The following is a 187,221-nucleotide window of genomic DNA, read 5'->3' on the forward strand; positions in this document are numbered from 1 at the left end:
AAGTGAAACCTCTTAGCGCTGATGGTAGTGTGGGATTACCCATGTGAGAGTAAGTCATCGCCAGCTCATTATTCTAAAGCCCCCTGATCCTAACGGACAGGGGGCTTTTTTTATGCGCGGGATTTAACGAATAAAAATTATATGCTCGCTATTTAGACGGAATCATCACATAAAAATGAAGTTGAGAGGCGTATACTTGTCCACTCTATGGAGCGGATATGTCCTCAAACTGATCTTCAAGTTATATTGAATATGGCTCAAATGCTTTTAAAGCTATTCTTTTTTCTTTATTTCTAGCCGGTTTTGCCATTTTTTCATCCCTGTACTGTGTACAGCCGATGATGCCTTTATTGTCGAAGTATTTTGAGGTGAGTCCCACCCAAAGCAGTTTTCCACTTTCTGTATCCACTATTGCCTTGGCTATTGGTTTGTTGTTTACAGGATTGATTTCAGATCGCTTTGGGCGTAGACCAATCATGGTCTATTCGTTATTTTTAGCCTCTAGTTTACTTATTTTGAGTTCACTTGTTCCTGTTTGGGAAGTGTTTTTAACCACTCGGGTATTTGTTGGACTGACAGTAAGTGGTGTTGCTGCTGTAGCAATGACTTATATTGGAGAAGAAATTGCGCAAAAAGATATTGGTTTTGCTATGGGGCTGTATATTTCTGGCACGGCCATTGGTGGCATGGGGGGCGTGTCATTGCAGGGGTATTGGTCGATTTTATTTCCTGGCAGGCCGCGACTTTAATCATTGGATTGTTGAATCTGGAGATTGCAATTGCATTTTATTTGATCTTACCTGCTTCAAAACATTTCAAACCTTATCCCATTCAATTTTCACAGACGTGGATTGGTTTAATCGCAATTGCCTATTGGGCTGGAATTTATAGTTCCCCCCGTGCGGCCAGCTGGAGTCGGAAATTTGGACGGGATAAAGTTTTACCATTGATGTTACTCAGCATGTTGCTTGCTTTGTGGATGATGTGGATTCCTTCCATTGTTATGGTTTTACTGGGGCTGCTTATTTTTACTTTTTCGTTTTTCGCTGCCCATTCAACTTCCAGTAGCTGGGTTTCCGTACAGTCATTGCAGTATCGTGCTGTGGGTTTATCTTTATATTTGTTTTGCTATTACATGAGTTCCAGTGTTATGGGAAGTAGTAGTGGTCTGGTCTGGGAAAGATTCGGCTGGATGGGGTTAACGTTCTTTATCAGTTTTGTTTTGGGATTGGGTTTATTGTTAGCCTTAAAACTCAAACATCGAGTTACGCATTAGCCAGATTTTCTAGGTTCAAGCATCTTGGATAAAAACATTTATATGAGATAAATTAAACCACTGGTTTTGTACAAATTATAATCAAGCAAGCTGAGCTTAATTCATGCTAAAATGGTCGGCTTTCATCTTTGATCTAATTTTCAGATCTTCCATCATCTGCCAGCCGAGAATTGCTAGCCATGTCTACTGCTTATACCATGCAGACTGCGCCAAAAGCGTTGTTTGATTACGACAAATATTGGGCGTCTTGTTTTGAACCTGCGCCATTTTTGCCGATGTCACGCGAGGAGATGGATCAACTCGGCTGGGATAGCTGTGACTTTATTTTAGTCTGCGGTGATGCCTATATCGATCATCCCTCTTTCTGTTCGGGCATTATTGGCCGTACTTTGGAAGCTCAAGGTTTCCGTGTCGGGATTATTGCCCAGCCGGACTGGACCAATGTGGAAGCATTCCGCGTATTGGGTAAACCAAATATTGCCTGGGGTGTCACGGCAGGGAACATGGACTCGATGATTAACCGTTATACGGCCGATCGTAAAATCCGTTCAGATGATGCTTATTCACCCGACAACGTGCCGAATAAACGCCCTGATCGTGCGGCAACTGTGTATTGCCAACGTGTACGTGAAGCCTATCCTGATGTGCCGGTATTGCTTGGTGGTATTGAAGCCTCTTTACGTCGTATCGCCCACTATGATTATTGGTCAGACAAAGTACGTCGCTCGGTATTAATGGACTCGAAAGCTGACTTGCTGATGTATGGTAATGGTGAACGCTCAATTACTGAAGTGATGCACCGTTTGGCCAAAGGCGAGAAAATTACCGACATCACCGATGTACGTGGTACAGCATTTATTGTCAATAAACATAACCGTGCTTCTAAAGCCAAGTTCGTTGAAATCGCATCCAATGATGTGGATGCAATTGGCCGTGTTGATCCGATTATCAATCCCTATGTGATGACTGAAGATTTGGATGGCTGTGAAATTGAAAAAGATAAAGGTAATTCTTTAACTCAATATCAAAATTTCCAAAAAGAACTGGTTGCCAATCCGATTGTCCGTGAAGGCGATCATCTGGATGCCGATACACAAATTGTGCAGTTGCAACCCGCTTCCAAAGCCATTAAACATAAATTGCCACCACGTGAACTGGCTGTGATTCGTTTGCCTGCGTTTGAAGAAGTAGTCAATGATCCTGTTCTTTATGCACATGCCAACCGTATTTTGCATTTGGAAACCAATCCGGGTAATGCGCGCGCGATGGTACAAAAACATGGTGAACGTGATGTGTGGCTAAATGCACCGCCAATTCCGTTAACCACGGAAGAAATGGACTATGTGTTTGACTTGCCTTATGCACGTCTGCCACATCCTGCTTATGGTAATGCACGCTTCCCGGCTTTTGACATGATCAAATTCTCTGTGAATATCATGCGTGGCTGTTTTGGTGGTTGTACGTTCTGTTCAATTACCGAACACGAAGGTCGTATTATTCAAAACCGTTCTGAAGAATCGATTCTTCGTGAAGTGGAAAAGATTCGTGATACTGCACCGGGCTTTACCGGTATTATTTCGGACTTGGGTGGCCCAACAGCCAACATGTACCGTTTGCACTGTAAAGATCCTGAAATTGAAAAGAATTGCCGTAAACCATCCTGTGTATTCCCGGGCGTGTGTCAGAACCTGCATACCGACCATGCACCGTTAACGCAGTTATACCGTAAAGCACGTGCTTTAAAAGGCATTAAAAAAATTCTGATTGGTTCTGGTCTACGTTATGACCTGGCAGTATTAAACCCTGAATATGTCAAAGAACTGGTAACCCATCACGTCGGTGGTTATCTCAAGATTGCGCCTGAACACACCGAAAAAGGTCCATTGTCGAAGATGATGAAACCGGGTATCGGCACTTATGACCGTTTCAAACAAATGTTTGAGCGTTTTAGTAAGGAAGCAGGTAAAGAACAGTACCTGATTCCTTACTTCATCGCAGCGCATCCGGGCACCACCGATTATGACATGATGAACCTTGCGATTTGGTTGAAGAAGAATGGTTTCCGTGCCGACCAAGTACAAACCTTCTATCCATCGCCAATGGCCACAGCAACCACCATGTATTACACCGGTAAAAACCCGCTGGCGAAAGTGGCGCGTTATACGGAAAATGTGGATATTGTCAAAGGTGAGAAACGTCGTCGCTTGCACAAGGCTTTCTTGCGTTACCATGATCCAAATAACTGGCCAATGTTACGTGAAGCTTTGAAAGAAATGGGCCGCTCAGACTTGATTGGTAATTCAAAACAACATCTGATTCCAAGCTACCAACCACAAGGCACAGAAGGACAATATCAGTCTGCACGCAAGAAAAACTCGACCTTGGCGGGAGATTCTGCAAAACGTACAGGTGAAAATACTGCACGTAATCAATCACGTAATGTTTCCAATACAAATGGCAATCATCGTCCTAAAAAAGGTCAGATCTTGACTCAACATACCGGCTTACCACCACGTGAAACGGGTGAAAAACGTCCATTTGCGGGTTCTAAATCCAACACTAAAGCTAAGCCTAAATCAAAAGCTTGATTTAAAAGTAAAAAAGAACGCTCAGGCGTTCTTTTTTTATCATTAATTTAAAAAATATTGGGTAATGAAACAGTTCATCGGAATTGTAGGACAATATTAAAAAGTAATCTTGCATCCCAACTGGGCCTTGAGATACAGTAGTTTTATGTCTGAAAATGGATTAAATCTGGACATAGATGTAAAAATAAAATCAGTGCAACTTTTTGTCAGCATTTATGATGATTTTGTCATGATTAAATGCAGTTTGATTACTTGAAATATTTAATAAAAATAATCGTTGTATACTGAATTTCATAACAATCATCGGTGTGACACCGAAAAGACTATAAAAATTTAAAGGACTAAGAGGATGATAATTTATATTTTGGTTGGAAGTTTACTTCTGTTTGCTGTTCTGCTGAAGGCTTGGAAAAGTCTGGAAAGCAGTACTAAGCAGCAAGATAGTGCTTTAAAACAAAGAGCTATTTTTAATATTAATGAACAAATAACATTTATACGCCTCAAAGAAATATTGCCGAACAGTACTGTGTTGGCTCATGTTTCATTTGATGCTTTATTGACGACCAAATACAGCCGTACACGCCATAAATATCGCAATATGGTGGCAGATTTTGTGATTCTTGATGAACACCATCAGGTTTCTGCCATTATTGCACTGGATGATCCGATGGTTTTAAGACACCCGCAAAATGCCCAATATCAGGATGCACTGTTGGCAATGGCCGGGTATCGGGTGATTCGCTATGAAGATGTACCGGAATATTTCCAGTTAAGACAAGATTTTTTAATGGAAAAGCCTGCTGATTCTCAGCTGGATCAGTTAACAGAAGCTTCAATAAAAAAGTATGATTTTTATCCGGATTTGGGGCGGAAGAAAATCCGCATGTTAGGTTAAATCACCATAAGCATGAAGTCATTCATGCTTATTTTTTTGGCTTTTTAATTCGCTGCACGAACAGCAGTGACAGTCATTTCCACCAGAACATCAGGGGCATACAACTTGGCTTCGACACAGGTGCGGGGCAGAGCTTCAATATCAGCGACCCAGGCATCCCAGACTTCATTCATCGCCGCATAGTCATTTTCAATATCTTTTAAATAAATAGTCACAGACATAATCTGGCTTTTGTCTGTACCTGCATCTGCCAGCAAGCGATCAATGATTTCCAGCGTTTGCCGGGTTTGACCTTTAATATCCAACGTTGTATCTGAAGCCAATTGACCAGCCAGATGCACCAAGTTGCCTGAAATGGCAATTTCAGAAAAACGCTTTTCAACATGCAGACGTTGTACTGCCATAATATGAGTCCTTTATTTTTCGGCATAATTGCTGCGAGCCATATTTAGGGTACACAGCTTGTAGCCTGGTAGATGGCAACATCATAATGCCATGAGCTGTGAGCGTAAATCACTTATCGAGCAGTGCTTGTTAAGCTAAAACTGTCACAAAAAAAGATTTTTAAAAATAACGGGGATAATCAGAACATACAGGAGCACAGCGGACTGATCGACAGCAGCATGAATAAAATGATTCAGTGCAGTATGAAGTATGCGGTTTTGAGGGATTTATAAAGATATTTACAGCAGAGATGCGAGAGAAGGTCCATGCTGTTTAACAGAGTTGCCCTGTAACATTCGGATTTGATCGTCACGCCAATCACAGGACAGTATGCTAAAAGTAAAGGTGATTTTTAGCATCTCGGCGTCTACATGGATAAATGTATCGCGCCCATAGAGTACCGCAAAAATCATGCTTGTGTGTAATCAATTGGTCTAATTTCTTTCTTTTGGTTGAAAAATATGCAAATATTACCAGAGAGAAAGCTGTGACTGATCTTGCTGCTCCGAAAGCTGGTACAGCCCAACGCCAATGAGGCGAAACTGAAAATGTTCTGGAATATGCATTTCAATGATTAGCTGTTGCAGTACCTGTTCCAGTTGTTGCCGATTTTGCAAGGGCTGTTTAAAACTCTTGCTGTGTTGTAAGACCTGAAAATTTTTTAACTTGAGTTTGGCCGAAACCCCACGTGCACAGAGTTGTTTGCGCTCTAAACTGCTCCAGACCTGATCAATCAGTCGAGGCCAAGAGTTCTGGCATTGTGTTAAGGTCAGGTCATCATCAAAGGTGGTTTCCTTGGAAATTTGCTGGTGTTCACGCTCAGCCTGAACCGGACGTTCATCAATGCCTTGAGCATAGAGAAAAAGTTGTTTGCCATATTTGCCAAAATGTTGAACCAGTACATTTTGCTCAATTTTTTGTAAATCTCCCAGCGTTTGCAATTGCAGCAGCTTGAGCTTTTCTTGCATCACTTTTCCTACACCGGGAATTTTCTTTAGCGGTAAATCCTGAATAAAGTGCTGCACCTGTGAGGGCTTAATGACACAAATGCCATTCGGTTTGTTCCAGTCTGAAGCAATTTTGGCTAAAAATTTATTTGGTGCGACCCCTGCCGATGCAGTTAAACCAGTCACTTGAAAAATTTCTTCGCGTATACGCATGGCCACTTCAGTAGCGCTTGGAATATTTTGCAGATTTTCTGTGACATCCAGATAAGCTTCATCTAAAGATAAGGGTTCAATCAGTGGCGTGTAATGCTGAAACACCTGATGAATTTGGGCAGAAATGGCACGATATTTTTCAAAATGGGGTTCAATGATGACCACGTGTGGACAAAGCTTTCGGCCTTGTGCCATCGACATGGCAGAGCGCAATCCAAACTCACGCGCAGGGTAGGAAGCTGCACAAATTACTGCCCGTGGATGATGTGAAGATACGACCACAGGCAAATGTTTTAACTCCGGTCGGTCTTTCAGTTCCACAGATGCAAAAAAGGCATCCATATCGATGTGAATGATTTTTCTCATGCAGTCCCAAATTCTGCCTGTACACGCTGAGTCTCAGTATCTCATCTTCATGGGTCAGATTGTAGAGCAGGATCAAGTAGATACGACACAGGTTGACTAAGTAAAACTAGCCGGGTGTGTTGTTGCTCCGCTGCTTCAATCAGAATCTTGAGGCTTTGCTCGGTGTTATCTGCCAGATAAGGTAAAAATTCCAAAGGCTGATCAACAGATTTGAAAAAATCATCCCAGTGAATCGGTACCACGACTTTTGGCTTTAAGCTTCTCAGGGTTTGATCCAGATAATACTGCTGAAATTCTTTCGATTGGCGTGACAGTTGAGCAATACCTAAAAATAGTGTATCGACTTGCAAGTTCCTGAGTTGATCTGGAATGGCACCAGTACTGGCTTTGACTAAAATACGATGTCCTGAATGTTCAATCAGATAGTCAAAACTATGGCCTTCTTTAAATGCCGAGAAGCGGGCAGGAAGGTGCAGTGGCTGTTTAATTTCCTCACCCAGGTCATTGTTGACTGCCGTCGGTGGCGTATGCTGTGATGGAATGGCAGAGACTGTAAATTGGTCAAAAACCATGGCTTTAAAGGGTTGAATCTGGATGAGTTGCTGTTCTGCAACCTGTCCGCCACGGGCGATATTCAAGGTACTGCTTGAACCGATAATTTTCGTATGTGGAAGTCGTTTGCCAAGCTCGGCAAGATCTAGCGTATGGTCATAATGTGAATGCGTGACCAAAATAGCTTGAGTGCGCTGTAAGTGTTGTTGCTGAATCATCCGCTGGATCACTTCAGGCTGACTTTGAATTTTCTGAAAAAGCACTTGAGACAGGGAAGGGCGACTAAAGAATCCATCGATTAAAATCTGGGTTTTGCCATCATCAAAAAGTAGCGTCGAAACACCAAAAAACTTCACCGTTAGCATCGAAGATGAGGCTGTTTTTGCAGAGGCTTGATATTGCCATTTTTGAAAATTAGACATTTGACCGGAAGGTTGTAGTAAAAAAACCATGCCAGCCACCAAACACAGAATGACCAGTCCCAATGAAACCCAAAGTTCTTTTTTAATCGACATAATTTTCCCATTTTTATGCAGTTTTATTTTTATTGTGATTAAAAGCTTGGACTTATCTTGTTATTTTTTCGGTAAATTTTCAATTGATTTCTGAGTGTGAATATTATTTTTTTCTAAAAAACTGATCCAGTCATATTGATCGCCATTAAATACATTCAAGTCCACCACTTTAGGGATTCCTTTAATTTGTCCCTGATTGGTATGTTGCCAGAACAGCCATTTTGGATTGCCTTTTAAATCCGGCTTGCCGTGATATTCACGGACCCACAGCGGGGTTTTTGAAAACTCTCCCGCCAAAATTATGTTATAGAAAGCTTTGGAAATATAGAAAATCGGTTGCTTGCCATAATGCTGATACAGCCGGTCATGCATGACCTGAATTTCTTTCAGTAGCTGTTCCTTGGTATAGGTATTGATGCAATTACTGTCATATTCCAGATCAATCACTGGGGGCAAGGCATCGGTTTTATTGGGCACGGTTTCAATAAAATTTTGCGCCTGAATTTCGCCATCACGGCATAAACGATAAAAGTGATAGGCACCGACCATCAAGCCATGTTCACGTGCTTGCAGCCAATAGTCCTGAAATTTTCGGTCTTTAAAATCACCACCTTCAGTGGCTTTCAGATAGACAAACTGATAGGTTTTCGGTGAAATTTGTTTCCACTGAATCTCTCCCTGATGATGTGATACATCAAAACCTTTGACCGGATATTCCTGTGCCGAAGCAGGATTATGATGCAAGACAAACACATACAGTACGATTGCAAGACAGCTCAGCATAAGGCCAATGCAAGAGGCATAAAGCTTGTGGTGATTGTGCTTGGATAATCGTTTTTTAGGCATAGATAATTTGGGCATGATTTATCAAGCACATGATAACGCGATCTGAACATTCAGACCACGTTGTTTCTGATGCCGTCGGATTATACTGGTGTATGACGTGGAATTTGCCAGAAAATGGCTGCAGTAATCAGGTTAATACAGCCCAGGCAAATGAGTGTGGTGTGGAAAGCCGTCACGATCTGTTCGGTACCGAAATATGCGGTAAAGATATTGACCAAGGTTCCCGCCAAAGCCACGCCAATACTCATGGATACCATCATGATCATCGACAAAAAGCTGTTGCCGCTGCTGGCATCTTGCTGAGGTAAATCTTTCAGGGTCAGGGTATTCATGGAGACAAACTGCAAAGAATTCAGCATGCCGAAAACAAAGAAATGTAGGGTTCTTAACCAGATTGGAGTATCCGCCGTGGTGAGGGCAAAACTGGCAATACAGGTGCCTACCAATAAGGTATTGACCAGTAATACCTTGCGATAACCGAAGCGCTGAATGATTTGACGGATAATTGGCTTGGAGGCGAGAGAACCGAGTACGGTTGGAATCATCAACAGACCGGTAATAAAGGGTTCAAAGCTAAAGGCGACCTGTAACATCAGCGGGATAAGAAAGGGCATGGCGTTGCCGCCTAAGCGGGCAAAGAAATTACCAATAATGCCTATAGCATAAATTTTATTGCTAAATAATGTGCTACGGAACAGCGCATTGTGATGTGTATGGGCATGAACGGCGTACATAATAGCCGCCAATACACCCGCAATTACCAGCCCAATACTCCACCATAACGATTGATGCGGACTGGCAAAGTTTTCAATACCCAGTGAAAGTCCGACCATGGCAACGACCAGGAAGATAAAACCTGAAAAATCAAAAGGTTTGACAGTGGGTTCTGTTACGTTCGGCATGGCTTTAAAGGTAATCAGAACGCCTAACAGCCCCATAGGAATATTGATTAAAAAGATCCAGTGCCATGTGGTTACTTCTACCATCCATCCGCCTAATGTCGGACCAATCAGGGGACCCATCAGGCCGGCCAGACTCATCAAACTCATGGCAGATAAAAACTGGGTGCGCGGAATCACCTTCAGCATGGCCAATCGGCCCACAGGCAGTAACAATGCACCGCCAATTCCCTGAATGACCCGATAAAACAACAGCTGGTTTAAACTGCTGGACAGTCCGCAGCCCAGTGATGCCAGCGTAAAAATAATAATGGCGGCAAAGTATGTATTGCGCACGCCAAAACGGTCGGCCAGCCATCCGCTTAAAGGAATGCAGGCTGCCACTGAAAGCACATAGGCTACCACCACGCTATGCATCTGGAGCGGATCTTCAGCCAGATTGGCTGCCATGGCCGGAATTGCAGTATTGACAATGGTCGTATCCAAACCTTGCATAAAAAAACCAATCGAGACCAATAGCACCAACAGTCGGAATTCAGGTTGTAGGGCTTGATGCGAAGGTGTGGCGTTCATAAAAATAGTAAAGTGATTTTTTACAGAGTGTAAATGAATATGCTGATTGGGTTGTAGTAAAACATTTTCAAAATTTAGGGTAGAGATCGTCAGTTTCTGTTTGGCGGCTTATTTTATTATTTGAAATGGATGTCTTCCAAACCTCGAAAAGCTTTATTTCATCAAATAGCCCTTATCCTCTGTGGGTAAGCTGATGCTAGCGCAGCAGTTGTTGTTGGAGCATGGGTGAACTTCAGGGGCAGGGGAGACATCGGGCAACAGTCAATAAATAACGGCTTTCATGCAATATTAGTAAAGAGGCCATAAAGCGAGCCTTGAGCTCGCTTTTTTTTGTCTGGACATAGGTTTAAATGGCAAAGTGTTTTGGTGCATCCAGATTTTTAATGGCATTAATAATCTGATCGGCATGATTGCAGATAATCAGTTTGGCGCGATGCTGCGGAGGTAAAAAACCTTCACTGACAGCATGATCCAGCTGGGTAATCAGGGCATCATAAAAGCCATTCACGTTATATAGCATCATCGGTTTTTGATGCTGATTTAACTGTCCCCAGGTGGCAATTTCCAGAATTTCTTCAAAAGTGCCTAAACCGCCGGGCAAAGCAACAAAAGCACTGGCCCGCTCAGCCATCATGGCCTTACGTTCATGCATGCTTTGTACAATGTGTAATTCGGTCAGTTGATTATGGGCAATTTCATAATCCAGCATGAATTCAGGAATCACTCCGACCGTTTCACCGCCACGTTGTCTGACGGCGTCAGCGACTTGCCCCATAAGACCGATACTGGCACCGCCATAGACCATGCCGAAACCCTGGTCTGCCAAAGCCTGAGCCAAAGCCACGGCTTTTTCCTGATAAATTGGCTTATTGCCTGAACGTGAACCACAGTAGAGTGCAATTAAAGGTTGAGTTGTTTTAGGAGTAGGATTGTTATGTTTGGGAGTCATTTTTAATACACTGTTCATCATTATATTTTTACCATAGCATTTTATTTTTTCAGTCTCTAGCTTAACTGTTAAATATGACACGGCATGATCAGCCTTATACTGACTTTGCAAAGATTTGTTGAAATTGGGTGAGTGAAAAACAGCGCAGCAAGCAAAAAAAGATGAATTTCTACTTCATCTTGCTATACTAAAAATCTGTTTTCCAACAAATGAATCAACATGGGTAGTGGTTGTCCTCGCTCTGAACACTTCAATGCTTCCGCAAAAAATAGACAGAATGCTGTTCATCGCATATTCAGCGATTTTAATATCAACTTTCTAAAATCGGTCCCTTATCATCCTGCACAGGAGAACATCCAATGATCTTTGAGTGGATGTCAGATCCAGCGGCATGGATTGGACTGGCAACTTTAGTAGTTTTAGAGATTGTACTGGGTATCGACAACCTGGTTTTTATTGCCATCTTGGCGGAAAAACTGCCTCCAGAACAGCGTAATGCTGGCCGTATCGTTGGGTTGCTCCTTGCCTTGGGTATGCGCTTAATTTTACTGGCTTCCATTGCCTGGGTCGTGACCTTGACCCAGCCACTGTTCCATGTTCTGGATCATCCTTTTTCCGGCCGTGACCTTATTCTGCTATTTGGTGGCGTATTCCTACTTTTTAAAGGCACCATGGAATTACACGAGCGCATAGAAGGCGCTCAACCCCAGAAAGAAGAAAACCCGGTGCATGCCGCATTCTGGATGGTGATCGTTCAGATTGTGGTGCTCGACGCCGTATTCTCTCTGGATAGCGTGATTACCGCAGTCGGCATGGTCAAAGACCTGTCGGTGATGATGATTGCTGTGGTGATTGCCGTCGGTATCATGCTGTGGGCATCCAAACCGCTGATGAGCTTTGTGAACAGACATCCGACCGTGGTGATTCTGTGCCTCGGCTTCCTGATGATGATCGGTTTTTCACTTATTGTTGAAGGTTTCGGTTTCCATATTCCTAAAGGTTATCTATACGCAGCAATTGGTTTCTCTGTGGTGGTGGAATTTATCAACCAGACCATGCGTCGTAATCAGGAGCGGATGGTCACCACGACAGACTTGCGTTACCGTACTGCTTCCGCCGTTATGCGTATGCTCGGTGGTAAAAGCGAATCACAAAACAATGAAGTCGAAGATGTGTTGGCAACCCGTGCCTTTGCCGATGAAGTCTTTAATGAAGACAGCGGTGTTTATCACAGCGTGATGGTGCAAGGCGTACTCGGGCTGTCGGAACGGCCGGTGAAATCGGTAATGACACCGCGTCCGGAACTGGAATGGATTGATCTGGATGAAGATGAAGCCTCCATTAAAGAACAGTTACTCAGCACGACCCATTCACGTTTGATTGTGGCGCATGGTGAGCTGGACAATATTGCCGGTGTGGTGCTGACCCATAAAGTCATGAACGAATATATCGAAACCGGAAAACTGAATTTTGAAAGCCATTTACGTGAGCCGGTGATTGTGCATGAAAATGCCCAGGTGCTGATGGTAATGGAGCAATTGCGTCAGGCACCGCTGCAAATAGCGATTGTACTGAATGAATATGGCTCGATTGAAGGGATTGCTACCCCGATTGATGTGCTTGAAGCCATTGCCGGTGAATTCCCGGATGAAGACGAATTTGAAACCGCTGCAGAAAGTCTGGAAGATGGCACCTTAATGCTGGAAGGTTCAACCGATATTCGTCATGTTTCCTTGTTGTTAGGTTGTGACCTGGTAGATGAGTCTGAACAGTATTCGACCTTGTCCGGTTATATCCTGTTCCACTTGGGGCGTTTGCCGGAAAGCGGTGCCAAACTGGAAGCAGATGAACATATTTTTGAAGTGGTGACGATGGATGGTCATAAAATTGATAAGGTTCATATCATCCAGCTCAATCAAAATCAGACTGAAGATTAATTTCATCCTGCACAGATGATCTTTCAATATCAAGATTGAATTAAAATAGTCCGCATAGTCGGGCTATTTTATTGGGAAAAATTGATGTCAGAAGTTTTGTGTCCATGCGGTCGAGGTGATTATGCCAGCTGTTGTCAACCGCTGCATTTGGGTCAAGCCAAAGCAGAAACGGCAGAGCAATTGATGCATTCACGCTATAGTGCCTTTGCCAAACAGGAAATTGACTATATTGTTCAAACTACAGCAATAGGCCAGCAACAGGCGCTGGATGTGGCGGCCATTGCCGACTGGAGCAAAGCCAATCAGTGGCTCAAGCTGGAAGTGATTCAGGCTCAGGAAAAACTGGATAAACACCATGCTCAGGTCGAATTTAAGGCACATTATCATGATGGCAAACAGGCCCAGATTCATCATGAAATTTCCCATTTTGTGAAGCATGAAGGTGCCTGGTATTTCCTTGATCCGACCACAAATATGCACATCACTATGAAACAGCCCTGTATTTGCAGTTCAGGGAAAAAATTTAAGCAATGTTGTGCGCAATTTTTGTAACTTTTATCCAGATTTGCCTTAGAATAGCGCGCATCGATAACCCTCAGTGGAAGCAGGGCAATGTTGCTATTGGTCATTTATATTATTGCGATTACGGCTGAAGCCATGACAGGAGCCCTGTCGGCAGGTCGGCGTAGTATGGATTGGTTTGGGGTAACGCTGATTGCCTGTGTGACTGCACTGGGCGGTGGTTCGGTGCGGGATGTATTGCTCGGGCACTATCCGCTGACCTGGGTCAAGCATCCGGAATATCTGGTGTTGACCTGCTGTGCTGCCTTTGTCACCATCCTGATTGCCAAATGGATGCGTCATTTACGTTCCATCTTCTTGATTCTCGATGCCCTGGGTTTAATCGGTTTTACCATCATTGGCTGTCAGATTGCCTTGCAGATGGGGCATGGCTTTGTGGTTTCCGCAGTAGCTGGGGTGTTAACCGGAGTTTCTGGCGGTATTCTGCGCGATATTCTGTGTAATGACGTGCCTTTGGTATTCCGCCGTGAACTGTATGCCAGTATTTCCTTTGTTTCCGTGATTTGTTACTGGGTTTGTCAGGAAATTGGCTTCTCCCTAGAAGTCACCGTCATTTCGACCCTGATCTTCGGTTTTTCTTTACGCTGTATCGCCATCTATTTTGGTTTGGAAATGCCGAAATTTATTTATAAAGATGACGACGAACAGTCCGCATCCTCCAAAGATGTTTCATAAAATCTCACATTTAAATGATCAATGACCGACGAAATGAGCGGTTATCATCTGCAAATTGGCGTATAAAAATCAATACAACTATAAATCCTGTTGGGAAAGCAGCATGCATTCTTTCACCAAATCAGAGCTCTTGTTATGGATTTAGTCTCACGTATACAGCGCTTACCGATTGGTAAGTTTCACTATACCTTGCTATGGGTGATCGGGCTCGGCTGGATGTTCGATGCAATGGATACCGGATTGATTTCCTTTATTCTGGCCAAAATGGCTGAAGACTGGGCCATGACCCCGGATGATAAAAGCTGGGTGGTTTCCATTGGTTTTATTGGTATGGCCATTGGTGCGGTGTGTTCAGGCGGCCTTGCAGATCGCTGGGGGCGTAAAATGGTTTTTGCCTCAACTTTAGTGATTTATAGTCTGGCAACCGCTGCCTGTGCTTTTGCGCCGAACCTGACCTGGTTGCTGGTGTTCCGCTTTATTGTGGGGCTTGGACTGGGTGGGCAGTTACCCGTGGCCGTGACGCTGGTGAGTGAATATATTCCCGCTCATGTCCGTGGTCGCTTTATTGTGTTGTTGGAAAGTTTCTGGGGTTTGGGCTGGCTGGTTGCAGCATTGATTTCGCGTTTTGTGATACCCGATTTTGGTTGGCATGCCGCTTTCCTGATTGGCGGTATTCCTGCGCTGTATGCGATCGTGATCTGGAAAATGGTACCAGAATCCGTTCCCTACTTAATTAACCGGGGTCGACATAAAGAAGCGCATGCTTTGGTGAAAAAAATTGAAGCGCAATGTGGCGTGGAAGTGATTGAAATTTTTGAAGTCAAACCGGTGGCCGAAAAGCATGACATTAGCTTCTCTCAACTCTGGTCCGGCATTTTTGCCCGCCGTACCTTAATGTTGTGGTTGATCTGGTTTGGTATCGTATTTTCCTACTACGGTATTTTTACCTGGCTGCCAAGTTTGCTGGTCAAAGAAGGCTATACCATTGTGAAGTCTTTTGAGTATGTACTGGTGATGATTCTGGCCCAGTTGCCGGGTTATATTGCTGCGGCATGGCTGGTGGAAAAATTGGGACGTAAGGCAACATTGGCGGGTTTTATTGCCATGTGTGCGGTCTCTGCCTATTTCTTTGGTCAATCCGACAATGTGACCCAGATTGTAGTGTGGGGCTGTTTGATGTCCTTCTTTAACCTGGGCGCCTGGGGCGTTTTATATACTTATACACCAGAACAGTATCCAGCCAATATCCGTGCCTTCGGTTCAGGCTGGGCCGGAGCTATTGGCCGTATTGGTGGTATTTTCGCGCCATTTGCCGTGACCCATATAATGGTGCTCGACCATGGTTTCAGCTATGTCTTTATGATGTTTACCGCCGTTTTAATTGCCGTGGCACTGATTATCCTGCTGCTGGGTGAAGAAACTAAAGGTAAAATTTTAGAGTCGATTGGTTTATAAAATTGCCGATTTTTTAGTTGATTGGCCCTTATAAAATGGATATTTTTAGTCCATAAGACACAATTTGTCGCAGAGTGTGGGTTACTGCCCTTGTGTAGTCCGCAGCTGCGACATAGCATAACAACGTAGATACAAAAACGAATTATTTAGGATTTCACGCTTTTATGACCAGCCTTGTGCATCATGCGACAGAAAATCGTTCCGTAGCCGAATTTACTGAACAAGCTTACCTTAACTATGCCATGTACGTGATTATGGATCGTGCATTGCCGCATATCAGTGACGGTTTAAAACCGGTACAGCGCCGTATTGTCTATGCCATGAGTGAATTGGGCTTAAAGCATAGCGGTAAACCGAAAAAATCGGCCCGTACCGTGGGTGATGTGCTGGGTAAGTATCATCCGCATGGCGATTCTGCCTGTTATGAAGCTATGGTATTGATGGCACAGCCATTCAGTTATCGTTATCCTTTTATTGAAGGTCAGGGTAACTGGGGATCACCGGATGATCCGAAATCCTTCGCGGCGATGCGTTATACCGAAGCCAAATTGTCGCAATACAGTGAAGTACTGTTGTCTGAACTGGGGCAGGGCACGTGTGACTGGCAGGATAACTTCGATGGTTCAATGAAAGAACCGGTAAATTTGCCAGCGCGCGTACCGAATATTTTATTGAACGGCACCACAGGAATTGCAGTGGGGATGGCCACAGACATTCCACCGCATAACTTGCGTGAAGTGGTTAAAGGCACTATCGCGCTGATTCGCAACCCGAATCTGTCCGATGAAAAAGTGGCGGAATATATTCCAGCGCCGGATTTGCCGACCAAAGCCGAAATTATTACCTCACCTGAAGAGCTGCTTAAAGTACAGACTACAGGTCGTGGCAGTTACCGTACCCGTGCGGTCTATAAAATAGAAAGAAATGAAATCGTGATTACCGACTTGCCTTATCAGGTGTCGGGGTCCAAAGTGATTACCCAGATTGCCGATCAAATGCAGGCAAAAAAATTGCCATTGGTCAGTGATCTGCGTGATGAATCGGATCACCAGAATCCAACCCGTCTGGTGATTGTATTACGTTCTAACCGGATTGATGCCGAAGCAGTGATGAGTCACTTATTTGCAACGACCGATCTGGAATCCAGCTATCGCGTCAACATGAACATGATTGGTGCCGATGGTCGTCCGCAAGTGAAATCGATTCGCCGCATTTTGCTGGAATGGATCGAGATTCGTAAGAATACGGTAACGCGCCGTCTGCAATATCATTTAAATAAAATTGAAAAACGCCTGCATATTCTTGCTGGTTTGATCATTGCCTACTTAAATATTGATGAAGTGATTCGCATTATTCGTGAAGAAGATCAGCCCAAACCGGTGTTGATGTCACATTTCAATATTGATGAAATTCAGGCCGAAGCCATTTTGGAACTCAAGTTACGTCATTTGGCCAGACTTGAAGAAATGGAAATGCGCCGTGAACAGGAAGAACTGGAAGCACGCGCTGCCATTATCCGCGAACAACTGGCCAATCCTGAATCTTTAAAAGCATTGATCATTAATGAACTCAAAGAAGATGCGAAAAAATTTGGCGATGACCGTCGTTCACCAATCGTACGCCGTGCCGATGCTCAGGCAATTAATGAACAGGACATGTTGCCGGCCGATCCTGTGACTGTGGTGTTATCTGAAGCAGGCTGGATCCGTTCAGCCAAAGGTCATGAGGTCGATGCTGAAAATCTGAATTTCCGCGCCGGTGACCAATACTTAAGTCATGCGCAAGGTAAATCCAATCAGAAAGTATATGTTCTGGATGAAACCGGTCGTAGTTATGCACTGGCCATTAACACTTTGCCATCGGCACGTGGTTTGGGTGAACCGTTGAGTTCTAAACTTTCCCCAGCCAGCGGAGTGGGTTTCATTCAGGTATTTATTGCCGAGGATGATACGGAAGTTTTGGCCTTGAGTTCTAAAGGTTATGGTTTTAAAACCCAGGCGAAACAACTGGATACCAATGCCAAAGCAGGTAAATCCTTCCTGACGGTGCCTGAAGATGGCAAAGCGATGCAATTGCAAGCTATTGAACAGGCGACGCATGTGGCTTTGCTCAGTTCAGCCGGTCGTATGCTGGTGGTTGATTTGTCAGAATTACCAAGTCTGAATAAGGGTAAAGGTAATAAATTGATACAACTCGAAACCAAAGATCAAATTGTATCCATGACAATGATAAATTTAAATGAAATAATTCAAGTGGTTGCCGGACAGCAACAATTAAAATTAAAAGGCGATGATCTTCAGAAATATCTCGGTAAGAGAGGGAGTAAAGGTCAGCTCTTACCACGAGGATATCAAAAAGCAAATAAACTGTTCATTCAAAGATAAAACTAGCATCCATTATACGAAATAGGCTATATATGTTGTAATTCGTGCAAATGGATGCTTTGTTGAACAATACAAAAGGAAAAAACCAGGTTCAGCAAAGAAAAAAACAGTTTAAAAACTAAGGATTAAGATTGGAGTGAGAGGCATTATGGAAAAGATTTGGTTCGCTGAATACCAAAAGACAGGGATTCCGGAAACTGTAGAATTACCGGCTGAAAATACCTCATTGGTTGATGTGTTTGAGCGCAACTTCCAAAAATTTGGCTCACGTGACGCCTTTATTTTTATGGATAAAGTTCTCACTTTTAATGAGTTGGAAGAAGCTAGCCGTAAATTTGCAACATATTTACAAAGTTTAGGATTGGCAAAAGGTACACGTGTGGCTGTGATGATGCCAAACGTCCTTCAATATCCTGTTGTTGCATTGGGGATTTTCCGCGCAGGTTTAGTACTTGTGAACGTAAACCCGCTTTATACTTCTCGTGAACTTGAGCATCAGTTAAATGACTCTGGTTCTGAAGTGTTGGTCATTATTGAAAACTTTGCAACGGTTTACCAGGCAATTATTGGTAAAACCCCTGTGAAGCATGTGGTTGTTGCTTCTGTGGGTGATATGTTGGGTGCCTTAAAAGGTACATTGGTCAACTTTGTTTTACGCTCTGTACGCAAGCAAATCCCGGCTTGGAATATTCCAGGATATATCCGTTTTAACGCAGCAATGTCGAAGGTAAATCCAAGCAATTATAAGCGTCCAAACCTGACTTTAAGTGATACCGCAGTACTTCAATATACGGGTGGTACTACGGGTGTTTCTAAAGGTGCTGAACTGACTCATCGTAACCTGGTTGCGAACATGTTGCAGTGCGACGGTATTTTCCAGAGTAAATTTGGTGCTCAAGATGGGCAACCGGATGACCGTATTTTCTGTGCCTTGCCGCTTTATCACATCTTTGCATTCATGGTTTGTGCGCTGTACGGCATGTATAAAGGTCAGGCCAACGTGCTTATTCCAAACCCGCGTGACTTGCCTGCAGTAATGAAAGAACTGCGTAAATATCAGCCATCATTCTTCCCGGCAGTCAACACCTTGTTTAATGCATTGGTGAATAATGAAGAATTTAGACAGCTTGACCATAGCAAATTGAAAATGGCAATGGGTGGCGGTATGGCAGTCCTGCCTTCTACTGCTGAAGCATGGAAGAAAATTACCGGTACCAATATTATTGAAGGTTACGGTTTATCTGAAACTTCACCGGTTGCAACAGCCAATCCACCACAATCAACTGAATTTAGCGGTACCATTGGTATTCCATTACCATTGACTGAAGTTGCAATTTTGGATGATGACGGCAATGAAGTGCCACTTGGCGAGCAAGGCGAAATCTCGATTCGTGGTCCACAAGTCATGAAAGGCTACTGGAACCGTCCGGATGAAACTGAAAAAGTCATGGTCAACGGTTTCTTCCGTACTGGTGATATCGGGATTATGGACGCTCGTGGTTATATCAAGATTGTCGATCGCAAGAAAGACATGATCTTGGTATCTGGCTTCAACGTTTATCCTTCAGAAATTGAAGAAGTGATTTCTACACACCCTAAAGTACTGGAAGTTGCTGCGATTGGTGTACCTGATGAAAAATCAGGTGAAGTGCCTAAACTGTTTGTGGTGAAGAAAGATCCGTCACTGACAACTGAAGAAGTGCTTGCTTTCGCTAAAGAGAACTTAACCGGTTATAAGCGTCCGCGTTATGTTGAATTTATAGATGAATTACCAAAGTCCAACGTCGGTAAAATCTTACGTAAAGACTTGCGTAAAACTGCATAAATGCTGCAATAAAAAAGCGCCGTGATCGGCGCTTTTTATTTGGGCTTTTTAATCTTTTAACATCCATCGATCAATATAGGGACGTGCTATCCCGGTAATCCATAGAAAGGTCGTGATGCTACCGAATTGATAGATGTATCGCTGTAAATCAAATGCACCAAAGCTATATAAATTATCGAGCAAACAATAGAGTGCAACGACTGTCGTCCATATCCAAAGGGCCTGGCGTTTAATCCCGATCATCCAAAGTGCAAGAATAGAAATAACAATGGTAAAAATAAGGGAAAGCCTATTGAAATTGGCACACACGACTGAAAGTAAAAATCCCGTAACAGGCAATACGACTTTGAATACCCGATCCACTTTAAGTTGATGCTGGCGCTGCTTTTCGAGTACATCAAACATTTTTTCCTGATCAGGAGTGATCATTATGGATCCTTATTGCTCATTTATAAAAACACTATAATTTACAAAAAATATTGCGAAAACACCATGCTATGATGGGCAGCATAAAATTTTAATGAGAAAAATGAGATGCAAAGCATTAGCGGAATAATCTATCTCATCTTAATCGCATGTTTATTGCCTTATGTTTTTACTGCAATTGCGAAAAAAACAGCCGGTTTTAAAGCAAGAGATAACCAGAACCCGCGCGAATTTTTGGCTAAAACCACTGGTTTGGCAGCACGTGCCAATGCGGTACAACAGAATAGTTTTGAAAGTTTACCCTTATTTATTGCCTCCATTTTAATGGCAGAATATATGGTGATTTCTCAAAATCTGATCATGACTTTTGGTATTGCCTATATTTTACTCCGTATTTTCTACGGAATCTGTTATTTAGCCAATTGGGCCACTTTGCGTTCTATTATCTGGACCTTGTCCTTACTTTGTCCGATTTGTCTGTTGCTACTGGTCATTAAATTAACCACATGAGCCTGAAAATGTGGAAATATATATTTTCACTCAGCAGATGTATAATCGAAAAGTTATTTAATACGCAAAAACCGTTATAATCGTCGCGGTTTAAAAAAGATTTAACTTGTTAAAGAGTGATGCTATGAGCTACAGCAATATCCCAGCGGGTAAAGATGCACCAAACGACATCTATGTAATTATTGAAATTCCTGCAAATGCAGCACCAATCAAATACGAAATCGATAAAGATTCTGATGCATTATTTGTAGACCGTTTCATGGGTACTGCAATGTTCTACCCAGCAAACTATGGTTATGTGCCAAATACATTGTCACTTGATGGTGACCCACTTGACGTATTGGTTGTGACTCCACACCCAGTTGAACCAGGTTCAGTGATTCGTTGCCGTCCTGTGGGTAAATTGAACATGGAAGATGATGGTGGTGTTGATGCGAAACTGGTTGCAGTACCGCACGACAAATTAACACCGATCTATAAAGACGTTCAGGAATATACAGATCTTCCTCCATTGTTGATTAGTCAAATCGAACATTTCTTCCAACACTACAAAGACTTAGAACCAGGTAAATGGGTTAAGTTAAGTGGTTGGGAAGGTGCTGATGTTGCGAAACAAGAAGTACTGAGCTCAATTGCAGCTTATGCAGAAGCAAATAAATAATTGCTTTTCAATTTAAGTCTTTAAAGTTTTAAAGCTTAAATAAAAAAACCTGCACATTGTGCAGGTTTTTTTATGACTTGAAATTCGAGTGAATTAGAATAATTTCACAGGAATATCCAGGAAAATACGCCATTCGTTGGTATCACCGATGTAAGCATTTTCATAAGCATCGTTGGCACGATAAATAGAGTTACGTAGGCGCAAGCTTGCATCTTTGGCAAAACCGCTTTGAACCGTGTATTTTACCTGGTTAAAGAATTCATTTTCTTTACCTTCGTCTGTTCTGCCAGCAACATTAATGTCCCAACCATACACATAAGCCGTAGTCCAGTTTAAGCCAGCTAAGCCTTGGTTTTTGAAGTTATAGCTGTATTGAAGCTGTACAGATTTTTCATCGTTGCCGACAAAGTCAGACAAATATGAGTTTGGCATATAGATGGATTGATAACCATCACCATTGCCACTGTAGTCATAACCTACGTTACCAGAGTTTTGTTGGTAAGCCAGCATTAGGTTGTGTACATCTTTATTGTATGTACCTGATACCGCAAAAATAGTGTTATGGGTGTTTTGTGTAGATGGATCTGCTACTGTTGCTGAGTATGTAGTTTCCGGCTCAAATTCAGTGTGGTAGCCGCTGAAGTCATAAGTAAATGAACTGTCATTTGCCAAGGCTTGTTTATAGTTCACATTTGCATAGTGACGTTCTAATTTATCTTTAATGTCTACACCGTAATATGCAGTATTTAACGCATCATTAACTTTATATTTTGCGCCCCAAACCACTGCACGGTCTAAGTTTTCACCATCAGTATTGATTTGATCCGAATACTGGTTCTTGGTGAATTTACCCGCAATAACTTCCAAATTTTCAATTTCATGGCTTGTTGCAAGTACGCCAGTGAAATATTCAGGAACCATACGACCAGTGTTACTTGCAAGAACAGGAATATCTAATACTTGAGTACCGTACTCAACAGTCGTATTTGAAACACGTGCTTTTACACTTGCACCGCCACGAGCCCAATGATCATAGGCAGAGCCATCAGCATGCTTAGGAATCATGCCATTGTTAGCATTTTTGTTTTCACCCAATTTAAACGAAGCATCGCCTACCGCATTTACACCAAAACCTACCACACCTTTGGTAAAGCCAGACTCGAGTTTTACAATTGCAGATTGTGCAGCAGAGCTTTGATCTTTCTTGCCAGGCGCTTTTTTATCACGATTGATATAACCGGTGCGGAACAATACAGAACCTTCAGCATCTTCAACAAAGCCTTTAGATTCGCTTTGTTCACTGGCATAGGCAGTTGAAATTAAGGCAGCTTGAATTAAAACTGCTAAGGTAAGTTTTTGAGCTTTTTGCATTGGGAGATGGCCTTATACAAAAGAGGAGAATTAAATTGGAGGAATTGTATACGTAATGTATCGCAAAAAAATCATTTTTTAACATATTTTATTTAATTAAAGTTAAGCATTCTTTTAATATAATTTTATACTTTTTAGTCAATAAAAATAACCAAGGTTTACTTTTTGTTAAAATTATTTTACAAAACAATAATATATTTAAAGCATAAATAACTCGTTGTGTAATTCTGGTCATTCATAGAGAGCGGAATTCCACAACTTAAACTTAATTTGATGAAACTTTTCTGTTTTATACTTTAGTCTAATATGGTTTCAAAGCCCTGATTAATCAATGCTCAGAGGAAAGATGGTGGAAGAGTTTGAAACTTTAAAAAACGTTCATATTTGTAGAAATATCATCTAATTTTTTTCAATATAAAAATGTAATTTAATTCAATATTAAGTTTATTTATTGGTTTTAAGTAGAATAGAAGCCAAGCGGAAATAATTTAGAAAATTGACCAAAAAGTATAAAAAAGATTTAGAATTCGCAGCTGAATTTATCATTGAGCAAGAATCTTAACCTGATTCTATGAGGAGTGGTGATGCTGCAAACTTCACACAAAATTGCGTTATTTTTACTACTTTCTATGAGTGCAATGTCAGCACTTGCTGAAGAAAATACATCTTCGGTGGAAAATGGAGAGCTAACAGGCAGTTTTGCAGTGGTGAATAAATATATTTACCGTGGTGGTGTGGAAAATGAGGATGTCACTCTACAAGCTGGACTTGAATACGCTTATAACAGTGGAATTACTCTGGGATATTGGGGCTCGACAATCGGTTATGATCCTTCTGATGAAGATAAAGATCATGGCTTTGAACATGACTTTTATGTCGCGTATGGCAAGGAACTGAACCAGGACTGGAGCTATAAAGTTCAAGGTACTGCTTATTACTATCAAAATGGCGGTACGGTATATGGTGAAAATGGCGATAAACGTAAAACCACAGCATTCGATGTGTTGGGTGAACTGGCGTATAAAGATTTAACTTTCAGCACGGCGGTGATGCTGACAGATACTTCTTTTGCTAATGCAGGAGATGTGTATTTAAGTGCAGCTTATAGCTATGCTTTAGCGCAAAATTTTATGCTAAATACTGCGGTAGGTGCATCTATTTATAATAGCAGCCGTGATGACAGTATGATTGAAACGAAAAATGATGTTGCTTTCAATGAAGCGCGTATTGGTTTAAGTAAAGAAATCACCAATACCGGGGCGACTGCTTCTGTAGATTATGTAATCGGTGGTAAGGATCGTTTTGATACAGATTTTGATGATCAGGTGGTATTCGGTTTGAATTTTGGTTTTTAAGCCTAAAACTGTAAGAGTTTTAAAAGTGCATAAATTGCTTTAAATTTGTGCACTTTTTTTAAGCATAATTAAAAAAAATGGTGAAAAAATAGCCTTAAAAAGAGGCATGATGTAAGTAAATATGAATTTTATAGGATCGTTGGGCCAAGCTCACATCAGTCATCTGCCCCTATAATCCTTAGCGCTTCTGCCTGCATCGCATATTTATTTTATAAAACAAAAAAACTATAAAAACATAGACTTATTTAAAAATAATTTTACCAAAAAACATTTTTACAGGCCTAATTTTTTTTTTGGCATAGCTATTGCTAATTCTGATATGAGTCTAACGAAATAACCAAACATAGCATCGTGCTACGATGTAGGGGGAATCCAATAATGAAATTTACTCTTAAAGCATTATCTTTAGCTGTAGTTGCAACAGCATCTACGTTCACTTTCGCAGAAGAGGCACCTGCATCAGACCATACTATTTCGGGCAATATTGGTGTGGTTTCACAATATGTATTACGTGGCAATACAGCAAGTCTAGAAAACTCGGGTGCAGCTGTTCAAGGTGGCTTAGATTACAGTCATTCTTCAGGTTTTTATGCTGGATATTGGGGTTCTACATTAGACATCAGTTATGCAGAATCTGGTGAACAAAGCTTTGAACATGATTTATATGCGGGTTTCAGTGGCAAAATTACTGAAGACCTGGGCTTTAAAGTAGGCGGTACTTACTACGTTTATTATCCATCTGATGATTCAAATGTTTTTGAAACCTTGGTGGGCTTAAACTATAAGAATTTTGGTCTTACTGCGCAAACACTTACAGATGATGTAACCTGGGGTAATGCAGGTGATACCTATTTCCTCGCTAGTTATAGCTATGGTTTACCGAAAGATTTTACTTTGAATACATCATTAGGCGCGTACTACTATTCTGATAGCGGTGATTTTGAAGGCGCAACTTTAAATACCACAGAAGATTTCAACTTGCGTCATTTAACAGTGGGTTTAAGCCATCCATTGGGTGATACTGGCGCAAGTGTAAGCATGGACTATATCGTGGGTGGTAAATTACGTGATGACACTGATTTGAAAAATAAAGTTGTTTTAGGTTTGAAATATGGATTCTAATTCAAAACTATAAATAAAAAGGCGACTCATGAGAGTCGCTTTTTATTTGATTCAATATTATGAGCTTGCATTAAAAGCCTCATGATAAGTCACAGTACCTTGTGGAAATTTTTCCTCAAAAGACAAAGCCTGAAAGTATTGGGCCGGAACATGCTCCAAGATTAATTCAGAAACTGCCTTAAAGCCAAATTCGGCATAGAAATCCGGATCACCTAAAACCACACAGCCTTTGGCTGCATGAGTTTTCAATTGGTTTAATGCGGATTGAATCAGCGCCGAACCGATACCTTGCAGTTGCCATTCTGGTAAAATAGCTACTGGCCCTAAGCCATACCAACCTTGCACACCTGAAGAAATTTCTACTGGTGAAATGGCCAGATGTCCGACAATGTGCTGATTTAAAATAGCAACCAAAGAAATAGTCAGTGCATTGGCCTTGCGCAGGGCAGTGACAATAAATTGTTCATTATGACTGGAATAGAGCTGCTTTTGAAATGCCTGTTCAATCACCTGGCTAATCGCGGCATGATCAGCAGGATTTTCACTACGGATAAGCAAGTTATGCATCTTGGATTAGCCCTGTTGTGCCCGATAGGACAAAGCTTCAGTGACATGCTGGCTTTGAATGTCGGCATGTTGCGATAAATCGGCAATGCTTCGCGCGACACGTAATACCCGATGATAAGCGCGGGCAGACAGGTTTAAGCGTTGCTGTGCCATTTCCATAATTTTTTGTGCCTGTGCATCAAGAGAGGCAAACTGCTCAAGCTGTTGCGGCGTTAAAGCATGATTCAGGCATTGCTGCCGTTGTATCTGCTGTTCATAGGCCTGAATTACCCGTTCCCGCACTGTCCGTGAATTTTCGACCGGGGAGGTATCTTGCAATTCATGGGCTTGCAAAGGAGGCACATCAATATGCAGGTCAATCCGATCCAGTAGTGGACCTGAAATCCGGTTCTGGTAACGCTTAATCGCATCGCTAGAACATTGGCAGCGAATATCCTGATTAAAAGCATAACCACATGGGCAGGGATTCATTGCGGCAATCAGTTGAAAGTTTGCCGGAAAGGTAATTTGTCTGGAGGCCCGAGAAATGACAATTTCTTTCGATTCCAGCGGTTGTCTTAACACTTCCAAGACTTTGCGATCAAATTCGGGCAGCTCATCTAAAAACAGTACGCCCAAATGGGCCAGGGTAATTTCCCCTGGTTTGGGATGTGAGCCCCCACCCACCAAGGCAATCGCGGAAGCGGTATGATGCGGTGCACGGAAAGGACGCTGCCCAAAGGGATTCGAACTATTGGCAACCGAATAAATACTGGCCACTTCTAAATTTTCTTGCATGTCTAAAGGCGGCAAGATACTGGCTAATCTTGAGGCTAACAGGGTTTTTCCAGTACCGGGCGGGCCTTTAAATAATAAAGAATGGCCACCGGCTGCGGCAATTTCCAAAGCACGCCGCGGGCGCAATTGGCCTTTGACATCGGCTAAATCAAATTTGTATTGATTGATTTGATTGCTGATAGGTGCCTGATATTGCTGAAGTGGGTGTTGCTTGGACAAATGTTCACAGACATCTTTGAGATGATGGGCAGCAAATACTTCAAAATTTGGCAGTTGCGAGGCCTCTTGGGCATTTTGTTCAGGCAAGATCAGTTGATGTCCAGACTGCTGGCAGGCAATAGCAATGCTTAAAATACCGCTGATGGGACGAAGTTGACCATCAAGAGCCAATTCACCAATAAACTCCAGATGATCTGTCACATTTTCAGGCAATTGCCCCGAAGCAATGAGAATTCCCAAGGCAATAGGCAAATCCAGGCGCGAGCCATCTTTGGGCAAATCTGCGGGTGCTAAATTGATGGTGAGACGTTTGGTGGGAAATTGAAAACCACTATTGATAATGGCAGAACGGACCCGGTCCTTACTTTCGCGTACCGCAGCTTCAGGTAGCCCGACAATGGTTAAAGAAGGCAAGCCCTGACTGACATGAACTTCGACCTCAATTAAAGGTGCATGAAGTCCAAGCAGACCTCGAGTGTAAATTTTCGCAAAAGACATTTATTATTGTTCCATTATAGTGCGTTATTTTTAATCGTTTTTGGTCTTTTTTTGCACTAAAAAAGTGCTTATTTATTGTTCTTGATTTTAATTTCTAAGGCTTCGACTTGTTTAAGCAGTTCATTTAAACGTAGGTTGGCATTATTTAATGCAGTACGTTGGCGTTCAATTTCATCTTTGGAAACCAGATCCATCTTACTGACTGCTTCATTCAGTAAGGCCCGTAAATTATGTTCAACATCTTTTTTCGGTTGATCGAGTTGTTCCATTATGGCTTGTAATAAGGTTTCAATCATTGCAGTGTCCATATAAGGATGGAGAAGTGGTGCTAGTGTAACATTGCTCCTACCCGGACCATAGCCCCACACGACCGGATATAGTTTTATCCGATGTGTAAAATCGTTAATTTTATAATAAAAAAGTCTACTTTTTAGCTCTCAGACTACATGTAGAAGTATAAAATAGGTTATAAAGAAAACTCGTGTCAAAGTTTCTATTTCCCCCAACCTTAGAATTTTTGGCATGAAATTTGAACATAAAACCTTACTGGTGAAAGAAGCCGAAGGAAAACAAACATGAAGCTCGTAACTGCAATTGTAAAACCCTTTAAATTAGATGACGTGCGTGAAGCACTCTCGGACATTGGTGTTCAAGGGATCACCGTAACTGAAGTCAAAGGCTTTGGTCGTCAAAAAGGTCATACTGAACTTTACCGTGGCGCAGAATATGTTGTTGATTTTTTGCCTAAAGTAAAAATTGAAATCGCGATTAGCGACGAAATGGTGGATTCAGTTATTGAATCGATTACGCGTGTGGCAAGCACAGGTAAAATTGGTGACGGTAAAATTTTCGTTACTAATTTAGAACAAGTCATCCGTATCCGTACCGGTGAAACAGGTGCAGATGCTGTTTAATTTGGCATGAAGTTTGCTGAGTAGCTAATAACTCACAAAACTAGGTTGGGGGATACGAATGAAAAAAATGCTTATTGCGCTGAGTTTATCTGGCGCACTTTTAGGTGGTTCTGTTGCATGGGCTGAAGAAGCGCTAACAGCAGCATCCACTCCTTCTGAAAATGTAGTAGTCACTGAAACTACTGAAACCACAAATTCTGAATTAGCTGCGGCGCCTGCTCCAGCTGAACAAACAGCAGCACCTGCAGAAGAAGAACCAAAATTAGATACAGGTGACACGTCATGGATTTTAGTGTCTACCGCACTGGTTTTATTGATGACCATTCCAGGACTTGCATTATTCTACGGCGGTATGGTTCGTAAGAAAAACGTACTGGGCACTATGGCACATAGCTTTGTTGCGGCAGCCATTGTCAGTATTACCTGGGTCGTGATTGGTTATAGCCTGGCCTTCGGTAGCGGCAATGCTTTCATTGGTAATCTAGACAAAATCATGCTTTCTGGAATTACCACAGATGCCTTAACCGGAACAATTCCAGAAATTCTATTTGTGATTTTCCAAATGACCTTTGCCATCATTACTGTAGCCATTATTACAGGTTCGATTGCAGAACGTATGAAATTTGGGGCTTTCGTTGCATTCATTACACTTTGGAGCGTGATTGTTTACGCGCCAATTACCCACTGGGTATGGGGTGGCGGCTGGTTAGCCAATGATGGCGCGCTTGATTTTGCTGGTGGTACGGTGGTTCATATTAACTCGGGTGTAGCAGGTTTGGTTGCTGCATACATGCTGGGTAAACGTATGGGCTTGGGCCGTGAATCTATGGCGCCGCATAACCTGACTTTAACTGTAGTGGGTGCAAGCCTGGTTTGGGTAGGCTGGTTCGGTTTCAATGGCGGTTCTGCACTCGGTGCAAATGGTTCAGCAGGTTATGCACTTGTGGTGACTCAAGTTGCTGCCGCTGCTGCTGCAATCTCCTGGTTAATTACTGAAAAAGTGATTCGTGGTAAAGCTTCTGTATTGGGCGGTGCTTCTGGTGCCGTTGCAGGTCTGGTCGTTATTACACCGGCAGCAGGTTTCGTAACTGTAGGCGGTGCTTTAGCCATGGGCTTGATCGGTGGTGTAGTCTGCTTCTGGGGTATTACAGCGCTTAAACGTGCACTGAAAGCGGATGACTCTTTGGATGCCTTTGGTCTACATGGTGTAGGTGGTATTGTCGGCGCGATCTTAACTGCTGTATTCGCCAGTGAATTCATCATGGGCGATAAAGTGCCAACAGATATGATGCATCAATTATGGGTACAACTTGAAGGTGTACTGGCAACCATCGCTTACTCTGCAGTATTGACCTTCATCATTCTGAAAGTGATTGATCTGGTGATGGGTATCCGTGTTGGCAATGATGACGAACGTATGGGTCTTGACCTGAGTCAACATGGCGAACGTGTAGAATAATATAAAAACCGATAATCAATATATTGTGTGAAACAGCCCGGCAGGGCTGTTTTTTTTCCATATCTTGCGTAAGCCTCTACAAAGGGCAGAATTTTTGCTACACTCTAAATCCGATTTGATTTGTTCAATTAAACCGCTATGCATTGTCCATTTTGCAACGCTGCAGATAGTAAAGTGATCGATTCGCGTTTGGCTGCCGAAGGTTGTCAGATTCGTCGACGTCGTGAATGTATCAGCTGCGGAGAACGTTTTACCACCTTTGAAACCTATGAAGTGGTGATGCCCCGGGTGATTAAATCTGATGGCAAGAGTGAACCGTTTGACGAAGCAAAAATGCGTCGTTCCCTGATGCATGCCTTGCAAAAACGTCCGGTGACCCAAGAGCAGATTGAAACGGTACTCAGCGATATACAGTTGCAAATTCGCCGTTTAGGTGAGCGAGATGTAAAATCCCGGACCATTGGTGAAATTGTCATGCAGGCTTTATTTGCCCTGGATCATGTTGCTTATGTCCGTTTTGCTTCGGTCTATCAAGATTTCCAGGATGTTGAAGCCTTCCGTCGTCAAATTGAACAGATGCAACAGCGCGAACACTAAATCGAACACTAAGATTATATTTTCCAAGAGCCATGCAATGTCCGAGTTAAAACAAGATTCCATTCAGCCAGATCAGGTCTGGATGCAACGTGCAATTGAATTGGCACGACTTGGACAATATTCAACCAAACCTAATCCTAATGTCGGCTGTGTCATCGTTAAAGATGGTCAATTGGTCGGTGAGGGCTTTCATCCTCAAGCAGGACAACCGCATGCCGAAGTATTTGCCGTGCGTCAGGCTGGTGAGCAAGCCAAAGGCGCAACAGCTTATGTGACTTTGGAGCCTTGTGCACATTATGGGCGTACTCCGCCGTGTGCCAAAGGTCTGGTCGAAGCAGGGGTTGCGAAAGTTATTGTGGCCTGTCCAGATCCAAATCCTTTGGTGGCTGGCAAAGGGGTACAGATTTTAAAAGATGCCGGTATTGCGGTTGAAGTCGGCATTTGTCAGGCAGAAGCACATCAGCTGAATCAGGGCTTTTTAAAAGCCATGGCCAGCGGCATGCCTTATGTACGTTTAAAAGTGGCGTCCAGTCTGGATGGCCGGACCGCTATGGCCTCGGGTGAATCGAAATGGATTACCGGAAGCGAGGCCCGTCAGGATGTCCAGCACTGGCGCGCGATTTCAGGTGTGGTCATCACTGGCATTGAAACAGTACTTGCCGATGATTGCCAGCTGAACGTACGTCAGCTGAATGGTGTTGCAGACATCGCCACCATCGTTCAGCCCAAACGTCTGGTACTGGACCGTCAGGGACGCTTACCTCTGACTGCAAAAATACTGCAGCAGCCTGAAACAGTCATGGTGATGGGGTCGTTTCGTCAGGAACTGGCCGATTTGGGCGTGCTACAATTGTCAGTACAACCTTTAAAAGACTTGCTACAGACCTTATCTACCCAATATCAAATTTATGATGTGCTGGTGGAAGCAGGGGCAACATTATCCACGGCCTTTTTACAGGCACAGCTGGTGGATGAAATGATTAGCTATGTTGCACCGACCTTTTTAGGTCAAACAGCTCGTGCGATGTTTAATGCGGAATTTGACCGTATGGCAGAGCAACTTCGATTTAAGCTCATAGACCTGACCCAAGTCGGGAATGATGTGCGCTTAAGGTTAATCCCTTCTCAAGAGACAGTATGAATTCAGAGTCTTCGGTTTATCATAAACGTCGTCATTCAGCACGTACCACAGATGAATACCTTTTTAACCAGCTTGTTCCATACTTAGGCAATAAGCGTCGTTTATTGCATCTGATTTTGGAAGCGCTTGAGAGTACGGGAACATTAAATACAAATAATGGCCGTGCGCCGATTTTTGCTGACTTTTTTGCCGGATCTGGTGTGGTTTCACGTCTGGCGCGGCAAAACGGTTATCGTGTGATTGCCAATGACTGGGAACCGTATAGCCATGCGTTAAACAGCGCGATTTTATCCTGCGTGGAAGCACCGGCTTTTAAAGAGCTGGGTGGTTATCAAAAAGCCATTGATTATCTGAACCGCTTGCCTGAAGTCAAAGGCTGGGTGACGCATAACCTGTGTCCGCGCAATGACGAAATTTATGATCCGACTCGCGACCGTCTGTTCTTCAAGCGCCGTAATGGCATGCGTATTGATGCCATCCGCCAGCAGATTGCCACCTGGCAGGCGCAAGGGGCGATTGATGATGTCGAAATGAGTGCCTTGCTGGCGCCCTTGCTGTATTCCGCCAGTTTTGTCAGCAATACCTCCGGGGTATTTAAAAGCTTCCATCATGGCTGGGGCGGTAAAACCCAAACAGCATTGGAACGGATTGAATCGTTGCTCTGGCTGACACCAAGCCGTTTCTGTGAAATCGGCGATCCGAAAAAACCGGCTGCGGAAATGTGGTGTGTCGATGCGCAGCATCTGGCCAATCAGATGAGTAATTTTGAGGTCGATATTGCTTATCTGGACCCACCTTATAACCAGCATGCCTATAGCAGTAACTATCATGTATTGAATGCCTTGACGCTATGGGATCAGGTCGATTTGCCTAGCCCGGACACCAAAGGTTTCAAGAGCGGGATTGACCGTGCATGGCGTAAAGAGCGTCCAAGCCAGTACAACTCTTCCAAGCATGCCAAAGAAGCCTATGAAAAATTATTGGCAACCATTAATGCACGTTATATTCTGACCAGTTATTCGACCGATGGTAATATTGAAGCGGGTGATTTGCTGCAGGCCAATTTAAAACGTGGTCGTGTAACTTTGTTGACGCAAGATGTACCACGTTATCGTGTCAGCAAGCAGCGTCAGTCAGAACGTGCACGTGTGTTAGAGTTTATTGTGATTACCGATACCCATGCCAAATCGGGTCCGCCACTGCGTCAACTTTTGGGTCAGCTGTATCATTTTGCTGAACTGGGTGGTGTGGATACGACCGGTGTAAGTACGCAACTGGCATTGTGGTAAAACAACGACAGCATTAGAGAAAAAGTTATGTTTACAGGCATTATTGAAAGTCTAGGTAAAGTGGAAAGCTTGCAAAGCGTGGGCGGTGATGTGCGTTTGCGTATTGGTACCAACCTCGACATGTCTGATGTTCATTTGGGTGATTCGATTGCCACTAATGGGATCTGTCTGACTGTGATTGAATGGGGCGACAACTGGTATGCCGCTGACGTTTCACGGGAAAGTTTAAACCGTACCACCTTAGGCACTTGGAAAGTGGGGCAACCGGTCAATGTGGAAAAAGCCATGTTGCCAACCACCCGTTTTGGTGGACATATTGTCAGTGGTCATGTCGATGCAGTGGGTGAAATCACGCTGGTCCGTGAAGATGCACGTTCCATTTATTATGAGGTGACGGCTCCGGCTGAAATTGCCAAATATCTGGCAGAAAAAGGATCGGTCACTGTAGATGGCATCAGCCTGACCATTAACCATTTACGCGGCAATATTATCAGCCTGAATCTGATTCCGCATACCGCTGAACGTACCAATATTGGCACCTGGAAAACCGGGGCGAAAGTGAATCTGGAAGTGGATGTGTTGGCGCGTTATATCGAGCGTTTGATGCTGGGTGATAAAGCTGCTGAAGTCAAAGAACAATCAAAATTGAGTATGGCATTTTTGGCAGAAAATGGCTTCTTGAAGTAAAAATCCCTAGAATAGAGAACAGTCTGATTGAAAAGTTAGGCTGTTTTTTTATTTATTAGTGATGGTTTTTAATCTGTGATGCACATATCAAGATGGCAAAGAGTGTCGATAAATGCTTGATTTTATAATGCATATCGAACAATGGTTACCGACTTTACTGGATCAGTATGGTCTGTGGATCTATGCCATTTTGTTTCTGATCATTTTTGCAGAAACCGGTTCAGTGTTTATGTTCTTCTTGCCGGGGGACAGTCTGCTGATCGCGATAGGGGCGCTTTGCTCAACCTCAGATGTGATCCATTTAAACACGATGGGGTTGTTACTGTTTAGTGCTGCAGTACTGGGCTATATCGTCAATTATTATACCGGGCGGCTCTTGGGATTTAAGTTTTTCCATGAACATTCAAGGTTCTTAAAACCGGCCTATATTGTGAAAACTAACCATTATTTTACCAAGCATGGTGGTAAAACCATTCTGGTGGCCCGCTTTGTACCTTTTGTACGTTCATTTGCCCCCTTTGCTGCAGGTGCAGGGCATATGAATATCTTGAGCTTTATGCTGTATAACGTGGCCGGCGGTTTGATCTGGATCGGCTTATTATTAGGGATCGGTTATGGGGCAGGCAATATGCTGGGACTCGCCGTAGATCTGTTTTAATTTTAAGGTTTTAGATTTCAGCATCCTTTCAAATGATGAAATCAATAAAAAGTCCACCGAAATGGACTTTTTTGCTTGCGCTATTTCAATGTTTGGTAATCGTGACCGCTGTACTTCCCACCCACGAACTTAATGCAACAGGTGTAGAAACAGAAAATTGTCCTTTTTCAGCTTCACGGGAAATATAAATTGAAACTGAGCGGAAGTCAGCATGGCTAATCAATAAATCTTGAGCAGATACATGCCATTGTTCCCCAGCATCAAGTGCAGCAATCTGAGTAGAAATTTGCTTCAAGATATCCATTTTTTCTTCCTGAATAAAACCATGTTTAAGTATTAAAATAGCAATATCTTTAAATGGATTGATTTAAAGATATGACTATTTTGTGACATAAACATGTCATTCATATGACAATAAAAAATAGGTTGGATTAATTACTTCAGAAATCAGGGTTTTGGAGGCTCTGTTGAAAAATTAGAGTTTTTCAAAATGTACTCGATTTCTTCCTGACTGGCTTGGTGGAGCTTGGCACGAAATACCGTTACCGCTTGCTCAATCAGCGTTTCAGCTTCCAGTTCCAGACGTAAACGCACACTTTCCAGTTCCGAGAGGACTTTATCATCAGGAATCGACAGCTTGCCTTTGGCAAAGTTTAAGGCAGTCCCTTCAGGGTTCTTGTGATAACGTGCGGTATAAGTCTGTGTTTCATGCTCTACATTTTGACGAATAAAGGCTAGGGTATGCAATTGCTCGGCAAACTGTCTCTCTTCATCTAACTGTAATGCCCGTGCATAAGCAGCTTGCTCGGCACGCTTATTTTCCAGCGACTGTTCCAAAGCACGTTGCTTGCGCATACGTGCTTCTTCAATCAGCTGAGCCTTACGTTCAACATAAGCACGTTCAATCTTTTCATAAGATTGCTGCTGGGCTTCTTTATCTTTTTCCAGCCACTTGTGAATATTGGTTTCAGGCTTGAGGACATTGCAGACGCGGTGTAAGTCATCAATAAATGCCTGACGAACAGCCTCAGGTACGTTTAACCAGCGCTGTTTAAAATCTTGACCGACATTTAATGCCACCACGTCTCTCCTTATTTCAATTGATCGGCTAAAGCTTGAAAGTTCGCGGCTCAATACCTAAGCGTCGATATTGTTTAAATTTTTCACGACCCAGTTGTTTTGCCGATTCATTATTTTCTATGATTTCTATAATGTGACTAAATTTATCAATCTGTTCAAGGGCTTGATTGTTAAAATTAAACACAATCCAGTCCGATTGTTCGGGCAGGCGGGATGAAATGCAAATGCTGGCCTGTTCCTGATCAATGCCATGCGGAATAAAGCTGTTGGGATCAAAACTCCACAACTGCTCATCTAGCTGCTGTTGCAAGTCGGAATTTTCACAATATAACCAGATCTGTGCCGGCTGTTTCAGAATCTTGCGGCACAAACGGCAAGTGCTTTGCACTTGCCGTTCATTGCTTTTTTCAAACAGGTAAAAGCTGACTTTAGCCATTTGACTGCGCACGATTGGCCAGGAACTGAACCAGTAATGGCACAGGACGACCGGTTGCACTTTTGGCTGTACCTGAGTTCCATGCTGTACCGGCAACATCTAGATGTGCCCAGCGGTATTCACGGGTAAAGCGTTGCAAGAAACAAGCAGCCGTTACAGAACCGGCTTTCGGTCCACCAATATTGGCAATATCTGCAAATGGTGAATCCAGCTGTTCCTGATAATCTTCAAGCACCGGCATGCGCCATACCCGGTCAAATGAAGCCTGGCCTGCAGCAGTAATTTCAGCAGCCAATTCGTCATCCGGCGTAAATAAACCAGACAACACAGAACCCAAGGCCACCACGCAGGCACCGGTCAATGTTGCGATATCAATCACTAGTGCAGGATTAAAACGCTTGATGTAAGTCAGGGTGTCACATAACACCAAACGGCCTTCCGCATCGGTGTTTAAAATTTCGACTGTTTGACCGCTCATGGTGGTCACGATATCCCCCGGGCGGGTGGCATGACCTGACGGCATATTTTCAGCAGCAGCAATGGCGCCAACCACATGAATCGGAAGTTTAGATTCACACAGCGCACGGATGGTGCCTAGCACTGATGCTGCACCGCACATGTCGAATTTCATTTCATCCATGCCCAGACCTGGTTTGAGTGAAATACCGCCGGTATCAAAGGTTACGCCTTTACCGACCAGTACGACAGGTGCCTGTTCGGTATGGGCTTTATATTCAAGGATAATCACACGACCTGGACGGTCTGAACCTTTGCTCACGGCAAGGAAGGCGTTCATGCCCAAGTCCGCCATTTGCTGTTCATTAATCACGGTCACTTTCAGCAAGTCCGGATACTGTGCAGCCAAGGCTTGGGCCTGTTCAGCCAGATATTCTGGGAAACAGATATTGCCTGGGCGGTTGCCTAAATCACGAGCCAGATTCTGACCGGATTGCACCGCATGAATTAAAGACAATTGTTGCGGGTTTAAGGTACTGTTTTCGGCAATCAGATGAATTTCTTCAAGGATAAATTCATTTTTCTTGGATTTGTATTCATCAAATGCATAACTTGCCTGAGTAAGTGCCAGTGCAAATAAATAATGCTGTTCAGGGGCTAGGGCGGAAATATCAATGCTAATCTGTTTGAATTTTTTTTGTGACGCTTTGATAATATTTTGTGCGATTTTTGCTAATTTGGTCGGCTGAATTTCAGCTGCTTTATCCAGGCCAATCAGCGTGGTATTGGTACAGGCAGCTACTTTACCGATCAGGGTTAAAGATTCGCATAGGCTCGCTTTGAATTGGGCTGCTTCGATTAAACTATTTAAATCATTGATTTGATAAGTGGTCGAGGCCTTTTGAAGCTGTTCTGAATCTACTAATATCAATAAATATGGGCTAGATGCATTCTCTTGGAATGACGTATTAATTGTCAGTTTCATGTTCTGTATTCATGCCTTTGAAAGATTGCAAACCATTAAACCATTAAACCATTGAAACATTTCTATGAATAGAGTTTCAATGCGCAACAACAGTATAGGTTTTATATTTTCACCATTCGGGTAAACTAGCGCTAGTTTTTATTTGCCCTTTTTTTGGAAGAATTAATTTGATTATTCGGCGTTATCTGGTCAAGCAAGTGCTGTCTACCTCCCTGGTGGTCATCGCCTTATTGACCTTAATCATGATGGGTGGTCGACTGATCAAGTACTTTGGTGTGGCGGCCCAAGGCCGTCTGGATGCCAGTATTTTGTTTAGTATTATTGGTTATCGACTGCCAGAATTCTTAACCTTAATTCTTCCATTGGGTTTCTTTATCGGTTTGATGCTGGTGTTTGGCCGTTTGTATGTCGATCATGAGATGGCAGTCATGAATGGCAGTGGCATCAGCCGTAACCAGCTGGGACGTTTGCTGATCCCGTTGACGGTGGTTTTCCTTGCGGTGCAAACGGTATTGATGGTGTGGATGTCTCCTTGGGGGCTTCGTCAGTTTGAAGAACTGACCACCAAGCAGGCGGTGAGAACCGGTTTCGATCTGGTTCGTCCCAAAGAATTTATTTCCTCAGGTCCTTATACCATTTATGCCGGGGACTTGTCGGAAGACCGCCGTAATCTAAAAGATGTATTTTTCTATCAGCGTGCCCAAAAACCGGGCAAGCCGGATGTCATGATTTTGGCCAAAGAAGCTACCCGTGTTGAAGTCGCCAATGAAACAGCCAGTATTGTGGATTTGGTAGAAGGGCGCCGTTATGAAATTTTCCCGGGAACACCGAAATATACCCAAGCAGAGTTTCAATCCTATCGTTTACGTTTAGAAAGTGATCAGGAAGCCAAATTTGAAAGTGCCGAAGTGGAAGCTTTACCGATTTCAAAACTCTGGAACAACCGTACTGATCCTGTGGTTGCGAGTGAATTGGGCTGGCGTATCTTCGTACCGTTTTCCATTGTTGCAGCTTTAATGCTGGCGATTGCCCTGTGTGAAGTAAGTCCGCGTCAGGGACGTTATCTAAAACTGTTCCCGGCCTTACTGATTTTTGCCAGTTTGATTGTGGCACTGATGGCAGTGAAAACCCGGGTCAGTAAAGATGAGATGGGTATCTGGGCATATCCTCTGGTGTTGCTGGTATATGGTGTTGCCGCAGCCCTGTTTTCCCGGAAACAGAAACTGGCACCGAAAATCAAGAAACGAATTCAGCAGGTGAGGTCTTAAAATGTTAGCACGTCGAATTATTGCGAAACATGTGACCAAAACTACGGCACTCGCCATGCTGGGTGCAACAGCAGTGCTCTCTGTTTTACAGGTGCTGTTTACCTATTTGGGTGAATTGGGTTCACTGAACGAAAACTATGGTGCCTGGCAGGCATTTCTCTATGTGTTATGGGGTGCACCGCGCTATCTATATGAAATTTTACCCATTGCTGCCCTAATTGGTGCTGTGCTTGGCTTGGGAACTTTGGCCTCCAATAGTGAACTGGTGGTGATGCGTTCTGTTGGGGTCAGCCTGTGGCGGATTGTGGGCTGGGTGATTCGTTCGGCTTTGGTTCTGGTAGTTTTATCCTTTGTCTTAAGTGAATGGGTGATTCCTTATACCAATGAACAGGCTAAAAGTGTCAAAGATCACCGTAGCGCCAGTGCATTGGGTGAGGTGAGGGGCTACTGGACCCGTGAAGGTCAGCGTTTTATTTATATTGATTATGCCAATGCACAAGGCCAGCTTCAGCGTGTTCAGGTGGTCGACTTTGATGACAATTATTATCTGAAAGGTGTACTGAATGCAGAACAGGGCCAGTTCATTAGAGATGGTGACTGGAAGCTGCAGCAGGCAACCCAGATGGATATTCTGCCACAAGGCAATTCCACTCTGGTGCAGACCGCACAACTGCCGCTGGCTTTAGCCTTACAACCTAAATATGTGCATATGGTCACGATTGACCCGGAAGATTTATCCCCAAGTCAGCTGGTGAGTTTCATGAGCTATATGCGTGAATATAGCCAGGTGCCGAAAACCTACCAGCTGGCATTCTGGCAAAAAGTCGGTTCGCCATTTGCCCTGATTGCCTTGGTACTGATTGCCTGTTCCTTTATTTTTGGACCCTTACGTCAACAGTCGATGGGTTTTCGTCTGGTCATAGCCTTATTTACAGGCCTGGGATTCTTCTATCTGCAGGATTTTCTGGGCTATGCAAGTCTGGTCTATTCACCTTCCCCGGCCTGGTTTGTGTTTGTGCCGATTGTGCTGATGATGCTGGTCGGTGGTTATTTACTGCGCCGTGCACGTTAACAGACCCTACAGTGATAAAAACAATGTGCATGATCAGCTTTAGTCATGATCTGCACATAGAGTCTTGACCGAAAATTCGGTAAGATATGACGATGAAATTGTAAACAAAAGAGTGTTCATTATGACGGATGCAACTGCTGGCAAAATCCCTCACGTATTGGTAATTATGGATGGTGTGGGTCATCGCGAAGCGGTCGAAGACAATGCTTTTCTGGCAGCAAAACGACCTAACTTAACTGCTATGCAACAAAAGCATCCACATGGTTTGATTTCAGGTTCAGGTGAAGATGTCGGCCTGCCTGACGGTCAAATGGGCAACTCTGAAGTTGGTCATATGAACCTCGGTGCAGGTCGTGTACTGTATCAGGATTTCACTCGTATTACCAAAGACATTCGTAATGGTGCTTTTTTTGAGCATGAAGTGCTAGTCGATGCCGTTGAAAAAGCCAAAGCTGCGAATGGCGCAGTACATATTATGGGCTTGTTGTCGCAAGGTGGCGTACATTCGCATGAAGACCATATTGTGGCCATGGCTGAACTGGCATTAAAACGTGGTGCAAAAGTTTATCTGCATGCTTTCCTCGATGGTCGTGATACACCACCTAAAAGTGCACAGCCGTCTTTAGAAAAATTAGATGCATTGTTTGCCCAATATCCGGGTCAAGGTCGTATTGTGACGATGATCGGCCGTTATTTTGCCATGGACCGTGACAATCGTTGGGATCGCGTTGAACAGGCCTACCGTTTGCTGACTGAAGGTGAAGCTGTACGTACCGCTGCAACAGCCGTTGAAGGTCTGGAACAGGCTTATGCAGCTGAAGAAAGCGATGAATTTGTCAAAGCTACTCGTATTGGCGAGCTGGCTAAAATTCAAGATGGTGACAGTGTCGTCTTCATGAACTTCCGTGCCGACCGTGCACGTGAAATCACTAAAGCCTTTGTGGAAAAGGACTTTGCCGGTTTTGAACGTAAAGTGGTTCCAAACCTGTCTAAATTTGTGATGCTGACCCGTTACCAAGCGACCATTGATGCGCCTGTGGCCTATATGCCAGAAGCGTTGAAAAACTCGATTGGCGAATACTTGTCGGATTTGGGTAAAACACAGCTGCGTATTGCGGAAACAGAAAAATATGCGCACGTGACCTTCTTCTTCAGTGGTGGTCGTGAAGATGAATATCCAGGTGAAAAACGCATCCTGATTCCATCTCCAAGCGTTGCCACTTATGACCTGAAACCGGAAATGAGTGCTTATGAAGTCACTGATGAACTAGTTGCTGCGATTAATTCGAGTGAATATGACTTATTGGTTGTGAACTATGCCAATGGTGACATGGTTGGGCATACCGGTGTATTTGATGCCGCAGTAAAAGCCGTGGAAGCGGTGGATACTTGCCTGGGACGAGTATATGAAGCAGTCATGGCTAAAAAAGGCCATATGCTGATCACCGCCGATCATGGTAATGTAGAGCAAATGCAGGACTACCAAAGTGGTCAGGTCCATACTCAACATACCACTGAACTGGTTCCGTTTATTTATGTCGGCCCAACTTCTGCAACCATTGCTGAAGGTGGTGTGCTTGCAGATGTAGCACCGACATTGTTGAGTCTCATGCAAATTCCTGTACCTGCAGAAATGAAAGGTCGTAATTTGATTACTTTAAAATCATAAAAATTTTTGTATAAACAGGTGGATGGATGGCTTTACAGCGCTGGAACAAGGTTGTCATTTTAACAACGTTATTCATGTGCATGAGCCATTCAGCTCTTGCTGAGGTGAAAGGCCAGGCTCAGCCTGTTTTAGATTTTGATGATGAAGTTGAACAGAATTATGCTGAAGTTCCGGTGGAATCGATTCAGCAATTTGTTCAGATTTATAGCGTTGTCAAAGAAAATTATGTCGATGAAAAAAATGACGAGGCCTTATTTCAACAAGCGATTAAAGGTTTGGTGAGCGGGCTAGATCGTTATTCCCGTTACTTAAGTCCAGAAGATTATAAACAACTATTACAATATACCGAAGGCGATATCGCCTCTGTCGATTTTGAACTGGCTTATGACCAGCAATTGCATCAATGGGTCATTCAAGGCCTAAAGGAAAATGCGGACTCAGCGAAGCAAGGTTTGCGCAATGGCGTAAGCGTATTTAAGATTGATGATCAGGAACTGAAAAAATTCAATCATGATCAGGTTAATAGTCTACTCAATGGTTCAATTGGTTCGACCTTAAGTTTGCAGCTGGCACAAAATAGTAAACCGCTGATTTTAGTCCGTAATAAAAAAATAGAAACCGATATTCAGGCAACGCTGCTACATAATCAGGTGCTGGTGATTAAAGTCAAAGTTTTTCAGCAAGATACCGCCAATGAAATCAAACGCCTGATTGAAGAGCATTCTTCTTCACGCTTAAAAGCAGTATTGCTGGATTTGAGAAATAACCCGGGCGGATTATTGTCTGCTGCGGTTGAATCGGCCGATCTGTTTTTGAATCAGGGGCTGATTGTCTCGACCAAAAGCCGTTCTGAAGGCGACCAGCAGTTTCAGGCCTTACCCAGTTTTGAGTTTCAGAATTTAAAGTTGGGGATTTTAATCAATAACCGTTCTGCTTCTGCCGCTGAAGTTTTTACTGCAGCGATGAAAGATCATGGGCGTGCATGGGTAGTGGGCGAGAAGAGTTATGGTAAAGGAGTGGTGCAAAAACTGTTTCCACTTTCCAATGGTGCTGCTTTACAGATGACGGTATCGCATTACTACACACCTAAAGGCCAGATGATTGAAGGGGTGGGGATTCAGCCCAATCAACAATATCTGCTGCAACATGAAATGAAAGAAGAAAACTATCTGGAACATGTTGCAGAGATCATTCTAAACCATAAATAAAACGGCTTAATTCTCAATAAAACGATCTAGTCCTCGTCGGTATCTAACCCAAATTTCTTCAGACGATAACGTAAAGAGCGGAAAGACATACCCAGTTTCTTTGCGGCCAGGGTCCTGTTCCAATGGGTTAAATTTAATGCATTGAGTAAAATATCTTTTTCAATATTTTCCAGATAAAGCTCCAAACCTTCATCGGGTAATTTCTTGGAAGACATCACGATGTCACTGCGCAAGCTGTGCTGGTCTTCCGTGACCTCTGGCGCTGCTGCAGTAGGATAGCGTAAAGGCGCACTTTGCAGATGTTGCAAGTCGATTCTTTCATCATCGCTTAAGGTAATGGCACGTTCAATAATATTGCGCAGTTCGCGGACATTTCCGGGATAATACTGACTCAGTAAAAAGTTTTTTGCACGATCAGTCAGCTGTTTTTGCGGAATATCCCATTCCTGACTAATTTTCTGAATAAAGTGATGCGCCAATAAAATAATATCGTCGCCGCGTTCACGTAGTGGAGGTAGCACCAAATCCATCACATGGATACGGAAGAACAAGTCCTGTCTAAAGCGGCCTTGCTGAACCAGAGCTTCCAGATCCTGATGGCTGGCACTAATCACGCGGAAATCGACATCAATTTCACAGTCCGAACCAACTGGACGAATCCGTTTTTCCTGTACTGCACGTAGCAGCTTAACCTGCATGCTTAAAGGTAGTTCAGCAATTTCATCTAGAAATAGACTGCCGCCGTGAGCAGATTGAATCAGTCCCTGTTTGTCCTGAGTGGCGCCGCTAAAACTGCCTTTTTTATGCCCAAACAGTTCACTTTCCATTAATTCAGTCGGGATGGCTCCGCAGTTAATGGCAATAAACGGTCCTTCATTGCGGTTACTGAGGCGATGCACCAGATTGGCAATGACTTCTTTCCCCGTCCCGGATTCGCCGGTAATAAAGACGGGTGCCTGCGAGCGGGCAATCTTATTTAAGGTCACCCGTAACTGTTGAATCGGCAGTGATTGTCCGATCAGTAATTTTTGCTCCAGACTATCTTCTTTGGTCTGCAAATGTTCAGCCGGTTTGTTAAAGGCCTTTTGCAAGAGCTGTTCCAGATGTTTTTGATTCACCGGTTTATTAACAAAATCGAAGGCGCCGGCCTTGAGAGCTGCAATTGCAATGTCCATATTGCCATATGCGGTTAATACCGCCACCGGTATGGAGGGATAATGCTGGTTAATCCATTCCACCAGCTGTAGTCCATTGCCGTCCGGTAAATTTAAATCGGTTAAACAGGCATCATAGCGGTATTCAGACAAGAATTTTTTGGCCTGTTCCACACGATGTGCAATATGGGTTTTGATCCCGATACGAGATAAAGACATTTGCATGAGGGTACACAAGTCTTCCTCATCATCCACCAATAAAACAAGTGGTTGTTGTTCCACAATACACCCCAACAATTTTCATTTATAAAGCAACTCGCAGGCATTCTATGCGAAAGCATGCTCCTTGTTGTTGTTTTACATAGTTTAGTTTTGCCTGATTGGCTTCGCAGAAACTATGCGATAAATATAATCCTAAACCAGTTCCTGTGATTTCGGTACTAAAAAAAGGTTGAAATAAATAAGCCAAGTCCTTGGAAGCAACGCCCGCGCCAAAATCACGCACATCAATACGTACATTGTTGTCATGTAAATAAGTATTCAACTCGATATGTGAATGCTCAGGTGCATTGTGTCGAATCGCATTACGAATCAGGTTAATCAGCACTTGACGCAGTTGTGCCTCGTCAAAATGCACAAAAATATTACTTTGAACAGTATATTTAATTTGGGCAGCAATATCAGCCAAATCTTCCTGAATGAGTAAAGGGATAAACTGTTTCAGCTCAATGGTTGAAGGGTGGGTTTCTTTATTGCGCACCATATTTAGCGTGTCTTGTATAATACGGTCAATACGCTGTGTCTGTTTGGAAATCATCCGGCTCAATGCTGCCTGTTGATGCTGGTCGCTATCACCCAAAAGTTCATTGGCTTGTACAATGGCGGCTAAAGGATTGCGAATTTCATGGGCAATACTGGCGGACAGTTGCCCGAGTGCCGCGAGTTTTAATTGTTGTACACGTTGATTGAGTTTGGTGGCATCCTGCAATACCAACAATGTCAGGGTTTGTTGTGGCACCATGAGTTTTTGCACTTCAATATGCATATGATAATGGCTAAGCTGTGACTCAAACTGAAATTTTTCCCCATCCCGCAGTTGATCAAATTTAAGCAATTCAAATAAATCCGGCTGAGCCTTGTATAAGGGATATTTGTCATAGGCATAGAGCGGAGGAATGCCTAAAAGCAGGCAGGCAGCCGGGTTGCTCAGCACAATATGACAGTTTTCATCTAAAACCAAATACCCGAGTTCTATCTGTTCCAGGATATAGCGATTCAGGTTTTGTAGTCGATTTAATTCCAAAGACTGCGAAAAATTTAAATTTTCAAGTAACTGGAAACGTTTTACTGCAATTTGCCCACTGCCATACACCACTAAAAACAGAAAAGCCAATATTGCACTGTTGCCAATATTATTCAGTGAAGAAAAATCAAAAATACTGCCTAGAAAAAGCTGATAAGTCACGCTGATTACGGCAATCAGGGTAATGATCAAAGCCTTTTGGGCATCGAGCAATAAAGATGCTGCGAAGATGGTAATCACAAACAGCAAACTTAATTGCAGATTAGGACCATCTACCGCCAGGGTGAGCAAGCTTAAAGCAATGACATCGACGACAAATAACAGCGGGAGTTGCTGGGCAATTTTAAAGCGTATGCTTTTGAGGATGATCAACTGGATACAACTTGTCGATACGTAACCAATCAGCACGTAAAGATAAAGTTGCGGATAGTGATAATCTGAGTTTAAGCGCTGAGACGTAAGTAAAAAAATCAGCAGAAGACTGGTCGCAATAATGAGTCTATAAGTGCTATACCAAATGCCTAAATGATATTGGTTAAACTCTAAACTATTGGTATTTTGCGTCATGCATGTCTTCTAGCAAGCCAAAGGGCATTAAGGTTTAATTAGTCCATAACGAATGGCCAGGTGAGTCAATTTGACATCACTATCTAAATTCAGCTTTTCGAAGATGCGGTAACGGTAAGTATTCACCGTTTTGACGCTAACAAAAAGTTTATCGGCAATTTCCTGGGCACTAATACAATTGACCACCATCATTGCGACCTGCATTTCACGTTCCGATAATGCATCGAAAGGAGATTGCTGGGTGTCGGAAAGATAGGAACTGGCCAGTTGTTCAGCAATGTCTGCACTAAAATATTTTCCACCTTGCATGACCTTGTTGATGGCACGAACCATTTCGGTCACAGGCGCACCTTTGGTGATATAGCCTTTAGCCCCTGCTTTAAGCAATAAGGAAGGATAGGGTTCTTCAGCCAGGCCGCTGACGGCCAGCACTTTGGTTTCGGGAGCCGTTTGCAATAGGCGTCGGGTGGTTTCTACCCCGCCAATCCCCGGCATGTTGACATCAAGTAAAACGACATTAGGATGATGATGACGGACTAAGTTAATCGCTTCTTCACCAGATTCAGCCTGACCAATCACTTGAACATCCGCATGGTCTTCGAGCATACGGCAAATTCCGGTACGTACCAATTCATGGTCATCTACCACTAAAACTGTGATCACCTAGTTCTCCCTCATATCAAAAAAAGCATTTTTTTTGTTACATAAAGCAAAATAAGCTTGCAATGAAATGACAAAATTAGCAATCCTATTCTTTATCTTTCCATTAAATGTTATACACAATGTTGTGAGTAACAAAAAGTGTTCATCTTTGTATTTAAATGTAAGCATTTTTGAGGGAATATACAAATGTATATTGTCTTCTTGAGTTGAGTAAATCACCGTGAAAAATTCGAAAAAATCTTTAATGCATGTGCTAGGCATATCGATTCTGCTAGGCATAAGTTCAACCAGTTTTGCTGAGCTGGTGATGGATGCGTCTAAAGGGGCGGGACAAGCTACGTTAAACTGGTCCTCTGAAGATGTGAATCAATTATTAAACGGTGATGCTTCAGCTGAAGAAGTCTCTCCACAAGGTTCAACAAAAATAACCACTTCTGTACGCAGTTCAAATGGTGTGGCTACTCATTCGACACCTAAAACGGTACAGATTTTAAATAATTCCAACTATGGTAACCAGCCTTCTGTAAATGCCCGTGCTGCTTTGGTGATGGATGGCCAAACAGGTGAGGTTTTATACAGTAAAAATAGTAATACTGCCTTTCCAATTGCCTCTCTAACCAAGCTGATGACGGCTGTTGTTATTGCAGATGCACGTTTAAACATGTCTGAGACAATTACCTTACAACAGGCTGACTTTTCTTGTTCAGGCTGTAAGAGTTCAAGCTCAACGCTCCGTGCCGGAGACAGCATGAATCGTGCAGAGGCGCTTTTATTTGCGTTAATGAAGTCTGAGAATCCGGCTGCTTCTGCATTGGCACGTACTTATCCGGGGGGGCGTTCGGCTTTCATCGCAGCGATGAACAAAAAAGCCAAAGCACTTGGAATGAATTCAACCCATTATCTTGAATCAACAGGTTTACACCCAGGCAATGTTTCTTCAGCGCGTGACTTGGGTATTTTGGTCAATACGGCTTCCCAATACGGTTTAATCCGACAGTTCTCGACGACTCCAAGCTATGATTTTAACCTCGGTTATCGTGTATTGAAATCGAACAACACCAATGCTTTAGTGCGTAATGGTGGCTGGAATATCAATATTTCAAAAACTGGTTATATCAATGAAGCAGGACGCTGCGTAGCAATGCATACAACTTTAAATAACCGTCCGGCTGTTGTTGTACTTCTTGGAGCAGATTCTTCTGCTGCACGTACCAATGATGCAACCCGTTTAATGACTTGGGTCAGCCAGTTACCCAAGCGTATTTAAGACTGAATTTGGCGAGGTATTCAAATCTACTCAACGTTTGAATGCTTCTAAATGAAAAAACCCTGCAATTGCAGGGTTTTTTCTTCAGTCTAAATATGCATTACATATTAGAAAGAATAGAATCTTTTACTTGATCCATAGTGGCATCGATAGACAACATCACAGCATCAGAACATTGTTTGATGGCAGTGTCAGGGTCTTTTAAGCCATTACCGGTTACTGTACATACGATGACAGAACCTTCAGCAATTTTACCTGCCTTGATATCACGAATCGCACCACCGATAGACGCTGCAGAAGCAGGTTCTACGAATACACCTTCATACATAGAAAGTAAGCGTTGCGCTTCTAAGATTTCAGTATCGGTCAGTTCATCGAACCAGCCTTTTGAATCACGTACGACCGCTTTGGCATGATGCCAGCTTTGCGGGTTACCAATACGAATTGCTGTAGCTACAGTTTCAGGATTTTCAACCGGTGCACCACGCAGGAACGGTGCAGCGCCAGATGCCTGGTAACCGACCATGGTTGGCAAGCCTTCAGGTTTAGGGCCTGTGAACTGATCAGTTTCAGCATCATAAACCACTTGTTCAAACTGGTCTTTAGGCTGGTTTGCCACAGCTTCGGTATAACCCATCCAGTGTGCAGTGATGTTACCTGCGTTACCCACTGGCAAGCAGTGATAATCTGGAGCACGACCTAACTCATCCACGATTTCATAAGCAATGGTTTTTTGACCTTGCAAACGGTAAGGGTTGATAGAGTTTACAATCGTCACAGGTGCTTGGTCTGCAACTTCTTTGACCAGACGCATACCGTCATCGAAGTTACCGCGGATTTGCATGGTGACAGCACCATACATCATCGCTTGTGCCATTTTGCCCATGGCAATTTTGCCTTCTGGAATGAGCACAAACGCTTTGATGCCAGCACGAGCAGCATAAGCGGCTGCAGCAGCAGAAGTGTTACCGGTAGAAGCACAGATAATCGCTTTAGAGCCTTCTTCAACTGCTTTAGTAACCGCCATGGTCATACCACGGTCTTTAAATGAACCAGTCGGGTTTAAGCCCTCGTACTTCACATAAATTTCAACATTTTTGCCAATAATGCGTGGAATGTTCTCAAGCTTGATCAGTGGCGTATTCCCTTCGCCTAAAGAGATTGCGCGAGTAGTTGCAGACACTGGTAAACGGTCGCGATAGCGGTCAACTAAACCAGTATAACGATTGGCATTAGACATGATGATGTTCCAATTGTATGTAGAGCATGGCAAGGGGAATACTCCCCTCAACCCGATTAATTATCAAGCGATTCTAAACGAATTCGAACAATTTCGCCATGAATGACGGGCAATGCTTGAATTTGCTGAAGGGCTTCATCCATTTTTGATTCCTTGACTGGATCAGTCAGAATCACGATAGGAATAAGGTCTTTTAAGCGCGGCTGCTGCATGATCGCGTCAATGCTAATACCGGCACGGCTTAAAATGGTGGTGACATCTGCCAGAACACCGGTTTGATCTTCGGCATTAATGCGGATGTAATAGCCAGTCGTCATTTCTTCACGAGGCAGAATTGGCAAATCGGTCAATGCTTCAAACGCAAGTTGCGGAATGGTTCCAGCACCGTCTTCTGTGTAAATAATATCACGGACAATATCCACAACGTCCGCGACTACCGCAGAAGCCGTTGGACCAGCACCTGCGCCAGCACCGTAATACAGTGTTGGACCAACTGCATTGGCCTGGACGAGAACGGCATTTTTCACGCCATTCACATTGGCAATTAGCTGATCTTCAGGAATCAGGGTCGGATGAACGCGTAATTCAATTCCGGCATCCGTGCGGCGTGCAATACCTAGGTGTTTGATACGGAAGCCCAAGTCTTCAGCATATTTCACATCTTGAGCAGTCACTTTGCTGATGCCTTCAGTAAATACCTTATCGAACTGTAGCGGGATACCAAATGCACATGAAGCTAGAATCGTCAGTTTATGTGCAGCATCAATGCCTTCGACGTCAAAGGTTGGATCGGCTTCAGCATAGCCCAGTTCTTGCGCTTCTTTCAGCACATCTGCAAAAGCACGACCTTTTTCACGCATTTCACTTAAAATGAAGTTGCCCGTACCGTTAATGATGCCCGCTAACCAATCAATCTTGTTGGCAGCCAAACCTTCACGAATCACTTTAATAATTGGAATACCACCCGCAACGGCTGCTTCATAGGCAATTTGCACAGCATTGTCTTCGGCCGCTTTAAACAGTTCATTGCCATGTTCAGCCAAGAGTGCTTTGTTTGCAGTCACAATATGTTTGCCGTGTTTCATCGCTTCCATGATGACTTCATAAGCAGGGTGAATGCCACCCATGACTTCAACCACAACATCGACATCCGGTTGACGAACGATATCGAGCAGATCGGCACTTTGCTTTGCCGAAGCAGGTAAATCTAGATCAGGACGGGGGCGACGTGTACCTACATGGGTAATTTCAATTTCACGACCGGTGCGACGTTTAATCTCAGCAGCATTTTCTTTTAGTAGTTTAAGGGCACCACCACCCACAGTACCAAGACCGAGGATTGCCAGACGAACTGGTTTCACGTCACACTCCAAATATGTATTCAACTTTAAGCGAATCTAGATCATAGCTAAAAAAACGGCCAGACTCTAGGGTAGAAATCACTTTATCTCTACCTATTAAATTTAGTAAATGAACTGATAAAAATTAGTTATTTAAACGTTCTACCAATTCTTTAGGCGAGAGATATCCACCTAGGTAAACACCTTCGCTATTATAAATTGCCGGAGTGCCATTAACCCCCATATTTAGACCCAACTGATATTGATCTCTGACCGGATTTTTACAGGTCGCTGGAGCAAGCGGTGCACCGGCAATGGCCTGATCAAAAGCCGCCTGACGGTCTTCACTACACCACACGCTTTCCATCGCTGGCATGAACTGCTCGCCACGTGGCCATGCGATATAACGCACTTCGATGCCTTTGGCATTAATTTCGCTCATATGTTCATGCAGTTTATGGCAATACGGGCAGCTGGCATCGGTAAACACATACACAATATGTTTGGTTTCACCTTGAGCTTTATAAACCAATAAATCTTCAGTTTTTAAATTGGCCAGCAGCTTTTTATTGGCTTCAGATTGCAGGCTTTCACTGACATTGTGAATTTTACTGTCGCCTAAACGCAGTACGTCACCCTGAATAATGTATTTGCCATCGGCAGTGGCATAGACAGACGACATGCCTTCTAAGTTGACCCAATACAGATTAGGGACTTCGGTCGCTTTAATATTTAAAATTTTGGCATTGATATTGGCTTTCTTGAAGTGCTGCTGCAGCGTGTTCACCAGACGTTGCTGTGCATTGCGTTCTGAAAGATTGGATGCTTCCCCGGTTGCAGGTGCGCTAGCGGTTAAAGTACTTTGTTTTTTTTCATCATTATTCGAATTGGAGCAGGCCGTTAATCCTAAGCCTGCAGCAAGTGTACATGCGAGAAAAATCTTTGAACGGGTAAATAACATAAACAACCCTTTCTTGTAGGTATAAAAAAACAGGTGAGTAAGCATAACAAAAAAAAATGCCTGCGATAAAACTTCTTAGTCTGATATTTGCTGCCGTTAAGCACGCGGGTGATAAGTGGCATGTAACTGTTGCATGCGAACCTGAGCCACGTGGGTATAAATTTGCGTGGTGGATAAATCACTATGCCCGAGCAGCATCTGTACCACACGCAAGTCGGCACCATGATTGAGCAGATGGGTGGCAAAGGCATGACGCAGGGTATGCGGTGAAAGTTCGGCTTGAATTCCTGCCTGCAAGGCATAGCGTTTGATGGCATACCAGAAATTTTGTCGGCTCATGATGCCGCCATGCTGGGTTAAAAAGACATAGTCGGTAGCTGATTTATACAGGTTGGCACGGGCTTCATTAAGATATTTTTCAATCCATTCGCAGGCGACCTGTCCCAAAGGAACCAGACGTTCCTTGTTACCTTTGCCGACAATACGTAAATAGCCTTGTTTCAGATTAATCAGTTCTAAACGTAAATTTAACAGTTCAGTGACACGCAAGCCGCAAGCATACAGGACTTCAAACATCGCCCGGTCGCGTAAGCCCAAAGCGGTATTGATATCTGGTGCATTAATTAAGGCTTCTACATCGGCTTCAGATAAATCTTTAGGCAAGGCCCGGCCAATTTTAGGCGTTTTATGGATTGCAACCGGATTATCGCTACGCAATTTTTGTTCACGTAAAAATTTATAAAAAGAACGCAGGGCAGAAAGTGAGCGGGCAATTGAGCGCGGGCTTTTGCCCTGTTTGGTCAGGTTGAGTAAAACATCGGAAATATCATCACTGTTCCAGTCTGGCATTGAAACCGTATTGCATTCACTACATTGAATTAAATCAGATAGATAGGCATTTCGAGTATGTGGGCTGACGGTTTGCGCAATTAAATAATCTCGAAAACCCTGTAAAAAACTTAAATGTTCAGGAATGTTTACCGGTGCGGGAATACGAGGCTTTTTATTGAGCATGTCACTTCTACATTGAATGAAAAATCCAAGTTTTTCTTGGCTTTGATCAATGTAGACCAATTTTTTTGCAATGTCGAACGCGGCATACAAGATGAGAATTGGAATAAACCTTACTTGGTAATTATTCTCATTTGTTTGTATACTGTAGAAAATATTTTAGGATTAGATGCGGTGCGATTATCTGATTTGAAAGTGAAACAAACGGCCATCATTCGCAAAGTCAACCGTACTTTGGATGGTGATACAGCTCAGACTGATCTGGTGGCGAGTCGTTTAGAAACTTTAGGTTTTGTACCGGGGACAAAAGTTCAGGTCATTACCAAAGGTATTTTTGGGGGTGATCCTATCCTGATACAGGTGGGGTTTACCCGTTTCGCACTGCGCAAAGTTGAAGCTGAAAAAATTGAAATTGAAGAGGGGATCACTGCATGAGTGATGCGCTACGTATTGCCCTTGTAGGTAACCCTAACTGTGGTAAAACATCATTATTCAACCATTTAACCGGAACACGGCAAAAAGTAGCCAACTATGCCGGGGTCACGGTTGAACGTAAAGTGGGTCAGTTTACTTTACCTTCAGAGCGAGCTGTACGTGTGCTGGATTTGCCCGGGACTTATAGTCTGGATGCAACCAGTCCGGACGAAGCCATTACCCGCGATGTGGTGCAAGGCAAAATTGCTGAAGAAGGTCAGCAAGATGCATTCCTGTGTGTGGTCGATGCGACTAACTTAAAACTGCATCTCGGTCTGGTTCTGGAAATGATTGAGCTTGGCCGTCCGATTTTACTGGTCTTAAACATGATGGACGAAGCACGCCGTCGTGGGATGCAAATTAATACCCAGAAATTGTCAGAGCGTCTTGGTATTCCAGTAGTGGAAACTGTAGCCGTACGTAATTCAGGGATTGAAAACCTGATGAATGCGCTGGATCAAGGCAAATATTCAACGCCGCATACCGAACTGAGCGGTTTAAGCGGTAGCACCCATTATAAGATTGAAACCATTTTGCATGATGTGGTGCATTCAGTCGAACAGGAAGATAAACGTTCAGATTTCCTCGATAAAATATTTTTGCACCCAGTTTTAGGCCTAGTCAGTCTGGCCGTGATGATGTTCATTGTGTTTCAGGCAGTATTTGCATGGGCTGCGCCATTCATGGACGGAATCGAAAGCTTCTTTGGCTGGCTGGGTGAAGTGATTGGTGCGCAGATTTCCCATCCGCTGCTAAACAGTCTGATCGTGGATGGCATCATTGCCGGTGCGGGTGGTGTGGTGGTGTTTCTGCCCCAAATTTTAATCCTGTTCTTCTTTATTTTGGTGCTGGAAGAATCGGGCTATTTACCGCGTGCGGCATTTTTACTGGATAAATTGATGTTTAAAGCCGGTCTTTCAGGACGTGCTTTTATTCCGTTACTGTCCAGCTTTGCCTGTGCGGTGCCGGGCATTATGGCTACCCGCAGCATCAGTGATCCGCGTGACCGTTTAACCACGATTTTTGTGGCACCACTGATGACCTGTTCGGCCCGTTTGCCGGTGTATGCCTTGCTAATTGCGGCTTTTATCCCGGAAAAAATGGTCTGGGGCATATTCAATTTACAGGGTTTGGTGCTGTTCGCCCTATATATGGCCGGAATTGTCAGTGCCTTGATTGTCGCAACCGTGCTGAAATTTTTCCAGAAAGATAAATCACAGCATATGTTGTTAATGGAGTTGCCAAGCTACCGTTTTCCCGATGTCAAAAGCGTATGGATTGGCTTGCTGGATCGCGCCAAAATCTTTTTGAAACGTGTCGGTGGCATCATCTTCGCCTTGTCTATTTTACTATGGTTCCTGTGTACCTTCCCGCAAGCTCCGGAGGGTGCGACTGCTCCAGCAATTGATTATTCTTTTGCCGGGATGCTGGGTCATGTGATGCAGCCAATTTTTGCCCCACTGGGCTTTAACTGGCAAATCTGTATTGCTTTAATTCCTGCAATGGCGGCTCGTGAAGTGGTGGTGGCCGCATTGGGTACAGTCTATGCGCTTTCTGCGGTAGATGAGGATGCTATGTCACAAGGTCTGGCCTCTATTATTGGTGGCACAGGTGAGCTGGGCTGGTCATTGGCGACCGGTTTGTCACTGCTGGTGTGGTTTATTTATGCACCACACTGTCTGGCAACGCTCGCGACCGTGCGCCGTGAAACCGGTTCGTGGAAAACTGTATCGTTCATGACGATTTACCTGTTTGGTCTGGCATATCTGATGTCATTCCTGACTTATCAAATTGCTTCACATTACTTTGGATAAGGTTCTTCAAGGCTGTGAAAGGAGACTGAAATGATTGAAATTCTGATTGTGGCTGCTTTGGTCCTTTGGAGTGCTGTCGTGGTGTTTAAGAAAGTATTTCCCAGAACATCGAACTCAGTCTTCACGGCATTGTCTCAGCACTGTGAAAAGCAAGGTTGGGCAGCTTTGGCAAAGTGGTTAAAACCTGCGATGGTTTCAGGTTGCGGAGGAAGCTGTGGCTGTGCTGTCAATGAAGAACAGGTTCAGAAAAAACCTGAAGTGCAAGCGGTAAAATGGAAATAACTTTCAAGTTTTATTTCCACTTTAAATCAGCATTTTTTAAAACCGTCATTTTTATGACGGTTTTTTTACGCGCTGACACAAAAAAGCCGAGATAAAGTCAAAACAGAAAAAGCATTCAAAAGAGCAAAGTGCTAACATTTTGTCAGTTTTAAAAACAGACCATAAAATGGGGAAAAAATGTTAATACAGCGTGGTGGATTAAAAGTTGTTGCAGGACTCGGAATTTCAGGTGTTGCAGCAGTCAATTTCTTACATGAACATGGCTACCGCGTTGCAGTAACAGATTCTCGAAAGACTCCACCCGGGCATGACCAGATTCCTGCCGATGTTCAGACCAGTTTTGGTCAGCTTGATCAAGAACTCTTATTGCAAGCAGAAGAAATTGTGATCAGTCCGGGGCTTGATCCGAAAATGCCAGAAATTCAGGCAGCGATTGCCCAAGGCATTCCGGTAATCAGTGAAATTCAGGTTTTGCGCCGTGCCACCGATAAACCGATTGTGGCGATTACCGGTTCAAATGCCAAAAGTACTGTAACGACTCTGATTGGCCTAATGGCTAAAGATGCCGGCAAGAAAGTGGCGGTGGGCGGTAATTTGGGCCGTCCGGCACTGGATTTAACCAAAGATGACCCTGAATTGTATATTCTGGAATTATCCAGCTTCCAGTTGGAAACCACCTTCAATTTAAATGCGGAAGTGGCAGTAGTGCTGAACATGAGTGAAGATCATCTAGACCGTCATGGCGATATGTTTGGTTATCACACTGCAAAACATCGTATTTTCCAGGGCGTGAAAAAAGTCGTGTTTAACCGTGATGATTCACTTACTCGTCCACTGGTTCCAGATACGACACCCATGCAGAGCTTTGGTCTGAATGCACCGGATTTAAATCAGTACGGCATCTTAAAAGAAGATAATGGCACGATCTGGCTGGCACGTGGTCGTGAACGCCTGTTAAAAAGCACAGATATGTACATTCAAGGTACGCATAATGTCGCCAATGCCTTGGCTTGCCTAGCTTTGGGTGAAGCGATTGGTTTGCCGCTGGATAGCATGCTGGAAACGCTGAAAACCTTTAAAGGCTTGGAGCACCGCTGTGAATTTGTCAAGGAGGTACAGGGTGTTCGTTATTATAACGATTCTAAAGGTACCAATATTGGCGCAACTCTGGCTGCCATTGATGGCCTGGGTGCTGCAATTGAGCCGCAACAGGGTAAAGTGGCGATCATTCTGGGTGGTCAGGGTAAAGGTCAGGATTTCACTGCTTTACGCGAGTCTTTAAGCAAATATGCCAAAGTCGCGGTTTTAATTGGTGAAGATCGTCCGATTATTGAAGCTGCCATTCAAGGCACAACCACCTTGATTCATGCCGAAAGCCTGAAAGAAGCAGTAGAATTATGCCAGCAACATACACAAGCCCATGATGTGGTGTTATTGTCACCTGCATGTGCAAGTTTTGATATGTTTAAAGGTTATAGTGAACGTGGACACCAGTTTGTTGAATGTGTGAACACACTTGCTTAGAAGAACGATAAGGAAAGTTGTATGGCTGGGTTAGCTCAGACGACCATAAATAAAATTAATCAGGTCTACAATGAGTGGGGACCAAAAATCCCCACTGAAGTTACGCCGCGTAATGTGCTGATTTTTTGTGTCATTGCCTTGCTATGTATCGGTTCAATCATGGTGGCATCTGCATCGATGCCCTATGCCGACCGCTTACATGAAAATCCATTTCACTATGTGATCCGACACGGAATTTCAATTCTGGTGGCAGGTGTTGCTGCATTTTTGGCTTATAAAGTGTCGCTGAATGTTTGGTTTAATAATACCTTTCCACTGTGGATTATGACCATTCTGCTGCTGGCTGTGGTGTTGGTTGTCGGCACCGAGGTTAATGGTTCCACCCGCTGGATTCGTATAGCCGGTTTTACCTTGCAGGCTTCCGAAGTGGCCAAGGTCATGATGGCCATCTTTACTGCAGATTATGTGGTACGACGGGCAAAAGAGGTGAGAAGCAGTGCGTCCGGCCTATACCGCTTGGTCGGTGTGATGATTATCACTGTAGGCTTAATTCTGCTGGAACCCGATCTGGGTGCGACTGCGGTGATTGTCCTGATGATTTTAGGCGTTTTTTTCCTGGCTGGCGCGCCGCCGATTCAGTTTATTTTCTTCCTGATCGCAATTATCTTTGCTTTGGCCGCTGCAATTATCTTTGAGCCTTACCGTTTACAGCGTGCGCTGTCTTTTACCAATCCCTGGGCGGACCCTTTGGGCACCGGCTATCAGTTGTCTAATGCGCTGATGGCCTTTGGTCGTGGTGAATGGATGGGGGTAGGACTGGGTCATAGTATCCAGAAAATGTCTTATCTGCCTGAAGCGCATACTGACTTTATGTTGGCGATTTTAGGTGAGGAGTTTGGCTTCTTTGGAATCAGTACCGTATTGATCCTGTCCTTTATGATGGTGGTTTGCTGTATCAAGATTGGACATCGTGCCTTGCAATATCAATATTTGCGTGCAGGTTATTTGGCCTATGGCATCAGTATTATTTTCCTGCTGCAAATCTTGGTGAATGCCGGGATGAATATGGGCATGCTACCGACCAAAGGTTTGACTTTGCCATTTATTAGTTATGGTGGCTCATCGTTAATTATGTGTGCAGTGATGATCAGCCTGATTTTGAAAATTGATGCCACCACGCAAAAAGCCAATCCAAGCAAAGAAGAATCAAGCTTCTAGCTTTGATGCTGAAGATTAATCAATCTGGCTGAGCATGGTTTAACACGGTGCTCGGCATTTCCGTTCCACAATGCAAGCATTTCACAAATTCTCCTTTCGCCTTGGAAAGGGGAATCAGTGGGATAAAAAATATAGAAAAATAATTGCGTTTCTGTTTCAATTCATAAGCGCTGCGCGTTCTGCATACCGGGCATAGAAACTGATTTTTCTCGACCACTTTGGTTTTAGAGCCAATACCAAAGATAAAAAACATCTTGAGTCTGCCATGTCTGGTGTAGATATTTTTAGCTTAACATTCATCTGAAGTTTATAAATAGCTGCCTTGTAGCTCGATTGCATGTGGAATCAAATTAATATCCCATTGGGCGATGGCCTGTTTCAGCATATGGGCTGGCGTATCTAAATCGACTTCTGGCTGGTGCAAAGCGCGGATAGCCTGTTGTAATAACTCCGGTATGCGATTGAGATCCAGTGCTTGCGCCAGATTCTGCTTGGAGAGTTTTTGCCCCTGAGCATTCATCGCTAAAGGCAGATGCATATATTCAAGTTGCGGATAACCGAGTATCGAACCGAGCCAGATTTGCCGTTCAGTATTATCCAGCAGGTCTGCGCCACGCACCACATGGGTCATGCCTTGCAGATAATCATCCACCACCACGGCCAGCTGATAGTTGATAATGCCATCACGGCGTTTCAGCACAAAATCGCCTAAGTCATGTTGCAGATTGGAACAATGCTGGCCTTGCAGGCGATCGGTGAAACAAATCTGTTGATCCGATACTTTCAGACGAATGGCTTGCTGCTGAAAAGGCAGGTTTAAATCCCGGCAGGTTCCGGCATAGATATGATTGGAGCCGAGCATTTTACGGGTGCACTGACAGGCATAGACCCAGCCTTGCTGATGCAGCTGTTCTATGACAGATTCATAAATATCGAGGCGGTCTTTCTGGAAAATGATCTCGGCATCGGGCTCAAACTGGAACGCATCAATTGAACGCAGGATATGTGCTTCACTGCCGGGATAAATACGCGGAATGTCGGTATCTTCAATCCGAACCAGCCATTGCCCCTGATGGGCACGCGCATCACAATAACTGGCCACAGCAGTAATGAGTGAACCAAAATGCAAAGGGCCGGTTGGCGATGGCGCAAACCGGCCCACATAAGCCATCCTGTTATCCCCCTCCTTTATTAAAGGAGGGCTTAGGGGAGGATTATTAAGCATTAACTGTATTAACCGTTATTTTGCTTCTCTTTGATTTCTGCCAAGGTTTTGCAGTCAATACAAAGGGTAGCTGTTGGACGTGCTTCAAGACGACGCAGACCAATTTCAATACCACAAGTTTCACAGAAACCGTAATCATCATTTTTAATCGCTTCGATTGATTGCTCGATCTTGCGAATCAGTTTACGTTCACGGTCACGTGTACGGAGTTCAATAGCAAACTCTTCTTCTTGTGTCGCACGGTCATTTACATCAGGCAAAGCTGTATTTTCGTCTTGCATGGTGTTTAAAGTGCGGTCTACTTCAGACATCAGTTCAGCTTTCCACGCCAATAAAATCTGGCGGAAATGCTCAAGCTGTCCTTCAGACATGTATTCTTCATTTTTTTTAGGCTGATAAGGTGCAATACCAAATAAGCTAGCAGTAGAACCACTTTCTGACGCTTTTGGCTTCGTTTTACGCACGCGTTTTGCAGATTTCTCATCTACAACATCAGTTTGTTCGTCCAAGACTTGATTTTGGTTGTCATTCGCCATATAGGGCATTCCTCATCATATACGTATTATCTATACGCAAAAAATATGGTGATATGCAAGTGTTTTTATCCAACCCTCAGGAGATTTTCCTGCGAGGGTCGTCATCATATAGACTTTTTGTGCTTTTTGATAGTCTATGATGCTTGGATTCTATCGATCATGCTTCCTTTAGAAGCCATAAAGTAATAGAAAAAAAGCAAAATGAAAAGTTAATAACCTGAAATTTCACTATTAATTTGTTGTCGTGCTGTTTGAACACGGTGAATTCGGGTTTCAAGGTCACCATTGGCTTTCAGATGCAGGACACGAAAACCTGGTGCTTGATCATCCAGGGCGAAATCTTCACTTAAAGGTTTGAACTGAACACAGGTAGACGGAGTTGAGAAAAACAGGATGTGTTGCCATTCATTGCAAGAATCCTGATGCACATGACCAAAAATCACCGCTTTGACATTGCTGTGCTTGGCCAGAATGTCGGTCAAATTTTCAGTGTTTTTCAGTTTGTGTTGATCGATCCATTTTGATTGCATTTCAAAGGGATGATGATGACATGCCACGATCACGAATTGCTGTTGCAGTTTTGCTAAAAGTATCTCCAGTTGTTGCAATTGCTCCTGTTCAATCCAGCCATCGATCCTGTCATGTACCGCACTGTTTAATAGCACAAAGCTCCATCGGCCAAAATGAATGGCCTGGGCCTGGTTTTTATGCTGGTAGAACGGGAAGATATCCGTATCGTCATGATTACCCGGTATTTGATAAAACGGGATTCCCTGCGTCTGCATAAAAGACAGATAACGGCTATAGGTTTCTTGCACCGGAACTTGAGCCAAGTCACCAGTATGGATAATGGCATCTGTATCCGGATATTGCTGCTGAATTTTCTGGATGACCGAATGAAAGCTGTGTTCTGGATTCATATGCGCAAATTCTAAATCTTCCTGATTCATCAAATGTGTGTCTGAAATTTGAATAATGGTCCAGTCTTGCTGGTTTTCATTATGTTGGTATAAAGTCATGTCCGACTCCTTAGACATTCCTTGTTGTTTTAATATGTTGTTGCAGCCATTGCAAGGCCATAATGACCGGCGCATTCTTTAAGCGACCATTCCTCAGTAGCGTGGTTATTTCACTATAATCAATAATATGCAGTTGAATGTTTTCACCTTCATCTGGCATGCCAAAGATTCCGCCTTGCTGTGGAAGATGTGCCTCGGCACTATATAAGTGAAACAGTTCAGAACAGGCGCCTGCTGAAGGATAGAAACTGAATAAATGCTGTAATTGATCAATCTCACAGCCTGATTCTTCGAGGCTCTCACGACGTATACAGCTTTCTGGGGATTCATCGCCATCGAGTACACCGGCAATTACTTCGAGTTGCCAGGGGGATTCTGGATCATCCATCGCACCGATACGGAATTGTTCAATCAAGGCAAATTTTTGCTGGGCATCATCATAAATTAGTACACCCGCAGCTTCAGGGCGGTGAATCAGTTCACGTTGCATGACTGGGGTGAATTTGCTCTGGTTAAATAAACGATGGCAGAGATTCACTTTTTCGACCTGAATGAAGCCACGAAAAAGATATTCACGGGACTGAACTTTGACTTGGTCGCTGTTATATGTGGCTTGTCTAATAATATTCATATAGCTCAGTCAGGATGAAAAGCATACATTCATCCTAACTGAGAATTTCATGAAAATAAAAGATTTTTTTTTCAGAATTACAGCTTGTGGTACAATTTCTGACCATGTTCATGATAGCTGGTTTTCATGGCATTCAAACCTGCTTCAATCTCTGTATCCTGTTCCTGAATTTGTTCCCCGTTGCTTTGATTTTTTGCATAATCCCGCACATTTTGGGTGATTTTCATGGAACAGAATTTAGGACCACACATGGAACAGAAATGCGCAGATTTGTGTGCTTCCTTCGGCATGGTTTCATCATGCATGCTACGTGCCGTATCCGGGTCCAGACTCAAATTGAACTGATCTTCCCAGCGGAATTCAAAACGTGCTTTGGATAAAGCATTGTCACGCACTTGAGAACCCGGATGTCCTTTGGCCAAGTCGGCAGCATGGGCAGCAATTTTATAGGTGATGATACCGTCTTTGACATCTTTCTTGTTCGGTAAGCCCAAATGCTCTTTTGGCGTGACATAGCACAGCATGGCAGTACCGTACCAGCCAATCATGGCAGCACCAATCGCCGAGGTAATATGGTCATAACCGGGAGCAATATCCGTAGTTAAAGGGCCAAGAGTATAGAATGGCGCTTCCTGACAGACTTCCAGTTGCAGATCCATATTTTCCTTGACCATGTGCATTGGCACGTGTCCCGGACCTTCGATCATCACCTGTACATCATGTTCCCAGGCACGATGGGTCAGTTCACCCAAGGTACGTAGTTCACTAAACTGCGCTTCGTCATTGGCATCTTGAATACAGCCGGGACGCAAGCCATCACCAAGACTGAACGATACGTCATAGGCTTTCATGATTTCACAGATTTCATCGAAATGTGTGTAGAGGAAATTTTCCTGATGATGGGCCAGACACCACTGCGCCATGATAGAACCGCCGCGAGAAACAATACCGGTTAAGCGGTTGGCAGTCAGCGGTACATATCTTAAAAGCACACCGGCATGAATGGTGAAATAGTCCACGCCTTGTTCGGCCTGTTCAATCAGGGTGTCTTTAAAGATTTCCCAGGTCAGGTCTTCGGCAACACCATCGACTTTTTCCAGCGCCTGATAGATTGGAACGGTACCAATTGGAACAGGGGAGTTACGGATAATCCATTCGCGGGTTTCATGAATGTTCTTGCCGGTCGATAAATCCATGATGGTGTCTGCACCCCAGCGAGTCGCCCAGGTCATTTTCGCCACTTCTTCATCGATGCTGGAACCGAGGGCAGAGTTACCAATATTGGCATTGATTTTCACCAGGAAATTACGCCCGATAATCATCGGCTCAATTTCAGGGTGGTTAATGTTGGCTGGAATAATGGCACGGCCTTCAGCCACTTCCTGACGCACAAATTCAGGCGTAATTTCTGTCAGGTTTTTCGCACCGAAGTTTTGACCGGCATGTTGGCGTGCATCGACACCTTCCTGCTGGCGCTGGTTTTCACGAATGGCGATATATTCCATTTCCGGAGTAATGATGCCCTGACGTGCATAATGCATCTGGGTTACATTTTTGCCCGCTTTGGCACGACGCGGCTTTTGAATATGGGCGAAGCGGATTTCTGCAGTGCGAATATCTTTCAGGCGTTCCTGTCCAAAAGCAGAGCTCAAGGTATCTAAACGTTCAGTATCCTGACGTTCTTCAATCCAGGTTTCACGAACATTGGGTAAACCTTTGTTCAGGTCAATGGCCACGTTCGGGTCGGTATAAACGCCTGAAGTGTCATAGACCATAATGGCGGGATTGTGTTCACCACCCAGACCGGTTGGGGTTTCAGTTAGTGAAATTTCACGCATAGGGACTTGAATGTCGCTACGTGAACCTTGGACATAGACTTTCTTGGAAGCGGGTAAAATACGGGTGAGATCTTTGGCATCTTGCTCATGTTGAGCAGAAATATCTGTTGCAGAGAGATTCGTTAATTGGTGCATTGCAGGGATCCTTGAGAATGACATCAACGAATCAAGCACGACCAAAAACGTGGCTACTTTATTCGGGTAAATTTATTGTAAAAATCCGCACGAATAAATTGAGGGCTTAGGTTTTTTGATGGCTTGATTCCTACGCAGGTCTTAACCTGATCAGGTTCAACGGTACTCACCCTCAAATGCTATATCTGCTATAGATTTAGGTGATCTCAGCAAGTTGTTACTCGCGCTCCGTCAAGCTATGCGTCAATATTAACATGCCGAACCACTAAAAAACATTCACATAAACTATCGCTTTGTCTCACTTATCGATCATGTATAAAAAGCAAAGGCTTAAAGACAAACCGCATCACTAAAACAATTACGTGGATTTGAAAGACTTAAGTTTGGTAAACCTAAATATTCATCTAACTGTTTGAGTGTGAGCTGTTTTTCAGACATCGACTGTTGTTCTTTGGGAGTTAACTGTACTGGAATTTCTTTTAAGCGCTGCTGTTCAGATAATTGTAAAAATTGCAGAAACTTGTTCGCTTGAACGGCTAAATGTGAGTTTTTGATCTGGGCTAATTTTTCAATTTCATCCATCGAACTGCTTTGGATTGCATATTTATCCAGATAAGTGTCAGAGACAGGCGAATCATGCATACCTTTAAATAAAAACAGGGTATACATCTGCAAAAGATACTCGGCATCTTTGCGGTAGCTGCTTTTCGGGTATTGATTTAAATATTCTTCCCAAAATAAGGCTCGGGTCGCGATCTCATGCGGTTCAATAATTAAGATATGGTCTGAAAATACCGGTAGCATATTCTGTGCGGCCAAATTTTCAATAAAGACCTGTTCGGCTCGTGGCATATAAGGTGCAAAAATTCTGGCTAAATATTCCGGGCTACGACGATAATTGATCTGGCCTTTACCGCTATCATACAGTTCTATATAGGCTTGCCCTTTATGTTTTAATAAATATTGATCACGTAAAGTCAGTTGTTCAAAATGGTTTTGTTGAATTGTTGGATGCTGAGATAAATCAAAAGCATACTCTTCGAAAGCAACTTGTTGAGGCGCTGTCCTATCTACAGATAGGAAGTTGTTATACATTTCATTGGATAGTTTTAATAAATGTTGTTGTTCTGCTAAGGTAGACAGCGGCAAGCATAATTTTAAATCCTGATTGATCTGTTCCAGGGCAAAAGTGGTGCGTTCCGCATTAATGGTCAGCATGTTTTTTTCAAGATTTTTGCATAATAACGATAAATCTACCGTTTCATCTTGTTGTGATTGTTTTTGTACCTGTTCTGGGATAGGTTGAGGCTCGGGTTTTTGACACCCGAGCAGAAAGATAAAAATAAAAAAGGGAAAGCATTGCTTAACAGAAAATTTTGTTTTTAAAGGCACAGTCATTTTATATCAGGTACATGCAGCAATGATTTGTAGGGTATGTGGATATTTTATAACTGAAAAAGTTTTTGTCTGTGTAGTATTATGAAGGCTTTTGGTTACGTGCTGTGATTATTGACGAGTCGTGTAGAGCTCGATTGATAATGCAGGTGCAGATGGTAAAAATTAATAAAAATCATACGGAAAATTGAGAGGATCATTTTAATATTACATGGTTTTTATTATAAATATGCGTGTCTATGGATGGTCGCTAGTAAGGATTTACTATAAAAAATGGATATTAAAATAGTCATTAGTGTATGTGCGTTGCTGTTTAGCCCATGGGGGCATGCTTTGGATTTGGTGGAAGCCTATCAACGGGCAAAAAACAGCGATCCTAATTGGCAGACCAATCTTTTACAGTATGAAGCAGATCAACTCAATTTAGGCATTGCCAAAGGAAATTTACTGCCAACGGTGACTATTTCTGCAAATGTTGCACGTAAAAGCCAGCAGACCAGTGACACCACTATTCCGGGTTTTCCCTCAGATGCATTTGCAGCTTCATCTTCCACCACTAGACAAATTGCCATTACTGCACGCCAGCCGATATTTCGTTGGGATGCCTGGGAAGGTTTAAAGCAGGTCAAAACTTCCGTTAGCTTGAGTGAAATCACTTTACAATTACAGCGCCAAGAACACATTTTAAATGTTTCTGAAAGTTATTTTAATGTATTGCGCCAGCAGAGTTTAACCGTGGCCAATCTGCAAGAAGAAAAAGCCCTGTTCGAACAGCTTAAAGTCATGAATGCCAAATTGAAAGAAGGCCTGGTGGCAAAAAGCGATGTCAGTGAGGCCAATGCACAATATGAAAGTGCCCGGGCTAACCGGATTGCCACTCATGTACAACTGGCTTTGGCACAGGAACAGCTGTCCCAGTTAATTGGACCCTATCAAGAGAATTTGGCTGTACTCAGAGATGATTTTCAATTTCAGAAACCTTATCCTGCCGATCTGGATGCCTGGACAGCACTGGCACTAAGCCAAAATCTTTCTGTCCAGCAAGCGCGTATACAGCAGCATTATGCAGAAGACCAGAAACGGGTAGAAAAAGCCGCCTTATATCCACAAATTGAGGCGGTAGGTACCTATGGTTATGCCAAACAATCCCCGCAAAATGTGGTTTCCAGTGATGGCCAGTTTGATCAGATTGGCGTAGAGATGAACTGGAACGTTTATACTGGGGGCAGAACGCAAAAGTCTATTCAAAAAGCAGCGGTGAATGTGAAAAAAAGCGAATCTCAGCTGGATGCCGTGATTCGCAAGGCCAATACCGATGTCAAAAAATCTTATATGCAGGTGGAAACCGATCAAGCCAAATTGCAGGCACGAAAAGCCGCAATGGATTCTTCGGAAGTGGTTTCCCAGGCCTCTAAAGCCCAATATCAGGAAGGCCTAAAAACCATGGTCGATGTGCTGTTGGCTCAACGCAATGCTTTTTCTGCCAAACAGGATTATTTAAACGCAAAATATGATTATTTGATTAATGTGCTGCGTTTAAAAGCATCGGTCGGCAAACTGACCGAAAAAGACTTGGAAGAAATGAATGCCTGGCTGGTTGATAAGTCGTTCAAGCCAGCCAGCTAATCTTGCAGTTTTTGTCATAAAAACTTCATATTAGATATGCTTTAATATTGAACACCATTATTCATTTTAAAATCGCTGTTGTGGAGTACGTCCCTTGCCAAATAATCCGGTGTTAAATCACCATATTTCTTCGCAATTTAATGAAGATTTGCAAGATGTAAATACCAAGTTCATGACCATGGGGGGCTTGGTCGAGCAGCAAGTGGCCAACAGTATTCATGCTCTGTTAGATACTGATGCTACTTTAGCGATTGAGGTGCAATTTCAGGACAATGTGGTCAATCGTATGGAAACCGAGATTGACGAAGCCTTAACCCTGATTCTGGCACGCCGTCATCCTGCTGCAATTGATTTACGTATGGTGATTGCCATGTCCAAGGCCAATACCGATCTGGAACGTATTGGTGATGAAGCTGCAAAAATTGCCCGGATTGCACAAAATTTATGTGAAGAGGGCAGTTCGCCGCGTGGTTATATGGAAACCCGTCATATTGGTAATCAGGTTCGGGTAATGATTCATGATGCTTTAGATGCCTTTGCCCGTCTGGATGTTGATCAGGCCTTGCGTGTTCTACTTGCTGATGCCGATATTGACCGTGAATACCAGTCTGCGACCCGTACCTTAATGACCTATATGATTGAAGATCCGCGTCATATTTCACGGGTCATCAATGTGATGTGGGTGCTGCGTTCTTTGGAACGAATCGGTGACCATGCCCGCAATATTTCCGAACAGGTTATCTATATGGTCAAAGGTCTGGATGTACGCCATACCAGTGTCGAAGAGATTGAACAAAAAGTTCAGCGTTAAAATATCAAATGAAAAAGCCTGCAATTTGCAGGCTTTTTTTATGTCGAAAAATTTTATTTATCAAATGATCAGTTTATCGCACAGCTCACTTAAAAAGTCCTATTAATAGAATATATATAAATCAATAATTTGAAATAAATAATATAAATTTCATTAAAAAAAGTGTGACATATTTATCAAAAAATATACAAAAAGATATATAATTATACAAAATGTAGGTTGTTTTAAAGCCAATCCAGCTTTCAGAACAATAAATGATATTCATGCATTTAGGGGAACTCATCTATGAAAATGAGATCAGGATCTGTTTCAGTAATCCCATACTTTACTCAAAATAATACTGCACAAGTTTTATGAAATGTCATATTTAAGAGGGTGTTTATGATTATTGATGAAAGCAAAAGAGAAGATATCTCTCGAATTTACTTTTCTGTGCAGTTAAAGTTTGTTGTAGCTCTTATGGGTGCCTGTTTTTGGACAGTATTTTCAATATGGATTGCCCAAGACTGGATGCATGATCTCAGCATGCATATTGGTTATTTTTTGGCTGTTTTCTTGATTTATGGCATTGCCATTATTCCCGGGTTTATGAATTCATTCGCGGCTTTAAGCTTGATGATGGATCGTAGACCAAAGAGACAGCGATTGCCTTCTTATCCTGGTATTACCATGTTGGTTGCCGCCTATAATGAAGCTGCCTCAATACAAGATACGTTAGTGAGTATCAGTATTCAAAAATATCCAGGTCCCCTACAAGTCATTGTGATTAATGATGGTTCTCAGGATGAAACTGCAGATATTGTCCGAAAAGCCCAACTAAAATTTCACTGGTTAACTTTACTTGATTTAAAGAAAAATGCAGGCAAGGCACATGCATTAAATGAAGGACTGAAACTCGCTCAACATGATTTGGTGATCACAGTCGATGCGGATTCTTACTTACATCGTGTTGCATTAATTAATATTGTCGAACGCTATATGGTGGATCCACCCAACACACGTGCGGTCGCGGGTAAGATTCTGGTGCGTAACTCTCGTGAGAATTTGCTGACCAAAACTCAGGAATGGGACTATTTTTTGGGTATTGCAGCGACCAAGCGTATGCAATCCCTGTATCAGGGAACCTTGGTAGCTCAAGGTGCTTTTTCTATTTATGATCGCAATGCCTTGATAGAGGTCGGCGGATGGCCTGAATGTGTGGGGGAAGATATTGTACTCACCTGGGCCTTGTTAAAGGCCGGCTATCGTGTGGGACATTGTGAGGATGCTTGTCTGTTTACCAATGCACCCACGACGCTCAAAGTGTTTGTTAAACAGCGTCAGCGTTGGGCACGTGGCATGATTGAAGCATTTATTAAACATCCCGGGATTTTAATCAAGCCGAGATTGTCCACCTTTTTTATTTATTGGAACCTGGTTTTCCCTTGGCTAGATATCGCCTTTACCTTTGGTTTTATACCCGGAATCATCCTGGCGTGTTTTGGACATTACTGGCTTGTCGGTATTATGACCCTGGCATTGTTACCTATGGCATTCTTATTGGGCCTATTAAATTATTCGATTGAACGCAGAATGTTTGACGATCTGGAACTCAAGGTGCGGAAAAACTTTAGTGGTTTTTTATTGTATGTACTCACATATAGTTTCTTATTACAGCCCGCCAGTATTTTAGGGTATTTAGATGAATTGTTGAGAACACGAAAAACATGGGGAACAAAATGAAAAACACAAAAATTGGAACCTATGTGCTTGTTCCTTTGCTTATCAGCATCACTACACACAGCTTGGCCAATGAGTTAGAGCAAGAGCAGACACCAAGTGAACGTGCGGCTGGAACGGAATTCTTTTTCAGTGATGATAGCGAAGGCTTCCAAACCCGTAAATTATCAGCTGAATTTTTACCTCATTATGAAAAAGCCGATCATTATTTAGGTGTTCGTGGTAGTGCTTATCAGTATCAAGTGGATGATTGGAGTCGGGATGGACAGAAGGTCTCCTTTATTGGGCGCAACATTGATTCAGCAACCGCCAATGGCTGGGTCCTGGAAGCGGGCGTATTTGAGCAGGGTGATCATGCTTTATTCACCTTTGATGGCAGTTATCGTACACCACTGGCAGAAAAGACCGCATTAGAAGTTTTTGCTAATCGAGACTGGGTGGAAACTAGGCCTGCACTCGATGCCGGAACGAATTTTACTTTCATTGGCGCTGCACTGGATCAAAGTTTAGGTGAACACGTCACTGTTGTGGGTGTTGCAGGGGCACAATTTTTCTCAGATGACAACCGCCGAGATCATGGTCGTCTTCGACTGATCTATCAGCCTTCCCTTGACTTGGGACTGACGCTTCAGGCTCGATATCGGACCTACCGGAGTAGTAAAGAGGATGTAGGTAGGCAGTATTTCAACCCTAAGGATTATGAAGAATCGATGCTGGCCCTAGGTTGGCGTCAGCGTTTTGCCGGATGGTCGGCAGGTTTAACGGCGGGTTTCGGACGGGAAAAAATCAATCAGGATTCGAGCCAGTCCACCCGGTTATTTGAACTGAACCTGCAAAGTCCTGTTCGCGGCTCACAGTTTCTACGTATGAATGCCGGCTATAACCGCAGTGCTTCCTTCTATGGACCCGATTATGACTATCGTTATGTGAGAGGCGAATGGATTGTACGCTTCTAGGCTAGTTTAAATAAAAGTTTGTAGGATGAAAGGTGTGCGATGTATTTGGGTACAGATCCAGTCATCGCAATTTCCTTTCAAAACTACTGACTTGAAAAAAATGGTCTTCTCAATAAAGTACTACCAGCAAGCTTTAATTCCTTTGCTAGTAAGCCATCATCAAAGACAAGCTGTTGATCTGTTTGGATTTCAGTATTTTTTTAGTTAGGATAGCTAGTCCTCCTATCAATCCTAACTATGTGTTTCTTCCTCAGCCTCCTCTTCAAAGGTTTTGGCAATTTTTTCAATATTCAGGCTCTTGGCCATCGCATCAAAAATTTCTTTATACGTGCCGTCCTGATGATAGAGTGCATCATGTTCACCGTGTTCAGCAATATGGCCTTCTTTCATCACATAAGTGTAATCGGCATCAATAATTTGCGACAAACTGTGTGAAATAATGATCACGGTTCGACCCTGTTTGATCTGATCCAGACTATGTTTAATCTGTTCCGAGGCAATCGCATCCAGGCTGGCGGTCGGTTCATCGAGAAAAATAATCGGTGGATTTTTCAAGAACATCCGTGCAATGGCAATCCGTTGTTGCTGACCGCCGGACAGCATCAGTGCATCGGCATCATAGCCTTGGGGAAGCTGTAAAATTTGCTCATGAATAGAGGCTTTTTTTGCCGCAGCAATAACCTCTTCAATACTGGCATCGGTTTTACCGTATCGGATATTGTCAAAAATCGTGCCCTGGAAAATATGATTTTTCTGTAGCACCAGACCAATATGATCACGCAGATACTGGGTATTGATCTGTTCCAGATTGATGCCATCCAGCAGAATTTGTCCGGATGCCGGCTGGTAAAACTTATCCAGCAAATTGATCAGCGTCGATTTTCCTGCACCAGATAAACCGACCAAGGCAGTGATTTTATTGGGTTGAATCACCATATTGATCTGCTTTAAAGCATGATGACCATTGGGATAATAAAACTCGACATTTTGCAGCTCGAACTTGCCGTGGATGAGTGGTTTTTGCGTACCGCTGGGTTCAATTTCATGATCGGCTTCCAGAATCCGAAAGAAGCTTTCCGAGTAAATCATTGCATCATTCACTTCATCATAAATACGATGCAGCGAACGGATGGGGGCGGAAACATTATTAAATAACAGCACATGGTACATAATCATGCCGATACTCATCTGACCGTCTAATACGAAATAAGCAGTCAAAATAATGATCAGCACAATCCCGATCTGTTCAATAAAGGTCTTTAAACCGTCAAACAGAAAACTGGTTTGGCGGGTCTGCATCTGGTTATCGGTCAGTTCTTTTTGCAGTTTCAGCTGTTTTTCGGATTCAATCGATTCGCGGTTAAAGGACTTAATTACGGTAATTGAGTTAATAATGCCTAAAATGCCCTGACTCTTTTTCTCTCGTCCATCCCGTAAATTACGTCGCCATCCCCAAAGTTTCTGTGCCTGTTTATAAGTGAGCCAGAAGTAAATCGGTACGATACACAAAGCGACCAAACCAACATAAAAATTGGCATAGAACATCAGTCCTAAAGCCACAATGGCACTGGTAAATAACGGTAAAATATCAATAAAGAAAATCTGTACCAGTCGGGTGAGGGAGCCAATCCCACGGTCAATCCGGGTCTGTAATTTGCCGGCCTGGTTGTTATCTTCATTAAAAAATGCCAGCCGATAAGTCAGGAATTTTTCAATGATGCCTTGGGCTAAATCCTGTGAAACGAAAATACGCAGCTTTTCGCCATAAAATTTTTGTCCAAACTGTACGAAGGCATTGATGACTTCTTTACCCAATAAAATGACCGAAATGGTCATCAGAATATGCCAGCCTTCAGCAAGCCCTTGACCCGATTCAATCAGGCGGTTAATGCTATCTACAGCATATTGTAAGGTCAGTGCATTGACCTGAGCGGTAAACGAAGCAATTAAAGTGAGAAGCAGCGTGGCAACTACCAATAGCCGATAGGGATGCACAAAGGGACGAAGTTTTTGGAATAAGTGCCATAAATTCATATGCAGTTTTTATTGTTAAGCTGGATTTCAGTCTAAGCGGGTTGAGCCGCTGTCACAAGCGCATACAATGTTTTCAATTGTGAAGCGCCACCTTCCGCTAAAATAAAGCTCAATCTGGGCTGTATGTTTGACCATGAACTTAGAATTATTTGAGCCGGAAGCTCAAGCCAATCTATTGCCTTGTGATGGTGTGGTTCAAGATTTTGGTCTGATTCTTACGCCGGAACAAAGTGAGCAATATTTACGTTATTTTTTAACCCGTTTGGCCTGGCAACATGACGAAGTGATTTTGCATGGTCAGTATTATCAAACCGAGCGCAAAGTCGCCTGGTATGGTGATGAAAACTATCAATATCATTATTCGGGCACCTTTAAACAGGCACAGTTGTGGACGCCCGGATTATTCCGTTTAAAGCAGCATATTGAAAAACTGGTGGGGCATTCCTTTAACTCCTGCCTGGCCAATTTGTATGAAAATGGCACGCAAGCTGTGGGATGGCATAGTGATGATGAACCGGCTTTGGTGTCTAAAGCAGGTTTAGAAACCGTGATCGCCTCTTTAAGTTTTGGTGCAACCCGGAAATTCAGTTTTAAGCATAAAACCACACAGCACAAAGTGGATTTGATTTTACATAGCGGACAATTGATTGTGATGCGCGGCAACACGCAGCCGCACTGGAAGCATGCCTTAATGAAATCTACCAAGATCATCCAGCCGCGGGTGAATCTTACTTTTCGCTATTTTTATCCCTATGAAAAGCTGTAAATATCCACCTTGAAGACATAAAAAAAGCTCATACTGTGATGAGCTGATTTAAGTCCGAGGTTAGGCTTTTAGCCAAGCAGCGGATTATCATGGAATAATGGATGCTGAAGAAAAATAATCATATTATGAGAATATGATGTGTATTACAGTCATAAAATGATACTACTTTGATTGTTACCAAATTTTAAACATCGTCTTCTTCAGACAGTTCAGCAAATTTTTTCTCGATCAATGCCGCATTTTCTTGCAGAATCTCGATCAGTTTTTGCAGATTGACAAATTCAAAGCGGTTTTTTGAAGCCAGTAAGGTGAGGGCTAATGGTGGTTCTTTGGCAGAAAACTTGATGGGAACTGATAAGCCTGAAATATTTGGATCAAGTTCACCATTGGAAAAATAGTAACCCTGTTTCTTGATCTGCTTCATTTTCAGCAAAAATTCGGCTTCGCTCTCGGCAAAGTCCACTTCTGCAAGTTCGGCTGAGAAACGCTGGTAGTAGTCCAAAATGCTCTGTTTGGGTAAATAGGACATCATCACTTTAGGCGATGAACCGACAAATATGGGACGCGGACAACCCCGACCATAAGACAGCAAGGTCACATCTTTAAATAATTCGTGATGAATATCGATGCATGAATCATGGTTTAAGTGGGTGAGCAGACAGCAAAATTCGGTTCGTTCCACAATTTGCTGCATAAACGGGATGCTGATTTGCACCAAAGGGTCGGTGGTACGGGAAATATAATCCAGTACGGCAATTTTTGAGCCGAGAGTATAGTCACCCGAAGTTCCGCTAAGGCGCTGTAATAATTCTGTCGAAACCAATTCTTTTAAATAACGGTAGCTGGTGGGTTTGGAAAGGCCTAATTCTTCACTAATGATATCCACATTAATGATCGGGCGAGATACCGAAAAGAGATCCAAAACGGTGAGAATCTTACCAAAACTAGAAAGTGCCATAAGTACCTGCTTGGTCGAAGCATATAAAAAGAAAAATAAATCAGTATTACTTTATAACAAAAAATGAGGCAGAGCAGAGCTTTTGTTGCAGCAATCCAGTATGGGGCGCTGTACTCTGCAAAATGCTTTTTTATCTTTAAGGTGCTACACTTTATCTTTAAGGTGCTACACCTTGTGGGTTTCGATACCAGCTCTCGATGAATAGGGCCGCGGCAATACTGTCAGCCGCCAGTTTTTTGCCACGACCTTGAGACTGATATCGGTCAAGTTCATCACGTGCTTCACGGGTGGTCAGGCGCTCATCGACCATCACGGTTTCAATATTGGTCTGATGACGCAAGCGTCGGGCAAATTTGCGTGAGCGTGCAGAAAGTTCCGATTCGCTATCATCCATATTTAAGGGTAAGCCTACCAAAAATAAGGTCGGTTGATACTGTTTGACAATTTTCAGCAAAGCATCCCAGTTCGGAATGCCGTCTTTCATGGGAAACAGGGCGAGGGGATTGGCACTTTCAATCAGCAATTGACCCACCGCCATGCCCATTTTTTGGGTACCAAAATCAAATGCCATAATCATGTGCGGTTGTGATAAATCAGGCATGTCCAATCTCTGATGACAGCCAGGTGCGGTCCAGGCCCATTTTTTTATAGGCAGCATCCCAGCGGTCGTCATAAGGCAAGTTAAAAATCAAATCCATATCGGAATCACAGATTAGCCAGTCACCACGTGCAATTTCCTGTTCCAGCTGGTTTTTGCCCCAGCTGGCATAACCCAAAGCAATTTGATAGCGTCCAACGCCTTCATTGTGGGCGATGGCATCGAGGATATCTTTGGACGTGGTAATACAGACATTTTCACCCACAGCAATGGATGAATGCCAGGTCGGTTGACCGGTATGCAGCACAAATCCGGCTTCAGGACGCAAAGGTCCACCTTGCAAGACTGCATGAGGATTGACATTGTCCGCTTCAATTTCCAGGTCATTCAACAATTCCTTGATTGAAAGACCGGATGGGCGGTTAATGATAATGCCTTGTGCACCATCTTCATCATGGCGTGCCAAATAAATTACCGTATTGGCAAAAAAATCATCGGCTAAATCAGGAGGTGCAATGAGACAGCGATGTGTCAGATATTGTTTAGTCATCTAAGCCATTCCCCCTTAAAATCAAAAAACTGATTAAATTAACTAAGCGCTTATGACCAAGTTACTAAACTAATTGGGTTTCGCCAATCATTTTTTGTGATTTAAACCTCAAACTTATACCTGTTGAAACTTAAGTTGACGTAACTGCTTGGCATGTTGCAGGGTCGTATCATTAATTTCGACACCGCCAGTCATACGCGCCAGTTCATCAATGCGCTGTTCTTCTGCAAGATTGATAATGGTACTGCTAGCCGGATCGGTCTGACGCTTTTTCACTAGCAGATGCTGATCCGATTGGGCCGCCACTTGGGCCTGATGGGTAATACATAAAATCTGTACATGTTGGGCCAAATCAGCCAGCAAACGGCCGACCATTTCAGCTGTACCACCACTAATCCCGACGTCGATTTCATCGAAGACCAGTACTTCCGATTCGGTTTTTTCCGCATTCATGACTTGCATGACCAAAGCAATACGCGACAGTTCACCCCCAGATGCTACGCGTGCCAAAGGCTGCGGCGGTATACCCTTGTTTGCAGTAAACAGCAGTTGAATAAAGCTGAGACCTTCAGCACCAACCTGTTCCAAAGGTTCAAACTTGAATTCAAAATAGGCCTCCGGCAAAGCCAGTTGCTTGACCTGTTCAGTCAGTTGTTTTGCCAAAGGCTCTGCCGCTGCACGACGAATTTCATCCAGATATTGTGCTTTGGCTAAAAAGTCCTGATGCGATAACTCAACTTGTTCAGCCAGGGTTTCCGGGTCTTCCAGCTGATGCAATTGCTCAAGTTCAGTCTGCCAGGCCTGGTATTCTTCTTTCAGGCTTTCCGGCTGGGTGCGGTATTTACGCGCTAAACGGTGGAAGATTTCCAGTTGTGAGTTCAATTCTTCCATCCGTTCAGGATCGAAGCTTTGGCGATCGATAAACTGACGCAAATTTGCTGTTGCATCATCCATTTCACTTTGTGCATTGATCAGTGAATTATAGATTTCAGCCAGCTGTTCACTACGACCGGCATGTGATTCCAGACGGCGAATAATTGAAGACAGTTCTTGAGTCAGATTTTGCTCGGCTTCATCCAGCACATTCAAGCTATAACCGCAGTCCAGCATGATATGTTCGTGATGGCTTAAACGATCAAATTCCTGTTCAATCTCTTTATAGTCAATCTGGGTAATCTCTTCGAGTTCTTCCAGTTGCAACTCTAAAGTTTCAATACGCTGCTTGCGGGTGGCTTGTGCATCCAAAGCTGCCTGATGCTGTCGAATATCTTTTTGCCAGGTGCTATAGGCATTGCGGACATCTTGCGCAGGTTGATAAAAGTTGCTGTAACGGTCGAGCCAGTGCTTGGGATAGGGTGGTTCTAACAGTTGCTGCTGACTGTGCTGACTATACAGTTGTACCAGTAAACGGCCAATTTCTTTCAGCTCGGACAAACTGCTTGGGCGGCCATTAATCCAGGCTTTGCTACGACCTGTAGCAAAAATAACCCGTCTTAAATGAATTTCGCCCGATTCATCATCCAACTCGTGTGCTTTTAGCCATTCGGCTTCAGGACTGTGTTCCTGATAGCTAAAAATGGCCGTCACATCGGCTTTATCTGAACCAAAACGTACGTAATTGGTGTCGGTACGTTCGCCTAGACAGGCAGACAGGGCATCCAGTAATAATGATTTACCCGCCCCAGTTTCGCCTGTCAGGACATTGAAACCTTTTTCAATATCAATGGCTAAATGATCGGCTAAAGCAAAATTGATCAGAGTTAAATGTGTCAGCATAAACGCATCCAAGCTGCGAAAAGTTTTAATCTAAGATAGTGAAATTTTGTTTTGGTCACAAGACAGCTTTTATTTTAAAAGGATTTAAAACATCAATATCTTACCTTATCTGGGGGAAGAAAATGAAACTTGCACCTGAAAATAGCCGATAAAATTTTCCCTCGATAAATTGCCTGTTATTTTTATAAAAAATGCAAAATTTGAGTTCAGGTTTATCCAGCTTCATAAAACCTAAACCAGATTAGAGACAGTGTGATGCAGATGATTTGAAAACTTTATTATTAGTGGAGAATGCTATTCGCCTTTGGTCGGGGAAACATCAGCAACAATTTGAGCTTATAATTTATTCATGAAGATGCTCGTGTGCAACTCGTCATTTTTTCACTTAAGCATATAAAAAATATTTGTAAAAATTTGAAAAATATTGATTTGGCTGGATGAAACAGCGATTGATTAGTTTAAGGCTCAGCTTTAAACTAGCTCGAGCAAAAATTATAAATGCGCATTATCTGGAGAATACGCATGTCAAATCAGTTTGATCACGTTTCGGTTGTTAAAAAGTCGAATGTTTATTTTGATGGGTTGTGTATCAGTCATACCGTACAGTTTGAAGATGGCACCAAAAAAACCTTAGGGGTAATTCTGCCAACAGAACAGGCATTGACCTTTCAAACCCATGTTCCTGAACGTATGGAAATTATTTCAGGTGAATGTCGTGTACAAATTGGCGACAAAACTGAAAGTGAGCTGTTCCGTGCCGGTCAATCTTTTTATGTGCCAGGCAATAGCCGCTTTAAAATCGAGACCGATGACGTACTCGATTATGTCTGTCATTTCGAAGGCTAAGTATGAGTCCTAGATAAGACAAAGAAATTTTAACTTGAATCGGTTAAACTAGATTCAAGCATCAATCCTGTAAAGCCTGCTTTGCAGGATTTTTCTTTTTGTATAATTACCCATAGTCACCATAGATTTTAGAGGCCGTTCATGGCAAAACCAGAATATTATTATGGCGTTCACTCGGTGGAGTCATTATTGGAACTCGAGCCTGAGCGCGTACTGACTTTATTTACCTTGAAAGGCCGTGATGACCAGCGTTTAAAAAATGTATTGGCTCTGGCTGAACCCTTTGGTATCAGTGTACAGCAAGCCAGCCGAGACAAACTGGAAAAACTGGCAGGGCAGCCTTTTCATCAGGGCGTAGTCGCTGCAGTGCGTCCACATCCGGTATTGAATGAACAGGATTTAGATGCAGTGCTGAAGCAAAATCCTCAAGCGCTGTTACTGGCACTGGATCAGGTCACCGATCCTCACAATTTGGGTGCCTGTATTCGTACAGCGGCTGCCATGGGTGTTGAAGCAGTAGTGGTCTCACGCGACCGTTCTGCTAGCTTGACGCCGACCGCACGTAAGGTTGCTGCGGGCGGTGCAGAAAAGGTGAAGTTTATTCAGGTGACCAATCTGGCACGTACTTTGGGTAATATCAAAGATGAATTTAATGTACGTGTAGTCGGAACCATGCTGGATGAAAAAGCCTTACCGATTGATCAGTTTGATTTTACCGGAACGGCAGTCTGTGTAGTGATGGGTGCTGAAGATACCGGCTTACGTCCAATTACCCAGTCGCAATGTGATCAGACCGTATATATCCCGATGGCAGGAAACTTGCAGAGCTTAAATGTGAGCGTGGCGACTGGGATGGCCCTTTATGAAGCTTGCCGTCAACGTAACGTGTAATTTTTTCTCTCAAATTTAAAAGTTGTTTGCTATGTCTCCCCGGTCTCAAGGTTATCTTTATATCGCCATTACCATGTGTATTTGGGGGGGATTTACTATTACTTCTCGCCTGAATGCCCAGTGGGGAATTAGTGCCTGGGATATTACCGCCTTACGTTTTGCACTGGCGTTTTGTATTTTAATGCCCATTTTAATCCATAAAAAAGACACTACTTTTTTATGGAAAAAAAAGCCCTTTATTTTGGCGATGATCGGCGGGGTGGCTTACTGCCTGACTTCTTATAGCGCCTTTCATTATGTCCCCGCAGCGCATGCGGCCATTTTTCTGAATGGTTGTATTCCGCTGTGTACGGCCTTGGCCGGATTTATCTTATTTAAAGAGCCTTTTGATAAGCATATCCGGATCAGTCTGGTGATTATGCTGGCCGCAATCGCTGCCATGAGCTTCTTGATGTATCAGGAAACCGGTGTCGCCTTTGGTTTTGGTGACATGCTATTTTTCCTGAGTGCGATCTGGTGGGGTATTTTTACGGTGTTGTTACGCCAATGGAAACTCTCTGCCTGGCATTCTATGGCAGGTGTTGCCATCTGGTCGGCGATTATCTATGTACCGATTTATCTGCTGTTTTTACCGAAAAATTTAACGGCACCTGAACCTGTGCATTTAATGCTACAGGTGATTTTTCACGGTATCTTTGTGGTTATTGTAGCCACACTGACTTATGTAGAAGCGATTAAGCGTCTGGGTGCATTCAAAACGGGAAGTATCGTGACTTTGGCCCCGTTTATGGCGGCAATTCTAGCCGTACCGCTATTGGGGGAGCCTTTAAGTCTGGCCATTATTTGTGGCTTGATCGGAATGGCGATCGGTGCATTACAGCCATGGCGCTGGATCAGTCATAAAGACAGCTTGCAGCAGCAACTTGAGCAACAAAAAAAGCAATCTTAACAGACTGCTTTTTTAATTTTAGCGTTTTAAATAAGCTTCATGTAGCGGTCTTAAATGGCTGTATAAATGGTCAAGATGACCGTCATTCAGCACAATGTCATCAGCCAAACGACGCTTTTGCTCACGTGGCATCTGCGCCTGAATAATTTTTTCAATCTGTTCAATGGACTGATGATCACGCATAGCAGCCCGTTGAATCTGTAAATCGATCGATGCATCAATCAGCAGGGTATGATCGGTCAGTTCATGCTGGTTGGTTTCAAACAGCAGCGGAGAAACCAGAATCACATAGGGGCTGGTTGCTGCTTGCAGCTGTTGAATAATAGACTCTCGAATCGCAGGATGGGTAATGCTTTCTAATATCTCACGCGCATCCGGATCTTTAAAGATATGTTCACGTAAAGCCCGACGGTTCAGCTCACCATTGTCTGATAAAACCCAATCACCGAAAGCAGCATGAATCTGTTGTAAAGCAGGCCGGCCTTTTGCCACAATCTCGCGCGCGACAATATCGGCATCAACCACAGTAATACCCTGGGTTTCAAACCATCGACTGGCCGCCGATTTTCCACTGCCAATCCCACCAGTTAAACCCAAGATAAATGTCATAGATGTCCCTAAAAGTTACTGTCCTAAATAGATTTTCATAATCTGCTCACCCCAAATAAAAGCAATCCACCCGGCAATGGCAATATAAGGGCCAAATGCAAAAGGCTGGTTTTCTTTGCGTATTTTGAGCAGAATAATACCAATCACAGCACCGACGAAAGAGGAGAGCAATACGATCAATGGGAGCATCAATGGTCCCATCCAGGCCCCTAAGGCAGCCAGAAGTTTAAAGTCACCATAGCCCATACCTTCCTTGCCAGTAATGATCTTAAACAGGTAATACACAATCCAAAGACACAAGAAACCAATAAGATAGCCCCAAATGGCAGAAGTTGGACTAGTATAAATACTGTAGCTATTGATCCCTAAGCCCAGTGCTGCCAGGGTTAAGGTATAGCGGTCCGGTAGAAGCTGAGTATCAAAGTCGATAAAGGTGAGTGCAATCAGTACCCAGGTGAGGATCAGGCCAAACAGCATCTGCAGGGTAGGGCCGAATACTGCCACAATGATCAGCGAACATATTGCAGTTAACAATTCAATAAGTGGATAACGAATACTGATTGGATTTTTACAAGCACCACATTTGCCCCGCAAAACAATCCAGCTGATGATAGGAATGTTTTGATACCAGCGAATGGGGGTTTGACAGTTTGGACAGGTCGAATCAGGCTTGCTGAGCGTGATTTTCGTTTCATCAATAATGGCTTGTTCAGGATGCAGTAAGAATTGGCAGTCTTGACGCCATTCCTGTTCCATCATTTTGGGAGTGCGGTAAATCACCACATTTAAAAAACTGCCGATGCAGAGACTAAAAAGCCCAACTGCAATATAGAGTGCAGTTGTGTTAGCAATAAAATAAGAAATTACATCTTGCATTACATTACAGCACCCATTTGGAAGATTGGAAGATACATGGCAATCACCAGACCACCGACCAGCACACCCAGTACTGCCATAATTAAAGGTTCCATCATGGAGGTTAAACCATCTACTGCATTGTCGACTTCATTTTCAAAATGAGTGGCAACTTTATCTAGCATGGCATCCAGCGCACCAGACTCTTCACCAATGGCGACCATTTGTATAGCCATGGAGGGAAACTTATTGGTCACACGCATGGCAAATTGTAGCTGTTGACCTGTAGCAACATCTTCGCGAATTTTCAGTACTGCTTTTTCGTAGACCACGTTATTGGTTGCACCAGCAGTAGATTCCAATGCATCAATCAATGGAACGCCGGCAGCAAAAGTGGTCGCTAAAGTCCGGCTATAACGCGCAATAATGGCTTTATAGACTAAGTCACCAAAAATAGGTGCCTTAAGTGCCGCTTTATCAAGAAAATCACGAAATTTTTGACTACGTTTTTTGGCTTCCATAAAGCTCGCTATGATGGCACCAACTGCAATGATCAGAATAAACCAATATTTCTGCGTCCAATTAGACATATTCACAACCATTTGGGTAAAGGCAGGTAGGTCTGCACCAAATGAGGCGAAAAGATCTTGGAATACGGGTACGACTTTAACCATCAAAATAATGGTAACGACAACAGCAACTACCGTGACTGCTATAGGATATTTCATGGCTTTTTTAATTTTTTGCTTTAAAAGTTCACTTTTTTCTTTGTAAATGGCAACGCGATCCAGCATGGTTTCCAAAGCACCTGACTGTTCACCAGATTCAACCAGTGAGCAAAATAAGTTATCAAAATATTGAGGATATTTTTTAAGTGCCCCTGCAAAGGTATTACCACCTTCAACTTCACCTTTAATGCCTAAAACCACCTCACGCATGGACGGATTTTCTAAGCCTTCCGCGACAATTTCAAAGCTCTGCACTAGTGGTACACCGGCTTTCATCATGGTCGCCAGCTGACGGGTAAAAATCGTGATATCCAGGGTGGTGACTTTCTTTTTCATGAAGCCTTCGAGAATATTTTTACGTTTTTCTCGAATATGTTTAATCGTAATGCCTTGCTTGCGTAAGGTCACTTTAGCAAGTGCCATATTACGCGCCGGTAATTCCCCTTTAAGTTTTTCCCCTTTACGATCAACACCTTCATAACTGAAGACGGGCATCATCTGTGCTTTTTTGACAGCCATGCGTTTATCCTTATTTTAAATTTTCATTTATTCACTGGTTACACGATTGACTTCCTGAAGAGAAGTCACCCCCTGCATAACCTTAATTAATCCTGAACGTCTTAAATTATTAAACCCCGATTTTTCAGATGCTGCTGCAATTTCAAGTGCATTACCATCCTCCATAATAATTTTCGAAATTTCAGGGGTCACTTTCATGACTTCATAAATACCGACACGACCTTTATAACCTTCACGGCACTCGGAACAGCCTACTGGTTGATATACCTGGAAATCTTCCTGCTTCAGATCTTCTTCAGTAAAACCCATTTCTAATAAGCTGTGCTCTGGAATATCTGCAGGCTCTTTACATTGAGAGCATAAACGACGTGCTAAACGTTGTGCAATCACCAAGTTGACAGAGGTCGCAATATTAAAGGATGGAACGCCCATATTGCGTAAACGCGTCAAGGTTTCTGGTGCACTGTTGGTGTGAAGGGTAGACATTACCATATGACCGGTTTGCGCGGCTTTGACGGCGATTTCTGCAGTTTCTAAATCTCGAATCTCCCCGACCATGACAATATCTGGATCTTGACGTAAAAATGATTTAAGCGCAGCAGAGAAGGTCAAGCCAACTTTAGCATTCACATTGACCTGATTAATCCCTTCCAGGTTAATTTCTACTGGGTCTTCAGCTGTGGAAATATTGGTATCTTCACGATTCAGGATATTCAAACCCGTATAGAGCGATACGGTTTTACCGGAACCGGTTGGACCTGTAATCAGTAGCATGCCTTGAGGTTTTTCCAGTGCTTGCATAAACAGTTCTTTTTGTTCTGGTTCATAGCCCAATGCATCAATCCCCAGCATGGCACTGGATGGATCCAGAATACGCAGTACCAGTTTTTCCCCAAACAGTGTCGGTAAGGAGTTGACACGGAAGTCGATGGCTTTGGTTTTCGAAAGCTTCAGTTTAATCCGGCCATCCTGAGGTAAGCGTTTTTCAGAAATATCCATCTGCGACATGACTTTTAAGCGCGAGGCTAAACGTGTGGACAGCTGTAACGGCGGATTGGCAATTTGACGCAGCACACCATCAATACGATAACGCACACGATATGATTTTTCATAAGGTTCGAAGTGTAAATCCGAAGCCCCCATACGAATGGCATCAATTAATAATTTATTGATGTACTTAACGATCGGTGCTTCATCCCCTTGAGGACCATCATCTTCATCTTCTTTTTGACTTAAATCTTCTTGTTCTAGATCTAGATCGATATCTTCATCAGAAAATTCAAAGTTGTTTGCCTGGGTAAAGTTTTGTTCAATCAGCTGGTGTAATTTCTGGTGCTCTACAATAATCGCTTCGATATTCATCTTACTGCTGAAGCGGATCGCATCCATGGCATCTATATTGGTCGGATTGCTGGTTGCGACGTAGAGTAAATTTCCGCGTTTGAAAATGGGCAAAATGCAATGTTTGCTAATGAGTTTTTCATCCAGCCCTTCTCGGATAATTTGAGCAGAATCATATGCACTCAAATCAAAAAGAGGCTCTCCAAACTCTTGCGAAATTTTTTCTGCAATTTCTAGGGATGAAATTTTTAACTGATCAATTAAAAAAGGCACGATATCTTGATTGGCTTTTTTTGCATTCAATATTGCACTCTGCATATTTTCAGCAGAAACTAAGCCATCTTCGACTAAACGCCGAATAAAACCCGTAAATCTTGGTGAACCTTGTAATGCTGCCATGCTTTAATATGCCTGCTTAATCAATTTGTTTATAATTGGTATCTTTGAATTATACTTTTGTTATATAAAAATACCATATCTTAAAATGTTGTTATCTACTTAATATCAGATAAAACTTTGAACCAGTCGTAATTACAGGATAAAGTTTTTTCTTTAGAGTAAAAGGATAGGTTGTAAGAAAAATAAGAAAGGCATCAAAAAGCCATGTGAAAATTTTCTGAAAAATCCTGAATTCCGTGTAGAATGTGCGCGGTTTAATGAATTGTTTTTAATAGGTTACTGTATGTCGGGTTCGGCTATTACTCCTTGGGTTGTCGGCAATTGGAAAATGAACCCAATGCAGGCAGATGCAAAAGCATTGCTGAAAGATTTTAAAAAATTATTGCAAAATAATGAAATTAAAGAACAAGATTGTTATTTGGGTGTTGCACCGACCATGCTGGCTTTGAGCAGTGTTCAAGCAGAATTGGCAAGTTCAGCACGCTCTATTTATCCTGTTGCACAGGATGTTTCTCGTATTGCGGGTACGGGAGCATATACCGGTGAGGTGAGTGCTGACTTATTGAAAGATCATCAGATTGATTTTGTACTGATTGGTCATTCTGAGCGTCGAGAAATTTTTGCTGAAACTGCCCAGATCCTGAATGAAAAAGTCAAAAATGCTTTAAATGCAGGATTAACCATTATTTATTGCGTAGGTGAAAGTCTAGAGCAACGTGAAAATGGTCAGGCCGAGCAGGTCGTATTGCAACAAATCTGTGATATTGCCGCAGTTGTTCAGGCTGAACAGTGGAAAAATATTATCGTAGCTTATGAACCCATTTGGGCGATTGGTACCGGTAAAACTGCTTCACCTGAAGATGCACAGGCGATGCATGCCAAAATTCGTGAAGGTTTAACTCAAATTACACCTTTGGGTGCAAGCATGGCGATTTTATATGGCGGTAGTGTTAAGCCAGAAAATGCAGTAGAGTTGGCTGCCTGTCCAGATATTAATGGTGCGCTGGTTGGTGGTGCATCTTTAAATGCAGAGTCTTTTTATAAAATTGCTCAGGCTTTTGCAAATACAAAATAATTAGGAGTTCAGCATGCATGCATTTGTGCTGGTAGTACATATTATCTTAGCCATTTTAATGATTGTATTGATTCTAGTACAACATGGTAAGGGTGCCGATGCGGGTGCATCATTTGGTGGTGGTGGAGCAGCAACCGTCTTTGGTGCTTCAGGTTCGGCTAATTTTTTAACACGTTTAACGGCAATTTTAACTGCCTTGTTTTTTGTCACCAGCCTAAGTTTAGCGGTGTTTGCTAAAAAGCAAACCACTGATGCCTATAGCTTAAAATCGGTACAAACAACAACCACGGCTCCAGCGAATTCGAGTGAAACTTCACCAGTTGCACCGAAAACAGGCGAATAAATATATTTAGTTCTTTCTTTTTGGGTCTGATCCGATTAGAATGCGTCACAGCTGCGGTGGTGGTGGAATTGGTAGACACGCTACCTTGAGGTGGTAGTGCCTTCGGGCGTGGGGGTTCAAGTCCCCCCTTCCGCACCAACTTATAATCCAGAACATAGGTTGGTGTAAGCAGCAAATCTGTTGATGCGGGATGGAGCAGTCTGGTAGCTCGTCGGGCTCATAACCCGAAGGTCGTTGGTTCAAATCCAGCTCCCGCTACCAATCTTTATTTTAGATGCAAACTAAAATAAGCACCTTGAGTATTTAAGGTGAGATTAATTTTTTGCAATGTTGTTGCGGGATGGAGCAGTCTGGTAGCTCGTCGGGCTCATAACCCGAAGGTCGTTGGTTCAAATCCAGCTCCCGCTACCACTTTTGATTAAGGTGCAACTTAATCAAGCAATCACTGAACAGTTTTTGATTGAAAATGATCAGCAGATTGTATATAATTTTTGCACGTTGATGCGGGATGGAGCAGTCTGGTAGCTCGTCGGGCTCATAACCCGAAGGTCGTTGGTTCAAATCCAGCTCCCGCTACCAAGTTTCTAAAAGGCTCACAAAAAGGTGGGCCTTTTTGCACAGTGGACTTTGGTTTTTCTGTGTAAACAGGGGCGATTACGCCCTTTTTTATTGGCTATCGTGTAGTGTCCGACATTTATTGGTCAAATCGTCATGTTTCACTACTAATATAGTTGAGTTAGTCTGAACCGGTCACTGCGACCATTAAATCGCACCATAATGACGAGAGTAAATGAAGCTATCAAATAAAACTCAAGCACTCCAAGACTTAATCGCTCCTGCAGTGCAAGCATGCAATGTAGATCTTTGGGGAATCGAATTTCTTCCTCAAGGAAAACGTTCTTTATTGCGTATCTATATTGATAAAGCAGGCGAAACTGATGCACAGCCTGTTATGAATGAAGAAGGCGAACTAGAGCAGGGTCGAGGTATCGGCGTACAAGATTGTGTTCGCGTAACACAGCAAGTGGGTGCCATGCTTGATGTACATGATCCAATTTCTGGTGAATATTCACTTGAAGTATCTTCTCCAGGTTGGGATCGTCCATTTTTTCAACTTGAACAAATGCCAGCCTATATTGGACAGCAAATCGCGTTACGTCTTATTAGTGCTGTAGAGAACCGTCGTAAATTTCAAGCAAAACTGATTGCTGTTGATCTTGAAAATGAACTCATTCAAGTAGAAGTTGAAAAGCAACAAATCCTTGAAATTGATAGTCATAATATCGACAAAGCAAATTTGATTTACCAAGATTAATTTATCCAAATAAATAAGAATCTGAACGAATAGGTGACTTATGGCACGTGAAATTCTTACCGTAGTAGAAACGGTTAGTAACGAAAAAGGTGTACCTCGTGAAGCGATCTTTGAAGCGCTAGAACAAGCGCTTGTTGCTGCGACTAAAAAGAAATTTTATGAAGGCACACACTCGGAAGAAGCACGTTTACGTGTGGAAATCGATCGTAAAACTGGTGATTACCGTACTTTCCGTCAATGGGAAGTAGTGGCTGATGAAGATCACGAAATGCCTGCATGTCAGGATGCAATTTCGGATGTCGATCCTGCCAAATGGTCCATTGGTGACATTCGTGAACTCGAAGTTGAATCGATTGACTTCGGTCGAATTGCTGCGCAAATTGCCAAACAGGTGATTGTGCAAAAAATTCGTGAAGCTGAACGTGCTCTGGTTGCTGATGCCTATGAATCTAAAGTTGGTGAACTCATCTACGGTGAAGTGAAAAAGCAAACCAAAGATGGCTTTATTATTGACTTGGGTGACAATGCTGAAGCTTATCTTGCCCGTGAAGAAATGATTCCTAAAGAAATTCTTCGTCCTAAACAACGTGTAAACGCGATTTTATATAGCGTGAATCGTGAAGGTCGTGGTGCACAACTGTTATTGTCACGTGCACGTCCTGAAATGCTGATTGCATTGATGAAGAAAGAAATTCCTGAAATTTCTGAAGAAATCATTGAAATTAAAGCAGCTGCACGCCAACCGGGTGTTCGTGCTAAAATTGCCGTGAAAACCAACGATCACCGTATTGATCCTGTAGGTGCTTGTATTGGTATGCGTGGTACACGTATCCAGGCGGTACAGTCAGAACTCAATGGTGAACGTATTGATGTGGTGGTGTGGTCTGATGATCCGGCACAGTACATCGCCAGTGCGCTAGAGCCTGCAGATGTATCCAGTATTGTGATTGATGAAGATGTTCACAGTGCAGATATCATTTTCGCAGCAAGCGATCAGTTGGCACGTGCTATTGGTTCACAAGGTCAAAATGTCCGTTTAGCCTCTGAATTGACTGGCTACAAATTGGATATGATGCTCGAAGAAGAATTCTACGCACGTCAACAAAATGAAGCTCAGCAATATCTCGACATGTTTGTTACCCGTCTGGATATTGAAGAAGATTTGGCAATGGCTTTGGTTGAGATGGGCTTTACTTCGCTTGAAGAAATTGCTTATGTACCAGCTGAAACATTTGATGAAATTGAGTTGGATGCAGAAACTGTTGAATTATTGCAAAGCCGTGCGAAAGAAATTGCATTGGCTGATGCATTAAAACAACAAGAAAACATTCAAGAGCCAAGTGCAGAACTTGTTGCAATGCAAGGGATGACACAGGAAATCGCATATGCCCTTGCGGCTCGCGGTGTGGTAACTGTAGATGATTTAGCTGACCAAGCCACTGACGATATTGAAGATATTGAAGGTTTAGGTACGGAAAAAGCGGGTCAACTTATTATGAAAGCGCGCGAATCATGGTTTAACTAGGAGGAAATATATGACGGACAAGTCGATTAAAGAGTTGGCTCTCAGCGTGGATCGCCCCGTTGAGAAGCTCCTAGAGCAGGTTCGTGACGCAGGTTTACCCCAACGTAAAGCTGAAGATATTATTTCCACTGAACAACAAAATACCCTCGTTAACCATTTGAAGAAAGTTCATGGTCAGGACGATGGGAATGCAGGAAAAATCACGTTGAAACGTAAAACAACCAGTACTGCTAAAGTGGCCAGTACATCAGGTAAGGCGAAAACAATTAATGTAGAAGTTCGTAAGAAGCATACATTTGTTAAGCCGGATCCGGAACAAATTAAAGCTGAAGCTTTGGCGAAAGCGCAAGCTGAACAAAACTCGCGTGAAGCTGAGCAAAAGCCAGCAGCGAAAGCTGAAGAACCTAAGCAACAACCTGTATCTAAAGCAAAACAGGCTTTAGAAGCAATGCGTGCTGCTGCTAAGCAAGAAACTGCTAAGCAAGAAGCACCAAAAGCAGCGGTTGTGGTAAAACGTAAGTCAAATAACAAGCCGATTGTAAAACAGCCTGTTAAAGTGACTGAAACACCAGAACAGAAGAAAGCACGTGAAGCGCAAGCTGCACAGTTAAAAGCAGTTGAAGAAGCAGCACGTCGTAAATCGGCTGAAGAAGCTCAACAACGTACGCTTGAACAAATGCGTCAAATGGCTTCTAAGTATTCTTCTGAAGATGCTACTGCAACGATTCGTGTGATTGATGACTCTCCACTGGCTGCCGGTTTGGTTGGTCAGGCTTATGAAGATTCTTTTGCGAAAGAAGACCGTGAAATTAAACGTGGTGGTAACACGACCAGTGCACGTGCACCGAAAAAAGGTGGCCGTCGTGGTGAAGAGCAATCTTTCCGTGATAACTCACATAAACGCGGTTTAAAAACAAGCCAAGCGAACAAGCATGGCTTTGAAAAACCAGTTAAAAAACAAGTTTATGATGTTGAAATCGGTGAAACCATTGTTGTAGCTGACTTAGCTGCGAAAATGGCAGTGAAGGTTCGCGAAGTAATTAAATCACTTATGAAAATGGGTGAGTTAGTGACTCAGAACCAGGCGATTGATCAAGAAATTGCAGCGCTTGTTGTTGATGAAATGGGCCATAATCCGGTATTGGTTTCTGATACTCAAGCTGAAGACAACTTACTTGAAGCAGCTGAAGAAGCACGTGGTGCTCAAACGACACGTGCTCCTGTAGTAACGATTATGGGTCACGTTGACCATGGTAAAACATCGCTTCTTGACCGTATCCGCCGTACCAAAGTGGCTGCAGGCGAAGCGGGTGGTATTACCCAGCATATCGGTGCTTATCACGTCAAAACCGATAAAGGCATTATTACTTTCCTTGACACTCCGGGACACGCAGCATTTACTTCAATGCGTTCACGCGGTGCCAAAGCGACAGATATCGTGGTACTTGTTGTTGCAGCGGACGATGGTGTAATGCCACAGACTGCAGAAGCAATTGACCATGCGCGTGCTGCAGGTACACCAATCATTGTTGCAATCAACAAGATGGATAAAGAATCTGCCGATCCAGATCGCGTATTGAACGAATTGACCACCAAAGAAATCGTGCCTGAACAATGGGGTGGTGATGTACCAGTAGCCATGGTTTCAGCACATTCTGGTCAAGGGATCGATGAACTTCTTGATCTGATTTCAATTCAAGCAGAATTGTTAGAGTTGAAAGCATCTGAAGAAGGTGCTGCACAAGGTGTGGTGATTGAAGCTCGTGTGGACAAAGGTCGTGGTGCGGTTGCATCTATCCTGGTCCAAAACGGTACATTGAAAGTGGGCGATCTTGTCCTTGCCGGTTCATCTTACGGTCGCGTTCGTGCGATGGTTGATGAAAACGGTCAACGCATTAAAACAGCTGGTCCTTCAATTCCTGTAGAAATCTTGGGTCTTCCAGAAGCGCCAATGGCGGGTGACGAAGTTCTTGTTGTAAATGACGAGAAGAAAGCACGTGAAGTTGCCGATGCACGTATGGATCGTGAACGTCAAAAACGTCTTGAACGTCAAAGTGCAATGCGTCTTGAAAACATCATGGCATCGATGGGCAAAAAAGATGTGCCTATCGTAAACGTGGTACTCAAAACTGATGTACGCGGTACTTTAGAAGCTCTACATGTTGCACTTGCTGAATTGGCAACTGATGAAGTTAAAGTACGTATTATTGGTTCAGGTGTTGGTGCAATCACTGAATCTGACGTCACGCTGGCTGAATCTTCTGAAGCAGTACTTCTTGGCTTTAACGTTCGTGCTGACACTACTGCACGTCAAAAAGCCGATGCAGACGGTATCGACATTCGTTACTACAGCATCATCTATCAATTGATTGATGACGTGAAAGCAGCAATGAGCGGTAAGCTTGCTCCTGAACATCGTGAAACAATTCTGGGTGTGGCTGAAGTACGTGAAGTATTCCACTCAAGCAAATTCGGTGCAGCTGCAGGTTGTATGGTGCTTGAAGGTGTATTGCACCGTAATAAACCAATCCGTGTTCTTCGTGATGATGTGGTGGTGTTCCAGGGTGAGCTTGAATCTCTTCGTCGCTATAAAGAAGTGGTAGAAGAAGTTCGTGCCGGTATGGAATGTGGTCTTGCGGTGAAAGGCTATAAAGACATCAAGGCACAAGACAAGATCGAAGTGTATGATGTTCAATTGATTAAACGGAGTCTTTAATGGCGGGTAGTCAACGTCTGAAGCGTATGGGAGATTCAGTTCAGCGCGAGTTGTCTGAACTGATTCGCCAGGAGCTGAAAGATCCACGCTTGGGTGGTCTGGTGACCATCTCTGCGGTGAAAGTTAGCCCAGATTTAGGATATGCTGAAGTTTATGTGACCGTGATGGGGCGTGAGCTAGGCGATGAACAAAGTGAAGCGGCGAACAAGGAAACACTTGATGTGCTAAACAAGGCATCTGGTTTCTTGCGTCACGAACTCAGTCGTCGTATCAAGACACGTATAACGCCTCGTTTGCGTTTCCATTACGACAAAACCAACGCATATGGTAACTATATGTTTGGTCTGATTGCAGAAGCAGTGAAGGATTTACCTCCAGCTGATGATGCAAAAAAAGATGATGAATAATCACTAAAAAGAAAAGCCACCTTCGGGTGGCTTTTTTATGTGCTGAAATCTTGTTTGGAACAAGCTTGATATCAGGGCATTGAGGTAGACGGAATTGAAAATAGCCAAACAACTAACAAAATAATAAAGCTTCTGGTTTTTGTTTAGGCTAGATCATCATGTGAGTCATTTTTTGCTTTGGGATTACGGCGCCGGGTACGCTGCCAGGGTAAGGGGCGATCAAGTGCTTCCGGTACTTCACCACTGGTTGAGCGTAAACGTAAATGCAATGCTGCCTGTGCCATGAGGTTTGCAGACACGGGTGCAGTAATGAATGCCAGTAAAGTCAGTAACAATTCAGCAAAACCAAAACGTCCCTGAAAGGCTGAAAAAATCATGGCGGCAATCAGGAAGCTACCCAGACCCAGGGTACTGGATTTGGTCGGCGCATGCAGGCGCATAAATAAATCGGGCAGACGAACCATACCAATGCCGCCAACCAGCATGAAGAATGAGCCAATCAACAAAAAAATTGAAACCAGGATTTCCATGATAAGTTGCATTGCTGTTGCTCCTAATCGACCACATGGCCAGTGGTAAAGTAGCGTGCCAGCGCTGCGGTGGAAACAAATCCAAGCATGGCAACCAATAAAGCACCTTCAAATAAAGAGGTACTTGCCCAATAGATGCCTAAAATGACCACCAGACAGGTTGCATTCAGAAACAGGGTATCCAGTGCTAAAAGCCGGTCTACGATGGATGGGCCGATCACCATACGAATCAGGCAAAGAAACATGGAAATGGTGACTGCGACCATACACAGACCGAGTGCATAAGGCAAAATACTCATGAATCTTCTCCTAATTCCACATCAAAGATTTCGATCAGCGCTTTTTCATAACGATTTTTAATTTCGATAATATCGACTTCGGCATTATCGGTACTCAAGGCGTGAACCAGAATATCGCCACGATCATGATCAATCCCGGCAGTCACGGTGCCGGGTGTGGTGGTAATAATCAGGGCCAGTAAAACATTGACCTGTTCATGCTGGGTTTCCAGAGGGACACGAAACCATTTTGGATGCAATTTATGGGTTGGGCCAAGGACCAATTTGGCCACTTTAATATTACAAACAATAATGTCCCATAACACCACAAAGAATAATTTTATGGCCAGAATCCAGTGAATATTTGGAGTATGCCCAATAAAGGGTTTGACTAAACGTGGAATGGCAATGCCCAGTAATAAAGCCATCAGCAAGGTTGCCGGATCAAGACTATGTGCCAGCATGATCCAGCTTAAGGCAACAATCACGGAAACGAAGGGATGCGGCAGCCAGTTGTCCCAAAACGATGTTTTTTGCATGCTTAAGGCTCCATAGGCTTGAGTTTGGCATCATCCGGATGAACAGATTGCTGATCTTGCTGCTGCTTGATCTGGCGTTGCTTATATTCTGAAATGTGCTCACCTTCTAAAGTCTCTTTCGAGATGATATACGGAATCAGATGTGCATTCGGATCAACCGTTTCACCATCATATTTAGTTTCAGGTAAATTTTCAGGATTATAAGGCTGTACACTAATCACTTGATTCAAATCATCTCGGTGTAAAATCACGCCTTCATACAAAGCATTATTTTGTATCTGTTCAGCTGTTTTGAACATATATTGCTGAATTGGATTTGCACAAACCATATAAAGTACCAAGCCTGACAACAGCAGATAAATGGTTTTATCATTGCGTATCGGGGCATGATTGGGTATGGCTTGATATGCTTTAAACGCTTCGGTTTCCGGTTGATCTTCAGGTTTGCTGGCACGCCAGAACAGAATGAAACCCACCCGGGTAAAGGCAATAATGCTGAGTAAGCTCACCAGCAGCACTACGGCAATTATCACCCCCTGATAAGGGGAATGCGAAGTCGCCTGCAAGATAAAAACCTTGCCTAAAAAGCCACTAAAAGGCGGTAAACCCGCCATCATTAAGGCGATGAAAAAGTAGGTGAGGGACACCGCTTTTTGCTGTTTCATTTTCGGAGCGATGTTGAAATGATCTTTGAATGTACCGCGCTGTGAGGTAATCCAGCCGCAGAGCAGATAAAAGGCAGCGCCAATAATGGTACTATGCACCAGATAGTACAGTCCTGCAGCCCAGGCCAAAGTATTAAATAATGAAATGGCAATGAGCAGGGTGCCAATCGAAGATAAAATCATAAAACCGACAAAACGGCGCAAACGCTCCGCGCCAATGGCTCCAATTACGCCATAAACAGACGTGATCAAACCAATCGGAAGCAACCAGTTTGCCAGAATACCCTGACTGAAGTGGTCATCAAAAATAGTGCCATTGACTCTAAGAATGGCATAAATCCCCACTTTGGTCATAATGGTGAAAATGGCAGCCACTGGGGTCGTGGCAACAGCATAGGTTTTCGGTAGCCAAAAACCTACCGGCAACATGGCGGCCTTGATGCCAAAGACCACAAATAACAACAAGCCGCCTGCAACAGCCAATGTGTGCTGATCTGGTTCTAGCAGCGGGATTAAACGTGCAACATCGGTCATGTTTAAACTGCCGACACTGCCGTAGATCATGCCCAGACCAATCAGGAACAGTGCAGAGGCCAACAGGTTGATGGTGACGTAGTGAATACCGAGTTGAAAACGGGCCTTACCTTGTCCATGTAGAAGCAGGACATAAGAGGCCATTAACAGGATTTCAAAGAATACGAATAAATTAAATAAGTCGCCTGTCAGGAATGCGCCGCATAAGCCCATGAGTAAAAAATGGAACATGGCATGGAAATAACGCCCTTGTGTATCCCATGCGTGACTGGCAAACCATAAAATAGGGGTTGCCAAGGCATAGGTCAGCACCAGCATCAAGGCAGAAAGCTGATCCAGAACCAGCACAATACCGAAGGGTGCCGCCCATTCACTGAGGTTGTAGGTGCTAATTTGTCCACTGCTGGCGAAGATTAAATACACTATGGCAGTGCCTAAACCCAGAATTGAAGAGACATAGCTAATTCCGCGACGCCAAGGCTGTCGCCAGTCATGTGCTAATGAACCTTTGCCGGGATTACCCAAAAGAACCAGTAAGAAACCGGTAAATGCTGGAATTAAAACGCTAAATATTGGGGTGTGTTCAGTCCAGAACTGGATGAAGGCATTCATTAAGGCTCATCCTCGCGCGGGTCAATCGGGGTAATTTCTTCTTTTGAGTCGACGTGGTCGGTACCGCTTTCATAACGGCTGCGCAAAGCCAGTTGGACAATAAAGGCCGTGGTGGCAAAGCCAATCACAATGGCAGTCAACACCAGCGCCTGAGGTAAAGGATCGGTAACTTTTGTTGTTTCAGTCAGTACGGCGGGTGCATTGACCTGAATTCGTCCCATGGCAAACAGGAATAAATTGACCGCGTAGCCAATCATGGCCAGTCCTAAAACCACAGGAAAAGTACGTGCACGCAAGATCAGGTAAATTCCTGTGGCAACGAGTAAGCCAATGGCAGAGGCAAGTAAAAATTCTAGACTAATCATTTTATTCCCCCTTCAATACTGGACCAGACATACTAGAGTGGCGCGAATCACCCAGGACTGAAATCATCAACATGGTGGCACCCACCACTGTGACATAAACCCCGACATCAAATAATGCCGCTGAAGCCAGATGGATTTCACCCAACACCTGTGGCGAGATATAGACATGCGCACTGGTCAGGAATGGACGTCCCCAGAACCATGCACCCAGACCGGTCAGTCCTGCAATGCTTAGACCTGAACCAATCCAGATTTCATATAAGCGGCCTGATTTGGCTCTGAGCATCTGTTCAGCCTGGTCTTGTCCCAAGGCAAGGTACTGGATCACCAGAGCCAAAGCGGTAATCAGACCGGCAATAAATCCACCGCCAGGCAGGTTATGGCCACGCAGGAAGATATACAGGCTCACCACCAGTGCCAAAGGTAATACCCAAGATGCGGTGATACGGAACATCAGCGGAGAAGGATTAAAGCGGTATGTCAGCCCTTGGGTAATGGTGGTGCCATGAGCACGCATGCCATCCATTAAACACAGTGCACCAATCGCAGCAATACCCAATACGGTAATCTCCCCAAAGGTATCGAAACCACGGAAGTCGACCAGAATTACGTTGACCACATTGGAGCCACCACCGAGTGGCAGTGACTGCTGCATGAAAAACCATGAAATCGAGTTGTGGTCACGGGTCAACATCAGCCAGCTAATCCAGCCGATTCCCAGACCGCCTCCAATGGCGATCATGGCATCGCGCCAGCGCCGTGAAACGCTGGACTCATAAGGAGTGAGCTGTGGCAGTAAGGACAGGCTCATCAGCAGCAATACCGTCGTGACCACATCGACCGTGATTTGGGTGAGGGCCAGATCAGGTGCAGACAAGGTCACAAACACTATGGTCACGACAAGTCCGACCGCACCGCTAATCAGCACGGCCTTAATCCGTTCATGGTGAAACCACAGCATCATCCAGCAGGCTGAGAACAAGAGCAGCCATAACACAATGGCAATTGCTGGAGCATGGACGAGTTCACGTGTGCCTGTGGTCAGGCCTTGATTGATAAAGGGGATAGTCAGTAAAGCGCCACTAAACAGCACAATCCACATCAGATAGCTTTGCAGTGAACCATTTTCAGTTTGCCGTTTGAACTTGCGTGAACTCAGTAATAGATGTTTTAAAAATAAATCAAACAGCACTCTACCCTGGAATTTGCCCAAGATAGGATCAAGATCAATTTCCCGAATGCGACCGCCTTTGGCCAAAGAAAAATAGAAAATGATCCCGCCCAGAAGTGCCACAATACTCATCACTAAAGGCAGGTTAAAACCATGCCAGATGGCTAAATGAGTACCGGCAAAGTCAGGCATTTGAGTGCTGGCACGTGCAGTGTAATTTACAATGTTTTCCACCAGCAGCGCAGGTACAAGGCCGACCAGAATACATAAAACTGCCAGCAGTATTGCCGGTACGCGCATGCCCAGTGGCGGCTCATGTGCTTGCCTGTTCGGTACCCCTGCACCAATTGGACCATCGAAAAATACCCCATGCACTAAACGTACCGAATAAGCCACGGCAAAAATTCCGGCCAGCGTTGCCAGAATGGCAGAAATAATGAGCACGGGACCTGAAAGGCTGGCCAGAAGTTCAGTAAAGAACATTTCCTTGGACAGGAAGCCATTGGTCAGGGGCACACCGGCCATAGAGGCGGCGGTGATCATGGTTAGGGTGGCAGTAAAGGGCAGCAATTGCCAGATCCCACTAAGCTTACGCAAATCACGGGTTCCGGTTTCATGGTCAATGATCCCGGCGATCATGAACAAAGCCGCTTTAAAGGTCGCATGGTTAATAATATGGAAAATGGCTGCTGCAACGGCCAAGGGTGATCCGATCCCCAGTAAACACACAATCAGGCCCAAATGACTGATGGTGGAATATGCCAGCAAGCCTTTTAAATCTTCCTTGAAAATGGCAAAGAAGGCAGCCATACATAAGGTGAACAAGCCCACGAAAGTCACGATATTGTGATACAGCGCTGCACCGACAAAAATTGGTGTAAAACGTGCCAGCAGGAAAATTCCGGCTTTCACCATGGTAGCAGAGTGCAAATAAGCAGAGACCGGCGTTGGTGCAGCCATGGCATTCGGCAGCCAGAAGTGAAACGGAAACTGGGCACTTTTGGTAAAGGCACCCATTAAAATGAGCAGCAAGCTTGGAACAAATAGCGAGTGACTTTGAATTTGATCCTTCATCGTCAAAATTTGGTCAATCTGATAGGTTCCGGTCATTTGACCGAGCAGAATGAAACCACCAAGCATACACAGACCACCCATACCAGTGATTGTCAGTGCCATACGTGAACCACGTTGTGCAGCTTCGTAATTGCTCCAGTAGCCGACCAGCAGAAAGGAGGAAATACTGGTCAGTTCCCAAAAAATAAGCAGTAAAATTAAATTGTTAGAAAGTGATATCCCGAGCATGGAGGCCATGAATAGCATCAGTAAGAGATAGAGTTTGCTCAGAGAATTTCTAGGACTTAAATAATAATAGGCATAAATATAAATCAGCGTTCCGATACCGCTAATCAGCAAGCAAAATAATAGGCCTAAGGCATCCAGACGAAAGCTTAAATCGATACCGAGCTGAGGCAACCAGGCCCAGGTTTGGGTGATTGTTGCGCCATTAAACACATCTTTGGCTTGCATCAGTAACAGGGTCAGACTACTCAGGCTGACCCCTATGGCGGCTAAAGCTGTCACCCCGCGTGAAAATTTCAGCCACGAGACAAGGGTTGTGCCTAGTACTAACGGTAGCAAAATAATAATCGGTAGCACACTCATATCCAAAGTCGTGAGTTAGGCTATAAACACCTAAGCGTGAATCTTATCTTCCAAGGATTACAGGAATGCAAAGAACAATCCAAACTTCTCAATCTTGAAAGCCGGTTTGAGTTAAAAAATGAAAAACAAGCTGTGTTGCGCAACCTGTAAAAAAAGTCATAGTAAAATCGGATTTTACTATTAAACTTCAAATATACATGATTTTATTGCATGAGTAAAACAACATCAATTATTTTTGCGCACACACTCGGGGTTGTTGATAGTTCATAAATGATGGCTCAACAATCCCTACTTATTATACGCCCTCCATGCTTGAAGGGCGTAGCGTGTTTAGCCAGATGAATCCCTGAAACCGGATTTTTAAAGATGCTGATTATTTTGTAATACGATTCAATCTTTTGTATCAGGGTATAGGATGAGAGGAAGATGTATCATCCTGTTGTTTCATTAAGTGCAATAATTCAGTTTGTTGCTCGAGCGTTAAATGTTGCTGAATTTGCTCTAACAGGCTTTGTGGAGTGATGCTTTCTGATTCAGGCTCAGTTAAGGCATCGGCTTCAATGACTTCTTCATTAAACACCAGGTTTTCATAAATTGTGTCAAACTTTTCCTGTAACGGCTGTAGTTGCATATCGAACAGCTGTTTATGTTCCAGTTTTAAACATTGATATTCAGCTGCATGTTCCAATAATTCGGTCCGGTTGCCAGTGGCAATAATTTGCAGGCGCGGAAAAGCCTGATGCAGGCGCTGTAAAATCACTTGCGAGGTATTTTGATCCAGCTGGTGGTCAATCGCATCAATCAGCAAAATGCCATCACCTTCCAGACAGGGATATAAACTTTTGGGATTGAGCAGACACAAACGCCGTACAATATCTCCCACCAAGGCGATCCAGTTTTTTACACTGTTAGAAAGTTGCTGGTAGAGCATGATTTTTCCCGCATAACTCACCATCAACTGCAATTTGGGCTGATACTGCACATAAATGTCTTCAAAATTGGGAAGAACGGTGCTCAAGGCCTGTTTTAAAGCATCCAGACTTGGTGCATTCATCTGCTTTTGGGCATTGACCAATTGTTGTAAAAAATCTTTGTCATTATTTTTCTGGATGGAAGAATTGGTGATGAGCTGCTGAAACAGTTGCGCAATCTGGGCATTTTCAATATCGCTGATTTCACGAAACCACTCAAAGAAACGGCTAAAGGTGGTATAGGGAATGGTGGAAATTTCATAGGCATGGGAAGTCTGAAATATCACCGGATTATTTTTACTCTGAATATTCATTTCATGGACAAAGCGTTCTGCCGGGTAATAGGCAATGAGCGGCAAGCCTTGCTGCTGATCGTGCTTCAGCGCGTTATGATAGAGTTCAACCAGATTGTCTAATTGCTGGGTTTCTGCCTTGCTGGTGCCAATGCCATGACTATTTAAAGTTTTATAAATCTGCCAGTCACACGTCGTCAGGGTCTTGTCTCCAGCTTCGCTAGAGGCATTTAAAGTCCCAATATCGGGAGGAATCTGAACCCGAATATCAATTTTGGATTGCAGGCGGGTAAACATGATGTCCTGATCCAGCATCACCACACCGGCAGCACGCAGGTCTTTATAGCGGGCTGCAAACCAGGTAAGTGCCTGATAGGTAAATTTTAAAATGCCAGTTTTGCCTGAGCTTTGATCGCCCAGAATCAGGGTGATGGGCTTGTCATTAAATTTCAGCTTGAGGTCGGCAAAATGAAGCGCGTGTTTGAGTTGAATAGAGTCAATTTTCATAAAACACCTGCCTTGCAGCTAAAGCGAAACTTATTCTCCCACAGCTTTACGCAATGATACCGGCATTTGCTTTTTCAGTAGTTGCAGCAAATCGTAAATGTGGTGAATATTTAAACTTACTTTAGCACGTGTGCAGGCCACGTAAAGCAATCTTAACTCTTCGTCACTAATTTTATGGTCTTTTTCATTGACCTTAAACTGATAGTCATCTTCGATGTGCACGCGGTCCCATTCTAGGCCTTTGGCTTTGTGCGCAGTCGAGATGATGTAGTCGGCCTGTTCAATCGGGGTGATTTTGGCCAAGGCTCTTTTGAGCGGATCGGTTCCGTGATCATCCACCAGTTTTACCAGCGGTTTAATGTCACTACCATCATTGGTTTCACAGTATTCATGCACGTCATGCCATGAGTTAAACCAGGCCAGTTCCGGCACATCGGTGACACGGCGGCCCTGTTTCAGCATGCTCGCAGCATCGACAAAACGGTTCAGCTTCACATGATCGGCCTGCAAGCTGACTTTATCGCCATGTACCAAGCCGGAGAGCAACAATTCCATGGCACGGGCATTGGTACGGCACAAAATCGCATCACGCTGTTTGGTATGCGGTTTATTCACCACCTTGGAATTCAGCTGCGGATTGCCGAGCAAGGGCACGGTTTCATTTAATGCCCCCAAAATGGCATTGGCATTCAAGGCAATTTCTTCGCCAAAACGGAACGAGGTGGTCAAACGCGATTCAGGCAGGGGCAGCTGTTGCATGGCATTGACCGCACCACGCCAGGCATAAATCTGTTGATGGGCATCGCCAACATAAATCACCTGGGTATTCCTTTGACGCAGCAAAATACCAAGCATCAAAGGGTCGGCATCTTGTGCTTCATCAAACAGCACATAATCGGCCGGGATATTCGGTTCAGACAAGGCCCAAAGTTTCAGATAAATATCATGCCCAATACCGGCCTGATGATTGGGATCAATCGATTCTAACCAGCGCCGTTCAATGGCTGGATATAAATGTTTCTGTAATTCTTCAATATCATCTGGATGTAACCAGCTCGGTGCCTGGAGATGTCGCGGTGCAGGATATTGCGAACTGGTCGAGCAGAAATAGCTGACCGCATTGGCCACCAGACTCGCAAGACGCGATGGCATCATCACGTATTTTTCATAACGCCCACCCATCATCCGGCGCAGCGTAATCGGCTGTAGTCGGTATTCCTTGGCAATAAAACTTGGGCTTAAACGTGGCAAGCGAAGTTTGTCGGTGACGCCTCGAGGCACACTGCGAAAAGCCAGCGAGTGAAAGGTACGGCAGTCTACGTTGCGATGAAATTTACTTTGAGCTTCTGCTGCAATGGCTTTGTTAAACGCCAGATACATGCCACGGCGCTCGGGCATGGCATCGCTGATCATTTGCAGGGTGGTGGTTTTACCTGTGCCAGCATAGGCAATCACCTTGAAGGAATTGCCCAGACGCGCATTATCTATAGCAAGCGCTTGCTCGTAGGTAGGATTGGGTTTTTTAGACACTGACACAGTTAAAATACTGAATTAATGCTGACGATTGGCTTTTTCAACCAGGCCAGACAGGCCTTGGCGACGAGCCAACTCGTTTAATACCAGTTGTGGCTCGAGGTCGAAATAACCCAGCATCACAATGGTATGGAACCACAAATCGGCAACTTCGTAAATCAAGTCGTTTTTATTGTCTTCATGCGGTTCTGTTTTAAAGTCCTTCGCAGCAATGATGGTTTCAACGCTTTCTTCACCAATTTTTTCCAGAATTTTGTTCAAGCCTTTGTGATACAGCTTGGCGACATAAGATGAATCCGGATCGGCCAATTTGCGTTCCGCCATCATTTTGCCCAAATAGTCCAAAACTTCGACCTGTTCAGATTGGGCAGTCGAGGCATTCATGGCAAGGGTATGCGGATTAGTTGATTTTTCAGCATAAATCAGGCTTGGATCTTTCAACTGTGCATCGACAATTTCCCAGCCATTTGCAGTCAATTTACGATAGAAACAAGATTCACGACCAGTGTGGCAGGCAATACCGCCGTGCTGTTCAATCTGCAATACAATCACGTCGGCATCACAGTCTAGACGGATTTCATGTACAGTCTGGAAATGACCGGATTCTTCACCTTTATGCCATAATTTTTGACGTGAACGCGAGAAATACACCGCCTGATTTTTTTCTGCAGTTAAAGCCAAAGCTTCACGGTTCATCCATGCCACCATCAACACACGACCGCTTTGATGATGCTGAGCAATGGCAGGGATTAGACCTTGTTCGTTAAATTTTACTTCATCGAGCCATTGCATGTTGTTCATGAGAATTTCACCAAAAATATGTTCAAAATGGAAAACAGCGAATAAAAATCGCAGCTACATAGTGTACGTGATTAGCAACTGTTTGAGAAAAAAATATACGCATGATCATTTTGATTTCTGATTCAAAATAGTTCAGGTGTTTTATTCACAAAGAATTTTCTAATATTCAACGCATTGGAAAATAAACTGATTCCCTCATCAAGTGCCAAATGAAGCTTCAGCATGTAGAAGTATTTCCTGAATACGATTTTATAAATCCTGCATAAACTGCGGAAAATTCTGCTTTTCCACCATTTCCAAAAACTCATCACCCAGGCGCTGGCTTTCTGCCACAGACTGATTCCACATTTGAATACGCTGCTTCTGATCCAGCCCTTTTAAGGTGAAATCTTTACGATCGGGCAAGCGGCCGAGTGGCAAGGATTGCAGATATTCGTTTGAGGGGGAAAGCAATAAGGTGCGTGCCTGATTGTCTGGATTGGCCTTGCGTTTTTTCAACATCTTGTCAAACCAGCCCGGAGTAATGCTGTCGCTAAAATGCGGATACAGCACAATGCCTTGGCTCTGAAATGGCAAGTCAAGGTGATAGTCAATCAGGCCACCATCGCGGTAGCTGCCTTTAGGCGCATCGGGAATATCACGAATCGCAGCCATGACTCCAGGAATAGAAGCTGAAGCCATCAGCCAGGAGGTGACATTGCTGAGATTTAATGGCTGATAATGCGTAGTAAATTCATCATTGACTTTAAATTGTGTCCCTATCTCCGGTTGGCTAATGACACGTTGCATAAACAGACGGTTGTGCTTGCGTGCTAAAGCATTGCTGCCGATGATCCCGGCAACCGATGCCAGTAAAGGCAGGGATTTGTCACTTTGGAAAATATGCTGGGCTTTGATCGAGATGACGGCCAGATGATAGTCCGGATGCTCAACCAGTTGCTGTTCTTTACCTTGTACCAGATCAAGCAGCATGTCGCGGCAAATATTACCCACTTCCTGACGTGACATTTTTTTATGGAAATACAGGTTAGTATAAAGCTCTGCAAGACGCTCAGTTCCTTCTTTTGCACCCCAGGCAGCAATGCTGGCAAAACGCCAGCTGCCGATGGATGAACCAATCAGGGTTCTGCGCTGTGGAGCATGTGCAAAAAAATCGCCAAAAATGGCCTGATCTAGGCCTTGAATGCCAAGGCCTTTGGGGCCACCTGCTGCACCGGGAACAATGTCGACAAAATTTGCCTGCAAACCTTCTTTTTCAATCAGTTGGCGTGCCAATTTGCCAGCACGGATATTTAATGAAGGAGGGCGTTTTTGCAAGATTTGCGTCATGGTCTATCATTCAATATACAGGTGTGCTGTTATTTTAATCTGCGATACAGAGGCAACAATGGCGAGATCATTCAGTAAGTGACTCATGAGTCAGTAGCAGCTAATAAAAATCCGCATTTCCTGTAAAGTTGCGGATAGATAAGATGTCTTTCATCAGTCCCTTTTATTTCTCTCGATGGGAGAGAAATAAAAGGGTGTTAACAATTATGAAAGAAGTCTATAAATTGCTTTTTCAATTTAAATGAAGGGGCTGAAGCTCAAAACATACGGACATTAATCCCTAGAGAAGCCAGTCCATAACGTTTATCCAAATGTGATGCCGTAACCCCATTATAGAGAAAGGGAATGTTGCCGACAAAGTTGTTTTGGTAGATTTCACCCTGCACAAAACCGGTTATATGTGGAGTGAAATCGTAGCTGAATTTTGCACCAAGTGTATGGTTGTCTTTAATTGCCGCGTTGCCAAAATTGCTGATGCGGTCATCAATCTTATCGCGCCATAAACGCTGATATTGATAGGCAATTTGGCTTTCAAATTGTTTATAGCGCCAGTTCCATGAACCGCCCAAGCCAGCATAGTAACTTTCGTAGTTCAGGTCTTGCTGTACATCCAGTCCAAATTCATTGGCGTTGCCGCTGATTTGGAGGTTGGTTAGGATAATGCCGCCATTGCTACAGGGCTGTGCCAGATTTCCTGAATATTGGTTGCTGCTATTTATATTAATATTCATTAAACAGCCTTGCTGCGAAGCTTGAATGTACAAGTCGCTGACTTCTACTTTGCTGTAGCCGATACTGGCAAAAGCATTCAGCTGATTCATGACATCAAGTTTTCGTGAGAAAATGCCATCAAACTGCAGTTGAAAGTCTTGAGGATCTTCCACATTGACGTATTGTAAAGTCCGTTGATTGAGTATGGTCGGTGTCGATTTGGTTAACGTATCTGCTGTATTGCCCCAAATACTGGCGCGGAAACTTAAAGCATCGTTCTCTTTTAAATTTAGTTCGGGCGTAAAGCGGGCTGCGAGAAGCGCGCTTTGAATTTTGTTGGTATCTTGAAAATAATCAATTTCGCGGTGCCAATATGTTCCTTCAATTGACCATTGTGGATTCAAATCGTATTTTGCAGAGAGGTGAAAGCCTTGATAATCGCCTGCAGATTTGTCAGTAATGCCTTCACTTTGACGCATGTCTAAAAAATCAATGGTGTCATTTACTGCATCGCCTGCAAGGGTCATTTGCAGCGCAGAAGTATATTGGGCATTCAGGTCTTTTGCAGTAAGAAATGGATCATTGGGTGCTGCATAAATTGAAGATCCATATATTAGTCCTAAATATAACGTCAAAAAATTAAATTTCATAATAACCCCATCACTCAAATATTTTTTATAGAGGTAAAAATCCAGCTGAAATGCTGGATTTTTTTCAATTATTAATTCAATTTAAAATAACCAGTTAATGAAAAACCTTTAAATGTTGAGCTGCCGATTGTAACGGTCTCTTGTGATAAATTTAATTGAGTACTAATTGGATAATTAAGAGGCAATACATAGGCAGTGCTTTGAATTAAATATCCAGATTTTAATTTATTAATATAATTGGTGTAATAATCTTTTAAAGTAACATGACTTTGGATTAAGTCATTTAAAGAAATACTACTATTAGAACTGATGACAATATCTTGTGAAGTGCTGAATTGAAGCTGTTGAATATTCTTTAATGAAGAAGATACATTAATACTTGTATCTTTAGGTATTGTGGCTGAAATCAGTGAACCCTGATTATTAAATTTAACTTGAATGTTATTAATGCTGACATTTAAATTTTCTTGATAGGAACTATTACTTCCATTTAATGTAAAGGCAAGTGCTATATTATCCTTTAATTCTGACTTTGCATTTGCCAAATTGAATTGTACAGAAAGGGCATTATTCAGATCTGCAAGATTAATATTCAGTGGATTAGTAGCGCTTGAAGCTTTAATGGCAACAATATCGTAATTTGCTAAAATGAAATTATCATAGGTTGGGGTTCTTAGGTTTTCACTAATTATTTCTCTTGATTTTTCATTGGTTTGCAGTTCTGATAATAAATGAGTACCTGTTCCTCCCTTCTGAGCAAGGTTATCAATTTCAGCTGAAACAGCAATAATATTGCTACTAATTTGATCCATATCTGTTGTATTTATAATAATTTGGGGATTATTAATTTGATTTGTAGCAATTTCGACAGCTTTATCAAGAATGTTTTTTAAGACAGTAGAGTCAATTTTGGCTGAGCTGTTTGTAAATAATCGTTGCGTTGATACTTGACTGATTAATGCATTAAAGGCAATTTGAGCCGCTTGTTCTTGAGCGAGTACAGCTGAACCATCACCTTGATAAATTGTTTGTAGATGATCTTCAATTTGAGTTGCAAGTTGTTGTAGAACAAAGACAACAGCTATCGTATGCGCATCACCATCTTTTGTAGGATCAAATTGTGAAATATTACTAATATTACTCAAACCTAAATTGGTTAAAATCGTATTCAATTGACCTGACTGTGCGGCTTTTTCCAAATAATATTCTAATGAAGTTAAAGGACTAACTACCAATATTCCATTTTTTAGATTTCTTAAATCTGTTTTTTTTAATTTTAATGTACCCGTAAATGGTAAATTAGTACCAATATCTATACCCCCAGTAATAGTAATTTCAGATTCGTAACATGTAGCAGTTGTGGTAAATGAAAAATTACCATTTGCGTCAGTTTTTATAGAGGTATTTTCACAATCATCAAATTTTATTTCTGCATTTTTTAAATAAAAGTCTACTGCGGTACCCCGAATGGTTGTAGGTGTAAACGTCTGACTTTCGGTATCATTACTACCACCACCACAAGCACTTAAAAAACTTGAAATAGCAATCATCAGTACAATTTTTTTAGAAAATTTAGTCAACATTTTTTTATCCTTGTATTGATTTTGTTGTTAATGTTTTTTATATCAAAAAAAATGAAAATAAGCATTGATTTATATATCTATTAATTTTAATTTTATAATTATTATTAATTTTGTAGTTAAAATTATAACGGATAGAAGGGTGGATGTTTTATATCTAATTGTTGTTGTTTATTATTTTTAAACTGATCACTTGTTTTAAATGAAATTAGTATCCTAATTTTTTCTTGAAATAGGTTTTGTTTATACCAAAAATTTATTAATTTAAATGTGTATCAAGTAAAATTGAAAAATAAGCTTACAAATTTTATTATTCTGAGTTGTGGTAATTATATCGTAATTAAAAAATAAAAGTGTATTTCGATATTTTATCGGAATACACTTTTATTAAGGAAATGCTACTGGTTTTAAGCGCACTTAAGTCGATATAATTTTTATTTAAACACACGCCAAACAGCCAGCAAGCTGGAAAATGAAATCAGCAAAACTGAGACATACCACGGCGCAATAATCGCAATCGACAGCAATATCGCCATGATACTGCCAAACATCCAGCTACGTTTTTGCTGATGTTCCATTTGCAGACGCATGCTTTGCAATTCATTTAACTGTTTTGAATGCCAGGCTGACTGATTTTTTAAGCCGTTCAGGCTGTCAATCATCAAGCTAGGTAAATCCTGCGCACCGAGCAGAAGATCAGGAATTTTTTGTCCCAATTCCTTCAGGTTCTTCTGCGGATTCATTTGCGCTTTAATCCAGTCAGTTAGGATCGGTTTCGCCAGTTTCCAAATATCAAGATCCGGGTAGAGGTCAGTGCCCAAACCTTCCACATGCACCAGTGTTTTGAGCAACAACATTAATTGTGGTGGTATTTCCAAATGGAAACGACGGGCAATATCCATTACTTGAATCAGGATGCCAGCAAAGTCCAGTTCGCTCATCGGTTTCGATACCATTGGACCTACGGTACGGCGCATTTCACGTGCCAGAGCATCTTGGTCGGTTCCCGGTGGAATCCAGCCGGCCTGATGTACAATCTGGATCAGCTGCATGAAGTTACTGTTCATGACAGCCAACAGCATGCGTGCTACAGTCATCTGGTCATGTTTGGACAGCTCACCCATAATCGCGCAATCCAGTGCAATAAAGCGCGGATTGGCTGGATTGATGGTTTCAACAAACACGTTGCCGGGATGCATGTCGGCATGGAAGAAGTTGTCACGGAACACCTGGGTAAAGAAAATGGTCAGGCCTTTTTCCGCTAGGTCCGCACGATTCATATCCATCTGGTCAAAAGTCGCGGTATCAGAAATCGGAACCCCGGTGATGCGTTCAGCAACCATGACATCTTTGCTGTCCATATACACTTCAGGCACATACATCATGCTAGAGCCGGTGAAGTAATGGCGCATACGACGGGTATTATCGGCTTCCAGCGTCAAGTCCAGTTCATTCAAAATAATCTGACGATAGTCCTGAATAATTTCCGATAAATGCAGGGCACGTGCGGCTTCCAGACGTTTTTCCAACGCTGCACCCAGCCATTCCAGAATTTCAAAATCTTGCAGAATTTGAGTGCGAATATCGGGACGGGTGACTTTCACCACCACTTCGCGGCCATCATGCAGGGCAGCTGTATGGACTTGTGCAATCGAGGCAGCGGCCAGTGGTTGAGCATCGAATCGGGCAAATAGCGTGTTGACATCGGCTTTCAGCGATTGTTGAATCCGCATTTTAGCTATATTGCTATCAAAGGGCTTGACCCGGTCTTGCAGTAATACCAGCTGTTGTAATACTTCAGGTGGCATCAGGTCGCGACGGGTAGAAAGCAGCTGTCCCAATTTAATCGCCAGTGGTCCCATTTCCTCTAAAGCTTCTTTCAGCTTAAGTGGATTTTTACGCTCACGACTGGACCATGCCGCAGGGTGCATGCGAATGAAACTTAAAGCATGACGGGCTTTTTCCGGTAATTCTTCCGCAGGAAACAACGTGTCGAGTCTATAGTGCGCGGCGATGCGCCAAAGTTCGAGTAAACGTGAAACGTGCGGAATCATAAATGTAATTACCTAGTCTTGAGATGAAGCGGGTGTATCTGAATCGGCATCAATCTGTGCTTGAAGCTGTTGAATTTTGGCTTCGGCACGATCTAAATTTTGATTGAAAATTCGAGTATCTTGTTGCAAATCGTCCATTTGCCAACGTGGAGCAAATAAACCTGTATCTTCTTTTAACGCATCTTCAGCAAAGAATAAATAACTTTCTAAGGAACGTTTTAAATGTTTCGGTGCCAGCTGGATTTTGCCCAGTTCATGTGCAAGGGCAGGACCAATCCAGGGACTTAAATGGGTAGCCAGATCAGGTTCAGCCTGTTGCATGATGCGCTGAATATCCTGTAGCAGGTGATAGTCACCCTGTAGCGGAATATTGCCTACATCATCTGCTAATAGCAATTTGATCAGCTCGACCACATTTTTGACCTGCAAGGTCGCTGTCGCTTCCGAGATTTGTTCATTTTTATCAAATGGACGCTGTTCGAAAATCGAAGACGTTTCGCTATGCCCTGTGACGGTAGGTTCCAGACGAACTTTATTTTCGTCAAAAAACACATCAACAGACAGTTGTGGTGAATCAATCACCACACGTAACATCTTGCCTTGCAACTGATTGAGCTGGATACGGGTAATGGCATCCAGATCAATCACATGATGAATTAATCGTTCAACTGCACCAAGTGCCAGAATCGACCACATAGCGTAAAACCTTAAAGTTTAAAGCCGCGGTGAACCGCCACAATACCACCAGTCAAGTTGTGGTAATCACAATTCTGGAAGCCGGCATTTTCCATCATCCCTTTTAAGGTACGTTGGTCCGGATGCATACGAATGGATTCGGCTAAATATTTATAACTTTCCGAGTCATTGGCAATAATTTTACCCATGATTGGTAAAGCGGTGAATGAATAGAGATCATACAATTTAGAGAACGGTTCGAATACCGGTTTAGAGAATTCAAGCACCAATAAACGGCCGCCTGGCTTAAGCACGCGGTACATGGCAGCAAGTGCAGCGTCTTTGTCTGTCACGTTACGTAAGCCGAAGCTGATGGTCAGCAAGTCAAAGCTGTTGTCTGCAAATGGCTCTAACGTTTCAGCATTGGCCAAAACAAAATCGACATTGGTACAGCCGGCATCAATCAAACGGTCACGACCGACATTCAACATCGATTCGTTAATGTCCGACAACACCACATGACCAGTAGGGCCAACTTCACGGCTAAAGACTTTAGCCAAATCACCTGTACCGCCGGCAATATCGAGCACGTGCTGACCACGGCGAACGCCTGACATATTAATGGCAAAACGTTTCCAGAGACGGTGAATACCGAAAGACATCAAGTCATTCATGATGTCGTATTTGCTGGCAACCGAATGGAAAACTTCAGCCACTTTCTGGGCTTTATCTTCACTGCTGACAGTCTGGTAACCGAAGTGCGTGGTCGGACCGACATTACCGGTATTGGCACCACGAGGCAGATTGTATTTAGGTACTGAACCGGTAACTGGCGTATCGGTCAACTGTTGTTGTAAAGATTGTTGCTGACCTTGAGCAGTGCCTTGAGGAAGTGGTTCAGTTAAGAAAGGACTCACTTTGTCTGTATTTTGTGCCGGCTCAAGGGTAGAGGTAGGCGTTTGATTTTCGTTAGACATTAGAGTCACTCCTAACATAAAAATAGGGTTAATGTTGCAGTGCTTGCATGATGACAGATTCTAGGACGTTGTACAGTAATCCGCATGCAATTGTTATGAATAATATACAGAAATCTGTTCTGTGTTTTTATTCACTGCTCAATTTGTTATTTCCATCACAACATCAAGTTACTGAAATGGGTGCGGATCGCCGGCGTGAACTTTATGGATAATTTGACGTTCAACCGCGGTAAAATCCTTCACGAATTTCTCAGCTGACTTTAACGGTTTCATGGCTAAAAAGCCATCCTGCATGAATTCATACATGATGTCGAAATTATATTTGCTGGCTGCACCTTTACACATTTTAAATGCGGTCTGAACCATAAACGAGCGCATGTATTTGTCCAGACTGAAACCCAGCTGATCGAGTAAATCCAGCTGTTTTAAACGCTGTTGCCCCTGATCGAGTTTCAGATAAGTCAAACGCATCATTTCATCGGTTAAATTTTCATGCGGATGAAAATCTTCCAGCAACTGCATCGCCACCTGTTCATCCAGCTGAACCGCCAAAATAGCCAAAGATACGCCCGATGTGCCTGTTTTAACGGCATTTTCAGGAATCAGCTTTTCAGCCTTATGTGCATATTTCATTAAACGGGCAATTTGCTCCGCTAGTGCATCAAAATCCGGACCCCCATACAGACGGTTCAGGAAATACTCCGACATCAATACATTTTGTTTTTCTGCAAACTGCTTGCTATGTGTAGATTGCATACGCTGCTTTTGCCAGAGTTGCACATCTTGCAGACGCTGAAAAATGTCAGGATTTTGATGATAATTCAATTGATAATACAACTCTAAAAGATCATCCAATGCAGCCAGTTTAGACATGCTGTGTCTCTATTATTTTTTAGATGGCTAAATATTAGAGCGAGACGGGCAAAGTCGCTATGACAAACAGCAAGAAAAATGATTTAAATTGAGTCAGTTTGCTGGAAAACGAAGCAATTATACGCAACATAAACACTATGTGTTCAAATTCAGCCCTGTACTATGCTTGAATAGACGCATATTTAAAATAAAGGACGGGGAAAATATGACACTCAAAAAAACAGATCATCTGCTAGATGAAGATGAGCTTTCCCTGAATCTGATTGAAGCACAATACTTATTAAGAAATACCCGTGGTCAGAGTAATGCTAAAAGTGTGCTGGTGCTGGTCAATGGTATTGAGCTGGCTGGAAAGGGCGAGGCGGTGAAGCAGCTGCGTGAATGGGTCGATCCGCGTTATTTGCTGGTCAAGGCTGATGCTGCCAACATGTTCAATAATACACAGACCTACTGGCAACCGTATGCAAGCTTTATTCCTGCTGAAGGTCAGATCATGGTGTGGTTTGGCAACTGGTATAGTGACTTGCTGGCCACCGCCTTGCATGTGGCCAAACCTCTCGATGAATCCCAGTTTGATGCGTACATTGCCGATATGCAGGCTTTTGAGCAGGACTTGAAAAACAATCATGTCGATGTGGTGAAGGTCTGGTTTGACCTGTCCTGGAAATCCTTGCAGAAGCGAATGGATAATCTGGATCCCCATGAAGTGCGCTGGCACAAATTACATGGTCTGGACTGGCGTAATAAAAAGCAGTACGACAATTTGCAAAAGCTGAGCCAGCGTTTTACCAAGGATTGGAACATCATTGATTGCGAGGATGCAAAACTGCGTAATCAACAATTTGCACAGATCATTTTGGCGGCTTTACAATACTGTCCAGAGCATTTGACCGAAGTAAAAACCAAATGGCAACAGGCGGCTGTACCAGAGTTGCTGTTGCACCCCGAAAAGCAGCCCACGACTAAGGAAGACTATAAAAAAGAGCTGAAAGAGCTGTCGGTAAAAGTGGCAGAGGAGCTACGTTTTGATAACCGTAAAGCGATTATCGTTTTTGAAGGCATGGATGCGGCAGGAAAAGGCGGAGCCATCAAACGGCTGGTGAAAAATCTGGATCCGCGTGAATATGATATTCACAGTATTTCAGCCCCAGAACGATATGAAATGCGCCATCCGTATTTGTGGCGTTTCTGGACCAAATTGCAAACTGATGAAGATATCCGGATTTTTGACCGTTCCTGGTATGGACGGGTACTGGTTGAACGGGTGGAGGGACTGGTCAGTGAGCATGCGTGGCAGCGGGCTTATGAAGAAATTAACCGTTTTGAAAAGGATCTGGTTAATAGTCAAACTGTGGTAATCAAATTATGGCTGGCGATTAGCAAGGATGAGCAGGCTGCCCGTTTTAAAGTCCGTGAAGAGACGCCAAACAAGCGCTTTAAAATCACTCCGGAGGACTGGCGCAATCGGGAAAAATGGGATGCTTATTTAGATGCAGCCGCGGATATGTTCGAACATACCAGTACCGCTTATGCGCCGTGGCATATTATTGCCAACGATGACAAAAATACCGCACGTTTGGAAATACTCAGAACCATTTTAAAACAGCTGAGAGCCAATTAGGCTCTCAGCTGCAAGATGAATTTTTGATTCAATAAATAGAACTAGGAAATAATTAACTCGCTACTTGAGTTTGCTGTTTTTGTTGAATCCCTTTGGCAATTTTGTAACAGTCTTCTACGTGAGCTTCGGCGACTTTCTTCATTACAATGTAGCCTAAACTTGCAGCAACAAGTTGACCACCTAGTGGAATAAATTTAGTCACCTGTTTGGTGATGACCTTGGCTACCACATTGTTGAGGGATTTTTTGACCGCGGTACGTGCCACCACCAGTCCGGAAAATTCCACCCCCCGTTTGCGCAGTTCATGCCAGTGTACTTTTTTGGTTTCCGGGTCATAGACACTGATTTGCTCCGGAGCCAAGCCAAAACGTGCATTCACTTCCGGAATGAGTTGTGACAAAATTCCAACATCGATGACCACATCCAGAAATGGAACAGGAATGATGGCTGCACCTGCAGAACAGTAAGCACGTTTTTTTACAAGTTCTAGGCATTCTGCCCGAATGATTTCCAGGTTTAATTTAGGATCGATTGCATCTGGAATTTTATCAATTTTCATCATGTAAATACCTTAAATTTCGTGTTATTTGTTCTATTCAACCATCATTAAGGTGTGAATTTCAAAGCATTTTTAAATTTAACGACCACCTAAAAGTGACATAGACAGATGCAATTGTATAGTAAATAATCTTTATGCTTTTGTAGGCATTTCATTTTTTAAAAAATATTGGGGTAATTAAGTCATGGCCATTCATGTGATTCAAAGTCAGCGTATAGACGTGCTGGTGCACGCCATGCTGACGACCGTGAATAAGCCTGCCACCACGCCCTTTCAGGTGCTGCAAACCCAACATTTTATTGTGCCGTCGCATGCAGTCGAAGCCTGGCTCACCCAGAAGCTGGCCGAGCAAAAAGGCATCAGTGCCAATACCCAGTTTCATCACCGGATTCGTGGTTTCCAGTGGTCAGCCTATCAATGGGTGCTGGTCGACCAAAAAGAACAGGTGCGTAAAGCCAATATTCCACGAATTATTATTAAGTGGCGCGTTTTTCAGGCGTTAAAAGCCTTTATCCAGAGCGAACAAAATCCTTTAGCACTCGATCATCCTTTACATTCCATCGTACAGCGGATTTATGACAGCGCTGACCGTCTGGAACAGGGCATCGAAAAACAGCTGAAAAAGCAGGGCATGCTGTATTGGGTGGCGGAACAGGTATCACGCCTGTTTAGCCATTACATGGAATATCGAGGACATTGCCAGAAAAACTGTCCACCGAATATGTGCAGCTGTTCCACAAACTGGTTACAGGTATGGGGGCAGAATAAAGAACTTCCGATTGAGGACATGTTCTTTAAAACCAATACTGACATTTCTGAATTTACCCTGAATCAGGCACGTGAACTGGAAGCCTGGCAGCGTTGGCTGTGGCAGGAAGTGTTTCATCAGGACTTTGAACAGATGCAAAGTATTGATGCTATGTTCTGGGAAATGCTGGATCATCCTGAGACCCGCAAGGCGGCATTAAAAAAATTGCCACAACAACTGGTGATTTTTACCCTGCTGGACTTGCCTCCAATGCAACTGGAGTTTTTACGCCGTTTGGGGCAGTACCTGGATATTTATATTCTGCATTACAACCCTTCGCAGGAATATTGGGCTGACAGTGTCGATCCGAACTGGAAAGCACGTTATGACCTACGGGTCAAAGAGCGCTTTATTGCGAAAAACCCCAAAGCCAGTGATGCCGATATTGAACAATTCTTTCAGGAATTTACCCTAAATTTCAATGCAGAACAGCGTGAGTCACGACATCCTTTATTGACCCGTTTTGGCAAGCAGGCGCGGGACCATTTCTCCTTGTTGTCGAATTTATCTTCGGGGGAAGATGGGGTTTGGGCAGATGCCTTTATTGATGAATATAAAGCGAATTTACTCGGTAAAATCCAGTCTGATATTTTGTATCTGGTCGAGCCAGAGCAGCATCAATACGTGCTGGATGAACAGGATGATTCCATTCAGATTCACGTCTGTCATTCCAGTTTGCGACAGCTGGAAGTGTTAAAAGAACAGCTGATTCACTGGCTGGCACAGGGCACGAAAGAAGCACCACGACGTCCGAGTGATATTTTGGTGCTCAGCCCAAGCTTAAGCGAGCTGGAACCGCTGATCCGCAGTGTATTTGCTCCGCCACCCAGCGAACGTGACCTGAGCCAGCAAAAGGCGGGCAGTAGTCATCAACTGTCCAAAGACAGTGTATATCTGCCCATTCAAATTGCCGGTGTAACCCAGCTGGATGCCTTGAATGCCTGGCGCGCGGTGTTGGGCCGGATTGAGCTGATTCAGGGACGTTTTAGCATTGAAGACTTTGCCGACTGGCTGAGTTTAAGTGCGACCCAGCAGCGTTACAGTCTGGACGTCAATGCCATTGAACGCATTACGGAATTGCTGATTGCTGCCGGTTTTAAACGCGGACTGGATGCCGAGCATTTAAAGCGTAGCCTGTGCGAAGGCGATGAAGACTATCGTTTCAGTTTTAAATTTGCGCTCGACCGTTTGGCCTTGGGGATTGCCATTCCTGAACATCGCCTGTTTCAAGGCACCTTAAGTTTTGCCCAGGTCTTGCCGAGTGATTTTGAACTGATTGGCAAACTAATCCAGATTTATCAGGATCTTGATGCACGCCGTGACTGGATGATTGCCCACGAACAAGGCAAAAATGTACCGGTTGAACAGTGGCTTAAATGTCTGATGCAAGATATTGCCGAGTTTGAAGAAACGGGCATCGAGTCATTATCAACCGTGTATAAAATCATCAAAAAACAAGAACGCATGCTGACGCTGGCGAGTTTCTATGATGAGCAGGATCATCATGCCTTGCGCAGTTTAAGTTTGCCTTTGCCTTATCTGTTGACAGAAATTAACAACACGCTGGAAATGCAGCTGGATCATGCCGAACCGACCGGGCAGATTACCTTTAGTCAGATCGGGCAGATCCGTCCTGTGCCGTATAAGCTGATTGTGATGCTGGGACTGGACAGCGGCAAGTTTCCAAATCGTAGCCAGCATTTGCCTTTTGACTTGATGGATCTGCTCAAGCCGCAGCTTGGCGACCGTTCCCGTCTGGAAGATGATCAGGGGGCATTTTTAGATCATCTGCTGTTGGCACAGGATAATTTATGGCTGTTTTATAACGGCTTCGATATCAATGATGGTGAAGTGCGTGATCCATCGACCGTGTTGCAGGAACTGGTGCAACATCTGGCTTTTATTGTGCAGAGCACGCAGCCCGATACAGAAGCGGATGCCACTGTAGAGATCAGTGGCGTAGAAGTGCCTGAGCAACTGCGCTCACTCTATCATGTGCATCCCTTATTGCCTTTTGATCCACTGGGCTTTGAATCGGCTCGACCGGTGCGTTATCAGGATCAGTGGTTCTGTGTGGCGGGACAGATTCGTCACGCCACCGGACAGCGTGCGTCTTGGGTGAATACGCCGTATCAACATTTGCAGCAAGATGTGCAGGTATTGGATAGTCATCAATGGATTCAGGATGTCACGTTCCCGGCGCGGCTTTATTTAAAAACTTTAGGGGTGGAAAATCTACGTCCTGAAGATTTGCCTGCCGTGCAGGAACCCTTGTTGCTGGATGGTTTGGGGCGTTATGCTGTGCGTCAATTCCTGCAAAAACAGGACGGGGCAGTACAGCCTGAATTATTGATGGATCAGTTGCCAATTGGCAAACTGCAACAAAGCAGCTGGCAAATGAGCGTGGTCGAACAGCAACGTTTAAAAGACCGCTTGCTGAAATATGCTCCTGAAGTGACGGCAACCACGCAGCAGGTGTGGAAGGTGAATGATCATGTGTATATGAATATTCACCTGCCGAAAAATGGCGCAGAAAAATGGGTCAGTCTGGATGCTTCAAGTGCACGTGCCAAGCGTCGTGCCAAAGTCTGGCTGGAATATCTGCTCTGGCTGGCTTATCTGAATCTGGGTGATGGCGGCGAAAGACTGGCGCGAATCGTCGTGTTCAGTGACCGAACCATTTTATGTCACGGGGTCAGTTCCAATAAAGCACGCGAATGGCTGGATCACTGGCTGGCGGCCTGGAAATATGGGCAAAGCCAGCCTCTAGTCTTGCCTGCGGCATTACTGCTTAAAATTGCTGAGAAAGACAAACAGCATAACTGGCAAGCCAATGAACAGAACCAGATGTGCATTGATGATATGGATGTAATCTATAAAGACTGGCATGAAGATGGCAGGTTTAGCGGTTTTTCTGTGGCGGATAATGAAGCCACCCAAATGCACCGCGACTGGCAGTTTATTTTACAGGAACAGGATGCCACCGCTTTGCTGGAAGATGCCTGTGCGCAGTTCTCTTATCAACTGTATCAGCCGGTATTTTGGCATCAACAAGTGATTGAGGAATAACCATTCATGAATCATCCTCAAAGCTTGAACAAGATTTCGTTTCAGCCAATTGTCGACATGCAATTCCAAGGGTTACACTGGATTGAGGCTTCGGCCGGCACAGGCAAGACCTTTACCCTGTCCAGTCTGATGGTGCGGATTTTTCTTGGGCCTTATCTGCCTAATCAGGTAATTGCTACCACCTTTACCCGTGCAGCGGCTGCAGAATTAAAAAACCGGATTCGGGCACGTTTGGTGGAAACCTTGCGTTATTTTGACCGTTGCCAAACCCTGACCGAGACTGAAATTCAGGCCAAAATCTCGGCGGAATCTGATCCCTTATTTCAAAAAGTGCTACAGGATTATGCCACGCGCGTTGATTTTGCCCGTGAACGTTTAAAACTGGTGATTGATCAGTTGGATGAACTGTTTGTCGGAACGCTGGACAGTTTTAGCCAAAAGCTGCTGCGCGAGTTCTCCTTTGAAAGTGGCAAGATTGAACGCGCCGATATTACCGATGATGCTAAAAGTTATACTCATCAACTGATTCACGATGTGCTGCGTGAATGGATTCAGTCCCAGCCGCAAAATGTGGTCGATTATCTGCTGCTTAATCAAAAGTTAAAATCGCAGGAAGCCTACGTTCCGGTGGTAGAAAATACCCTGAATTTTGCCTCGGCCCAGTTTCAGGAAGTCAAAGCGCCCGAGCTGGATTTAAACCAGTTTGAACAGTTGGTGGATGAGTTTATTCAGCTGGATTTAAGCCTGATTGAGAGTTTGAGTGAATATTATTCGGCAGATGGGCAATATCATTCAGTCATTGGTAAAAAATGGCGCACTGATGCCTTGATGCAGCACACCTTGTGTGAAGATTTGCCAGCGTTTATTCAGGCTCTATCGGAACAGCGCAGCTATGCTTTATTTGCCCCGCATTTTGAGAAGACCCTGAAAAATCTCACTGAACTGGCGACCAAAAAAGTTCTGAATAAATGTGCTGAAGATGTACTGAATCAGTTTAATCAGCATGTCCTGATTCAATCACTGAAACATTTTTGTGAGGCTCTATCCAAACTCAGTCTGGATTTGGATCTGCTGGATGCTTATTTAAAATTTTACTTAAGTCGCGAAGTCAAAAAACGCTTGCCACAAGTGCTGCAGCAGAAAAGTGAAACCACTTTTTCCCAGCAAATTCGAACCCTTTCGGAAGCCTTGCAAGGCGAACAGGGATTGCGTTTTGCCAAGTTTGTGCAGGCACGTTATCCTCTGATTTTGGTGGATGAATTTCAGGACACCAACCAGGATCAGGACAATATGCTGGCGCGGATTTGGCGTGATCAGAAGCGCTATATGCAGGGCTGCATGATTATGGTCGGTGACCCGAAACAGGCGATTTATGGCTTTCGCGGTGGCGATATGCTGACCTATAACAAAGCTCGTGCCGATGTGCTTTCCAAACAGGGACGGCAATACAGCCTGCGCCATAATCACCGTTCGGTTAAAGTGCTAGTACAAGCGGTGGATGCCCTGTTTCAGCGACAGATGGACTTTGGTGAAGAGGTGATTTATAGCCCGGTGGAAGCCGGCTTGCGTCCCCATCCAGCACTCATTGATGCAGAGGGTGAAAATCATCAACCGCTGCGCTGGCTGTTGCTGAATGATAAAAAGGACGAGCCGATTCAGGTGGCCTGGAAAATTCGCGATTTACTCAATCAGGGTATTGAAGAAAAACTCTATCTGGCCGAGAAAACCGGTCCTAAATATCTGATTGAAAATGACATCGCGATTTTATCGAAAAACCATGATGGTCTGGATAAAGCCCAATATGAATTGGAGCGCCTAGGCATTCGGGTCAATCGTCCATCAAAACGCAGTGTGTTTGATCATGTGGTGGCCAAAGATGTCGGTGCTGTGCTCAGCGCGATTATGCATCCTTATGATGAAGGAAAAATCAAACGGGCTTTGCTCAGCCGTTTATTGGGCTTTAATTTACAGCAATTGATGCAGCTGGAAGCCCAAGCAGATGGCTTAAGCCAGTTTATTTACGATTTCGATTGCATTCGTGAAATGTGGCTGCAAAAAGGCTTTTTAACCGCATGGCAATATTGTCTGAATTTATTTCAGGTCTGGAAAAATCTGGTAGCGACCCAAAGTCGGGATAATGAGCGTAGCGTGGTGAATTTGCGCCATTTGACCGAGTTGCTGAGTCAGCACAGTGAACAATATCAGGGCGCACAAAAGCTGTATCACTGGTATCTGAAACAGCTGCAATCTCCGGCAGAACGCGAGTGGGAACTGGAACGCAAACTGTCGAATGAGGCAGGTGTGCAACTGATGACCATCCACCAGTCCAAAGGGCTGGAGTTTAAAATTGTATTTTTGCTGGGGGCTGATAAAGATTTTAGGGAAATGAACAAAACCCTGAATTTTTCGACAGTCGAGCATGTGCATCCGGTGACCGGGAAAGTGGATATTCAGCGTGTGGTTGCGGTGAATGACAAGCATTTGCTCGATCAAAACGCAATTGATCAGCACAATGCCCGTGCCGTGGCAGAGCAGCACCGGCTTTGGTATGTGGCCCTGACCCGGGCCAGCCATCGGGTTTATGCTATGTTGCAGGATCAGGAAGGCAAGTCCAGTCATGGTTTGGCTTTCTGGCGTGGGCAAGACTTTGCGCATCCTGCCAGTGCTGACGAAGCATTGCTTAATGAAAGACCGGTGAAGTTGCAGGCCAAACATCAATCTGAACCTTTGCCTTTACAGGCTTTGGAGTTTCCTGCACAGCGGTTTTATCCACGTTCCAAAACCAGTTTCAGTGCCTTGGCACAGCATTTAAGCCGTAAACAGGCTATGGATGCCTTGGCGGTAAATACCGAACAAATGCCAAGTGCTGCAGATGAAATCCATCTACTTGAGCCGATTGAAACGGTGACCAATCAACCGCTGTCCTGGATCAAACGCAATTTTCCGATGGGCACGGTAGCAGGAACCTTTCTGCATGAAATTTTTGAACATATTGATTTTAAAGATCAGCAAGACTGGCCGCTGGAAATTCGCCGCCGGTTTAAAAATGACTATCCAAGTTTATGGTTAGAACTTATTGCAAAATATGAACAGGAGTTTCAGCCAGCAGATGAAGAACAGCTGATTGGCTGGATGGGTGAATGGCTAGCAGAGGTGTTAATGACACCGTTACATCAGGATTTTCAGCTGAATCAACTGGCTGAACATGAATATCTGGCTGAATTTCCGTTTTATTTGTCCTTGTCCGATCATGTCTTGGCTATTCAGCGTATTCATCAGCTCTATGCAGAACACGGCATCGACATGCTGGATTTTAACCCGGCCAATTCTGCACGCTATCTCACCGGATCCATCGATTTGGTGTATTTTGATGGCCAGCGCTATCACATCGCCGATTATAAAAGTAACTTTTTAGGCACAGATCAATCGCATTATCTGGATGGGGAAATTCAGCAGAGTATGTCGCAGGCTAGCTATTGGTTGCAGGCCGGTTTATATCTGGTCGCATTGCATCGCTATTTAACGGTACAGCTGCAAGACTATGACATTGAGAAACATTTGGGCGGCGCAAGTTATCTGTATTTGCGCGGCATGAACGGGCAGGCGGAACAGGGCTTTTATCACTGGAAGCCGGAGGCCGAATTTATACTGCGGCTTGATGCTATTTTGGGCTGTTTTGCTGAAGATAAAAGCAGCAAAATTGCCTGATTTGTCAAATTTAATGGCTTGTAAACAATAGATTAAGTTGTGGATAACTTTGAGGATAACTGTGTGGAAAATAAACAATATAAAGATGATCAAAGCGCTGAATGGATCAGCACTTGGAGTCGGTTTATTCGCCAGAAGCCGTTTAGTTATGCGCCACAGGACGAAAATAGTAGCGACATTATTCAACAGGTTCTGGAAGCAGTTCAACAAGGCGACAGTTGTATTTCTGCAACTCAGGCACAAGCCGATACACTGAATGATTTAGTGGTTTCGGTAGATCACATTCAAGAACAGCTTGCGCCCTTTGTTTTCGATCAGCAGTATTTATATTTGTATCGCTATTGGGCATTGGAACAGTCCTTGGCATTGCAGGTAGCACGTTTAAAACAGCAACACATTGAAGCTGTTGATCTTTCCGCTTATCCAGATTTACTCACCGACCTATATCAACGACAAGCTTTAAGCATGGTGGCGACGCATGTACTGAATATCATTACCGGCGGACCAGGAACCGGAAAAACCTATACCTTGGCCCGCATTATTGCCGTGCTGAATCAGGCCATGCCCAATATTCGTATTGCCATGGCAGCACCGACCGGTAAGGCTGCACAGCGCATGAAAGAGGCGCTGCAAAACTCACTGAATGATGAAAAACTGCAAGACTTGGTCACCGATGAACTTAAACAGCTGCATCCCATTACTATTCACCGTTTATTGGGGTTAGGAACGAACTATCAGCCACGTTTTCATGCCAAGCAGCCTTTGCCTTATGACGTGATTGTGGTGGATGAAGCCTCCATGCTGGACTTGAGTTTGGCCAATATGTTGTTGTCGGCAGTGCCGGATCAGGCCCGCTTAATTTTACTGGGCGATGCGGATCAGTTGGCTGCGGTAGATGTAGGATCAGTACTGGCGGATCTACAACAAGTTCCCGCTTTGGCAGAGAGTCGGGTCAACCTCGTTACCAGTCGCCGTTTTAAAGAGGGTGCATTGATTGGGCAAATGGCCAAATTTATTCAGGCACAAGAAGTCCCTCAAAATAGTGGTGCATTATTAGAAAATTTTGCCCAGCAAGTGGTTGCTCCGGGTGAAATCAAGGCGCTGTCACTGCAAGCTGAAATGGACGATCAAATTCAACTGGAATATCTTCCTGCTCATCTGTCCAGGCAATTTGACCGGACAGCCTATTACGACAAACTGATGTTGGGCTATCAAGCCTATATTGAAGTGCTAAAAAGTTATTTAACCGCCGATGAGCCTGAGCTTTGGGTACCTCAGGTGGTCAAGACTTTTGATGATTACCGAATTTTGGCCGCTATTCGGCATGGCGCATTTGGTTTAAACCAACTGAATCAGCAAATTGAACAGCGCTTACTGGAGGTTTTAGCTCTACATATGAGCAAGCAAGGTGATTGGTATGTTGGTCGTCCGGTCATGATGACCTATAACGATTACCAGTTGGGCTTGTCGAACGGGGATATCGGGATCTGTTTTAAGCGTAGCCGTGATGGACAGTCGCAATTTGAAGTTTATTTTCCGAGTCTGGAAAAATGGGTGCCCGCTACCCGCTTGCCGAAAAGTATTGAAACTGCATTTGTACTGACCATTCATAAATCACAAGGTTCGGAATTTACCCATACCGCAGTGGTATTGGATGAGGCTGCGAAAAATTTACTCAGTAAAGAATTGCTGTATACCGCAATTACCCGTGCCAAGAAAGTGGTGAGTGTGTTGGCCGATCAAGAGGCCTTAGTACAAGCATTAACCATCAAAACCAGCAGAAAAAGCGGGATGTTAGATAAAATTAACAGTTTGATAAATTGTTAAATATAAATAAATAATACAGGTTTTTGTACGAAATTGCTTACATCAATTCGAGAAATTGCCGCATAGAGCTTTAGGAATGTTTTTGAGATGATGGCTGCACATAAAAAGCTCAACACGGAAGGTTGGGTAAAATCGCCATACCATAATAATAATGTCGAAAGGCAGCGAACTTACACTGAAGTAAGGATAAAGAGGAAACTTACAGCCGCTAAGCCTTGTAGTTTTGGGAGAGACTACAGGGCTTTTTTATGTGCAAAAGATACCAATACTTAAAAATATTGTCACAATCTGACATTATTAGTTAAACCTGCTTAAGAACAGATATTCAACGGAGTTATAGAGCTATATTTGTATATAATTAATATTAAATTGAATTAAATAATTGATTTTTATTGATATATTTATTTTTTTGTTTACATGAGCAATAAAAAAACATTAACGAATGTACGAAAAAACTTACAAGGAGATACGAAAAAGTCGACTTCTTTACACAAGGATTTATGGCAAAATTTGCCACATAGGGAAGTAAAAGTTAACACAGGGAATGTTAATAATAATAAGCGCTAGAAAGCGTAAATTAATATAATAAATAAAATAATAATAAATAAAATAATAATAATTAAAATATAAGAAACTACAGCGCAAAGAAGTCCAAGCCTAGCTTGGGCTTTTTTTTATCTTGAATGAATGAGGCTAAAATAAAAATACGCATTTTTTAATCGGGAAAAACCATGTTGTTTCAGTCTTTTTCAGGAGAAAATTTGACTGGCAAGCTATAAATTCAAAGTTGAATGGACAAAATAAAAAATGAAGCCTTTTCAATGAATTGATATAAAAAGATGAAAAGCAGTTTCTCTTTTTGCAATCCCCTGGATTTTCCCTTAAAATAACGCACTTGCTGTAGTGATGCACGGCAGTCAATTGAGAAATCAATTGATTTCTATCAAATGTAATTTTTAAGCATCTCGGAGAAATCGAATGGCTTTAACAAACGCAGATCGCGCAGAGATCGTTGCTAAATTTGCTCGCGCTGAAAACGACACTGGTTCACCTGAAGTTCAAGTAGCTCTTTTAACTGCCCAAATCAATGATTTGCAAGGTCACTTTAAAGAACACAAACACGACCATCATAGCCGTCGCGGTCTTATCCGTATGGTTAACCAACGTCGTAAGCTTCTTGACTACCTTAAAGGTAAAGATGCTACTCGTTACAGCGCTTTGATCGCTGCTTTAGGTTTACGTCGTTAATTCGATTAAACTTATTTTTTCGGACTATTGCATGTTGAATGCCGTATTACTGAAAATTAAAGTATACCTGGCCTTGGTTAGGTAATGGGGAAGGGGCGATTGTTTCGCTCCTTCTTTGTGTTTAAAAATAGTGTATTCATACATTTTTATTCTCTAGTGAGGTCGGCTTCTAAGCTTTGTCATTTATGCAGTTGATGTGAATGCCAAACCTTAGGGGTCTCCACTAGAATAACTGTTCAAAAGAACTAGGAAAGAAAAATACATGTCAATGTTTAATATTGTTCGTAAAGAATTCCAATACGGCCAGCACAATGTTGTACTTGAAACAGGTCGCGTTGCACGTCAAGCAAATACCGTGGTAATTACTATGGGCGGCGTAACGGTACTTGTTGCTGTTGTTGCTCAACCAAAAGCAAAAGCTGGTCAGGATTTCTTCCCACTGACGGTTAACTATCAAGAAAAACAATATGCTGCAGGTCGTATTCCTGGTGGTTACGGTAAACGTGAAGGCCGTGCTTCTGAAGCTGAAACTTTAATTTCACGCTTAATTGACCGCCCAATTCGTCCGTTGTTCCCGGAAGGTTACTTCAACGAAATTCAAGTGACTGCAACCGTTATTTCTTCTGACAAAACTATGGAAGCCGACATTGCTGCAATGCTTGGTACTTCTGCAGCACTTGCCATTGCCGGTACGCCTTTCCGCGGTCCAATCGGTGGTGCGCGTGTTGGTTTAATCAACGGAGAATACGTTCTTAACCCGAACAATGAACAGTTAAAAGAAAGTGATCTTGATCTTGTTGTTGCAGGTACTGAATCTGCAGTGCTTATGGTTGAGTCTGAAGCAAAAGAACTTTCAGAAGACCAAATGCTGGGTGCTGTACTTTTCGGTCATGATGAAATGCAAATTGCCATTCAGGCAATCAAAGAATTCGCAGCTGCTGCTGGTGCAACAGAGTCTACTTGGACTGCTCCAGAGAAAAACGAAGACCTTCGTGCTAAATTGAAAGAAGCGTTCGAAGCAAAAATTTCTGAAGCATATACCATTGCAGTTAAGCATGACCGTTATGACGCGCTTGACGCGCTTCAAGCTGAAGCGGTTGCTCAATTCGTTCCAGAAAATGACGAAACTGGCATTGCTGACGACTTAAACGAATTATTTGAAGATCTTAAATACCGTACAGTACGTGACAACATCTTGTCTGGTAAACCACGTATTGACGGTCGTGATACAAAAACTGTTCGTGCGCTTGACGTACAGGTTGGCGTTCTAGACCGTGCTCACGGTTCTGCATTGTTCACCCGTGGTGAAACTCAGGCGTTGGTAACAACAACTTTGGGTAACACTCGTGATGCGTTGATGGTTGATACCCTTGCAGGTACTAAAACTGACAACTTCATGTTGCACTACAACTTCCCCGCATATTCAGTAGGTGAAACTGGTCGTGAATCTGGTCCTAAACGTCGTGAAATCGGTCATGGTCGTCTGGCGCGTCGTGGTGTTCAAGCTGTACTTCCACCAGCTGACCGCTTCCCGTATGTGATCCGTATTGTATCTGACATCACTGAATCTAACGGTTCATCTTCAATGGCTTCTGTATGTGGTGCTTCATTATCACTTATGGATGCAGGTGTTCCACTTAAAGCACCTGTTGCCGGTATTGCAATGGGTCTAGTAAAAGAAGGCGAGCGTTTCGCAGTTCTTTCTGACATCTTGGGTGATGAAGACCACCTTGGCGACATGGACTTTAAAGTAGCAGGTTCTGCCAACGGTATTACTGCACTTCAAATGGACATCAAGATTGAAGGTATCACTGAAGAAATCATGGAAGTTGCATTGAACCAGGCGTATGCAGGTCGTATGCACATCCTAAATGCAATGAACCAGGTGATTTCACGTGCTCGTCCAGAAATTTCTATGCACGCGCCGACATTCCAGGTGATCAACATTAACCCTGACAAGATCCGTGACGTGATTGGTAAGGGTGGTGCGACCATTCGTGCGATTACTGAAGAAACCAAAGCTGCAATTGACATTGAAGACAACGGTACAGTTCGCGTATTCGGTGAAACTAAAGCTGCTGCGATGGCTGCTGTTGCAAAAATCCAGGCGCTTACTGCTGAAATCGAACCAGGTACAATTTACACTGGTAAAGTGATTCGTATCGTAGAGTTCGGTGCGTTTGTAAACATCCTTCCTGGTACTGATGGCTTACTTCACATCTCTCAAATTTCGAACGAACGCATTGCCAACGTTTCAGACGTATTGTCTGAAGGTCAGGAAATCAAGGTTCAAGTTGCTGATGTCGACAACCGTGGTCGTATCAAATTAACTATGAAAGACATTGAACAAGCTTAATTGTTTGTACTTCACATGAGTTAGCTCATGTGAATGAAAATATATAAAAAGCCTTGAGCTTCGTCAAAGGAATAACTTTGAGTCGCTCAGGGCTTTTTTATGGGCACAAATAAAATTCGATTTAAAATGTGCAAATCCAGTTGTATGTTATTGCTTAACGCTTTCGCGCAGCTCATAATTTTATGCCATAGCGCGGTTGAATTATTGAAATTTCCATCAATCCAACAATAAGAAAGTACCCTAGAGAATTGTTTACATGCAGGTTTATTATTTCTACCAACATCCTACTGAACAGCATTTTTTTGTACAGAAAACTCCAAATACTCAAGCCGAATCCCTCTTTGTATGGATCGATTGTACTCGTGAAGATGTAGTGAATCGTGCGGATGAGTGGCAAAAAGAAATCTATCAATATACCCAGCTGATTTTAAATGAGTTTCATGTGAAAGATGTTTTAAATCTGGAGCATCCTTGTACCTTCGATACCATGGAAGATTATGACCTGCTGATTTTTCGTAAACTGATTACACCGGATGATGATATAAAAACCGGCGCACAAGCGCTGGAACAGCATGAAAAGATGTTTGGTTTAGCCACCACACCGATTAGCTTTATCATGACGCCTCAGGTGCTGATTACAGTACGTGAACAGGGCAACAGGGCGGTTGAGAATTATATTTCACGAATTGAAATGAATTTTACCCGCTCTGTGCAAGATCAAAACAAATCACGTAAAGTTTCTACCACACCTTTAGATTTAACTTTACGCTTGTTAAATAGCATTATCGATGGCTATTTAGATTTGCGAGTACCCCTGACCCGTCGGGTAGAGTTTTGGCAGCAAGAATTACTACAAGGCCATCGTAGATTTAGCAAATGGAATCAGTTATTCCAAGAAAGCATGTCGTTTCAGCAAGTGGAGAATCTCTGCGAAGAACAGATTGATGCCTTACAGGAACTGCGGGATGAAATTGTAGATAATTACCCACATTTAAAAGGTAAGAAAAAGTCTGAACGGCAAGATATTATGCTGGTGCGGATGGATGATCTGGTCAGCCATGTGGGCCGAATTCAAAAGCATATGGTTCGTCTTCGTGCATCCATTCAGGCTGCTATCGATTTGCATTTTTCTGCAATTGCTAACCAGACCAATGAAAATATGCGGATTCTGGCCATTATCACTGCAATTTTTGCTCCTCTGACTTTATTGACCGGGATTTATGGAATGAACTTTGAATTTATTCCAGGATTAAAATCTCCAACCGGGTTCTGGAGCATGCTGATAGTGATGCTGATCACCACGGCACTCTTGGTTTATTATTTTTATCGTCGCCATCTGGTGGGCCGCGGGGAAAAGAGCGTCATTGATTTGTTGGCTCAACAGCACCAAGATCAGCACGTAAACCTGTTCTGGTTTTTAAACTATGAGCCGATTAAGCAATCGGTCAAAGAAACCATGAAAGAAGTTGAAAAACTGACCAAGTTAAAATAATGGGTCAGTTTTTATCAATACCTGCTATGTTTGATGCACAATACGGCATCGTCCAATCCAACCCAAAAATGATCTTGGCCATTTTTTGCCTGCTAAAAGATCAGCTTACTTGAGCATTCTGGGACAGAATTTTATAAATTTCATCTTTCATTTTCAGCTTTTTGCGCTTTAATGAATCAATATCGTCATTGATTAGATTAACCGGATTAAGCTCAAGCTGAGTGATCTCCTTATCCAGATCCTGATGGCCCTCAAATATTTTCGCGAAATGAGGATCGTCATGTCGTAGTTTATGGATGAGTTCCTGATGTTCAGGAAACATTCTTTTCACTTTTTTATTGCATTCTTTGGTTTTCATAAGCCTAGATTATTCTCCAGCGTTGAATTTCAGAACAAAATAACCACCACGTACCTAGTCTATAAACGGTACGAGGGAGGCAGAAAAGTACCTTTAAGCATTTTTTACATTGAAGTGTTTCACCTGTTTACGTAATTGTTGCACTTCATCAATTAAGTCGAGCATCATTGCCACCGCAGAAAAGCTGGCATCAAAGTCGCGCTGCAAACGGTAGGCCCGACGTGCACGAGAAACATCGTCACCAAAAAATTGATGAATTCTTTCTTCTGGACGCGTGTCTAAAATATCGTATTCAAGTAGCTGTAAAACCCATTCAGGACTTTGTCCACAGGCATCAGCAAAATGCTTTAAATCAAAACTGTAATGCTCATCAATGACATCTGCAGGGTTAAATTCATCAGATATAATTTCACGATAATGAATAGTAGTCATGATGTTCTCCTTAAGCATTGCGAGGCTTAAACGTTGCAAAAGCTTCGGAAAAAGCTTGATAAGCCTGCTGTTCATGTTCAGTTTGCGCAGTTGGATAGACAATATTTAAAACAAGATAAAGATGACCTGGCACTTTGCTCGGAATCCCTTTGTCCTTGAGTCGTAGCTGTTGACCGGTTTTGGCATTTTTAGGTACGTTGACCTGAATTTTTTTACCCTCGGGCGTAGATATTTCTATGCTTTGGCTTAATGCTGCTTCCCAGGGGGTGATATTCACATTGTAATAAATATCGGCACCTTCAACCCGAATCCGCGCAGTATCTTTATAGTGAATTTCAATATACAAATCCCCATTTTTACCGCCATTGATGCCACTTTGACCTTGGCCGCTCAGGCGAATGTGTTGACCTTCTTTCATGCCTTTGGGGATTTTGACCTGTAAGGTTTTGCGCTGAACTTCAGGCTCTCCATAAGCATTTAAGGTAGGAATCTGCAAGGTAATATGCTGTGTTGCACCGTGATAAGCAATTTCAGGATCAATTTCTATACTGGCATGCTGATCTTCTCCTTGATAACTGCGTTGTTGCTGTCTTTGCTGATTTTGGTATTGATAGTTACCGCCACCAAAACCCGCGCCAAAGCGTCCAAAAAGATCTTCAAAACCGCTAAAACTGGAATGTTGCTGATTAAATCCCTGGTTATAAAAGTGGGCATGGTCAAAACCGCCGGTTCCTGTTTGTGCCCCGGATTGATAAAAAGCTTCAGGATGATCCAGCTGAAAATCATATTCAGCTTTTTTCTCTTCATTGCTTAAGGTGTCATAGGCAACGTTAATGGTTTGCATCTTTTCTTCAGCATCGCTCTCTTTGCTAACATCAGGATGATATTTTCGAGCCAGTTTTCGGTAGGCTTTCTTTATTTGATCCTGTGTGGCATTGCGACTAATGCCAAGAACTTCGTAATGATTTTTAGGCATAAATAAGAAGCTAGAACTGATTATGTTTTAATCATTATTATGCCTTTCATAAATCTGCAACAGTGTAGATCTGTACCTTATTGTTTCAAATCATGACAAAAAAAAGGCCCCTTAACAGGAGCCTTCGCAAATCATTAATAAGATCAATATTTAATCCAGGTCACGCTACGGCCAATTACCGATACACCGACATAACCGCGCAGGTTTAAGTGCTTGCCACTGGCACTGAGACGTGCTTTGCCTTTGTAGACTTTGCCACCAATCGGGTCAAGCACGCGGCCATGATTAAATTCACGTGGGTTATCCGGATTTTGTTTAAAACCCCAAATAAAAGGCAGGCCAAGAAATGGTTTATTTTTCAGGTTACCCGGACAGTTCGAACAGATCCCCATTTTTTCTGTGCCTGGTACATTACGGGTCGCAACGATGACTCCTTCATAAGTACCATCCGGCTTCTTGCTAATTTGAACATCGGCACGCGAATAACCGGTTCGATCGTCAATTGTTTTCCATTTGCCGACCAAAGGATCATTATCGTTTTCTGCAAAACTTAATGAAGATAGGGTTGCCAATAGTAATCCTGTCACAACGCCTTTATACAAATTCTTCATTAATTCCCCCTGTTGAAATGAATGTCTTATGTTTTTAGAGTAAAACATCTAATTTATAACGATAAGTATCTATAAAATCAAATGATTAAAATGCTAAATAATTCACATAAAAAATTGATTGTGTTGTGTGGTTTATTTTTTAATTTCTTTTTGATTAAAAAACACTCTAACGGGATATTAAAAATTTAAATTTTTATTCAATTAATATTTTACCTAAATGCTCAATACGGTTTTTTATGAAGAAAAATTATTATTCTTATAGGTTTTAATAATGGAATTTATCTTTTGATATATCTAAGTCAATAATAAAAAATAATTTATTGCTTATTTATAGAGGTAAGGGTTGAACTGGATTTTAAGGTTATAAATGGAGGATGCACAAGTTTTTAACAGGATGGAGATAAAAACTTGTGCTGAATGAAAAGCATGTTAATCCACTCTAATCCAGGATACGGTCCGGCCGAGTAGATTAGTGCCAATAAAGCCACGTAAGGTCAGGACATTGCCTCGGGTATTAAGACGTCCTTTACCTTGATAGACATGACCGGAAAGGGGATCAAGTACCTGACCATCAATAAATTCATCTGTCTTTTTAGGATTTTGCTTAAAGCCTGAAAAGATAGGTAAGCCAATTAGAGGGGCATTTTTGAGTGTACCTTTGCATTTTTCGCAATGTTCAATGGGGGTACGGTTTGGAATGGCATGGACTTGGATAATTGTTCCCAGATACCCTCCATTTTCTTTCTTGGTGATGAGAACGTCAGCACGCGCATAGCCTGTTTTATCATCAATCGCTTTCCATGTTCCCACTAAATCACGGGTTTTTGCATGAATAAAAGGACAAGTCAGCAGTAATAATATACTGAGTATTATTTTTGTGTTCATGTGGTCAATATTTCCAATTATTAATTTATTTTTATGCATTAAAAATAAAGCATTATTTGAGATTGTTTTGCTTTATTTTGAAATGAAATTCTACGCTAAAATATTTAAAATACAAGTGTAAAAAAATGAGGTAAAAAAGGATAAGAAAATAATGGATTTTATTTTTAATTTTTTGCGAAGATAAAAAAGGACAGCGATTATAGCTGTCCTGATGTTGTTCACTTGAATAAAATCAACTGAGGTGTTTACCAAATAAACCAAAAGCTTCTTCAGCAGTAAAAGTGTAGCGGGTGCTGCAGAACTGGCAATCCATGGTAATCGGGTTCTGAAACTCTAGCGTTTCACGTACCGCTTCTACACCAATTTGAATCAAGGCATTGGCACAACGCTCTTTAGAGCAGGTACAACCAAAGCTTAATTGTTCCACTTCTGGTAAACGCACATCTTCTTCATTATATAAACGGTAAAGAATTTCAGTCGGTTCCAGATCTGTGAGCTCTTCCGCTTTTAATGTTTCAGTTAGCATGGTTAGGCGTGGCCAAAGGTCTTCATCCACACGTTGCTGTTCTTCTTCACTATTACGTGGCAAGAGTTGAATCAGCAGCCCGCCAGAGCGTTCAGCATTGCTGGCCAAAACAATTTTTGTTGGAATTTGTGCAGATAAATCATAATACTGCATTAAACAACCGGCCAAAGTTTCGTGTTCTAGGGCAATAATACCCTGATAGCGTTCGCCAAATTCAGGCTCAATATTAATAAACAGTATCGGATTGACTAGGGCATTAAATACCGTGCTGCTGTTTTCTGCCTGAAAAAAGCGTGGATCTTCTTCATAATCCGCTGATGCACGTAGCTGACCTAAATGGTTGCATTCCGCCATTGCCCATTTGAATGTGCCAGCTGCTTGAATTTGCAGGCTGATGCGGCCTTTAATTTTTAGGGTACTGGCTAACAAGGCGGTAGCGCTGAGCATTTCCCCCAAAAGAATTTGAATGGCTTGCGGATAATCACGTTGCGCGAGAATGGTTTGCAAAACGCTTTCAAGATGCACCACTTCACCACGAATCGGGCAATTTTCAATATAAAAGCGTTGACGTAATTCAGACATAAATTTCTCCAATAGCCCGTGTTAATGGTGTCTATATTGTAAAACACAAGCTAGTTACTATCATCTCTTGTGACATCAATACGCTGATGTGCTAAGCCTCGTTGTAAATTGACGCCAGTGGGTTCCTGACGAATTTGAGCATCACTTTCAAATAAGTGTTCCAGTTCTGCCAGTGCATTACGATGGGTTTCATAAATCTTCTGTTCATCAGTATAAACCCGTTGTTGTTGAAGCAGTAATTTCTCATCGTAATCACGGAACAGTTCAATACTCTTATAGGCATCTTGTTCGCTAATCTCTAACTCACGTAAAGCGCGATAAGCCATGCCCAGCGATGACAAATAGGTTTCACGCCAGATATGTTCGACACCTAAGTCGCGCAGTAAATGCACATGATGACGGTCTCGGGCACGAACCAAAAGTTTCAGCTGGGGATAGTTTAAGCGAATATGGCGTGCCACATTCATGGAGTCTTCAATATCATCAATTGCCAGGACAAAAACCTTGGCGTATTCAATGCCCGCGGAACGTAAAATATCGGGTTGTGTGGCATCACCATAGTATACCGTACCGCCATAGTTTCGCACGAAATCGACTTTTTCCAGATTGCTGTCAATGGCGGTAAAAGACTGGTGCTGTAAATGGGCAATACGGGCAATGATCTGGCCAAAACGGCCAAAGCCGGCAATGATCATCGGGTTATGGATGTCTGGAATTTCATCATAAACAGGCGTTTTTTCTTTATCTATTAAAGGAATAATCCAGCGGCTGATCAACCAGTAAAACATCGGGGTGAGCACCATGGAAAGGGTCACAATCAGGGTCAAAGGTTCAAGCATGGCTTGAGTCAGAACTTTTTCACTCGTCGCGACTTTTAGCACCACAAAGGCAAATTCACCGCCTTGGGCCAGACAGGTCGCAAGTAGTAAGCTGTTGCGCCATGAATAGTTTAAATAGCGGGCAATTGCCGTCAGGGTGATACTTTTGACCAGCATTAAAATGAGTGCACCGCCAATAATCAGCCAGGGCATATCTACCAGCAGTGACAATTGTGTGGTCATGCCCACCGTCATGAAGAATAAGCCCAGCAGCAGTCCCTTAAACGGTGCAATACTGGCTTCGAGTTCATGACGGAATTCAGAGTCGGCAAGCAATACCCCAGTCAAGAAAGCGCCCAGGGTGGTACTGATGCCGAGCACATCCATCAGGGCCACTACACCCAACACAATAAACAAGCCGACTGCGGTAATCAGTTCATGCGCGCCACTTTTGGCTACAAAGCGGAAAAAAGGACGCATCATATAGCGGCTAAACAGGAACAAACCGCTAAAGGTCGCGATGATCGCGGCAAAGTAGGCCACCCCATGATGGGTCGATTCAGTGCCAGCCAGTAAGGGAATAATCGCCAGCAGGGGAATGGCCGCAATATCCTGAAACAGTAAAATAGAAAAAGATTGTTGCCCGAAGGTGGTGTTGAGCTGCTGCTTTTCTGAAAGCAGCTGTAACACAAAGGCGGTAGAAGATAGCGCCAGCGCCATACCAATCACAAAACTGGCGGCCAGGTTCTGCTGCAAGGTAAAAAAAGTCACGACTGCCAGAATAACGCCGGTAATGCCGACTTGTAAGCTGCCCATGAGGAAGATGGATTTGCGCATTTCCCAAAGGCGCTGCGGACGCAGTTCCAGACCAATAATGAACATGAGCAAGATGACGCCAAATTCCGCCAGTTCCTGAATCGCTTCCGGGTCACTGGCAATATTCAATACGCTGGGACCGAGCAGAATACCTGTAAACAAATAGCCGAGTACGGTGGCAATGCCAAAACGCTTGGCAAGTGGAACCAGAAGTAGTGAAGTTCCCAGAAAAATCGTAATTTGTAACAGTAGCGACATCAGCTCGTCCTGGAATTTATTTTAATTTCAAAAAAATTAAGCAAAGTGTGAACGTTGAGTTAGCTCAATTCTTGAGGATCTATATCGAGTGTAAGTTTCATGGTTGAGGGCTTTTGATGCAACATATTTTGCCACCAGTTACGGATATAAAAGTGTAATCGCGCTCGATCTTGCGACAACAACACCATATGCGCCTGATAGCGCCCAGCCTTGCGTTCCATTGGGGCGGGAATCGGTCCCCAGATATCAATCAGGTTCTCAGAAACCTGTCTTAAAGCCTGGGCATGCTGTTGCAAGAACTCCTGATTTTGTTCCTGACTTTTCGATTCACAACGAATTAAAGCTGCATAACGAAAAGGTGGCAATAACGCAGCTTGGCGTTCTTTTAAGGCCTGTTTGGCAAAATGACGGTAATCATCCTGAATCAAGGTATTTAATAAGGGATGATCCGGTCTCAGGGTTTGCAAATAGACTTCACCTTTGCGTTCACCGCGTCCAGCCCGTCCAGCAACCTGTACAATCAGTTGTGCCGTGCGTTCGGTGGCTCGGAAATCAACACTGAGCAGGCCTGAATCAATATCTAAAATGGCCACCAAGGTGACATAAGGAAAGTGATGCCCTTTGGCCAGCATTTGCGTGCCGAGTAAAATGACTGGTTCACTTTTCTGGATCTTGTCATAAATTTTTTGCCAGCTGCCGACCCGACTGGTCGAGTCACGATCGACCCGAATCACGTCAAAATTGGGAAATAATTGTTGTAAATGTTCTTCAACTTTGGCAGTACCCAGACCAATCGGTTTTAATTCACTATGCTTGCACTGCGGGCATTGCTCCGGCAGACGGTGAATGCTACCACAGTGGTGACAATGCAAATGCTGATAAGGCTGGCGATGGACGGTAAAGTTGGCATCACAATGCGGGCACTTGGCCTGCCAGGCACAGCTTTCACAAATCAGAACCGGGGCATAACCGCGACGGTTTAAAAATACCAGTACCTGTTCTTTTTTATCCAGACGTTTTTGCATTTCATCAATCAGGCTTTGGCTAATACCATTCTGTTTTTGCGCAATTTTTAGGTCAATTAGATGAATCTTTGGCATCACTGCCGCACCAGCACGCTGATTGAGTTCTAAACGGGTCATTTTCCCCGATTCAACCAGGGCATAACTGTCGATACTGGGGGTGGCTGAACCTAAAATAATTGGACAACTTTCAAGATGCGCACGATACATGGCCACATCACGGGCATGATAGCGAAATCCTTCCTGTTGCTTAAAAGAGAGGTCATGTTCTTCATCTAAAATGATTAAGCCCAGATTGGGCAACGGCGTATAAATGGCAGAACGTGTGCCTAAAATAATCGAGGCTTTGCCGGTTTGGGCAGCCTGCCAGGCTTGTAAGCGTTTTGAGTCATTCAACCCGGAATGCAGCAGTACAATATTGCCATGAAAACGTGACTGGAAACGGCTAATGGTTTGTGGTGTTAAACCAATTTCAGGAACTAAAACTAAGACTTGCTTGCCCTGTTTCAGCACCTCTTGCATGATCTGCAAATAGACTTCGGTTTTACCGCTCCCGGTCAAGCCATCCAGTAAAAAAGCCTGATATTTTTTCTGGGCTTTCAACACCTGTTGAATGGCTTTCTTTTGATCTTCATTCGCCGTTAACGGCATTTGCGCCAGTGTGACCGGTTGTGGACTAAAATCCTGATTTTCTAAAACACATTTAATAATGTCTTTTTTTTCTAGGGCCTTGAGTGTTGCAGTTTCAATGCCAGCCAAATTTAAAATATTTTCCGTAGTGCCTTGAGGATGCAGTTTTAAAACTTTATAAGCCTGTTGCTGTTTTTCAGAGCGGGTCAGTTTTGCTTCAGCAGCCAAATCCAGCACTTTCCACATGCGTGCCAATAAATTATAGGGTTTACCCTGGCGCAAAAACGTCGGCAAAGCACTCTGAAAAACTTCGCCAATCGGAAATTGATAATATTGGGCTGACCAGATGAGTAAATTTAAGATTTTCTGATCTAAAAGCGCTTGATCATCCAGCAGCTCGGTAATGGCTTTGAGTTTAAAACGCGGATCAATCGGGGTGTCAGCCGTTAATTTCTCGACAATAATACCCATCAGATTTTGACGACCAAACGACACGGCAACACGTGCCCCCACTTCAGCTTGCTGGTATTGTTCAGCTGTCAGGGTGTAATCAAAACAGTCATAGATATGTACAGGTACGGCAACACGAATGCGATAAATGTTGGCTGGAGTCGATGGTGTATTTGGCATAAATAAGGGTCAAATAGTCCTGATCAAATTTCGTCGTGCTCAAGATAGAGTTATGTTAGAGTGAGCAAATCATTTATGTATAAGAATATGAATGATTTTGGTGGTCAGACGCAACAGCGCTGAAGCAAATTTTAGAAAATTAGAGCATCACAATGCCTGCATATCAATTTACTGCCATCGATGCTTCAGGGAAGCAGCAAAAAGGCGTGTTAGAGGGTGATTCAGCACGTCAAATTCGTCAACAGTTAAGAGACAAAGCGCTTATTCCTGTGACTGTTGATCCTGTTGAGCAAAAAGACAAGCATACCTCACAACGCTGGTTTCAGAAAAAAATCACGGCTTATGATTTAGCCTTGTTTACCCGTCAACTCTCAGTTCTGGTTGCTGCCGGAATTCCTTTAGAAGAAGCACTACGGGCTGTGGGCAAGCAAAGTGAAAAGGCTCATGTGCAAAACTTGTTGATGTCGGTGCGCTCAAAAGTCATGGAAGGTCATTCGCTGGCCAATGCCTTGCAGCAAGCCGGACGTTTACCCGATTTATATATTGCTACTATTGCAGCGGGTGAACGTTCGGGACATCTTGATTTAATTCTGGATCAATTATCAGATTACACCGAAAATCGCTTTGCCATGCAAAAGAAAGTGCAGGGCGCAATGATTTATCCGATTATTCTCATGCTGATGTCTTTTGCCATTGTGATGGGGCTGATGACCTATGTGGTTCCGGACATTGTCAAAACCTTTGATCAAAGCAAAGATACATTGCCCTGGATTACCGTGGCGCTGATGAAAGCCAGTGATTTTATTCGTGTGGCATGGCCGTTTTTGTTAGTCGCCAGTGTGGTGGGTTTTACTGCTTTAGTTCGCTTTTTAAGAACCGCTGCAGGACATTATGCGTTTGACCGTTTAACGCTCAAGTTGCCATTATTTGGTAAATTATCACGTGGTATAAATGCGGCACGCTTTGCCAGTACCTTATCGATTTTGACCCAGTCTGGCGTACCTTTGGTCGATGCACTTAAAATTGGTGCTGCGGTCAGTAATAACTGGGTGATTCGGGATTCAGTCAATTTGGCAGCCGAGCGAGTCACTGAAGGTGGCAACCTGGCCACGCAACTAGAGCGTAGTGGTTATTTCCCACCGATGATGGTACAAATGATCAAAAGTGGCGAAGCGTCGGGCGAGCTGGATCGTATGTTGGAGCGTGCCTCGACCATGCAGGATCGTGAAGTGACTACACTCATTTCAACCTTACTGGCCTTGCTTGAACCGCTGATGCTGGTATTGATGGCAAGTATTGTGTTGGTGATTGTGATTGCTGTGATGCTGCCGATTGTGAATATGAATAATATGATTTAACCCATTTTTATAAAGATAATGATTTTTACGAGAGAATGAGATGCACGGGAAACGATATCAAGTGAAGCAGTCTGGATTTACCCTTATTGAAGTGATGGTGGTGATTGTAATTTTAGGTGTTTTGGCTGCACTGATTGTTCCGAATGTGATGGGACGCGGTGAAAAAGCCAAAGTCGATACTTCAGCCATTACCTTAAAAGGTGTTGCCGGGGCTTTAGATCAATACAAGCTGGATAATGGTAAATATCCGTCCATGCAGGATGGCGGTTTAGATGCACTGGTTAATCAGCCAGCTTCGGCTAAAAACTGGATGCAGGGTGGTTATGTCAAAGGTGGCTATCCCAAAGACAGCTGGGAAAATGATATTCAATATGTGATTCCAGGCGCTGAAGGCCGGGCATTTGATTTATATTCTTTTGGCGCCGATGGTAAGGAAGGCGGTGAAGGTACAGATGCCGATATTTATTATCAGCCTTAATTGAGAATCATTATATATTTTGCTTTATGGAATATATCAATTCACTTCATCTGACTATTCAATAGAAGATGAAGTGATAATAAATCTTAATTATAAAATATATATTAAAATATTGAATTTAAACAGAATATATAATAATCACTATTTGAGAGTTATAATAAGAATTATTCCCATATTTATTGATTACAAGAATTGTAAAATATGAATAAATATAGTCTTTTTATTTAATTAAAACTGAGCATAATATCCTTAATGGTATTTTTAGCCAAGGAGAATGGAATGAAAGCATTAATAGTATCGGATGAAATTAACCAATTTCACTGGGCAATGCTCAAGTCTGTTCTTTTGATTTTGAGCTTGCTTCCCATTAGCCAGGGCATTCTAAGTTTATGGAATGCAACCGAAGGCAGTAGCCAGATCATGGTTGGCTTTTTTGCCATCAGTGTATTTAGCGCATTATTTGTATTGTGCTTTTGGTCTGCATTAAAAGCGACTGTACTCAACTTAAAACAACAACAGTCTTCAGCTTTAGAACAGGGTGTGGTGAAAGTTTATCGTTATACGCCGATGCTATTTTTAGCAGCCATGATGTCTTATTTGGTGACTCAGCTATAAATTCAATTTAATAAAAAAAACCGAGGCATTGACCTCAGTTTTTAGTGCCTTTTTATTCCTTCTCCCTCTGGGATGAGGAATATATTCCGCAAGAGGATGAGGGCGATTAATCATAAAAAATTTACCTCTCCCTAGCCCTCTCCTAGAAGGAGAGGGAACACTTAAAGCTAACGCCGTGATTTAAACGACACATCCACCTTACGGGGACGATAAATCCAGCCTAAAATTAGCAATAACAAGGAGAAGCCCAGAATTGGCCAATCACTGAGGCGCATATACAAGGTTTCGCCCTGCATGGCAGGTAGTTCACCACGAAGAATCGCGGTTTGATCTGTTGGTGCCTGTTTGACAATATGTCCGTTATGGTCGATAAATGCCGTTACACCGGTATTGGTGGCACGAATAAACCAGCGTCCATTTTCTTTGGCACGCATTTGTACCATTTGTAAGTGTTGCCAAGGTCCAGCCGTTCCGGTAAACCAGGCATCATTAGAAACAGTTACCAAATAATCGCTTTGACTGGCATTGCGACGAGTCAGGTTGGGATAAGCCACTTCATAGCAAATGGCAGCACCCAACGCATGGTTTTTGATATCTAATGGTTTCTGGTCACGTGCTCCACGAGAAAAACCACTCATAGACGGATCATTCTGTAATGCAGGGAGTACCCAGCTAAGCCAGCCCGATAAAGGCACATATTCACCAAATGGGACTAACCGCTGCTTTTTATATAAACCTTCAGATTCATCACCACTTGCCATAATGCTGTTGTAGTACATCGGGCGTTGTTCAATTTGTGATTCTTTCAAATCCCAATAAGGAAGACCGGTGACCCAGGCAGTTCCTGTTTTATTGGCCTGAACTTTCATGGCATCCAGAAAGGGTTCAATATCGGTCTGGAACATTGGAATGGAAGATTCCGGCCAGACGATCAGATCACGTCCCCATTCAGTCCGGCTTAAGTTGGCATAGATCATCAGGGTTTTGACCTGATATTCGGTCAGCCATTTCAGGTCTTGCGGAATATTGCCCTGAATCAGGGAAACGGAAAGCGGTTTCTCATCTTTTTCTTGCACAAAGTTGAGATAGGAAGCTCCCCAGGCACCCAGCAGTAAGATAGCTGAAGGAATGACCCAAAAGACACGCTTATTCAGAATTTCCACCAACGCACAAGCCAGTATAATCACTACAAACGAAACGCCGAAAATTCCGAACAAGGGCGCATAGCCATCGAGGAAACGTTCGGTAAAGGCATAACCGGCAAATAGCCAAGGGAAACCGGTGAATACCCAGGTTTTAGCCCATTCGAAGAATACCCATAGCGGTGCAAAAGTCAGTGGTGTTTCCGGGAAGAAGCGACGGTAGATCCAGGTTTGCAACGCGGTAAATAGTCCCATCACCAAGGCCATAAAGGCAATCATCAGTACGCTTAAGAAAGCACTGGTATCACCATAGACATGGATCGAGGTATACAGCCAGAAGGCGCCGACAAACCACAAGCCAAAGCCATAAGCCCAGCCAATAAAAAAGGCTTGTGGAGCAGAGCGTTTACGCAATGAAGCATAGAGCAGGGCTGGAGACAGCAGGGCCAGCCACCAGTAATAATAAGGTGCCAGTGCAAAACTGAACACAGCACCTGAAAACAGCGAAATTAAAAATGGATAAATAAATGGGAGCTGCTTTTGTTGTTGAGATGAATTTAACAGCTTATCAAAGTAAGTTCTCATTTACGGACAGCTCGAATCAGATGAATAGTACGGGCATCTGCTTCTAAAATGGTAAATTCCCAATTTTCAAGTTCAATCACTTGACCTTGTAAATCGCTGACTAGACCAATTTCTTGAAGCAATAAACCGCCGACAGTTTCTACCTCATCATCAGAAAATTCAGCATCTAAAACATTGTTAAAGTGTTCAATTGGTGTAAGTGCTTGAACCAGCCAGGTATTTGCTGTATGCGGATCATTGTCCGGAATGATGTACTGTGCTTCTTCATCGACCTTGTCATGTTCATCTTCAATTTCACCGACAATTTCTTCCAGAATGTCTTCTAAAGTGACTAGGCCTGAAGTAGTACCGTATTCATCAATCACGACGGCAATGTGGGTCTGGGTGTTTTTCAGCATGCGCATGACCTGATCGGAACGGGCACTTTCCGGTACGAACAGCGGTTGGCGCATAAGTGCACGAATATCCACTTTTGATGTAGGTTCAGTCAGAAATGGCAACAAGTCTTTAGCCAATAAAATCCCGACCACATTGTCCGGTTGATCGGATGAGAACACAGGAAAGCGTGAATGAGCAGATTCAACTAGCACATGCAAAATATCAAGTAGTTGATCATCTTCTTGCAAGCTGATCATAGCAGTTCGCGGGGTCATGACCTCACGAATTTTAGTGGCAGGAAGGTCAAGGACGCCTTCAAGCATGGCCACCGTATCGGGTTCTAAAAAACGACGTGAATCTTGTACTAATTTGAGCAGTTCGTCGCGAGTTTCGGGTGCTGTACCCAACCATTTGCGTAAGCCGCGCATACCCCACGACGGGCCTGATTCCTCGTGCATGATCTTTCCTAAAGACTCTTAATATCTAAAAAATGTAATTTTAATCATACCGTAGAAAATACAGTTGTCTATCGCTAATATTGATCTAAATCATAGGCAATTCAGTCAAAAAAATACGCTATCTCCTTCATTTTGCTGTATATCACCGGGTCTAGATGTTTATGCTAAAATAAGCGCAGATTTTAAAACCTGAGTTTTCTGATGTCTGAACCCTCTGTTACTCCAAGCATTCAATTAAACACCCGTGGATTACGTTGCCCTGAACCGGTAATGATGTTGCATCAGGCAATTCGTAAATCTAAGTCCGGAGATGTCGTTGAAGTGTTTGCTACAGATAATTCAACCTCTTGGGATATTCCCAAGTTTTGTATGCATTTGGGACATGAGCTATTGTTACAAGAAGAATGTTTAGATGAAAACGGCAATAAAGAGTTTCATTATCTGGTGAAGAAAGGTTAGAGAAATTCACAGCAAATTTTTGCCTCAAAGCCTAATAAAAAAAGCCCCGCTTGAAGCAGGGCTTTTTTTAATGTGTCTGAATGGTTTAAGCAAAGCTCAAACCATATGAGATCAAATTACATATTCGGGTAATTTGGACCACCGCCACCCTCAGGTGTTACCCAGGTGATGTTTTGGGAAGGATCCTTGATGTCACAGGTCTTGCAGTGGACACAGTTGGCTGCATTGATCTGGAAGCGTTTGGAACCATCATTCTCTTCCATGATTTCGTAAACCCCGGCAGGGCAGTAGCGCTGCGCAGGCTCATTCCATTTTGGTAAGTTCACGTTGACTGGAATAGAAGCATCGGTCAGTTTCAAGTGTGCCGGCTGGTTTTCTTCATGAACTGTATTTGACACGAATACTGAAGATAAACGGTCAAAGGTCAGCTTGCCATCCGGTTTTGGATAGTTCGGTTTGAAGTTCACTGCATCTACAGTTTTCAGGGCACCAAAATCTGTCACCAGGTCATGTAAAGTGAATGGCACTTTAAATACGTTTTGGTCGATGAAGTTAAACGCACCGCCAAGCCACTGGCCAAACTTGTGCATCGCCGGGCCAAAGTTACGCGAGTTGTATAACTCTTCTTTTAGCCAGCTGTTGTTGAACTTGTCAGTGTAAGCGGTCAATTCTTTGGCAAAGAGATCTTCACCTTCCGTCACACGGGCAACCGCCAGGTCACCGCCTTTTGCTACACCGGCAGCAATCGCTTCAAACACCGCTTCACCGCAGAGCATGCCGGATTTCATTGCTGTGTGAGAGCCTTTGATTTTGGCAAAGTTGAGGAAACCGGCATCATCACCAATCAAGCTACCACCCGGGAAGGTGAATTTAGGCAGCGAGTTGAAACCACCTTTAGTTACCGCACGCGCGCCATAAGAAATACGCTTGCCGCCTTCCAAATATTGCTTGATCAGTGGATGAGTTTTCCAGCGCTGCATTTCCATAAATGGATACATATGCGGGTTGGTGTAGGACAAGTCTACGATCATGCCCAAAGTCACCTGGTTATTTTCCGCGTGGTACAGCCACCAACCGCCTGAAGAACCGGTCTCTGCAAGAGGCCAGCCAGCGCCGTGCATCACCAGACCTGGTTTGTGTTTAGCTGGATCGATTTCCCACAGCTCTTTAATCCCTATACCGTAGTGCTGCGGATCTGAATTTTGATCGAGGTTGTATTTGGCAATCAGGCGTTTACCTAAGTGACCACGGCAACCTTCAGCAAATAGGGTGTATTTGGCATGTAGTTCATAACCCGGGGTAAAGTTATGGGTCGTTTCACCATCTTTACCAATGCCCATGTCACCGGTTTGAATACCTTTCACTGAACCATCTTCATGGTACAGAATTTCTGATGCAGCAAAGCCCGGGAAGATCGATACTTCCAGTTCTTCGGCTTTGGTGCCTAACCAGCGAACCACGTTACCTAAAGAGATGACATAGTTGCCATCATTGTGCATGGTTTTTGGCACCATCCAGTGTGGGGCTTCCTGAGATTTTTCATCCGACAGCAAGAAATAAGTTTTGTCTTGAGTGACCGGCACATTTAAAGGTGCACCTTCTTCTTTCCAGTTCGGGAACAGCTCATTCATGGCACGGGGTTCTAATACCGCACCAGACAAGATGTGCGCACCGACTTCAGAGCCTTTTTCCACGACACAAACCGACAGATCGTTCAGGTTGTTTTCAATTGCAAGTTGACGAATTTTGATCGCTGCAGAAAGACCGGCCGGTCCTGCACCTACGATGACTACGTCAAACTCCATCGATTCACGTTCGATGTGTTCCATGTAGGACTCCTCATATGATTAGAAGGTGGCAACCGTAATTGTTTAACCCGGTGCTGCCATGAGTGTTCTGTATGCCCAGACACAATTTTATTTCGTGTCCTTTATATTGTGGGCTAGTATAGTTTTAAACCTCGATCTAGCCAATTGGCTGAATCATATTATTTTTCCGTCAGCAGGGTCTTTAGTTATGATTAATCAAAATAATTCACCAAATCCGACGAAAAAAGTAGCTATTGCCGATGATAAAAATTTAATGGGCATCGCACAATACTTAAAAAGTGCACAGTCCGGTCACAAAAAGTCAATCCCACCTTTAGAACAATGGCATCCAAAGCATTGTGGTGCAATGGATTTAAAGGTAAAAGCCAATGGAGAATGGTGGCACGAAGGTCAATTGATCAAACGACAGGCCCTGATTGACCTGTTCTCAACCGTACTCTGGAAAGAGCAGGGTAAGTTCTACTTAAAGACCCCGGTTGAGCAGATTGAAATATCCGTTGAAGATGAGCCTTTATTTGTCAATCAGGCAGATCAGGTCGAAATTGATGGAAAGACCTATATTCAATTCACTACGACCACACAGGATGTGGTGATTGTGGATCCGGAACATCCCGTTTTTATGCGTGAATATGAAAGTGAATTGCGTCCTTATGTGCACGTGCGTTTTGGGATTAATGCCTTAATTCAACGTTCTGCTTTTTTTCATTTAATTGAAATGGGACAGCTCCTTGAAAATGACAAAAATGAAACCATTTTAAGCTTACAAAGTGGCGATTTTTGCTTGCAATTAGGCACCTGAGGTTTAAGCTTTAATCTTCCGATTTCTTGAACTGCTGAAAGTGGAACTATGACAGCCATTCATCCTATTTATCCTTTAATCGACCCAATGCCCAAGGCACAAGCTGATGCACCCATCGGGATTTTTGATTCTGGAATAGGCGGTTTGTCTATAGCGCAAGAAATTGCCAGACATTTGCCCAAAGAACGTATTGTTTATTATGCAGATACAGCCCATGTACCTTATGGATCGCGTAAGGATCAGGATATTCGTGAGCTTACCGCGCATGCCATTGAATGGCTATATCGTCAAGGATGTAAAGTAGCAGTCGTAGCATGTAATACCGCTTCAGCATTTAGTCTGGATTATTTACGTGATTATTATGGCGAAAATTTTCCTATTATAGGTTTAGTACCTGCACTGAAACCGGCCGTTCTGCAAACTAAATCCAAAACCGTGGCTGTACTTGCCACGCCTGCCACCTTTCGTGGTCAGCTGATTAAAGACGTGATACAGCGTTTTGCACTTCCCGCCAATGTGAAGGTTATTCCTGTCACCAGTCTGGATCTGGTGCCCTTTGTAGAAAGTGGTGCACAGATGAGTGCAGCATGTTTAGCCACCTTGAAAGAAATTTTGCAACCCGTGGTCGACCAGGGTGCCGATTATTTAGTTCTGGGTTGTACACATTATCCCTTCCTAAAACCTGCAATTCAGTCTATATTTGGTCAGAAACTGACATTAATTGACTCTGGACTGGCAGTTGCACGACAAACAGCCCGTATTTTGATCAAAAATCAATTGTTATTTGAGCAAGAGCAAAATAATGGCTTGCGTATTGAGTGCTATGTCAGTGGCAATAATGCAGAAAATTTAAAAACTGTGCTGCAGTACCTGATGCAAGAAGATTTGACTTGGGATATTCGCAATATTGGTGTTGAATAAATAAACAAATGCAGCTAGTCTTTTGAAATATATTAAAAAATTTTTCATATTGGGGTTGTTGAATTATATTGTGATTGCTCAGAAATGTGCCAGTCAGGATGTAATAAGCAATTGGAAGAGGATAACCAATGCTCGATAAGCGTTATCAGGTTTTTATTTCTACTTCTGGCAGTGAAATGCAGCCGGAACGTATTATTTTAGCTCAAACTTTAGTTGGTATGGGGTTCTTTTCTTGGGGATTAGAACAGCGAACGCCATTAAGCACCGCATTTGCACGTCGTCAGATTGATGATTGTGACTATGTGGTCCTGCTGCTAGGCAGTCAATATGGTGAACAATCTGTGTCAGGTGTAGGTTATATGCATCTGGAATATATTTATGCCGTCACCAAACAGAAACCGATTATTGTGTTTATGCACGAAGACCCGGCATCACGCGATGAGTCTTTACATGATCAAAAACCTGAATTACGCGAAAAATTTTTAGAATTCCGCAAATTATTACAACAAGAAGTGGATCAGGTTTTTACTTACCGTAGCCTGCGTGATCTGGAAATGGCAGTCCGTTTTAACATGCCACAAATGTTGGAACGTTATCCGGTATCGGGATGGGTGCGACCGCAAAATACCCAGGCTTTACATGATGAGATTGACCAACTGAAAGCCAAAATTGAGCAGCTTGAAACTGAAGTTGGAAAACGGGAAGTAGACCCGTTCCTGTCCTTGCCTAAAGTTTCCATGCATGAACTGTTTTCTTTTGAATATCGTATGCATGCCTACCAGGATGGCAATTTTAAGGAGCTGAAAATTCAGAAGAAGCTCACTTGGGCTCAGTTGCTGTCTATTTTGGGCAGCATGTTTGTCAATCCAACACCAGAAGAATATTTTTCCAAATGCATCAATGATTATTTGAATGATACAGGTCTGGCCGATGCTAGGGTAGAAATGCCGCGTGCGCATGCCGTTGCCCGTGCACAAATTAATATTCGTGCCTTACACAGTATTAAACTGCAAATGCGTCAAAATGACTGGATTGTCCCGTCAGGCCGGGATGACCGTCAACGGATGTTATGGCAGCTGACACTCAAGGGACAAAAGCTACTCGAAAGTAATTTGCTTGATAATGATCGTGTTTTTCAATTTAAATCCGCGTTTTAATCCATATAGAGAAAGTGCAGAAAGCTGTTAAAGTAAAGCAGTTCATTTCTATTGGAAAAGGGTTTGATGTCTTCTGCACCTAAAACGAAAGTCACGATTATTTTGGCCAATTTGGGTACGCCGGACCAACCAACTGTTGCTGCGGTTCGTCGGTTTTTGAAGCAGTTTCTGTCCGATCAGCGTGTCATTGAAATCCCGAAGCCAATCTGGCAAATCATTTTACGGCTGTTTATCTTGCCTTTTCGTCCCAAGCGTGTGGCACATGCCTATGAAATGGTGTGGCAGCAAGATTCACCCATGCGCGAAATTTTGTTGAATCAAGTCATTGAAGTAAAAAAAGCATTAAGCGGACAATATCCTGAATTTGAACTCAATGTCATTCCGGCCATGACTTATGGCAATCCAGGCATTCAGACTGCCTTGAATAGCTTGTCTCAGGATATTCCAGATCATATTATTTTATTGCCTTTATTTCCGCAGTATTCAGCCACCTCAACAGCCCCTTTATATGATGCAGTTGCCAAATGGATTTTGACACAGCGCAATTTGCCGGGTCTGTCCATTATTCGTGATTATTATCAGCATCCCGCATTTATTCAGGCTTTGGCACAAAGCGTACGTGACTATCAGGCCACACATGGCCAGCCAGAAAAACTGCTGATGTCATTTCATGGCATTCCTCAGCCTTATGCGGATAAGGGTGATCCTTACGCCGACCGTTGTCGTATCACGGCACAATTACTGGCAGATGCATTGGGCTTATCCGAGGAACAATGGGCCATCAGTTTCCAGTCGCGTTTTGGAAAACAAGAGTGGGTAAAACCCTATACCGATGCCTTGCTGGAAGAATGGGGCAAGCAAGGGGTGAAATCGGTTCAGGTCATGAGTCCTGCCTTTTCCGCAGATTGTCTGGAAACCCTGGAAGAGTTAGCGCTGCAAAATGCTGAAATGTTCCAGTCGGCAGGTGGTGGAGAATATGCTTACATTCCTGCGTTAAACTCTCGTCCAGATCATATCGCCTTGCTCAGTACACTGCTTCAGGCTAATCTTGATGGATTAAAGCAAACATTCGCTCACTAAATTTCCCTGAGGTTTCATATCATGCTGCAAGTCAAAATTGTTCCGGTCACGGCATTTCAGCAAAACTGTTCAATTGTTTGGGATGCAGAAAGCAAAGAAGCCATTTTGATTGATGCAGGGGGTGAGGCTGAAAAATTAAAAGCCGAGGTGGAAGCTTTGGGTTTAACGGTGAAAGCCTTATGGTTGACACATGGCCATCTGGATCATGCCGGAGCGGTGGGTGCTTTAAGCAAAGTCTGGAATGTGCCGGTAATTGGCCCGCATAAAGAAGATGCCTTTTGGCTCGACATGATTCAGGAAGCATCACAACGTTATGGCTTTCCAATTCCAGAAAAAGTAGAAGTTACTCAATGGCTGGAAGGCGGAGAAGTTTTAAAGCTGGGAGAGGAAGAATTTGAGGTTCGTTTTGCTCCGGGTCATACGCCGGGTCATGTGATGTTCTATAATAAAAACTATGGCCTGTTATGGACAGGGGATGTATTGTTTAAAGGATCAATTGGACGTACCGATTTCCCTCGTGGCAATCATCAGCAGCTGCTTGATTCCATTCAACGTGAATGTTTTAGTTTGCCGGATGAAACACAATTTATTTCCGGTCATGGTCCTTTAAGTACCATTGGTTTTGAAAAACAGCACAATCCTTTCGTGGCAGGTAAAGCGGGTTAATGCCTTGTCGTAAGAGATTGGTGAATTCATTTCATCAATCTCGGTGAAAGGGTCCACTGCGCAGCTGTTTTAATTCCAGGGCAATGATAATAGCTGCCAGAATGAATAAAATGCCAATCGCAATAATAATGCCATCACCGGTATAGATGCCAAAAATCAGGCCCATAAGGCTGAGACTGACAAACAGAAAAAATAGAATTTTTAAGCACCAAAGACCCATGGAGTTCTCCTTTTTTTATAATTTTAAGGGTTATAGTGATTCGTTTTTATCATTATTAGGCTTCATAGCCAAGATGTACTATTTAAGTTCAGTTTTAAGTGTTCAGTTATTCAGAAAAATTTTATTCCTCTTTTTATAGGGCAATTATAGTTTAAAAAGTGAGAACAGGTTATTCTTTTTGTCGATAAGTAATAAAAAATTAACATTTGTAAGATAGTGTTTTTAATTATTTCTGCAGATTAATTTTCATTACATAATGAAAAAAATAAGGACAAATTTAATACGAATTTAGGGACAGTTTCACTTTTTTCTTTATAAAAGGTTGAAGTGAGTCACGGAATTTATAATTTATTATTTAGGGGTAGCTGGTGAAGCTCATATTTACAAAAATAGCGCTGTTGATCTTTACTTTTCTAATGTTTGCATGTCTGGGTTTAGGGTTTTATAGTCACGATTTGCTCATTACGGCGATTGGTATCCTTCTGATTTTTTGTATTATTCTTTTAAGTTTAGAATATAAAAAAATGCTTTCCAATCCATTTGATTAAGGTGGATTAATACATTTTATCCACCTGTAGATGAGCTTTTGCTGCTAATCAGGAAGATTAAAAATCATCTTGTTCACCACTATTATCTGCCTGGGGTGCATCTTGAGTAGGCAGTTTATATTCATCATTGGCCCACGCCCCAAGATCAATCATTTTGCAACGTTCTGAACAAAAAGGACGGAATTCATTGCCTTCCCAAGTGGTCGGTTTGCCACAGCGTGGACACGGAAAAGTACGGGGCATGTTATTCTCCGAATAAAAATAAGGATTCAATTAGGCAAATACAGTCGCTCTTGCTAGACTTGAGCGGATTTTTGTTAGTTTGATCTGATTATGCCAATTCGTCAATTTCAAGCACAGCGTATGCATGCGCCTCGTGATTTTCAAATGATTAGCCCAGATCCAGTTTGTGTGGAAATTGGTGCCGGTAAAGGTAAACATGCCTTGCTATTTTCAGCTCAAAATCCTGAAAAAAAATTGATTGCCATTGAGCGCACACGTGAAAAATATCTGGCCATGCAAAAACAGCATGCCTTGGAAGGACAAACGAATTTACAGGCGATTCATGCCGATGCCATGCCCTGGATTGTGCATGCCTTATTGCCTGCTCAAGTGCAGCAGTTTTTTATTCTCTATCCCAATCCAGAACCGCATAATCCGGCACAACGCTGGTTAAACATGCCATTTTTTGAATTTTTACTGTCACGCTTACAGCCGGGTGGAACAGTCACTTTGGCCAGCAACATTCCTGAATATATTGAAGAAGCACAGCAACAGTTAATCGATGTCTGGAAATTACCTTTTGTTAAAGAAGTGATTCCAGCTACATCGGCACGTACCCATTTTGAAATTAAGTATCTGGAGCGTGGTGAATTGTGTCAGCAACTGATCATTAGCAAACCTGAAAGCTATACGACGCGTTTTGATGATTTTATACCTTTGCAAGGGCAGAATCCGGTTCAAGCTGTAGCATCAGAAGCTGATGTGAAAAACGCTGAATGAGTAGCTTATGAAAAAGCGCGTTGCAATTATTGGGGCGGGTCCCGCCGGTTTAATGGCCGCAGAGCTGTTAAGCCAATATGGTTACCAAATTCATGTCTATGAACAAAAGCCATCTGCCGCACGCAAGTTTTTGATGGCGGGTAAAACCGGGCTGAATATTTCCCATGCCGAGCCAATCGAGCAATTTATTCAGCGTTATGACCAGGCAGAATGGCTGGCGCCTTGGGTAAAAAAATGGGATGCCCACTGGATTCAGCAATGGATGCAGGATTTAGGCATTGAGTCTTATATCGGTTCGTCAGGACGGGTATTCCCAGTCGAAATGAAGGCTGCACCTTTACTGCGTGCCTGGTTGAAACGTCTGGCTGAAAACGGGGTAATATTCCATTATCGCCATCAGGTATTGAATTTAAAGGCTCAGCAACTGGGTATCCGGGATTTAACAATACAGCAAGACAAGCAACAGGTTTTTGATGCCATTGTCATGGCCTGTGGCGCGGTGTCGTGGTCGCAACTGGGTAGTGACGGTGCATGGCAGCAATGGCTGCCCGCGCAGGACATTGAAACCTTTCAGGCCAGTAATGCCGGGGTGGAACGTACCTGGTCCAAGTTTATGCAACCGGTATTTGGCCAGCCTTTAAAACGTGTTGAAGCCTGGGTAGAAGGTCAGGCCAAAACCATGGGCGATATCGTGATTACCCATTATGGCCTGGAAAGCGGTTTGGTCTATAAGCAGGGACGGGCATTACGTCAGCAGTTAAAATATGGTCAGGCCATGCAACTGTATCTGGATTTGCTTCCCGAGCAAAGCATTGAGCAATTGGCAAAAAAATTACAGCCGAGTAAAAAGCAGTCGTTGAGTAATGTCTGGCGCAAGGCAGGATTGGATGCAGCTAAAGCCAATCTGCTGCGGGAACTGGTTGCCAAAGATGTATGGAACGATCCGCTGGCTTTGGCCCAACAGATCAAGCATCTGCCTATTGCTTTAGCGGGATTCCGCCCTATAGAGGAAGCTATTAGCTGTGCCGGTGGAGTGAAACGGGACGTGCTGTCTGAACAGTTGCAATTAAAGTCCAACCCGCACGTATTTTGTTGTGGAGAAATGCTGGATTGGGATGCGCCAACGGGTGGCTATTTGCTAACGGCCTGTTTTGCTACTGGTCGGGCTGCAGGTGAGGGTGTGCATGCTTATCTGGATGCACAAAAATAACAGCACAGATTTTGAATGAACATTTGAAGCGTGCTAAGTTGCACTTTCAATCTTGATAAAAAATGCAGCAGTTATGTCTGAACAAAAGCGATATACAGGAAGTTGTTTGTGTGGCGGTTTACGCTATGAAATTCAGGGTGAAATTGGCGACATCGTGCAATGTCATTGCCAGCGCTGTCGTAAAGCCAATGGTAGTGCTTTTGCCACCAATGCACCGATTCGAAAAGCCGATTTTCATATTGTGCAAGGTGAACATTTACTGAAAAAGTTCCAGTCCACTGAAACCACCCAACGTTGTTTCTGTAGTGATTGTGGTTCACCGATTATCAGCATTAAAACAGAAACGCCTGAGCTGTACCGTTTAAGAATTGGGACGCTGGATACACCATTGCAGCAAAAGCCGACTCAACATATTTTTGTAGCATCCAAGGCAGAGTGGGATAGCATTTGTGATAGCCTGCCACAGTATGATGAACGTCCGTAATCATGCTGAAACCTGAAATTAAAGGATAAAGGGATCTAATGATCCCTTTTTTATGTACCCGATTTTAGTAGCCAGATTCAGTTGTCTCGGATTTGGCTACTTCAGCTTTTTTTGTTTCGACTTTATTCATTGCTGGATATTGCGCTTGCCAGTGTTCCAGCTGTTCCTGGGCATGCAAAAACTCACCTAGACCTTTGATCTGGTCCGTTGATTTTTTAATTGGTTTTGATGTTTTCTCTTTGTTTTCATCATAAAATTTGGCCTGATTCTGCCAGTATTCTGCAATCAAACCCTGAATATAGCGTCCTTGCTCGGTTTTTAAATCCAGTTCTTTGAGCATGGTTAACGCCGAGCGAATATTGTCGCGTTTACGGTTATAGGCAAATTCATCCGTCAGCGAACCTTGATCCTCCATTTTGACCAGTTCATCTTCCATTTCATCACTCATTTCGCTGAAACGTTTATCGAAGTCGGTCAGTAAGGCAATATCATGTTGATCATCCGGGGTTTGCGGGAAAGTTTTTACCGGTTCGGTAATCAGCTCCTGCATGACCTTATCTTCAAGCTGAATTTTATCGCTTTGAGATACTGTATCTTGCTTACGATCACAGGCACTCATCAGTACACTTGAGCACAGTAACGCAGGAAGAGCAAAGTGTTTGAATTGTAGTTTTATCATGATGACTCCTTTATTTCTGATCAATTTTTTTAAAGTCATAGGCATAGGTGACATAGGGAAAGGCGATTTCATCTTGAGGATGCTTGCCTGTGTACTCTAAAACGATCTGTTCAAATTCAGCTTTTAACTGCTGCTGTTCAGGCGCTGACATTGCAGCAATAAAACTGGTAGAGAGCAAGCGTCTGGAGACCACCTGCTCCACAGTGCCGACATGTTGCTGCTGAAAAGTTTCGGTATTTTTTAATTGAAACAGCGTTTGTTGCTCAAAGACCTTTTTCCATTGAGCGCTATGGTAACGTGGTGTATTGCCTTCCAAAGGTTCAATGTGGTCTGCCAGTGCTTTGACCCAGTCGACCTGAACATCGCGCTGATTCCAGATTAGTGCCAGATGCCCTGATGGTTTGAGCAGTTGATGAATTTGCGTTAATGATTCAAGATTGGCAAACCAGTGAAAGGATTGTGCACATACCACAGCATCTATACTATGAGCTGTTAAAGGCAGATACTCACTGGACGCCTGTAGCGTTTGAATGTCGGGATAGGCGCGTTCTAACTGTACCAGCATGGCTCGGATGGGTTCAATGGCAATGATGTGTGAGGTCAGTTGTTTTAAGTAAGGTAAGAATTTGCCAGTACCTGAACCCAGATCAATCACCTGCGACTGTTCACCCAGTTGGAGCTGATCACGTAGCCAATTGACGATGTCTTGTGGATAACTCGGGCGAACTTGTTGATAAAGTTCAGCGGCAGAACCGAAGCCTTTTTGAGCAGCAGGATGAAGTGATTGTGTCATATTTTGCGCTTTTTAATCTTCAGGGCATCTATAAAATAACATAGTCGCTTTTCGTAAATAGGCAAGGTGTCTATTTGTAGCATTGATTCTGATAAAGGGCCGATTTGCTTCGGTGTGGAAATGGATAAACACATTATTTTTGAAGACGAACAAATTCGTGCAATCTTTCTGAAAGGCTCATCGGATGAACTGATTTTTTCTTTTGGCGATTTAATTACCCGGGCCAAAGGTCTGACGATTAATGCCGAAAAATCACTGCATAAGTATAACTTTAATGTGATTGGCATTATGCCGAAGCAGAAATCCTGGTTTCCTGAAAGTTCGATGCGTGAGATGTTTGCCCAGATTCAGGAGCTGATTGCGCCGTTTAAAACCCGTATTGGCTATGGCGGTTCAATGGGCGGGTATGCGGTCATCAAGTATTCCAACCTGCTGGATTTAAAGCGCGTGGTGGCTCTGGTACCCCAGTATTCCATCGATCCTGAAGATGTCGAAGACCCGCGCTATAACATGTTCTTTCATCCCGAACAGAATGCCAATATGCGCATTCAGCCACAGGATGTAGCAGCGGAACGTGAGTATATCGTGGTCTATGATCCCTATTGTCCGGAAGACCGTGCGCATTATTTAAAACTTGAACAGGTGCTGCCAAAAATCGAGACCCTGAATCTACCTTTTACCGGACACGATGCCATTGCCGTGCTGGCCAGTTCAGAATTGTTGCGTGACTTTTTGCTGCATAAGTTTGATGCCATCCATTTTTATCGCAAAATCCGTCAGGTGAAAAAGAACAGCAAGTTTTATTATCGTAAAGTCATCGAAAACCTGTTGCCCCGACATCGCAATGCCTTGGGTTCAATTCTGGTCAATAATGATTTGCAACTGGACAGCCAGTTTTTTGACGCCAAGCTCAAGCAAAATTTACTTAGGGAATTGCTGCGCAATAAACAGGTCAGTCAGCAAGATTTACTGAAATTGGGTATACAGGTCAATTTACCGCAGGAAAATCGTAGCCAGTTGATGGACTGTTTTGGTCATGGCCTGGTATTTAATGTGATTAGCCAGAAAATTGAAAGTTATGCGGCCAGCGCTATCTCCCTGAATCATAAATTTCTGATTCCGATTTTTGCCAAGGGCAGTGGATTGGTACAAATTTCAATGAATAATGAGCGTTTTATCGTGGCCATGAATGACCGGCAGGTGATGAAGCTGTTTAAGGAGCAGGAAGCTTTAAGCGTCGGTATGCATCCTCTGGTCATTAAAAAATATAGTGATTTTTATCTGCTCAGTTATAAGCATTTAAACTTGAGTAATAATGAATATGGCAGTCATGAGTTGGTGGAAGATACGCCGCAAACAGCGCAATTTATTACCCAGCCTGAACCCATATCTGCCCTATAGCGTACAGACTCAGGGTTGAGCATGTACCCGGATTTGTTTTAATTTTGATCACTTGCTTTATCTTTAAATCGGTCTAAGATAGAAAGATAAGGCAAGTTCTCATTGCTCAAAATTAAACAATAAACCAATAATGGGTGCTTAAGGATGAAACTGAAATTTCTACCGGCTGTACTTTTAACCCTCATCTCTATATCGATACCTTCCTATACTTTCGCACACAGTCTAGATCCGACTTATATAATTATGGGTGGGGGATTGCTAGTGATTTTTGCCCTGGCAATCTACGTATTTTATGAAATTCGCAAGTCGATACAACTGCATATCAACAAACCCACTAAATAGTGGGTTTTTACATTTTTAGTGGCTAAATTTGGTTGAAAAAGAATGTAAAACTGGCTTTTAATGTCTGGGCAAAATATTTGCAGACCAATTCCAAACACAGTCAGGGAAAGCAGCATGAAAGCCGTATTTTTAGATTATGAATCGCTGGATCAACATGATCTGGATTTTTCTGCACTGGAAGCGGTGTTTGATGAGCTGGTACTTTTTCCAACGACGACTCAGGCACAGCTACTGGAACGTGTACAAGATGCAGAAGTCATTATCAGTAACAAAGTGCTGGTCGATGCCCATACCCTTCAGCAATGCCCGCAGTTAAAACTGATTTTAATTTCCGCAACCGGTACCAATAATATTGATCTGGTTCAGGCGCGTGAGCAGGGCATAGTGGTATGCAACTGTCAGGGTTATGGCACTGCGGCGGTAGCACAGCATACCTTAAGTTTAATGCTGGCTTTAGCAACCTCGTTACTTAAATATGATTGTGCAGTAAAACAAGGTGAGTGGAATAAAGCCTCACAATTCTGTTTGCTGGATTTTCCCATTATTGAGTTGGCAGGTAAAACGCTGGGTATTGTCGGTTATGGCGAATTGGGTCAGGCCGTGGCAAAACTGGCTGAGGCTTTTGGCATGAAGGTGCTGGTCAGTTCACTACCTAATCGCCCTACTGATACGACCCGCGTACCTTTTGCCGAATTGCTGCCGCAAGTGGATTTTCTCAGCTTGCATTGTCCTTTAACTGAAGATACCCGTGATTTAATTGATGCCCAAGCCTTCGATGCCATGAAACCGAGCGCATTTTTAATTAACTGTGCACGCGGAGGAATCGTCAATGAAGCAGCCCTTGCCGATGCTTTACGCCAAGGCAAAATTGCAGGCGCTGCAACCGATGTACTGAGTGTTGAGCCACCTAAAGCGGGCAATGTGCTGTTGGCTGATGATATTCCAAACCTGATCATTACTCCGCACAGTGCATGGGGCAGTGTGGATGCACGGCAACGTATTGTGCAGCAGATGCAGCAGAACGTACTTGCCTTCAAAGCAGGGCAGCCGATCCGACAGGTCAATTAATCTGTCTTTTCATAAATCAGCCTCTCTGTGAGAGGCTGAATGCTTATAACTCATTTGATTTATAACTTGGTTAATCAACTGGATTTTGTGGTGACTTATAGGCTGTACTTGAGCGACCGGTCGTGTGTAAGTGCCAGTTAATTATTGGTTGAAGGCTCGCTTAGGGGATGAGAAATAATCGGTGCAGGCTGGTCATTTGGGCTGCCGATAATATTATCTTTGGTTTCATTTAATTTCTGATTTACCGTAGCTGCTGCATGTTGCGACTTTTCTTTGGCAATGGCAGATTTTTCACTGGCAAATTCCTTGGTTTCTTCCCAGGCATTTTCGACTTTCGGTTTTACCTTGGCGATGCCTTTTTGCGCCGCCGTATCCACCTTTTCCGCCGTGTTCTGAACCTTCTGCTGGGCCTTATGACCGAGCACTTTAAAGATATTGGGATTATCTCCATAAGGTGCAGGTTGATTGTGGGCTGAAGCACTGGCTGTGCCCGTTTGAGCCCAAAGGGGAGTAGAGAGCAAAATTGCACTGCTCATTAATACCGTTTTCATCATTTTCATTGTGGGTTTTATTCCTGTTTTAGCGATTGGTTTAATTCATTTCAATATGATCTATTTGATTTTATTTTAAGAGTGAATTGGGCTTAAAACGTGAAATGTGGCGAAATTCATACAGATTCATAACATTCGAGATAAATCCGCGATTCATTAGGCAAGAAAAAAGCCCATTGATATGAGCTTTTTCACGATAGTTGGATAGGGATTTACTCTTGATTATTTTGGGGTGTTTCGATGGTGAGCCCTGAATGCGTTCTTCCTGAATAAGTGCCCAGTTCTGCATGAGTCTTACCGTTAATATCCATATTGCTTGGGTGTGAATGGTTGTTATTTTTACTGGCAAAGTTTTCGGTATTTTCTTGGGAGTTTTTGCTCCCAGTTCGAGTTTCATTCATACCTTGCTTAGTGTTTTCAACTTTGTCAGCAGTATTTTGATCACTGTCTTTTGCTTTTAGCTCTGAAGCTGCGTTGAGGGTTGAGTTGGCGAAAAGGGAAGTGCAAGCTAAAAGTGCAGTGCTAATCAACATTGTTCTGATTGTTTTCATAGCTCGATTTATCCTTGTATGACAAAACCCGAGTGTTAACCGAGTTTAAGACCGTTATTTTAATAGCTTAAATTGAGCAATTTTGAATTAGTGATTAAATTCACACGTTTTAGCAACACCAGATTAACAATCTGGCTGGAAATGTGAAAATCATTTACAAAGATAATGAATTAAATATTTGAATTTTATTGTTTTTATAAAAAGTAACCAAGAGCTGCGATATATGGATGAAGTTTTTACTGCTACCCATTTAGCAGGATAAAGCAGAGTTCAATTTAAGCTTGAAATAGCAATGATTGATAAAACCCGATGCAAAGAAAAAAGAATCACTGAATCGAAGTTGAATCAGCGATTCTTGGGTGTATTAGTCATGTATCAGTTACATTGTGCTAAAGCATCTTTATGAAAATAATGGCGTAGCGCAAGGAAGTTCTTTTGCACTGCTGCATCATTGAGGTCAAAGTTGTGTGCTGTACTTGTTCCATCTGTAGCAAAGACTGTCGAGCCGCCAGTAATTAAGGTATTTCCTTTAAATGACCAGTGTTCTATGGCTTTGCCCGCTTGCATGTTGCCGGTAAATTCGATCATGCATTTGTTGGTAAATTTGGTGAGTTTGGCTTTATTATCCACTGTGTCTGGATAGACTTCCAGATTCTGAACTTCTTCTAAGACACCCGTTTCAAGCTGCGGAATTTTAGGCGCAGTTGTACACGCTGTAAGAGCAATACCCGCAAGACCAGTCAAAATAATCGATTTAAATTTCATATGATTCTTTCTTGTTGAGTGTTGTTAGTTTGAGTATAAGTGATATAGGAATAATTTAGCTAGATAGAAGTATGTATATGAGAAAAAGAAGCCTATGAGTAACATACGCTTCTTATAATTCAAAATTAAGATAATTAAAAGTATATTTTATAATCGAAATTTGGGTTTGAAGATCTAATACTAATTAGAAATATTAAACTACGTCTTTCATTAATCTTGAAAATTGAGCATTAGGTAAAAATAAATCTCGAGCTGTATTCCCTACGATATTAGTTGAAATACCATCAAAGCTAGCACCTATGACACCTCCAACTAAAGGGATAGCTTTACCTAAATTTATAACACCTTTTGTTCCAAACTTTGTAAATAAACGGAATCCGACACGTTTGTTAATTTCGATAAGCATTTTGCCAGAAATACTTTCAATTGCTTTTCTTGTTAATTTTGAGCCAACGATAATACCTACATCTTTTAACATATCCTTTATTGCATTGCCTGTTAGACATGCATAAACGAAAGTTTTTACTTGATCATCTTTAATATCATAGCCGCACATATAGGCAATAGCGGCAACCATTCTAATTTGAACAAACATAACGCTAGCAAAATTAGCAGGAACAGCTACAGGCATTGTTGCTAAACCACCGATTCCTGTAAGAAATCCTGATGTTGCAGATTTGGTATTTTGCCATCTAATTAATGAATTGATCTTATTTTCTAAAGAGCCGCTTTCTTTTAGGTAAGAATCCGCTAACTCTTGAGCTGAATCGATCCCCATACCACCTGTAAGTGCTTTATCGTAAGTCCATTCTAAAACTTCCATAATTTTACGTTCTGTCAAGCTTGAATCAGCCATTTAACCCTCTTTGTTTTTAATAACTAATTTTATGGTTTTACATAATAAAAAACCCCACTCATTTATAGTGGGGTTTTCTTTATATTACAATAGTTTAATGTTGTAACACTGAAATATCAGCCACTTTTGTAAACAACTCACGTAACTGAGCAAGCATACGTAAACGGTTTGCTTTTAAGTCAGCATCATCAGCCATGACCATTACACCATCAAAGAACGCATCCACTGGCGCACGAAGTGCAGCAAGTGCAGACAATGCAGCAGTGTAATCTTTGGCAGCAAATAACGGCTCAACCACAGGTGTGATTTTCGCAAGTTCAGCGAACAATGCTTTCTCAGCATCTTCAACTAGGTTCGCTTCAACCACAGCGCCAGTCGGCTCAGCTTCTTTTGCAAGAATGTTGGCAACACGTTTGTTTGCAGCAGCAAGAGCAGCAGCTTCAGGCAACGCGCGGAAGTGATTTACAGCATTAACACGCTTGTCAAAATCAAGCGGAGATTTTGGTGACAACGCTTGTACTGCTTGAATTACATCAACCGCAACGCCTTGGTCTTCGTATTTCGCACGGTAACGACCTTCCAGGAATGCAACTGCATCTGCCAAAGTCTTGTCGTGATCTTTCAATACGTCGCCATAAGCAGCTAAAGCAAGTTTGATCAAGTCTTCAATTGACACATCAAGCTCGTTTTCAGTCACTAAACGTAAAATACCAATCGCAGAACGACGCAGTGCAAACGGGTCTTTAGAACCTGTAGGTGCTTGACCAATACCGAAAATACCTGTGAGTGTATCTAAACGGTCGGCAAGGGCAATGGTTGTACCAGTTTTGGTTTTTGGTAAAACGTCACCAGCGAATTTCGGTAAATATTGCTCACCTAAAGACTCAGCTACTTCGTCATTTTCGCCTTCAATGCGTGCGTAGTAAGTACCCGCAATACCTTGAAGTTCCGGGAATTCACCCACAAGCTCAGAGGTTAAGTCGCATTTTGCAAGCAGAGCAGCTTTTTCAGCATCAGCAGGGTTTGCACCAGTGATCGGCGCTAATGCTACAGCCAACTTCGCAATACGTGTCGATTTGTCCCAAAGCGTACCAAGCTCAGCCTGGAATACCATGTTTGCCAATTTTTCTTTACGCGATGCAAGCGGTTGCTTTTGATCTTGCAAGAAGAAGAATTCAGCATCTGACAAACGTGGACGAACAACTTTCTCGTTACCTTCAATAATTTGTGTCGGGTCTTTTGACTCGATGTTAGACACAGTAATGAAGTACGGTTGAAGTTTATTGTCGCTATTTACCAAACAGAAGTACTTTTGGTTGTCTTGCATTGTTGTAATCAATGCTTCTTGAGGAACCGCAAGGAAGCGTTCTTCAAAGCTTGCACGAAGCGCAACAGGCCATTCAACCAATGCAGTCACTTCGTCACGAAGGTCAGCGGGAACGATTGCAATCGCATTCACTTCATCAGCAAGTGCTTTGACTTGACCATCAATGATTGCTTGACGCTCTTCAAAAGAAGCCACAACGTGAGCTGCTTTTAACTTCGCAAGATATTCATCAGCATTTGCCAGTGTGATCGCTTCAGGCGCATGGAAACGGTGACCATATGTCACGTTACCTGCTTTGTGATCTTGAATAGTTGCATCAATCACGTCATTGTCTTTAAGCAATACAACCCATTTTACTGGACGTACAAACTCGGTACGGCTAGCTGCAGAACGCATGCGTTTTGCGATAGGCAGGTTATCTAAAGCTGCTTGTAGAATTTGTGGTAGTAAAATATCAAGGCTTTGACCTTTGACATCTTTCAAGTAGCACACTTTTTCCACTTTACCGGCCTGGAAAGTCGATATCTGATCAACGGTGATGCCTTGACCACGCATAAAGCCTTCTAGGGCTTTAGTCAGTTTACCTTCAGCATCGAATGCTGCTTGTTTAGCAGGGCCATCAAAACGTTTTTGTGTATCTGCTTGTGCGCCTTCAACATTGACAATTTTAAGTGCCAGGCGGCGTGGTGCTGCATAGGCTTCGATTGCATCGAAAGCCAGACCCGCATCTTTTAAGCCTTTTTCAGTTTCGGCCTGAAGGGCATCACGTAATTTTTTTAAGCTTTTTGGTGGAAGTTCTTCACAGCCTAATTCGAACAATACTGTATGTTTAGACATTATTTGCTCTCCTTAGATTCAATGTTTGCTTCCGCTTCAACTTGTGCTTTTAACTGTGCCAACACTTCATCACGTAGGTGTGGTTCTGCCATTGGGAAACCCAGTTTCGCACGTGCTGCCACATAGCTTGTTGCAATTGAACGTGCCAAAGTACGGACACGCAAAATATAACGCTGACGTTCAGTCACTGAAATCGCACCGCGTGCATCCAGCAAGTTAAAGCTATGTGATGCTTTGATCACTTGTTCATAAGCAGGCAGTGGCAGTTCAGCTTCAATTAAACGCGTTGCTTCAGCTTCATAGAAATCGAACAGTTCAAACATCTTGTCGACTGGGGCATATTCAAAGTTATAAGTCGATTGCTCAACTTCGTTTTGATGGAATACGTCACCATAAGTTACTGTACCGAACTGGCCTTTGGTCCAAACCAGATCGTAAACCGAGTCTACACCTTGCAGGTACATCGCCAGACGTTCAAGACCATAAGTGATTTCGCCTGTTACCGGGTAACATTCAACACCACCCACTTGCTGGAAGTAAGTGAACTGAGTCACTTCCATACCGTTCAGCCAAACTTCCCAGCCTAAGCCCCAAGCACCTAGTGTTGGCGATTCCCAGTTATCTTCCACAAAACGGATGTCGTGGGTCAGGGTATCAATACCAATGGCTTTGAGTGAGTCGAGATAAAGCTGCTGGATATTGTCCGGGTTTGGCTTAAGCACCACCTGGAACTGATAATAATGTTGTAAACGGTTTGGGTTTTCGCCATAACGGCCATCTTTAGGACGACGTGAAGGTTGTACGTAAGCCGCGTTCCATGTTTCTGGCCCTAAAGCACGTAGGAAAGTTGCAGTGTGGAATGTCCCTGCACCCATTTCCATATCGTAAGGTTGTAACACCACACAACCTTGTTCAGCCCAGTAGTTTTGTAAGGCAAGAATTAAGCCTTGAAATGTATCAATATGCGATATGGCGCGACTCATGTAGCATCCATTAAAATTAGAGAAAAATTGGCTCTAAGTATAAGGATTTTGTAGGGGAGTGGCAAAGGTTTCAGGATAAGAATTAGGTTGTTCAAAAATGATTCACAGATTTATTGATAAATATAAGATATAAAATAAATACACCTTTAATCATCCGCATTCTATAATTTGCAACTTCCACCCAAAACAATAAAAGGTGCGCTGTGTTTCATTCCCGACTTGAATGGCTAAATATCCTAAAACCCAATTTCAAGATTCTTCCCCTGAAAGACCGCCTGCTGTGTGGCCTTGGTGCATTGCTGGGGCTGACGCTATCTTCCTTGATCAGCTGGTGGGTGCTGGGTGATATCAATGCATGGTATATCGCGCCGATGGGTGCATCTTCAGTATTACTGTTTGCCGTGCCTGCCAGTCCTTTGGCACAGCCGTGGAATATGGTGATTGGAAATATCATTGCAGGAGTCATTGGGGTGACCTGCGCGGCCTATATCCCAAACCTGACCGAAGCTTTTAGTGTTGCGGTCGGGCTGTCTATTATATTGATGATGAGCACAGATTCGCTGCATCCACCGAGTGGGGCGGTGGCGATTACTGCCGTTTTGGGTGGCGAAGCGGTACATCAGCTGGGATATTATTTTATTTTTTATCCGGTTTTATTAAATTCCATGTTGTTACTGGTGATTGCGATTGTATTTAACCGCTTACTGGGAAAACAGTATCCGCAAGTGGCCCAGATCAACCAGCGTTCCAAAGACCCGACGCCAACGCAAAAAGTCACCATTCAACCGCAGGATATTCAGGCAACGCTGGATCAGCAGACCGAGCTGCTGGATATTAGTGAATATGACCTGCAAAAAATTATTTTAGCAGCCCAAGAAAAAGCCAATGCCCGGGGCATGAGCCAGTTTAAGTGTCAGGACATCATGACCAAAGACGTGATTAGCTTGAATGAAAATGATGATATCCATTCTGCACTGGATAAATTCAAACACATGAATTTAATGAGTCTGCCTGTGATCGATGCTCAGCAGCAACTGGTTGGTACGCTGGCTTTATATGAAGTGGTGGAATGGTTTAAGCGCGCAACCGATTTAAGAACCACATGGCAGCGTCAGGTGAAGGATATTATGGTTCGACAGGTCGTGACGGTAAAACCGGAGCAACCGATTCAGGATTTGGTACCATATTTTGTCGAGCGCTCATTTAACTATATTCCCGTGGTGGAACAACAGAAAATGGTGGGCATCATTAGTCGTGCCGATATGATTGCAGCATTGAATCAGCAGCTAAATGCGGCTGCATAAGGCAAAAAATAGGTAAAAAAAAGCTACGACTGATTGGGGTAAAAGTCGTAGCATAAAACGAACTCAACTCATAGAGTTCAACGGGATGTTAGTGATTTTGGTTTGGATTTACCGTGCGAATCGGGGAGCTATACCCTTGTGCCTGACCAAACATCGAATTCTGCTGTTTTGGGATCACTAACCATAAAATTAAATAAACCAAAATCCCCGGGAATGCGGCACTCATAATAGAAACAAGCACAAAAATAATGCGCAGCAAGTTTGCATTCCAACCAAAACGTTCAGCAATACCCCCCATTACACCAGCAATCATGTTCTGGCGCTTAGAGCGATATAAACCAACATTGGCCATCTAGGTCTCCTTGAAATAAGAAAATAAAAGTTAAAACAACTTTCATAATAAAGAAATGGAGATGCCAATGCGTTTTTAAAGTGGTCAGCCATAAAAAATGGTTAAGTTATGTAAATGAATATGGGTGCGACTAGGATTGAAACCTAAAAATAGGTTATCTTAAAAAGGTTGATTTATATCGATAAAAATCAATCATGTGAATTGCATTTCGATGGAGCGAAGCCTGTTACTTTTCCTGTAAATCGGTGAATGTAAAAATAAGCGGTTGAAGAAAGTTTATGATTCGGGAGGGGATGTCGGTGTTTAAAAAAGCAGATTATCGTCAATGTATCTTTATTGTGGCTGTTGCTGGGCTGGCAGGTTGTCATCCACCTCTGGAGGATTCTGTCGCTGAACAAATGGATGTAGAAACTTCTGCTGTTGCAGAGACGCAAGGCAAAAAATTGACCGATGTTGCAGGGCGGGCGACTGTTCCGGTAGAGCAGGCAGAGCCTAAGGCTAAAAAAACCATTCCAGAAAGTGCCGAGCCTTATATAGGTCGTTATCAAGCCACCATCAGTTGCGATGATCCATTTGTGAATTGTGAGAGCGGTAGCTCGGATTTTGTAGTGAATTTACTGGAAGATGGTACAGCCCATCGCACCCTGATTCATTCAGGTCAAATCACCTTTGCTTCGAATCTGGATTATCGTCAAGATCATTGGTCTTATGATCCATCACATCATCAAGTAATTTTACATCGATCAAGTGGTGTGGAGTTTTTTTATGATGTAGATCAAGATTATAACTTGGTGATGGACTTAGACAGAACAGCGCATGCCACAGAGCATAATAAGCAATATTTTGCTGACGGAAATCCACTGCCAAAACAAGCTTATCGATTGATGAAAGAAAAAATCAGTTAAAGGCGAAATGCTAATTTAATAAGCGCTTAAATTCATGGCATGAAAATGCGCTCAAGGTAGTGTATTTCTTATTGTATGGAAGAGTAAATATAAGATGAATAGTCAAAAATCTGGTGGGTTGTGAGGGGCTCGAACCCTCGACCAATAGATTAAGAGTCTACTGCTCTACCAACTGAGCTAACAACCCTGAACAAGGATTAGTGAACTTAAAGCATCGCTTTAAGGGTTCACCCGAGTGCAAGAAAAAATCTATGATTTTTAAAGGCGCATTAAAGCACCGGATTTTGCAACATCGGTATAGCAAAATTTCGAGAATGGCGAATCAACCGAAACGGTGTGGTTTGTCTTGGTCGGAATATTGCAGGTTTCGTTTCTATTGTAGTACAGAAAGAAGCCCTAAGAAAGAATGGTGGGTCGTCCGCGATTCGAACGCGGGACCAACGGATTAAAAGTCCGCTGCTCTACCAGCTGAGCTAACGACCCATTCAGAAAGAGTGCTTTAAAAGCTAGAAAAGCTTCATGTTAGAAGCTTTTAAAAGATGGTGGGTCGTCCGCGATTCGAACGCGGGACCAACGGATTAAAAGTCCGCTGCTCTACCAGCTGAGCTAACGACCCATCTCTAGATCAATCAAAATAAGTGGTGGGTCGTCCGCGATTCGAACGCGGGACCAACGGATTAAAAGTCCGCTGCTCTACCAGCTGAGCTAACGACCCTGAACCAACATCCAGCGCTAGTCTGAATGTGCAGTGCAAGAAAATAAAGGCTTTCTAAACACCACTTTGTTTTGATGGAGCGTATTGTAGCAAGTTATCAAACGAGCGCAAGTAAAAATTAGCAAACTTGTTGATGTTTGATTATAAATACAACAAATTTGCATGATCTCGTGAAAAAATAGCTGTACTGCAATTAAAAACGGTATTGATAGGTTTGAATATTGTTGAATATTTCCGCAGTTAAATCGCAATATTCTGTCGCATTTGGCAGGAGTACCAGCAAACGATCGGTCTTGTTGGGATCAAAAGCCTGTTCTTTGAGCTTGTTCTTTTGATATTTAAACGTACCAGTGGTTTCAACTTGAGCTTGCACGCGTAAAAATACCGGAACAGCATAAGCGGGCAAACATTTTTTAAACTCGGCTGCCATTTGCTTTAAGTCCTGGGCGGTTAATTCTGTACCGTGATTCAAGGTAATCGCTGCCATGCCGGCACGTCCATTGGTATTGGGAATTTCAACACCATAGACTACTGCTTCAGCAATTTTTTCATACTCGCTGACCACATTTTCAACTTCAGTAGTCGAGACATTTTCGCCTTTCCAGCGGAAAGTATCACCCAAACGGTCTACAAACTGGGCATGACGGAAACCGATATCGCGTACCAGATCTCCCGTATTAAAAAATGCATCACCCTGTTTAAACACATCTTTCATAATGACGGATTTATTCTTTTCCGGGTCTGTATAGCCATCAAAAGGGGAGCGACGGGTAATTTTACCGACCAGTAAGCCGACTTCACCTTTTTTCACTTTTTTACACCAGCCTTTGGCATCTTTTATCGGCTGATTGCTTTCCTTGTCAAATTCAATAATGGCATAAGGCGTTGGAGAGAAGCCCACCGTGTTGTCAAAGTTAAACACGTTACTAAAACCGACATTACCTTCACTGGAAGCATACAGCTCAAGTACTTCTTCAATACCAAAGCGTTCCTTGAATTTGTCCCAGATATTCGGGCGCATGCCATTGCCAATCATCTTTTTAACACGATGACCTTTTTCCAGTTCAGATGGAGGTGCATCCATTAAGTAACGGCACAGCTCACCGACGTAGCCAATCGCGGAAGCGTCAAATTTTTTGACATCTTTCCAGAATGAAGAAGTCGAATATTTGCGGCGTAATGCAAAGGTTGCACTGCTGGCGATCACACCACACCAGCACACCACAATACCGGTGGCATGATACAGTGGCAGGGTGCAGTACATGACATCATCAGTTTTTAAATCAAGCACATGGCCATAGGTGCCATACGCCAACGTCCAGCGGCTATGGGTAAAAATGACTGCTTTAGGCAAACCTGTCGTACCCGAAGTGTAGATGTAAAATAGACCATCTTTACCTTGAACGGTGTGCGTGGTTGGAGTGTTAAATTTAGGAAACTGATCGGCTTTTTCTGCAAGGTTGGTCCAGCCCTGAGGTGCTTTACCGGCATCCACTTGGGTGGCTTGATCGGCGAACCAGTGAAAACGGTCTGCTGCCAGTTCTAGATCCTGACGGACTTCTTCTACAGCTGCACGGCATTCCTCACCGGCAATCACGGCAATTGGCTTGACCAGATTAATACTATGGGTCAGTGCCTTACCTGTTTGTGAAGTATTGACTAAAGCAGAGGTGACGCCAATTTTTGCCAGGGCAATAACAGTGGCAATCAGTTCTGGACGGTTTTCTACCATCACAGCAATCACATCACCTTTTTGGGCACCGATAGATAAATAAAAGTGTCCAATCTGGTTGGCCCATTCATTCAGTTTCTGATAACTGAATTTTTGATCTTCGAACAATAAGGCTGTGCCTTGTGGATTACGTTGAACGGCCTTTTCAAAGGCGATTCCCAATCCCGCAGGAGTATTGGGAGTGCGCAGATAGGCTTGCTTGAGACCACTCAATAAATGAGGGACTTTGCTGATAAATTTAGGTATTTTTGCTGTGACATCCGCAATACCGATAAGATCGCTCTGTGTAGTCTGGTTCATGTGAATCCTATTTATTTTTCGTAATCCAATACGCTCTTTTGTTCGCAATTAAGTTTTACAGTCATTTCTACACTTGTCTTTTAATCGTTTAATTCTAGTGCAATCAACCTAATCTGACAAAAGTATCAAAAAAAACCTAGTCACCGGAATGACTAGGTTTTTTTATTTCGCTGCATTAGAGCTAATTTTAAAACGAATTATGACTCATTTGCAGGCGTTGCTTTCTTTGGTGGACGACCGCGAGGACGACGAGGGCGGACAGGTTTGTCTGCTTCTTCACCTTCGGTTTTTTCAGCTTCTGCTTTTGGCTCGACCTGAGTTTGTGCATCCTGATCAGCTTCTACCGCCAATTCAGCTTGTACGGGTTCTGCAGCCTGTTCAGTTTCCACTGGAGCAGCTACCGTTTCTACAACAGGTTCAGCTACTGCTTCAGTAACAGGCTCAGCTACTGCTTCAGTCACTGCAGTTTCAACTACTTCGACTGTCACGGATTCTGCTTCTGTTACAGGCGCAATTTCTGCAGTTACTGCTTCAGCTAGAGTAGCTTCAGGTTCTCTATGCGCCTGCTTCGCTTGTTCTAAAGCTTGCTCTGCAGCCTGTTTAGCTAAACGGCGACGTTCACGTGGATCATTCGCCACACGCTTGTCAGACACCGGTTTTGGTGGTGTTAAGTCAAGCACTGGTGCAGGCTCGGCTTCAGGTGCTGCTTTGGTGACTGCTACATCACGCGTTACCGGCTGTGCTGGTGCTTCAGTTTCAGTTGCCTGAACAGAGAGCGTTGCAGCATATTGCTCGGTAAATTTCACCAAGGCACGGTTGAAAGTTGGGATTAAACCGAACTGTTCAATCAGCACTGAACAATCTTCACCATAGACATGGCGAATGAGACTGATCACGGTGTATTGACCCAAAGTTGGAACCTGAGAAGGGCTTAGCTTCGGTGCCTGTACCTGTTTTGCCTGAGCTTCACGTTTTTGGCGACGACGCATACGTGGGTCGTTGCTGGCACGTTTTTCTGCAGAACGTGGTTTTTGCGGCTCATGAGTTTCAGTCGCAGCAGGTTTTTCTTCCTTCGCTACCACTGGCTTCTCGATTACCGGTGCCTGAGCTGCAGCCGCTACAGGAGCAGCTGGAGTGATTGGTGCTTCAACTACAGCAGGTGCTGAATTTAATGCAACAATTTCACTTTTCGCCTGATCAACATTGACCACTAATGCCGTTGGAAGAACTTCCTGACGAGGTGTATCAATCACTTCGACTTTAGGTTGCTGTTCATTCACGACCGCAGCAGGTGCGGTTTGTTGCACTGCCTGTTCATTCAATACGCTTTGATCGCGGTGGCGATTTGGGCGTTCCGGACGTTGCTGGTTACGACGGTCACGGCGTGGCACAGCATTTTGCTCTGTTTGCTGGTCAGCATGTTGTTGTTCAGCGTGTTGACGGCGAGAAGGGCGCTTGTTTTCACGTGAATCTTGGCGCTGTTCCGAACGTTGTTCTTGACGCTGCTCATGACGAGAAACCTGAACAATTTCTTCATGCACCTGATTTTGCTGATTGTCGTGCTGAACTTGTTCACGTTGCTCTTTAGGCTTGTTGCTACGCTTTTTATTGTGACGTTGCGATTTTTCTTCTTTGTCAGAATATTTATCTGCAACTTCACGCTGTTCCTGTTTTTGTGTTACAGGCGCATTTGGCGTTAAGTAAGCATTGCTGCTTGTTGTTGCAACGGGTGCAGCTGCAGCAGCTGTTGCCACTTGACCGAATTGACCACGACTCACGGCACCAGTATTGACCATTTGCTCAATGGCAGCAGCAGCGTTGTTTGCAGTGCGTGCTTGATCTACAGTTGTAGCCTGTTTTTGTACAAACAGGTTTTCTAACCAGGCACATGGACTTGTGGAAGGTGCAGCAGGGGCAGCAGCTTGAGTTTGTGGTTGAACAGCATGTTGCTGTTGTTTTTTCTTGTTGTTGCGCTCTGGCTGGTTTGAAGTTTGTTGAGCAGCTTGCTGAGCTTGTTGCTCTTCACCTAAATGCCATTCAGATGCTTCATAACCCAACTCTTTTTCACTTGAGCGTGTTGCTTCTGTACGTTCATAGCTGGTTGGTGCAAAACCTTCAGGGTTATAAGAAATTTCGTAATGTGGTGTTTCCAGATGCGGGTGAGGCAACACGGTTACACGGACATTAGAGGTTTGTTCCAGGTAAACCAGGCTGTGACGCTTTTCATTCAATAAGAATGCTGCGATTTCAACCGGAACTTCAACCTGAACTTCACCATGACGTTCACGTAGTGCAATTTCTTCCACTTTACGCATAATCGAAAGTGATAAAGAGCGTAAGTCACGTACCATACCTGTACCATGACAGCGTGGGCAAACGTAACCAGTTGCTTCTTCCAGCGATGGACGTAAGCGTTGACGGCTCATTTCCATCAAGCCAAAACGGGACAATTGACCGAATTGAATACGGGCACGGTCGCTTTGGGTCGCTTCACGAAGTTTGGCTTCAACCATACGCTGGTTGCGGTCTTTGGTCATGTCGATAAAATCGATTACCACCAGGCCACCAATATCACGTAAACGCAGTTGACGCGCAATTTCTTCTGCTGCTTCCAGGTTAGTGTTTAAAGCAGTGTCTTCAACGTCATGACCACGAGTCGATTTAGCCGAGTTAATATCGATAGAAACCAAAGCTTCGGTCTGGTCGATCACGATTGAGCCGCCAGAAGGAAGTTTTACTTCACGTTCATACGCAGTCTGAATTTGGCTTTCGATACCGAAATGAGCAAATAAAGGCTCATTTAAAGTATAGGTTTTTAGCTTGTCGATTTGACGTGGCATTACTGCTTTCACGAAGTTATAGGCTTCGTTATAGGCTTGTTCTGAATCAATCAGGATTTCTGCAACATCATCACGTAAATAGTCACGAATTGCACGAGTCACTACACCGGCTTCTTGATGAACCAGCATTGGTGATGGGCCAGAACTTGCGGTGTTTTGGATTTGTGCCCAAAGATCCATCAAGTGCTGTAAATCAAGTTGCAATTCTTCTTGCGAGCGGCCAATACCTGCGGTACGTACAATCACGCTCATACCACGCGGAATATTCAGTGAGGCCAACATTTCTTTCAGTTCTTCACGAACTGAACCTGAAATCTGACGGCTGATACCGCCACCTTTCGGGTTATTTGGCATAAGCACCAAATAACGGCCAGCAAGTGAAATGAAGGTAGAAAGGGCAGCACCTTTATTGCCACGCTCTTCTTTTTCCACTTGCACTAAAAGTTCGGTACCTTCAGTGATCAATTCGCGGATATTTGAAGTTTGGCGAGGATCTGCCTTGTAATACGAGTTTGCGATTTCACGCATGGACAGGAAGCCTTGACGGCCTGCACCATACTCTACAAAAACAGCTTCTAAAGAAGGTTCAACGCGAGTGACGTGACCTTTATAGATATTGGATTTTTTTTGTTCACGGGTACGATTTTCTAGATCGAAATCGTAAAGACGCTGACCAGTGACAAGTGCAACGCGAATCTCTTCGGCATGTGTTGCATTAATCAACATACGTTTCATGGGTGTAACACCTAATAGTGATACACAGCAGGACATCGCTATACACGTAGCGAACATCACACATTACGGATCAACACCCAGATCTCAAAATGACGCAATTGTGGTCTGAGCTTTTTTACCGGCCTTTTTTTGGGCTGCGGTTTTTTGATTCACGTATTGAAGATGGCAATACGGCTTCAATCTTATAAACGATTAAAGTCACCTGAACGATTCACTGGCGGACAAACGGTGCATTAGATGTGAGTAACTTTCACTGTCACGTAGCTTGAAGATCGTCCCTTCATAATTCATGATCGGGCGTCTTGATACGGAATTATCATCGTATCTTTGCTTTATGTGCAGATCCAATGCATCAACGTTGTAGCCTGAATGCGACTTCAGGGTGCGACTAATCTGATGTGTATCAGTTTACGTTTAAAAACCAACTAAGTTGGCGACATATTTTTTAGGGCAAACTGATTTATGTACGAAGTACAATTAAACGCAACAGTTTGCTTTTTTGCCGATATAATAAGCCTTCGGCGTCGGCATATTCTTTAGGGACCTTTCCGTATTTAATGTGAATGGTGAAATTTAATATTGAGCTTCAAAAAGATTGAAGTGATTAAATTTTTTCACACTAACGGTGGTATCCGTGCGCTGACTATATCAAACCTTGCATCATCTGCCTATGGGCTAAGCTTATCTTTCTTGTGTAAAGCATAGCCTAAGTGATCAGTTTTTAATCAATTTTAGTATTTTTTTTGGGTCATCGTAACTGTATGAATTCTACGCAAGAATGGCAAAGTGTCACCTGGTTTGAAGTGGACGAGCATCAATTGGGTCAACGCATCGACAATTTTTTATTTTCCAGACTGAAAGGTGTACCGAAAAGTCGGATTTATCGTTTAATCCGTGAAGGACAGGTCCGGGTCAATAAAAAGCGCGTTAAGGCGGAAACCAAACTGAATATTGGTGACCAGATTCGCGTTGCACCAATTCGTTTTGAGCCTAAAGATGAAACGCTGGCACCGGTATCCGACAAGGTGGCACAAAGCCTGCTCAGCCGTGTGGTCTATGAAGATGAAGGGCTGATGGTGGTCAATAAGCCTTCAGGGATTGCGGTGCATGGTGGTAGTGGTGTGGCGTATGGCCTGATTGAAGGGCTGCGTGCAGCAACTGGCAAGAAATATCTGGAACTGATTCACCGTATTGACCGCGACACGTCTGGTCTGGTGATGATCAGTAAAAAACGCAGTACTTTAAAAACACTGCAAGATTTACTGCGTGAACACAAAATCAAAAAAACCTATGCTGCGATTGTGAAAGGGCAGGTGAGTCTGGATCAGCAACTCATTGACCAGCCTTTGCATCGTTATGAGTTGGCCAATGGCGAACGTCGGGTCCGTGTTTCTAAAGAAGGCAAGGACAGTAAAACCCAGTGGAATGTGGCAGAGCGTTTCATGCATGGCACACTAGTATATGCTTCACCGCTATCAGGTCGTACCCATCAGATTCGTGTACATGGTTTGAGTATTGGTCATCCTTTAATTGGTGATGATAAATACGGTCATGAGACTGAATATAAGGGGCCAAAGCCGCGTCGTTTATGTTTACATGCCATGCGTCTGGAAATTCCGGGTTATCCGGTGATTGAAGCACCGTTGCCTGAAGATATGCAGAGTCTGGTGGCGCAGCTCAGAGCGCAGAAGAAGGATAAGCCGGTCGTTACTTTTGACGACTAGTAAGTTTTAATCCTCTCCCTGAGCAGCATTGCTGCGCAAGTCTCCTTTCTTGCACGTCGTTTAAAGCAGTGCTTTAAACTCGTTCAGGAGAGAGGACATCACGTAAAATATTCTGTCATTAACTCAGACTTCGTGTAGTCAGTATTTTGATTTAGTAAAAAAATGAATGACTAAGCAAAAGGGTTTCCCTCTCCTTGTAGGAGAGGGCTAGGGAGAGGTGAACAATTAAATACTGAATCAAATACTAGGAAAGCATTTATGAACACACCTGTAAAACTGGTCATTTTCGATTGGGATGGCACTTTATTTAATTCGGTCGGTCAAATCGTGGCGAGTTTGCAGTTCGCGGCACAACAATTCCAGCAACCCTTAACAGATGAAGATGCTAAAAGTATTATCGGGCTAGGTTTGCCGGAAGTCGCACAGCGTTTATTTCCGACTGTTCCTGAGTTACATGCCGATATTTTACAGTCCTATTCAGAGCACTATGTTGCCAACTCAACTGGTGATCAATGGTTCGCTGGTGTTGCCGACATGTTAGAAGCATTGGCTCAAGCGGGGGTGAAACTGGCAGTCGCTACAGGCAAAAGCCGTAAAGGTCTGGATCGTGTTTTGAAGCAGACACAAAGCATGGAGCTGTTCGCGGTGACACGTGCGGCCAGTGAAACCCGATCTAAGCCACATCCTTTAATGCTGGAAGAAATTTTGACACAAACTGGTGTCCAGGCTGAACATGCGATTATGGTCGGTGATACTTCTTATGATTTGGAAATGGCACAAAATATTGCCATGCCACGGGTGGGGGTGAGTTATGGCGTACATACACGTGAAGTGCTTACACAATACAATCCGCTTGCCATCGCCGATGATGTCGCTGGCTTGCATCAGCTTTTATTAAACCATGTGAATTTAAAACAGGCGGTTTGATCAGTAAGTTAGATAAGAAGGATGATCTTTATCATCCTTTTTATATTTATTGGATTCTAAATTTTTGTAGTTCCGGTTTGTGACTGCCCCAACCCGTCCAGTAATTGGTAACGGTAACGGTTTTGTTTTGAATACTCATGATTTTATAAATTTCATTACGTGGCGGTGAAATTTCATTGGGGCGAATGACTTCAGTCATGACAAAAATTTCTGGTGCAATCCAGGTTATACGCCAGGCATCTTTATTATAGTAGCCGTGGCTGCAGTCCATTTCATTTTGCCATGCTGCAGCAGTCGCCTGGGCATTAAATTTTAAGCCTGCACATTCAGCTCCCGCTAAAACAAGATATTTGCCTTTCAGTGACTGCTGATAATTCTGTGCGAAAGTTGAGCAGGAAAGGATGCTCAGTAAAATTGTACTAAAAATGGTTTTATGGTTCATAAAGTAGCTGTAGTTTGTTGATTTTAAAAAATATAAATAATATTTTTAGGTCTGTTGAAATAGGATTTTTGTACTCAAACTAAGCATTCGATCTAGTCTTTTAGTCGTAGATCGATGGTTGTTTTATGAATCTGACAATTTCTCGCTAAGCTTATAGAAGAAAGCATTTTTTTATATTTAGTTCATATGCCTGTTTTTTAAAAGTAAAACCAAGTTAATTTATAGGAATTAGCTATTGTCATAAATAAAATAAGTATTGGCATAAAAAGCGCAATTTTCCGATTCTAAAACTGTTTATACATATACACGTTTGCCATGATGGGCAGCACCCATTTGCTGATGGCTTTGATCAGTTCACAGATTTTTTCTCGTTGTTCATCGCATTTCCATCGATAATGGTATAAGTCCAATTTTTGCAGTTTAAGGAAACATTGATGTCGAATTCTGCTGTTGTTGAATCAGTTGCGCAAGCTTTACGTGACGCTGAATTATCAAAAACTGCGATTGCGCCAGTACGTCCACAGCTTGGCGGTGAAAGTGCTAATGTTGATATTGCCTATGCAGTTCAGGAAGTGAATACCCAACGCGCTGTGGCAGAAGGCCGCCGCTTAACAGGTCGTAAAATCGGTTTAACTTCTAAAGTTGTGCAAGCGCAGCTTGGCGTAGACCAACCGGACTTCGGTATGCTGTTTGCTGACATGGCTTATGGTGATGGCGAAGCGATTCCAGCTGGCTTGTTGATTCAACCTAAAGTTGAAGCAGAAATCGCGTTAATCATCAACAAAGATTTAACCCAAGAAAAACACACTTATGCAGACATTATCAGTGCGACTGAATATGCACTGCCTGCTGTAGAAGTAGTGGATAGCCGTATCGAAAACTGGAAAATTTCATTGATTGATACTGTTGCAGATAACGCCTCTTCTGCGGCTTATGTTTTGGGTTCACGTCCTGTGAAACTTGAAAATCTCGATCTTGTAAATTGCAAAATGACCATAAAACGCGGTGAAGAAGTCGTGTCTCAAGGCATTGGTAAAGCATGTCTGGCTAACCCGTTAAACGCTGCGGTTTGGCTGGCGGATGAAATGGTACGTCGTGGCCGTCCTTTACTTGCAGGCGACATCATCCTGACGGGTGCATTAGGTCCTATGGTTGTCGCTAACCCGGGTGATGAATTCGTGGTTGAAATTGAAGGTTTTGGTTCTGTAACTGCTGCATTCGCTGCTGAATAAGTCCAGATTTTAAGAGCGTTTTTTAAGAGAAATTGTTCATGAAAAAGATTAAATGTGCATTGATCGGTCCGGGGAATATTGGTACTGACTTGCTATACAAATTACAACGCAGTGAATTTCTAGAGCCAGTATGGATGGTGGGTATTGACCCAACTTCTGAAGGTTTGGCACGTGCTGCGAAAATGGGTTTAAAAACCACTGCTGACGGTGTAGACGGTTTACTTCCTCACGTTGAAGCTGACGAAATCAAAATTGCATTCGATGCAACTTCTGCATACGTTCACGCTGAAAACAGCCGCAAGTTGAATGAACTTGGCGTGTTGATGATTGACTTGACACCTGCTGCGATCGGTCCATTCTGTGTACCACCAGTAAACCTTGAAGCTTTGTTAGACGAGGGCGAAGTACCAAACGTAAACATGGTGACTTGTGGTGGTCAGGCAACGATTCCTATGGTTGCAGCAATTTCACGTGTTCAACCAGTTGAATATGGTGAAATCATTGCGACTGTATCGACTAAATCAGTCGGTCCAGGTACACGTAAAAACATTGATGAATTCACCCGTACTACTGCTGGCGCGATTGAAAAAGTCGGCGGTGCGAAACAGGGTAAAGCGATCATCATCATTAACCCGGCAGAGCCACCATTAATGATGCGTGACACAGTACATTGCTTGGTTGAAGGTGAGCCAGATCAGGCTGCGATCACTGAATCTGTGCATGCAATGATTAAAGAAGTTCAAAAATACGTGCCAGGTTACAAATTGGTAAACGGTCCAGTATTTGATGGTAACCGTGTATCCATCTTCCTTGAAGTTGAAGGTTTGGGTGACTATCTGCCTAAATATGCCGGTAACCTCGACATTATGACTGCAGCAGCTGCGCGTACCGCAGAAATGTTTGCAGAACGTGTTTTAAACGCAGTTGAAGCATAAGGAGCATCTTCATGTCTAAGATTATTATTAATGATATGACTTTACGTGATGGCATGCACCCTATGCGCCATCAAACTACACCTGAACAAATGGTTGCCATTGCAACTGCTTTGGATGATGCAGGTGTACCTTTAATCGAAGTCACACACGGTGATGGTTTAGGCGGCAACTCTGTGAACTATGGTTTTGCAGCAGCTACTGATGAAGAATATTTAAAAGCTGTCATTCCAAACCTGAAACAGGCAAAAGTTTCTGCACTTTTACTACCTGGTATCGGTACGGTCGACCATTTGAAAATGGCACATGATGTTGGTGTAGCAACCATTCGTGTGGCAACGCATTCAACTGAAGCTGACGTTTCTGAACAGCACATTACTGCTGCGCGTAAACTCGGTATGGACACTGTGGGCTTCTTAATGATGGCACACATGGCTTCTCCAGAAAAACTGCTTGAAGAAGCACAAAAAATGGTGTCTTACGGTGCAAACTGTATCTATGTGACTGACTCTGCAGGTTACATGCTTCCTCAAGACGTGACTGACCGCGTATGTATTTTACGTGCCAACCTGGGTTCAGACATCGAAATCGGTTTCCATGGTCACCATAACTTGGGTATGGGTGTTGCAAACTCTGTATCTGCTGTGACTGCTGGTGCAACGCGTGTTGACTTGGCTTCTGCTGGTTTAGGTGCAGGTGCAGGTAATACACCACTTGAACTGTTTGTTGCGGTTGCTAACCGTATGCAAATTGAAACCGGTGTAGACTTGTTTAAGGTTCAAGATGTTGCAGAAGATCTGATCATTCCAATGATGACACATCAGATTCGTGCTGACCGTGACGCAGCGACTTTAGGTTATGCGGGCGTTTATTCTTCATTCCTGTTATTTGCTAAACGTGCTGAAGCCAAATATGGCGTGTCTGCGCGTGAAATCCTGATGGAACTGGGTCGCCGTGGTACTGTAGGTGGTCAGGAAGACATGATTGAAGACTTGGCATTGACCATGTCTAAAGCCAAAGAAGCCAATGCTTAATTTATTTTAAGTTAAAGCTAAAAAGAGCGTCCGAAAGGGCGCTTTTTTTATGGCTAGACCTTGATTTTACATTTGATTTTATAGATAAAAAATATCATATCATAGGATGGTTATATTAATATAATCAATTATTTAAGGGGCTTCAGCTCTGGGTTAAACTTAAAAGCGATTAATCAATTTTTTTTTGCGGTCAAAAAGCCTAAATTCTTTTAAAATAAACACTGAAACAAAGGTTTAACAAAAATGAAATAAACGGCAGATAAAATAACTTATTGTTTAAAGTTCTTAACGTGATTTGAATCACTAAAATAAAAAAAAGCAGAAATAGCCATAAAGGCAATAAATCTTAATACTCTGGTCGGATTTCGTTTTTTGTGATTGTTTAGCATGATGGCGTCATAGCTTAATTTGATTACTAAGGAATTCAGCCATGCGTCGTCAAAACTTATGGATAGCAATGCTTGCTGCGACAGCAACTTTAGGAACAACTGCATCGAATGCAGATTTTGTTGACGACAGTAATGTCCAATTAAAATTTAAAAACTTTTATTTAGACCGTCAGTATGCGGATCTTCCGCAAAACAACTGGGGTTCATGGTCTCAGGGCATCACACTGGATGCGAAGTCTGGCTATCAGGATATCGGTGGCGGTATTCAAGTGGGTGCGGACCTTTTGGTGCAGCACGCATTTAAATTGAATGGCCGTGATAAAAATGCAGACTGGGTTTTGCCACATGATGGCAAAGAGTCTAAAGACAATTTTGGTAAAGTTGGCGCGACCTTAAAAGCCAAAGTTTCACAAACTGAATTGAAAGTAGGTGAGTTATTACCGGTATCTCCAGTACTGGTATTTGATCCATCACGTCAGTTGTTGACGACTTATAGCGGTGCGTGGCTTGAGTCTAAAGAGATTAAAGACACCAAACTGACTTTGGCTTATATTGATAAGATCAATAACCGTTATGACAACCAGTTCCGTGACTTAACCTTGTTCGCACCTGGAAAAACTTTGCCGGACGGTGTTTCAAAAGGGCATTTTGATAAAGGTCCTGAATCTGATGGCATGTTGATTGCAGGTGTTGATCACCAGTTTACCCCTGAAATTGGCGGCAGCTACTGGTATGCCGATGTTAAAGATATTTATCAGCAACATTATGTCGGTGCAAGCTACAAAACCAAGCTGGGTGAAAAAGCCAAATTAGACAGCCACATCCGTTACTTCGATAACTCGGAGTCAGGCGACAAGCTGTATGGTAATATTGATAACCAGGCTTTGTCTGTAGGCGCTAAAGTAAATTATGGTGCGCATACCGTTGGTTTAGGTTACCAGCAAATGTTTGGTGATAATGCATTCCCGACATTGGGTGGCTGGGTACCGCAGCCTTACCTGGTCAACTGGGGTGTAGCAACATTTACTTATCCTGATGAAAAATCACTTGGTTTAACATACGGCTATGATTTCTCTGATTTGGGTGCTAAAGGTTTATCAGCAACAGCTGTGTACATGATGGGGCAGGATGCAACTGTTGGTACACTGAAAAATCAAGACTCTGAAGAGTTTAATGCAATTGTAAACTACACCGTTCCTGAAGGTAAGTTGAAAGGCTTAGGCTTCCAGGCAATGTATATCGATGCTGACTTCGATTATAAATCTGACCTGAAAGAATACCGTGTAGCGACGACTTATACCTATAAGTTCTAATTGCTAAACGGATAAAAAGAGCGACTGTTGACCAGTCGCTCTTTTTTATGTCTGAAACATATTTTATTCTTGAATACCCTAACTAAGTTAGGTATTTAAATTTAAATAAAGTATTTAAAAAACAATTATTTAAATTATCGTTTTTTTATAGTATTTGATCGTAAATTTGTATCAGTTTGACCGGTTTGAACAGGTAATATAAGGCGGTAAAAAAGTAAATTTCACCGAGTCAACTTGACGTTAAATTCTCAATAAAGATGGAAACGCAAGCTAAAGACTGTACGAGGAGTATGTATGAGCACTGTTCAAATCCCTGAATATACAACAGATCCATTCTTTGGCTTAGAAGACAAATGGATTGAAACAGCAGAAGGTGAGTTGACTCACTATCACGAAGTGGGTGAAGGTACTCCAATCCTATTCTTGCATGGTTCAGGTACAGGTGTATCTGCAGCGGCAAACTGGTGGTTAAACTTACCACAAATTGGTGAGCAAGCACGTTGTATCGCAATTGACACCATTGGTTATGGTCAAACAGTTGTTGCACCAAATACAGCTTATGGTATCCGTGCCTGGGTAGATCATGCGGTTCGTACTTTAGATGCGCTTGGCATTGAAAAAACCTGGTTAGTGGGTAACTCTTTGGGTGGCTGGTTGGCGTTCCAAATGGCACTTGATTATCCAGAACGTGTCCTAGGTATTGTGTCTATGGGTACGGGTGGTGCGAAACAGACTGCTGCTCTGAAAGCACATGCAAACCCAGTTTTGACTGAAGAAGGCATCAAAAAAACGCTTTCTATGTTCGTGGTGAACAAAGACCTGATCACTGATGAACTGGTGAAAGTTCGTTTTGCTTCTGCTGCAAATGACTATGCATCGAACCGTTTGATGGATGTGGTAGGTGCACGTGACCGTGACCGTTTCGAATTTCCATTAGACTTCGAAAAAATGAAAGACATCACTGTACCGGTATTATTAATTCATGGTACTCAAGACGTGGTAATTCCTGTATCACGTACTTGGGACATCTTGAACATTGTTCCAAATGCGGATGCACACATTTTCAGCCAGTGTGGCCACTGGTCTCAAGTGGAAAAAGCGGATGAGTTCAACACTGTTATTAAAAACTACTTAACTGCTCGTGGTGTTTAATCCCACTGTTTAGCAAATAAAAGGATGACTTCGGTCATCCTTTTTTTGTCCATACTCAAGTGCTAATAAAGTTAGCCGTAACATTAATACTGATCGCTAGAATCGTGGTGTTAAATCCATACGCCAACAGTAAGTGTAAAGTATTCAATATACGCATGGAACGTGAAGTGACGGATACATCTGCAGTTTGTGCCGAGGTTCCTACGACATAACTGAAATACAAAAAGTCAGGATACGTCGGTTCTGGAGTTTTTGGAAAATCCAGTCCGCCATCTTTATGTTTTTCTAATGCCAGATAAAAGTCATGGGCGTAATGAATCGCAAAGATGGTATGCATAAAAAACCAGGCAGAAACAAGGGTGAGGATGGATAAGGTTAAATGAGCTGTTCGAATGGTTGTATCTGGGGGTAAATGATTAATTTCAATAACGATAGCAATGAAACACATGATTAAAGTCAGGATCACCAGCAGTAAAATTAGCCATTTACTGGCATCTTGTTGTACCGCTCGCTGCAAAATATTTTCATGTTCTGTACGCCATAATTTCTTTAGGGTTAAGTATAAGTAGCCATAAATCGCTATATTCCAGCTGATTAAAAGACAGGTAGACCAACCCCATTGTGTTAGCAAATATAAAAAATAATAGAAAACAGCGATCGCAGGAAAGGTAAAAAAGAAATAAGGATGGTATCGAACACCTGTTTTTATACGATGCAGCGGGTGGATTTGCATAATCTTCCCCCTTTGGTCATTATTTTTTACAAATATTTTAGAAAGGTTGTACTGGGCTTATTAGACTTAAGTTGTAATTTTATGATTATGAGATATTTTTATAAATGAGTAAAAGAAAAGTTATACGTTATTTCCCATAAAGATGTGCTTTGAAGCTGTGATTTTTTATAAGACTTCAGTCTAATCCGAGCTAAAAATACACAATTTGAAATAAAAAAAAGCACCATTATTTACTAGCAAAATAATGGTGTCTTCAATTCAGCACAAAGTGTGAAAAAATATTTTCAATTTTTTAATTGCGGTTAATGTTCAGATAAAACACATTGGTCAGTAATTCAATGAACTTCTTCACTGCAACAGAAGTGGTGTTTTTATGGTAACTCACATACAGGTCAAGGTAGGGCAGTTCCACATCTAAAGTACGGATAACCGAATTGTTCGTGGTGAGTGGGGCTACATAACCTGGCAAAATAGTACAGCCTAGGCCCATACCTATGGCATTAATATTAAACAGGATGTTATCGGCCTTTTGCACAATATTGAATTCGATGCCATTGGCTTTAGCAAAATCCATAATCGCATTATGCAGCGTTAAAGACTGTTCGGCTGCTGGGATAATAAAATCTATACCATTCAATTCCTTAACTGGAATGCGCTCATATTTAGCCAAAGGATGGTTTTCAGGCAGAATAAAGATTAACGGCTCGCGTAGCACGAATAAACTTTCAATTTCATCACTGTTAAAGTTGTGTCGGGTAAAGGTGACATCCAGTTCACCTTTTTTCAGCAACTTCATTTGTTCATTGTTGTTTAAACTGAGCAAATCAATTTTTAAATCAGGGTTTTGCACGCGTAAATTTGGCAATACATAAGGGAAAATTTTCATTTCCGCCACCGGAACAAAGCCAATACGCAGCATTTGCTGTTTGGCTTGTGACACCTGGCGTGCCATGGCAATGGCTTTATCTGCCTGTGCCAGCGTTAGACGGGCTTGTTCGAGAAATACGGCACCTTCTTCAGTCAGCTCAACCTTGCGTTTGGTACGATAAAGTAGTTTTACTCCAACATCTTCTTCCAGGTCTTTAATTTGCTGACTTAAAGAGGGTTGAGCGGTATAAAGCTTTAATGCAGCCTTACTGAAGTTAAGTTCTTCTGCAACGGTGATAAAATAGCGAAGGTGTCGTAATTCCATATAACTAGTCCAAAAGAGTAATCCAAAAAATGTCTTACTATATTTTTGTAGCAGTATAATCTATAAACAACTATTAGGTGAAGATTATTCTGCTATTTAGAAAATAAATGATCTTGTATTTTTCATTAGTGTTTAAATATATTAACTACAGCTTTAAATAATCCATAAAATATCTTAATTGAAACAAAAAAAATATTTCACCAAAACTGGCTAAAAATCCATTATCGCTGAAAAGTTGAGTCTATTTACTTTGTGCCGTTACTGGTCACAGGAGAGCTTTTCATGAGTGGAAAAATTGATGTGCGCGAAATCGACGCTTTAGTCGATGCACAAAATGGACGTATCTCGCCATCTATCTATACAGATCCGGATCTATACGAATTAGAACTTGAACGCGTGTTCGGTCGTACCTGGTTGTTCCTTTGCCATGAAAGCCAAATTCCTAAGGCTGGTGACTTCTTCAATACCTACATGGGTGAAGATCCAATTATTGTGGCACGTCAAAAAGACGGTTCAATCAAAGCATTCTTAAACCAATGCCGTCACCGCTCTATGCGTGTGAGCTTCGCAGACTGTGGTAATACGCGTGCATTCACTTGCCCGTACCATGGCTGGTCTTACGGTATTGATGGTTCTTTAAAAGATATCCCGCTTGAAGAGCGTGCTTTCCCGCAAGGCGCATGCAAAGAGCAATGGGGTCTGGTTGAAGTTAACCGTGTTAAGTCATACAAAGGCTTAATCTTCGGATGCTGGGATGAAACCACTCAAGATCTAGAAGAATATATGGGTGATATTGCTTGGTACTTAGATGGCGTATTAGACCGTCGTCCAGGTGGTACTGAAATCATCGGTGGTGTACACAAGTGGGAAATCGAGTGTAACTGGAAATTTGCTGCTGAACAGTTTGCATCTGACCAATATCACGCATTGTTCTCTCACGCATCTGCAATCCAGGTACTTGGTGCGAAACCAGATGACGAATCATCTAAGAAATTAGGTGCTGCGCAAACAGCCCGTCCAGTTTGGGAAACGGCTAAAGACGCGATCCAGTACGGTTCACGTGGTCATGGTTCAGGCTTCTTCTTCACAGAAAAACCAGACGCTAACGTTTGGGTTGACGGTGAAGTGGCAAACTACTTCCGTGAAACTTATGAAGAAGTGAAAGAACGTCTTGGTGAAGTTCGTGCACTTCGTCTTGCAGGTCACAACACCATGTTCCCAACATTGTCTTGGTTGAACGGTACAGCAACCCTTCGTGTATGGCACCCACGTGGTCCAAACAAAACTGAAGTTTGGGCATTCTGTATTGCCGATGCTGAAGCGTCTCAAGAAGTGAAAGAAGCATTTGAACGTTCTGCAACACGTGCCTTCGGTCCTGCCGGTTTCCTAGAGCAAGATGACTCTGAAAACTGGATCGAAATCCAAAAAGTTTTACGTGGTTACAAAGCGCGTAAGAACCAGTTGATTATGGAAATGGGTAAAGGCAACGAGAAAGTTCGTGAAGACGGTATTCCTGGTATCACCAACTATATTTTCTCTGAAACTGCAGCACGTGGCATGTATCGCCGTTGGGCAGATTTGTTAATCCATGAAAAATGGGAAGACGTGGAAAAAGCAGCTGACGAATACGAGAAGGAGCTTATGAAATGAGTCAGATCAGTTTAGAACTTCAACATCAAATTAGTCAGTTCCTCTATCGTGAAGCTAAATTACTTGACGACTGGAAATTCCGCGAATGGTTAGACGTATTGGCAGAAGATATTTCTTATACCTTGCGTACTACACCGAACGCTCAAACTCGTGACCGTCGCCGTTCGATCGAGCCACCGACAACTTGGGTATTTAACGATACCAAAGATTTGTTGGAACGCCGTGTTGCCCGTCTTGAGACAGGTATGGCATGGGCTGAAGAACCTCCTTCACGTACCACTCACATGGTGTCTAACATCATCGTTGAGCCAACTGAAGTTGAAGGTGAATACGACGTTTACGTTACGTACTTGTTGTACCGCACACAGAAAGAGAAAGATGTAACGATCTACTGTGGTAAGCGTCACGACAAGATCCGCAAAGTCGATACTGCTCAAGGCTTCGAGATCTTCAACCGTAAGATTACCCTTGATCAGGTGACTTATAACTCACATAACCTGAGTGTGTTCTTCTAATGAATAAGATTTTTGTTTGCCAAGTTGACGAATTAGACGAAGGCGAAGCATTGAAAGTAGATTGCGGCGTAAACGGTATCGATGCGCTTGCAGTATTCAACAACAATGGCGAATTTTTCGCGATGAACGACCGTTGTTCACATGGTAATGCTTCTATGTCAGAAGGTTACCTTGAAGATGACGGTACTGTTGAATGTCCACTTCATTCAGCTCGATTCTGTTTGAAAACTGGTCAAGCACTTTGCTTACCAGCAACAGATCCTATCCAGACTTTCCCAGTGATTGTTGAAGATGGTGCTTTATACGTAGAGATGGCAGGAGAGTAATCATGGGTTGGCTACAAGGTGAAGTTGCACTTATTACCGGTGGTGGTTCAGGCTTAGGCTGGGCATTGGTTGAACGTTTCTTAGAAGAAGGCGCAAAAGTGGCTGTTCTTCAACGTTCTCAATCGAAAGTTGACGCACTGAAAGAACATTTTGGTGACCGCGTGCTAGCGATCGCAGGAGATGTAGCCAGCTATGAAGATAATGTTCGCGCAGTTCAAGCGACTGTTGAACATTATGGCAAACTTGACTGTTTCGTTGGTAATGCGGGTATCTGGGATCATTATGCAGATATCGTCAATACATCGGGTGAGCAACTGGAAAAAGCCTTTGATGAAATCATGGGCATTAACACCAAGTCACTTATTCTTGGTGCTAAAGCTGCGCTGGATGCATTGATAGCTTCTGAAGGTTCTATCATATTTACTTTGTCTAACTCTGCACTGTACTCGGCAGGCGGAGGCCCTGTATATACAGCATCTAAGCATGCTGGTGTGGGCATTATGAAAGAACTTGCTTACGAGCTTGCGCCTAAAGTACGAGTGAACGCTGTTGCGCCGTCAGGTATGAATGTGAATATCAAGGGTGCGGCATCATTAGGTCAGGAAAATCTTGGTCTGCTTGATGCTCGTGATCCTGAGAAAATCGCACGTGGTATGCCACTAAACTTCTTGCCTGAACCGGAAGACATGACAGGTTCATACGTGCTCTTGGCATCTCGTCAAAACAACCGTCCTTTGACTGGTGTTTTAATTAACGCTGAATGTGGTCTGGGCATTCGTGGTTTACGTCAACCACGTGCAGGTTTCTTTGACGAATAAAATTCAGTCTGAAATGGACTTTTCGGCAGCCTATTCTCGGCTGCCTTCCTTTTAAGGAGTCTCTCATGGCCGTTAAACTCATTTGTGCATCGCACAGTCCTTTAATGGAGTTTGCTACTCCGCAAGAACAACGTAAAGAACAAGCTGTTCGTGAAGCGTTTGAAAAATTATCTGCGGAAGTCAAAGCATACGATCCAACTTTAATCATTACCTTTGGTCCTGACCATTTCAATGGCTTCTTCTATGACTTGATGCCAAGCTTCTGTGTGGGTATTCGTGCCACAGCAGCAGGTGATTGGGATTATGGTAAAGACAACGACAAAATTAATGTACCTGAAGAAACTGCAGTGGCATTGGTGCGTCGTGTTCTTGATGAAGGTGTGGATGTTGCGTACTCATACCGTATGCAAGCCGACCATGGCGTGACTCAACCTTTACATTTCTTGTGTGGCGGTCAGCTCGACCGTTACCCAACCATTCCAGTATTTATCAATGGTGCAGCAGCACCGATGCCAACCACCAAGCGTACCGTGGCTTTAGGTCGCGCAGTCGGTCAGTTCATCAAGTCATTGAACCTGGAAAATGAACGTGTACTTGTACTGGGTACCGGTGGTTTGTCACATGATCCACCAACACCGCAAATGGGTTCAGTTCCACCTGAAGTGGAAGAATTCCTGATCGCGGGTCGTAACCCGACACCTGAAGCACGTAATGCGCGTCAAGCGAAGGTGATCGCTGTAGGTCAAAAATTGGCAGCAGGCGACAAGTCTGTATCTGTACCGTTAAACCCAGAGTGGGATCGCGCATTGCTGCAAACCTTTGCCAAAGCAGACTTTGCGGCCATTGAAGCGATGACAGAAGCTGAAATTCGTGTTGAAGGTGGTCGCGGCGGTCAGGAAGTCCGTTCCTGGATGGCTGCTTTTGCTGCATTACATGAAGTGGGTGAGTATGAAATGACAACTCACTGCTACGAAGACATCAGTGAGTGGATTGCGGGCTTCGGTATCGTATCTGCAGAGTTAAAGGGTTAATTTACATGAGCAACATCGAAACCATCGTGATTGTGGGTGCTGGCCAAGCTGGTGCAAGCGCAATCCTAGAACTTCGTGGCAATAAATACGAAGGTAAAATCATTCTGATTGGTGATGAAACGCATCTTCCTTATGAGCGTCCACCACTGTCTAAAGACGTGATTTTAAAACCTGAAGAAACCAAGATTGAAATTTTGTCAGAAGAAAAACTGGCAGAACTTGGTGTAGAAACCATTCGTGGCAATGGCGTGCAAAAAATTAACGCTGAAGCAAAAACGGTTGAACTTCAAAATGGTGACGTTGTTGCTTATGACAAGTTGCTTTTAGCGACTGGCGGTGCAGCACGCCGTTTACCAAACTTTGATGCTTTGGGCAAACACGTTTACACGCTACGTAACCTTGAAGATTCACAAGCACTGGTACCTGTTCTTCAACCCGGTCAACGTATTGTGTTGATTGGTGGTGGGGTGATCGGTCTTGAGCTTGCATCATCTGCACGCTACAAAGAATGTGAAGTGACTGTGATTGAACAGGGTCCAATGGTAATGGGTCGTTCATCGCCACGTATCCTGAGCGAATTCTTGTTGGCGCAACAACGCCGTGCTGGTGTTGATGTGCGTCTTGAAACCAAGATTGCAGACTGCAAGCTAGACGGTGAAGAGGTTGTCGTGACCCTTGAGGGTGGTGAAGAGCTTCGTGCCGATGCGGTCATTTACGGTATTGGGATTGTACCGAATGCACAGTTGGCTGTTGAGGCTGGCCTGGATATTGATTTTGCGGTTAAAGTCAATGAAAACTGCCAGACTTCAAATGCTGACATTTATGCAGCAGGTGACGTAGCGACTCAGCTTCGTGAAGATGGTGAATACCGCCGTGTCGAAACATGGGAAAATGCCAACCTTCAGGCAGGTATTTTCGCGCGTCACGTGATGGGTATAGAGCATCCAAAAGCCAATCCGGCATGGTTCTGGACCGATCAACTCGACATTAACTATCAGTTCGTGGGCGATATGGCTGCAGCTGAATGGTATGTTCGCGGTGAAATGGATGCAGCTAAAGGTGCAGACAATTCATTTGTGATGTACGGTGTGACTGACGGTCAAATCGTTGCTGGTATTACGGTCAATGCGGCAAAAGAAATGCGTCATTTGAAAAAAATGATCAGCAAAAATACCGCTTTTGAAGCGGAAAAGCATCTTGATTTAAGCCTGGATTTACGCAAAGTGGCTTAAGTTTTATTGAGATATTTTTGGACAGACCTATGTTTTGCATAGGTCTGTTTTTTTATGTCTTTGCCTTCATTGTCATGACTTCATGTGTCAGTGTGATTTAATATATTTTCGTATAGGTGATTCTTACTTTTTATCTTTGAAAAGTAACAAAAATCTTCTGTGGTGCTGAGCGGATCTCTATATCTCCCAGCACGACAGGCGGCATCCATGCCGCCATCAGTGTTGTTGATTGCGGATTTGAACATAAATTTGGTTCGCTTCTTTTTGATAAATTTTAATTGAGCAATTTATGAGTTCAAATTCATCTTCCATGATGGTCATGGCAAGTATTTATGCTTTATTGGTATTCATCTGGGCCACTACGCCACTGGCAATTGTCTGGAGCGTGCAGGAAGTCCATCCGATGTGGGTGCTGATTATCCGCTATTTTGGCGCGTCGCTGATTGCCTTGTTCCTTTTAAAGCTGATGCGTGACCCGCTGCCTTTTGATCAGACTTCTTTAAAAAGTTATGTGGCGGGTAGTCTGAATTTAATTGGTGCGCAGCTATTTATCTATCTTGCAGCTAATTATCTGACTTCCGGGTTAATGGCATTGATCTTTGGTTTTTCACCGCTGATTGCCGGTTTGATTGGTCATGTCATTTTAAAAACTCAAAAACTGATTGCCTTGCAATGGTTAGGTATGGCGATTGCGGTTTCAGGTCTGACCTTTGTCTTTGCTGATTCTGCCGACAGTAAAGTGAACCCAATTGGCGTGATGTTGATGCTGATTAGCATGGTGTCTTATATCAGCTCAATTTTCTGGGTCAAACAGATTAATGCACCACTCAAACCAATGTCACAGGCAACCGGTTCTCTGATTGTTTCTGCATTGGGTTCAATGCTGATCATTCCGTTTATCTGGCAGCATTTTCCAACAGCACTGCCAAGCGGTCGCGCGATGATCGGTTTTGTCTTTACCATGATCATGTCGTCGATTGTGGCAATGCTGTGCTACTTCTGGCTGATTAGGCGTTTAGCAGCTTCGACTGTATCTTTAAGCAATGTGATGACCCCGGTGATTGCTTTAGTGCTCGGTGCAACGCTGAATAGTGAACATATCAGCCCGAATGCCTTTTTCGGCATTGTGGTGGTGATGTTCGGGATTGTGATGTATTTCTGGAAAGAATGGCGCCAGCAGTATTTTTCTAAACTGCGTTAATGCAGCAGGGTAAATAAGATAAAAAAGGAGGCTTCTGCCACTGCTGTCCCACAAATATCACAAGAAGAACCTCAATTGAGGTTCTTCTTGTTTTCGCCATTTTTTATCAGGCACAAAGAGTGACCTTAAAAGTTTCCTTTCAAATAAATTGACCTG

At 43.2% G+C, this 187,221-nt stretch carries 162 protein-coding genes, 8 tRNA genes, 1 pseudogene and 1 riboswitch; of the genes and pseudogenes, 85 read left to right on the forward strand and 86 right to left on the reverse strand.

The annotated features are described in order from the left end of the window. Window positions 1–245 precede the first annotated feature (245 nt). From ACE01R_RS05690 to ACE01R_RS05700, 3 genes and pseudogenes are all read left to right on the forward strand, one after another. Window positions 246–1,276 (forward strand): annotated as a pseudogene (locus ACE01R_RS05690) (MFS transporter). 179 nt (window positions 1,277–1,455) lie between these two features. Continuing rightward, entirely contained in the window at window positions 1,456–3,864 is a 2,409-nt protein-coding gene (locus tag ACE01R_RS05695; protein ID WP_395549506.1) for a YgiQ family radical SAM protein, read from the forward strand. 349 nt (window positions 3,865–4,213) lie between these two features. Further along, a complete protein-coding gene (locus ACE01R_RS05700) occupies window positions 4,214–4,759 on the forward strand; it encodes a DUF2726 domain-containing protein (RefSeq protein ID WP_395549508.1) in 546 nt (181 codons plus the stop codon). Between the two features lie 44 nt (window positions 4,760–4,803). Here ACE01R_RS05700 and ACE01R_RS05705 read toward each other — a convergent pair whose 3' ends face one another. The 6 genes from ACE01R_RS05705 to ACE01R_RS05730 form a co-directional block, all read right to left on the reverse strand. Next, window positions 4,804–5,163, reverse strand: coding sequence for a RidA family protein (locus tag ACE01R_RS05705; RefSeq protein ID WP_395549510.1), 360 nt, complete (start codon window positions 5,161–5,163; stop codon window positions 4,804–4,806). Window positions 5,164–5,673: 510 nt separating this feature from the next. After that, on the reverse strand, window positions 5,674–6,729 hold the full coding sequence (gene dinB, locus ACE01R_RS05710) for a DNA polymerase IV (RefSeq protein ID WP_395549511.1): 1,056 nt from the start codon (window positions 6,727–6,729) through the stop codon (window positions 5,674–5,676). Window positions 6,730–6,776: 47 nt separating this feature from the next. Then, on the reverse strand, window positions 6,777–7,796 hold the full coding sequence (locus tag ACE01R_RS05715) for an MBL fold metallo-hydrolase (protein ID WP_395549516.1): 1,020 nt from the start codon (window positions 7,794–7,796) through the stop codon (window positions 6,777–6,779). A gap of 60 nt (window positions 7,797–7,856) precedes the next feature. Next, a complete protein-coding gene (locus ACE01R_RS05720) occupies window positions 7,857–8,657 on the reverse strand; it encodes a GH25 family lysozyme (protein WP_395549525.1) in 801 nt (266 codons plus the stop codon). 65 nt (window positions 8,658–8,722) lie between these two features. Then, window positions 8,723–10,114 (reverse strand): multidrug transporter subunit MdtD, encoded by a 1,392-nt coding sequence (mdtD, locus tag ACE01R_RS05725; protein WP_395549530.1) that lies wholly within the window; start codon window positions 10,112–10,114, stop codon window positions 8,723–8,725. A gap of 346 nt (window positions 10,115–10,460) precedes the next feature. Further along, window positions 10,461–11,081 carry a TIGR00730 family Rossman fold protein gene (locus ACE01R_RS05730; RefSeq protein WP_395549813.1) on the reverse strand — a complete coding sequence of 207 codons (621 nt, stop codon included), beginning with the start codon at window positions 11,079–11,081 and terminating at the stop codon, window positions 10,461–10,463. A gap of 341 nt (window positions 11,082–11,422) precedes the next feature. On the opposite strand from ACE01R_RS05730, the gene ACE01R_RS05735 reads away from it, so the two are divergent. The 6 genes from ACE01R_RS05735 to ACE01R_RS05760 all read left to right on the forward strand — a co-directional run bounded on the left by ACE01R_RS05735 (window position 11,423) and on the right by ACE01R_RS05760 (window position 19,921). Continuing rightward, window positions 11,423–13,000: a transporter associated domain-containing protein gene (locus ACE01R_RS05735; protein WP_395549531.1), complete on the forward strand. Its 1,578-nt coding sequence runs from the start codon at window positions 11,423–11,425 to the stop codon at window positions 12,998–13,000. A gap of 84 nt (window positions 13,001–13,084) precedes the next feature. Continuing rightward, complete coding sequence (locus tag ACE01R_RS05740) at window positions 13,085–13,552, forward strand: YchJ family protein (protein WP_395549532.1); 468 nt, start codon at window positions 13,085–13,087, stop codon at window positions 13,550–13,552. Window positions 13,553–13,612: 60 nt separating this feature from the next. Continuing rightward, complete coding sequence (locus ACE01R_RS05745) at window positions 13,613–14,257, forward strand: trimeric intracellular cation channel family protein (protein ID WP_395549533.1); 645 nt, start codon at window positions 13,613–13,615, stop codon at window positions 14,255–14,257. Between the two features lie 135 nt (window positions 14,258–14,392). Beyond that, window positions 14,393–15,712 (forward strand): MFS transporter, encoded by a 1,320-nt coding sequence (locus tag ACE01R_RS05750; protein WP_395549534.1) that lies wholly within the window; start codon window positions 14,393–14,395, stop codon window positions 15,710–15,712. Between the two features lie 164 nt (window positions 15,713–15,876). After that, the gene (gene parC, locus ACE01R_RS05755; RefSeq protein WP_395549535.1) at window positions 15,877–18,096 is read left to right on the forward strand and encodes a DNA topoisomerase IV subunit A; all 2,220 of its coding nucleotides are present in this window, start codon (window positions 15,877–15,879) and stop codon (window positions 18,094–18,096) included. Window positions 18,097–18,244: 148 nt separating this feature from the next. Beyond that, entirely contained in the window at window positions 18,245–19,921 is a 1,677-nt protein-coding gene (locus ACE01R_RS05760) for an AMP-binding protein (RefSeq protein WP_395549536.1), read from the forward strand. Between the two features lie 48 nt (window positions 19,922–19,969). Here ACE01R_RS05760 and ACE01R_RS05765 read toward each other — a convergent pair whose 3' ends face one another. Continuing rightward, on the reverse strand, window positions 19,970–20,350 hold the full coding sequence (locus ACE01R_RS05765; protein WP_395549537.1) for a hypothetical protein: 381 nt from the start codon (window positions 20,348–20,350) through the stop codon (window positions 19,970–19,972). Window positions 20,351–20,455: 105 nt separating this feature from the next. Here ACE01R_RS05765 and ACE01R_RS05770 point away from each other — a divergent pair, with 105 nt between their 5' ends. Together ACE01R_RS05770 and ppa are read left to right on the forward strand one after the other, a co-directional pair. Next, window positions 20,456–20,857: an MAPEG family protein gene (locus tag ACE01R_RS05770; protein WP_395549538.1), complete on the forward strand. Its 402-nt coding sequence runs from the start codon at window positions 20,456–20,458 to the stop codon at window positions 20,855–20,857. 124 nt (window positions 20,858–20,981) lie between these two features. After that, the gene (ppa, locus tag ACE01R_RS05775) at window positions 20,982–21,518 is read left to right on the forward strand and encodes an inorganic diphosphatase (RefSeq protein WP_005233448.1); all 537 of its coding nucleotides are present in this window, start codon (window positions 20,982–20,984) and stop codon (window positions 21,516–21,518) included. Between the two features lie 93 nt (window positions 21,519–21,611). Here ppa and ACE01R_RS05780 read toward each other — a convergent pair whose 3' ends face one another. Beyond that, complete coding sequence (locus ACE01R_RS05780; RefSeq protein WP_395549539.1) at window positions 21,612–22,889, reverse strand: OprD family outer membrane porin; 1,278 nt, start codon at window positions 22,887–22,889, stop codon at window positions 21,612–21,614. Between the two features lie 584 nt (window positions 22,890–23,473). Here ACE01R_RS05780 and ACE01R_RS05785 point away from each other — a divergent pair. After that, entirely contained in the window at window positions 23,474–24,244 is a 771-nt protein-coding gene (locus ACE01R_RS05785; RefSeq protein WP_395549540.1) for a TorF family putative porin, read from the forward strand. 378 nt (window positions 24,245–24,622) lie between these two features. Continuing rightward, a complete protein-coding gene (locus ACE01R_RS05790; protein WP_395549541.1) occupies window positions 24,623–25,366 on the forward strand; it encodes a TorF family putative porin in 744 nt (247 codons plus the stop codon). A 57-nt stretch (window positions 25,367–25,423) separates the two neighbouring features. Here ACE01R_RS05790 and ACE01R_RS05795 read toward each other — a convergent pair whose 3' ends face one another. The 3 genes from ACE01R_RS05795 to ACE01R_RS05805 form a co-directional block, all read right to left on the reverse strand. After that, entirely contained in the window at window positions 25,424–25,933 is a 510-nt protein-coding gene (locus tag ACE01R_RS05795) for a GNAT family N-acetyltransferase (RefSeq protein WP_395549542.1), read from the reverse strand. A gap of 6 nt (window positions 25,934–25,939) precedes the next feature. Beyond that, window positions 25,940–27,427, reverse strand: a complete 1,488-nt coding sequence (locus tag ACE01R_RS05800; protein WP_395549543.1) for a YifB family Mg chelatase-like AAA ATPase — start codon at window positions 27,425–27,427, stop codon at window positions 25,940–25,942. A 68-nt stretch (window positions 27,428–27,495) separates the two neighbouring features. Then, complete coding sequence (locus tag ACE01R_RS05805; RefSeq protein ID WP_395549544.1) at window positions 27,496–27,723, reverse strand: accessory factor UbiK family protein; 228 nt, start codon at window positions 27,721–27,723, stop codon at window positions 27,496–27,498. Between the two features lie 279 nt (window positions 27,724–28,002). Here ACE01R_RS05805 and glnK point away from each other — a divergent pair, with 279 nt between their 5' ends. The 7 genes from glnK (at window position 28,003) to ACE01R_RS05840 (ending at window position 34,172) form a co-directional block, all read left to right on the forward strand. Continuing rightward, window positions 28,003–28,341 (forward strand): P-II family nitrogen regulator, encoded by a 339-nt coding sequence (glnK, locus tag ACE01R_RS05810; RefSeq protein ID WP_086174160.1) that lies wholly within the window; start codon window positions 28,003–28,005, stop codon window positions 28,339–28,341. 58 nt (window positions 28,342–28,399) lie between these two features. Beyond that, on the forward strand, window positions 28,400–29,800 hold the full coding sequence (locus ACE01R_RS05815; protein WP_395549545.1) for an ammonium transporter: 1,401 nt from the start codon (window positions 28,400–28,402) through the stop codon (window positions 29,798–29,800). A 138-nt stretch (window positions 29,801–29,938) separates the two neighbouring features. Then, the gene (gene nrdR / locus ACE01R_RS05820) at window positions 29,939–30,397 is read left to right on the forward strand and encodes a transcriptional regulator NrdR (RefSeq protein ID WP_086174158.1); all 459 of its coding nucleotides are present in this window, start codon (window positions 29,939–29,941) and stop codon (window positions 30,395–30,397) included. A 37-nt stretch (window positions 30,398–30,434) separates the two neighbouring features. Further along, window positions 30,435–31,538 (forward strand): bifunctional diaminohydroxyphosphoribosylaminopyrimidine deaminase/5-amino-6-(5-phosphoribosylamino)uracil reductase RibD, encoded by a 1,104-nt coding sequence (gene ribD / locus ACE01R_RS05825; protein ID WP_395549546.1) that lies wholly within the window; start codon window positions 30,435–30,437, stop codon window positions 31,536–31,538. Continuing rightward, on the forward strand, window positions 31,535–32,827 hold the full coding sequence (locus ACE01R_RS05830; RefSeq protein WP_395549547.1) for a DNA adenine methylase: 1,293 nt from the start codon (window positions 31,535–31,537) through the stop codon (window positions 32,825–32,827). The genes ribD and ACE01R_RS05830 overlap by 4 nt, the downstream gene beginning before the upstream one ends. 27 nt (window positions 32,828–32,854) lie before the next feature. Beyond that, complete coding sequence (locus ACE01R_RS05835) at window positions 32,855–33,514, forward strand: riboflavin synthase (RefSeq protein ID WP_395549549.1); 660 nt, start codon at window positions 32,855–32,857, stop codon at window positions 33,512–33,514. Between the two features lie 112 nt (window positions 33,515–33,626). Continuing rightward, window positions 33,627–34,172 (forward strand): VTT domain-containing protein, encoded by a 546-nt coding sequence (locus ACE01R_RS05840; protein WP_395549552.1) that lies wholly within the window; start codon window positions 33,627–33,629, stop codon window positions 34,170–34,172. An 85-nt stretch (window positions 34,173–34,257) separates the two neighbouring features. Here the strand turns inward: ACE01R_RS05840 and ACE01R_RS05845 are convergent, their stop codons facing one another. From ACE01R_RS05845 to ACE01R_RS05860, 4 genes are all read right to left on the reverse strand, one after another. Continuing rightward, window positions 34,258–34,476 carry a hypothetical protein gene (locus ACE01R_RS05845; RefSeq protein ID WP_395549555.1) on the reverse strand — a complete coding sequence of 73 codons (219 nt, stop codon included), beginning with the start codon at window positions 34,474–34,476 and terminating at the stop codon, window positions 34,258–34,260. A 143-nt stretch (window positions 34,477–34,619) separates the two neighbouring features. After that, on the reverse strand, window positions 34,620–35,255 hold the full coding sequence (locus ACE01R_RS05850) for a hypothetical protein (protein WP_395549557.1): 636 nt from the start codon (window positions 35,253–35,255) through the stop codon (window positions 34,620–34,622). Window positions 35,256–35,280: 25 nt separating this feature from the next. Next, a complete protein-coding gene (locus tag ACE01R_RS05855) occupies window positions 35,281–35,688 on the reverse strand; it encodes a DNA polymerase III subunit chi (RefSeq protein ID WP_395549558.1) in 408 nt (135 codons plus the stop codon). After that, a complete protein-coding gene (locus ACE01R_RS05860; RefSeq protein WP_395549559.1) occupies window positions 35,681–37,129 on the reverse strand; it encodes a leucyl aminopeptidase in 1,449 nt (482 codons plus the stop codon). Before ACE01R_RS05860 ends, ACE01R_RS05855 begins: the two co-directional genes overlap by 8 nt. A gap of 167 nt (window positions 37,130–37,296) precedes the next feature. On the opposite strand from ACE01R_RS05860, the gene lptF reads away from it, so the two are divergent. The 4 genes from lptF to ACE01R_RS05880 all read left to right on the forward strand — a co-directional run bounded on the left by lptF (window position 37,297) and on the right by ACE01R_RS05880 (window position 42,346). Then, the gene (lptF, locus tag ACE01R_RS05865; RefSeq protein ID WP_395549561.1) at window positions 37,297–38,397 is read left to right on the forward strand and encodes an LPS export ABC transporter permease LptF; all 1,101 of its coding nucleotides are present in this window, start codon (window positions 37,297–37,299) and stop codon (window positions 38,395–38,397) included. Window position 38,398: 1 nt separating this feature from the next. Then, window positions 38,399–39,469 carry an LPS export ABC transporter permease LptG gene (gene lptG / locus ACE01R_RS05870; RefSeq protein WP_395549562.1) on the forward strand — a complete coding sequence of 357 codons (1,071 nt, stop codon included), beginning with the start codon at window positions 38,399–38,401 and terminating at the stop codon, window positions 39,467–39,469. Between the two features lie 121 nt (window positions 39,470–39,590). Next, window positions 39,591–41,138 carry a 2,3-bisphosphoglycerate-independent phosphoglycerate mutase gene (gene gpmI, locus ACE01R_RS05875; protein ID WP_395549563.1) on the forward strand — a complete coding sequence of 516 codons (1,548 nt, stop codon included), beginning with the start codon at window positions 39,591–39,593 and terminating at the stop codon, window positions 41,136–41,138. A 26-nt stretch (window positions 41,139–41,164) separates the two neighbouring features. Beyond that, the gene (locus ACE01R_RS05880; protein ID WP_395549566.1) at window positions 41,165–42,346 is read left to right on the forward strand and encodes a S41 family peptidase; all 1,182 of its coding nucleotides are present in this window, start codon (window positions 41,165–41,167) and stop codon (window positions 42,344–42,346) included. Window positions 42,347–42,372: 26 nt separating this feature from the next. Here the strand turns inward: ACE01R_RS05880 and ACE01R_RS05885 are convergent, their stop codons facing one another. From ACE01R_RS05885 to ACE01R_RS05895, 3 genes are read right to left on the reverse strand one after another with little or no spacing between them, the layout of a single operon-like run. After that, on the reverse strand, window positions 42,373–43,785 hold the full coding sequence (locus ACE01R_RS05885; protein WP_395549814.1) for a sigma-54-dependent transcriptional regulator: 1,413 nt from the start codon (window positions 43,783–43,785) through the stop codon (window positions 42,373–42,375). Window positions 43,786–43,804: 19 nt separating this feature from the next. Then, complete coding sequence (locus ACE01R_RS05890; protein WP_395549568.1) at window positions 43,805–45,370, reverse strand: sensor histidine kinase; 1,566 nt, start codon at window positions 45,368–45,370, stop codon at window positions 43,805–43,807. 27 nt (window positions 45,371–45,397) lie between these two features. Beyond that, complete coding sequence (locus tag ACE01R_RS05895) at window positions 45,398–46,033, reverse strand: response regulator (RefSeq protein ID WP_086174145.1); 636 nt, start codon at window positions 46,031–46,033, stop codon at window positions 45,398–45,400. 220 nt (window positions 46,034–46,253) lie between these two features. Between ACE01R_RS05895 and ACE01R_RS05900 the strand changes: the two genes are divergently transcribed. After that, complete coding sequence (locus tag ACE01R_RS05900) at window positions 46,254–47,300, forward strand: D-alanyl-D-alanine carboxypeptidase family protein (RefSeq protein WP_395549569.1); 1,047 nt, start codon at window positions 46,254–46,256, stop codon at window positions 47,298–47,300. A 100-nt stretch (window positions 47,301–47,400) separates the two neighbouring features. Here ACE01R_RS05900 and thrC read toward each other — a convergent pair whose 3' ends face one another. The 4 genes from thrC to xerD all read right to left on the reverse strand — a co-directional run bounded on the left by thrC (window position 47,401) and on the right by xerD (window position 51,855). Then, window positions 47,401–48,540, reverse strand: coding sequence for a threonine synthase (gene thrC, locus ACE01R_RS05905; protein ID WP_395549571.1), 1,140 nt, complete (start codon window positions 48,538–48,540; stop codon window positions 47,401–47,403). 56 nt (window positions 48,541–48,596) lie between these two features. Continuing rightward, window positions 48,597–49,901, reverse strand: coding sequence for a homoserine dehydrogenase (locus ACE01R_RS05910; RefSeq protein ID WP_395549575.1), 1,305 nt, complete (start codon window positions 49,899–49,901; stop codon window positions 48,597–48,599). Between the two features lie 124 nt (window positions 49,902–50,025). Continuing rightward, window positions 50,026–50,841, reverse strand: a complete 816-nt coding sequence (locus tag ACE01R_RS05915; RefSeq protein ID WP_395549593.1) for a DsbC family protein — start codon at window positions 50,839–50,841, stop codon at window positions 50,026–50,028. A 96-nt stretch (window positions 50,842–50,937) separates the two neighbouring features. Continuing rightward, a complete protein-coding gene (xerD, locus tag ACE01R_RS05920; protein ID WP_395549611.1) occupies window positions 50,938–51,855 on the reverse strand; it encodes a site-specific tyrosine recombinase XerD in 918 nt (305 codons plus the stop codon). A gap of 171 nt (window positions 51,856–52,026) precedes the next feature. Between xerD and ACE01R_RS05925 the strand changes: the two genes are divergently transcribed. The 5 genes from ACE01R_RS05925 to ftsW all read left to right on the forward strand — a co-directional run bounded on the left by ACE01R_RS05925 (window position 52,027) and on the right by ftsW (window position 57,164). Next, complete coding sequence (locus ACE01R_RS05925) at window positions 52,027–52,287, forward strand: ferrous iron transport protein A (protein ID WP_395549615.1); 261 nt, start codon at window positions 52,027–52,029, stop codon at window positions 52,285–52,287. Further along, complete coding sequence (locus tag ACE01R_RS05930) at window positions 52,284–54,140, forward strand: ferrous iron transporter B (RefSeq protein WP_395549620.1); 1,857 nt, start codon at window positions 52,284–52,286, stop codon at window positions 54,138–54,140. The genes ACE01R_RS05925 and ACE01R_RS05930 overlap by 4 nt, the downstream gene beginning before the upstream one ends. 30 nt (window positions 54,141–54,170) lie before the next feature. Then, complete coding sequence (locus tag ACE01R_RS05935; protein ID WP_395549622.1) at window positions 54,171–54,422, forward strand: DUF6587 family protein; 252 nt, start codon at window positions 54,171–54,173, stop codon at window positions 54,420–54,422. 177 nt (window positions 54,423–54,599) lie between these two features. Further along, window positions 54,600–55,946 (forward strand): UDP-N-acetylmuramoyl-L-alanine--D-glutamate ligase, encoded by a 1,347-nt coding sequence (gene murD / locus ACE01R_RS05940; RefSeq protein WP_395549625.1) that lies wholly within the window; start codon window positions 54,600–54,602, stop codon window positions 55,944–55,946. A gap of 21 nt (window positions 55,947–55,967) precedes the next feature. Then, window positions 55,968–57,164, forward strand: a complete 1,197-nt coding sequence (gene ftsW, locus ACE01R_RS05945; protein ID WP_395549627.1) for a putative lipid II flippase FtsW — start codon at window positions 55,968–55,970, stop codon at window positions 57,162–57,164. A gap of 19 nt (window positions 57,165–57,183) precedes the next feature. Here the strand turns inward: ftsW and ACE01R_RS05950 are convergent, their stop codons facing one another. The 7 genes from ACE01R_RS05950 to ACE01R_RS05980 all read right to left on the reverse strand — a co-directional run bounded on the left by ACE01R_RS05950 (window position 57,184) and on the right by ACE01R_RS05980 (window position 63,946). Next, window positions 57,184–57,417, reverse strand: a complete 234-nt coding sequence (locus ACE01R_RS05950) for a zinc-ribbon domain-containing protein (RefSeq protein WP_395549629.1) — start codon at window positions 57,415–57,417, stop codon at window positions 57,184–57,186. A 54-nt stretch (window positions 57,418–57,471) separates the two neighbouring features. Then, window positions 57,472–58,389: a tRNA glutamyl-Q(34) synthetase GluQRS gene (gene gluQRS, locus ACE01R_RS05955; protein ID WP_395549630.1), complete on the reverse strand. Its 918-nt coding sequence runs from the start codon at window positions 58,387–58,389 to the stop codon at window positions 57,472–57,474. Window positions 58,390–58,397: 8 nt separating this feature from the next. Further along, window positions 58,398–58,925, reverse strand: coding sequence for an RNA polymerase-binding protein DksA (gene dksA / locus ACE01R_RS05960; protein WP_174560249.1), 528 nt, complete (start codon window positions 58,923–58,925; stop codon window positions 58,398–58,400). A 209-nt stretch (window positions 58,926–59,134) separates the two neighbouring features. Further along, a complete protein-coding gene (locus tag ACE01R_RS05965; protein ID WP_395549633.1) occupies window positions 59,135–59,944 on the reverse strand; it encodes a metallophosphoesterase in 810 nt (269 codons plus the stop codon). Between the two features lie 10 nt (window positions 59,945–59,954). Further along, window positions 59,955–60,575, reverse strand: a complete 621-nt coding sequence (locus tag ACE01R_RS05970) for an NUDIX domain-containing protein (protein WP_395549635.1) — start codon at window positions 60,573–60,575, stop codon at window positions 59,955–59,957. A gap of 77 nt (window positions 60,576–60,652) precedes the next feature. Then, a complete protein-coding gene (gene thiC / locus ACE01R_RS05975) occupies window positions 60,653–62,548 on the reverse strand; it encodes a phosphomethylpyrimidine synthase ThiC (protein WP_395549636.1) in 1,896 nt (631 codons plus the stop codon). A gap of 110 nt (window positions 62,549–62,658) precedes the next feature. Next, a riboswitch (TPP riboswitch) is annotated at window positions 62,659–62,789 on the reverse strand. A gap of 89 nt (window positions 62,790–62,878) precedes the next feature. Then, window positions 62,879–63,946 (reverse strand): hypothetical protein, encoded by a 1,068-nt coding sequence (locus ACE01R_RS05980; protein ID WP_395549637.1) that lies wholly within the window; start codon window positions 63,944–63,946, stop codon window positions 62,879–62,881. A gap of 270 nt (window positions 63,947–64,216) precedes the next feature. Between ACE01R_RS05980 and ACE01R_RS05985 the strand changes: the two genes are divergently transcribed. The 4 genes from ACE01R_RS05985 (at window position 64,217) to ACE01R_RS06000 (ending at window position 69,055) form a co-directional block, all read left to right on the forward strand. Next, window positions 64,217–65,569: a TolC family outer membrane protein gene (locus ACE01R_RS05985; protein WP_395549639.1), complete on the forward strand. Its 1,353-nt coding sequence runs from the start codon at window positions 64,217–64,219 to the stop codon at window positions 65,567–65,569. A 94-nt stretch (window positions 65,570–65,663) separates the two neighbouring features. Next, window positions 65,664–66,380, forward strand: coding sequence for a phosphate signaling complex protein PhoU (gene phoU, locus ACE01R_RS05990; RefSeq protein ID WP_092819188.1), 717 nt, complete (start codon window positions 65,664–65,666; stop codon window positions 66,378–66,380). A 381-nt stretch (window positions 66,381–66,761) separates the two neighbouring features. Then, entirely contained in the window at window positions 66,762–68,102 is a 1,341-nt protein-coding gene (locus ACE01R_RS05995) for a glycosyltransferase (RefSeq protein WP_395549650.1), read from the forward strand. Next, entirely contained in the window at window positions 68,099–69,055 is a 957-nt protein-coding gene (locus ACE01R_RS06000) for a hypothetical protein (RefSeq protein ID WP_395549651.1), read from the forward strand. The genes ACE01R_RS05995 and ACE01R_RS06000 overlap by 4 nt, the downstream gene beginning before the upstream one ends. A gap of 231 nt (window positions 69,056–69,286) precedes the next feature. On the opposite strand, the gene ACE01R_RS06005 is transcribed toward ACE01R_RS06000, so the two are convergent. Further along, window positions 69,287–71,089, reverse strand: coding sequence for an ABC transporter ATP-binding protein (locus tag ACE01R_RS06005; protein ID WP_395549652.1), 1,803 nt, complete (start codon window positions 71,087–71,089; stop codon window positions 69,287–69,289). A 133-nt stretch (window positions 71,090–71,222) separates the two neighbouring features. On the opposite strand from ACE01R_RS06005, the gene ACE01R_RS06010 reads away from it, so the two are divergent. Continuing rightward, a complete protein-coding gene (locus tag ACE01R_RS06010; protein WP_395549653.1) occupies window positions 71,223–71,855 on the forward strand; it encodes an alpha-ketoglutarate-dependent dioxygenase AlkB family protein in 633 nt (210 codons plus the stop codon). A 184-nt stretch (window positions 71,856–72,039) separates the two neighbouring features. Here ACE01R_RS06010 and ACE01R_RS06015 read toward each other — a convergent pair whose 3' ends face one another. The 4 genes from ACE01R_RS06015 to recN form a co-directional block, all read right to left on the reverse strand. Further along, window positions 72,040–72,813: an IclR family transcriptional regulator gene (locus tag ACE01R_RS06015; protein ID WP_395549654.1), complete on the reverse strand. Its 774-nt coding sequence runs from the start codon at window positions 72,811–72,813 to the stop codon at window positions 72,040–72,042. A gap of 157 nt (window positions 72,814–72,970) precedes the next feature. Next, the gene (ruvX, locus tag ACE01R_RS06020) at window positions 72,971–73,414 is read right to left on the reverse strand and encodes a Holliday junction resolvase RuvX (protein WP_395549655.1); all 444 of its coding nucleotides are present in this window, start codon (window positions 73,412–73,414) and stop codon (window positions 72,971–72,973) included. Continuing rightward, on the reverse strand, window positions 73,407–73,961 hold the full coding sequence (locus ACE01R_RS06025; protein ID WP_086195199.1) for a YqgE/AlgH family protein: 555 nt from the start codon (window positions 73,959–73,961) through the stop codon (window positions 73,407–73,409). Before ACE01R_RS06025 ends, ruvX begins: the two co-directional genes overlap by 8 nt. 114 nt (window positions 73,962–74,075) lie before the next feature. Further along, a complete protein-coding gene (recN, locus tag ACE01R_RS06030) occupies window positions 74,076–75,737 on the reverse strand; it encodes a DNA repair protein RecN (RefSeq protein ID WP_395549656.1) in 1,662 nt (553 codons plus the stop codon). 522 nt (window positions 75,738–76,259) lie between these two features. On the opposite strand from recN, the gene ACE01R_RS06035 reads away from it, so the two are divergent. The 3 genes from ACE01R_RS06035 to ACE01R_RS06045 all read left to right on the forward strand — a co-directional run bounded on the left by ACE01R_RS06035 (window position 76,260) and on the right by ACE01R_RS06045 (window position 78,423). Continuing rightward, a complete protein-coding gene (locus ACE01R_RS06035; protein WP_395549658.1) occupies window positions 76,260–76,583 on the forward strand; it encodes a pyrimidine/purine nucleoside phosphorylase in 324 nt (107 codons plus the stop codon). A 141-nt stretch (window positions 76,584–76,724) separates the two neighbouring features. Continuing rightward, window positions 76,725–77,474 carry a 23S rRNA (guanosine(2251)-2'-O)-methyltransferase RlmB gene (gene rlmB, locus ACE01R_RS06040; protein ID WP_395549666.1) on the forward strand — a complete coding sequence of 250 codons (750 nt, stop codon included), beginning with the start codon at window positions 76,725–76,727 and terminating at the stop codon, window positions 77,472–77,474. Between the two features lie 31 nt (window positions 77,475–77,505). Beyond that, window positions 77,506–78,423 (forward strand): DMT family transporter, encoded by a 918-nt coding sequence (locus ACE01R_RS06045; protein WP_395549679.1) that lies wholly within the window; start codon window positions 77,506–77,508, stop codon window positions 78,421–78,423. 18 nt (window positions 78,424–78,441) lie between these two features. Here ACE01R_RS06045 and coaE read toward each other — a convergent pair whose 3' ends face one another. Genes coaE through pilB form a run of 4 tightly spaced genes read right to left on the reverse strand, consistent with a single transcriptional unit; the run spans window position 78,442 to window position 82,874 of the window. Beyond that, entirely contained in the window at window positions 78,442–79,032 is a 591-nt protein-coding gene (coaE, locus tag ACE01R_RS06050; protein WP_395549681.1) for a dephospho-CoA kinase, read from the reverse strand. 15 nt (window positions 79,033–79,047) lie between these two features. Beyond that, window positions 79,048–79,908, reverse strand: coding sequence for a prepilin peptidase (locus tag ACE01R_RS06055; protein WP_395549683.1), 861 nt, complete (start codon window positions 79,906–79,908; stop codon window positions 79,048–79,050). Beyond that, the gene (locus ACE01R_RS06060) at window positions 79,908–81,134 is read right to left on the reverse strand and encodes a type II secretion system F family protein (RefSeq protein ID WP_395549688.1); all 1,227 of its coding nucleotides are present in this window, start codon (window positions 81,132–81,134) and stop codon (window positions 79,908–79,910) included. The genes ACE01R_RS06055 and ACE01R_RS06060 overlap by 1 nt, the downstream gene beginning before the upstream one ends. A gap of 27 nt (window positions 81,135–81,161) precedes the next feature. After that, on the reverse strand, window positions 81,162–82,874 hold the full coding sequence (gene pilB, locus ACE01R_RS06065; RefSeq protein ID WP_395549689.1) for a type IV-A pilus assembly ATPase PilB: 1,713 nt from the start codon (window positions 82,872–82,874) through the stop codon (window positions 81,162–81,164). A 283-nt stretch (window positions 82,875–83,157) separates the two neighbouring features. On the opposite strand from pilB, the gene tpiA reads away from it, so the two are divergent. From tpiA to ACE01R_RS06115, 10 genes are all read left to right on the forward strand, one after another. Then, window positions 83,158–83,949 (forward strand): triose-phosphate isomerase, encoded by a 792-nt coding sequence (gene tpiA, locus ACE01R_RS06070; RefSeq protein ID WP_395549691.1) that lies wholly within the window; start codon window positions 83,158–83,160, stop codon window positions 83,947–83,949. Between the two features lie 13 nt (window positions 83,950–83,962). After that, window positions 83,963–84,292, forward strand: coding sequence for a preprotein translocase subunit SecG (gene secG / locus ACE01R_RS06075; RefSeq protein WP_092819174.1), 330 nt, complete (start codon window positions 83,963–83,965; stop codon window positions 84,290–84,292). Between the two features lie 53 nt (window positions 84,293–84,345). Then, window positions 84,346–84,430: transfer RNA gene (locus ACE01R_RS06080), tRNA-Leu, on the forward strand. A 46-nt stretch (window positions 84,431–84,476) separates the two neighbouring features. Further along, a tRNA-Met gene (locus ACE01R_RS06085) sits at window positions 84,477–84,553 on the forward strand. 73 nt (window positions 84,554–84,626) lie between these two features. Next, window positions 84,627–84,703, forward strand: a tRNA-Met gene (locus ACE01R_RS06090). Between the two features lie 91 nt (window positions 84,704–84,794). Further along, a tRNA-Met gene (locus ACE01R_RS06095) sits at window positions 84,795–84,871 on the forward strand. Between the two features lie 211 nt (window positions 84,872–85,082). After that, entirely contained in the window at window positions 85,083–85,607 is a 525-nt protein-coding gene (gene rimP / locus ACE01R_RS06100; protein WP_395549693.1) for a ribosome maturation factor RimP, read from the forward strand. A 40-nt stretch (window positions 85,608–85,647) separates the two neighbouring features. Beyond that, complete coding sequence (gene nusA / locus ACE01R_RS06105) at window positions 85,648–87,132, forward strand: transcription termination factor NusA (RefSeq protein WP_395549694.1); 1,485 nt, start codon at window positions 85,648–85,650, stop codon at window positions 87,130–87,132. A 10-nt stretch (window positions 87,133–87,142) separates the two neighbouring features. After that, window positions 87,143–89,848 carry a translation initiation factor IF-2 gene (infB, locus tag ACE01R_RS06110; RefSeq protein WP_395549695.1) on the forward strand — a complete coding sequence of 902 codons (2,706 nt, stop codon included), beginning with the start codon at window positions 87,143–87,145 and terminating at the stop codon, window positions 89,846–89,848. After that, a complete protein-coding gene (locus ACE01R_RS06115; protein ID WP_395549696.1) occupies window positions 89,848–90,255 on the forward strand; it encodes a ribosome-binding factor A in 408 nt (135 codons plus the stop codon). The genes infB and ACE01R_RS06115 overlap by 1 nt, the downstream gene beginning before the upstream one ends. A 143-nt stretch (window positions 90,256–90,398) precedes the next feature. On the opposite strand, the gene ACE01R_RS06120 is transcribed toward ACE01R_RS06115, so the two are convergent. From ACE01R_RS06120 to ACE01R_RS06195, 16 genes are all read right to left on the reverse strand, one after another. Continuing rightward, window positions 90,399–90,797: a Na+/H+ antiporter subunit G gene (locus ACE01R_RS06120; protein ID WP_395549697.1), complete on the reverse strand. Its 399-nt coding sequence runs from the start codon at window positions 90,795–90,797 to the stop codon at window positions 90,399–90,401. A gap of 11 nt (window positions 90,798–90,808) precedes the next feature. After that, window positions 90,809–91,084, reverse strand: a complete 276-nt coding sequence (locus tag ACE01R_RS06125; protein WP_395549698.1) for a monovalent cation/H+ antiporter subunit F — start codon at window positions 91,082–91,084, stop codon at window positions 90,809–90,811. Next, window positions 91,081–91,602 carry a Na+/H+ antiporter subunit E gene (locus tag ACE01R_RS06130; protein WP_395549701.1) on the reverse strand — a complete coding sequence of 174 codons (522 nt, stop codon included), beginning with the start codon at window positions 91,600–91,602 and terminating at the stop codon, window positions 91,081–91,083. Before ACE01R_RS06130 ends, ACE01R_RS06125 begins: the two co-directional genes overlap by 4 nt. 2 nt (window positions 91,603–91,604) lie before the next feature. Beyond that, window positions 91,605–93,413, reverse strand: coding sequence for a monovalent cation/H+ antiporter subunit D (locus ACE01R_RS06135; protein WP_395549702.1), 1,809 nt, complete (start codon window positions 93,411–93,413; stop codon window positions 91,605–91,607). After that, entirely contained in the window at window positions 93,413–93,778 is a 366-nt protein-coding gene (locus ACE01R_RS06140; RefSeq protein WP_395549704.1) for a Na+/H+ antiporter subunit C, read from the reverse strand. The genes ACE01R_RS06135 and ACE01R_RS06140 overlap by 1 nt, the downstream gene beginning before the upstream one ends. Before the next feature lies 1 nt (window position 93,779). Beyond that, window positions 93,780–96,617, reverse strand: coding sequence for a monovalent cation/H+ antiporter subunit A (locus ACE01R_RS06145; protein ID WP_395549705.1), 2,838 nt, complete (start codon window positions 96,615–96,617; stop codon window positions 93,780–93,782). A 397-nt stretch (window positions 96,618–97,014) separates the two neighbouring features. Further along, entirely contained in the window at window positions 97,015–98,382 is a 1,368-nt protein-coding gene (locus ACE01R_RS06150) for an ATP-binding protein (RefSeq protein ID WP_395549706.1), read from the reverse strand. Between the two features lie 30 nt (window positions 98,383–98,412). Further along, window positions 98,413–99,918: a UvrD-helicase domain-containing protein gene (locus ACE01R_RS06155; protein WP_395549707.1), complete on the reverse strand. Its 1,506-nt coding sequence runs from the start codon at window positions 99,916–99,918 to the stop codon at window positions 98,413–98,415. A gap of 15 nt (window positions 99,919–99,933) precedes the next feature. Continuing rightward, window positions 99,934–100,716 carry a bifunctional phosphoribosyl-AMP cyclohydrolase/phosphoribosyl-ATP diphosphatase HisIE gene (hisIE, locus tag ACE01R_RS06160; protein WP_395549708.1) on the reverse strand — a complete coding sequence of 261 codons (783 nt, stop codon included), beginning with the start codon at window positions 100,714–100,716 and terminating at the stop codon, window positions 99,934–99,936. Between the two features lie 249 nt (window positions 100,717–100,965). After that, on the reverse strand, window positions 100,966–102,045 hold the full coding sequence (locus ACE01R_RS06165; protein WP_395549714.1) for a patatin-like phospholipase family protein: 1,080 nt from the start codon (window positions 102,043–102,045) through the stop codon (window positions 100,966–100,968). A 257-nt stretch (window positions 102,046–102,302) separates the two neighbouring features. Beyond that, the gene (locus tag ACE01R_RS06170) at window positions 102,303–103,406 is read right to left on the reverse strand and encodes a hypothetical protein (RefSeq protein ID WP_395549718.1); all 1,104 of its coding nucleotides are present in this window, start codon (window positions 103,404–103,406) and stop codon (window positions 102,303–102,305) included. Between the two features lie 71 nt (window positions 103,407–103,477). Then, a complete protein-coding gene (locus ACE01R_RS06175; protein ID WP_395549719.1) occupies window positions 103,478–104,989 on the reverse strand; it encodes a hypothetical protein in 1,512 nt (503 codons plus the stop codon). A 431-nt stretch (window positions 104,990–105,420) separates the two neighbouring features. Continuing rightward, window positions 105,421–107,040, reverse strand: coding sequence for an ABC1 kinase family protein (locus ACE01R_RS06180; protein ID WP_395549720.1), 1,620 nt, complete (start codon window positions 107,038–107,040; stop codon window positions 105,421–105,423). Window positions 107,041–107,052: 12 nt separating this feature from the next. Beyond that, on the reverse strand, window positions 107,053–107,736 hold the full coding sequence (locus ACE01R_RS06185) for an SCP2 domain-containing protein (RefSeq protein ID WP_395549721.1): 684 nt from the start codon (window positions 107,734–107,736) through the stop codon (window positions 107,053–107,055). 11 nt (window positions 107,737–107,747) lie between these two features. Then, window positions 107,748–108,692, reverse strand: a complete 945-nt coding sequence (ubiE, locus tag ACE01R_RS06190) for a bifunctional demethylmenaquinone methyltransferase/2-methoxy-6-polyprenyl-1,4-benzoquinol methylase UbiE (protein ID WP_395549722.1) — start codon at window positions 108,690–108,692, stop codon at window positions 107,748–107,750. Window positions 108,693–108,860: 168 nt separating this feature from the next. Next, the gene (locus ACE01R_RS06195; protein WP_395549724.1) at window positions 108,861–109,565 is read right to left on the reverse strand and encodes an FFLEELY motif protein; all 705 of its coding nucleotides are present in this window, start codon (window positions 109,563–109,565) and stop codon (window positions 108,861–108,863) included. Between the two features lie 205 nt (window positions 109,566–109,770). Between ACE01R_RS06195 and ACE01R_RS06200 the strand changes: the two genes are divergently transcribed. After that, window positions 109,771–111,186 carry a phosphate--AMP phosphotransferase gene (locus ACE01R_RS06200; RefSeq protein ID WP_395549727.1) on the forward strand — a complete coding sequence of 472 codons (1,416 nt, stop codon included), beginning with the start codon at window positions 109,771–109,773 and terminating at the stop codon, window positions 111,184–111,186. Between the two features lie 52 nt (window positions 111,187–111,238). Here ACE01R_RS06200 and ACE01R_RS06205 read toward each other — a convergent pair whose 3' ends face one another. Then, window positions 111,239–111,745, reverse strand: coding sequence for a hypothetical protein (locus tag ACE01R_RS06205; protein WP_395549815.1), 507 nt, complete (start codon window positions 111,743–111,745; stop codon window positions 111,239–111,241). Between the two features lie 184 nt (window positions 111,746–111,929). On the opposite strand from ACE01R_RS06205, the gene ACE01R_RS06210 reads away from it, so the two are divergent. The 6 genes from ACE01R_RS06210 (at window position 111,930) to ACE01R_RS06235 (ending at window position 126,253) form a co-directional block, all read left to right on the forward strand. Beyond that, window positions 111,930–115,622, forward strand: coding sequence for an exodeoxyribonuclease V subunit gamma (locus tag ACE01R_RS06210; RefSeq protein WP_395549728.1), 3,693 nt, complete (start codon window positions 111,930–111,932; stop codon window positions 115,620–115,622). Between the two features lie 6 nt (window positions 115,623–115,628). Further along, window positions 115,629–119,330: a UvrD-helicase domain-containing protein gene (locus ACE01R_RS06215; protein WP_395549733.1), complete on the forward strand. Its 3,702-nt coding sequence runs from the start codon at window positions 115,629–115,631 to the stop codon at window positions 119,328–119,330. Window positions 119,331–119,393: 63 nt separating this feature from the next. After that, window positions 119,394–121,157, forward strand: coding sequence for an exodeoxyribonuclease V subunit alpha (gene recD, locus ACE01R_RS06220; protein ID WP_395549735.1), 1,764 nt, complete (start codon window positions 119,394–119,396; stop codon window positions 121,155–121,157). Between the two features lie 978 nt (window positions 121,158–122,135). Continuing rightward, on the forward strand, window positions 122,136–122,405 hold the full coding sequence (gene rpsO / locus ACE01R_RS06225; protein ID WP_005007057.1) for a 30S ribosomal protein S15: 270 nt from the start codon (window positions 122,136–122,138) through the stop codon (window positions 122,403–122,405). A 268-nt stretch (window positions 122,406–122,673) separates the two neighbouring features. Beyond that, window positions 122,674–124,761, forward strand: coding sequence for a polyribonucleotide nucleotidyltransferase (gene pnp, locus ACE01R_RS06230; protein WP_395549817.1), 2,088 nt, complete (start codon window positions 122,674–122,676; stop codon window positions 124,759–124,761). A 256-nt stretch (window positions 124,762–125,017) separates the two neighbouring features. After that, entirely contained in the window at window positions 125,018–126,253 is a 1,236-nt protein-coding gene (locus ACE01R_RS06235) for a magnesium transporter CorA family protein (RefSeq protein WP_395549736.1), read from the forward strand. A gap of 100 nt (window positions 126,254–126,353) precedes the next feature. Here the strand turns inward: ACE01R_RS06235 and ACE01R_RS06240 are convergent, their stop codons facing one another. From ACE01R_RS06240 to ACE01R_RS06275, 8 genes are all read right to left on the reverse strand, one after another. Next, a complete protein-coding gene (locus ACE01R_RS06240; protein WP_395549737.1) occupies window positions 126,354–126,611 on the reverse strand; it encodes a YdcH family protein in 258 nt (85 codons plus the stop codon). 93 nt (window positions 126,612–126,704) lie between these two features. Then, window positions 126,705–127,043, reverse strand: a complete 339-nt coding sequence (locus tag ACE01R_RS06245; RefSeq protein WP_395549739.1) for a chaperone modulator CbpM — start codon at window positions 127,041–127,043, stop codon at window positions 126,705–126,707. 10 nt (window positions 127,044–127,053) lie between these two features. Further along, the gene (locus ACE01R_RS06250) at window positions 127,054–128,019 is read right to left on the reverse strand and encodes a DnaJ C-terminal domain-containing protein (protein WP_395549741.1); all 966 of its coding nucleotides are present in this window, start codon (window positions 128,017–128,019) and stop codon (window positions 127,054–127,056) included. Between the two features lie 143 nt (window positions 128,020–128,162). Continuing rightward, window positions 128,163–128,630: a DUF2147 domain-containing protein gene (locus ACE01R_RS06255; RefSeq protein ID WP_395549743.1), complete on the reverse strand. Its 468-nt coding sequence runs from the start codon at window positions 128,628–128,630 to the stop codon at window positions 128,163–128,165. A gap of 429 nt (window positions 128,631–129,059) precedes the next feature. Further along, complete coding sequence (locus ACE01R_RS06260; RefSeq protein ID WP_395549744.1) at window positions 129,060–129,515, reverse strand: DUF2147 domain-containing protein; 456 nt, start codon at window positions 129,513–129,515, stop codon at window positions 129,060–129,062. Window positions 129,516–129,747: 232 nt separating this feature from the next. Then, window positions 129,748–130,623 carry an Hsp33 family molecular chaperone HslO gene (locus ACE01R_RS06265; RefSeq protein ID WP_395549745.1) on the reverse strand — a complete coding sequence of 292 codons (876 nt, stop codon included), beginning with the start codon at window positions 130,621–130,623 and terminating at the stop codon, window positions 129,748–129,750. Window positions 130,624–130,673: 50 nt separating this feature from the next. Beyond that, the gene (locus ACE01R_RS06270) at window positions 130,674–132,515 is read right to left on the reverse strand and encodes a monovalent cation:proton antiporter-2 (CPA2) family protein (RefSeq protein WP_395549746.1); all 1,842 of its coding nucleotides are present in this window, start codon (window positions 132,513–132,515) and stop codon (window positions 130,674–130,676) included. A gap of 59 nt (window positions 132,516–132,574) precedes the next feature. Continuing rightward, window positions 132,575–134,797 carry a primosomal protein N' gene (locus ACE01R_RS06275; RefSeq protein ID WP_395549747.1) on the reverse strand — a complete coding sequence of 741 codons (2,223 nt, stop codon included), beginning with the start codon at window positions 134,795–134,797 and terminating at the stop codon, window positions 132,575–132,577. Window positions 134,798–134,949: 152 nt separating this feature from the next. On the opposite strand from ACE01R_RS06275, the gene gspF reads away from it, so the two are divergent. The 3 genes from gspF to ACE01R_RS06290 all read left to right on the forward strand — a co-directional run bounded on the left by gspF (window position 134,950) and on the right by ACE01R_RS06290 (window position 137,248). Then, window positions 134,950–136,155: a type II secretion system inner membrane protein GspF gene (gspF, locus tag ACE01R_RS06280; protein WP_395549749.1), complete on the forward strand. Its 1,206-nt coding sequence runs from the start codon at window positions 134,950–134,952 to the stop codon at window positions 136,153–136,155. Between the two features lie 40 nt (window positions 136,156–136,195). Further along, entirely contained in the window at window positions 136,196–136,633 is a 438-nt protein-coding gene (gspG, locus tag ACE01R_RS06285) for a type II secretion system major pseudopilin GspG (protein WP_395549750.1), read from the forward strand. 279 nt (window positions 136,634–136,912) lie between these two features. After that, window positions 136,913–137,248: a hypothetical protein gene (locus tag ACE01R_RS06290; RefSeq protein WP_395549751.1), complete on the forward strand. Its 336-nt coding sequence runs from the start codon at window positions 136,913–136,915 to the stop codon at window positions 137,246–137,248. Window positions 137,249–137,415: 167 nt separating this feature from the next. On the opposite strand, the gene lnt is transcribed toward ACE01R_RS06290, so the two are convergent. Both lnt and ACE01R_RS06300 read right to left on the reverse strand, forming a co-directional pair. Then, window positions 137,416–138,975 (reverse strand): apolipoprotein N-acyltransferase, encoded by a 1,560-nt coding sequence (gene lnt / locus ACE01R_RS06295; RefSeq protein WP_395549752.1) that lies wholly within the window; start codon window positions 138,973–138,975, stop codon window positions 137,416–137,418. Next, a complete protein-coding gene (locus ACE01R_RS06300) occupies window positions 138,972–139,811 on the reverse strand; it encodes an HlyC/CorC family transporter (RefSeq protein ID WP_395549753.1) in 840 nt (279 codons plus the stop codon). The genes lnt and ACE01R_RS06300 overlap by 4 nt, the downstream gene beginning before the upstream one ends. 201 nt (window positions 139,812–140,012) lie before the next feature. Between ACE01R_RS06300 and tusA the strand changes: the two genes are divergently transcribed. Then, window positions 140,013–140,270, forward strand: coding sequence for a sulfurtransferase TusA (tusA, locus tag ACE01R_RS06305; protein WP_395549754.1), 258 nt, complete (start codon window positions 140,013–140,015; stop codon window positions 140,268–140,270). Between the two features lie 116 nt (window positions 140,271–140,386). Here the strand turns inward: tusA and ACE01R_RS06310 are convergent, their stop codons facing one another. Continuing rightward, window positions 140,387–142,099 carry a 4Fe-4S dicluster domain-containing protein gene (locus tag ACE01R_RS06310; RefSeq protein ID WP_395549758.1) on the reverse strand — a complete coding sequence of 571 codons (1,713 nt, stop codon included), beginning with the start codon at window positions 142,097–142,099 and terminating at the stop codon, window positions 140,387–140,389. 187 nt (window positions 142,100–142,286) lie between these two features. Between ACE01R_RS06310 and ACE01R_RS06315 the strand changes: the two genes are divergently transcribed. From ACE01R_RS06315 to ACE01R_RS06335, 5 genes are all read left to right on the forward strand, one after another. Next, complete coding sequence (locus ACE01R_RS06315; RefSeq protein ID WP_395549759.1) at window positions 142,287–142,898, forward strand: DUF1285 domain-containing protein; 612 nt, start codon at window positions 142,287–142,289, stop codon at window positions 142,896–142,898. 48 nt (window positions 142,899–142,946) lie between these two features. Continuing rightward, complete coding sequence (gene murI, locus ACE01R_RS06320) at window positions 142,947–143,819, forward strand: glutamate racemase (RefSeq protein ID WP_395549760.1); 873 nt, start codon at window positions 142,947–142,949, stop codon at window positions 143,817–143,819. A 128-nt stretch (window positions 143,820–143,947) separates the two neighbouring features. Then, window positions 143,948–144,976, forward strand: a complete 1,029-nt coding sequence (locus tag ACE01R_RS06325) for a DUF4062 domain-containing protein (protein WP_395549761.1) — start codon at window positions 143,948–143,950, stop codon at window positions 144,974–144,976. Window positions 144,977–145,042: 66 nt separating this feature from the next. Then, the gene (gene hemH / locus ACE01R_RS06330; protein ID WP_395549762.1) at window positions 145,043–146,056 is read left to right on the forward strand and encodes a ferrochelatase; all 1,014 of its coding nucleotides are present in this window, start codon (window positions 145,043–145,045) and stop codon (window positions 146,054–146,056) included. 21 nt (window positions 146,057–146,077) lie between these two features. Continuing rightward, window positions 146,078–146,722, forward strand: coding sequence for an MBL fold metallo-hydrolase (locus ACE01R_RS06335; protein WP_395549763.1), 645 nt, complete (start codon window positions 146,078–146,080; stop codon window positions 146,720–146,722). Between the two features lie 34 nt (window positions 146,723–146,756). On the opposite strand, the gene ACE01R_RS06340 is transcribed toward ACE01R_RS06335, so the two are convergent. Then, the gene (locus ACE01R_RS06340) at window positions 146,757–146,942 is read right to left on the reverse strand and encodes a hypothetical protein (RefSeq protein WP_395549764.1); all 186 of its coding nucleotides are present in this window, start codon (window positions 146,940–146,942) and stop codon (window positions 146,757–146,759) included. A gap of 605 nt (window positions 146,943–147,547) precedes the next feature. Next, entirely contained in the window at window positions 147,548–147,733 is a 186-nt protein-coding gene (locus ACE01R_RS06345; RefSeq protein ID WP_395549765.1) for a DNA gyrase inhibitor YacG, read from the reverse strand. An 84-nt stretch (window positions 147,734–147,817) separates the two neighbouring features. Here ACE01R_RS06345 and ACE01R_RS06350 point away from each other — a divergent pair, with 84 nt between their 5' ends. The 3 genes from ACE01R_RS06350 (at window position 147,818) to ACE01R_RS06360 (ending at window position 150,186) form a co-directional block, all read left to right on the forward strand. Next, window positions 147,818–148,492: an SAM-dependent methyltransferase gene (locus ACE01R_RS06350; RefSeq protein ID WP_395549824.1), complete on the forward strand. Its 675-nt coding sequence runs from the start codon at window positions 147,818–147,820 to the stop codon at window positions 148,490–148,492. A 7-nt stretch (window positions 148,493–148,499) separates the two neighbouring features. After that, window positions 148,500–149,702, forward strand: a complete 1,203-nt coding sequence (locus tag ACE01R_RS06355; RefSeq protein ID WP_395549766.1) for a TIGR03862 family flavoprotein — start codon at window positions 148,500–148,502, stop codon at window positions 149,700–149,702. Window positions 149,703–149,775: 73 nt separating this feature from the next. Continuing rightward, on the forward strand, window positions 149,776–150,186 hold the full coding sequence (locus ACE01R_RS06360; protein ID WP_395549767.1) for a GFA family protein: 411 nt from the start codon (window positions 149,776–149,778) through the stop codon (window positions 150,184–150,186). Window positions 150,187–150,250: 64 nt separating this feature from the next. Here ACE01R_RS06360 and ACE01R_RS06365 read toward each other — a convergent pair whose 3' ends face one another. Beyond that, window positions 150,251–150,865 (reverse strand): hypothetical protein, encoded by a 615-nt coding sequence (locus ACE01R_RS06365; protein ID WP_395549768.1) that lies wholly within the window; start codon window positions 150,863–150,865, stop codon window positions 150,251–150,253. 10 nt (window positions 150,866–150,875) lie between these two features. Next, window positions 150,876–151,658 (reverse strand): class I SAM-dependent methyltransferase, encoded by a 783-nt coding sequence (locus ACE01R_RS06370; RefSeq protein ID WP_395549769.1) that lies wholly within the window; start codon window positions 151,656–151,658, stop codon window positions 150,876–150,878. 120 nt (window positions 151,659–151,778) lie between these two features. Between ACE01R_RS06370 and ACE01R_RS06375 the strand changes: the two genes are divergently transcribed. Both ACE01R_RS06375 and ACE01R_RS06380 read left to right on the forward strand, forming a co-directional pair. After that, window positions 151,779–153,059 (forward strand): hypothetical protein, encoded by a 1,281-nt coding sequence (locus ACE01R_RS06375; protein ID WP_395549772.1) that lies wholly within the window; start codon window positions 151,779–151,781, stop codon window positions 153,057–153,059. A 456-nt stretch (window positions 153,060–153,515) separates the two neighbouring features. Next, the gene (locus ACE01R_RS06380) at window positions 153,516–154,469 is read left to right on the forward strand and encodes a 2-hydroxyacid dehydrogenase (RefSeq protein ID WP_395549773.1); all 954 of its coding nucleotides are present in this window, start codon (window positions 153,516–153,518) and stop codon (window positions 154,467–154,469) included. Window positions 154,470–154,606: 137 nt separating this feature from the next. On the opposite strand, the gene ACE01R_RS06385 is transcribed toward ACE01R_RS06380, so the two are convergent. The 6 genes from ACE01R_RS06385 to glyQ all read right to left on the reverse strand — a co-directional run bounded on the left by ACE01R_RS06385 (window position 154,607) and on the right by glyQ (window position 160,339). Then, window positions 154,607–155,029, reverse strand: coding sequence for a hypothetical protein (locus ACE01R_RS06385; protein WP_395549774.1), 423 nt, complete (start codon window positions 155,027–155,029; stop codon window positions 154,607–154,609). Window positions 155,030–155,232: 203 nt separating this feature from the next. Continuing rightward, the gene (locus tag ACE01R_RS06390) at window positions 155,233–155,571 is read right to left on the reverse strand and encodes a hypothetical protein (protein WP_395549775.1); all 339 of its coding nucleotides are present in this window, start codon (window positions 155,569–155,571) and stop codon (window positions 155,233–155,235) included. A 375-nt stretch (window positions 155,572–155,946) separates the two neighbouring features. Beyond that, window positions 155,947–156,336, reverse strand: a complete 390-nt coding sequence (locus ACE01R_RS06395) for a hypothetical protein (protein ID WP_395549779.1) — start codon at window positions 156,334–156,336, stop codon at window positions 155,947–155,949. 193 nt (window positions 156,337–156,529) lie between these two features. After that, a complete protein-coding gene (locus ACE01R_RS06400; protein ID WP_395549781.1) occupies window positions 156,530–157,192 on the reverse strand; it encodes an EcsC family protein in 663 nt (220 codons plus the stop codon). Between the two features lie 94 nt (window positions 157,193–157,286). Further along, window positions 157,287–159,356 (reverse strand): glycine--tRNA ligase subunit beta, encoded by a 2,070-nt coding sequence (gene glyS, locus ACE01R_RS06405; protein WP_395549787.1) that lies wholly within the window; start codon window positions 159,354–159,356, stop codon window positions 157,287–157,289. Further along, window positions 159,356–160,339: a glycine--tRNA ligase subunit alpha gene (gene glyQ, locus ACE01R_RS06410; protein WP_395549788.1), complete on the reverse strand. Its 984-nt coding sequence runs from the start codon at window positions 160,337–160,339 to the stop codon at window positions 159,356–159,358. The genes glyS and glyQ overlap by 1 nt, the downstream gene beginning before the upstream one ends. A gap of 203 nt (window positions 160,340–160,542) precedes the next feature. On the opposite strand from glyQ, the gene ACE01R_RS06415 reads away from it, so the two are divergent. Next, a complete protein-coding gene (locus ACE01R_RS06415) occupies window positions 160,543–161,643 on the forward strand; it encodes an HPP family protein (RefSeq protein WP_395549789.1) in 1,101 nt (366 codons plus the stop codon). A gap of 88 nt (window positions 161,644–161,731) precedes the next feature. Here ACE01R_RS06415 and ACE01R_RS06420 read toward each other — a convergent pair whose 3' ends face one another. Continuing rightward, on the reverse strand, window positions 161,732–161,995 hold the full coding sequence (locus ACE01R_RS06420) for a PspC domain-containing protein (RefSeq protein WP_395549790.1): 264 nt from the start codon (window positions 161,993–161,995) through the stop codon (window positions 161,732–161,734). 299 nt (window positions 161,996–162,294) lie between these two features. On the opposite strand from ACE01R_RS06420, the gene ACE01R_RS06425 reads away from it, so the two are divergent. Beyond that, a complete protein-coding gene (locus tag ACE01R_RS06425) occupies window positions 162,295–162,900 on the forward strand; it encodes a hypothetical protein (RefSeq protein ID WP_395549791.1) in 606 nt (201 codons plus the stop codon). A 111-nt stretch (window positions 162,901–163,011) separates the two neighbouring features. Here the strand turns inward: ACE01R_RS06425 and ACE01R_RS06430 are convergent. From ACE01R_RS06430 to ACE01R_RS06455, 6 genes are all read right to left on the reverse strand, one after another. Beyond that, window positions 163,012–163,087: transfer RNA gene (locus ACE01R_RS06430), tRNA-Lys, on the reverse strand. A 220-nt stretch (window positions 163,088–163,307) separates the two neighbouring features. Next, window positions 163,308–163,383 (reverse strand) — tRNA-Lys (locus ACE01R_RS06435). Window positions 163,384–163,440: 57 nt separating this feature from the next. Continuing rightward, window positions 163,441–163,516: transfer RNA gene (locus ACE01R_RS06440), tRNA-Lys, on the reverse strand. A gap of 23 nt (window positions 163,517–163,539) precedes the next feature. After that, window positions 163,540–163,615, reverse strand: a tRNA-Lys gene (locus tag ACE01R_RS06445). A gap of 193 nt (window positions 163,616–163,808) precedes the next feature. After that, entirely contained in the window at window positions 163,809–165,647 is a 1,839-nt protein-coding gene (locus ACE01R_RS06450) for a long-chain-acyl-CoA synthetase (RefSeq protein WP_395549792.1), read from the reverse strand. 197 nt (window positions 165,648–165,844) lie between these two features. Then, window positions 165,845–169,222 carry an Rne/Rng family ribonuclease gene (locus tag ACE01R_RS06455; protein ID WP_395549793.1) on the reverse strand — a complete coding sequence of 1,126 codons (3,378 nt, stop codon included), beginning with the start codon at window positions 169,220–169,222 and terminating at the stop codon, window positions 165,845–165,847. A gap of 761 nt (window positions 169,223–169,983) precedes the next feature. On the opposite strand from ACE01R_RS06455, the gene ACE01R_RS06460 reads away from it, so the two are divergent. Together ACE01R_RS06460 and ACE01R_RS06465 are read left to right on the forward strand one after the other, a co-directional pair. Then, entirely contained in the window at window positions 169,984–170,946 is a 963-nt protein-coding gene (locus ACE01R_RS06460) for an RluA family pseudouridine synthase (protein ID WP_395549794.1), read from the forward strand. Between the two features lie 258 nt (window positions 170,947–171,204). Then, entirely contained in the window at window positions 171,205–171,873 is a 669-nt protein-coding gene (locus ACE01R_RS06465) for an HAD-IA family hydrolase (RefSeq protein ID WP_395549795.1), read from the forward strand. A gap of 46 nt (window positions 171,874–171,919) precedes the next feature. Here ACE01R_RS06465 and ACE01R_RS06470 read toward each other — a convergent pair whose 3' ends face one another. Then, a complete protein-coding gene (locus ACE01R_RS06470) occupies window positions 171,920–172,315 on the reverse strand; it encodes a hypothetical protein (protein ID WP_395549796.1) in 396 nt (131 codons plus the stop codon). Window positions 172,316–172,749: 434 nt separating this feature from the next. Between ACE01R_RS06470 and mhpD the strand changes: the two genes are divergently transcribed. From mhpD to ACE01R_RS06495, 5 genes are all read left to right on the forward strand, one after another. Continuing rightward, window positions 172,750–173,547, forward strand: a complete 798-nt coding sequence (mhpD, locus tag ACE01R_RS06475) for a 2-keto-4-pentenoate hydratase (protein WP_395549797.1) — start codon at window positions 172,750–172,752, stop codon at window positions 173,545–173,547. Between the two features lie 38 nt (window positions 173,548–173,585). Next, window positions 173,586–174,482, forward strand: coding sequence for an acetaldehyde dehydrogenase (acetylating) (locus ACE01R_RS06480; protein ID WP_395549798.1), 897 nt, complete (start codon window positions 173,586–173,588; stop codon window positions 174,480–174,482). Window positions 174,483–174,493: 11 nt separating this feature from the next. Next, window positions 174,494–175,513, forward strand: coding sequence for a 4-hydroxy-2-oxovalerate aldolase (gene dmpG, locus ACE01R_RS06485; protein WP_395549799.1), 1,020 nt, complete (start codon window positions 174,494–174,496; stop codon window positions 175,511–175,513). Between the two features lie 430 nt (window positions 175,514–175,943). Further along, window positions 175,944–177,215, forward strand: coding sequence for an OprD family outer membrane porin (locus tag ACE01R_RS06490; protein ID WP_395549800.1), 1,272 nt, complete (start codon window positions 175,944–175,946; stop codon window positions 177,213–177,215). 294 nt (window positions 177,216–177,509) lie between these two features. After that, window positions 177,510–178,367, forward strand: coding sequence for an alpha/beta fold hydrolase (locus ACE01R_RS06495; protein ID WP_395549801.1), 858 nt, complete (start codon window positions 177,510–177,512; stop codon window positions 178,365–178,367). 55 nt (window positions 178,368–178,422) lie between these two features. Here ACE01R_RS06495 and ACE01R_RS06500 read toward each other — a convergent pair whose 3' ends face one another. Together ACE01R_RS06500 and hcaR are read right to left on the reverse strand one after the other, a co-directional pair. Beyond that, window positions 178,423–179,100 (reverse strand): DUF1345 domain-containing protein, encoded by a 678-nt coding sequence (locus ACE01R_RS06500; protein ID WP_395549802.1) that lies wholly within the window; start codon window positions 179,098–179,100, stop codon window positions 178,423–178,425. Between the two features lie 292 nt (window positions 179,101–179,392). Beyond that, complete coding sequence (gene hcaR, locus ACE01R_RS06505; RefSeq protein WP_395549803.1) at window positions 179,393–180,292, reverse strand: DNA-binding transcriptional regulator HcaR; 900 nt, start codon at window positions 180,290–180,292, stop codon at window positions 179,393–179,395. Between the two features lie 282 nt (window positions 180,293–180,574). Here hcaR and hcaE point away from each other — a divergent pair, with 282 nt between their 5' ends. From hcaE to ACE01R_RS06540, 7 genes are all read left to right on the forward strand, one after another. Continuing rightward, window positions 180,575–181,942, forward strand: a complete 1,368-nt coding sequence (gene hcaE / locus ACE01R_RS06510) for a 3-phenylpropionate/cinnamic acid dioxygenase subunit alpha (RefSeq protein ID WP_395549804.1) — start codon at window positions 180,575–180,577, stop codon at window positions 181,940–181,942. Then, on the forward strand, window positions 181,939–182,457 hold the full coding sequence (gene hcaF / locus ACE01R_RS06515; protein ID WP_395549805.1) for a 3-phenylpropionate/cinnamic acid dioxygenase subunit beta: 519 nt from the start codon (window positions 181,939–181,941) through the stop codon (window positions 182,455–182,457). Before hcaE ends, hcaF begins: the two co-directional genes overlap by 4 nt. Next, window positions 182,457–182,783: a 3-phenylpropionate/cinnamic acid dioxygenase ferredoxin subunit gene (gene hcaC, locus ACE01R_RS06520; RefSeq protein ID WP_395549806.1), complete on the forward strand. Its 327-nt coding sequence runs from the start codon at window positions 182,457–182,459 to the stop codon at window positions 182,781–182,783. Before hcaF ends, hcaC begins: the two co-directional genes overlap by 1 nt. A gap of 2 nt (window positions 182,784–182,785) precedes the next feature. Further along, window positions 182,786–183,601: a 3-phenylpropionate-dihydrodiol/cinnamic acid-dihydrodiol dehydrogenase gene (gene hcaB / locus ACE01R_RS06525; RefSeq protein ID WP_395549808.1), complete on the forward strand. Its 816-nt coding sequence runs from the start codon at window positions 182,786–182,788 to the stop codon at window positions 183,599–183,601. 65 nt (window positions 183,602–183,666) lie between these two features. Beyond that, complete coding sequence (locus tag ACE01R_RS06530; RefSeq protein WP_395549809.1) at window positions 183,667–184,632, forward strand: 3-carboxyethylcatechol 2,3-dioxygenase; 966 nt, start codon at window positions 183,667–183,669, stop codon at window positions 184,630–184,632. A gap of 5 nt (window positions 184,633–184,637) precedes the next feature. Beyond that, complete coding sequence (gene hcaD, locus ACE01R_RS06535) at window positions 184,638–185,864, forward strand: 3-phenylpropionate/cinnamic acid dioxygenase ferredoxin--NAD(+) reductase subunit (RefSeq protein WP_395549810.1); 1,227 nt, start codon at window positions 184,638–184,640, stop codon at window positions 185,862–185,864. 289 nt (window positions 185,865–186,153) lie between these two features. Continuing rightward, window positions 186,154–187,065, forward strand: coding sequence for a DMT family transporter (locus ACE01R_RS06540; protein WP_395549812.1), 912 nt, complete (start codon window positions 186,154–186,156; stop codon window positions 187,063–187,065). The last annotated feature ends 156 nt before the right edge of the window (window positions 187,066–187,221 follow it).

Origin of the sequence: Acinetobacter sp. BSP-28 (assembly GCF_044130285.1) — a bacterium.
GTDB lineage: Bacteria > Pseudomonadota > Gammaproteobacteria > Pseudomonadales > Moraxellaceae > Acinetobacter.

Bases quoted from the DNA above. Each gene is read 5' to 3' on its own strand.
- ACE01R_RS05695 (WP_395549506.1), top strand. From the start codon at position 1,456: ATGTCTACTGCTTATACCATGCAGACTGCGCCAAAAGCGTTGTTTGAT.
- ACE01R_RS05700 (WP_395549508.1), top strand. From the start codon at position 4,214: ATGATAATTTATATTTTGGTTGGAAGTTTACTTCTGTTTGCTGTTCTG.
- ACE01R_RS05705 (WP_395549510.1), bottom strand. From the start codon at position 5,163: ATGGCAGTACAACGTCTGCATGTTGAAAAGCGTTTTTCTGAAATTGCC.
- dinB (WP_395549511.1), bottom strand. From the start codon at position 6,729: ATGAGAAAAATCATTCACATCGATATGGATGCCTTTTTTGCATCTGTG.
- ACE01R_RS05715 (WP_395549516.1), bottom strand. From the start codon at position 7,796: ATGTCGATTAAAAAAGAACTTTGGGTTTCATTGGGACTGGTCATTCTG.
- ACE01R_RS05720 (WP_395549525.1), bottom strand. From the start codon at position 8,657: ATGCCCAAATTATCTATGCCTAAAAAACGATTATCCAAGCACAATCAC.
- mdtD (WP_395549530.1), bottom strand. From the start codon at position 10,114: ATGAACGCCACACCTTCGCATCAAGCCCTACAACCTGAATTCCGACTG.
- ACE01R_RS05730 (WP_395549813.1), bottom strand. From the start codon at position 11,081: ATGAACAGTGTATTAAAAATGACTCCCAAACATAACAATCCTACTCCT.
- ACE01R_RS05735 (WP_395549531.1), top strand. From the start codon at position 11,423: ATGATCTTTGAGTGGATGTCAGATCCAGCGGCATGGATTGGACTGGCA.
- ACE01R_RS05740 (WP_395549532.1), top strand. From the start codon at position 13,085: ATGTCAGAAGTTTTGTGTCCATGCGGTCGAGGTGATTATGCCAGCTGT.
- ACE01R_RS05745 (WP_395549533.1), top strand. From the start codon at position 13,613: ATGTTGCTATTGGTCATTTATATTATTGCGATTACGGCTGAAGCCATG.
- ACE01R_RS05750 (WP_395549534.1), top strand. From the start codon at position 14,393: ATGGATTTAGTCTCACGTATACAGCGCTTACCGATTGGTAAGTTTCAC.
- parC (WP_395549535.1), top strand. From the start codon at position 15,877: ATGACCAGCCTTGTGCATCATGCGACAGAAAATCGTTCCGTAGCCGAA.
- ACE01R_RS05760 (WP_395549536.1), top strand. From the start codon at position 18,245: ATGGAAAAGATTTGGTTCGCTGAATACCAAAAGACAGGGATTCCGGAA.
- ACE01R_RS05765 (WP_395549537.1), bottom strand. From the start codon at position 20,350: ATGATCACTCCTGATCAGGAAAAAATGTTTGATGTACTCGAAAAGCAG.
- ACE01R_RS05770 (WP_395549538.1), top strand. From the start codon at position 20,456: ATGCAAAGCATTAGCGGAATAATCTATCTCATCTTAATCGCATGTTTA.
- ppa (WP_005233448.1), top strand. From the start codon at position 20,982: ATGAGCTACAGCAATATCCCAGCGGGTAAAGATGCACCAAACGACATC.
- ACE01R_RS05780 (WP_395549539.1), bottom strand. From the start codon at position 22,889: ATGCAAAAAGCTCAAAAACTTACCTTAGCAGTTTTAATTCAAGCTGCC.
- ACE01R_RS05785 (WP_395549540.1), top strand. From the start codon at position 23,474: ATGCTGCAAACTTCACACAAAATTGCGTTATTTTTACTACTTTCTATG.
- ACE01R_RS05790 (WP_395549541.1), top strand. From the start codon at position 24,623: ATGAAATTTACTCTTAAAGCATTATCTTTAGCTGTAGTTGCAACAGCA.
- ACE01R_RS05795 (WP_395549542.1), bottom strand. From the start codon at position 25,933: ATGCATAACTTGCTTATCCGTAGTGAAAATCCTGCTGATCATGCCGCG.
- ACE01R_RS05800 (WP_395549543.1), bottom strand. From the start codon at position 27,427: ATGTCTTTTGCGAAAATTTACACTCGAGGTCTGCTTGGACTTCATGCA.
- ACE01R_RS05805 (WP_395549544.1), bottom strand. From the start codon at position 27,723: ATGATTGAAACCTTATTACAAGCCATAATGGAACAACTCGATCAACCG.
- glnK (WP_086174160.1), top strand. From the start codon at position 28,003: ATGAAGCTCGTAACTGCAATTGTAAAACCCTTTAAATTAGATGACGTG.
- ACE01R_RS05815 (WP_395549545.1), top strand. From the start codon at position 28,400: ATGAAAAAAATGCTTATTGCGCTGAGTTTATCTGGCGCACTTTTAGGT.
- nrdR (WP_086174158.1), top strand. From the start codon at position 29,939: ATGCATTGTCCATTTTGCAACGCTGCAGATAGTAAAGTGATCGATTCG.
- ribD (WP_395549546.1), top strand. From the start codon at position 30,435: ATGTCCGAGTTAAAACAAGATTCCATTCAGCCAGATCAGGTCTGGATG.
- ACE01R_RS05830 (WP_395549547.1), top strand. From the start codon at position 31,535: ATGAATTCAGAGTCTTCGGTTTATCATAAACGTCGTCATTCAGCACGT.
- ACE01R_RS05835 (WP_395549549.1), top strand. From the start codon at position 32,855: ATGTTTACAGGCATTATTGAAAGTCTAGGTAAAGTGGAAAGCTTGCAA.
- ACE01R_RS05840 (WP_395549552.1), top strand. From the start codon at position 33,627: ATGCTTGATTTTATAATGCATATCGAACAATGGTTACCGACTTTACTG.
- ACE01R_RS05845 (WP_395549555.1), bottom strand. From the start codon at position 34,476: ATGGATATCTTGAAGCAAATTTCTACTCAGATTGCTGCACTTGATGCT.
- ACE01R_RS05855 (WP_395549558.1), bottom strand. From the start codon at position 35,688: ATGGCTAAAGTCAGCTTTTACCTGTTTGAAAAAAGCAATGAACGGCAA.
- ACE01R_RS05860 (WP_395549559.1), bottom strand. From the start codon at position 37,129: ATGAAACTGACAATTAATACGTCATTCCAAGAGAATGCATCTAGCCCA.
- lptG (WP_395549562.1), top strand. From the start codon at position 38,399: ATGTTAGCACGTCGAATTATTGCGAAACATGTGACCAAAACTACGGCA.
- gpmI (WP_395549563.1), top strand. From the start codon at position 39,591: ATGACGGATGCAACTGCTGGCAAAATCCCTCACGTATTGGTAATTATG.
- ACE01R_RS05880 (WP_395549566.1), top strand. From the start codon at position 41,165: ATGGCTTTACAGCGCTGGAACAAGGTTGTCATTTTAACAACGTTATTC.
- ACE01R_RS05890 (WP_395549568.1), bottom strand. From the start codon at position 45,370: ATGACGCAAAATACCAATAGTTTAGAGTTTAACCAATATCATTTAGGC.
- thrC (WP_395549571.1), bottom strand. From the start codon at position 48,540: ATGTCTAATGCCAATCGTTATACTGGTTTAGTTGACCGCTATCGCGAC.
- ACE01R_RS05915 (WP_395549593.1), bottom strand. From the start codon at position 50,841: ATGTTATTTACCCGTTCAAAGATTTTTCTCGCATGTACACTTGCTGCA.
- xerD (WP_395549611.1), bottom strand. From the start codon at position 51,855: ATGCTCAATAAAAAGCCTCGTATTCCCGCACCGGTAAACATTCCTGAA.
- ACE01R_RS05930 (WP_395549620.1), top strand. From the start codon at position 52,284: ATGAGTGATGCGCTACGTATTGCCCTTGTAGGTAACCCTAACTGTGGT.
- ACE01R_RS05935 (WP_395549622.1), top strand. From the start codon at position 54,171: ATGATTGAAATTCTGATTGTGGCTGCTTTGGTCCTTTGGAGTGCTGTC.
- murD (WP_395549625.1), top strand. From the start codon at position 54,600: ATGTTAATACAGCGTGGTGGATTAAAAGTTGTTGCAGGACTCGGAATT.
- ftsW (WP_395549627.1), top strand. From the start codon at position 55,968: ATGGCTGGGTTAGCTCAGACGACCATAAATAAAATTAATCAGGTCTAC.
- ACE01R_RS05950 (WP_395549629.1), bottom strand. From the start codon at position 57,417: ATGTTTTTTATCTTTGGTATTGGCTCTAAAACCAAAGTGGTCGAGAAA.
- gluQRS (WP_395549630.1), bottom strand. From the start codon at position 58,389: ATGCTTAATAATCCTCCCCTAAGCCCTCCTTTAATAAAGGAGGGGGAT.
- dksA (WP_174560249.1), bottom strand. From the start codon at position 58,925: ATGGCGAATGACAACCAAAATCAAGTCTTGGACGAACAAACTGATGTT.
- ACE01R_RS05965 (WP_395549633.1), bottom strand. From the start codon at position 59,944: ATGACTTTATACCAACATAATGAAAACCAGCAAGACTGGACCATTATT.
- ACE01R_RS05970 (WP_395549635.1), bottom strand. From the start codon at position 60,575: ATGAATATTATTAGACAAGCCACATATAACAGCGACCAAGTCAAAGTT.
- thiC (WP_395549636.1), bottom strand. From the start codon at position 62,548: ATGCACCAATTAACGAATCTCTCTGCAACAGATATTTCTGCTCAACAT.
- ACE01R_RS05980 (WP_395549637.1), bottom strand. From the start codon at position 63,946: ATGACTGTGCCTTTAAAAACAAAATTTTCTGTTAAGCAATGCTTTCCC.
- ACE01R_RS05985 (WP_395549639.1), top strand. From the start codon at position 64,217: ATGGATATTAAAATAGTCATTAGTGTATGTGCGTTGCTGTTTAGCCCA.
- ACE01R_RS05995 (WP_395549650.1), top strand. From the start codon at position 66,762: ATGATTATTGATGAAAGCAAAAGAGAAGATATCTCTCGAATTTACTTT.
- ACE01R_RS06000 (WP_395549651.1), top strand. From the start codon at position 68,099: ATGAAAAACACAAAAATTGGAACCTATGTGCTTGTTCCTTTGCTTATC.
- ACE01R_RS06005 (WP_395549652.1), bottom strand. From the start codon at position 71,089: ATGAATTTATGGCACTTATTCCAAAAACTTCGTCCCTTTGTGCATCCC.
- ACE01R_RS06010 (WP_395549653.1), top strand. From the start codon at position 71,223: ATGAACTTAGAATTATTTGAGCCGGAAGCTCAAGCCAATCTATTGCCT.
- ACE01R_RS06015 (WP_395549654.1), bottom strand. From the start codon at position 72,813: ATGGCACTTTCTAGTTTTGGTAAGATTCTCACCGTTTTGGATCTCTTT.
- ruvX (WP_395549655.1), bottom strand. From the start codon at position 73,414: ATGCCTGATTTATCACAACCGCACATGATTATGGCATTTGATTTTGGT.
- ACE01R_RS06025 (WP_086195199.1), bottom strand. From the start codon at position 73,961: ATGACTAAACAATATCTGACACATCGCTGTCTCATTGCACCTCCTGAT.
- recN (WP_395549656.1), bottom strand. From the start codon at position 75,737: ATGCTGACACATTTAACTCTGATCAATTTTGCTTTAGCCGATCATTTA.
- ACE01R_RS06035 (WP_395549658.1), top strand. From the start codon at position 76,260: ATGTCAAATCAGTTTGATCACGTTTCGGTTGTTAAAAAGTCGAATGTT.
- rlmB (WP_395549666.1), top strand. From the start codon at position 76,725: ATGGCAAAACCAGAATATTATTATGGCGTTCACTCGGTGGAGTCATTA.
- ACE01R_RS06045 (WP_395549679.1), top strand. From the start codon at position 77,506: ATGTCTCCCCGGTCTCAAGGTTATCTTTATATCGCCATTACCATGTGT.
- coaE (WP_395549681.1), bottom strand. From the start codon at position 79,032: ATGACATTTATCTTGGGTTTAACTGGTGGGATTGGCAGTGGAAAATCG.
- ACE01R_RS06055 (WP_395549683.1), bottom strand. From the start codon at position 79,908: ATGCAAGATGTAATTTCTTATTTTATTGCTAACACAACTGCACTCTAT.
- ACE01R_RS06060 (WP_395549688.1), bottom strand. From the start codon at position 81,134: ATGGCTGTCAAAAAAGCACAGATGATGCCCGTCTTCAGTTATGAAGGT.
- pilB (WP_395549689.1), bottom strand. From the start codon at position 82,874: ATGGCAGCATTACAAGGTTCACCAAGATTTACGGGTTTTATTCGGCGT.
- tpiA (WP_395549691.1), top strand. From the start codon at position 83,158: ATGTCGGGTTCGGCTATTACTCCTTGGGTTGTCGGCAATTGGAAAATG.
- secG (WP_092819174.1), top strand. From the start codon at position 83,963: ATGCATGCATTTGTGCTGGTAGTACATATTATCTTAGCCATTTTAATG.
- rimP (WP_395549693.1), top strand. From the start codon at position 85,083: ATGAAGCTATCAAATAAAACTCAAGCACTCCAAGACTTAATCGCTCCT.
- nusA (WP_395549694.1), top strand. From the start codon at position 85,648: ATGGCACGTGAAATTCTTACCGTAGTAGAAACGGTTAGTAACGAAAAA.
- infB (WP_395549695.1), top strand. From the start codon at position 87,143: ATGACGGACAAGTCGATTAAAGAGTTGGCTCTCAGCGTGGATCGCCCC.
- ACE01R_RS06115 (WP_395549696.1), top strand. From the start codon at position 89,848: ATGGCGGGTAGTCAACGTCTGAAGCGTATGGGAGATTCAGTTCAGCGC.
- ACE01R_RS06120 (WP_395549697.1), bottom strand. From the start codon at position 90,797: ATGCAACTTATCATGGAAATCCTGGTTTCAATTTTTTTGTTGATTGGC.
- ACE01R_RS06125 (WP_395549698.1), bottom strand. From the start codon at position 91,084: ATGAGTATTTTGCCTTATGCACTCGGTCTGTGTATGGTCGCAGTCACC.
- ACE01R_RS06130 (WP_395549701.1), bottom strand. From the start codon at position 91,602: ATGCAAAAAACATCGTTTTGGGACAACTGGCTGCCGCATCCCTTCGTT.
- ACE01R_RS06135 (WP_395549702.1), bottom strand. From the start codon at position 93,413: ATGAATGCCTTCATCCAGTTCTGGACTGAACACACCCCAATATTTAGC.
- ACE01R_RS06140 (WP_395549704.1), bottom strand. From the start codon at position 93,778: ATGATTAGTCTAGAATTTTTACTTGCCTCTGCCATTGGCTTACTCGTT.
- ACE01R_RS06150 (WP_395549706.1), bottom strand. From the start codon at position 98,382: ATGAAAATTGACTCTATTCAACTCAAACACGCGCTTCATTTTGCCGAC.
- hisIE (WP_395549708.1), bottom strand. From the start codon at position 100,716: ATGAACAACATGCAATGGCTCGATGAAGTAAAATTTAACGAACAAGGT.
- ACE01R_RS06165 (WP_395549714.1), bottom strand. From the start codon at position 102,045: ATGACGCAAATCTTGCAAAAACGCCCTCCTTCATTAAATATCCGTGCT.
- ACE01R_RS06170 (WP_395549718.1), bottom strand. From the start codon at position 103,406: ATGAAATTTAATTTTTTGACGTTATATTTAGGACTAATATATGGATCT.
- ACE01R_RS06175 (WP_395549719.1), bottom strand. From the start codon at position 104,989: ATGTTGACTAAATTTTCTAAAAAAATTGTACTGATGATTGCTATTTCA.
- ACE01R_RS06180 (WP_395549720.1), bottom strand. From the start codon at position 107,040: ATGATTCCGCACGTTTCACGTTTACTCGAACTTTGGCGCATCGCCGCG.
- ACE01R_RS06185 (WP_395549721.1), bottom strand. From the start codon at position 107,736: ATGTGGTCGATTCTGGCACTTGGTGCAGTTGAACGATTAATTCATCAT.
- ubiE (WP_395549722.1), bottom strand. From the start codon at position 108,692: ATGTCTAACGAAAATCAAACGCCTACCTCTACCCTTGAGCCGGCACAA.
- ACE01R_RS06195 (WP_395549724.1), bottom strand. From the start codon at position 109,565: ATGTCTAAACTGGCTGCATTGGATGATCTTTTAGAGTTGTATTATCAA.
- ACE01R_RS06200 (WP_395549727.1), top strand. From the start codon at position 109,771: ATGACACTCAAAAAAACAGATCATCTGCTAGATGAAGATGAGCTTTCC.
- ACE01R_RS06205 (WP_395549815.1), bottom strand. From the start codon at position 111,745: ATGAAAATTGATAAAATTCCAGATGCAATCGATCCTAAATTAAACCTG.
- ACE01R_RS06210 (WP_395549728.1), top strand. From the start codon at position 111,930: ATGGCCATTCATGTGATTCAAAGTCAGCGTATAGACGTGCTGGTGCAC.
- ACE01R_RS06215 (WP_395549733.1), top strand. From the start codon at position 115,629: ATGAATCATCCTCAAAGCTTGAACAAGATTTCGTTTCAGCCAATTGTC.
- rpsO (WP_005007057.1), top strand. From the start codon at position 122,136: ATGGCTTTAACAAACGCAGATCGCGCAGAGATCGTTGCTAAATTTGCT.
- pnp (WP_395549817.1), top strand. From the start codon at position 122,674: ATGTTTAATATTGTTCGTAAAGAATTCCAATACGGCCAGCACAATGTT.
- ACE01R_RS06235 (WP_395549736.1), top strand. From the start codon at position 125,018: ATGCAGGTTTATTATTTCTACCAACATCCTACTGAACAGCATTTTTTT.
- ACE01R_RS06240 (WP_395549737.1), bottom strand. From the start codon at position 126,611: ATGAAAACCAAAGAATGCAATAAAAAAGTGAAAAGAATGTTTCCTGAA.
- ACE01R_RS06245 (WP_395549739.1), bottom strand. From the start codon at position 127,043: ATGACTACTATTCATTATCGTGAAATTATATCTGATGAATTTAACCCT.
- ACE01R_RS06250 (WP_395549741.1), bottom strand. From the start codon at position 128,019: ATGCCTAAAAATCATTACGAAGTTCTTGGCATTAGTCGCAATGCCACA.
- ACE01R_RS06255 (WP_395549743.1), bottom strand. From the start codon at position 128,630: ATGAAGAATTTGTATAAAGGCGTTGTGACAGGATTACTATTGGCAACC.
- ACE01R_RS06260 (WP_395549744.1), bottom strand. From the start codon at position 129,515: ATGAACACAAAAATAATACTCAGTATATTATTACTGCTGACTTGTCCT.
- ACE01R_RS06265 (WP_395549745.1), bottom strand. From the start codon at position 130,623: ATGTCTGAATTACGTCAACGCTTTTATATTGAAAATTGCCCGATTCGT.
- ACE01R_RS06270 (WP_395549746.1), bottom strand. From the start codon at position 132,515: ATGTCGCTACTGTTACAAATTACGATTTTTCTGGGAACTTCACTACTT.
- ACE01R_RS06275 (WP_395549747.1), bottom strand. From the start codon at position 134,797: ATGCCAAATACACCATCGACTCCAGCCAACATTTATCGCATTCGTGTT.
- gspF (WP_395549749.1), top strand. From the start codon at position 134,950: ATGCCTGCATATCAATTTACTGCCATCGATGCTTCAGGGAAGCAGCAA.
- gspG (WP_395549750.1), top strand. From the start codon at position 136,196: ATGCACGGGAAACGATATCAAGTGAAGCAGTCTGGATTTACCCTTATT.
- ACE01R_RS06290 (WP_395549751.1), top strand. From the start codon at position 136,913: ATGAAAGCATTAATAGTATCGGATGAAATTAACCAATTTCACTGGGCA.
- lnt (WP_395549752.1), bottom strand. From the start codon at position 138,975: ATGAGAACTTACTTTGATAAGCTGTTAAATTCATCTCAACAACAAAAG.
- ACE01R_RS06300 (WP_395549753.1), bottom strand. From the start codon at position 139,811: ATGCACGAGGAATCAGGCCCGTCGTGGGGTATGCGCGGCTTACGCAAA.
- tusA (WP_395549754.1), top strand. From the start codon at position 140,013: ATGTCTGAACCCTCTGTTACTCCAAGCATTCAATTAAACACCCGTGGA.
- ACE01R_RS06310 (WP_395549758.1), bottom strand. From the start codon at position 142,099: ATGGAACACATCGAACGTGAATCGATGGAGTTTGACGTAGTCATCGTA.
- ACE01R_RS06315 (WP_395549759.1), top strand. From the start codon at position 142,287: ATGATTAATCAAAATAATTCACCAAATCCGACGAAAAAAGTAGCTATT.
- murI (WP_395549760.1), top strand. From the start codon at position 142,947: ATGACAGCCATTCATCCTATTTATCCTTTAATCGACCCAATGCCCAAG.
- ACE01R_RS06325 (WP_395549761.1), top strand. From the start codon at position 143,948: ATGCTCGATAAGCGTTATCAGGTTTTTATTTCTACTTCTGGCAGTGAA.
- hemH (WP_395549762.1), top strand. From the start codon at position 145,043: ATGTCTTCTGCACCTAAAACGAAAGTCACGATTATTTTGGCCAATTTG.
- ACE01R_RS06335 (WP_395549763.1), top strand. From the start codon at position 146,078: ATGCTGCAAGTCAAAATTGTTCCGGTCACGGCATTTCAGCAAAACTGT.
- ACE01R_RS06340 (WP_395549764.1), bottom strand. From the start codon at position 146,942: ATGGGTCTTTGGTGCTTAAAAATTCTATTTTTTCTGTTTGTCAGTCTC.
- ACE01R_RS06345 (WP_395549765.1), bottom strand. From the start codon at position 147,733: ATGCCCCGTACTTTTCCGTGTCCACGCTGTGGCAAACCGACCACTTGG.
- ACE01R_RS06355 (WP_395549766.1), top strand. From the start codon at position 148,500: ATGAAAAAGCGCGTTGCAATTATTGGGGCGGGTCCCGCCGGTTTAATG.
- ACE01R_RS06360 (WP_395549767.1), top strand. From the start codon at position 149,776: ATGTCTGAACAAAAGCGATATACAGGAAGTTGTTTGTGTGGCGGTTTA.
- ACE01R_RS06365 (WP_395549768.1), bottom strand. From the start codon at position 150,865: ATGATAAAACTACAATTCAAACACTTTGCTCTTCCTGCGTTACTGTGC.
- ACE01R_RS06370 (WP_395549769.1), bottom strand. From the start codon at position 151,658: ATGACACAATCACTTCATCCTGCTGCTCAAAAAGGCTTCGGTTCTGCC.
- ACE01R_RS06375 (WP_395549772.1), top strand. From the start codon at position 151,779: ATGGATAAACACATTATTTTTGAAGACGAACAAATTCGTGCAATCTTT.
- ACE01R_RS06380 (WP_395549773.1), top strand. From the start codon at position 153,516: ATGAAAGCCGTATTTTTAGATTATGAATCGCTGGATCAACATGATCTG.
- ACE01R_RS06385 (WP_395549774.1), bottom strand. From the start codon at position 155,029: ATGAAAATGATGAAAACGGTATTAATGAGCAGTGCAATTTTGCTCTCT.
- ACE01R_RS06390 (WP_395549775.1), bottom strand. From the start codon at position 155,571: ATGAAAACAATCAGAACAATGTTGATTAGCACTGCACTTTTAGCTTGC.
- ACE01R_RS06395 (WP_395549779.1), bottom strand. From the start codon at position 156,336: ATGAAATTTAAATCGATTATTTTGACTGGTCTTGCGGGTATTGCTCTT.
- ACE01R_RS06400 (WP_395549781.1), bottom strand. From the start codon at position 157,192: ATGGCTGATTCAAGCTTGACAGAACGTAAAATTATGGAAGTTTTAGAA.
- glyS (WP_395549787.1), bottom strand. From the start codon at position 159,356: ATGTCTAAACATACAGTATTGTTCGAATTAGGCTGTGAAGAACTTCCA.
- glyQ (WP_395549788.1), bottom strand. From the start codon at position 160,339: ATGAGTCGCGCCATATCGCATATTGATACATTTCAAGGCTTAATTCTT.
- ACE01R_RS06420 (WP_395549790.1), bottom strand. From the start codon at position 161,995: ATGGCCAATGTTGGTTTATATCGCTCTAAGCGCCAGAACATGATTGCT.
- ACE01R_RS06450 (WP_395549792.1), bottom strand. From the start codon at position 165,647: ATGAACCAGACTACACAGAGCGATCTTATCGGTATTGCGGATGTCACA.
- ACE01R_RS06455 (WP_395549793.1), bottom strand. From the start codon at position 169,222: ATGAAACGTATGTTGATTAATGCAACACATGCCGAAGAGATTCGCGTT.
- ACE01R_RS06460 (WP_395549794.1), top strand. From the start codon at position 169,984: ATGAATTCTACGCAAGAATGGCAAAGTGTCACCTGGTTTGAAGTGGAC.
- ACE01R_RS06465 (WP_395549795.1), top strand. From the start codon at position 171,205: ATGAACACACCTGTAAAACTGGTCATTTTCGATTGGGATGGCACTTTA.
- ACE01R_RS06470 (WP_395549796.1), bottom strand. From the start codon at position 172,315: ATGAACCATAAAACCATTTTTAGTACAATTTTACTGAGCATCCTTTCC.
- mhpD (WP_395549797.1), top strand. From the start codon at position 172,750: ATGTCGAATTCTGCTGTTGTTGAATCAGTTGCGCAAGCTTTACGTGAC.
- ACE01R_RS06480 (WP_395549798.1), top strand. From the start codon at position 173,586: ATGAAAAAGATTAAATGTGCATTGATCGGTCCGGGGAATATTGGTACT.
- dmpG (WP_395549799.1), top strand. From the start codon at position 174,494: ATGTCTAAGATTATTATTAATGATATGACTTTACGTGATGGCATGCAC.
- ACE01R_RS06490 (WP_395549800.1), top strand. From the start codon at position 175,944: ATGCGTCGTCAAAACTTATGGATAGCAATGCTTGCTGCGACAGCAACT.
- ACE01R_RS06495 (WP_395549801.1), top strand. From the start codon at position 177,510: ATGAGCACTGTTCAAATCCCTGAATATACAACAGATCCATTCTTTGGC.
- ACE01R_RS06500 (WP_395549802.1), bottom strand. From the start codon at position 179,100: ATGCAAATCCACCCGCTGCATCGTATAAAAACAGGTGTTCGATACCAT.
- hcaR (WP_395549803.1), bottom strand. From the start codon at position 180,292: ATGGAATTACGACACCTTCGCTATTTTATCACCGTTGCAGAAGAACTT.
- hcaE (WP_395549804.1), top strand. From the start codon at position 180,575: ATGAGTGGAAAAATTGATGTGCGCGAAATCGACGCTTTAGTCGATGCA.
- hcaF (WP_395549805.1), top strand. From the start codon at position 181,939: ATGAGTCAGATCAGTTTAGAACTTCAACATCAAATTAGTCAGTTCCTC.
- hcaC (WP_395549806.1), top strand. From the start codon at position 182,457: ATGAATAAGATTTTTGTTTGCCAAGTTGACGAATTAGACGAAGGCGAA.
- hcaB (WP_395549808.1), top strand. From the start codon at position 182,786: ATGGGTTGGCTACAAGGTGAAGTTGCACTTATTACCGGTGGTGGTTCA.
- ACE01R_RS06530 (WP_395549809.1), top strand. From the start codon at position 183,667: ATGGCCGTTAAACTCATTTGTGCATCGCACAGTCCTTTAATGGAGTTT.
- hcaD (WP_395549810.1), top strand. From the start codon at position 184,638: ATGAGCAACATCGAAACCATCGTGATTGTGGGTGCTGGCCAAGCTGGT.
- ACE01R_RS06540 (WP_395549812.1), top strand. From the start codon at position 186,154: ATGAGTTCAAATTCATCTTCCATGATGGTCATGGCAAGTATTTATGCT.